Genomic DNA, 219,345 nt, shown 5'->3' on the forward strand with positions numbered 1-219,345 from the left:
TCGGCGTGTAGGCCAGCTCGGCGTCCCAGACGGTCCAGATTTCCGCCACGTAGGCGCTCCTTTCAAAAACGATCAGTGGCGGTGAGACCACCAGTAGAAGCCCTTGCCGGACCGGACTCCTCCGCCGTCCGACCAGGCCAGGCTGAAATCCGTTGGTGTCGAGGCGTCCTCGCACCAGTTGAAGTTCGGGGTGAGCGCGCCGTCTCTGACGACCGCGACCGGCCCCATGTTGGAGGCCATCGACGGCCCGTAGGTGATCGTCACGCCGTAGTAGCCGGACGGCACCGTGCCTGACCCGGCGTGGACCGCCGAGTACGACGAGTGCGTTGTGGTGTCCCAGAACCGGCCTTGGAGGTAGTACCGGCCGGTGGCGTTGTTATGGATGTAGGTCTCGGTGGAGGAGATCCCATCGCTGTAGCCGAACTGGCCGTAGCCCTCGGCCACGTCCAGGCCGCCGCCGTTGTTGCCGGATCCGGAGTTGTCGCGGATCCGCAACCGGATCAGTCCGGCCGCGACCTGCAGCTCCGCGCGGGCCGAGTTGAACTGGTTGCTGCCACTCGTGATGAACGTGGTGGTTTCGCCGGGATACATGCCGTCGACCGCGTAGAACCGCGAGTAGTTGCTGTTCCCGGCCGGATAAAACCGCAGGTCCAAGGTGGCGGAGTCGAGCACGAACCGCTGCCCGGTCGCCGCCGAACGCACCACTGAGCCCGTGATGGTCTTACCGGTGATCGCGTCAGCGGCGATCTTCGCGGCCGTAATGGCATTCGCGGAGATCTTGTCAGCTGTGATCGCGTTCGCTGCGATGCGCCCGGCCTGGATCGCCCCCACAGCGATCTTGTCGGCCTCGATGGCGTTGGCCTGAATGTGCCCGGCCTGGACCGCGAGCGCCTGAATCAGACCACCCGTGATCGTCCCAGCGACGATCTTTGCTTCACCGGGGATGGTCCCGTCGATGATGTGCTCAGCGCCATCGATGACCTGACCGATCACGTCCGTGTCGACCAGGGCCACCGTGGCGACGACTCCGTGCGCCGACTCCTCGGACTCGTTGCCAGACCGGTCCACACTGGTCAGCCAGATTTCCCGATCCGCGCCGTACGGCTGGCCAGGGATCACCACCGACCCGCGCGCGTCGAGAGAGCCGACGTCGACCGCCCCCGGCGCGAGCGGATCCTGCATCCACACCCGGACCCGCTCGAAGTCGGCGGGCATCGGCACGCCACCAGCACCCAGGCCGTCCCACTCCACGTGGATCACACCCAACCGGGTGGACAACGCCGGCGTGCTCGGCACGGGCGGCGCGTAGGGGTCGTCCGGGATCAGCACGGCGACAGCCGCCGAGAACTCGCCCTTCACGCCGTCGTTGACTCCGCGGACCTTGAAGCCGTACTCCCAGCCCACGACCAGCGGCGACACCTCCGCCGTGGTGTCGGCCTGCGCGGTCTGCGCGACCAGGAACCACAGCTGGCCCTCCTCGTTGCGGCGGGCGTAGACCTCGTAGCCGTCGACGGTGACCGCGACGCCGTTGACGTCGCCGATGACCGGCGCCCACGTCACCACGGCGAGGCCCTGGGCGTAACCCGATGAGTCGAGGTAGGCGACCGGCTCGACGATCAGCCCGACCGGCGCGGCCGGAACCCGGCCGCTGGAGTCCGGAGCCGGGGTCGCGCCCGATCCTCCGGAGGCGACGCCGCCGGTGAGGATCCCCGCCGCCTGGCGGGCGAGCCGAATGTCTCTCTCCAAGAACCGGTCGTTGAGGGTGAGGTTGCCGCTGATCAGCCCAGACGCATCACACGACAGGGTGATCTGCCGGACCCGCAGCGACTGCATCACGCTCTGGTCGCCGGGCGCGCGGATGTAGTCGCCGGGCGCGTAATGCGCAAGCGGTAGTGATAGCGCCATATACGGCTTGATGGACCGGGTGAGCTGCACCCGCTCCCCGGCCGCCCGCTCCAACGCGTTCTGGCCAAGGAGCTGCGCAGTGCCCTCGTCTGTCACGCCGCCCTGGCTCTGGTAGGTCTCCCACCTCCCCCACGGCATCACCGCGGACGGGTTGGTCACCTCCACCTGCAGGCCGGCCTCACCCACGATCAGGATGGACGAGGCGGCGTCCTCGAACGTCGCGTCGTCCGGCGCTGAGTCGATGTCACGTCCCAGCCGCAGCTCGACCGGCCCCGCCCCGGAGGCGAGGTCGCGGGCCAGCACGGTGCCCTCATTGAAGACCCTCAGCGTGCGGCCCTGCATGCACCAGTCGATGACGCCCTGGTCGGCCAGGTTGATCAACAGCGTCAGCAGGTCGGTGCCCGGGTCCAGGCCGAGCGTCAGAATCTTCGCCCACGGCCGCCCGTCCGAGTCCTCGTCCGGCGTGAAGTCGATGTCCAGGAACCGCAGAGTGCCGCGCGCCTGCCCCTCGGCAACCAGGGTTGCCAGAATCGCCCCGGCTGGGACGGAGTTGAACGGGCGCTTGCCGTCGACCATGGCCAGGTTGGGATGCAGCACGAGCTTGCGGAGCTGCCAGCCGTAGCCGGGGCAGTCATACGACCGCGTCCCGGTCTGGTCCGTGCCGTCGCCGCTCCTCTTGATCCGTAAGAACCGGGCGTTCTCCGGCTCCAGCCACGGGCCGCCATCGATGGAGAATTCCATGGCGATCTCGCACGGCTGTGCGAGCCGGGAGGCGTCGGCGGCGACCGAGCTGTAGGCCAACCGCAGCGACGACACGTCATTGAGCGGCATCCCAGCGTCCCAACCCAGATGCTCGGGCAACACGCCGAGGCGCGGCCCGTTCGGGGAGTAGACGACCAGCCGCAGCCCATACCGCTGCGGGGTGCCGGGAATGATGAGGTCAGGCACCGAACCCCCCGCTCACCGCCCCCGTGAACTGCTGCTCAAGCTGGTTCACGCGCTCTTGGAGCTGCTCCACAGCGGTCGCCAGGACCGCGTTTTCATACGTCAGCGCATCAACCTGCGCGCTGTACCTCTGGCGCAGCGCTGCCACTGTCTTCTGTAGATCCACCGACACGTCGGTCATGCTCACTCCCTGTTGCTGAGCCTGAATCGGTCGATCTCCATACGGATCGCCGCCGTCTTGATCGGGTCGATCCGCGTCTGATCCCGGATGACCTGCAGCGGATCAGCCGCCTTGGCCGCGCGGGCGGCCCCCGCCGCCGCGGCGGTGATGGTTCCGTAACGCTCCTTGCAGATGGCGAGCTGCTCAGTCACCTGCGCGCGAGCGGCCTCGACGTCGAGCAGGCCGGGCGCCGGCATGTCCAGCTCCCCGGCCGCGTGAGCGGGCGCGAGCAACGCCGCATGCAGGATCACGTCCAGGGCTTCATCGACGGTGGCCAGGCCGTACTCCGCTGCCCGAACCTCGATCGCTTCCTTCGGCACGTAGGAAGCGAACCCCGAGCTCGGGTCGCCGTCGACCGGCTCGTAGGTGATCAGCCACGCGTCCTCGCCGGGACTGCTCACCTCGCGGACCTGAGTGATACGCCACTGCTGGACCGGCATCGTCACCACTCGGCCGACGGGATCGCCACGCCGCTGAAAGTGAACGTGACCGTCTCCTCGTAGTCCCTGTAGCGCCGGACCACGACCGTGTTGCTACCGTCAGCCAACGCCTGCGCGGCGTCCTGCGCGGCAGTGGAAGGGTCGATGAAACCCTCGGGCGGATGCTCGAAGTGCTCCACCGCCCACCGGTATGTCGTCGGGGAGACCGGGACACGGAACGCGACGTACCACTGCTCACCGGGGCGGTACACGGTGGATCCGTCAGGCAGGAAGATTCCCCACATCATTCCTGGGCTCTTGAGCACCTCTACGGCCGCCTCATCGAGCGCGGCAACATCAGGGGTAACGGAATCCCCGTTGATCCAAAACATGGTCCTCCTTCATCGATCACATTCGCCAGGCCCACATGTTCAGCAAGATCGTGAAAACAGTCGGCGTGGCCAGGCCGCTCTCGCTGCTGCGCAGCGTGAAGTTCGTCGTCGTTGGGTTACGCATGCAGAAGCTCAACCGCTCCGGGGTCGGGTTGTCCGCGGTGAACACCACACGCGGCACCGTGGCCATCGTGAATGTCCAGTTCACCAAGTACGACGAAGCGCCCGTCAGCGACACCGCCCGCATGATCAGTCCGGCCTCGTTGCCCGTGAACGACCACTTCCCGGCGAACTCGGTCGACGCGGCGGAGAACTTGAAGCGGTTCAGGTTCGCGCCGATGTCGTTGTATCCGACCTCGAGTTCGTTCGGTTTGAGGAACAGGTATCCGCCGCCAGCGAGACCAGATGTCGGGTTGACGATGTGGACTCGGTAGTCGGTGGCCGCGTGGACCACCCGGCACTGCGCGGTGTTCGCGCCGTTGACGCCGGACACCGTGACGATCGTCGCCTCGCCCGCGTACAACGACCCGTCGACGTACATCCGGGCCGGGTTCGTTCCGGTGCCCGGAAGGAAACGGATCTCCGGTTGCGTCGCGCCGGTCGGGTTGATGACGATCCTGTTGCCCGTCAGCCCCGTCGCGAGCTGCCCGACGATGCTCACCGAACCGGTCGACGAGACCAGGACGGTTTGCGTGCCGCCTGCGTCGTACGCGGCCAGGCCGGTCGCGTTGAGCTCCACCCGGGCCGCGAGCGGATTCCCGGCGACGATCCGAGTCGCCAGGGCCAGGATCGCCTCCAGCTTGTCGGCGGTGACCGCGTTGGCCGCGATGTTCCCGGCCTCGACGGCACCAGCCGCGAGCCTGTCCGTCGTGACGGCGTTCGCCATCAGAGCGCCCGTGCTGATCGACTCCTCAGCGGCGTCTCCGTCGACGAGCGGCACTGTGGCGATCGTCGCTGTGCTCGACCTCGCCGACTCGTTCCCAGCGTGGTCGACGGCGGTCAGCCAGAACTCGCGGAGCTCGCCGTACGGCTGGCCGGTCACGACGATCGACCCAGTCGCCTGCAGGTACCCGACTTCGGCCGCGCCGGGGTCGAGCGGGTCTTGCATCCACACCCGGACCCGATGGAAGTCGGACGGCATCGGCGCCGAGCCGACGCCGATCCCATCCCACGCGACGTGGATCACGCCGAGCCGGGTGGACAGCACCGGCGCGGCTGGCGCGGGCGGCGGGGTGTCGTCGTCGTCGATGGCCACGGCGTACTCGTCGGAGAACTGCCCCTTGACGCCCTGGCTCGTGGCCCGGACCTTGAAGGCGTACTCCCTGCCCACGATCAGCGGGCTGTAAGTCGCCGTGGTGCTGCCCGGCTCCGTGGTCGCGACGAGGAACCAGGGCGCGCCGACGACGTTGAACCGCATGAACAGCTCGTAGCTGTCGATGTCGATCGCCTCGCCCGTCACGTCCAGGAGCACCGGACCCCACGTCGCGGTGATCTGCCCCTGCGCGAACCCGGACGCATCCACGTAGGTGATCGGGTTCACAATCAGCCCTGCGGGTTTCGCGGCCGTACGGCCGCGCGGTGACGGCGGTGCCGGTTGCGCACCGGACCCACCGGACGCCGTCGACCCGCCGACGATCCCGGCGGTGCGGCGCGCGAACCGGATCGACTGCTCCAAGAAGCGGTCGTTCAGGATGACGTTGCCGCCGACCACGCCCTTGGCGTCCTTGGTGAGGGTGATCTGCCGGACCCTCAGCGGAGCCAGCGTGCCGCGACTCGCGGGCGCGATGACCTTGTCTCCGGGCTGGTAGTCGCGCCACGGCAGCCACCGCGCCCCGTTCGGCGTGATCTCACGGGTGTGCTGCACCCGCTCCTGGGCGGCGCGCTGCAGCGACGACTCAGCGAGCAGGAACGCGGTCCCCTCGTCGGAAACACCGCCCTGGCCGATGAAGTTCTCCCACCGGCCCCACGGCAGGGTCGCGCTGGAGCCGTACGACCGGCGGAACCCGTCGTCACCCACGACGAGCACAGCGCTCGCGGCGTCTTCCAAGGTGCCCGTGTCGGGGGCGTCGAGCACGTCGCGGCCGAGCCGCAGGTCCACGCGGGGTGCTGTCGTCCGATCACGCGCGAGCTTGGTGTCCGCGTTGTAGACGTGGAGGGTCCGGCCCTCGAAACGGAAGTCGATGACGGACTGCTCAGCGAGGTTGATCAGCGTCGTGAGCGCGTCCAGGCCCGGCTGGTAGTAGATGGTCAGGATCTTGTTCCACGGCTTGTGATCGCTGTCATGCTCCGTGTTGAACGTCCAGTCGAGCACGGGCAGCGCGCCTCGCTCCTGCGCCTCGGCAAGGAACGTCTGCAGGATGCTGCCGGGCGTCGCCGAGGTGAACGCTCTCTTGCCATCGACCAGCGGCGCGGGCCCTGGGTAGAGCACGACCTTGCGGAGCTGCCAGCCGTAGCCAGGCATCTCGAACGTCTCGACACCGGTCTCGTCGGTGACGTCCATTCCTCGTTTGATCCGCAGGAACCGCGAGTCCGGGGATTCGGTCCACGTCTGTCCGTCTTCGGACCATTCGATGGCGATCTCGCACGGCTGCGCGAGCAGGCCGGCGCCGAGGGCGTGGCGGCTGTAGCGCAGGGCCAGGGCGGGCACGTCGTTCAGCGGCTGCCCGGCCTGGAACGCGAGCGGGTGCGGGAGCAGGCCGAGCTTGTCGCCGTTCGGGGCGTATGCGACGAGACGGAGGTCGAACACGCCCACCCCCTGATCATGTATACCGGTAGACAGATGGGGTGCCGCACTCTAATGTGTCTACCAGTAGACACATTGGGAGGCGTAATGGACATGGAACTCGTCACGATCCACGACGTGGACGGCCTGTTCGACAACCAGATCGATGGCGCGCTGCCCTGGAACATCGACCCGGTCTTCGCTTTCGAGACCGAGGTCGACGCCCTGCAGGTCCTCCAGCATCTCGCCGAGCAACTCGACACGACCCGCCAGCAGCTCCACCACGTGATGCGCTACATGGAAGCCGCCGTGAAGGCCGCAGGCGCAACCGTCGAGGACGGGTCACCGATCAAGCCTCAGGCGATCATCAACCACACGGGCCTCTCGCGCCGTACCGTCTACAAGTTCCTCGGCACGCGCCAGTAGTCTGCGGCCATGAACCCTCAAATCGAGGCAATGCACGCTGCCAACGTCGCCCAGGTCAACGCCCAGATGCGCGCGGAAGGCGTATGCAAGATGCACCTGAGTAAGCCGCGGCCTGCGGCGACAAGGGTGTGGCACTACACGAACGGCAACGAGGTCCCGATGTGCCAGGAGTGCGTCGACGCCTTCGCCCAGGGCGTCACAGACGGTTGGGCTCAGCCACCTGTGAAGATCGAGTCGCTTGGGTCACAGGTAGGAGCGACGGCCCCGAATCTTCAGAGCCGACGCGCCAGACGTGCTCGACGCCGTCGCGCTGACTAAGACGGCCCGCGAGTGCGGGTCGCCCAACGCCATCGCGGGGGTCAGGTGTAGCCACCGGAACGCCGACCCCGGGCCGGTGGCGTTGATGTCGCCGGTCACGTCCGTCCCTTCGTCGAGGTCCCACGTGTCGGTCGTGACGATCGCGGCCCTGAGCTGCCCGCAGTCGATCAGCAGGTGCTGCCCGGCGAGCACAGTCTCCGCGTAGGACACCGTGCCCCCGGTGGCCACGTCGACGACCGAGGGATGCACGGCCGGGCCGGTCACCCGCACCAGCGCATCCGTGACCGGCCCCGTGGACCCGGCAAGCGGGGTCACGATCTGCGCGGCCCCCGGCAGGGTGCCGGTCCACGTCGAATCGACCTCGTCCCGCCAGTACACGCCCGGGACCTTCACCACGGCGGTCAACCTGGCCAGCGCCGCCCCGACATTGACCTCCGGCTCCGACACGGCCTCGACGGTCACGCCCGCGACGCGGATGATCGACCCGGCCACCCACTTGCAGGTGATCAGCCGGTGCCGCACGCCGAGCAGCGCGCCCAGCGCTTCGAGGTTGGCCTCCATCTGCTCGACCCCGCCGTCCGCCCCGGACGGGGTCCGCGAGTAGACGGTGAGCGCGAGCCCGAACGACGTCGCCTCATGGTCGAGGCTCATGATCGGCAGTTCACCGGCCCGGCCCGCCACGGCCACGTTCGCCGCCCGCACCCCCGGCAACGGCCGGCGCTTGGTGCCCTTCTTCAACTTCCAGCACCCGCTCGGATGATCCAGCGGGACACCGTCGAGGACGTACGTCGCCACTCACACCACCCCCAGTGCACCGGCCATTTGCAGGCCACGATTGATCGTCTGCGATGACGGTTCGGCCTGCGGGTTGATCGTGGTCAAGTTGAACACCACGCCCCCGCCTCTCCCCGGCCCGGCGCCGCCGGCCACTCCCCCGCCCGGCCCGACCGGCACGGCCAGCTCCGGGGAGAACGCTGTGCTTAGCTGCCCAGCGATGTTCCGGGCCGTGCGCAGCACCTGCCCGGCCGACCCTTGCATGCCCTGCGCCATGCCGAGCATCGTGAACTGGCCGATCTGAGCGAACACCCGGCTGGGCGAGGAGATACCGAGGGCCTGGCGCACCCAGTCCGGCATGATCTGCGAGAAGAACCCGAGGATGGAGTTCCGGAACCAGTCCCACATGGACACGATGCCGTTCCACAGGCCGCTGATCACGGCCACGCCGATGTTGCCCATCACCGAGGCGATGTCACCGACTGCGGACACGATCTGTCCCGGCAGGTTCATGAAGAAGCCGACCAGCGTCCCGCCGATCCACTGGCCGATCCCTCGCACCAGGTCAGGGATGATGCTGTGACCGATCAGCACGTCATACAGCCACCCGAACGCGGCGGCGACCGTCTGCACCATCGCGTTCACGACCAAGACGATCATCTGCACTGACGGGCCCAGAACGTACGACAGGCCCTGCGCGAGCAGCGTCACCAGGGTGATGACCTGCGGCAGCACTGTGACCGCGAGCTGCACCAGCGGCGGCAGCAGCGGCATGACCGCATAGAGGATCTGCGTGAACCCTGATGCGAGCTGGACCAGCATCGGAGCGAGCGAGAGAACAAGCTGCACAGTCGGAGGCAGAAGCGACACCGCGAGCTGCAGCAGCATCGGCAGGATCGGCGTCACGGCGGGCAACAGCGACGTGAACGCCTGAGCCACCTGAACCAGCGCGGGCGTAAGCATGATCACCGCACGCATGACCTCCGTGCCGACCAGGACCGCGGCCTGCGTCAGCAACGGCAGAATCGGCGCGATGGCCTGCACGAGCACACCGAGGACCTGAACCAGCGCCCCGCCCACGACGGCCGCAAGCTGCCCGACGAGCGGCAACAGCGGCGACAGGGCAGGTAGCAGCGCCGTGGCGATCTGCGCAACCAGATTCGCCAGCGGGCCAAGCAGCGGGATCACGGCCAAGAGGAACTGCCCGAACGCGGTCGTGAGCTGCCAGACGACCGGCTGGAGCTGCACCAGCACCGGCACCAGAGCGGCGGTGATCGCTGAGACGACCTGCACCAGTACCGGCATCAACGCTGTCGCGAAAATCGCGACGAGCTGCACCAGCGGCGGCAGCAGCGGGGCCATGGCCGCGACGAGCTGGCCGAGGCTCACGACGAGCACGGCGACGTGCGGCGCGACCTGCGTAAGCGCTTGGATGAGCGCACCACCGAGGGCCTGCACGATCATCGCCAGGGCACCCATGACCGGCCCCATGAGCTGCGCGCCCACCTGGACGAGCGTGGCGATCAGCGGGGCGAGGGCCTGGAGGATCGAGCCCACGCCGACGATGAACTGAGCGACCGCACCCGAGTTCGCCGCGACCGCCTGCGCGATCACGCCGAAGAACCCGGCGAGCTGCGCACCGAAGATGCCCATCACGCCGGCGAGCTGAGACAGGACCGGCACGGCAGCGGCAACGATGTGCTGCAGCGCGGGCAGCGCCGACTGGAGGAACTGCACCAGGCCCGTCGTGAGTTGTCCCAGCAGCGGCGCGATCTGGCCGAACATCTGAGTCAGCGCGGGGGCGATCATCTGCGCGAAGATCGAATGCAGGTTCGCGGCGACCTGCACCAGCGGGGCCTCGAACACACTGGCCGCTCGCTTCAGCTCCATCGTGACGCTGTCGGCCATCGCGGAAAACGCCAGCTTGACGCCTTCCGCTTGCGCGGCCGCGGCGATACCGATCCCGCCGAGCACGCCGACGACCCCGAGGAAGCTGGCTCCGACGATGACAGCGGAACTGCTTGCGGCTACGCCGAGCGCGCCGAGCGCTGTGGCCGCCGACGCCGCGGCGATCCCGACTCCTGCGCTCATCGAGGCGGCTTGGACACCGATCGACCCGAAGATGCCGCCGAACTGGCCCGCGAACCGCTGCAGGTCGTTCAGGGCCCGGCGGAGCCCGGGGGTGAGGTAGTCCCGCAGGCTGATCGTGGCGACCAGGTCGCCGACGTTGAGCGCCACGTCTCACCTCCTGAAAGGTCCGCATGGGCTGGGATTTCAGGAGGTGAGGCGCGAGCCGGGTGTCAGGAGACGAGGCCGGCCGCCGCGGCGTACTGCAAGCCCCTATTCACGGTCTTGGAGGTGGGCTCGGCCTGCGGGTAGTTGTTCGTGACGTGCACCGTCACCTGGGATGCTCGGGCTGCGGCGTTCTGCCCGCTGAACCCTCCGCCGCCCTCGATGGCCACCACGGACCCGCCGTTGCCCGTGCTGCCCTCGATGGTGTTCTTCGGCTTCGGCAGCGGAACATCGAACTTGGTCGCGGTCCCCACGATGCGGCCCAGCCCGTCGCGGGCCACCGACTGCACCTTGTCGACCATGATCTTGGCGGCGCTCATCGCGATTTTCTCGTTGTCCTTGATGCCCTTGGCCAGGCCGAGCACGGAGAACATGCCGAACTCAGCGAAGACCGTGGACGGCGAATTGATGCCGAGCAGGCCCTTGATCCAGCCGAGGAACCCGTTGATCAGGTTGCCGACCGAGGAGGTGAATTTGTTCCAGGTGTTCTGGAATCCCTGGATGATGCCGTTGACCATGTCCGAGCCCAGGGTCTGCAGCTTCTTGAACGCCTCGGTGACGGTCTTGCCGAAGACGCCGACCGCGTTCTTGATCAAGTCGAAAGCGCCTCGGAAGTCCCCTTGGAAAAGCTTGATGACCGCCTGCACGGCGCTCAGGACCAGGGGAATCACGGCGGTCGCGAGCTGCATCAGGGGTGGCAGGAACGGCGTGACGGCAGCGACCAGCTTCACGAAGACCCCAGCGAGCAACGTCAGAACCGGGGTCAGCGCCTTGATGATCGTCACGATCGGCGGTAGAAGCCCGACCAGGAGCTGCGACAGCGGCGGCAAGATCGGCAGCAAAGCCGTGATGACCTGCCCGAACGCGGACGCGACCTGAGCCAGCACCGGCTGCAGCGCCACCAGAACGGGCTGCAGCGCCGCCGTCAAGGACTGCGCGATCTGGACCAGCACCGGCATGAGCGACGTCGCCAGGGTGGCCGCGAGCTGCAGGAACGGCGGCAGGAGCGGGATCACGGCGGTGAGGATCGCCCCGAAAGCCGTCACGATCTGAGCGATGACCGGCCCGAGCTGGATCAGAACTGGCGCAAGCGATGTTGATAGCGCGTTACCAACCCCGGCCAGCGCAGCGAAAAGCGGCCCGGCGACCTGCCCGGCCACCTGGACCAGGGCGGCGAGCACCGGACCTATCGACTGCAGAACCCCGCCGATCCCGGTTACCAGGGTCGCCAGAAGACCGCTGTTCTGGCTCAACGCCTGCGTGATCGGCTCCATGAACCCAGCGATTTGCCCACCGAAGGTACCGAGGCTCCCGGCGAGCTGGCTGAGCATCGGAGCGACCGCCGCCACGAGTCCGGAGACTGCCGGCAGCATCGGCTGCAGGAAGTCGCCCAGCCCGGAGGTGAAGTCACCGATCAGCGGAGCCAGATCGGTGAACATGCCCTGCAAGGCAGGCGCGATCTCGCTGGAGAACATCGTCTTCAGCGACCCGGCCGCCTGGATCAGCGGCGCCTGGAACACCGTCGCGGCGTCCGCCATGTCCGCCTGAACCGAGGTCTTGAGATCACCGAAAGCGGCCTTCACCGCTGGTGCGGCCATCGCCGCGTTGATGCCGAGCTTCGCGATCCCGAGCGCGGCGCCAGCAAAAGCGAAAGCGACAGCGCCGCCGACCGCGACTCCGGCCGCTCCCACCCCGGCCAGCAGCGCGCCGCTCTTGGCCCCGGCCGAGGCGATGGCCTTGCCCGTTGACGCCGCCCCCGACACGACGGCCGACGACATGCGTCCGGCCGCCATCCCGGCGGCGATCAGGGCGGCGTGGATCCCCGTCGCGTTGACCTTGATTCCAGCGGTGGCCCTGCTGAACGGCCCTGTCATCTGGTCTCGGAATGACAAGGTGGCGTACAGGTCACCAATGTTGATCGCCATGCCCGCCTCCTGGTCGTCAGTGCTGGTCAGTCGGAGGAGGGGATGCCGCGTCTGCGGCTGGTTGCCTTACTGGGAGGCGGGGCGAGCTGACGAGACAGCCGGGTGTCTTCCGCCAGCAGCCCGAGGATCCGAACCCGTAGCCACCGCCAGGACCGACCCGTCAGCACGCCGGGCGCGTCGAGGTCGATCCCGTAGTGGCTGTGCAGGTCCGCCTCGATCAGGTCCCAGTGGGTCAGGACGCCTTCCCACGTGAGGCCTTTTGGCGCGGGTTCGTACCACTCGTAGAGCCCCGTGACTTCGTCGTACTCGCCGCCGCCGATGAGGTCGCCGGGTCCGGGGCCTGTGCTTCCGGGCTGCCACCGGACTCCCAATACCGCGTCGCGGTGTCGAGGTCGGCAGCGATCCACAGAAACGCCGTCACACCGGCGAGCTTGATCACCGGCCAGGAGACCTTGTCTGCGAGCAGCTCCCCATGGACGGGGCCGAGGCACCGCTGGTAGAGGTCGAGCTCCTCGCCGTCGTCCAGGTCGGCGAGGTCAGCCTGCTTGCCGTTCGCGGCGGCGACACCGGCCTGCATGAGCCTCTGGCAGAGCAGGCCGGTCTCCGCGGACGGCGCCGGGATGGTGTACTCCTTGCCGCCGATCGGCAGGGTGAGCGTGGTGTCGAGAAACGCGTCGAGGGCCTTGAGCTTCGCCATGGGCTACGCCGCCGCCGGGTTCGTGATCTTGACGGGCTTGCCCTGGCCGAGGAGCTCACACTCGAACGGCTCCAGGTCGGTGGTCTCGCCACCCGCGCCCTTGTAGTCCACGGCGGCGCGACCCTCGTAGGCGTCCGGCGAACCGTCACGGCGGTACCAACGGCACTGGATGTCCGCGCCGGGGCCGACCTCGTGGCCGGCTTCCCGCAGGAACTCCTGACCGGTGTCCGGCACGAAGGTCACCGCGTCGGCGTCCCGCTTGCGGTTGCCGTTGAGCGTCAGCGTCCACCCGCGCTGGGTGACGACCTGGGAGGCCCAGCCGTCGCCGTCGAAATCGCTGTCGTCCTCGGTCTCGGTGTTGATCTCCTCGCTGAACTCGGTGAGACCCTTGACGGGGGTCCAGACCGGCGTGGCCGCCGTGCCGGTGTTGACCTCGACAATCCAGTCCTTGGCGAGGAGGCTGCGCAGCGTCATGTCTTCTCCTTCTGAGCGCATGCGAAAAGCCGCCAGCAGATTCGCTAGCGGCAGTGGTTCAGAAACAGTTAGGGCCGGTGCGGGGACGGCCGGACGCACCGCAGTTCGTAGCTGTCGGCCCTCTCCACCCGGCCCGACCCGTCCCGTGTGTGCGGGGTGATGATTCGCCGCTCGGCGAGCAGCACGAACACCCCTGTCGACAGCCGGTACTCGGACAGGCCGTGCACGGCGTTGAACACGGCGTCCGCGAGGTCGTCGGCCACACGAGGATCCGAGCCGCCGCCTCGCACACGGAACTGCACCAGCACTGAGCTGTCGGTTTGCTCGATGTCGTCACCGGCTTGGCCGAGGCCGTACGCCGCGATCGCGATGGCCAGGTCCGGTGCGGTCGGCAACCCGCCGAGCGTGATGGCGGTCTGCTCGGGCGTGTAGATCCCCTCGGGGTTCCAGTCGCCGGCGCCCTCGTCCTCCAGGAGCTGCCCCAGGCCCGAGAGCAGCAGCCGCGTCCATCCCTGCGGTGGTGGCGTCACCGGAACAGCTCCTTGAGTTGCTGCGCCAGGAGCGCCTGCACGGCGGAGGCTTCCTCTTCCAGGGCCGTCTCCAGGTACTTCGCCTGGCGGCCGGGCGCGTGCTTCCAGTCGAGGTTTTCGTGCTGAGCCACCGCGTATGGCTGGTCGTAGCTGATCGAGGCCCGCATCTCCGAGCGGTCCACGGACGTGGCGCCCGAGTTCTGCAGGTGACCCTCTTGGATCGGCACCCGCGTGTTCGCCACCCCCAGGACGTGCTCGGCGGCGTCCCTAAGCGCCCGCTCGGCCGCGGTCTTGGTCTTCTGGTCGAACACGGCCGGGCTGACGTGAAGGTCCAGCTTGATATCGATGTCTTTCACTTCAGCGCCACCTCCACGTGATCAGGTGTGGGCAGGCCGCCGCCGTCGCGGATCAGCGATGTGATGGCCGTGGTCGATCGGCCGTTGACCGTGACTCGGCTACCGGGCGGGCACACGACGCCGGGCTTGAAATACAGCGTCGTGTCCGAGACGATCTCCAGGCCGGTGGCGTCCCTGACAAGCTGGCGCTTGTCGTCGGCGAGGCACGGCTCCGTCACCGGGGGGCCGAAGACCGGCCCGTACGCGCCTTCGCCCATCAGCGGCTCGATCACCGCCTCGTGCCGGAACATGAAATCCGGGATGGCGGTCACCAGGTCATCACCGCGATCAGGAACCCGGCCCGTAGAAGGATCGACACCGCGTCCTGCGCGTAGCGAGGCGCGGAGCCGTCCTTGCTCTCCACCCTGGAAAGGCGAACGGACCCCATCGACACGTCCTTGAAAGCCGACGCTGTGCCGTGCTCATCTCCCACGGCGAGCGTCCACGCGGCCTGAGCGCATGTCGCGCGGGCCATCGCGTCCCGCTCCTCCGCGTCCAGGGCAAGCCCCTGCGCGTCGGTTTCGTAGATGGCGTTGGCCAGCATCTCGTCAATACGTTCCGACGCCCGCGCGAGCCGCCGCTCGATGTCGGCCGGACCGGACTTGCCGGTGTAGTCGAGATAGTCCTCTGCCGTGGCGTAGGTCGGCATGGGCTACCCCGCAGGCAATTCAAGGACCTCGACCGACAGGCCGGCCGGGTCCGAGTAGTCCAGGTAGACCTTGCCGTTGGCCTGGTTGTAGATCGCGGGCAGCGGCGGGATCAGCAGGTCCCCGGTGGTCGCCTCCACCGTGTAGGGGCGGTCCGGGATGGGCTGCCCCTCGACCTCGCCGGGGATCTGCACCGTGACCGTCCGCGCAGCGCCGTTGCTGTTCTTCACGCGAACCATGCGGCGGCCGTTGTTCACGAACATGTGGCCGTCCACGGTGGCAAGCGTGGGCAGCGCGCCCGCCAGGTCGTGGCCAGCGCGGGTCATCGGCGTGACCGGCAGATCAGCTCTAGCCATCGTTGTCCTCCTCCTGGCCGAACTCCTTCACCAGCGACGCCTTGCTGAGCGCCTTGGCGTCCTTCTCAGCCATGCCGCAGTGGACCGCGTAGGCGACCCACTCGGCTTTGGGCTCGGTGTCGAGAGGCCGCGTGGATCGCGACGGCACCATGGGGATGGTGACGGTGCTCGGCGCGGGCACCGGTTCCGGGTCGGGGTCCGGGGCTTCCTCGGGGGCGTCGATCAGCAGCCAGTTCGACAGGTGATCGAGTCGGACTGACCGCTTCGGGGTCTCCCAGCAGTCACCCGTGTTGCTGTTGCGGTAGACGTACATGCGAGCCACCTACGGATTCACTCGGAGATCGACCTGCACGATCACCTCTGCCGGGCTGCCGGCGGGGTCCGCGACGGTGACGGACAGGGTGTCGCCTGCTGCGAACGCCGCGTTCTGCAGCGCTGTCCAGCCCGTCCACCCATCGGTCGCGGTGGCGAGGTTCTCGGCGAGCAGGTCGCCCCCGTTGCGCTGGGCGTTGACGGTGCCGCCCGTCCCGCCAGCGCGGTAGGCGCGCACGGCGATGGCCGTGCAGCCGCTCGGAATCCTGGTCACCATGTAGGTGCCGGACTTGCCCTCGGGAACGCGGTATTCCTTGGTGAACGTGCGAACGGCGGACAGGTCGATCTCGCCAGCGTGTCCATCCACTGTGTAGACCTGGTAACCCATCAGTGCTCCCTCCGTGAGGCTTGGAGATGGGAGGCCCGCCCCGGGGGTGGGCGGGCCGGAGACGCTATCTGAAGCGCTAGCGTGATGGATCAGTCGACGTCGGCGCCCTTGATGAGCACGGCCCGGTCGTAGTCCAGGGTCTTGGTGCCGTACAGGCAGTCGATGCTGACGACGTCCTGCTTTTTGTCGATGTCGTAATCCATGACTACGCGCAGACCGAAACCCTTGTACGAGGCGACAGCGGCGTTGGCCGCACCCTGCGGCAGCACCAGGGGCCTCGTGACCAGGGCAAACGCGGTCCGGTGGAAGGCGACGCCGACCTCCGTGGTGGAGTTGCCGACGGTCTGAGCAGGCACCTTGATGTTTTGCGTCTGGTAAGGATCAAAACCAAAGACACGCCTGCCGAGGGACGCCTCACGCAGACCGTCCGTGTCGCCCCTCGCGTCCGCCCTGTTGAACAGGTCGTCCTGCAGCCACAGCGCCTCAAGCTCCGGACCGACGACCATGTAGCGGTCCGCGCTGGGAACGTTGCGCTGGTTGAGCACTCGCCTGGCGTCGATCGCGGTACGCGGGTCGCTGAAGGGCTTGACGTTCGCACCGGCCGGGTTCGCCGGGAACTGTCCGACGACACCGACCTCCTGCCTGACGTCGTCCCGCAGGGCCAGGATGTCCCGGTCGATCTTCTGCGCGATGGCCTCCATCGCCGGGTTGAGGAGCTGCACCCCGAAATCTTCAATCCGAAGCGTGAGCTCCTCCGTGGTGACCGCGAAGGACACGTCGGCGAAGTGGTTCAGGGTGACCGGGATGCTGGTCTCCTGCGCGTTCTGGATCTGGATACCGTTCGCGCGCACGTACTCCTGCGCCGTGAAGACCGCCGGCTTCCTGACGTTGACGGTTTCGCCGATCCGCGCGGCGAACTCCTCGTCGTAGTCCCTGTGCACGAGCTGCGCCATGACCGTGGTTTCGTACAGGGTGGCCAGCGCGGCGCGGGCGATCACAGTGGGAGTGAGAAACGTGTTAGCCATGGTGGGCTACTCCTTGGTGTTGGACTTCGAGGCGCGACGCGCCTTCCGGAAGTCGTCGACGGACTTGGTTTCGGAATCGCCGGATCGACCACCGGGCCCGCCGGTGAACTCCCCTCCGGATCGGGCAGGCGGACCCACCAGGGACGCCGCCTTGAATTTCGGGTTGTCCTCGATCGCCTGCTGAATCCGCTCCTCCAGGGAGGTGCCGAAGTCAGCAGCGTTAGGGTCGAGGTCCTTGATACTGCGAAGGAACGACCGGGAGTCGAGCAGCGCGTCGCCGTCCGCCGCGAGCTTCAACGAGGTCCGGTGGACCCCCAGCTCGACCTGCGTCCGGCGGTGCAGCTCCCGCTCGGCGTCCCTTTCCTTGGCCGTGTTGTCCCGCTCGGAGGTCAGCGTGTCGATCACGGTTTTCGGATCGACCGGCTTCTCCTCCTCCTGGACGAAGCCCAAGGCCTTACCGATCTGCTGCGCGAGCTCCGCCTTGGCCTGCTCGGCGATCTCCTCCGGGGACGGCCCGGCCGGGGCCTGCTGCTCGGTCTGCTGCTGGAGCTGCGTCCGGTACTTCACCGCGTCATTACGAGCACGACGCAGCTCGGCCTGAGCCCACGCGGGCAGGTCGTCGACCTTCCGCGCGTCCGGCTTGCCCTTCTCTCCGTCCTCGACAACCGGAACCTGCTCGGAGGTGGTCGCCTCCGGAGCGGGCTCTGTGGTCCGGTCTTCCGTGGAGTTGACCTCGATCGCCTCGTCAGCCATGGATGTCTCCTTGAATCGGTGATGTGCCGCCCGGCCTGCGGGCGCCGCACACCGCCCGGCCTGCGGGCGGCATGAAAAAAGGCGCACCTGGTGGGGTGCGCCTAGAAATGAAAAAGGCCCGCACCGGGCGGGCCTTTCACGTGGTGGTGCGGGATGAGCTAGTCGACGACCAGCTCAAACTCAGGGGCGTACAGGGCGGGGTCGAGAACATCGCGGGCGGGTCTACCCGAGGCGTAGGCGTTCCTGAGAATGCCCCACAGCCGCGATTGCGCCGTGATACCGGCCATGCCCGCGTTCTCGCTCGGGACGAACCCGGCCGCTTCCTGGCCATCCGTCCACACGTTGCCGAGGACCTGGCCAGCCCGGTCCCTCAGCGACGCTCGGCGGACGTCGTCCTTGTTGGCGGCCTTGCTGCTGTAGGTGCTCGCCGTCCTGCCGACGACGGTGATGGTCTCGGTGAACCGCGGATGTACGGGTTCCTCGTTCTCAGCCATTCCTACATCATCCCCCTACGTTTAGTAGCCGGTGTGGGCGTCACCGAATGCGTCAGGCTGCCAATCGTCAAGCGGCGCGTCATCGAACCAATCATCGGGGACGACTTCCGCTTCAATGAACCATTTCGAGCCCACTTTATACACTGAATGAACAATGTAAGTTGTGTCGCGACGCAAGAGCAATTCGCGTTCGCCTGGATTCGCCGAAAGCCCGTCCACGTTGATCGCTTCGTGGCCGCCAGGCACACGCAGCATCAGCCTGATCGGCTGGTAGGTGAACGCGGCCCGCTGGCCCACGCTCGTGGACATGTACGCCTTGTCCCGCATGACCCGGCCGATCAGCCCGTACATCTCGTCCGGAGAGTTGATGTCCACGCCGTTGGCCTGGGTGTAGCCAGAGTCAACACCTCGATGCACGATGACCGACTCGGGAACCTTCTGCCGAGTCATCGCCTTGTCGAGATCGTCGATCCGCTTCATGGTCGCGGAGCTGCCGCCTCCCCGCCGCAGAGCGTTGTTCATCGACGTGAAGGAGTTACCGGTGTAATCCCAGATCGCCCGACGTTCCTCGCGAACCCACTGGTCACTTGGGATCGCGGGCATTTTGTCCTGAAGCCACCGCATGCCCTCGGAGTTCGTCCGGTGGCGAGCAGCGTCCCGCATCGAAGACGTACGGCGGTCGGAGGCGGGGAGGCGCTGCAGGAGGTCGGCCCGGCGTGCGATCAGCTTGTCCGCGATGCTCTCCGGAAGCCCGGAGTCAGCCACGATGCTGCGGATCGCGTCTGGGGTGACCTGCTCGACCCGTTTGAGGGCGGCCAACTCTTCGGCCGGGGTCATGTCAGAGAAGAGTCGGCTGGCCTGGGGCGCCGTGCCCTTATCGCGCATGGTTGTCCACTCGGGCACCGTGTCGCCGAACGCGTCACCCTTGGGATCACCCTGCGCCCGGAACAGCATCGAGCCGCCGGTGTCGATCCGGGCGACGTCGCCGCTGTCGGTCAGCAGCATGTTGTCGAACGTCAGACCAGCGGTGTCCCAGTTCGCCAGCCACGCATCGACGGCGAACCCTTCCCGAGCTGGGCCCCGTAGCTTCTCGGGAGTCGTCTGAACGCCGTCGATGATGCGGCTCGCAGTCTGCACGCCGTCCGGAAGGCCCGGCGCTCCGCGACCACGGTGGATCTCCGGAACGCGAATGCCTGCTGCGGCGTAGAGGCGCGTGGACGCGATCTCGTTGGCGGCATGCTGTTCGGACTTCTGGGTTTTGACGTAGTAGCGGTTGCCGTTCTCGTCCTCGAACAGGCCGCCCGGGTTGCTGCCGCCCTGGCCGCCGACTTGGCGGAGTTTGCTGAAGTCGCCGGCCTCGACGCCCGTGAGCGCAGGTGTCGACGCAGGCGCAGGTGTCGGCGTCGGCGTCGGCGTCGGCGGAGCAGGCTTCGGCTTCGGCTTCGGAGGCACCAACGACGGATGAAGATCCGGCGAAGTCGTCTCATCAGGACGAACCCGCTCACGAGCCGACTGCCGCAGCAGTCCCGTCTTGTCCAGGTGCTCACGCATCTGCGCCTGATAAGCCTTGACGTGCTGGTTCGCGGCCTTCTTCTCCGAGCTGCCCTCCGGGGCCGCCGCCGCACGCCGCTTCCACCCACGGATCTGCCGCTCCAGGCGCCGCTGCTCCTGCGAGTCCTCGTACGTGCCCGTCGTCATCAGCTTCGGCGGCGGCTTCGTCAGACCAGGCAGATACACCGAGAAGGTGTGCTTGCAGTTCGGATGCTGGAGCCCAGCCTCGCGAGCATCAGCAACGGTCCCCGCGACCTTCACCGTGACCGGATTGCCCGTCAGGACATTCGTCTCCTTCCGGTCCCCCGCCGTGCCGGCCTGAGACAGGATCTTGCCCTCCCACGGCTTGCACACCGGGCACCGGTACGGAGCCCGCGAAACAATCACCAGGTCGCGGCCGTTCTCCCGAAGCGTCGACAGATGCCCCTCGTTCGCCGCCCGCGCCATCGCCGTCCGGGCCGCCATCTCCGCGTACGCCGAGATAGACCAGGTGCGGTTCTTCGAGTCAACGAACCCGCTGATGCCCTTCGCGGCGAACTTCTGCAGCGCCGCGGTCGTCGCCTGCAACCGCGTGACCGCGCCGGTCAACGCCAACGGCGTCGTCTCCGCAATCACCTGCCGGTAGATGTCGTTGACCATCCGCAAAGCGCCCGTAGTCAGAGGCGGCAGCAGGCCCAGCGACTCCTTCAGAAGCTGCACCAGGCCCTGCCCGGGGGTGAGAGCACCCTCCGAGCCCAACTGGTCCAGTTCCTCCGCCGCTCGCTGCAGGCCGTCTTCCCATGCCTGGGTGACGCCCTTCTTGAGGAGTTCAGACGCGAGCGTTTCCAGATCCTTGAGGACCTTCTCCGCTTGGGCGCTGAGCTCCTTGATCGCAGCGAGTCGGTCAGCGGCGTACTGCGGGCTGGTGCCTTTCGCTACGGCCTTACCGATGACCTCGAACAGGTGCTCCTCAGCGTCGGCGTACGTCGCGGAGATCGCCATGGCGAGCTCGATACGCTCCTCGACCGCCGCTATCGCCTCAGCCATCAGAGGTCGTCAGCCTCGTCGGGGATGATCTGGTCGGTGAACGTCGCCGGATCCGGCACGTTCAGGCCCAGCTCGTCACGCAGGCGCCGCTTCTCCGCGCCGACCTGCTCCTCGTCCCAATCCGGGTGAACCATCCGGATACGGGTGTCGATGGACGCGGACTGCGCGCGGTTCAACAGGTCCACGGTGCGGGCGACGCCCTCGGTCTCCAGGAACACGCCGTCCGGCCACTCGACCTGCGGACGTTCGCCGGACACCTTCGTCTTGTAGATGTAGTGATCCACCGACAGCAGGCACTCGCCCAGCCATGCCAGAGCGGGAGTGTTGTAGCCGATCTTCCGGCCGCGTGTGGTGAGGGACTGCCGCTCACGGGAGTGAATCTCCGTCGCGGTGGCTTCGACACCTTCGCCGGCCTCGCCGAACGACTGCACCGAGTAGCCAGCGCCACGGACGATCGCCGCGACGAGGGTCTTGGCGGTCTTCCAGTGCTCCTCGACGCGGATCTCGAACTGCGACAGAGTGATCATGTTGCCGCTGCCGTTCGCGGGCGGCAGCATGCCGATACCGGAGTAGATCTCCCGGTCCGGGTCCCAGTACGAGCCCCGGCCGCGGCCGGTGTTCTGCAGGTAGACCTCGGGCACGATGATCCGGCTTTTGCCGAGCCGCAGGTCACGCATCCAGCTCGTGTAGGTCTCGTCCAGGGCGTCCATCAGCGGCTCGACCCCGGCGTAGTCGCTGCGGCCCAGGTTGGTGCCGCGCAACGTCCGGTGCGGCCTCATGTTCGGCACGTAGTGAACAAGCAAGCCCTTTGGATAGCCGGAGTCGAACCCGCCGTCCGCGTCTACGATCGCGGCGAACCCCTCGGTTGCCGGGTGCTCCTCCAACGGCACAGGGTGGCCAAGACGGCTGTCGTCACCCTGGTAAAGGCCGTGGTAGACGCGGCCTTTCTCGTGCCTTTCCAGATGCCGCCAGACGACCTTCTGGTCCTCCCCCACGACCCGCCAGAACGTCACCGCGCGAAGCCGACCCGAGTGGAACTCAGGCACCGCGCTGTCGGCGGGCAGCGAGTCGTACACCGGGTAGTCGGCCATCTCGGTGTCCCAGCCGACCCGCCAATACGACCCGCCGTACGCGGAGCACAGCTCGCCGGCCTCCAGCAGCCCGGCGTACACCGAGCCTTCGTTCATGATCTGGTCGAGGCGCTTCTGGGTTTTCTTCCCGGCCGCGCGTAGCGTCGGCGGCTCGCTGAACAGCAGGTCCGCGGACTTGGAGGCGATATCCGCCGCCAACGGAACGTGAAGCTTCGTGCTGCGACTCTGCCCGGCCGGGATCGGACTGCCCCAGAACCAGCGGGCGACGCGACCAATAGCGCCACCCGCGAACTGCAGCGGCCTATCCCAGCCCTTGAGGTCCAGGCCCAGGCCCGGCGTCACCGCACCGTTGCCGTACACCTCAGCGAGCCGGTCAGGGTCACCGGAGTACCAGGCCCCATGCTGCCCGTACAGGCGCATCTCGGCCCGCATATGCGGCGGCGGCCACTCCTGGTCGTGTGTGGGGAGCGGCATCACACCACCTCTCGTTCGTTCAGCAGATGCGCCATTGAGAGCCAGGAACTGGCCAGGTTGTCCAGCCGCTCCATCAGCGGCAGGTTCGTCAATTCCAGTTCGGCCTGCTCCAGCAGGCGTGCGGCATGGTTCACCGCTTCGTCGACAGTCACGGGGGTCTCAATCAGGTGATGGGGACGAGGCCGGACGGGAGCACGGGCCGTTCAACGGCTCCGTTCACCCGGATCCACGCCATGTAGGTGCCGTCCGGCAGAGCGACCGCGCCGCCGGGGCCGATGAGAATGCGCGCCCGCGCACCCGTCCCGGTGCTGCTGGCCCACTCCGCGGTGAGCCAGTCGTCTTCGGCCGGCTCGCCGCCAGGGTTCGTGAAGGCGATCTCCACCTCCTCGGATCCGGATGCGCCGTCGACCTGGATGTACAAATACGGGCGGGAGAGCGAGGAGATCGGTTCCACTGCAGAGACCTCCTACGTAGTGGGAGAGCCCGCGGACCAGTCGGTGCGCGGGGAGGATGCCTGCCACGCCACCCACGGCGGGCTGGCCTTCAGCGGGGGTGTTCGGCGCAGGATCGGCCAAGCGGTGCCGGTCTCGGTGGCCTGCGCGAGCTGCCGGGCCTTGGCCCGGTGAACCGGCCTGGCCTGCCCGGTCTCAACGACCAGGCCCAGGCGGTGACTCATCGCGAAGGCGATCGGCTGGGTGTGCCCGGTCTCGACGACCAGGCCCAGGCGGCGGGCCTTCACGGGCATGATCGGCCGAACGTGCCCGGTCTCGACGACCAGGTTCACGCGGACGGTCGCGCTGATCGGCAGAGCCTGCCCGGTCTCGGCCACCAGGCCCAGAGGTGCGATCTTCGATCGGCCGAAGTCCCACACCGTCCCGGTCTCAACGACCTGCGCGACGCAGCGGGCCTTGACCGGCTGGACCGGGCGCGTCTCGCCAGCCTCGACGACCAGGCCCAGCAGGCGGGTCTTCGTCCGGCCGACCGGCTGAACGGTCCCGCTCTCGGTGACCTGACCGGCTACGCGAGCCTTACCGGGCGTTATCGCGCCCGGTGTGCCGGTTTCGGTGACCTGCCCCAACGGGAGGATGATGACGTCGCTGCGGACCCGGCCGGTGACGACCGATCTCGCCGGAAACCCGCGACCAAGACGCGGCATCCGCTACCTCCTTATCACCAGGTAGCGGCGCGCATGGCCGCGATGGAGGACGGTCTCGGGGCCCTGGGGGCGGCGCGCTGGTTGCCGTAGCAGGCGACCGCCATCGACGCGAAAAACGCGGTGGTGGAGGTGTAGCCCGAGGCGGTGAATATCCGTGATCCGGGTACCGGTATCGGACCGGAGGAGAAGGAGCAGTAGTTGTTCGTCCCGCTGGTGCTGTAGTCCAAGGCCATGGACGGTGACCAGGAGATTCCACCCACGCCGGTGCCAGACTTGGCGATGCCGAACACCCGCCCGGCCGCCGCTGGAAGCACCGTGCCGCTCACCGACAGGGAGGTCACGCTGAAGCCGCCGGTCTGGCCCACAGCCTGAGGCATCAGCTCCTGGCAGTCGTCGCGTTCATACACGGTGGCGAACAACCGTGGATCAGCTGTAGCCAGAGTGATCGTGATGGACGTATCCGCCGCTGTGGAGATCTTCGAGAAGAACGCCCGAGCGTCGTCGCCTCCGTCCTTCACCCAACCAGGCGAAACAGACGAAATGCTGACGTGGCTGTTGACCGCCACGATCAGCCGCGTCCCCGGGGTCGGGGCCGTCCACGAGATGGTGTGCGTCAACGAGGTGGCAGTGCCGGTGTAGCGGGCCGCGACCCGCTTGACCTCGGCGCTGCCGCCACTGTCGGGCACCGTAAACGTGATCTGGTCGACGAAGGCGGCGTCCAGGCCCCCGGGCTGCGAGGGGTCTTTGGTGTATTGGAAGGAGATCCCGGACGCGCCGGTCACGTCATAGGTAGCGGCCTGCGTCCACGCCACATCGCCCGAGACGGCCAGCATCTCCATTGAGCCGATGAAGAAGCGGAAGAAGTCGTATTTTTCTTCCGAGGAGACGCGGTACCGGAAGGTGACCTCCGTCGCCCCGGCGGGCAACGGGATCACCGCTTCCGAGACTCCGCTGTCTGCGATGGTCGCGCTGCGGAGCGAATAAAAGCCGGAGGACGCAAGCTGACTGGACCGTGTCCACCCGCCCGTAATCGGGAATGCGTACGTGGCGTCCTCAAAGTCCTCAATAAGCGTCGCCACGGCGACCCCCAATCAGCGAGAAGCCGTCAGATGCCCTCGCGCCAGCGCATGGTCGCGGTGGCGGCTACAGCGGCGGCGGCGGTGCAGACGATCGCGATCCGGCCTGCCGCGTTGACCACGATTTCGTCGCCGAGCGGAATCTGGTAGATCACGCCGGACTGCGGGTGAATCTCGATCGCGGCCAGGACTTCGGCCGAGGTCGGCTCTGCCGTCCACACCGCGGCGGCTGGCCCTTGCAGGAAGGTGCTGACCGAGGCCGGGGAGGCGGGGTCGATCGGGTTCGGGCCCCAGTTCGTGGCCAGGTTGGCGCCGCCGGTGCCTGCGGTGGTCTGTCGCTCGACGGTGACGAGCACCGGCTGCGCGATGCCGGAGACGCCCCGGAAGCTGATCGTTGCCTCGTACAGGCCGTTGCGCTGCGCCCCGGCGAGCATCTGCAGCAGGGTCTTCTTGGCGGTTCCAGTGGTCACACCGGCCGCGCCCGCGAAGTACTTGGCCATGTCGTCACACCGCCCGGAAGAAGCCGACGGAGTCGATCTGGGCGACCATGTTGGAGCCGTCCGGGATCATGGGGAAGTCGTGGCTGGTCAGCGGGATGATCTCGCTGTCGGCCGATTCGGTCGCTGGCCGGTAGCAGATGGCGATCTTCGCCCAGTTCGAGCCCGGCAGGACGTTGGTCCACGTCTGGTCGGGGATGTCGAGGTCGATGCGGTCGTTCGCGTCGTCAGGGCTGAGGACACCGAGGTCAGCCGCCGTCAGGACCTTACGGACGTACCCGCCGTTGGTCGCCTCGTTGGTGGCGCCCGCGAGGACGTCAGCCAGCGTGTCCTTGTCCTTGAGGACCGCATCGGACTCAACGTCCTCCTCGGCCAGGACGACCAGGAGCAGCGCGCTGTCGGCCGGGTCGCCGGTCTTGACCCGGTTGTACAGCTCGACGGCGCGGCCCTTGCTGATGTTGAACTGAAAATCAGCCATGACTCTCCTCACGGGGTGAGATGAATTAGGTGGTCTTGGCCTCCGCGCAGCCCCTCAACTGCGCGGAGGCCAAGAGCACCGAGGCTCGACGCGCTGCGGAAGGTCAGCGCGGAGCCGCCCGCACCCGGTGGAGTGCGGGGTCTGTAACGCCAGCGGTAGAGCTAGCGTCAGAAGTTCGAGACGGCCTCCATCAGCGGCATCCATGCCGCCTGCGTGGTGTGCAGGATGTACCGGCCGGCGTCGAGGCTGTGGTCATCGAGCTTGACCGGAGCGTCGTCGCCCTTCTCGGCTTTCCGGTCGTCCCAGGAGTAGGAGCCGATTTCACCGAGCCAGCCCGCGCAGGAGCGGTGCACCCGCAGTTGGTCAGCGGCGATCAAGTTGGACACGGTGCGGATGCCGTCGAGCACGGAGTTGTCGCCGAGCTGCGGCAGCATCCCGTCGTGATGCAATTGGGTCACGAAGCTCGCCGCGCTGGGGTCAACAATGATCCAGTCCGGCCGGACGCCCCGGGTGCCGGGGCCGTAGGTGTCGGGGACGTTGTCCAGCCACTCGCTGACCTTCTTGGAGTACTCGGCGTCGGTGAGCTGCCTGCGCTCCAGGCGGGAGTCCCACCGCCACTCCGACACCAGATAGACCCTGCGCTGCCCCTCCCTGTCCGGGGTGGACACTCCAGCGAGGATCGCTGAGAACGGGTTGACGGTGCCGTAGTCGATCCCGACGCCGAGCCACCGTTCCATGAGCGGAATCGAGTCCACGATGTGCCGCTCCGGGTCCCACATGTCGAAGATCGCGCCTTCGGCCATGCACCACTCGCCGAGGACGTATCGGCGGTACCACAGGCCCGTGTACTCGCTTTTCAGATTGCTGACGTACACCGGGTCGAGCGCGGGGTTGTCGTCGAGGATGAAGTGCCACCACTTCAGGTCCAGCTCATGCGACCTGAGGAGGAACCTCTTCCTCAGCCAGTGGTTCGGCGCGTCCGGGTTCGTCGTCGCGAAGATCTTGCTGCCGGTGACGGAGCAGCGGGCGAGGAGCTGGTCCCAGAACGATTCAGGGATCAGCGTCGCCTCGTCAACGTACGCGCCCGCGCAGGTCAGGCCACGCAGGCGGGACTCGGCGCGCACGTCGTTTGCGCTGATGATCTCCACCCGGCGGCCGAGGATGTTGGCCGTCGGCGCGCCGCGCGTAAAGAAGATCCTTTTAGCGATCGGTCCCGTCAGCGACGGGTCCATCAGCGGCTCGAAAACGTTTCTCGCGATGGTGTCCGCGGTCTTACCGACGATGACCAGGTGGCCGCCGCGCGGGGCCTGCGCTACGTACATCAGCCATCTGAGCAGGGACGCGATGGTCTTTCCGGATCGGACGCTGCCGGTCCAGATGTTGATGCGGGCCGTGGATTCAGCGATGCTGCGCTCCTGCGCAGGCGACAGCGTGACGAGCGCGAGTTTGCTCACTCGCCGTCCTCGCTGGCCTCGATGGCATCGACGATCTCCACCGTTGGCAACCCGGCCGGGGTGTGCCGGGCCTGCATCTGCGCGAACAGCGCCCCGAGCAGGCTGACGGCGTCGGAGCTCTCCGACCCGTTGCGGTTGATCAAGTCGAGGCCCAGCAGACTGCAACGGCGCGTGATCAGCTTCTCGGCCTGCTCGACGGCCTTGACGTCGCCCTGCAGAGCCTTGGACCAGATACCGGCCATGAGCCGGTCCAGCCGGTCGATCTCCATCTTCAGGAGTTCTTCGGATGCGATCTGTTCGGCCTTGGCCGCCTTCTGCATCGCGCGAGTGATGTCCTTGACGGCTGCGGCCGAGGAGGCATAACCGAGGGATTCCGCGATGACCGTGGGGCTGACGCCCGCGATGCGCATCTGGACGGCTTTGGCTCTACGCTCAGCGACGACGGTGGCCGAGGCCCGGCGGCGGCTGGAGACCATGAGGGGACCCCCGTTTCTAGATCGGCAGTTGGAGGGCGTATGCAGACAGAGATGACGCAAGCAGTTCCGCTTGCGGAAGTGGCCTACGAGATCGAGCACGAGCTGACCGACGTCGACGAGCTCGGCTGGATCGCCGTGGTGGCGCGCACCGGCCGATCCTGGTTCCGCTGCTCGTGCGGGTTCCGCGTCGAGGACGAGTTCGGCGGGCCGATGCCCACGAACGCCGTGATCGAGCAGGCCGACGACCACCTGATGACGGACCACCCGGAGGTGACGCGATGACCTACGACATCGAGCCGTACCTGATCGACGTCGACGGCCTGGAGAAGCACCGTCCGACCCCGTCCTGGCCCATCCGGATCGACTGGGACATCTACTACGGATGCGAGAAGCCCGACTGTGAGCGGGCCGTCCGTAAGGGCGTCCAGTACTGCTGCACCCCGTGCGCCGTGGCCGGGGAAGGCAAGTACGAGATCGAGGCCCACATGGCGAGCTGCGACGAGAAGTGGGCCTACCGGAGGCCGCATGTCGAGGCGAACACCTGGTGAGAGACCTCGCTGACTTCTACGACGTGGGCCCGAAGGTCATCCAGCTACTCGGCGGCCCGAACGACGGCGAGCGCGTCAATATCGGCTACTGCAGGTGGCCCGACACCTGGCGGATGCCGAGGAAACCCAGCCCGTCCATCAGGCTGTACTCGCCCGAAGACGAACCGAACCCTGTGGCCCCCACCGGCCACCCGGCCTACCGGCACACGGGCTCGACCAACGACCGGGGCGAGCGGATCTACCAGTACGTCGGTGACCTCTGAGCCGTACCAGAGGTGCAGGGCAAGCTGGCCGCGCTTCACGACCGGGCCGAGCCGCATGTCCGGGCCGACCAGGCGGGTGTGGTCGTCGTCGTCGAGCACGCCGGCGTCGACCAGCCCGTCCACGGCGGCCTTCGCGGATGGATACCAGTTGCCCGGGTCGCGGCGGCGCCGGTCGACGGGCCGCACCTCTCCGACGACGTACACCCGGTCGAAGTGGGGTACGCCGCGCGCCTTCGCCGCGGCGTGGCCAGCGCGGCGCAGCAGCTTCGTGAGCCGGGCCTTGACCATCGGGTGAAGCCGCTGATTGGAGTTCAGCAACTCCATCCCGATCGGCAGCTCCACTGTCCAGTCCGGGGGCGGGCGCTCGTCGAACCACACGGCTGTCTCCCCTCTGGTGCGAGACAATGGCCGCATGCGCCCGGTTACGATCATCGCCACCCGCCACGGCGGCCGGTACGAAGGCGGCCTGTGGGCCGCGTTCCCGCGAGAGCCGTGGGACATCCCGCAGGACGCCTACGGCGGCGACCGCATCGCCTACGACTGGTGGAGCTCCAACACGAGCCCGGTCGGAGTCGGGGACACACCCGACGAGGCGCTCGCCGACCTGGAACGCAAGCTCACTGAGCAGCCGCGAACGCCCCAATGACCGCCCAGGAATGCCAGCGGAACAGCACCTCCGGCGCGTGCCAGCCCGCCATGGTGATCGCCTGCATCGTCGCGGCCTGCGGGTAAGGCCGAAGCACACCACGCAGCGCGCGGGCCTTCGCGCGGATCGCCGAGTCGGTGATCCCGTGCTCGGCCTTGTAGTCGTGCGCCACGTCGGTGCCGATCTCAGCCCACCGGGAGTCAACCGGCCGGATCTTCTCCGCGACGATCAGCGCGCCCGTCTCGTTCGAGTGCGCGCAGGCCAGGCGCAGCGCGTCCAGCCGGTCCTTCCAGGAGAGGAACTGCAGCGTGAACAGGGCGAGCGTCAGGTCCGCGTTCGCGTGCGCGAGCGGCGCTTCCTGGATGCGGGCCGCGCTGAGCGTGATGTCGTGCTCGCCGAGGTTCCGCAGCTCGATCGCGGCTTTGTCGAGCATCGCGGGCTGCTCGTCGTACAGCGCGAACCGGATACCGCGGCCCGGGTGCCGCTTGATGATCCGCTGGGCCGTGATGCCGGTCGACGCCCCGAGGTCCGCGACCAGGCCGCCGGCCGGGACGAGCCAGTCAGTGGTCTCGGCGACCAGGTCCTGAATCACGTCGTAGTGCGGCACGGACGCGCGCACGTGGTCGTCGAACACCTCGACCACGTTGCTGGTGAACTCCCACCCGCCAGCGTTGAACTGATGGGCGATGTCGCTGTCTTCGGTCATGGTTCGCTCCGGACGACGCGCCGGTACTCGGCCCGGTAGAACCGGCCCGGGTCGTGCAGCACTTGGGTGATCGCGGTCTTCAAGCCGAGTCCGTCCTGGAACGCGACCTTCGGGCGGCGGACCACCGAGTCGGGCAGCAGCCCGGCGTAGGCGTGCTGCAGGACGGCTTTCGGGTGGGCCTTGCCGTCCGCGACCGCGTGTCTGGGCAGGCTCAGCGCGAGGTCGACAAGGTCGGGGTCGCAGAACGGCAGGCGCCCTTCCACGCTCGACGCCATGAAGGTCTTGTTGACGCGGGGGAAGTTCTTCCGCGCCTGCGTGGCCATCAGGTCACGCCGGTAGACGTGCCAGTCGGTCGTCTGCAGGGCGTGGTACGCGAAGCCGTAGGACGCCCACAGCTCGTCGGACCCCTCACCGGAGTAGGTGACCTTGAAGCCGTCGCCGCGCATCGCGTCGGCCAGGCGCAAGCACGCCCACCCGATCTCTACCTGCGCCTTGTACGGCATTTCGATCACGGACACCACCCGGGCCAGGTCCGATGCGGTGGGCACCGGGATGTCGACTTCCACCAGCTCGATGCCGAGCTGCTCGGCGGTCTCGCGCGCGCACCGCAGATCCCTGGATTTCGGGTCAAGGCGGGCGGTGTACGCGACCAGGCCCGGCCGGTGCTGGACCAGCTCGTAGGTGATCGCGGCCGAGTCGATCCCGCCGGACAGCAGCGAACACACGGGCACGTCCGAGATCAGGCGCCGCCGTACGGCCCGCGCCAGGGACGATTTCAGCGCGGCACTTGCCTTCGCGAGGGTCGACGCCGCCGGCGCGCACCCCTGCTTGTGGTAGCGCGTCCACGCGATGCCCTTACGGCTGATCGCCGCCCAGCACCCCGCGGGGACGTCGGCGACGCTGTTCTCCGTCACCGGCCGACCCATCGCGGTGAACGCTTTCAGCTCGGACGCCACCGCGACCGGCTGCGCCAGGTGCAGGTGAAACGGGATCTCCCCGTGCCGGTCACGCGCGACGTGAAGCACGCCCGGCCGCCGCTCGTCGGCCCACGCGACGGCGAACATGCCGTTGACCATGGGGAGCGCCGTGTCCGGGCCGAGGACGTTCAGCGCGGCCGCGAGGACCTCCGTGTCGCCGGTCGTCTTCCACTCCCGGCCCGGGTCGGCCCGCTCGACCGCCAGCCGCAGGTCAGCAGAGTTATATATCTCGCCGTTGTACGCGATCGTCACCGGGCCGTCGCGGAACGGCTGGTCGGATCGGCCGCCGGGGTCCTGAATCGCGAGCCGCGTGTGCGCGAGCGTCACGCCCGCCACGGTGACGACTGCCGCCGCGTCCGGCCCACGGTGGGAGAGCCGGGCGGCGGCCAGCGCGAGGTTCGCTTTCCCGAGGATCGCCGCTACTCCGCACATGGTGTCTCCGCGTCCCGCAGCGGAATGAGGATCTTGTCTCGGATTGTCCCGGCGATCCTGGCCATCATCGGCGGCGGCACCGCGCGCCCGATCCGCTCCCAGCGGCGCGCGTAGTTCCCGGTGAGCACGAAGTCGTCGGGGAACCCGCCGATCCTGCGCAGTTCCGGGATCGTCAGGTAACGCGGGTGGGTCGGGTGCGTGAGCGCGGCCGTGCCCTTCGTTCCGGCTCTGGCCACGATGACCGGGGACGCCTGGTCGAAGCTGAGCCGCTTCAAGTTCAGCCTCGCCGGGTGGCCTTCGCCCGGCCTGAGCTGCCGCCACAGCCGCTCGATCGAGTAGCCCCGGATGGTGATCGGGTAGCCCGTCTCCGGGTCGTTGTCCAGGTCGTTGAACGCCCCCGGCAGGTCCCCGACCGCATCCCGGACGGTGTAGTAATGCGGCTCCGGAGCAGGGTGGACAGGCTCCACGCCCAGGTCGTTACGGACCCCGACGAAGATGATCCGCTGCCGTCTCTGCGGGACGCCGAGCCACTGCGCTTCGAGCAGCCGGGCCGTCACCCGGTAACCAGCCTCGCGCAGCGTCTTCAGGATCCGCTTGAAGTAGCCCTTCGCCGTCCCCTGGACCAGGCCCGCGACGTTCTCCGCGACGAACGTGCGCGGCTGCAGGTCCCGCAGCAGGCGAGCGAACTCGAAGAACAGGTCGTCCGTGCGCTGCTGGGTGTCGGAGTACTGCTTGACCGTGCCCCACCCGGCCTCGCGCTTACCCGACGTGGAGAACGACGCGCACGGCGGCGACCCATCCACCAGGTCGATCTCGCCGACGCCCAGGCCCGTCGCGGCCAGGATCTCAGCCGCAGTCACCTTCCGGATGTCGCGGGTGTCGAGGACCGTGTACGGCGCCGCGTTCGCCTTGTACGTCTCGGCGGCCGCGGGGATGAACTCCGACGCCCACAGCACCCGGAATCCGGCCATTCGGTAGCCGAGCGATGAGCCGCCGCACCCGGAGAACGTCGAGATCGCGTTGAAGCCGTTCCATGGGGTGGCGGCGATCTCCGCCATCGACGGGATCCGGTACAGCGGCTTCACTTGGGCTTCCCGCTCCATTCGTAGCTGCACGAGGGACAGCGGAAGTCCACGTCGATCGCCTCGTCGAACTCGCGGAACCCCGAAGGTGCCTGCGCCTGCGGCATGGCCTCGTCGTCGTCATCGGCGTCGTGGGCCGGGCCCATGTCTCCGGCCAGCGCCGCTCCCAGCGCCGCGTCCAGGTCCGCCAGGTCGTCGGCCGTGTAGCCGGTGACGACGAGCAGTCCCGCGTCGGCCTCCTGGATGGTGAGCAGGGACTCAGCCAGCATGGCCTCGTCCCAGCCGCCTTTCTCGCTGGTCCGGTTGTTCGCGATGAGGTACGCCTCGGCGTCCGCGTCGGACCGCGAGGACCAGCCACGTACGATCGGCACCAGCCACGTGCCGTCCTCGGCCAGGCGCACCCCCTCGGGAGGGGTTGAGCCGCTGTCGACCATCGCCGTCAGGACCTCTTTGCGGCCATGGCCGACGACCAGCCGGCCGGTGCGTTCATCGATCTCTCCGGCGACGACGCAGCCGAACGTCTCGATCGAGGCGCGGATCGCGGCCAAGTCGTGGTCCTTGGCGTTCCGCGCCGCTGCCGGGAGGTCCAGGAGCGGCATGTACTCGATGTGGCGCTGCATCACACCTCCGCCCGGGGGCTGTCGGTCGTGGACATGGCGCGGACGATCGCATAGAACATGTGATCTTTGATCCGCTGCTCGTCGGGCAGGTCCTCGTACGGCACGAGGCAGGGGTGCGTCTTGGTGTTGGCGTTCTTGTACCGGCCGTACGTCCACCCATCGGCGCGCTTCGTGTCGCACCACGTCTCATGGAGCTCCTGCGGTGTGGCACCGGCCAGAGCGGCTTCGACGCCCTGGATGACCGGGGAGGTCTGCCAGTCGGGGGCCTGGTCCCAGTGCGGTGACGGCTTCTCACCTGCCGCGATCTGCAGGACGCGGTTCGCCTCGTGGCACACGCGGGCGATCGTCTCTGGGTATGCCTTCATGGCGCTCATCGGTCGCTGCCTTCCTCGGCCGGGCTGTAGTCGTACCGGACGCGCTGCTCGGCCACCGAGGCGCAGAGCTGGATGCAGGCGTCTGCGATCCACAGGCCGTTCGTCACGGCGCGGTCGGTTACCTTGACGGAGCCCCCGGTGATGCCGCCCTTGCCGGGCTGCACGGGGACCGGCCGGTCGGACTCCCATTCCACGGACCACGACATGACCGGGCGCCGGGACTTCGGGCGGCCGAATCGCTGCCGCTTCAGCTGTAGCCGCATCTGGTACTCGCCGCCGCCGCCGGGCATCCGCACCCGCGCGAACTCGGGGCCGGCGGCGTCCTCGTAGGAGTAGCGCTTCGGCCCGAACAGCCGCTCCACCAGGTCGAGGTTCAGGGAGCCGTCCTGCCAGCGGAGTGTGTCCCGCGACCAGGAGTTCCGTTTGGCCCAGATCTTCCAGGAGAGCCGCCAGCCGTCGAGGCTCAGGCCGATGACCCGCGACTCATACCCGGTCGGGATCAGGCGGCGCTGCAACCAGGTGCCGAACCGCTCGGTGTGCAGGTAGATGGCGCCCAGCGGCATGATCCGCAGGTGCGCGGCCAGCGTCTGCTCGCTGCCCGCGTTGCCGACCTTCACCTCGACGGAGAACACGCCGAACGTTTTGCCAACGAGCAGCTCGCCGCCAAGCGTGCCAGTCGGGCGCTTCGGCCACGCTCCCGGCAGGCTGTGGCCGGTGCGGAGGCGGTTCATGGCCTTCTGCACCAGCTCGGTGGTGAGGACGTGCCGCTCCCCCTGGTCGAACTCGCCGTCGTAACGTTGGCCGACAGCCCAGGCGTCCGGGTCAAGGTTGCCCTGCGGGTCGGGCCGGACTCCGCACCGGTCGCATGCCACCCAGCGGCGCGCGTCGAGGCCTCGCGCGTGGGGGCCGTACCCGTCGACGACCGGCCGGTGGCCACGGGGTCGGCACCACAGCATGAGCCGGGGCACGTCTTGGAGCCAGAAGCCGCGGTGGGCCAGGACGCCGGGTTTGCGGCCGTCCTGCTTGGCGTGGTCGGAGGTGTGCCAGTACATGAGGGAGCTCCGAGGGGTGGAGGGTGGTGACCCAGCCCGGCGCGTTGTCCGCGCTACCCCCATAACGCAGTGACGCGCCGGGCCGGGGGCATGAGGAAGGCCCCGGACCGTGATGGTTCCGGGGCCTTCTGAGTTTTGAGCGTCTGAGAGCGTCTCTAAGCAAGATCAACGCTGGGGGATCGGGAGAGCACGCGGAGGGTTGAGAACGTCCGTCACGCGCGGGCTCAGAGACGCATACGTGCAGTCATGCAAGCACTTTGGCATGCGTGTTCTACTCTGGCGGACAGCATATGCACTGTTGTCAAGTCACCGCAAGCAGGCGTCCATCACTGGGCGTGTTGCTTACCGTTCGGCTTGGCCGTTAAGCCACCACTTGCCGCCGGGAGTCTTCGGGGGGAAGGCGACGTTGACCACGAAATCGTCGTCCACGATGAGATAGCCAAGCGCGTGCAGCTCATGGAGAGCCATCGCCGCTCCCTCGTCCGTCATCGGCATGCTGTCCTCGGGCATCTCGTCCGGGCGGAGCCGTCGCAGTTCCTCCTGGGTGTCAGGACTGGACACGCCAGCGGCCATCTCGATCAGCGGCACATCCTGGTAGGAGCCAGGCTCGCCCGGAACAGCCATGTGGATGACACCCTCCTGAATCTGCTGGTCAAGGAACACTGCAGCCTTGGGCACCACGCCGTGATAGCGCGGGCCGAGCCGAACGAACGCATCGGCGAGGTCCTTGGCAGTGTCGTCGAGCCGGTCGTCGAAACGGGCCGAGTGCACGATCGCGTCCTTGGCGTAGTCGCCGACGTGAAACCACTCCTCGTACAGCTTGAACGGCGGCTGCAGGCGCTGGAGCGGCGACAAGCTCTGCAGCTTCCTCGCCTGGCGCTGAGCGCGCTGCCGTTCGAGCTGCTTGTCGCGAGCGGACCGGTTCTTCTTCGGCTTGCTGGCCACCTCAAGCTCCTTGCATATCGGGGAAAGTCATGGTCTCAGGTTCCGTCTGTTCGGGAGGGGACTTACATTCCGATCCCCGCCGTGGCGTTGTCCGCCCACTGGTCGACGATCCGCAGGTACTCGTGCAGCGCAGTCGAGTTCGGCGCCCATCCGCCCTGCTCGGCGATCGTCCGGTAGTCGTGCTTCGCCTCCCGCGCCGCCGTGGCGAGGCCGGCGCGCATGCTGTGCCCGGTGATGCCCACCAAGCCCACCGCCTCGGCCGCGCCTGCGATGGCGATCCCGATGCCCTGCGCGCTGATCGGACCCATCATCTTGTGCCGGTTGAAGCGCTGGAACGCGGGCCCGTCTGGGTCGAGGTCCGAGGCCGCCGCCCACGCCTGCCAGGCGCGCTGCGCGCACGTCCACTCGTTCTCGCCCTTCTTGATCGCAGGTGATCGGGCGCCGGTCTTGCCGTACCGGGCGAACACCTGCAGGCCCTTCTCCGTCACGACCACGTCGCGCGTACGGAGGTTCGCCAGCTCCGACCGGCGCGCCGCCATACCGAAGCCGACCGTGAGGATCGCCCGGTCGCGCAGGCCCTTCAGGGTGTCCGGCAGCGCCTTCGACATCATGCGGAGCTGCATCATCGTCAGCGCGGGAGCCTTACCGCGGCCGCGTTCCTCGCCCGCCTCGGCCAGCATCCGCACGAGGGCGTCGATCGCCTTCTTCGCCTTCTTCGGGCCGTTCGGGTGTACGTCAACCCCGCGCTCACGCAGGCACACCGCCGCGCCGTACATGTTCCGCTGGATGGTCGACGGAGCCGCGCCCTCCTTGCCCCTCCAGATCACGAACCCGAAGAACGCGCCCGGTGTGCCGGCCTCCAGCGGGATGCCCACGTCGGCGATGTACCGCTCCCAGACCCTCCAGTCGCTCGCGTAGCTGCGCAGCGTGTTCTCGCTGCGGGGCTCGAACTCCTCCGCCAGCTCGTCGAGCTCGACGAGCCGGGCCCAGCGGGCGGCGTCCTCGGCGGACACCAGCTCGCCACCGCCTTGGAGCTCCAGCTCCCCGGTCACTCGGCACCTTCCCGCAGCTTCCACCCCTGATCATCGCGGTCCCACACGAACAGCCCCGCCTCGATCAAGCGGTAGATCTCACTCTTGGCCAAGCCGTACCGCTCGGTCGCGATGTCGGTATCCCACCGGCCTTTCCAGATGGCAGGCCGGTCCGCCTTCCGGCCCTCCTCGCAGCCGATGCCCTCCAAGCAGTCGTAGCGCTGAGTCCCGCAGTACGGGCATCGCGCCACATCGCAGCGCAGATCATGGCCCTGGCCAGGCGCGACAGCGCAGTCACCGCACAAGGAGCTGATGTCGTCTGGCACCTTCGCCTCACCGGTCACGTCGCTGCCTCCTCGTCGATGAACATCCCCTCGGCGCGCTCGACCATCAGGGTCAGGTTCGTCGGACCTGATGGGCCCTGGCCGGATGGCCAATACATCGACCCGGGCGCCGGATAGGACCACTCCCGGTTCACGACCCGGAACAGCTCCGTACCCACCCCGACCAGGTCCCCGATCTGGGGCGGCATCGTCGTGGGCAGGCCCTCTCCGGGCGGAAACTGCTGGTTGAGATTGGTGTACTGGAAGCCGCCGCGCTGGCCGGGTTCACGCAGGTAGAAGGTGCACCGGGCGACCGTGAAGGCTTTCACTTCCCCGTCTCCTCGTCGTCGACCAGCTTGGCCAGAGCCTCCAGGAACTCCTCCGGTGTGCGCAGGTGCTCCTCCGGGGTCATGTCCACGAAGAACTCCCGGTACAGCAGTTCAGCCGCACGCCACACCACGTCGTCGTCCCGGCCCGCGTCCCACCACTGGCGCAGGATGCTCTCCGAGCCCGTATACGACACGTCGTAGAAGCACTGGCCGCCCGGGACGTACTCGCACGGGGTCTCGCGCGGCTCCTGGCCGACCTGGTAGGGGAACGGGGCGTGGTAGGCGAGACCGCCGCCGTGCCAACCGCCGGTCTCCTGCCAGAGGAGGGGAGCATTCTCCGGGGGCCGCATGAACAGCACCTCGATCGTGCCGTGCTCCCCCGTCAGCAGGTAGTGCACCAGGCTGGAGCGTTCGCCCTCGGCCTGGTCGTCGACAATCTTCCGGGTGAAGTCGCTCATCAGGCACCGGCCTCAGACTCGGCGGAGCGAGGCGTCCACTGGACCTCCCAGACGCGATACACCTCGACGCCGCGCTCCTCCAGCAGCCGCCAGATCTCCGCCTCCCGTCCCACGGGGATACGCAGAGCTGCCTTCCACATCTTCCGATCGGGGGCGCGTTCGGAACGGTCTTGCTCGACGATGCGCCGGGCCTGGTTGGCGATGGCCCGCTGGGCCGCCTCGAACTCGTCGGCGATGACCCGCATGGCCGCTTCGTAACGGAAGATAGCGGTCTCGGTCTCGGGTGCCCACCCGGTGGGCAGGGTCAGCATCGAGCACCGACCGAGCCGGCTCAGCAGAGACAGCGCGGCGTGCGCGGCGCGCACCGTCTCCGGGTTGTCGTGCTCGACCCGGACACCGGTCTCTAGGTAGGTCAGCAGGTAGCCGCTGGGGTCGAGACCTCCTTCCAGCAGCGCTCTCCGGGTCGTTTCCAGTCCTGCGCCGTCGTAGTTGAAGCCATACATCGGCTTGTCGTTCATGGGGTTCTCCATGGGGTGGTGAGGGGAAGCCCCCGGCGCGTGGCCGGGGGGTGGAACTGGTCAGGGGGTGCGGACGACGTCCATCAGCTTCGCGATGGCGGCGATGCACGGGGCGTGGTCGTCCATCCCCTCGACCCTGGCGAGCCGGTCGTTCAGGTACCACTCCACGTCGTCGGGGGTGCGCTCCACGAGTTCGTGCTGTTCGAGGCAGGACCGCGAGGGCACGCCCATCCACAGCGCGTAGTAGTCGCTGCCGGAGTAGAGCTTGCCAGTGGCGTCGTCGCGCCACACTCCGGTGAGGTCGACCTCCTCGGCGTGGCAGGCGAAGTTGACCTGACCGAGGAGGGTCAAGCCGGGGAAGCCGGGGAGCTGGAGGGTGGCGGTGTCGGGCCTGGCGCTCACCTTGCGGACGGTGTCCATCAGCGCGGAGATGGCGTCAGCGAACGTCGCGCGGTCGTCGATCCACTCGGCACTGTTGAGCCGCTTGTCCAGGTGGGCCTGGAGCTCGTCGACGGTGCACGGGATGAGGTCCTCTCGGGTGAGGTCGTCATTCGGCACCGGCATCCACTCGGCGTCGCAGTCGTCGGCGTAGTAGAGCTTGCCGGTGTTGTCGTTGCGCCACACGCCGGTCACGTCGGCCTCATCGGTGCGGCAGGAGAAGCTGGCCTGACCGAGGAGCGTCAGGCCGGGGAACGTGGGGACGTTGAAGGAGTGCGCCGTCTCGGGGGCGGCGGTGAGGACGCAGGGGTCGAGGACGGGGCGGGGAGTCGCGGTCATGTTGCAAGCCGTTCTGCTAGCGGGTTGGTCAGTGCGTGTGAGCTGGGTGACTCACTCGCGATTTGTGATCTTGCGAATTACTTGATCACTACGTTGATTCTAACTCACGATAAGAGACATTATCGTGAGTTAGAGCGCAAGATCGCAGAAATCCGTGAGGTCTTTTCGCGCACACCGACCAACTCCCAACCAGCTCCCAGAAACCCCCAACGCTGGGAGTTGAGCCCCCGAGACTCAACCCTCAGCGCTACTCAACCCACTTCGCGACCTCCACCACCGTCCGCACCTCCAACGGCCGCAACAACATCACCGGCTCAACCTCGAACACCCGCGCCAACACCACCAGATCATCCACATCCACATGACGCATCCGCAGCGCGCCCGCATCCGCGGCGGCTTCCAGCTTCGTCACCGACACATCAGACAACCGGCGCCCCGCAGCGGCCATCCGCTCGCTCAACTCCTGCTGCGACCACCCACGCCCCCGGCGCAACAAACGCACATTCGCCGCAACCACCCGACCCACCGGCCCAACACCATTCACCGCACGCTTACCAGCCACCAGAACCCTCCTCACCAGACGCAAGCCCGAACGCTAGCGGCAACCGCGCACCAGGCCGGCCACGCCGACCACGCATCACCCGCTCCAACTCCAACAACTCCCGAACATTCACCAGACCCCCCGCCTCCCCCGGCCGACGAGCACGCGGCTCCCCCGACACCCGGTCAACCACCAGACACCGAAGATGACCACCAGCCACCCACCGGCCCACCGTCGAACGATCAACACCAGCACGACACGCAGCACCATCAAAATCCACCCACACACCCCACATCATCACCCCACAACCCCCCAAACAAACACACACCGACACACCACCACGGCAAAACGACACCACCACACACCCCCCAAAAGCCAGCCAAACAGCGACACACACCGGCCCCGGCCCCCCTCCCCCCGGGGGGGGTGGGGGGGTGCGTGATCCTGGGAACGCAAAAGCACCCGCTAGCACTATGGCTAGCGGGTGCGTTTGACCAGCTCAGAGACTAGCTGAGACCGGCGAGGAACTCTTTGACGATCTCGCGTCGGATCGTCTCCTCCGTGCTCAGCAGAATCTTGTGAAGGCGCTTTATCTCAGCCCTGTTAACGATCTCGATCGGGCCGTTAGGCACGCCACCTGCGATAAGCCGGTCCTGGGTGCACTCAGAGAGTGCGTGGGCGGCCTCGAAAGCTTCGACCAGCGGCGATGCGATCCCCTCCGAGTAGTAGCGCAGGGCGTGCTCAACGCCCTCGCAACTGACGTCGTGGTTAAGGATCACGACCGGCTTGTTAGCGCGGGTGATCGCGACCGCGACGCCGACGGGGATGGACAGGACGGCGAGGGTCAACGCGTACGCCTCGGAAGCTTCGATGATGAGCTGGTTGGTGGGGGTCGTGTTGCGGAACATGGATGGATCTCCTAGCTAGGTTGGTTGGGAGGGAAGCCGGGCGGCGCGGGTACGCCGCCCGGCGCGGTGGTTACTGCTGGGCCTTCTCCTGCTCAGCCTTCGCCTTCTCGAAGGCGGCGAGCATGGCCGACTGCGCGGTGATGTCCAAGCCGAGTTTCTTCGCGACCTCGATAGCTGCGACCAGGTCCTTAATCGTGTTCTCCATCAAGTCGCCCGCCGCCTTCTTCTCGGCAGCCTTGCGGGCTTCCTCACGCTGGGCCTTGATCTGCTCCATGGCGTCAGGCATGACGGCGGTGATGGCCTTGGTCAGGTCGGAGACGGTGACGCCCGCCGGGATCGCAAGCGGGCTCTTGTCGTCCACACCCAAGATCCACATGCCGTGGAACTGGCGGGTCGTGAAGCGCTTCGCCGCCTTGCCCGTGCCCTGGGTGTAGACGTAGGTCGCGGGGAAGTCGTCCCCCTCCGGAGCCTCGATAAGAGCCTCACCGATGAACGCGTCACCGTGCAGCTTGTTCTCAGCCTGGAGGCTGACGAGGGTGGCGATGCTGGGGCGCATCCCGCCGACAAAGGACCAGAAGGACGCCGTACCGCGCGCCGATCCGCCCTTGGGGGTCTCCGCCCTGGTCAGCCAGGCGAAGGTCGGGAGGAGGGCGGTCGCGAGCTCCAGAGAGAGCGTCAGCTTGACCTCGGCGGGGGCGGCGGCGGTGGTGGTGTTCTCGGTCATGATCTCCCCTTGAGGGGTAGGGGACCGCCCGCCCTGATGCGGGCGGTCCTGATTGGTTGGGCTGGTTAGGCGACTAGGGTTTCGTCGCCTTCGACGTCCCGCCGGGTAGCGGGCTTACGCTTGCGCTTTTGCTTGCGTGATGGGGCGTGCTTCGCTCCCCGCTTCACGACCCAGATGGCGGTTCCGATCGCCCCCAGTACGGCGAGTCCAGCCGCAGTGATCGCCAGACGGATGGGGGTATCCATCGCCGCAAGCTGAGCGGCTGTGGCATCCGTCGTGTTGATCTGTGGCGCAGCTTGCGGGATGCAGGCCACGCCGACCAGCGGAGGAGTCGCACACGCGGGGGTCGCCGCTGGGGCGAACACCGGGCTAGGCACCGGAGGTGACGGCACCGGAGGAGTCTGGACCGGAACCGCTGGGAGCGGCTGAGCGGACACGAAACTCACCGAGACCGAAGGTGACGGGGTGACTGTGGCGGTCGCCGTGGCGGTCGCCGTGGCCGTCCTGGTCGCCGTCGCCGTGGCCGTCACGGTCGCCGTGGCGGTCGCGGTCGCGGTCGCCGTGGCGGTCGCCGTGGCGGTCGCCGTCGCCGTCGCCGTCACCGTGGCCTTTTCGGTCACGGTCGCGGTCGCCGTGGGGTCGGCCGTCACGCACACCGTGCCTTCCGGCAAGGGGTCCGGGCAGGGTGCGGCGAGGGCAGGCACACCGGCGGCGACCGCGTACGACGCCGGGAGAAGTACCGCGCCCGTGATCAGGATGGCGGCAATCGCCGCAGCCGCCGCCCCCCGAACTTTCATCGTTTTGTTCATAGCTAAAGCTTACGCCCCATCAGGTTTCCTGACGACCCTTATGGCCCCTTTACGGATCACGATCATGTAACACCTGTTTTCCCAGGTCAGAAGGGGTGCGTGCCGTCGCGCCCGCGACCGCGCCCGAAGGTCGTCAGCGAGCCCAAGCCGCCTCGCGAGGGCACCGCCGACCTTGTGTCTTGGCTAACCGGTCATTTGCTGTGACTGGTGTTGGTGGTGTTGCTGCGTTTTCCCTTACGGATCCGTACGTGGCTCTCTGAGCGTTTCGGAGCGTGGCCCCCGTGTCTTTGGTCGGATCGGACGCGCGAGCGCTTTAGCTTGCGTCTGAGAGCGTTCTAGACGTGTTTCTGGCCCGTTTCTCGTGTCGCGTTGTTCGTGGGGAAGTGCTCAGCGACGAGGGGAGCGTCTGGGGTCCGCCTGGCTGTGCAGGCCCGGCAGTGGTCGCGGCCGGCGGTGTAGGTCCAGCCTCTGTCGAGAGCGGCTTGCTCTCGGGCGTGTACTGGGGACCTCGCGACGTAGTAGACGTGGGAGCCGCAGCGTGGGGTGTCGCAGCGGAGGCTGATGAGGCAGCTCATGTGTCGTCTCCGGGTCGGTGGCGGTTGAGGATTCGGTCGGCGTGGTCGCGCCAGGCGGCGAGCTGTTCGGGGGGCATGCGTTGGGCTTGGGAGGGGAGTTTCACGATGGCGTCGCGGACGCGGAGGCGTGGGCCGTCTTCGTCTCGTGCGGCGAGGACGGACTCGACGACGAGTCGGTGTGACCAGGGGCAGCCGACGAGCTCGCGGAGGACTTGGTCGATGTCCCAGTCTTCGCGCATTTCGACGAGGAGGGCGGCGAGGGCGCCGTAGGCGTAGCGGATGGCGGGCTGGGTCATGTCGTGGTCCTTCGTGCTTGCGTGAGCGCTTGCGTCATCTTCCGCGTTCTCCGGGCCGTGATCTTCCCCCTTCCACCTAAGCCACGTACGGAGAGATCTATGTGTATAGGGATAGATAGGGAAGCTTTTATAGGGATGGGCCCGGATCCTCGTCCGGGCATTCCGAGCGATTGCCCGGATCCTCGTCCGTGATTGCCCGGATTCTCATCCGGGCTTTCTGGCCGGTTTGGGGGGCTCGTGGACGAGTTATCCACAGCCCCCCGACCCTTTATTGCCCGGACGGTGATCCGGTCTTTCCCGGTGGTGGCAGCTCGTACGACGCCGGGAGGAACGGCAGGATGTAGTCGCTGGAGCGCCCCCGGACGGCGAACACTGGTTGCCCCCGGCTGTTCGTCGCGATCGGCACACGCACCTCCAGGCCCCGCAACGCGAGACGCCGGAACACCTTCGTCAACGAGTCGACCTCGACGCCGACCCGGGCGGCGATGACATCCGTCAGCGTCTTGCCGTCACCCTTGTACGCCCACATCTTCCGAGTCGTCTTATTGCACCGCTCCGCGATGATGAGCAGGACCAGGCGTTCGGCCCCTGTCAACCCTTCCGCTGCGGGCGTCTCCAACCAGGCGCACACCTCCCCGACCAGGCTTTCGGCCATCACTTCCCCCGTCGTCGTGCATAGGTCCCTTGAGGGAAGGGAGATCAGACCTGGTCATGACGGACCATCTCAGCCAGGACACGGTAGATGACTCTGGCCATGCCGTGCCGCAGCCACCGCCACGGCACCACCTCACGCAGCCCTTCCACGAGCGGGTCGTCAGCGGGGCGCTGCCGTCCCTGGCCGAGGTCGACCATGCGGTGTTCACCACCCGGGCCGAGGTTGACCGAGCGACGCATCAACGCCAACGCGATCCGGTGGCGTTCCACCGCGACCGCCTGACCGGCGACGACTCCGGCGACTCTGCCGAGCGCGTACCGGCGAGCCTGCTGCAGGTCGCCAGGGCTGCGCTTCATCCCCTGCATCAGCGCCATCTGATACACGCCGGCCAGCTCCTGCGCCTCGTCGACGAGGTCTTGCCCCGCGACGAGGGTGTCGTCATCTTCCATGTGGTCTCTCCTGATATGCGTTAACGACCTGGGCGTGGCGCCCGGCCGGTCAAGTCGTACGTTGCGCGTTTAGCGGGGTCCGACAGCGTCGTGTACGCCTCGGTGACCCCCTTGAAGCGTTCGGCCGCCGCCTCGTCACCGGGGTTGGCGTCCGGGTGAAGTTGGCGAGCGAGCCGCCGGTACGCCCGTTTGATGTCGTCGGGCGTCGCGGTGGTCGGCACGTCGAGCCGCGCGTAGAACTCCCCCGCCGCCGGCCTGGGCCGTGGCGGCCGCGGCGGCCGAGGAGGAGGCGCGGTCCTTCGTGGCGGGGGCTTGCATGTCGCGACGTGCGGCATCATCTGCCGTTCATGCCGCATCAGCGGACGCTCGTCGGTGATACGACGCGACCGGAGCGTCCCGGTCGCGTCGCACCACACCGCCGTGTTCCCCTTCGGGTCCTCCTTCAGGTTGACCGCGAAGTCCGCGTTGCCGGTCTGGGTCTTCGTCCACCAGACCTTCTTGTCGCAGAAGCGCCTACCTCTGCGGCCCTTCCTCGGGTCACCGCAGGAGCTCATGTGCACCTTGGAGAACACGGCTCGTCTACTCCTGCTCGGCCAACGACGCCGCCGTGCACGAAGCGCACAGATGCAGCATCAGAACCAACGGCCCCCTCGTCACGGCGCTACTGGACACGTCGCCGCGGTTGGCGCCGCACCGGTCGCACGTCGACCACGTCTCCGCCTCGGTGTACGCGTCGAAACAGGGCTGGCACCGCAGGAAGCCCATCTCCCGCAGCGTGCCGAACACCGGCTGAGGGTTCCGCAGGTGACCGCACTCTTGAGGGAATTGGTGGTAGGCGGTCGTGAAAACGTCCGACATGTGGTCCACCCACCCGCGCGGGCCGAGCACCCTAGGGCCTCTGTAAAAACCGGTAACGATGCGGTGCGCGTGCTCTGTCGCCGCCTGTATCTGGCCATCTACCGGGTCTGCGCTCATACCGCTGACCTCCTCACTACGTCCAGGCGCCGGAACTTGGCGTACGCGGCGGTGCCGGCCGCGCCTCGTGATGACGGGTGCAGGTGGGCCAACATCGCTTTCGAGCCAGTGGCCGCGAGGACTCGTTCGACGATCGCCCCGTTGCGGTACGGCCCGGCAGACCTGGCCAGCTCGGGGATGTCCCACGGCGCGGGCAGGCACTCCACGATCACGCCCGGTGCCTCCTGGCCCCAGTCGTAGGCGTGCATGTCGCCGCCGGTCGGGGTGCGCTTCTCGGGGTCGAACCCGACGATGAGACGCATCGGGCCGACCTGATTCCGGATCTCCGTCAGGTCCTCCCGCACCCGGTCGCGGTCCGCTTCCCGCCACCCGGTGTATCCGAGGGTGAACAAGTCCGGTTCGCACCAGTCCGACAGCGCCGCGAAGAACCGGCCGAGCACCAGCCGGGCCGCTTCCGGTCTGACGTCGGTGCCGAACGCTTCGTCGAGGATGAGGCCCAGGTACTGGCGCTGGTCGACGTTGAGCCTTGGTCGCTTCATCATCAGCTTCCTCCGCTTCCGCCGCGGCCGCCGAACCCGCCGCGCTGGATGACTGTGCCCTTGCGGGTGGTGATGGTGACGTCGCCCGGGCGGAAGGTGGTTCCTCCGCTGATCCGGTTGCCACTCGACGAGCCGCCGAATACGTAGACGTAGCCGCTGTGGGAGCCGTCCGGGGTGCAGAACCGGTCGTCGACGATGACGAGGCCTTCGTCCGTCATGCTGTTGGGGTCGACGCAGACGGCGGTAACGGCGTCGTCGTCGGTGTCGTCGTCGTTGATCTCGGCGACCACTGCGGCGCCGATGACGATCGTTGCCAGTGTGCCGATCGCGCCGATCGCCACCTTGCGCGACGACATCCGGCGGCGGCCGTACCCGTAGTCGAAGTCGAAGTCGTCCCAGCTCATCGGTCGCCGTCCTTGTGGGTGATGGGGCGCGTCATGATGTCTCCCACGGCAAGCGCACGCACTCGTCGACGATGACCAGGTACGGCCGCGCGCCCAGGATCCGCTGGCGGTTCTCCTTGGCCACCGCCGCAGGGCCGAAGTGCCAGTAGTCGCCGCACCGGTACGCCCGCAGGTTCTGGCCCGGGTGGAGCTGCCTGGCCGCGAGCTTGGCCACCTTCTTCATGCCATACCGGACCTTGCCGCACTCCCGGCAGCCGCCGAAGTGCCGCGCCGCCTCGGGGGGTCTGAGGCTGGCTTTTCCTCTCACTTCGCTGCTCCTGATAGTTCCGCTAGCAGTTCTGCTTGCGTGTCGGTGTTTCGGTCCTTCTGCGGGCGCCGCTCAAGGGCCCGCTTCATCGTCAGCATGGGGACGCCGAGCCGTTCCGCGACCAGCGTCGCCTCGGTCTCCTCGCTCAGGGATAGGCCCTCGGCGCGCGAAATGAACCGGGCGTTCTCCACGAGCGCCTCCCCGTTCCTCGACGGGACGTAGCCGTCGAGCGTGCCGTGTTCCTCCAGCCACTTCCCGCACTGCCCGCAGTGGCTCCGCCCTGGTCTCACTGAGCGACCACACACGACGAACTCGCACAGCACCGCTTCCCAGTCCGGCCGGGCGGCCGGGTCGTCGATGTTCGCGCCGCCCCACGCCGGCGGCGGCGCCCACTTCCTGCGCTGCGCGCGGGCCTTGGCGCGGCGATTGCCGAATCCCATGAGCGGCTTCTGAGCACTCATCTCCGCGTAGACGGCGATGATCGAGTCCGCCAGGCCCCGGGTGACCCTGGGGTTGTTCAGGACGTCGGTGAGGTTCGTTCGTGTGCTGCCGTTCTGCTGGCCGATGCGTACGCTGATCTCGTCGCTGGTCCAGCCCATGGCGGTCAACGCCTGGACGCGGCGACGCGATCCGGTCGCGTCGATCAGCATGTTTTTCCCGTTCATCGGAGTGACCGCGAAGATCTTCTCTGCGGTGCCCCGCAGCACCCCGGCCTGCTTGCCGTACTGGATTTTCGTGATCGTCACCCTGGTGAGGCCGGACTGGTTGGCTAGGTCCTGCAGGCTCATCGTGCGTCGCAACTCGTTGATGCGCCTGCGCACCGGGGCGGCGTCGACCTTCAGCTTCAGGCCGAGGCGGTACATCTTCTGGACCTTGGTCGCGAGGGGAAGGCACTTCTCGCAGCCGCACAGGTCCTCGGTGTAGCCGGTCAGCGTCCCATGCCGGGCACCTTCCACGTAGGTCCGGGGCTTCCGCACGGTGGTGTTACCTGCCATCGACATCACCCTCCAGGGCTGGGCTGGTCATGAACCCCGCGTCCGTCATCACATGCCTCCCGTGTGGGAGAAGCCGAGAACCATCGCGCGGGCGCTGGCCAGGTCCTGCTCGGTGACGCCGTAGCCCTCGACGATGCAAACGACCTCGCCGTTCCACATGACGGAGTGCCTCGGGAACGGGTAGTCCTGCGTCTTCTTCTGCTTGACGATCTTCTTGCCGTTGATCTTCCGGGGCTTCTTCTTGCGCCGGTTGCTGAACGGGCCGGGGGCGTCGTGCTGGTCGTTGTTCATCGTGTTCCTCTCAGAATGTCGAAACCGGGAAGTGCGTCCTGCTCGCCGCCGGGGACAGCGACAGGAGGCACACGTTTGGGCAGCGGCCGGCATGTCCGGTCGGCCAGCCACACGGCGATGGGCGGGAGGAGCTGGCAGCGCTGGTCGAAGATGGTCCCGCCGTTGAGCCAGCCGTCCGGGATACCGGTGGTGCTCGGGGGCGGGCAGTCGCCGCTCTGCTCCTCGCTGACGTCTTCCTGGCATGGGCACTGCTCGTACCGGTCGCCGTACTGGCGGACCATCCGGTCAGCGAAGGTGCGCGTCCAGGCGTTTCGTCGGATCCAGCCCGCGTTGATCAGCGACAACGGCAGCGTGCCTGCGCAGTCGCACCGGCAGGCCCACCGGCAGATCCGGTCAGCCAGCCACACCTGGGCGACGACCGTACGTTGCGGCGCCCCGTCGATCGTGACGTGCTCGTACCGGTCTCGCTCGGTGAAGCACGCCGGGGCCACCCCCGACTTGTCGGCGATCATCCCCTCGCGGTTCTGGCGCGGGATGGCGTTGCACCTCTCATGCACGCCGCGGCTGCACTGGTGGCAGACGTCGCGCTGGCACTCGCACCGGGTGTAGAAGCCGGGCCTGACCTGGAACTCGACGCGGCGCATGCCGTCCGTCCAGACGTGCTGGCGGATCCAGTCCGCGGCCTCTTCCGGCATCAGCAGCTCGGTCACAGCATGCTCCCGAAGAGGTCGAGCTGGTCGCCGCCGACCGGCGCCGCTTCGGCGGCCCGCCGCTTGGCGGCCTCCGTGCCGACCGGCTGAGACATGTTCGTCTCCCGGTCGACCTCGTAATGCCACTGGCAGATGTCTGCCAGCCGCCCCTGGTAGAGGGCCTGATACCAGCCGCCGTGGAAGGCTCGCTCGTCCGCCAGCAGCTCCCGGGCGCGCTCGATCGTGGGCGCGTGCTCCTCCGAGATCATGCTCGTCCTGCCGCACGTGCCGTACTCGCACCGGGTCACCACCAGCGCGGCCAGCGGCGGCGCGTCCGGGTGCATGGCCGCCGCGAGTTCCCGCGCGTGAGCGACCGTCCGCACGTCGAACAGGAAGCGGGCCTCCGGGGCCGCGTCATACGGGGATTTCACCGCCGCGTCGTAGAGCCAGATCCGGGCGGTCATTGGGCCGCCGCCTTCCGGGCCGCGTACGCCGCTCGCGCGAGCTTGTTCGTGCAGGTCTTACACACCCGCGACCGCCCGCCGGTCATGCTGGTCTTCTTCACGAACTGCTCCAGTGGCTTCTCGTCGCCGCACTCCAGGCATTCGCGGGGCTCGTCGACCAGGCCGCCGTCGACCGGGCTGCTGCGGCGTTCTTCTCGTGTCAGTCCGGCCACGACCAGGTCCGGCAGTTGGTTTTTCCGAGTCGCCTTGGCGTGCTCGCTGCACTTGGCCAGCACGGGGCAGGCTGCGCACACCTTCTTCTGCTGGGCGATGTCCTCGGGCTCCTTGGATCCGAACAGCTTGCCGAGGTTGCCGCACGCGGCATCCCAGTGCCATGCCGGGATCGGCCCGATCACGTTGGGGAGCGTCATCGGCCCTCCCTGTGGTTGAAACGGGCCCATTCCCGCTCTATGCGCCGTTCGTTCCGGCGCTTCCGTACGGCGCGGCGCACGTCCTGGGCGATGCCCTCGCCGACGAACAGCGCGGTGAGAGCCATGCTGATCGCGCCAATGGTGATCAGCGTGTACCTCAGCGGGGACCACACGGAGCTGAGGGCTATCAGGGCGGCCGCGAGTGCCAGCCACACGACTAGGACAAGGTTCGTTTTCAACGTCTCTCCTCAGGGGGATGAGGGCCGCGCCGGGTAGCGCGGCCCTCCCCCGGCTTACTTCTGGCCAGCGTTGACGTTGACGCCGTTGCTGCCGCCAACGACGACCGTTGCCTTACCGGACTCCACAGCCTTGAGCTGCACGTACGCCTCCGGACCGAGGACGTCCACGAGCTTCCTCATGGACTCCAGCTCGGTGTCGACCTTCGTGTTGATCTGCTGCTGGGCGAGGTTTTGCGCCTTCGCGGCCTCGACCGCCGCGAGCGCCTTCACCAGCTCCTCCGGCGGCTCGGGCTTCTGGATCGTCAGGACGATGTCGCCGCAGTCACCGGAACCGGCGTAGCTGGGCTGGCAGAAGAACTGACCGCGCGCGGTCTCCTGGATGTAGCCCCGCGCCAGCTCCCCGACGCGCTTCTCCCACGCCTGCTTCGTCGCCGGGTCGTTGAACAGCTTGCGCCACTCGAACTCCTGGGAAGCGGCGTCGAGCGCCCGATCCAGCGGAACCCGCAGGTAGGTGCTGAGCATCTGGTTCCATCCGGCCTCGCTGCGGTCCAGGCCGGTGCCGTAGAAGAAGGCGCTGAACTTCCGGCCGATGCGGTCGTGGAACTGCTGCAGCGTCTTGCAGTCGGTGTTGAGCGCGAACGTCACCACGCCGGGAACGGTCATCTTGACGTTGTCCTTGGACACGACTTCCAGCGGCTTGGACTCGGCACCCTCAGAGCCGGAGAAGTCGAACGTGCGCTGCCCTGCCGGGTAGGTCCACGAGTTGTCGCTGATGCTGACGCTTTCCCTCTTGGACGGGTTGACGCACTTCTCGAACTTGGTCGCGGATCCCATCGCGCCGTAGTAGACGACCGCCGTCTCATCGGGCTCGGTGTTGACGGAGGCGCACGCCGTGGCGGCGAAGGCGAGCAGCGCGATCAGGGGGATGGTCTTGCGGGGGTTCATCGGATGACCTTCCGAGGTGAGGGGTTGGTGTGGAATGCGCGGACCTGGGCTGTGACGGTCTGCGCGAAGTAGTCGATGTCCTGGTTCTGGATCGCCAGGGCGTACAGGCTGGCGACGAACTCCTCGTAGCGGGTGAGCTCCTCCCGGGTGTGGACGAGCTCCTGCTTGGCGCGGCGGGCGTCCGGGGTGCGGGTCGTCATCCAGACGACGACGACGACCGCGACGGCGACCACAGCGACGACGATCACCGGGATGAGGAACCTCATCGGGTTCCCTCCTCGGCCGCGGCGGTGCCGTCCGCGTCGACTAGGCCGGCGGCGCTGGTTAGCTGGGTGAGCGTCCATTGCCCGGTCAGGTTCATGGTCTGCAGCTCGCCGCATCCGTCGCACCGCTTGAGCACGGCGGTCTGAGCGTGCTGGAACGGGAACGGGGGTAGAGGGGTAGCCGCCAGCGTCTCCCACTGGCACTCGTGGCGGCTGGGTCGCGTGTCGCCAGCAGCGAGCCCGAGGTAGCCGAACACGACGGCGATGCCGAGGACGACCACGACGAAAATGAAGAGGGCCGCCTCCATGGGGCCTTCGATCACTGGACAACTCCCTGTAACTTCCGGCTATCTGTAGTGCTCGCGAGGGGTGCGGCGGTGCCGCCCTCCTGGTCACCCAGGAGAGCAGCAGCCACCTCGATCGTGAGATCCATCCGGCGCGCCTGGAGTGCGCTCCGCAGGTCCCCGATCGTCGGCAGGTCGGCGAGCTGGCCGATCTGCCACATGATCGTGTCGTTGATGTCCTTGGCGTAGGCGCCGAAGGTGCGCCTCCTGGCATCCCAGGAGGCGAACACCCGCACCATTCCGACGCCTCGGAACATTCGTGCTTGCATCAGGGCTTGGCCGCCTTCTTCTGCTGCGCTTCCTTGGCCAGGCCCTCGAAGTTCGGGGAGGTCTTGAAGCGGATCTTCCACGTCTCGGCGACGTTCACCGTCTCCCCGGTGTTGGGGTTGCGGGCGGTGCGGGCGGGCTTGTGAACCAGCTCCCACGACCCGAACCCGGTGATCCGCACCTTGTTGCCCTTGGCGACCTTGTCCTGAATGGCAGCCATAAACGCGACATAGGCCTTATCCATGAGCTTCGGGTCCGCCTTGAACGCCTCCTCCTTGATGTCGGCGATCGAGACGGCGTGGGCGATGATGTCGCCCTTGCGGAGGGTGTCAGCCATGTGTCTTTCCTTTTCTGTGTTGGAGATCAGTTGGCCGGTGTCGGAAGGGACACCGGAGCGGTTGGGGCTTGCGGGAACTGGTGGATCTGGGCCGGTGCGGACTGCTGGGTGTTCAGGACGGCCAGGCCGGTGCTGGAGCAGTCCGGGCAGCCCGTCCCGTTGCACGTCGAGCAGGGCTGAACCTCAGGCGACACCGGGTGGCACGGCCCGTCGAGACGGTGCACCAGGCGCTGGTCATCGGACGCGCCACACGAGCAGGGCCGCCGGAACATGGCGCCCGCCGCGGTCGCGCCCTGCTGCGTGGCGTGGGCCAGCGCCCGGTGCTGCTCCTGCTGCTTCAGGAACGCGATCCTGGCCAGCAGATCCCGGTGGCCACGGTCAGCTTCGTCCCTGATTTTGCGGATCAGTTCGGCCACTTCGCCGAGCTGGGTCAGGTCGTTCGCCGACGAGGGGATCCGGTACGAGCCAATGGCGAGCACCACCTCGTTCTCATTGCGAACGTAAGCGATCTCCTCAGCAACGAGGGGGGTGTACTGCGCGTAGATGGGATGCACTGCCATTGCGGTTCTCCTTGAGAGGGAGGGTTGGTGCCCCGGCCCTGGGTACGGGCCGGGGGTGAAACAGGGGGTCAGTTCTCGGCGCGGGCTTCCTGGATGGCGGAGACCATCGCGTCGTAGGTGCCGTCGTCGCCGTCAGCGGACTCCAGGACGTCGATGGCCGCCTGGACCTGCTCCGGGGTCGGCGGGGCGGCCGCGGTGACGATGTCACCGGTGATGGCGCTGATGTCTCGCAGGACCTCTTCCACGGCGGTGATGCCGATCTGGGCGAACAGGCCCAGCATGTAGTTCCGGCGCGCGGCCGGGTCCTGCTGCTGCTCCTGCTGGGCGGCCTTGGTCTGCTTGGCCGGGTGAGTGATCGGCATCCCCTGCAGGATCTTCATCACCTTGTCGGCGTCCCGCTCCGTCAGGTCCCGGGTGGAGGTGATCGGGCGGCCGACCTTTTCCGTCAGCCACGCCGCCTTCGCCTCCTTGTTCGCGGCAGTGCTGCCCCTACCGGTGTGTGAGGTGATGCCGCGCTCGCCGATCGCGATGTTGAGCGGGGTCAGCCGCGCCTCCGACACCGGGACGTCTTCGGGATCGTCGACGATCTCGGCGTCCTCGATCTCGTCATCCGGAGGGATCACGACATCCTCGGCGGCGCGGCCGGCGGGGGCCTGCACGGTCGGAGCCTGCTCCGCGGGCGGCTCGGGGGCCTGGATCGTCGCGAGGAACGCCTCCAGCTCCTCAGCTGTGGCCTCCTCGATCTTCCGTCCTCGTGTGAAGTCCGTGAACGTGCGGTGCAGCGCGTCCATGTCGCCGCCCGCCCAGGCGGTGACGACGTTCTTCCACGCCTCAGCGATCCGTTCGAGTTCCTTGACCCGTGCGCCTGCCGCCGCCTCGATCTGCTTGCCGGTGGTCGTCCACACGTCACGGTCGGCCTTGGCCTTCCGCCACAGCTCGATCACCGTGTCACGGGTCTGCGCGACACCGATCATCGCGATGTAGTCGGGCTGGTCGGACTTGGCCGACTCGATCGCGAGCCGGTCCTCGCCGTCCCCGGCGCCCAGCTCCGCGAGGGTGGGCGCGGCGGCCATGATGCGCGCCGCCGCCTGCCCGGAGGTCATGCCCCGGATCGACGCCGAGACCTTGGTGTAGCGCTTGACCTTGCCCTTTTCGCGGCCCGTGCCGGGAACAAGCCAGATGGTGATCGGGACCGCCACCTTGTTGCCGAACATGCCAGCAACCATGTCGACGAAGCCCGGCAGCTCCGCCCCGGCGTTCGCCCCTTTGGTCTCCAGCAGCCACGTCCCGATGTCCTCGACCTCGCCCAGCCACAGGTTCATCCGCGTGTAGAGCTTGCACGCCTGGTCCTTCGGGAGGTCGGGGTTCTCCCAGAACCTCGGCCCCCACTGCGCCTTGCACACGCAGGGCCGGTTCAGGTTCTCCACGGTCTCGCCGTTGCAGCGGGCCTGCTTGCCGCCCCGCGACCACTTCTCGTACGCCTGGTCGAGAGGGTCACGGCCGGGCGGGAGGATCGCGTCGAGGGACGTCAGATCGGGGTTCATCAGCCGCCACTGCCTGCCGCCGTCGCCCTGCGGCTTCCACTGCTCGACGTCGCCGCCGTAGACGTCGGCCAGCCCTCGGATGGGCTGCTCGAACTCTGAGGTCGGGATGAAGAACTCCGACGCCTTCGGTCGCCCCTCGTAGGTGCCGAGGCGGATCCGGCCGATCGTGCGGAGCCTGTGCTGCATGCCTATGATGCGACCGCCCATCAGGCTGCTTCCTCTCTGGTCTCGTCGTCGAGGGTCAGGGGCTCGCCGATGACGTTCTTGGCGAGGCCGGTGTTGAACTCCGCGAGGCGGCGAACGATCTGGAACACCTCGTACATGTCGTCGCCGCACCTCGCGGGGTAGAGGTTGTAGCCCTCCGGGCGAAGGTGCAGGATCACGCCCACGTCGTGCCGGGGCGGCAGCTTGACGCGCTCGCCGTCACGGAGCCAGCCCCAGGGGGCCGCCCGGTAGGCGGCCATCTGCAGGCCGGCCGAGGCGTAGACGCCGTGCACGCTGCCGTCGTAGGTCGTGCCGTTCAGCGTGCCGCCGGTCTTGGTGTCACCGGGGAAGATGGTGTCTTCGGGCACGCCGAGCTTCTTCGCGAGCGGCCGGGAGTAGAACAGGTAGTCGAGCGTCCCGGCGAACGGGTCGTCGTAGTTCGCGACGACCATCTCCGAGGCGTAGAAGTCGATCTCCCACTCCTCCACCCACTTGTTGAAGTGGGTGATGTACGGCGCGAGGTCTGGGTTGGCCAGCAGCCGGATCGGCGCGGGCTCACCGAGGACTTTGCACTCGATCAGCTTGTGCACCGCGGACCCGACGTCGGCGCGCTCGTCCTTGCGGCGGGTGGGTTCTTGCTTGAGCCACTTGATGAACTCGGCCCGGTCATCCTCGGTGCGGGAGGCCCGCAGCATGTCGGACACGTTGTCCATCGCGGTCTCGGCGACGACCTTGGCCGCCCAGAACGTCAGCGCCTCGTTGCTGGTGCCCTGGTTGAGGATCGTCGTCACCGACCGCAGCAGCACGCCGGTGGCGGGGTCCTTATAGAACCCGGCCTTGGAGCGGCGCGGGATCCGGGCGGTGAGGATCGGCGCTCCGGAGCCGGTGCAGGGCAGCACGTCGCCCTTGTTCACCTTGTGCTTGCGGATCGTGCCGGTCTTGTTGACCTTCTGGATGGCCGAGCACTCCGGGCAGGGGTAGACCTCGGGGAACACTGCCAGGTCTTCGGCCTCGGGCCAGTCAGTGGCCTCGTCCAGGTCGCTGACAGCGGTGGCCTCGACCAGTTCCTCGATGGCGGGGGCTGCGAGTCGGCTCACAGTCCACGCTCCAGGCGGTACATGGCCTCGGCGTACTCGCCGATGTCCGGGCCTCCCCGCCAGGGGACCGTCCGGGGCTCGTCGGCCTCGATGCTGGCCATCACGCCGAGCGCGGCGTTGATGAGGTTGTCGGCGTGCTCGTCCGCGTGGACGGGCGCATGCCCGTCCTCCTGGAGGAGATCAACGAGGAGTCCCCGCAGCGGAGCGAACGCCGGGCACGTGTAGTGCCGGGCGGCGCGCATGGCGACGATGGCCAGCTTCCGGTCATACGGAAGCTTGTTGCTAGCGATGGTGCTAGCAAGAGCGGTCACGGTGTTCTTCTCCTTATCTGTGGTCGGTGGGTTGGTCACGAGACGGTTTGGGTGGACCGTCGACGCTGGGTGGGTATGTCGGCTTCGGTGAGCTCGGCCTTCGCCATGGCGATGCGTACAGCGAGGTCGGCGAGTTCGTTCCTGCTGTCCTGTATGGCCTGCTGGAGCTGGGCGAGCGTCTCTTCGGCCTCGGCGACCTGCCGGGGCACGAAGCTTTCCAGCAGGTACTCGGTCAGGAGTACCCGTGGGATGCGGTAGCTCCGCTTGCCGGTGGCGATGTAGCTGAGCCGGTTGTCCTGCAGGAGGTACAGGACGGTGCGGGCGGTCACTCCGAGCACCTTCGCGACCTGGTCGACGGTGAGCATCAGCTCGCCGGTCGGCTCGCGGGTGTCAATGAGGTCCGCGACGACCTGCTCCGGCGTTGTTGCCGTGTTTGCGCTGGTCATTGGCACCTCCCGATTGCTTCGTGATCTTCACTTGAAGATCAACGCGACTTCAAGGACGACGTTACACGGTTGTTCGCGAAACTCAAGTCGTTTCGCGAAATTTCGCGAATCTTCGGACAATTACGTTCAGTAACCATCATTTCGCGAAAAGCGTGCCGTTTCGCGCACCAACTGGTACCGTTGCGCCGTGCCGCAAAAACCGAAGATCCCGACAAGAACCGAAGGAAGTAGGTTGCCGTGCTGCCCTCGCCGCAAGACGACACCGCCCTACCGCCCGACGCCGCCCTTATCCAGCGACGACGCACCCAGCGGGGACTCGAAGGGCCTCTAACCGTCACCCGATGTGCTGAGATGCTCGCCACCTACACCACGAAGCCGTTCACCGACCGCACCTGGGCCAACTACGAGCAAGGCAAGAGACCCATCCCCGACCGAGAGTTCGTCCTCATGGGCCTCGTCGTCGGCGCGACCCCGGAAGACGCGGAAGCAGTCGGCCGGGCCGAGGCCGGCAAACTCCTGCGACAAGAGATCGAACGCCGCCGCGCGCCTATCGTGAGCGGCGTACCCAAGGAAACGATCGAGCGGCTGGAACGGGCGGTCCAAGAGATCAACGCTCTGCCCTTCAGCGAAAAGCAGCGGAACGCGATGGTCGAGGTGCTCATGCGGAAGGTGAACCTCATGCTTGACCTCGACCGTCAACAGGTGGACATCATGCGAGACGGAACGCCGTGACATTGCGGACACAGGATTCCGTGACATTACGGACACCATAAATTAGGCAAACTCCAAGGGATCGCCGGTCAACCAAACCCGTGTGTCTCGCGTCATGGCGCCGATATCAGGGCTTTTGTGTGCGCTTGCCGAAGGCGTGCGCTCACATGGCCAACATTAGCCATGACAGGTTTTAGTCATGACATTTACTGGACGAACATGATTCGGACGCTTTACAACTAGTTGTCACGCAGTCCGTGACCATGGTCATGTCACGTCGGCGCACCCACGGGAAACGATTTCCCGACCACGACGATCTCCCTGGAGTACACGCATGTCTAACCTCGGCCGCCTCCGTCTGCCCGCCGCCGCCCTGGCCCTGGCGATAATCCTGTCCGGAGCCACCGCGGCCTACGCCGACGAATCGACCGCCACCCCGATCCCCACCCCCACCATCGCCCCGACCCCCACCCCCACGCCGACCGACCCTGGCGTCACCAAGACCGTGACCACCTCCACCCAGACCGTCACCAACCCTGACGGCAGCAAGGTGATCACGAAGACCCACATCACCACCGTCGTCACCGTCACCACCATCCCGGCGACGGAACCCACGCCCACGGCCACGCCGGGCACCTTCCCGCCCGTGAGCCCGCCCGTGAATGGCACCAACACCACGGGCGGCATGTAACACCCTCTACACCAACCAACCCAGCCGAGGCGGTTCCATAGGGATCTCCTCAACCGGCACCACCCCCTCACAAGGATCTTTTCGTGCCCCTACAGGGAGACAGCCGTGAGCTGCACCTTTATGAATACCTAATCGACAACGGACCCACCTCTGCGGAAGACCTACAAGGCGTCGTGGAGGACCCAGAGCAAACTCTGGACTGGCTACGGGAGAACGGGTTCATCGTCGGTGACCCACCCCGCGCCCGGCGCCCACGTCACGCGCTGAGCGAGGCCCTGGCGGAGGCGGCCGACACCCTGGAACGCCTGACGCATCTCATGCAGAACCTGGACCAGCGCTACGAGTCCAGCGAGCACTACAGGAGCATGGGCGAAACCGTGTCCATCCTGACCAGCCGAGAGGAGGTCACGGACACTTTCGACTACCTGCAGGGCACCGTCAGGCATGAGTGGATGCAGCTCATCACTGGACCGTTCCTCCCTCTCGCTGGACCCCTCCCTCCCGAGCAGAGCACCGTCCCCATCGGCGACCTCAACTGCCGGCGGCGAGTGGTCTACGAGAAGGAGGTCATGTCGAGCCCCTCCGTCATGGAGGGCCTGCGCAACACGATGCGGTGGGGAGGGGCACAGATCCGGTTCACTCCTCACCGGCTGCCGACGAAACTGCTCGTCGCGGATGATGTCGCGCTGACGCCGCTGGAGGAGCGGGGCGGCCTGCCCATGATGATGATCAAAGCTCCTCCGCTCGTCGCAGGCCAGATCGCCCGCTTCGAGGAGGAATGGGAGCGGGCGATCCCGTACAACGCCGACATCGTCCGCGCACCTCAGGAGCTGGGCGTGCAGGACCGGCGGATCCTGCAGCAGGTCGTCGCTGGCGAAACCGACAATGCGATCGCCCGCCTGTGTGAGTGCTCCCCGCGGACCGTGGGCCGGTCCATTGCGCGGATGCGCGAGTTGGCAGGTGTCGGCACTCGGGGACAGCTCATTCATTTCGCGACGAAGAACTGGTTATAGCCGTGATTACCGTGTCCGTTACTGGGGGATTCCTATGCTTCGCGCCGACCGCGCTTTTCTGACGTCCGTGTCCATCGCTGGGTTCTGCTGGATCGCGGCGGGGGTCGCCACCGGATGGGTCACCCTCAGCCTGGAACAGACCACGTATCCCGTGATCTACCTGCTGTGGCTGCACAGCATCGCGATCGTGGCGACCATCAACGCCGTGGCGTTGGCCGCGCTGAGGGCCTTTCAGCGTCAGCTCCGTGAGCCCGATCAGGCGTACGCGCTCGGCCTGGAGCACGGCGTCGAGCTGGCCGGCTCGATAAACCGCTAGGTGCATCACCGCGCGGCACACGAAAATCGGTGAAAAGCAGGAAGCCCCGGCCGGTGGCCGGGGCTTCATTGTTGCGTCTGGGGGTGGGCCTCTACTGCGCCTGCTTCGCCAGCGTCTCGTCGATCAGCTTGCAGACGGCGTGGAGGGTGAGGCCTTCTCCTGCCGGGTCGGCTCCTTGGGTGATCTTCACCATTTGGCGGCGCGTGACCAGGGACTTCTGGTCGCTGCCGGGCACCCCTTCGGGTGGGCCGGATGCGGCGACGAGGGCTTCGTGGAAGACCCTGGTGGGTTCCGTGATGGCCTCGTAGTAGGCGCGGGCCGCCTCCTCGAAGGCCTTCTCCGCGGCGGCTCTTTGCTCGGCAGGGGGGAGCCGCCCGGGGTTCGGCTTCTTCGGTTCCGTCATGAACATCATGATGCCATACCTCGTTTTGTTTTCGCTTCGACCTTTCGCGTTTTGCGTCGTTTGTCCGCCTTCACCAGGGCGGCTACATGATCCTCATACGCCTCATACGTCCACAGGCCGCCACAGCCGCCGACCTCCTCACGGCCGTCACACTCGATGTACCGCTCTCCCGAGACCCGGATCAGGGTCCGCATGTCGCAGTACGGGCACGGCCCGACGAGCTCCTGAACATGCACCGCCCACGGAGCAAGCGAGTGCGCCCACCTCCGCAACGCGCCAATCTCACCAAGCATGTCGTCAATCCATGGCCTCGAGGTGGCCCAGTCGACATGGAGCAGCAGCCAGTGAGCGAGCTCGGCGACGTCGGATCGCTCCGGGTAGACCAATCCGCGGTGCTCGGAGATGAGCCACGCCCAGTTCTTGAGCGTCGACGGGATGGACGGCGGCCCGATCTGGTCGTCGTCGTCGCCGTGGATCGGCGCCGCCCCGTCATGCAGCATCGCCAGCACGTCCAGCCGGGTCGGCGTGCCGGCCTCCCGGGATCCGGACACCTTTTCGCCGCCACCCTGGCCCGGGGCCTTGTGCTGTTCGAGCCACCGCATGAGCAGCGGAGTGATGCTCAGGTCGCGCTGCAGTCTGGTCACGCAGCCCTTGCAGATGAGTCGGCCGTCGTCTGCTTGGCGGGGTTCACCGCCGCCGCCGCAGCGGGGGCCGATACACAGCGGGTTCGAGTTCTCGGGCAACGCCGTCCTTCCCGGTCGGAGCATGAGGGGAGACGCTAGCTGTACCGCGAGCGATACAGCTAGCGTCAACCGCCTACGGTACGTCCTCCCTGGTCGCGACCCCGTTTGCCGCAGCCATCGCCTCGTACGACGGGTACAGCTCCGGCCAGTTGCCGCCCGGCTGCAGCGCGGACGCCGGGATACGACCATCGGACAGGGCGAGCCGCACGCCCAGGTGCTCGAACCCTTCGACGGCGAGCCACCCGGCGCACGCCAGGTCCTCTCCCGTCTTCGGGTCACCGACATGGCACCCGAACATCGGGGTGCCGGGCAGCGGCGGGATACCGGCCGCGTTCGGCCGGCACGTGGCGCGCAGCTCCTCGTATCTCTCGGCGGGGAACTTCCCTGGCTCGGCCGTCACCTGCCACGGGCACGGCCCGCAGGGGAACGTCCGGTGCGGCATTTCGTCGGTGCTCACTGTCGTGCTCCTAGTAGATGGAGATGAGGTAGTTGCGGCGGATGCGTTCGATGTCGTCGGCGTGCCGCTTCCTGTAGTGCTGCTCCATGCCGTTGTGCGGCCCTTCCGGGGTGATGCCGCGTTCGACGTGGCCGCAGTGGAAGAAGCAGTGCACGGCGATCACCTGGAACAGGCCGCTCACTCTTCGTCCTCTCGCATGACCTGGATGAGACCGGCGACCTCTTCGCACTGGCGCTCCAGGGTGCGGCGCTCGCTGGGCGTCATCCCCTGCAGGAGCGCGCGGGCGTGCTCCGCGTCCTGGTTGCCGATGGCCATCAGGATCTCCGACTCGACGAACGGCGTGCCGTACCGCACCTGCTTGTCGCTCATACCGTGGCCTTCTTCCTCGTGTAGGCCAGGCACGTGCCCTTCGAGCACTTGGGCCAAGGTTCCTTCCCGACAGCCTTACGGAGAGCAGGAGCGATCGGCTTGAGGTACCAGCTCATCGCCTCCAGGAGCACCATCAGCGGCACACCGACCGGCCCGAAAGGCTCCCAGCCGTCGACCTCGACCATGACGCGCTTACGTTCGTCGCGGCACGCGTCGCATAGCTCCAGCGGGTCGCAGGTCGTTATCAGCGACCACCGCTTGAGAATGCGGGGGGCGCGGTAGGCGGTACCCGCCGCGTACACCAGGAAGATGACATCCCACTCAGTGATCATCGCGTTGCCTTTCTCGTGCCGGGCCGCTTCACCACGGCGACAGAGAGCCGCTCCACGGTGAACACCGCCCAGAAGCCCCCATCCAGGTCCGCGGTCAGGTCCACCTCGTAGACCGCACGACAGAACGGGCACACCGCCCGCGTGTTGGTGTCCGTGAACTCCCACGTCTCCGGTGCCACGTCCGGGTAAATCCAGACGTTCCGGTCGCAGCACGGTGCCTTGCTGACGAGCGCACCGCTGCCCCGAGGGGCCGGTTCGGTCCACCGCTGAACACGCAGACCCACCTGCAGCCCGCCCGGGGGAAGCGGGTGGCCCGCCAGGACCATCGGCGGCACGGCCGGCGCGGGGTCGGCGTCCTTCCTGCGGCGCCGCTCCACCACGTCGTAGCCAGCACGGTCGAGCGCGGCCACCAGTTTGTCGGCCATGGTCAGCCGGTATTCGGTGCTGGTGGCGTGAGCGACGCCGGTATGGCGCAGCTCATCGGCCAGCACGGAGACCGCCCCGGTCAGCATGGCTCGACCTCCGCCCATTCGATGTTGAAGCGGTCGACGAGCTTCTGGACGATGCCGAGAGCGACGCTCCGGTCCTCGGCCTCGTCGGCGTCCTCGATGTAGCTGTACTCCTGTCCGCCTTCGTTCTTGTCGAAGTCGTAATCGTCGGCGTATTCGACGGCGAACAGCTCCGGCCGGTAGGGCATGTGGTCCTGCCAGGTGCCTTCGTAGTGCTTGGCGTCCTTCTTGGCCTGGTCCAGGATCTCCTGGATCTTGACGCACGCCCGGTACAGGGTGAGGGGGTTCTCGTGCTCGCCATTGACGGTGGTGGCATCGACGTCTACCGTCTCGGCCAGCTCGGCGGGCTCGCCGGGCCGGACCAGCAGCAGCCCGACCACCTGGGCGATTTCGTCGCGGGTGATGTATCCGCTCGCGTCGCCGCTCATCCCTCATCACCTTCAAGGAGTCCGGCGTTCAACGCCGCCTCGGCGGCGAACTCGTTCTGCACGTTCGGGAACACGTTGGCGCAGATGTGCGCGTCGTAGCCTTCCAGGTGAGGCACGAGCGCGACCCATCCCTCATCGGTGAGCTGCACGCCGTGGAACTCGTCCAGGTAGCTGATGAACCAATCGCGGTCCAGGTAGTTGACGGCGACCTCGCCGACTTCAGCGAGGTCTAGCAAGGCCCCCGTCGCGTTCCCGTCGTAGTACTCGTCGATCAGCTTTCGCATGGCCGCATACTGTTCGGGGTTCATCGCTTGATACCTCCGGTGATGGCCTTGAAGACGTCCCGCACGAGGCGGGCGTCACCGAGCGCGGTGTGCCTGGTCGCCGGATCCTGGCTGACGCCGACGATCTCCCATGCCAGCGTCTTCGTGGCACCGGCAAGCCAGTCCTGCACGTACGGGGCGGTCTCAGGGCTGAACGCTTCGTCAACCTTGCCGTCCATCAGGGAAAGGCGGCCGTGGACGTAGCCGGTGAGCATGACCCGGATGTCCTCCATCCGGTGCGATGCGGTGAGGATCTGCCCGTTCTCCCGCAGGAACTTCTCGATGAACCTCCGGTCGAACGCCGGGTTGTTCGCGACGATGATTGCGCCGTCGAGCTGCTTGGCGAGTTCCAGGGCGATCTGCTCGGCGGAGTAGTTGCCGAGCAGATCGCCCTTCCTCCCGGTGATCGAGTCGGTGCAGGCGAGCTGGACGCCTTGACCGACCGGCTTGTCCAGGACGACGGCCCGTCCGTAGTAGCCGCCGATCCGGGTGGCGTTGGGGTCGGCGTAGCGCATGTCCGCCCGGACCTGCCACCACGACTCCTGGTCGCCATCTTCGGGCCGGGTGGTGTTGTAGACGCTTGTGGCGATCTCCCACAGGTCGCCCAGGTCGGGGTCCAGGTTGGTGGTCTCGGTGTCGAGGAAGACGTACTTGGTCATGCGGGTGTCCTTTCGGCTTGGCCGGTAAGGGTTGGGTGTGCCTGGATGTTCCAGGACGGGGTGGCGGCCCACGTGGTGGCGCCGATTTAGAAGAGAGAGGACTGGAGGGGCTTGGCCACCGGGGCGGTCTTCTCGCGGGCCATCCTCATGACGGCCATGCAGTGCCCGCCGCCGGGCGCGTAGCCAGGAACGTGACGGTTACCGCCAGGTGTCCGGTACTCCCGCACCGGACCCCCCCGGTCGAACCATCCCGGCGGGTACGCGACGCGGGCGGCTGCCTCCCACCTCGCGAGCGGCTTGCCCTCGTACGGCCGAGACTCCATCACGGGCATGTCCCGCCAACCGGGATAGGCGTGGTCGCACCCGTCCTCAGCGGAGTCGTTCTCTCGGGACCGCAGCGGCCCCACATCACCGCAGGCGCAGGAGTACCAGTACCGCAGGTGATAGTCCGGGTCCGCGACGGTCGGCTCGAACGGCTCGGGCCTGACAACCGTCCGATAGTGAACGGAGAACCGGCATTCGCCGGTCGGCGCCGTCTGCGGGTCGTCGTCCATGGTGTCCTTCCTCAGAACAGGGCGAAAGGGTGAGGGGTGGTGGCCCGGCCGGGTTGCCGGGCCACCAGGTCAGGGGTCAGTCAGGCAGTTCGATCAGCTCGCGGTACGCCTCCTGGGCCACCTCGATCTGCCGCTCGGACAGGAAGCTGAGCAGGTCACCGTGGTCGAGCTGATCGACGACTTCCGCCGCCGTCATCGCGAGGCACCGCAGCTTGTCCTCGTCGAACAGGTCGGTGATGCGGGCCATCAGTCGCCAGCCTTTCCGCTAGCGTCAGCGGCCAGCGGGCCGGGCCAGGCCGGGCGGGCGAGGTCGGGGCGCAGCCGGCCGGGCAACGTCACCGGGGCGGGCTTCTCCTCCGACTCCGGGTCGACGGTGCTCCAGATGTCGATCGCGGTGGCCAGGGATTCCGCCCGCTCGGCGTTCGTGGCGAACAGCTCGGCCATGACCCGGTAGCCCTCGTTGGTCACCAACGGTGTTTCGGCGCCTGCGGCGTGCGCGGCCTGGTGCTCCTTGGAGGCTTTCGTCATGTACTCGGCGAAGCCACGCAGCGCGGCGATGATGTCGTAGCCGCGGCTGGCGAGTATCTGGTGAGCCCGCTGCATCCGCTGCAGCTCGGCATCGTCGACGTAAGGCATTTCTTGCCTCGTCCTTTCTGGGGTGATGCGGCGGCCGTACGACACGGCCGCCGCGAGGGTGGTCAGGAAGTGGGGGCGTCGACGAGCGTGGCCTCGACGACCGGAGCGTTCTTGGTCCAGTCCTTCCAGTGCAGGTCGTAGATTCCAAGGCGGTTCGGTTCGACGACCCAGGAGCCGTCGCATGCGATTGCGACGATCTGGTTGACCTTCTGCTCGTCGCCTTCCTCGGCGGGCTCGGCAAAGGCGACCGTCCGGTGCGTGGTGTCGTCGTCGGCGGGCACGGCCTTGCATACCGGGCAGGGCACCGTCAGCCATCTCTGCAGCAGGCGGAGATGCTTCACGGAGAAGCTGGCCAGGGCTTCGAGGTAACCGGCGTCGTCGGTGTAGTACGTCCGGTCGCCGATGACTTCCCGGTCGGAGCAGCTGTAGAAGCTGTCGTCGCCCAGGTGGTCCACCCACAGGTCCGGATGATCGTCGAGGTAGGCGGCCAACGCATCCGCCGTCACTCCGACGTGGATCGGGACCTCAAGGTCGAACTGGTAGGTGACCAGTTCTTCGGCCCTCATTCGGATCTTGCGGGTCTCGTGGGGCAGCGCCTCTTTGATGTCGTCGGGCGGGGTCGGCGGGTAGCAGTGGGTGGGGTTCTCCTCGGTGTGATCCCAGTCGTCGGGGCGGCCGTTGTCGGCGTCGTTGCAGATGGGCTTTTTGCACCCGGTGCAGGCCGTTTCGATGTTCAACGTGACGGGTTCGGTGTCCACGCTTCTCCTGGTCTCTGGGTTGGTCAGGGGCGGGCGCCGGGTAGCGCCCGCCCGTCGAACGGTGGTTTAGGCGTTGAGGGCGCGCTGGCCGGTGCCGACGCGATTGCGGTTGCTGCCGCCGAGGTCGGCGCGGTCGCCTGCCTCGCGGCCCGCGAAGTAGGCGCTGGTGTCTCCGACCTTCTGCCTCTTGACCGAGCCAGCGTTGGGGGTCATGCGGTCGAAGTAGTCGGAGACCGCGGCGTCGCGGTCACGCAGGACCAGGTCAGTGGACCGGCCCGCGACGTGCGTGGTCTCGACGGTGGCGGCCTTCTCAGCGTCGCGGAGCTTCTCCCCGACGCGGCTGGCGAACCCGGCCATGAAGCTCTTGCGGGCGGTGGCGAGGCCCTTGCGCCCGGCGGGGGTGACGGTGGCGACTTCCTTGGCCATCTGCAGCGCCAGGGAGGCGTAGAGCATCTGGACGGCGTCGAGGTCGCTCTGGTAGCCGGACACCATCACGTACGTCTTGCCGTCGAGCTTCCACAGCAGGGTGCGGCAGTGCTTGGCGCTGGCGATGGCGCTGAGGAGGGCGCATCGCTCGGCCTGGTGGGTCTTGTCGATGATGAGGGGGATGCTGGCGAGCTCGTCGGTGATTTCTCCGGCGGCGGCCAGGTGGGCGCGTTCGACTCCGAACTTGGCCATGAGGGCGTAGGCGCGCTCGCGGTAGGTCTCGGCTTCGATCGCAGGGGTGCCGGGGTGTTCGGCGACGGCGAGAAGCTTGCGGATGAGTTCGAGCTTCGCGGCGGGGGCGTCGGTCACTGGGTGTCTCCGGTGGGTTGGTGTTAGCGGTTTTGCTAGCGTGAGTTGGGTTTTTCTCACGTTCGCGTGTTGTTCGATCTTGTCTCATCCTCTCATGGTCGTCAGAGTTTCGCAACAACCCTAGGACGTGCTGAAACGCTCTCTGAGCGGCCAAGACTCGCGAAACGTTCCTCCGTCAGCACTCATGATCAAAAACGCTCACGCTAGCACTCAGGCTCGCGCGTAAGCCATCAGCGGCCATGTCGGACACTCCGTCGCGCCCTGGTCAACGGCCCAACCGAAACGCAAGCGGTGTCGCTTGCAGAAAAAACCGAAACGCGGGAAGGTAGAGAGTCAGCACTCCACCCACCAGAGGAGACACGGCCGCCCATGTCCCGCACCTCAGCCACAGCCACCCGCAAGGGCAAGGCGACGAAAGCGGAACCGCAAGCGGCACCTTCTCTGCGCACCAAACGCCGCCAGGACAAACCCACCCTCGGCACCCGCATCACCTACCACACCAACGAACGCCTCACCGCGGCCAACGAACACACCGGCCTCGGCATCAGCGGCATCGTCGAAGCCGCCCTCATCGCCTACCTCGACTTCCTCGGTATCCCGCCCGACGCGAAGCCGCCCCTCAGCCCAGACGGCACCCGGCCCAAGCGGGAACGCAGCATCAAGAAGCGCACCCGCCGCAGCCCAGAGGAAATCGACGACCAGCCCATCGCGCCCCGCATCAGCCACCAGACCAACGACCGGCTCACCGTCGCCTGTATCGAGACCGCCACCGGCCCCCAGGACATCGTGGAAACCGCGCTCAAAGCATGGCTCCGCAAGCAAAACATCCCGCTGTACCCGGAAACTCCCGGCGAACGCAGAGCCCCGAAGAAGCGCACCTGACGCCCCGCCCCACCGGCCCGACAGCGAGGTATGCTGACCCCGGACCAGCGAAAAGGCCACAGAAAGGCCGCCACCGCGCGAGGGTGGCGGCCTTTCTGCGTGCTAGGCCCGATGACTCTCCATAGGCCAGCCCTTTCGCTGGCACCTTGGACGCTTCAGATGTTCTTGATGCGCTTGATCATCTGCGCCGCTTCGGTGTCGGTCAACCGACCGCCCTCGGGCATACATCCGTGCTCGCACGGCAGGCCGTCGACCGCGCCCCACAGACGGCAGATCAGCGGACGCACCTCGTACGCCTGACACCGGCCGTCGCCACCGAGAGCCGCACACGGCTCAGACGTAGCCACCACGGTTCGTCGCTTCCGGACCAGAGCAGCGACCGACGTCGGGAGCTGAAACCCCGCCTCGGCCATGCGCTGAGCCTCACGCCGGCCTCCGGCGATCGTCGTGCAGTGCTCCTGACACAGGCCCTTGCAGCCCGTGCTGGGCACCTTCGCGTACAGCTCATCGAGGAGCTGGTCTTGCCGGTCGGTCCACTCGCTCACAGCGCCGCCTTCGCGACCTGGTCCAGGGCCTCGCGCAGCCGCTCCAGAGTGACACCACGCTCGCCACCCAGACCGAGGATGCGACCGATCACGTCGAGCTCGTCGAGATGCTGCATGGGGGTCACGAGGTCGACCGGCTCGACCAGCGCGGCGCGACCGTCCCTGACCGCCCACGTGGCCGCCGCCTTGCCATCACCCTCGTTGTCGACGACCTGGGCGTGCAGCTTGAGGTACGGGAACGCCGCGGCGATGGTCTCCCAGTCGGATGTCAGCTCCTCTACGGTCGGCCACTTGCCGACGTTGTACGTGGAGCAGCCGATCTGCCCGTCCCAGTCGCACCAGCCCTTCGGGCCGCCGATCCACGACGACGCGATACGCGCGTTGTCCAGGTAGTGCAGCCGCAGGATGCCCATCCGCTTGCGCCACTCTCTCGTCGCGGCCCAGCTCGCCCGTAGCGCCTCGATGCCGCCGCCCTGGGGCTCGATCGGCAAGCCGTACTCGGCGGCCACGCCCTTCACCGCCACCTTCCACGCCTGGTCATTGACGGTCATGAACCAGTCGTCGGTGCGGATCAGAATCTCGTTGGCCTGCTCGCGCGTCACCGGGTCACCGGCGACGAGCAGCCTCGGCCACTTCGTCAGGTCGGTCATGAGGGGAACTCCATATCGAGGGTCGGTTGTGCATGATTGTCCCGGATCTTCTTGGCCCGGAAGTAGGTGGCGGCCAGGTCGTAGCCGCCGCCGGGGGCCTTGCCCGGCTCGTGCCGCGAGAAGGCTGAGTCGCGGCGGATAGTGACGATCGGCCCGCCGGCCTCCAGCCAGCCGATCGGGTAAGCGCGCTTCACCTCGGCCAGCCACCGCTCATACACCTTCTTTTCGTACAAGGCGGTGGACGACGGCGGCAGCACACCGGGCAGGTTCCGCCAGCCGGGCCAGGCGTGGTCGTGAGCGTCCTCGACCGCGTCTTTCTCCGTGCGACGGTCCTGGCCCTCCCACTCGCAGCCCAGGCATGCGCCGCGTTTGGTCGCCTTCTCCCGGCTTTTGCCCCACCAATGCAGCACGGTCGGCCGGTGCTCAGGCGCGGTCGAGGTCGGATGCTTCCCGCCGAGCTCGTTACCGGGATGGGTGATGTAGATGCACCACAGCCCGCTCTCCTCGCCATGCCGGACCGTCTGCCACAGGGTGTGCCATGCGACAGCGCCGCGCGGCTCCCCGCTCATGCGGCTTCCACCTGCGCCTGCGCGATCTGCCACCTGGTGACGAGCTGTTGCGGTGTGCTGGGGTCGCGAGGCTCGATGATGGCCTGAACCAGCCCTTCCTCGTGTAGGTGCCGGAGCGCGTTTTTGACCAAGCCAACGCCGTCCAGGCGGAGAACCTTCGTGAGGTCCCACGCGGAGAATCTGCTGTTCGGCCATGCCTGCAGGTGCGCGAGGATTTGCGGCTTGTATTCGTGGTAGCGGACAACTCTGCGGCCCCTGCTCACGCCGAGTTGTTTCTCGTACCGGAAGATGGTCCGCTCGCTCACGCCGATCCGCTGCGCCAGCGCGACAGGATTCTCGACGCCTTCCAGCAGGAGCTGCAGATACCGCTCCATCCGCTCGTCTCTCTGCTTACTCACTGTCGGCCTCCGCCTCCCCCATGAGGGCCTCGACCACGCCCTCAGCGGGCTGCAGGTGAGCCGCGGGCGGCTCCCAGTCCGGGCGGGTCGCGACCATGGCCAGGAACACCCAGTCCGGCAGGTTGGCCCACGTCTCCGGGTGGAGTCCGTGCCTGCGTTCGGTGACGATCATCAGGCCAGCCGAACCGTCCTTTTTCCGGTTAGGTCCGCTCAGCTCGTACAGGTCCAGGTCCCAGCCGTGTATGGGCCTCCAGACCCACCGGCAGTAGACACTGCGGGGGAAGAAGTCACGTTGACCTGCCCGGACGATGGGCTCGGCGGCCGCGAAATCGTCTTCGACGATGAACGTCACCTTCCGGCGGGTGACGCTCATCCAACCTTGCGCGGTCTCGGCCGGCTCGGCGGTCGGCTCGGGGTCGAACAGGGCGTAGTTCTCCATGTTTGTGTCCTTTCAGAACAGGGCTTGTTGGTCAGGAGCAGGGGTCGGTGGCTTCCGCTGCTGCGGCACCTTGAGCCACGACGCGAGGTCGTAGCCGCCGTCCCATGCGTCGAGAGGTGCGGGCGGCGCAATGGCACCCCGGATGTTCTCCGTCGACGGCGGGGTCAGGTACAGCGGCGCGTGCATCAGCTCTGAGCCAGCCCGTGCAGGAAGGACTTGAGGCGGGCGAGCTTGGCTTTGCCGAACCCCTTGATTTCGAGGAGGTCGTCGTCGCTGCGGGCGGCGAGTTCGCCGATGGTGAGGATGTCTCCATGCAGCATCAGCGGGTTTCGTACATCTCTGTGCGTGTCGGGCAGCACCTTGCGAAGACCGATGTCCATCCGCAGGTCGGCCCACTTCACCAGGTTGGCCACCGTCGAGTTCTGGGCGCCGAGCTGGGCCACGATCTGGTCGCGGTAGCCGCGGACCTCCGCGCCGTACTCGGCTTCGGCCTGGTGCTGGGGGCACTTGCCGGGTCTGGCTCTGTCGCAGTCGAAGCAGTCGCCCAGCATGGGTTGGTCTTCGGCCTGGTCGGCGTAGTCGCCGAGCCGGTCGCAGATGTGATCCCAGATTTCATGGGTCAGGGTGATGGTCATCATTCGGTCCGGGTCGATGCGCACGGGTTCTCCTTCAGAGGCAGGGGGTGGGTGTTGTCACGCCGCTTGGCAGATGCGGCACCACCGGTCGCGGGGCGCCCACCAGGAGCGGCAGCCGTACACGTGGGTGCCGTGGGTGACGAGCAGGTGGTGTTGGAAGGCGTTGAGCGCGCCGCCCTGGTGCAGGCCCGTCATATACGGCGAGTCGAGCTGGGAGGTGTGCGGCAGCAGGCAGCGGACACTGGCGTTGCCGATGCCGCCCCAGCGCTCCCCGGTCCCGACCGTGATCCCGGCGACAGCGACGTCGACGACCCCGCCGCCGGACACGTCGATGCCGTCGATGCGCTGGTGCTCGTGCACCATGTGGCCCGCGCACGGCTCGGGGCGATGTCCGGGCCAGCCCAGCCGGGCGTTGATCTCGTCGATGGCTGCGGTGACCGGCGCGTAGAAGTTGTCGCTGGCGGGTCCGCTGTTCCAGGTCATGCGATCTCCTTGTGAAGAGGCGGCGCTAGCCGTACTGATAGCAGTACGGCTAGCGCCAATGGGGTCAGCAGGGGATGACGACGATGACTGTCCGGACGGTCGTCCCGGACGTCTTGAAAGCATCTTCCGGAAGCGGGATGATCTCGCCTCCTCGGTCCTCAACGAGCTGCCGGAACTCAACGGCGACCTTCACCTTGTGGAAGGACACGCCCGCGCCCATGACGGCGACGAGCCGGCCGCCCGGCTTCACGAACTGCAGGGCGTGGGTGACGTGCGCGATGTCTCTGCCCTCGGAGAACGGCGGGTTCATCACCACCCGGTCATAGGTGCCGAGCTGCGCCGTGTCCGTCTCCAAGAAGTCATGGCGGTACAGCAGGCTCGCGCCAGGGACACGAGACGCCAGGACTTCCATAAAGCCGTTGTCGATCTCGACGCAATCCACGATCGCGCCCGCGTCGACGACGGCCGCGGCGATGTTGCCGGTGCCAGCCGAGGGTTCGAGGACGGTCATGCTGCGCTGGATGTCGGCGAGCTCCATCATCTGTTCCACCACGGCGGGCGGGGACACGAACGCCTCCCGGTCAGCGCCTACCGTCATGTTGCTGAGGGTCTGCGCAGCGGCCTTCAGCTTCTCGACGTCGATCGTTGGCACCTCGAATTTCGGCTCGGCCGGCGCCTTCTTCGCGGGCCGGTTCGTCGCGGTGACGGCCGGGCCGTCTTCGCTGTGCGGGCACTCGACAGCGAGGATGTCGGTGAACTTGACCTTGTCGGGCCAGGAGTAGCCGGACTCCACGCTCACGGTCACCGTGTTGACCTTCACGACGCGGCGGCGCCGGTCCCGCATCCAGTAGGTGACGAGGTCGCCGACGTGGACGTTGTGCTTGCTCCACTCGACGAACGTGCCTGCCTCGACTGCGGCGGCGAGCTGCGCCCGGTCGTATTCGAGCTGGTTCTCTAGCTGGGCTTTGCGGGAGAGCTGCATCTCCCGGTAGTCGCCCTTGGCGGGCTCGTGGATCTCGGTGTAGTACGGCTTGCCCTTGTGGTCGAGGTGCCTGCGCTTGTAGCCGTCCAGCGACTTCTGGATCTTGCGCAGCTCAGACTCGGCCGTCTTGATGCGGCGCGCGGTCACGGCCGGAGTCGCGGAGCGACGCATCTGGTTGCCGACCGCGTTGGCGCGCCCGGCAGCGCTCTGTGCCTCTTTGTCTTCGGCGATGCTGGTCCGCATCGCCTGGTGCATGCGCGCCTGGTCGCGCCGCGCGCCCCGCTCGGAGTGGTGGCCGACCAGGATGGGTTGACCACCAGCGAACCGCTCGCCGATCTGGTTCGCTCGCTCGTGCGCGGCCGCGGCCTTGCCGGCGTGCCGCTCGGCCCTCGATTCGAGCGCGTCGCGTCGGTCGTCGAGCCGGTCGGCCTTGTCCTCCAGGACCTGGGCGCGGTCGCGGTGCTCGTCGTCGATCTCGACCGTGACCTCGAACTCGGCCTCGCGGAGGGCCTTCGCCGCGGCGTTGATGGCCCACCGGTCAGCGATCCGGTCACGGGAGTTCCGCAGGCCGATCATCCGGAGGGACGGGAAGAACTTGAAGCCGCCGTTCTCCCACTTGCGGATGATGTCGTACACACCGTCGCCCTTGACGGTGCCGTACACGAGGGTGCCGTCCTCGTGGTTGTGCTTGATCGTGATCAACTTTCCTCTTTCTGGGTTGGTCGGGCAGGGGCGGCGGTGGGTGGCCGCCGCCCCCTCGGTGGTGCAGGTCAGATAACGGCCGGGTTGTCCGCGGTGCGGCACAGGTCCCGGTGCATGTAGCCGAGCTGGAACTGATCGGCGCGGCCCTCGATCGCAGCGGCCCGGGTCTTCACCTTGAGCAGGGAGGCCGGGTCGTCCTTGTCGATGGAGCCGATCTCCAGGTCTTCCGGCATCGGGTCACCGGGCCGGACGACCTGCAGGAACCACGCCTGCGCCTGGACGCCGTGCTCGCACACCGGGATGCGGGTGAAGGCGTCACGGCTCTTCGGGGCCGGGTGGAACGGCACGCTCAGCCATGCGTCGTCCCACGGCAGGCTCAGGCCATTGGCCCAGGTGCCGAACTGCTCGGGGAACTCCGCGATGATCGCGGCGACGTCGTAGTTCCGGCCCACGCAGTGCGTGTAGATCTTCCGCACGATGGCCTGCGGCGTGATCTCGACCAGCAGCTCGGCGTCGTCAGCGCGCCAGTGCTGGGCCAGGTCGTCGAGGTTCCCGGCCGCGTAGTGGCGGCCGTGCATCCATTCGCCGTACCAGGTGGGGTTACCGATGAGCGGCCGGGGCGCGTTGACGACGGCCAGGCCCTGCGTGCGGATCGCGTGGTCGTGCTCACCCCATCCGGGGGTTCCGGCGAGGACGTAACGCTTCCGCAGGATGTCGGTGCTCATTGCTGTGGTCCCTTCGTGCAGTCGTGAAGCAGGTGGTTGTCCATGGCGGCGTCGAGCAGCGCGATGGTGGTCTTGCCGCTCTCCCATGCGGTGCTGGCCATCTGTAGGCACAGCGGGCAGAGCACTTCCAGGCGCCGCGGCTGGCCGGGCCTGGCCGGGTGGTCGAAGTGGCCGTTCCGGCGGGCGCGGCGTGCGAGTTGCGCGCGGCCGGTCTTCGTGTTCGGGTTCACTCGCCGTCGTCCTCGTCGCTGTCCTCGGCGTCGAGGAACTCCAGGCAGAAACCGCCTGCGTCGCGGAGGATGCTGTCGAGGAGCTCCTCGACTTCTTCCCGCGTCGGGACCGGCCCGGTCACGGGCTCGTACATCGCGCACGAGTCGGGGCAGGTCTCCCCCGGCTCGGTGCCGCAGTGCTTGCAGGGCTTCTTGTTGGGCACGGTGTCGCGGACGTCGAACACCCGCTCGGCCGTCCAGCCGGACCATTTGCCTTCGACGGTCTGCTCGGTCTCGCCGGTGGTCTCGTTCGTGGACTCGACGATCTTGTTGCCCTTGCGCTTGGCCAGGACCCGGATCGACTCGGCCTCCTTCCGGACCGCCCGGCCCTCCTTGCCCCAGAAGAACGCCGAGTTGACGCGGGTGGCCTGCGGGTTCTGCGCGAGCATGCCGAGGGCGTTGCCGAGGGTGCGGTGACCCATGACGCGCGAGGCGTACACCCGGAAGCCGTCGATCAGCTCGACGCTCTGCGACAGGAGCGCGGCGCCGACCTCCCTGGCGTGGATCGCGATCTGCTTGTCAGCCTGCTTGCGCGCCTTGTACGCCTCGCGCTCCTCCGGGGTGAAGTCGGCGCGGGGACGCTTACGCGTGTAGGTGCTTCCCATGGGTTGGTTGCCTTCCTTGCTATCTGTTGTGATAGCGGTAAGGGTGCTGACCCGGTTGGGTGGCCGGGCCAGCACCAGAACATTGGTCAGGCAGCGGCGGGGCGGAGGCCGAACAGCTCGGTCCCGATCAGCTCCAAGTCCTCGTAGCTGTTGCTGCCGTGGAACAGGTCGCCTTCATCGGAGTCCGAGGTGGCGAGGCCGAGCAGCCGAAGCGCTCGCTCCGCTGCGGTGATGGCGAGGATGCTGCCGTCGCCCCAGGGCCTCACCCAGTTCTCATTGTCGTCCGGCTCGGCGAGCAGCAGGTCCTCCGAGTAGGTGTTGCCGGGCTGGTGCGGCTTGCCGTTGAGGAAGAGGTTGCCGTTGCCGTCGGTGGTGAGCAGCCACTTGCCTCGGGTGATGTAGCACACGTACCCGGCGAGGCACAGCGCGGTGCCGCACCGGTCGTCACCGACGAGGCACCGCCAGGTGCCCTGGTGCCAGCGGGTGTAGAAGGAGCCGCGCCCGGGACGTTCCGCCGTGCGAAGCGCGCCGTCCTCCTTGATGCGGTCCATTGCGTACCAGAACAGGTCAGCGCCGCGCAGCTCGACCGGGCTGGTCTTGATCGTGGTCATTTCGTGCCTTCCGTGAAAAGGAGTGGTGAGGTAGGTGGGTCAGGCAGCGGCCGGCTCGGCCGGTCGGTACCGGCGGGCCACGCCGGTCGCGCGGAGCTCGTCGATCGCCCGGCGCCCGCACACGGTCCGCGGTCGCTTCCGCGCCTCGTGTCGGGCGCGGAACTCCTCGGCGGTGATGAGGTCAGCGACCCGCTCGGCCTGGTCGAGCCACATGTCCGCGTCGAACAGCTCGGGCTCGTAGTGCGTCTCGGCCGCAGCCCGGCAGCGACGCGCCTCGGCGAGGCGGCGGTCAATGCCCATTACGTGGTCGGGGCCGAACTTCGCGAACGCCTCCAGCGCGGCGATCCGCGCCTCGAACTTCTGGTCGTCGAAGTGGATCGAGTCGATCTCGACGCCGGGGTCACCTTTCCAGGTGATAGTGACGGAGCCGAACGTCTGGGTCGTGTTCGGGGATTCCACCGGGGGCCTCTCTCTCCTCAGATTGGTAGGGGTGAGGGGGTGAACGCCTGCCGCTATCTGAATTGCTAGCGGCAGGCGAACGGGTCACACGTAGTTGTCGATCCAGGCCAGGGAACCCCGGTCGAGTCGCTTCATGGCGCGGGTGACCGTGACGTAGTCGAGCATCAGCTCGTCCTTCTCCACCGGCAGGCGGCCGGGCGTCCTGGTGTTGTCGTTGGGCTGGCGGAAGTCCCCGCCCGCGCGGACATTGGCCCACTCCAGGCCCTTGGACTTGTGGGCGGTCGAGATGATCGTGTCGCCCGGTCGGGCCTTGGAGGCGTTCTTGACCTGCTTGGCGGCGCGGTTCACCGTTTCGGCGTCGTAGTTGTCGACCAGTTCCACGAACGCCCGCAGGTCGTTGCCGCGTGAGTCGGTGTCCACGTATTCCTGCACGTCGGCCCAGTCAGCGAAGGCGCACAGGTCCGGGTGGTCGGTGAGCTGACCGGCCTGGAGCAGGACGGCGGCTTCGGCCATGCGCGCGATCTCTTCCCCGCCGCCGACCAAAGCGGGGGAGCCGCCGGCCTTGAGGATGGCGAACACCTCGGCCATGGAGGCGGCGTTGGTGCGGGTGAGGACCACGTCGGGGCGGTCGACGGGGCCGATGGTGGAGCCGACCGGGGGGTGGCCCTGCAGGCGGATCGGCGCGTCGAGGAGCTGCAGCCACTTGTTGGCTTCCTCAGCGATGGCCGGGCCGAACCTGAACGACTTGGTCAGGGTCAGGACCTTGTCGGCGGGAAACGTGTTCAGGATGTCGATGCTGCCGTTCCACCCGTTGATCGCTTGGGCGGAGTCGCCGACGATGATCCGCTGCGTTGAGGACTGGGTGCCCAGGTAGAGGCTCTCGGCGGCGCCGTTGGTGTCCTGGCACTCGTCCACCATGATCAGGCGGTACGGGAGGGTCAGGTTCGCCCTGGCGACGACGATCTGGGCGATCTTCAGGTAGTAGTCGTGCGTCCAGATCAGCTTGCCGTCCTTGGAACGGATGTCGGCGCGGGCCTTCTCGGTGATCGGGAGAATGAGCTCCTGCAGGCGGGCGATGTCCTGCGGGTCGTTAATGTTCGCCGGGGCCTTGATGTGCTCGGGGCCCAACTCCAGGTCCGCCGTCTTGCACCAGGCGTCGATGGAGGCCATGGCGAGGCTCGCCTGCTGGGCAGCCGACAGCTTGACGTCGCCGTTGATCCAGGCGGAGCCGGACAGGCCCAGGATGTTGGCCTGCTGCTTGGAGGTCTGCCGCCGGGGGATCTGGACGCCGTTGACGGTTGAGCCGCCCATCCGGTCGAGGTGGTGGCGCCAGTGGTTGGCGACGATGCGCCGCGCGTAGGAGTGGTTCGTGTGGACGTCCACGTTCGATGGCATTTTCTCCATCAGCTCGCGGCGGACGCTGGCGTTGTAGACGACGCACAGGATGCGCTCTTTCGGCATCTCCTTGGCAGTGGCCACGAGGGTGCTGGACTTTCCGCAGCCTGCCCCAGCCTGGACAGTGATGGTGTTTCCGTCGCGGGCGGCGTCGATGATCGACTGCTGCTCCAGGGTGGGGGTAGGTGCCACGGCGGTGCCTTTCTGGGGGACTGTCGCTAGCAATGTTGCTAGCGACAGGAAGGGGGGGTTGGTCGGGTGGAGCTGGGTTACCGGTCGGCAGTGGGTGCCGCGTTCCGGGCGTAGTAGTCGCGCCACATGGATGCGACCTCGTTGGCGGCGAGCTCGAACTTGGCCGGGTCGCTGCCGCGTGCGGCGTCGCAGGCGGCGTTTTCGATCCGCCAGGCGAGGTCGGCCGCCCGCTTGGCCTTGTCGTAGGAGCGTTCGCAGCGCTGGCGGTGCTCGGCGGTGCCGTTGAACCCCCGGTGCTCGCGGTCGCGTTCCTGCGCCCGGGTCAGGGAGGTTTCGGCGTCTTCCAGGTTGCGCTGCGGGACCAGCGCGGCGGAGGTAGCGGCGATGCGCAGGTAGTTGTTCACGGCCTGGTCGGGGGTGGCGACGAGCTTTGCGCGGGTCCGGTTGTGCATCGGGGTTCCTCCGGTCGGGGTTGGTCAGCCGGTCTGGTTGGCGTACATCGCCTCGCGGAGGGTGACGCCCTGGGTCATCGCGTAGTTGATCGCTTCCATGGCCATCCCCCGGGGCCAGCGCTGGGTGCCGAGGAGCTTGATCAGGGCCTCCTGTGCGTCGCCGTAGGCACCGTCCCAGCGGGCGAGCGTCTGGTCTTCGGCGCTGTCGAGGGCGCGCATCAGGGTGAGGAGCTGCTCGCCGAGGGCGCCGGTGGTGGGCCGGGCCTGGGTCGCGGTGGCGGTGGTCATTTCGCGCCTTTCTGCTAGCGGAACCGCTAGCGTTTTTGGGACGTTTCCGCAGCTCAGGAGTGCTTTGGAACGTCTCGATCCTCTCACATGTTCGTCAGATTTACAAAACGACCCTTTGGCGTGCTGAGACGCGAATCCGCGAACGTCTCAGAGCGTCTCAGAGCGCTTGAGAACGCGACGCGAACGACGACACGCGAGCTACGCCCAAGAGCGCTCACGCGCGATTCTGGCCACGCGTACGGGCTAGCAAGAGCGCAAGCCTCAGCGGAGAAAGCGAACATCGCGACGGGCCCCGGTGCTCCCTCGCGCCTGATCTGCAAAAACCGAACGGACGCGCAAATTCCGTTAACCGGCGGCATTTTCGCTCCCCCGTCCAGCTCGCTCCCACCGCGCCCGCCGCAACGCCACGGCGTACGCCGCCCGCCGTGCCACCTCCACGGGATCCTCATCCGGCTCCTCCAGCGCCCACGGTTCAGCCAGCGCCCCCGCATCCACCGCGGCCGCCGCGGCTTCATCCGCTCGGTTCCACCGCTCCGGATCTCTGCGCGTCCCCGACTTCTTCGCCCGGGTGGCCATCGCCCGCGCGGCGGCCGGCGAGGCCTCCGCGAGGAGCTGACGAGCATGCGCGACCGTGGCCGCCAGGTCGACCGGCCGGGCCTGCCCGTGCTCGGCCCGCTTCGCTCGTGCGAGCGCTTGCGCTCGTGTCTTCGCCGAGTTCGCACGGGCACGACGCTGCGACGGCGACAGGACCGGCTGCAGCGACTTGTCCATCCACAGCGACAGTCGGGCCTTGGCGACCTCCCACCGCGCCGGATCCCCCAGCACCCGGGCGACACCGTCCGGCGGGTTGTTCAGCGCCTCCACCACATCGGCGTGGCTCCACCCAGCGGCGAAGAACCGCTGAGCCAGGTTCAGCAGATGCTCCGGCACCTGCGGGTTCGTGTTCATGCGCCTTCCTTCAGTCGTGCTTCCATCGTTGCCCGCGCGGTCAGGTACTCCTCAGTCGGTGTGCGCCGCGCCTTCAAGACGACCACCTGGGCGGCTGGCTCGGGCTCGGGTTCGCCGTTCAACGCCAGGTCCAAGCGCCGTTCCTCCTCCTGCCACATCGCGGCTTCCTCGTCAGCGGCCTGCTGCGACGCCGACCGCACCAGCGGCGTGCCATCCGCAGCGATCCACAGGCCCATGCGGTGACGGATCCGTGACCGCATGCCCCGCTTCCGCTCGACCGTCCCCGCCAGCCGCCCCGGGTCGATGTCGCCCCAGTGCTGGCCGTCCGGCCGCCAGTTCAGCGCGTGCTCCACGTCGGCCACAGTCCAACCCGCAGCGAAAGCGAGACGCAGCATCGACCGCAGGTCCTTCACCGACAGAATGCCGAGCGTGATGCCGTTGTCCGTACGGAGCCGCTCACACGCCGCGAGTTGATCTTTCCTGGTTCCAGGCGATTCGAGACGTGGCCAGGACACGGCCGGTTCCGTGGTCACGGAGTTGTCGCGCGCGCCCGCGTTAGGGAGAGTTCTTGCAAGAGATAAACCACTAACTACGGGAGTGCAAAGATTCTCCACACCCTCGCTGACGTGGGAAAACGTCGGGCGCTCGGTGACGGTCTCGACGGGCCAGGGCACTTCGTCAGCGTCGTCGACCGCGTCGACCTTGAGGGGCTGGAGCTCGTCATCACCCAGCAGTTCGGCCGGGGCGGTCAGAGCGTACTCGGTGGCGAGGTTGCCCTGGCCGTCGTCGAACCGGCCCCACAGGTTGCCGCGCCTGGTGCGAGGCGTCGAGCCGGGCATGACGACGACGAGGAGCCCGTGCTCACGCAGCCACTTGACCAGGTAGGCGATGGTGCGGCGGGAAACGCCGACCTCTTCGCCGAGCACGATCCAGGTGGCGCCGCGCTTGGGCGCGGTCATCATGGTGGCGTCGGTGCGGGTGGCGAGCTGCCACGCCAGGTGCATGAGGTTGCGGTGCCGCTGGCGATTGCAGTGGGCACGCGCGAGGTAGTCCACCGCGTCGAGCCACGCGGCGCGGGTGGGTGCAAGTTTCTGCCCGTCCATGAGGACGGGTTGGACTGTGGACGTGATGGAGGTGCGCGCTGACGTGCAGCGACGCGCCTCTATTTCGGTTTTTTCGCAAACCGACGACAGGCGTGTTATCTTGTACTCCGAATGCAAGGTCCCCATGGGGGCACCGCGAAGCGTCCCGCTCGTCGCCGACCAAAGCCAGAGCAGGATGCAATCGCGTGAAGTGGTTACTTCAGGAGCGGCCCGCACTGCGGGCCGTTTCTCATTCAGCCGATAGTTCTCCCTTCGGGATTTGCCGGATTATTCCACAGTTGCGCGGTGTTTCCATTTGCTGAAACGAGCGCTCAGGTTGTGACGCCTGGACTCCCCCCACACCGAGTGAACGACGATCCACGCCGTAGTGGGATCTTCCCGGTACACGTCCACGTGGTCGATCACTTCGGCCAGGATGTTCCGCAGCCGATCAGCAGGCAGGCTGTCCCACTCCTGGATGAGTCCTTCGATCACCGGCACGCAATCCATCGGGTCGATCGGGTCTCGTAGGTCGTCGAACTCGGCGAGCGCGTCCAGGACCTCTTCGCGTTCGCGGAGCAGCTTGTCCCTCACCGGCTCGTAGGACGATTGCGGGATCACGTCGTTGATCAGCAGTTCGGTCTGCCGTTCGAGCGCCTTGTCAATGCGCTCCAGCTCACGGCGAAGCGCTTCCGGCCGGGACTCCTCAGCTTCTGTGACCACCTGCAGGCCAGCCGCTGCGAGAGCCGCCGCGGCCTCGATTTCTGGCACCCACTCGACGAGCACCTGCTGAACCGCTTCCTCGACGGCATCCATCGTCACAAACCGGGTTCCGCATCTGGGAACGTCGTAACGCTTGCGGTAGATCGACCCGCAGACCCACCCCATGCGGCCACTGTGGTTGACCTTGAGCGGGTACATGGTGTTGGTGCAGTAGCCGCACTTACACATTTTGGACATTGGATAGACGGCTCTCCTGGCGCGCGGCGGCAGTGCCGAGGTGATCTTTCGGTACCTCTTGTAGGTCTCCCACGTCTCCATGCTGATCACCTCCTTGTGCGCGCCGGGGTGGTACTCCTTGTTGCGGCAGCTCGACGGCTTGGCGCACCGGCAGTCGCGATGGTGGACGCAGATCAGGCCAGCCGCGAAACCCCGATCCATGACCCGCGCCAGCTCACTCGGCCTGAACTTCCCGCCGCTTGTCGTCCGGGCGCCGCGAGCGTTAACCCAGTCGGCCAGGACGGAGAAGCTCCGGTCGGCGATCCACCGGTCGTAGCAGTCCGCGAGAATGCCAGCGATACCGCTTGCATGGTCGGGCTCGTAGCGTTCCGGGCCGTCCTCGGGAGCGGCCAAGGTCCTGTCGTGGTAGAGCGGGTGACGGGCTCGGCCGCGCCGGATGTACCCGAACTGGGCGGCACCGAGCGGGGGAAGCCCACGGGCAAGACGGTTCTGGAACGCCTCGCCCCACTGCTCACCGGCACGGTCGGACTCGAACGCGGCCAGCTCGAACAGCACGCCGCGGGTGAGCTTGCCGACCGCTGTACGGGCGTCGATCTCTTCAGTCGCGGAGACCAGCTCACCGCCGGCCTTCTCAACGCGGGCGAGGTTGAGCTGATTGCCGGTCCGATTGCGTCCGAACCGGGAGTACTTCCAGACGAGGATCGCCTTGGCCCTGGCCGCCTCGACGTCAGCGATGACCGTCATGATCTTCCGCTGGAACGTCCTGCCGGAGACATCGAGATCTTCGACCCACTCGATGATGCGGAAGCCACGGCGGCGAGCCAGCTCCTTGATTGAAGCTCGCTGGATGTCGGGAGAGATCTTCTCTTCCAGCATCATCGAGACGCGGATGTAGCCGATGGCGGGGATCAGGGGTTGTTGACCTGGGGGGACATGCACGATCACACGTTACTCATTTGCGGACAATGCGTTCGAGGACGGCCTCCAGCACGGTACCGGGAGCGCGTTCTGCCGGAGGAGTGGTCATGGGGGGTATTGTGCCCCAGTCGACCTGCTCCCCAAAGCCGGAACCCCCGCGCGATCGCCCACCAGGGGGGTGCGGCCGGGGATCCGGGCGAGCGGCTTTCACGCACCGATGCAGATCATCGTGAGCCCCTGCGGATCCGGCCCGTGGAGAGACCCGCGGAGAAAGACGTGCCCCTCCCGCAGGCGCGGGGCGCTCGCATGCCCGCAGGAGGCAGGGGACGCCGGGCGGCGCGTCCGATTCCTGCAATACCGGCGGCACCTCATCTGGCTACGTTGACCCGCATGCACACAACCGCAACCCAGATTTTCGAACCGGACGAGCAGGGATACGACGACGAGCGGCTGGGGCTCAACCGGGCGGTCGAGTCGCGGCCCGCGTACGTCGTCGCCGCCGCCTGCGAGGAGGACGTCGCCGCCGCCGTGCGGCTGGCCGCGAAACGGAGGCTGGCCGCCGGAGTGCTCGCCAGTGGCCACGGGCCCTCGCGGGCGGCCGACGGCGCGGTACTGGTCAACACCCGGCGGATGGACGGCGTCACCGTCGATCCGGCCGGCAGGACCGCGTGGGTCGAGGCCGGGGCCAGGTGGCGGCAGGTGCTGGAGCGCACCACCCCGCACGGGCTGGCGCCGCTCAACGGATCGAGCCCGAACGTGGGCGCCGTCGGCTACACGATGGGCGGAGGCGCGGGGTTGCTCGGCCGCCGGTTCGGGTTCGCCGCCGACCACGTACGGCGGGTGCGGCTCGTCACCGCCGACGGCCGTCTGCGCGAGGTGTCGGCCGACCACGACCCCGACCTGTTCTGGGCGGTCCGCGGCGGCAAGGACAACTTCGGCATCGTCGTGGGAATGGAGATCACGCTGTTTCCGGTGCCGCGGCTGTACGGCGGAGGGCTGTACTTCCCCGGGGAGGCCACCTCCGAGGTGCTGCACGCCTACACCGAATGGACGCGCTCGGTGCCGGAGGAGATGGCCTCCTCGGTGCTCCTGAGCCGAAACCCCGATCTGCCGGCCGTACCGGAGCCGCTCCGGGGCGCGTTCGTCACCCATGTCCGGGTCGCCTTCAGCGGCGAGAACGGCGGCGAGGAACTGATCGAGCCGCTGCGCGCCCTCGGCCCGCGGCTGCTGGACACCGTGCGCGACATGCCCTACGCCGAGGTCGGCACCATCCACCACGAGCCCACCGGCGCGCCGTACGAGGCCTGCGACCGCAACGTGCTGCTTCGCGAGCTGGAGCCGGCCGCCGTCGACACGCTCGTCTCCCGCGCCGGGCCGGACGCCCGGCCCCCGTTCATCACCGAGCTGCGGCACTTCGGCGGCGCCTACGGCCGCCCGCCGAAGGCGCCCAACTGCGTCGGCGGCAGGGACGCGGCGTTCTCGCTGTACACCGGGACGGACCCGGCCCCGCGGAGCCGAGAGCAGCGCGATCGGCTGCTTGAGGAGATCGGCCCGTGGAGCACCGGCGGCAGGAACCTGAACTTCCTGGGCGTCGAGGACACCGACCCCGCCGTCGTGCGCACCGCCTACCGGCCGGACGATTTCGCCCGGCTGACCACGCTGAAGGCGATCCACGACCCGGGCAACACGTTCCGCGTCAACTTCAACATCCCGCCGCGCACCGGCTGAGCGGCCCGGCCCGTACCCGCCCGCATATCAGAGGGCTTCCCAGCGTCACACCGGGGCGATATGACAGTGATGCGCGGAATATGTCGGGGGACATCGGCCATCGGACGCTGTGACGGGGAGATCATCATGACCGCACGAGTGATCATCGAGGCAGTGGCCCGGGCGGGGCTCTCGGCGGAACGGGTACGGCAGGTGGCGGGGGCGCATCCGGCCGTGCTGGCTCATCTGCGGAGCACCGACGCCGCGACGCTGCTCCTCGGCGCCGCGACGGCACTCGGGCACGACCCGGACGAGGGGGCCCGGTTCCGGGCCAACGTGTTCGACCCGCTCTCCAACCGGGGGGTCGAGCTCCGCGGCACCCTGGACCGGCCCGAGGAGGCGCAGGTGCTGCCCAGCGCCTACCGCCCCAACCCGCGGCCGGAGGAGCTCCGGGCCGCCGCGGCGATCCTGCGGGCCGACGAGCGGTTCCCCGCCGGGGACGATGTGCTGATCTACCAGCCGATGCCGCCCCTGGCCGACCGGGAGAACCCCGACGGCACCACCACCCGCCGCCCCACTCTCGGCCTCTACTCCCCCTCGGGCGAGAGCCGGCACCGGATCGTCGCCGTGGACGTCGCCGCCGGCAGCGTCGACTGGTCCCCGGCCGGGGTCAGCGTCGTGGCGCATCCCGACGACTGCGAATCGCACCTGCCCACCCCGGTGGAGAGCCTGCGCGACCGGGGCGGCCCCGACCATGTACGGCTGCGCGTCGTCGACGGCGACACCGAGCTGTGGAACATGATCGTGGTGCGGCCCCGTGCCTCGGCGCCCCAGGACCCCGGCGACGGCTCGGGGGTGGAGCTGCGGGAGGTGCGTTACCGGGGCCGGCTCGTGCTGCGCCAGGCACACGTGCCGATCCTCAACGTCCAGTACGAGGAGGACGGCGTCACCTACCGCGACTGGCAGTACGAGGAGACCCGTTTCTCGGCGACCGGCAGCGACCCGGTGGGCTGGGGCTGGCGGATCTGCGCCCAGCCGCCCCGCACCATCCTGGAGCGCCCCGACAACGACGCGGGCAACTTCCAGGGCGTGGCCTTCCACCACGCGGATGGGGAGCTGAGGATCGTCAGCGAGGTGGCCGCCGGCTGGTACCGGTACGCCTCGGAGTGGCGTCTGACCGACGGCGGCACGATCAAGCCGCGCTTCGGCTTCGCCGGGGTGCGCAACCCGCGCACCTGCATGCGCCACCGCCACCACGTCTACTGGCGCTTCGACTTCGATGTGGAAGGCTCCGCCAACGACGTGATCGAGCAGTTCAACGACACCGGCTCGGCCGCTTCCGAAGCGGTGCCGATCGTGCAGGAGGTCGCCCGCAAACGGCGTGCGCCCGCCCGGTTCTGGCAGGTCACCGACAAGACCAGCGGGCGCGGATACCGGATCCGTCCCGGCGAGCACGACAACACCACCGACCCGTACGGCGTCGCCGACCTGTGGTTCCTGCGCCACCGTCCGTCCGAGCTCTATGACGGCAACGTCGGCGACAACAACCAGGCCATGCTGAACCGGTTCGTCAACGGCGAGAGCGTCAGCGGCACCAACGTCGTCGTCTGGTACGCCGGGCACTTCCGGCACGACCAGAACGAGCCCGACACGCACCAGGGGCACATCGTCGGCCCCGACCTGATCCCCGTCCCCTGACCTCCCCTCACCTCGCGGGACGGCTCGAGATCACCCGCGAGGTGAGGGACCGGACCTCATGGTCACCCACCGGCTCAAGCGACGAAGAGGCCCCCGCGGTCTCGAAGGCGTATTCCAGTGAGTCGGCTTCGTGCCGTGGTCGTGGCACCTACGCGCCGACGTCGTCGGCCAGACGCTGGAGATAGCTCGCGAACCGCCGGCGGTCATGCTCGGCCCAGGAGGCGGTCAGCTCCTCGAAGGATCGGCGTTGCCACTTCCTGGCCCTCACCAGCAATTCCTGCCCGCTCTCCGTGAGCCGCAGGGAGGCGCGGCGCCGGTCGCGTTCGGAGGTGGCGCGGACGAGATAGCCCGCTTCGACCGCGTCTCTCACCATGCGGCTGGCGCCCGAATGATCGAGTCCGAGCCGGTGCGCCACGGTGCCCACGGTGACCGCCTCGTGTGCCTCGGCGACGGGTGCCGCGCGGGCCGGGCACGCATTCGTGGCCACGGCCTCGACGACCAGGATGTGCTGCACGTGACGCAGCTCGCCGGTCAGCTCCTCCGATGCCCGTCCGGCCCACCTGCGTGACCAGAAGCGCACCAGGCGAAACAGCGCGGGCCCTCCGTCGTCCCCCTCTTTCATGCTCGCACCCTACGGCAATTTGCATGTGATACGCACATATGATTGTGTGCGAACCGCATACACCTTCACCGGAGAAGGGACCTCCATGGCCATCGTCATGAACCACCTGATCGTCCCCGCCGCCGACCGGAACGTGGCGGCCGCGTTCTTCGCCGACCTCCTGGGCCTGCAAGTCGGCTCGCCCTCCGGGCCGTTCGCGCCGGTCAGCGTCAACGACGACCTCACCCTCGACTTCGACGATCGCCACCGGCCCCAGCCCGGCCACTACGCGTTCCTGGTCGACGACGACACCTTCAACGCGGTCATGGAGCGGCTCAGAAGAAAACCGACGATCGACTACGGCTCCGGTCCCGTGAACGGCTGGGACCGCGACATCAACCACCTCGGCGGCGGCCGCGGCGTGTACGTGCGCGATCCCAACGGGCACAGCTACGAGCTGTTCACCGCTGTACCGCAGTGATGTGGCGTCCCATCTCACTGCCTTGGCCCCAGGCCTCGAAGTCCATCGCACCCCCTGATGCGGGGTGTTGCGACGACCACCAGAACGGAGGGAAGGACGACGAGGGCTCCTTATCCGCCGAGATCAGCGTTCGCAGACGATTCCGTCACGGTCTCGGTCCTCGTACCAGTCGTATTCGGAGTCGACTCCACGCCGGTAGGGCCCGTAGCCGGCGTCATTCGCCGCTCCACATGTGGGGAAGCGTGGATCGTTTTCGCCCGACGGCGGATCAGGACTCGGGGCCGGCGACGCGACGGGCCGCGGAGTCGAGGTGCTGGTGACGTCGCACTTGCCGGACCAGATGCGCAGCCGCTCCCGCTGGGCCTTGACCTGCTCGGCGCGCAGCACCTTGATGTACTTGTCGTTCGTCTTGTACAGCACCGCCTTGCCGTACCCGTACCGGACGAGGTTGCGATTGACGAACACGCTGCCGGCGTTCCACGCGTAGTACAGGAATCGGCCATAGCGGTCCCTCGGGTCCTTGTCCGCGAGCAGATATGTCGCCTTGCCGACAGGCAAGAGCGCCGCGGTGCGCTTTGTTGCGGTGTTGAACCAGCACTTTCCGCGCTCGGGGGTGTCCACTTCCAGGAGCTGGACGCGGATGACGGGACCGGCTCGTGTGAAGCGGACGTCGATCGTGTCACCGTCCACAATCTTGACGACAGTGGCCTTCTTCGTGCCCTTCGGCACGGCGGCGGCCTCTACCGGTGCGGCCATGATCAGGGGCGCGGCGAGAGCGAGGGCGAGCAGGGACACGTTGGCGCTTCGTTTCATGGGGACCCTTCACGGGGTTGGGGCCTCGACCGTAGCCCTGCGAATCTGATCCATTGCTTTTAGTGATCAATATGCAACTTGTGAGCATCTCTCGCTTTGATGCTCTCTGGAACGCGAAAACGCCCTCGCCCACCCTCGACGGTGAAGTCCTCGATCCCCCGCCGGCCGCCGCGGCGATCGAGCAGCAGCGCGGGACCATCGGCACCGGGCCGGTGGGGCGTTCGGCGTCGGTGATCTAGCCGAGCCGTCGGCACTGTCATCGTGATATCTGAAGTGATTTCGGGGGATGTCCGGCCGTCCCGTGGCGGTCAGCACCACGTCGAGCCGGTGCCGCCTGGCCATCTCGACCACTTCGAACCCGTCGGATGCCGTCGCCGCGGCCTCCAGACCTGGCTCGGACAACAGAAGCAGGCTCAGGCCCTCCTGGGTCGGGGCTTGGTCGTCGGCGACGATTGCGCGGATGCTCACCGGCATCCTCCCGCAGCGCGGCTGCCCGTGGTTTCGGAGGTGCGGCGGCCGGCAGCCGTACAGGGGGCGTCCACGTCACGAGGCTCTTTCGTCGCGAAGGTCTCATCCAGGGGCAGACGGGCGGTCACCCGCCAGCTGCCCAAGGTCACGCCCCTACGGCGGGTTTCCGGTGTATCCCGCTCATACCCGCACGTCGGCTTGCTCGCGGACCGTTCGCCGCACATCGCGACCAGCGGGTCCTCACCGGAGCGGCCGATATGGGTAAGCAACAGTTCTTGAGTTGAGGGCGCTGGACCCTTCTCTGCTTGCACGTTCTCTGCCTGCGAACTGCGTCTTCTTCCGTTTGCTGGATCGATCACCACACGCCGAAGTAACTTCACTCTCCGTGAAGCTTTTGTCGCAGGAGTGATGAGACGGCGGCGCGGGTGAAGTCGGGAGGTGTGGGTTGGCGCTGGGAGTCGTACGAGATCTACGCGAGCACCGAGCCCCTAACAGCAAAGAAGATCTTGCCGCCTTCGAGATCGACGTCCTGGCAGGGTTCGTGCTGGCTCGCGCGTCAGCCGGGCTGACCGACAGCACCATCCGCAACGATGCCAATCACCTGGAGCTGATCCGAGACTGGTTCGGCCGACCACTGTGGGAGATGCAGCCCGAAAACGCCGATGTCTACTTCGGCAAGGTGCTGCGGGATGCCAAGCCCTCCACCCGCACCGGGCGGGCGGCGGCTCTGACGGTGTTCTTCCGGTTTCTGGAGCTCAGGCACAAGGTTGAGCTGCATAACCTCACCGGCCGGGTCGTCGAGTGTCCGCTCGATGAGGTCAACCGTCCGCGGTTATCAGTGGATCCGCAGCTGCGCATCCCGCCGACCGCCGAGGAGATCGAGCAGCTGTTCGCGGGGTGGCGCGAAGAGCTGCTGAGCTGCCGCAAGTTCGCCCCGGCGGCCCGCAACTACGCCGTGGCCCGGTTGGTCGCCGATGTCGGGTTACGGATCAACGAGGCCCGGATGCTGGACCTGGACGACGTGCGCTGGGAGCTGGGCCGGTTCGGCAAGCTGAACGTCCGCCACGGGAAAGGATCTCGCCGCAAGGGGCCCAAGCCACGGCTGGTAGCCTCTGATCAACGGCGCCGATCGCAGCCTGCGCTGGTTCATCGAAGACGTCCTTGGGCTGTTCGAGCTCGATCTGTCCGGCCCTCGCACCCCGTTGTTCCCCTCCGAGCGCAAGAACGCCGAGGGCACCTGCACCCGCGCCACGGCGGACGTGTTTCGCCGCGCCTTGATCGACGCCGTCGACCGGCATCTGCCGACCTGGTCGGGACGGCTAACGCCGCACGTGCTGCGGCACTTTTGCGCCTCCCAGCTGTATCTGGCCGGGATGAACCTGTTCGCGGTTCAAGAACTGCTCGGCCACGCCTGGACGGGTACCACGGCCAGGTACATCCACGTCCATGCCACCCACGTCGAAGACGCCTGGGTCACCGGGCAGCGCCGCGTCGCCGACCGATGGAAAGGACTTACCCGATGAAATGGAACCTGCGTCTGGCTGCCGCGAACCGCGGGATCTGGAAGGCCAGCGAATTTCAGCGGATGCTCGCCGAACGGGGCCTGGTCATCAGCGCCGGCAAGATGTCGGGCCTGTGGTCGGGAAGCCCCAACGTGGTCAAGCTCGACGAGCTCGACGTCATCTGCACCGTGCTGAGCTGCGGTGTCGAGGAACTGCTGATCCCCGAACCCGAGAGCGTGGCCGAGCCGCGGCACCACAACGATGACGAAACTGCGGCGGTCGGCCAAACTCGGTCAGTCACCCCGCGCACCGGCGCCGGACGGTCGCTACCGCCTCGATGAACTGCCCGCACTGCACCAACCCGTTGCCGGAGAAGCGACGCCGAGATCAGGTCTACTGCAGCCACTCCTGTTCAGCGTTGGCCTTCTACTACCGGCGCAAGAACGGCCAGCCGGTCCCGCCTCGCTGGCAGCATCCGGCGTTGACCGCAACTGATCCGGTGCTGCGCGCAGCGGCACGTCACGCTCAGGAACTCGGCCAAGCCCACGACTGGAACCCCTCGACCACCAGATGCGTGCTGGATGGGCTGGTCATGGTGCTGACGGGCCTTCCCGCAGGTGAGCGCGTCCCGCTCAGCGAGGTCCGATCCCGACCGCACCGCTGGGTGTCGCGTCCTCGGCTCGTCGAAGTGCTCACCGACCTTGACCTGCTCCACGACGACTCCGTTTCGGCGATCAGATCCTGGGTCGATCACGCCACCAGCCATTTCACCCCCGGCTTCATCAATCCCGTCCGGCAGTGGCTGCTGGTTCTGCTCGATGGCGACGCCAGGTCGCGCCCTCGGTCCGCGTCCAGCATCCATGTCTACTTCAGTTGCGTTCGACCGTTCCTCGATGACTGGGCGGCGCGCTACGACCATCTGCGGGAGGTCACCCGCTTCGACATCGGCGCAGCGCTCGGACCGCTCAGCGGCTCACGACGCGCCACCACGACCAGCGCGATGCGATCGCTGTTCGGATTCGCCAAGAAGCGCGGCCTGATCTTCTCCAACCCGACGACCGGCCTGAAGGTCCGCTCCGCGGACTTCTCCCTGATCCCGATGGCCGATGAAGAAATTCAAGCCATCGAGCAGTTGGCCGACGACCTCGCCGGTCGAGTCATCATCGCCCTGGCCGCCGAGAATGCCGCCCGCACTGGAGCCATCCGGCACCTAACGCTCGATGACCTCGATTTGGCCAACCGGCGAATCACTCTCGCCGGCCGTCGCCAGCGACTCGGAGACCTCAGCCATCGAGCGCTACGCCGTTGGCTTCGCCATCGTCGCACCACCTGGCCGCACACCAACAACCCACACGTCCTCATTAGTGACAAGACCGCCCATGGCATCGGCCCGATCAGCCAACAATTCGTGAAGGCGCGGATGAACCATGTCGGGTGCAGCGTCGATCGCATACGCAAAGACCGCATCCTCCACGAAGCCCTCACCGCAGGGGCGGACCCGCTCCACCTGTCGCTGGTCTTCGGAATCTCCCACAGCACAGCCACCAGATACACCGCCGTCGCCGAGCACCTGCTCGCCGACGAACTCGATCAGGCACCCAGCCGTGATCTTAATTAGACTGTCATGCTCGGAGATCTTGACCGAACTCTCCGCGTTTTCGGACCTCATCAACCGAACCGGCGCGTGTTCTCGATGAAGGTCCTTCAGTCTGGCTGAACTCACGGCAGACGTGCTGTTAACCAACGTGCTACCAACCGCCAAACCTGCTCTGAGCTGGGATAATCAGTGGTCTGCTTCGAGCTCAGCCGCCGACTGACCGGTGGCAGGGCGGGCCGTCGTCGTGAGCTCGGGGACGTACTTGTAGATGGTCGAGCGGCTGACGCCAAGCAGGCGGGCGATGGAGGAGACGGTGTTTTCCGGCCGGGTGAGCAGGTCGCGGGCGTGCCGGATCTGCTCGGTGGTCATCGCCGGCGGGCGTCCCAGACGCTGACCGCGAGCGCGGGCGGCGGTCAGGCCCTCGTGCGTGCCCTCCACGATGAGTTCGCGGATGAACTCCGCGAGCGCGGCGAAGACATGGAAGACGAGCCGGCCGCCGGGGGTGGTGGTGTCCAGCGCCTCGTGCAGGGAGCGGAAGCCGACACCGCGCTTGCGCAGCCCCGCCACGATCGAGATGAGGTCCTGCAGGGAGCGACCCAGGCGATCCAGCGAGGGCACCACGAGGGTGTCGCCGGGGCGCAGGTAGTCCAGCGCCTTCCACAGCTCCTCGCGCTCGATGTTCTTGCCGGACTTCTTGTCGGCGAAGATGCGGATACAACCCGCCGCGGTGAGGGCGGCCATCTGGCGGTCTAGGAGCTGTCCGCGGGTAGAGACGCGGGCGTAGCCGACCAGCGCCCCTGAGGGGCCCGCGGGTTCGGCCGCAAGCGGGTCCTCGCCGAGAGATCCCTCCAGCAGCGGACCTTCGGGAAGCGCGAGGTTCCTGGCCGTGGTGTTCACCACGAGCCGCCGCCGGGGGCCAGCATGGCGACGGTCACCGCGAGCAGCTCACCAGGGGAGGTCTGGCTGCCGCGACCATAGGCGGCCTGGGTGACCATCAACGGCCGATGCAGCCCTGGCAGAACCGGCGAGGTGGTCGGCCCGACGTCCAGGACGGTGGTTCCAGCCCTCCACGATCTCGAAGTCGGCGTCCATCTCGCGGCACAAGATGCAGTCGTTACGGGCGTGGGGGTAGGGCAGCACAGGCTCGGCGAGGAGTTCCATGACCCGAAAGCGTACAGAAAAGGGTGCTGACGCACTTACTGAACACCCAGATTTCTCAACACGTTTTTCAACAGGTCGAGAAGGCGGGAAGGGGCGGCCCGGAGCCTGTCGGGCTGTGGTGTCGAGAATCGTTCGATTCTCGACAAGATCATCTGTGGGGTGCGGAAGGTTTGGTCAGCAGAGCGCGGCGGCGGAGCTGCAGACCTACATCGAGGCCAACGTCGCCTACATCGACACGCACCGCAAACAGGTGCGAGTACTGACCGCGATCGCGATGAACTTCACCGACGAGGACGGCCGCACCCAGTTGACGCACGACGCGTCGGTGTACGGCACGAGCCTGGCGCCGTTGCAGGACCTCCTCGAACGCGGGCAGCGCGCCGGCGAATTCCGCGACTTCAACACGCGCACCATGGCCATGACCGTCCGCGCGGCCATTGACGTCATCGGCCCGCAACTCAGCGTCATCCCGGACCTCGACCTCGACGCCTACGCGCGGGACCTGGTGTCGCTGTTCCGGCACGCGACCACGAAGGAGGCAAGGCCGTGACCGATCAGCGGCGCTCCGGCGCGGTGCTCGCGCTGGCGTTGGACGTCGTCATCCCGCTGGCCGTGTTCTACCTGGCGCGCGGCGCCGGGGTGAACCAGTGGCTGGCGCTGCTGCTGGCCGCCCTCGCGCCCGCGGCCGGGATCGGCTGGACGTGGGCCAGGCAGCGCCGCCTCGACGCGACCGCCGTGTTCGTCATCGTCAGCATGGCGTTGTCGTTGCTGGTGGCGTTCGTCACCGGCGATGCCCGCGTCCTGCCGGCCCGCGAAAGCTGGCTGACCGGGGCGGTCGGGCTGTGGATCCTCGCCTCGCTGGCCACCGGGCGGCCGTTCCTGCTGGACGTGGCCGGGAAGGTCAGCCCGGCCGGCGTCGCGCGGAGGGTCGATTCGCTGTGGGCCGGCAACCGGGTGTTTCGCCGCTGGATGATGCTGGCCAGCCTCGCGTGGGGGGCGGCGTTCCTGCTGGATGCGGTGATTCGGGTGGCGTTCGCCTACACCCTCGCTGTGGACAGCGTGCCCGCGGCGCTGATCGTCCTGATCGCGCTCGCCCAGGGCATCGTGATGCTGCACGGCAGGCGCAGCGGCGCCCTGGCCCTGCTGAGGAACCATGGCTGACCCGCGCGCGATCTTGGTCACCGGCGGAGCGCACGGTATCGGCGCGGCGATGGTCCGCCGCTTCACCGCCGCCGGCCACCAGGTCGCGGTGGCCGACCTCGACCGCGGTAAGGGGCTCGACCTGGCCGTGCAGACCGGCTGCCACTTCGTCCAGGCCGACGTCTCCGTCCTGCAGGACAACCAGGCCGCCGTCGCCGAGACCGTGAACCGCTTCGGCCGGCTCGACACGGTCTGTCTCAACGCCGCCACCCCCGCCGGGCAGGGCCTCGGAGACGACTTCGACGCCGAGAAGTACCACCGCGCGATGCGCGTCAACCTCGACGGCCCCGTCTACGGCGCGAACGCCGCAATATCCCACCTGCGCCATGGCGGCGGGGATAGGGGCGGCGGCGCCATCTTGATCACATCGAGCCTCGCGGGTATCACGGCGTCTCCCGACCCGTACTACGCGACGGCCAAGCACGCGCTGATCGGCCTCACCCGCTCGCTGGCGCTGCTCCTACAGCCCGATGGGATCACCGCCAACGCACTGTGCCCGGGGTTCACCGACACCCGTCTCGTCGCCACCCACCGCGACACCCTCACCGGACACGGCATCGCCATCGCCGAACCCGACCACGTCGCCGCGGCAGCGGAACACATCCTCGGCACCGGCAGGACGGGGGAAGCGTGGAACATACAGGCGGACCAACCCCCCCATGCCGGTGCAATTCCCGCGCATCACGCTGAGCATGCGAGATGTTCGATCTTCAAGCTGACCATACCGGCCAGTCCCCGCCCGCCGCCCTGAGCAGCCGGGGAAGGCAGCGCCGAGCCCGCGGCTGGATCCGGGGGGCAGACGGGCAAGCAGCTCTCGTCACCCGCGTGACACGCTCGCGCCGCTAGCCCACTCCCAGCGCGCCGAGGGTGCCGATGCTCAACCGAGCGTTCAGATCGAGGCGCACCTCACCGTACGGGCGCACGTGCAACCAGAACAGCGGGGTCAGGCCGCGCCGATCGACCGGGGTGAGCAGGGCGGGGTCCTGGGACTATTCGGCCGAGAATTAGCGCTAACAACTGAGCCGCAGGTCATCTGGGGTGTCGGGGCGATAATCGGGTAGTCGCTCTCAGTTTGGGCGCACTGCTGGGTAGTGGTGGTTTGTTCGCCTATGGTGACGGACCGTGCCGCATGAGTACTTGTCTGACGAGCAGGTGGGCCGGTACGGCCGGTTCGTGGTGGACCCGACGCCGGAGGAGCTGGAGAAGTTCTTCTTCCTGGATGGCAAGGCGCTGGAGCTGGCGAGGGAGAAGCGCCGGCTGCATAACCGGCTGGGTTGGTCGATCCAATGGGGCACGGTGCGGATGCTGGGCACGTTCCTGACCGACTCCGGCCCGGACGCCGTGCCGGAGGTGGTGGTCCGGTATGTGGCCGAGCAGCTGGGGATCGAGGACTGGTCGTCGGTGAAGCTGTACGGGGACCGGCAGCAGACCCCGTACGAGCACGCGTGGCAGATCCGGGACTCGCTCGAGTACCGGGAGTTCGCCGACATCGAGGCCGAGATAGCCGACTTCATCGCCTCCCGGGTCCGCAAGACCCGTGACTCGCGGCGGGAGCTGTTCGACCGGGCGGTGCTGTGGCTGATCGAGAACCAGGTGCTGCTGCCGGGCATCACGACGCTGTCGCGGCTGGTCACCGAGATACGGCGGATCGAGCTGTCAGCGATCAACAAGGTGTTGACCGAGGCGGCGCCGGTGCATATGCGGCGGGAGCTGGTGGGCGCGCTGGCCGTGCCGGACGGCAAGAAGGTGTCGACGCTTGAGTGGATGCGTACCGCGGTGACCAGGCTGTCGGGGACGGGCATGTCGGACGCTTTGGACCGGGCGGCCTACGTGCTGGGGCTCGGGACGGGCGCGGTGGACTGTTCGGCGGTGGCGCCGGTGAAGCTGGCCGAGTTGGCCCGGCGCGGGATGACGGCCAAGGCCCCGAAGATCAAGGCGCTGGAGGCCAACCGGCGGGTCGCCACGTTGCTGGCGACGGTGCGGGAGCTGGAGGGCACCTCGGTCGACGACGCGCTGCTGTTGTTCGACTTGCTGATGTCGACGGTGCTGCTGTCGCGGGCCAGCCGGGCCGGGGACAAGGAGAAGCTGAAGAACCTGCCCCGGCTGCGGATCGCCGCTGCCCGGCTGGCAGCCGCGTGGACGATCGTGATGGACACCCCGCAGACCCAGGCCGAGGACGACGGCGGAGAGAAGGTGACCACGGCGGCGGAGGTGCTGGACCATGTCGAGCAGGTGGTGACCCGTGAGCAGTTGGCGGCCGCCGTCGAGACGGTGCTGGAGCTGACGCCGCTGTCTTCCACCGAGGACGACGGTTATCTGGAGTGGCGGGTCGAGCTGGTGGACCGGTACGGCACGGTAAGGCCGTTCGTGGACATGCTCGCCTCGCTGATCCCGTGGGGGTGTACGGCGGCCGGCTCCCAGATCGTCGCCGCGCTGAAGGCGTTGCCGAAGCTGATGGCGGCACGCAAACCCGGCACCGAGCACATCAAGGGGTTCGAGGATTTGGTGACCGGGTCGTGGCGGCGGCTGGTGTTTGGCAATCCGAATCTGGATCCGCCGCTGATCGATCGGCCTGCCTACACCTTCTGCATCCTGGAGGCATTGCATGGGGCGTTGCGGCGGCGGGATGTGTACGCGGTCGGCGCGGACAAGTGGGGTAACCCGCGGGCCGCTCTGATTGAGGAGCGGCTGTGGGTGCGTGAGCGCGCCACGGTACTGACCGCGCTTGGCCTGGACGCCGAGCCCACCGCTCACTTGCGGGAGCTGGCCGGGGTCCTGGACGATGCCTACAAGCAGGTCGCGGCCGGGCTGGCAGCCAACCCATCGGTGAGCGTCAAGGGTGGCAAGCTGCAGATGTCGCGGCTGGAGGCCGCCCCCGAACCGGAGGGGTTCGCCGCGGTGCACGACGCCGTGGCTGGGATGCTGCCGCGTATCGACTATCCCGAGCTGCTGCTGGAGGTACACGGCCAGACCGGCATGTTCGACGGGTTCGAGCACATCTCCGGCTCGCACGTGCGCCGCGAGGACCTGGACATCACCCTGGCCGCGCTCACCGTGGCGAGATCCTGCAACGTCGGCCTGGTCCCGGTGACCAAGGCCGGGGTGGCGGCGTTGACCCAGCACCGGCTGATCGGGGTGGAGAAGGGCTACTTCCACGGCGAGGGCATTGCCGCGGCCTCGGCGCGGCTCGTCGACTCCCAGGCCCGCATCGATATCACCGCCGACTGGGGCGGCGGGCTGGTCGCCTCCGCCGACGGGATGCGCTTCGTGGTGCCGGTCCGGTCGCTCTACGCTCGGCCGTCGCCGCTCTACTTCGGCCGTGGTAAACGTTCAAGGGGCGCGACCTGGCTAAACGTCGTCTCGGACAAAGTGATGGGCCTGGGTGGGCTGGTGGTGCCCGGCACGTTGCGCGACTCGCTGTTCATCCTGGACGCCATCCACCGGCTGGACGCCACTGAACAGCCGGAGATCATCATCACCGACACCGGCTCCTACTCCGACATCGTGTACGGCATGTTCGCGGTCTGCGGGTACCAGTTCGCGCCGAGGCATGCCGACATCTCCGACACCCAGCTGTGGTGGATCGACACCGCCATGCTGGAGGGCACCCTCACCAAGGGCACCAAGCAGACCAACGGGTGGGGCGACTTCAACACCCTGGGCCTGCGGCGGGTGTCGCTACCGGCCATTCTCTCCCAGTGGGATGACATGGTGCGGGTCGCCGGGTCACTGTCCACCAACCAGGTCCGCGCCCATGACCTGATCCGCATGATGACCGCCGACGGCCGCCTCACCGGCCTGGGCAACGCCTTCGCCCACTACGGCCGCATCTTCAAGACACTTCATCTGCTGCAGGTCCTCCACGTGGAGGAGTACAGAAGGATGATCGGTGCCCAGCTCAACATCGGCGAGTCCCGCCACTTCCTGGCCCGCCGCGTGTTCTTCGGCAACCTCGGCCGCCTGATCAGAGGGTACGCGCGCGGGATGGAGGACCAGGTGGGCGCGCTGGGCCTCGGGCTCAACGCGATCACGTGGTGGAACTCGCTGTACATTGACGCGGCGGTGAAGAAGCTGGAGGCCGGTGGGCTGGGCATCAGTCCCGCGATCCGCGCCCGCTTGAGCCCTCTGTTGTTCGAGCACATCAACTTCCATGGGTTCTACCCGTTCAACCGTCCTGACCTGGGCGGAAGGCTCCGCGAGCTGCGCGACCCGAAAGCCGCCGACAAAGAGGAGTGACCCGCGATAGGAGAGGTACGCGAGGGCCGGGTGAGCTGACCTCCCCGGTTGAGCTGGTCGCGGCGATGACGGCGATCAGGCTGCTGCAACACAACTTCACCGCCGAGCTCGCCCGTCGCCACCTTCCCGGTTGCTACCTACTTCAACATCTGGACGCTTGTGATCGTACTGCGGCGGCCCATCGCTCGCCGGCTGTGCGTAGGCCGGAGGGCTCGCCGAGGGCGTGTATACGCCGTGCAGATCATGGCGCCCGATGCCCATCGGTTGGGGATGGCCCGCCAGTGTGGCAGCGTCCTGTAAACGGGCTAAGGGATAAGGACGATCTTTCCCGCCGCACGGCGGTTCTCCAGGTCGGCGTGTGCGTCGCCGGCACGGTTGAGGGGGTAGCGGGTGACCAACGGTTGGAGTGCACCATCGGCGGCTGCTCGGATCGCGCGGGCTTGCAGTTCGTGCATGGTGCCGGCACGTCGCAGCATCTGTGGGCCGATCGCCCAGGTGACGGTGCTGGCGTGCTCGATGATGTCATCAGTGGTGATGCGGGTGGCGGCCCCCGATGACCAGCCGTGCAGGAGGAATCTCCCGCCAAGGCCGAGCAGGTCGAAGGCTTGGCGGCCCGCGGACCCTCCGACGCCGTCGAACACGATGCTGAGTTCTCTGCCGCCAAGGGCGTCGCGCACCGCGTCCGGCCATTGTTGGTCACGGTAGTCGACAGCGATGTCGGCGCCCAGCAACGTGGCTTGCAGAACTTTTTCCGGCCCGCCGGCCACGCCGACGACAATGACGCCCTGGTGGTGCAGAGCCTGTATGAGCAGGGCGCCGATGCCACCGGCGGCCGAGGTGACCAGCGCGACATCCCCGGGCTTGGCATCTGCGCTGTCGAGAATCCCGAGCGCAGTCGAGCCCGTGGTGATCATCGCTACCGCAGTGTCTGCGGTCATATGGTCGGGGAGGTCGTGAAGGGCGCCGATGGCGGTCACCACCTGTTCGGCGTAGCCGCCGTAAGACTTAAGTGTGCTGACCACTCGGCGGCCCAGCCAGCTCTCGTCAACGTCCGGGCCCAGCGCACTCACGACACCAGCGACCTCACCACCCAGAACGATGGGCAATACAGGGGCGGCATGAGGTCCCACTCCGCGACCGGCCCGCAATGTCGTCTCGATGAAGTGGATGCCGCTGGCCTGCACGTCGATTCGGACCTGCCCCTCACCAGGAACCGGCGAAGCGATCTGCTCGTACCGAAGGTTCTCAGCGGGCCCGAACTCGTAAAGCCTGACTGCGTACATGGGTGGTGCGCCTTTCCGGAGGAGTGGTCGGCGAAACCGGGTTCGCCATGCGAGTGCCGGTCGCCGGTGTGCTATCTGGTTGCGGGCCCTCATCTGAGGCTGCGCTTGCTCGGAATCACCGAGTGCGGGGGCGGAGCTGTCGATGCCGAAACTGATGGGACGCCGGGGCGCCGCCGCCGCGAGGGCAGCAGCAGTGCCGGCACCACCGCGAGAGCCAGCAGTGCCACCGCCCACCAGTAGGTGTGCTGGAACGCAACAGCCTGCTTCGCGCCGCCCGCCGAACCCATCGTGTTCGACGCCAGCACCACCGACAGCAGCGCTGTGCCGATCGATATCCCGACCTGGGAGACGATGTTCGCCAGGGTGCTGCCGGACGGAACGTCGTCGGGGGCCAGCCCGCGGGTCGCCGTCGTGTTGACCGGCATCATCGTCATGCCGACGCCGACTCCCATGACCAGCATCGCCGCGCACAACCGCCAATAGGGCGCATCCGCCCCGAGTTGAGCGGCGAACAACGACAGGCCGAGCGTGGCCACCGCGATGCCGGAGACGATCACCAGCCGCGGGGACACCTTGTCGATCCGCCTGGTGGCGATCTGCATCGAAACACCGACGGCGACGGCCAGCGGGACGCCCAGCAGGCCGGATTGGGTGGCGCTCAGCCCCCGGACCGTCTGGTAGTACATCGGCGTCAGCAACATCGAGCCGAAGTAGCCGCAGGGGAACAGCACCATCGTGGCGAGACCTGCGGCAAACGTGCGGTCGCGAAACAGGCGCAGGCGCAACAGCGGATGACGGGCGGTCACGCCACGGGCGACGAACCCAGCGGTCAGCAGCAGTCCCGCGACGGCGGGCAGTATGGCCCCCGGCGCGGTGAAGTCGCCACGCTCGCCGCCGGCGGACAGGCCATAGATCAGCAGGGCCAGGCCCGGCGACAACATCAGCAGACCCGGCACGTCCAGCCGCCGCACCGGCTGCGGCTCGTCGCGCCGCAACAGGCGCACCGCCAGCACCAGGGCCACCGCGCCGACGGGCAGGTTGACCAGGAAGATCCAGTGCCAGGACGCGGCGTCGATCAGCCAGCCGCCCAGGATCGGCCCGCTCACCGGCCCGATCAGCACCGGGATGCCGAGCAGCGCCATCGCCCCGCCCATCCGCTCCCGATCCGCGGCCCGGATGACCATTGCCATGCCGACCGGCATCAGCAGGCCGCCGCCGAGCCCCTGCATCACCCGAAACAGCACCAGCGTCTCGATGTTCCACGACAGCGAGGCCAGCGCGGAGCCGACGGTGAACAGGACTATCGCGGTGAGGTAGCTGCGCTTGACACCGAAACGGCCCATCGCCCAGGCGGCCACCGGGATGACGGCGACGAGAGCGAGGGTGTAGCCGGTGGCCACCCACTGGACGGTGGCGAGCGGCGCGTCGAACGCCACTGCCAGCGGATGCACGGCGACGTTGACGATGGTGACGTCCAGTACGGACATGATCGAACCGATGATGACGACGGTGAGGATGCCGGCCAGGCCCGGAGTGGTTCCGGCGGTCCGGGGGGTTGCGGTGACGGTACTCATCGCCCGTCACTTACCGTACGGGTGCTCGGCGCGGGCGGTGCGCAACGCACGGCCCCACCACAACACCTGGTCGACCATGTTCTTAGCGGCACCCTCGCACACCGCCGCGTCGAGCGGCCTGCCGTCCGCGCCCAGCCCGGACCAGGGCCCGTGCAGGCTGACGGAGTCGCGCACGGTCATGGCGTGCAGCTCGGCGAAGACCTGCCGAAGCTGCTCGACGGCGCGAAGCCCACCGCCCAGCCCGCCGTAAGAGACAAAGCCGATCGGTTTGGCCTGCCACTGGGTGTAGTGCCAGTCGATGAGGTTCTTCAGCGAGGCCGGAAAGCTGTGGTTGTACTCGGGTGTGACGACGACGAAGGCCTCGGCGGCGGCCAGCCGCGGGGTGACTCCGGCGAGAGCGGCCTGGGTCTCTGGGGCGGGGGCGGGGAGGCCGTCCCAGCCGGGCATGGATACGGGAAGATCCAGGCTGGCGACGTCGACGACGTCCAACTCGATGTCGGTGCGGTGGCTCACATGGCGGGTGAACCACTCGGTGACCGACAGGCCGGCGCGGCCACCGCGGGCGCTTCCGACGATGACGGCGACCCGTAGCGCGGCATCGCCGGCGGCCTCATTGGTGCGGACGGTGTGAGACATGGCTATTCCCCTGATTGCCTTGTTGTATTGCCGCTGTTCGCGGCACGCTCAGGTAAGATACAACGGTGGTTGCAGAAATAACAACCACTGTTGTAGTTAGCGGCCGACGCTCAGGAGAAAAAGCGATGACCAGCATGGACTCCACGAACAAGACAACGACGGCACAGCCGCCGCGGGGCCGGGTGGACAAGGCGGCGGCGATCGTACAGGCCGCCTGCAGGGTCTTCGGACGGGACGGCTACTCCCGGGCCGGCATCGACACGATCGCCGCTGAGGCCGGCGCCTCGACTCGCACCCTCTACAACCACTTCCCGGGCGGGAAGGAGGAGTTGTTCCGCTCCGTCATGCAGTGGAGTTCGGGGCAGGTCAGGGACGAGCAGCTCGCGCAGCTGCGGAGGTACCTGGATCTGGAGCGCCCGCCGCGCCCCGATGACCTTGAGCGCGACCTGCTCGCTCTGGCCCGCGCCTGGGTCGGCCTGATGACGGACTTCCGCGACCACTTCTCGCTGGTGCGGCACATCTCCGCGGAGGCCAGGCACGTCCCGGCCGAGGTCCTGGACGCCTGGCAGGAGGCCGGGCCGCGCGCGGTGGGCCGTGAGCTGACCTCCGCCATGGCAGCGTTGGACGGCCGTGGCCTGATCGACGTCCACGGCGACCCGGCCCAGGCCTCCGTCCATTTCATGGCGTTGATCTCAACCGAGATCACGCAACGGTCCTACTGGGGTGTCAGCCCGCTTCCGCAGGAGGAGGCCGACCGGCTGACCGCCGCCGGGGTCCGGGCCTTCCTGCGGGCGTATGGCTCCGCAGGCTGAGTCGGAGCCGGGCCTCAGCCGGAACCGCGGCATCACGAATCGACGTCGCCCGAGCCTGGCGCCAGTGGGGCAAGCCGACCTGCAATCGGTCCAGGATCGGCGTCCCGGCCTGACCGGCTTCGAACTTCCGAGAATGACTGGTTCTCGGAAGTATGATCCAGGAGTGACTTCCGAGAATCCGGTCCCCGCCGGATCACAACCCCCGGAAACAACTTCCGAGAACACACAGGCACCCTCCACGACGAAGCGAAGGGGGGCACCGCCCACCGCGCTGCCGGACGACTACGCCGACTTCCTCACCGCCTACACCGCGGCGCTCACCGACGTGCCGCTCGCCGCCGACACCAAACGGACCTACATCTCGCGGGTCCGGATGTATCTCGCCTGGCTCGCCTCGCCCACCGCCGGCCGCCGGTCCAAGGGTGACCCGCTCACCAACCCCAAGGCCCGCGACTGGGCCGTCCGCGACTACCGCCTCCACCTCCTGCGCGACGCGCAGCCCAAACGGTCGGTCCGCTACAGCAACAACGCCCTCGCCGCCCTGGACGACTTCCACATCCGGCTCGGCCTCGGCAAGGGCGACATCAGCCGCGACGACCTGCCCAAGACCGCCCCCAAAGCCCTCGACGGCAACGCGCAGGTGCGGTGGCTGCGCGCCATCGAGAACTGGCCGCATACCCGCGACCGGCTCCTGGCCCTCCTGCCGTTCTACGCCGGGCTGCGCATCGGCGACGCCGTCGCCCTCGACGTCCCCGACGTCCGCATGTCGGCCCGCAAGGGCGTCCTGGTCGTTTACGGCAAGGGTGGCAAGATCCGTGAAGTCCCCATCCACCCGCAGCTCCGCGAACCACTGACCGGCTGGCTTGACGAACGGCCCACGTGGAGCAACGCCGCCACCGAGAAGGCCCTGTTCCTCAACCGGCGGGGCGGCCGCCTGACCGCCCGCGGCGCCTCCGACGTGTTCACCGCCATCGGCCAGGCCGCCGGCCTCGACGACGACATCACCGCGCACATCGGACGGCACACCTTCGTCACCCAGCTCATCCGCGGCGGCGAAGACCTCGTCACCGTCGCCGAGATAGCTGGTTACTCAAGACTTGAGACCCTGAGGATCTACAGCCAGCCCACCGACGACGACAAGCACAACGCCCTACGCCACCTCACCGTCGACCGATGAGCCTCCCCATCTGAAATGACCAACGAGCAGCGCGACCCAGACGGCGACGCTGAGAACCCGACCGCCGATTCTGCCCAGGCGACGGAAGACGCTCCAACCGAACGGATCAAACTGGCGCACACCGTACCCATCCGGCCAGACGGCTGGCCGGACTGGCTCGGACGGCGCCCGATGACCAGCACCGACCGGGCCAAGATCCGCCAAGCCCTCGACGCCGGGCTCCCCGAAGGTCCGCTGACCGACCCCGGCCCCTTCCTGTGCTACCTCACCATCGACGGCCTGGACCGCGAGACCGACCACCGGAAAGCGACCCGGCTCCGCGGCCGGATCCACGCGGCCGCCCGCAGCGCAGCCGAAGGACGCCACACCACCTACCACGCGACCGACGCCACAATCACCATCGGCATCCGCGGCCCCGACGCCCACGAACGCATCAACCAACTCCGCCACGCACTGGACAAGCTCATCACCAAGCACGGATGGACCACCCGGGACCAGCCCCGCTGACCGAAACACCCTCTGAGCTGCGACTCAGTCGTTAGCGCTAATTCTCGGCCGGATAGTCCCAGGACCCCAGGGCAGCCCACCTCTCTTCGGCCAGGACGTCTTGCAGCATCAGGACGTTCACGTAGACGAGCGCGGCCTGGAGGATGCGGAGGCACAGCGCGGTCATCTCCACCTCGTCGCGCCGGTTGGTGGAGATCTCGCCACCGCGGCCGTAGCACAGCACCGCGTTGGCGCGGTTCCACGCCTCGACCACGTTCAGCCCTTCCTCGATCTCTCGCTGCAGGTCGCGATCACGTAGGTAGCGGGCGACGAACGTGGTACGTACGGCACGGCCGATCTCCAGCATCGCCTGGTATGCCGGGTGAGAGGCAGTGCGGGTGAAGCGCGACAAGATGGCCTCGGTGGAGGCGGTGCGGGTGCGAATCGCGGTGGCGTATTTGATGACCTGGTCGTAGTTGGTGGCGATGATGTCCCAGCGGACCGGTCGGGTCATCGCCGGCGCCAGGTTCGCATACCGGGCCAGGTCTCCGTAGTCGGCCTGGTGAAGCTTGACGCGGTTGATCTGTTTGATGCGCGGCAGCAAGTCCACGTTGAGGAGCCGCGTCACCCCGAAACCAGGCTCCGACTCCCCGTGCGAGTCGACGTAGTTGCCTTCGACCTTCATGGTGGTGCCGTGCCGGATGGCACCCTCCACCATCGCGGCCACCTCGGAGGCCGACGCCTTGAGCGTCTGCGAGTGCACCACCACCGAGCCGCGCTCCACGTGCCAGTACACCAAGATTCCGCGACCTCCATACCGCGAGTGCCACTCGGTGAACAAGTTCTGATCCCACGCCCGGAAATGCGTGGAGTCGGAGGCGACCGCCGTACGCTCCCGCTCGACCAGCAGCGCCGCCAGCAGGGTGACGGTCGCGTCAGTCCGGCACTGCTTGAGCAGCTCCTCACGAACCCGGTCCGACTGCCGTTCGGCGTGCGCGACGTTGACCGCCAGCCAGTCGATCAGCTTGTCGGCGTCGGCGACCGAGCACTCCCGAAAACCGAGATGATCGCGGATCTCTCGGCGGTGTCGCTCGATCGTCCGGCCCGACCACTCATACAGGCCCACACTGCCAGGCGACGTCTTGGTCTGGCGCGCGACGTAGTCGACCACCTCGTCGGGGAAGTCGCTCCGGCCACGAGGGAAACGCCCGTGCTGGGTGTAGTACTTCAGCAGTAACGCGAACGGCAGCCGGGTGTTCTCGTGCTTGGCGTTGACCAGGTCGGCCTCGTCGCTGAGCACCGTCCAGTGGTCGACCAGTTCATCCATGCCTAACGGCGGACGCTCCATATCTTTGGATACGCCCGAAGCGGCAGGGCATTACAGCAGGTCAGTTAAGGGGCCGCCCGTATTTGGCGGTTGGCGACACGTCCGTTAACGGCACCCCGATAAGCTCGCCGCCGGGTGAGATCGTCGCCGAACCGCTGAAAGTTCGGCGACAACCTCCCCGGCCGGGACACTCCGGATGATCGACGGGGCCCAACACGCTCGACGGGGCCTCGACGGGCTCGGCACCGTCGAGGCCTGTTCGACCTCGACGGGTTCGCGGCTCCGGCCGGGACCGGTGGATGAGGACCCTCGTCGATCGTGCGTCGCGACGGCCGAGGGCGGTTCGGGGTGATCGAGGAGATCAGCGGACGTAGACGTTCGGCCTGGGCGGGGCCGCCATGCCGGAGCCGATGTGGAAGCTCGGGTGCGGCGGCTGGTTGTAGGCGGTGTTCTGCCAGGCGATCGCGGTGCGGTACTGGACGTCGTGCATGAGGGTGAAGATCCGCTGAGTGGTGACCGCGGTGGTGGTGTGAATGCGAAGGGCGGTGTTGTCGGAGGTCGCCCAGACCACCTCCTCCCGCCAGTCGCCGAGCAGGTCGCCCGACAGCGCCGGGGTGGACTTGGTGCCGTTGTTGGAGTGCACCCCGCCGGCGGTCAGCAGGCGGCTGTCGCCGCTCGTGCCGTACTTGTCGATGTGCGTGCCGTCGAGCAGCTCGCGCACGGGGTCGGCGTCCCACCAGGCCAGGAAGTTCATCGAGGAGGGTTTGCGGCCCACGTTCTGGCCCTGGGTGTTGAGGATCCCGGCCCCGCCCGCGGCCGACCACGACTCGGCTCCGGGGCTGCCGGACCAGATGTCGGCCGACACTCCCCTGCCGTTGTCGCCGCCGGCGGCGGTCTGCCACAGGATCTGCCCGGTGCGCGCGTCGGCCATCCACGAGCTGGGCTTGGAGGCGTCCTCGTCGACCTTGAACACCTCAAGGCCCGTCCTGGACGGGTCGAGGTCACCGACGTGCATCGCGTCGCCGTGACCGAGACCGGTGTTCCACAGGCCCCGGCCGTTGTCGTCCAGGGCCATGGCCCCGTAGACGATCTCGTCCCTGCCGTCGCGGTCGACGTCGGCGACCGAGAGCTGATGGTTGCCCTGTCCCGCGTACGCGGAGTTCCCCGAGGCGGCGGAGTCGAACTTCCATCGCTGGGTCAGGGCTCCGTCGCGGAAGTCCCAGGCCGCGACGACGGTCCGGGTGTAGTAGCCGCGAGCCATGATCAGGCTGGGCCGCCGGCCGTCCAGGTAGGCGGTCCCGGCCAGGAACCGGTCGACGCGGTTGCCGTAGGAGTCGCCCCAGGAGGAGACCGTGCCGCGGGGCGGGTCGTAGTTCACGGTGGACAGCGCGGCGCCGTTCTGGCCGCTGAACACGGTCAGGTACTCCGGGCCCGCCAGGACGTAGCCGCTGGAGTTGCGGTGGTCGGCCGAGGAGTTGCCGATCACCCTTCCTGCTCCGTCGACCATGCCGTCGGCGGTCTTCATCGCGATCTCGGATCTGCCGTCGCCGTCGTAGTCGTAGACCTGGAACTGCGTGTAGTGCGCACCGGCGCGGATGTTGCGCCCGAGGTCGATGCGCCACATCCGGCCGCCGCCCAGCCGGTAGGCGTCGACGTAGACGTTGCCGGTGTAGCCCGACTGGGAGTTGTCCTTGGCGTTGGAGGGGTCCCATTTGAGCACCATCTCGTAGCGGCCGTCACCGTCGAGGTCGCCCACGCTCACGTCGTTGGCGGCGTAGGTGTAGGCGACGCCGTCCGGGCTGGTCCCGCCCGCCGGGGGCTGGATCGGCACGTCGAGGTAGGCGCCGCCGGTGAAGCGCAGGGAGGACTCGGAGGCGGCCTGCTCGGCGCCGCCGATCACCGGGCGCACGGTGTACGAGGCGTCCGCCGCGGCGCCGCCGTCGAAGTGGTTGGTGGAGCCGGTGATGGGCGAGGCGTTCACCTTGGTCGCGCCGCGGTACAGGTTGAACGCCACCTCCGCGGGGTCGGTGCCCAGCAGCCGCCAGGCGACGAAGTTGCCGCTGCCGGACCGGGCGCTGATCAGCCCCCGGTCGAGGTCCTCCACCTGCCGCGAGTCACCGGCCGGGGTCGGCGGCACCGTCGGGGGCACCGTGGGGGGCGCTGTCGGCGGCACCGTGGGAGGCACGGTGGGAGGCACCGTCGGGGTCACGGTGGGGGTCGGGCCGGTCGAGCCGGTGCAGGCCACGGCGTTGAGGGTGAACGCCGCCGGGACGGGATTGGCGGTGTTGTTCCACGAGGCGTTGAAGCCGAACGAGACGGTGGCGTCGGTGGCCAGCGCGGCGTTGTACCCGGCGTCCGCGGCCGTCACCTGGGTGCCGCTCTGGGTGACCGTGGAGTTCCAGGCCTGGGTCACCTGCTGACCGGCGGTGAAGCCCCAGCCCAGCCTCCAGCCGTTGATCGGGTCGCCGAGATTGGTCACCGTCACGGTGCCGGTGAACCCTCCCGACCACTGGGTGGAGACGGAGTAGGCGACGCGGCAGCCGGCCGCGGCGGCCTGCGCGACGACGACCGAGGTCGCGGTCGCCGCGAGAGCGACCACGGCCGCCGAGCAGATCACGCGTAAGCGGCGAAGGGGCGATCGTGAGGGTCCGGACATGCTCTTCCCTACGGTGAGCGAATCGACGCGCTTCACCGGTCACGGTACGGAAAGGACCACGACATTGGGAAAGCGCTTTCACAACCCTCATCACATATCGGCAATCCGGCCCTGACGCCATCGCGAGAAGGTCGCCCCGCTCCTCCCGGGAGGGATCGGCGCCCACCGCACCCCTCGTGGGCTGCGACGACCCGGCGCGCGCTCCCTTCCACGAGCGCGGCCGCAGGTGAAACTTTCAGCTCGGCCGCCACCTCGGAAAAGGAAAGTGGGTGACACCCTTCGCGCGGCCCGCGGGAGCACCACGGCGACCGCCGCGGGAACGGTTGCGTCGCCGGCCGCGAAACCATCGGGAAACCACCGGGAAACCGGTGATCTTTATCTTTTTGCCCGAGGTCGAAGGACTGCTCGGCGCTATTCCGTTCATCTACAGGAGGTTTTCCATGTCAGGTATCCGCAACCGGGGGCTCACCGTTCTCGCCGGGGCGCTTCTGGCACTCCCGGTGCTGGCCGTGACGGCGCCGGCGGCGTCGGCCGACACCAACTGCGGCAGCTTCCCCGGCAACAGCATCGCGAATCACGACGTCATCTCGCGGACGGTCACGCACGGCGGGCGGACGGTGCGGGTCGCGCTGGTCAACCAGCGGTTGAGCGATCACTCCTTCGCCGCCGTCCGCAGCGGCTACCGCTCCGGCGACCAGACGTGGGTCGACCGGTCCTCCGACGGGGGCGCCAACTGGACGCAGTGCGGTCCTTTCAACAACATTTTCTCCAACGACCTGCTGCACAAGGGGTATCACATGCGCGCGTGCGTCCGGTTCAACGGAGCGAGCTTCTGCACGGGCTGGAAGAGCGACAGCTGAGCGGCCGGTACGACGCGGCGGTGGTGGCCCGTCGCTGACCGGGCCGACCTCGGGGCGCCTTGACCGGCTCCCCCCGAGGTTCATCGGCGGAGCCGCGCACCGGCGGCTCCGCCGATGCCGATCGAAGGTCACCTTTGGTTCGCGCCCGCTCGCCGCTCATGGCGCGAGCGTGCGAGGCGATAGGCCTCATGAAGCAGCTCACGGGTCGTCTCCTCGGTCCGCGGGCCCGGGTTCACCACCGCCAGCCAGCCGACGGCGCCGTAGACGGGGTGCGCGATCACGGTGTCGGCGGCGCCGGGGTCGACCTCGACGGTGGCCGGTTCGCGTGGCGCGTGACCGGCCCACCGGATGAACGCCTCCTTCCCGGCGGAGATGTTCACGCGGAAGGTGTCCGGCCGGTCCAGGCGCGACGCCTCGTCTCCGGGGTAGTTCTTGGTCACGATCGTCGCGAAGGGCTGGGTCGCCGCCGGGACGACGCCGTCAGGTGAGTAGTAGAAGAAGGTGTCGCCCCAGCTGACCTCCGGCGAGCCGTCGCCGGGTTCCGAGCGGAAGGTCAGGACGCCGTCGAGGCCGTCTGTGAAGCCGATGATCTCGTCTATGGTCATGTGCTCCAGCGTTGCATTAAGGTGCTTGTGGAGACTTTGAGGCTGAGACTGAGGGGTTTCGGGGTGTCAGGTCTCAAATCACGGGACATGCGTACTGTCGATGTCGCGCGGCGCGCCGGGTGCTCCGTTCAACAGGTGCGCAACCTTGAGCGTGACGGTGTGCTGCCGTCGGCGACGCGCACGGCCACGGGCTACCGGATCTACGGGGAGATACATCTGCGGTCCGCGCTGGCCTACCGTGCCCTCGCGGCGGGCGTGGGCCCGGTCGAGGCCAAGAAGATCGTCCGGGCCGTCCACCGGTTCCCCCTCGCGCGGGTGCTTGCCCTTCTCGACGCGGCGCACGCCCGGCTCGACGCGGAGCGCACGGAACTGAGGAAGGCCGAGGAGGCCGCCCGGGCCATCTCCGGGGAGCCGATCGAAGACGTGCGCGCGTCGGACGCGATGAGCGTCTCCGAACTCGCCGCCGCCCTCGGCGTGCGCCCTTCGACGTTGCGGCACTGGGACGCCGAGGGGCTCGTCGTCCCTGACCGCGACCCCGCGCGGGGAACGCGACGGTACGCACCGGCCCAGGTGCGGGACGCGCGGATCGTTCACCAGTTGCGCAGGGCCGGGTACCGCATCGCCCCCCTGCGGGCCCTCATGCCGGAGTTGCGGCGCGCCCGCCGGCTGGAGGACGTCGTCTCCGCGCTGGCCGCCAGGGACGCCGGCATCACGGCTCGCTCCCAAGCGCTCCTCGACGGTTCCGCCGCGCTCAGCGCTGTGCTCTCGCTGGCCGGCGCGGACCTCGGCCGATGAGGTGTGCGCACCGCCCGGGGCGGTGCGCGGTCGTGGACCGATCCGGGCGGGTCTCCCGGCGGACGTCGAGCCGGCGCGGGTCGTGGGCCCGCTCCGCTCGGCTCAGTCGTTCGTGCCTGACCTGAAATTCTGCCGTTGCCTGCGGACATGTAGGGACTGAAAGCCCGCAGCGTTCGGAAGGTCTGACAAGGATGACGCGTGAGTGAACACGACGACCGGTCCCGGTTCGAGACGGCGTACCGGCGAACTTATGAGCAACTCCTCGGATACGGGTACGGCCGGAATACGACGGAAACACACCGCGGCCTGACGGCTGATCGTTAGGGTGGGCGTCGTCATGTTGATGATGGTCTGGGAGGTTACTGGTGACCTCGATAGACCGAACCGCGTATCCACGCTTCGCGCGCGTGGTCTCGGCGCGAGAGCTGGTGGAGAACTTCACACCGACCGATACCGAGGTGAGCTGGGCGCGCGGCCACACCCAGGATGAGCATCATCTGTTGATGTTGGTGGTGTGGCTGAAGTCTTACCAGCGGCTGGGGTACTTCCCGAAGATCGCTGAGGTGCCGGCGGCCGTGTCCGAACATGTGCGCGGGGCGTTGGGGCTGGCCGATGAGGTGGAGCTGCGGCAGGCTGCGCCCATGACGGCCAGTCGCCATCGGGCTTTCGTTCGCAAGCGCATGGGTGTGTCATATGAGGCGGCCCGGGTCCGGCGGATCGCCGAGGAGGCCGTGCGCAAGGCCGTGCAGTCCAAGGACAACCCGGCCGACCTGATCAACGTGGCGCTGGAGGAACTGGTCCGCGCTCGATGTGAGTTACCCGGCTACACCACGTTGGACGCGATGACCGCGGCGATCCGCGCCGAGGTGAACACCGGGTTCTTCCAGGCGGTTGCGGGGCGGCTGGATGCGGCGGCGCGGGCGCGGCTGGCCCGTCTGCTGGTGGTGGATCCGGTCAGTCGGCGCAGCGAGTTCGACCGGTTGAAGGACGTGGCCCAGGCGGCGTCGCTGGGCAAGTTCAAGGAGCGGCTGGCGCTGCTGGGCGACATCGATGCGATCGGTGCGACCGGGACGTGGCTGAAGGCGGTGCCGCCGGGGAAGGTCGCGCATTTCGCTGGGGAGGCACGGGTCACCGACGCTGCGGACATGCGCAAGGTGGGCGAGGACAAGCGGTTCACGCTGCTGGTGAGCTTCGTCCACACGGTCGCTACCGGCGTCCGCGATGACGTGGTGACCATGTTCTGCAAGCGCATGGCGGCCATTCACAAGAAGGGCCGTGATCACCTGGAGGCGCTGCGCGAAGCCCATCGGGCGGAGTCCGAGCGCCTGCTGGAGGTGTTCGGCGACGTTCTGTCCGTGGTGCGCGACGCCCTGGTCCCGGCAGGCAGTGGTGACCCGGCGGCCGGTGAAGCCTCACCGGCGCCGGTGGCGGCGCATGACGTCGCGGAGCGGGCCGGGCACCTGGTGCTGAAGACGTTGGAGCGGGCCGGTGGCGTGGAGGCGCTGGCTGGCGCACATGAGGCGATCTCGGCGCACCATGGCAACAACTACCTGCCGCTGCTGGATCAGCACTATCGCTCCCACCGCGCGGCGCTGTTCACCTTGGTCGAGGCGATCGAGCTGGAGGCCACCACGGCCGAGCGCAGCGTGCTGGAGGCGGTGGAGTTCCTGCGCGCGTTGCGTGGCGCCAAGGCCGCGTTCGTGCCCGAGCAGATGACGGTGGAGCGGCCCGACCCTGCGGGTGATCCGGTCACAGCCACCTTGAAGATCAACGTCGATGCCTTCGCCTCCGGGCAGTGGCGCAAGGTCCTGCGGGACAAGAATCGGCCCGGGATGCTGGTGCGCCGCCATCTGGAGGTGTGAGTGTTCTCCTACCTGGTGGCCGAGCTGCGCTCCGGCGACATCGCCGTGGCCGGGTCGGACTCCTTCGCCAATCTGCACGATCAGCTCATGTCGTGGGAGGAGTGCCGGCCGCTGGTGCCGGCGTTCTGTGCTCAGGCGGGTATCCCGGTCGAGGCGAGCGCGTTGACCGCGCACTACCGCGACAAGCTGTCCGCCATAGCCGCAGTGGTTGACGTCGGGTACCCGGGCAACACCGATCTGGTGCTGGAGGGCGGCCGGCCGGTGCTGCGCCGCCGCAAGGGGGCCGACCGGCGGCCCCAGGCGCTGGAGCTGGAGGCCGCCATCCATGATCGGCTGCCGCAGCGTGCGCTGCTGGACATCCTCACCCGCACCGCTTACCTGCTGGGCTGGTACCGCCATTTCGGGCCCGCCTCCGGCTCCGACCCGAAGATCCGTAACGCGATGGCCCGGTACGTGCTGACCGCGTTTGCCTACGGGACGCTGCTGGGCCCGGCCCAAGTCGCCGCGCACATGCGCGGCACGGTGAGCGTGCACGAGCTGTCGCTGGCGGGCAACAAGCACACCACCGCCACCAAGATCGACCAAGCGTGTGCGGACGTCATCAACGCCTTGGGCCTTGGCCCCAAAATGTGGACACCAGCTGTCATGCGGCGAGCAGGACCCTATCGGACCGCTGCTCGTAGGTGATCGGGCTGAGGTAGTTCAGGCTGGAGTGCCTCCTTCGGGTGTTGTAGCGAGTGATCCACTTGAAGACCTCCAGGCGAGCCTGGCGGGCCGAGGACCAGCGTTTGGCGCCCTGCAGCGTCTCGCGTTTGAGAGTGGCGTTGAACGCCTCGGCGGCAGCGTTGTCCGCGCTTGTCCCGACGGCGCCCATCGACTGGCGAACACCGAACTCCTTGCACACGGCGGCGAAGTCGGCGGAGGTGTATTGCGCCCCGTGATCGGAGTGAAAGACCGCCCCGGCCAGGTCACCACCCCGCGTGGCGGCGGCTGCCCGCAGCGCGTCGGTCACCAGCTCGGTGCGCATGTGATCGGCGATCGACCAACCAGCCAGGCGACGTGAATGCAGGTCCAGCACCGTCGCGAGATACAAGAACTGTCCCTCACCGACGGGCAGATAGGTGATGTCGCCCACGTACCGCTGGTTCGGCGCGGCCGCGGTGAAGTCCCGCTTGATCAGGTCGGGCATCTTCTGATGGGAGGGCTCGGGCACCGTGGTGCGGACCCTCTTACGCAGATGCAGCCCGACGATGCCGAAGACCCGCATGATCCGCGCCACCCGCTTGTGATTGACCCGCCGGCCCGCATCGCGCAGCTCGGCAGTCACCCGCGGGCTGCCGTAGGTGCCATCGAAGTCGGCGTGGATCTGCCTGATCTCCGCCGCGAGCGCAGCGTCGGCCGCCGTCCGCACCGCCCTCGCCGGTGTGGCGGCCACCCACCGATAGAACCCCGACCGGGAGACCTCCAGCACTCGGCACAGTCGCTTCACCCCGAAGGCGTCACGGTGATCGGCAACGAACTGGAAGCGACTCACCAGTTCGTCTCCCCGGCGAAATACTTGGCCGCCCGCCGCAAAATCTCGCGCTCCAGCTCCAGTTCCCGGATCCGGGCCCGCAACTGCTTGTTCTCCTCTTCCAGCACGTTGCCGGAGGTTACCAATCCCGTCGGCGGCCTCTTCACCGAGCCCGTCTTCGGAGCAGTGCCGGCAGACCGCGCCTGGTGCACCCACAGGCGCAACGTCTCACGGTTGACGCCCAGGTCCTTGGCCACCGACGCGTACGTCCGCGACGGGTCCGACAGATACAACGCGACGGCGTCTGTCTTGAACTCAACTGAGTAGGCCTTCATGGCCACGAGGAACTCCTTGGTCTCCAGATCTCTATGATCTGGCACTCAAGATGTCCACACCTCGGGGTGAAGGCCCCTTCGCCAAGCTGGACGTGGCGAGCGTATGGGGCGACGGTAAGACGGTCGCGGCCGACGGCTCGCAGATCGACACCTGGGAGAACAACCTGCTGGCCGAAACGTCAATCCGGTACGGCGGATACGGCGGCATCGCCTACCGGCACGTCTCCAACACCTACATCGCCCTGTTCAGCCGCTTCATCCCGTGCGGGGTGTGGGAGGCGGTCTACATCATTGAGGGCCTGCTGCGAAACGAATCGGATATCCAGCCCGACACCATCCATGCCGACACCCAAGGCCAGGCGCTGCCGGTCTTCGGCCTCGGCGCGCTGCTGGGATTCGACCTGCTGCCCCGCATCCGCAACTGGCACGACCTGATCTTCTACCGGCCGGACGAGAAAACCCGTTACGCCCACATCGACTCGCTGTTCGGCGACGACGCGGTCGACTGGGACCTGATCGAGAACCACTGGAGCGACCTGCTCCGCACGGCGATCTCGATCCGGGAGAACCGGCTGTCGTCGGTGACGCTGTTGCGCCGGTTGGGCAACCACTCCCGCAAGAACCGCCTGTATCGAGCCTTCCGCGAGCTCGGCCGCGCGATCCGCACCATCACGCTGCTGCGCTACCTGTCGGAACCGCAGCTACGTGAGCAGATCACCCAGGTCACCAACCGCAACGAGGCCTTCCACGGCTTCGCCGACTGGCTGATGTTCGGCGGCAAGATGATCGGCCACAACGACCCCGACCACCAGGAGAAGGTGGTGAAGTTCAACGAGCTGATCGCCAACTGCGTCATCTACTCCACCGCCTGCGACATCACCGACGCCGCCAACGACATCGCCGCCGAAGGCCGCCCCGTCGACCTCGACGACCTGGCCACCGTCTCGCCCTACATCACCCACACCGTGCGCCGGTTCGGCAACTGGACGCTCGACCTAACCCCGCCGGAGCAGAACCCCACGACCCGGCTCGACCTCGAACCCCGCGTGCTGTTCCCGGCCTGACTGCAAGAAGACGAGCGCAAGAGGGCCCGGCACCGCACCCCCAGCCCTCAGCGACACCTGCCCAGCGATCCTGAAGAAGGCGGTGGTGGACCGCGCCGTGCGCGGGCCACCACCGCCACCACCGCGCCAGGAGCCGACCTGGCAGCACATCGTCGTGCCCGACGATGTGGCCTCGGCGCCGTCGGCTTACCAGCCCAACTACTTGCCCGCCACCAGCTCTGGCAAGCGCCTGGCGGCGGTGATCACTAAGAAGACGATGCGCCGCCGACCCCTATGCCGGCCCTCGCGCGCGGATTGGTGAGCGACTCAGTTCCGATGCGTGGGCAGTTCTGGGCGTTCGTTGGTCCAGCCGATCGCCTGGTAGGAGGTGGAGAGACGCAGCTCCGCCTGCCGTCCGTTCGCGAGCTTGGTTGTGTTCGTCCTGACCTCGGCAAGAAGCAGGCCGGTGCTGGGATCGACCACGAGCTGAACCTTGGTGAACAGGCCCGGCTCTATTTCCTCCTGATAGCTGAGTGTCTGCCCGCGTCGGCCGAGCGGGTCTGTCATCTCCCCCTCGGCCCGTATGCCGGGCAGAGACGCGAGGATCCGGTACGCGGATGCACGAACCTCGGGCGAGGCCGGCAGGCCACTGATGATGCTCACGCAGTCTCGCAGAAGGATATGCGCCGTCGCCTCCTCTACGTCTGTCCCGGGGTCAGGGTCCGCCGTCAGCTGCCGGGTGATGCGCTCTTCCAGGTAGTTCCGGAGCGTCTCGGGCTCGTTCGGGATCGCGCGCACCTCCTTCCAGGTCATCAAGTCCGAGTCCCCCGCCATGTCGCCGGCCGAGCCCTTCCACTTGCCGTGAAGCCGTTCGGCGGTTCGCTCACCTGCCGCTGCCTCCAGCGGCTTGGACGGGACGGAGAACAGCTCCTCCGTCTTCATGTTCTTGGGGTATCGCCAGCTGGTAGGCGAGCCCGCGGCCCGCCAGGCCGCCTCGTCTTGCGGGGTCGCGGGCTTGACGCCGAGATCCTGGCCGATGCGCCAGTACTGCAGATCCGGCCGCTTCGCCAGCCACGTCTCAAGGGACCGACTGCCCTCGAGCACATAGCTGCGCGTGGGGTCGGTCAACATCCACTGGTTGACGGTCGCGATGCGCCAGTAGTCGCCGCTCGCAGGGGCCTTCTCCATGGCGACGGCAGCAGCGAGCAGGATCTGCCGGGCAGTCGGTTCGGCCGTCGCGGACCCCGACGTGCTGGGCTGAGGTGCGACGGAGACCGTGCTGTCAGACAGCATCGCGGGGGCGATGACCGCTACCGCGACGGCGGCCGCGGCCAGGCCGAGCAGAGCGCGGCCAGGAGAGAGCAGGAGCCGCCGCCGGGCCGGAACGCGCTCCAACACGACGATCTCCGCCAGCAGCGCGTCCGCCCCCGCGGTGGACGCCCGGCCGGCCAGGTCCTCATCCAGCACCCTCGCCCGGTCCTTGAAGATCTGGTCGTTATTCACCGTGACTCCTTCTCGATGAGCGGCCGTGACGCGAAACGGGCGGCCGATGGGCGGGTCTTCTCCAGGGCCTTGGCGAAGCGCTTGCGGGCCCGGTGCAGGCGGATACGGGCGGCGTTGCGCGAGCAGTCCAGCACTGTGGCGATCTCGCCGGGGTCGAGCCCCTCCCAGAGGGTCAGGGCCAGCAGCTCACGATCGCTGTCGGCGAGCATGCCCATGGCTTCATCCACGCCGTCCCGCTCACTGTGGCGGGAGGGAGCGGTGTAGAGGTGTTCGACCTCGTCGGTGAGTTCGGCGTGCCGGGTGAGCCTGCGCCGCTCGCCGCGGCGGTGGTTGGCCAGGACCCGCCGGGCCACGCCGTACAGCCAGAGCTTGCCGGCCTCACCGTCAGGGAGCTCGGATATCCGCCGCCAGGCGATCACATAGGTCTCGGCCACAACATCAGCGGCGTCCTCGGGAGAGGAACACCGCCGCACGGCATATCCGAGGATCTGCTCATAGGTTCGCCGGTACACCGCCTCAAACCGGGACCGGTCGTCTTGTTCACTCACGCGTCATCCTCGTCAGACCTTCCGAACGCTGCGGGCTTTCACTTCCTACGTGTCCGCGGGCGACGGCAGAATTTCAGGCCAGGCCTGAAATTCTGAGCCGATCGGAGCGGGCCCGCGACCGGCGGCGTGCGAAAACCCCGGACCAGCAGGTCAGGCTCGCCGCCACTATCAGTCAGATGTGACAGAGAACTCGTATTACCTGTCACACTGGCCTCCGTCGCCGTGCTCCGGCCCAGCTCGCCGAGCGGCGGGCCGAGGGCGACTCGGCAATGTTATGTGTCACATCGGCGCGGGAGGTTCCTGATGATGGTCGTGCCGTTCCCCACCCCGCCCGCCGAGACCGCCGGCGGCGAGTCCGTCGCGGTCGCCGTCGACCGGTACCTCGACTCCGTCCAGACCAAGACCACCCGTGACAGCTACGCCGAGACCCTCGCCCGGCTGGCCACGCTCGCCGGGGACCGGCCCGCCGCGGTGCTCACGCCCGAGGACTACGCCGCGGTGATGAACAGGTGGGACGGCGCGGCGGCCGCTACCTGGAACCGGCACCTGTCCGCGCTCACTTCCTTCACCGCCTGGGCCGGACGACAGGAGATCCTCACCACTAACCCGGGACGCCGACTGGAACGGCGCAAGCCCGCCCGCCGCGGCGACCGGTCGATCCCGCGCACCCGGCTGGACAAGCTGTTCACCGACGACCGGCACGGCCTGCGCGAGCGGGTGCTGTGGCGGATGCTCTACGAAACGGCGGCCAGAGCCGAGGAACTCCTGTCCCTGAACATCGAGGACCTGGACCTGGAGTTCCGGCGCGGCCGCGTCACCTCCAAAGGCGGAGCGACCGAGTACGTGCACTGGGCCACCGGCAACGCCCGCCTCCTGCCCCGGCTCCTGCGCGGCCGCACCACCGGGCCGCTCTTCCTCGCCGACCGGCGCGCTCCTGCCGCCGGATCGCGCGCCCCGGCGGCCGCCGATATCTGCCCGGAGACCGGGCGCGGCCGGCTGTCCTACCCGCGCGCCGAATACCTGTTCAAGCAGGCCACCGCCGCCCTCGACCCGCACGGGACCGGGTGGACGCTCCACCAGCTGCGGCACTCCGCGCTCCAGCACCTGGCCGTCGACGGCCGCACCGCCCCCGAGCTCCAAGCCAAGTCCCGGCACCTGCACCTGGGCAGCCTCGGCCGGTACGTCCAACTCGGAGAACAGACCTCCGCACAGGTCACCGCCGACGCCGACGCCGACTCCGCCGCACGACGCCGGACCCGCTAACCGCCGCAGTGCGGCGACCTGTATCGGAACGGTGAACGGCGATAACTCCGGCCAGGCCGACCCACTAACGCCGTTTTCCGTTCGGTTGCAGCTCGACCCCCAGCACCACCCCGCCGCCCGACGACGCAAGCGCTGACGTCAGACGCGACGCCGACACCACGCGGTGTGTTTCTGGCGTACTCCGGCCGTACCCCGGGATTCCCCAGAGTTCATGCGAACTGAAGGTTCATCAGGCTGAACTTAAAGGTCTTCACACATCATGGATGGTTTCAGCCCTTGGGTTCGCCTGAATGCGCAGGGTCTTGTTCTTCTGCGGCCATGGTGAGCAGCTCGCGGGCGGAGTCGGCGTAACGGATCGCAGTCTTGGTGTCGAGGCCAAAGACCGAGGCAAGGTGGAGCGGGTCGCCACCACAGGCGAGAGCTTCTTCGAGGATCCGGTCCATGCGCAGCCGTTCCAAGGTGGCGGCCTGCCTGTGAAGGATGAGCGAGGCGCCCTGGCCGCTGGCTGGCGCCGTGGTCGTGGCTGTTATGTGATTGACGAGCAGATGCGGGTTGGCGGTGTCGGGCCAGCGGGCGGCGCGGTGGCGGAACCAGTCGAGGAGCAGCCGGTGGGTGAGGTCGTCGAGCGGGCGGGCTTGTCCGGCGATGATGATGCGGCGGTTGCCGAGGTCGACGTCGTCCAGGCGTAATGCGAGCATCTCGGCCGCGCGGGCGGCGTGGACTCCGGCGAGCGCGACCATGACTCGGGCCGCGGGAGTCATGGCGGCCTGGACGGACTGGTCGATGTCGTCTGAGAGCAGCGGCTGCAGGACTCCGTAGGGGTGCTGGCCGACTTTGAGGCCGCGGGTGGGATCGCGGAAGATCGCGCCGTTCTTCCTGGCGCGAGAGAACAAGGACCGCAGCGAGATCAGGGCGTGGCGACGTTGTTGGCCATGAAGCTGATCGAGCGCAGCATGGACGTCGTCGCGGGTGACCTCACGGAGGTGGTCGTAGCGGTCGGACCAGGTCAGCAGGATCGGCCGAATCCGGCCCATGTATCCATAGACGGTCGCCGGGGCTCGTGCCTTGTTGCGCGGGCCGCCGTCGTGCAGGATCCGCAGCCAGGCCTCGACGTCCCGGCTGATCCCAGGGGCAAGGCCGTCGAGCTTGCCGGTGGGGCCTTCACCCCGAGGTGTGGACATCTTGAGTGCCAGATCATAGAGATCTGGAGACCAAGGAGTTCCTCGTGGCCATGAAGGCCTACTCAGTTGAGTTCAAGACAGACGCCGTCGCGTTGTATCTGTCGGACCCGTCGCGGACGTACGCGTCGGTGGCCAAGGACCTGGGCGTCAACCGTGAGACGTTGCGCCTGTGGGTGCACCAGGCGCGGTCTGCCGGCACTGCTCCGAAGACGGGCTCGGTGAAGAGGCCGCCGACGGGATTGGTAACCTCCGGCAACGTGCTGGAAGAGGAGAACAAGCAGTTGCGGGCCCGGATCCGGGAACTGGAGCTGGAGCGCGAGATTTTGCGGCGGGCGGCCAAGTATTTCGCCGGGGAGACGAACTGGTGAGTCGCTTCCAGTTCGTTGCCGATCACCGTGACGCCTTCGGGGTGAAGCGACTGTGCCGAGTGCTGGAGGTCTCCCGGTCGGGGTTCTATCGGTGGGTGGCCGCCACACCGGCGAGGGCGGTGCGGACGGCGGCCGACGCTGCGCTCGCGGCGGAGATCAGGCAGATCCACGCCGACTTCGATGGCACCTACGGCAGCCCGCGGGTGACTGCCGAGCTGCGCGATGCGGGCCGGCGGGTCAATCACAAGCGGGTGGCGCGGATCATGCGGGTCTTCGGCATCGTCGGGCTGCATCTGCGTAAGAGGGTCCGCACCACGGTGCCCGAGCCCTCCCATCAGAAGATGCCCGACCTGATCAAGCGGGACTTCACCGCGGCCGCGCCGAACCAGCGGTACGTGGGCGACATCACCTATCTGCCCGTCGGTGAGGGACAGTTCTTGTATCTCGCGACGGTGCTGGACCTGCATTCACGTCGCCTGGCTGGTTGGTCGATCGCCGATCACATGCGCACCGAGCTGGTGACCGACGCGCTGCGGGCAGCCGCCGCCACGCGGGGTGGTGACCTGGCCGGGGCGGTCTTTCACTCCGATCACGGGGCGCAATACACCTCCGCCGACTTCGCCGCCGTGTGCAAGGAGTTCGGTGTTCGCCAGTCGATGGGCGCCGTCGGGACAAGCGCGGACAACGCTGCCGCCGAGGCGTTCAACGCCACTCTCAAACGCGAGACGCTGCAGGGCGCCAAACGCTGGTCCTCGGCCCGCCAGGCTCGCCTGGAGGTCTTCAAGTGGATCACTCGCTACAACACCCGAAGGAGGCACTCCAGCCTGAACTACCTCAGCCCGATCACCTACGAGCAGCGGTCCGATAGGGTCCTGCTCGCCGCATGACAGCTGGTGTCCACATTTTGGGGCCAAGGCCCGTGAGCCAGTCCTCGAATGAGGGCCGCCGGTCGTCGCGGAACATGCCCATGCGCTTGAGCACGTCGGTGGTGCGGCCGACCCCGATCACCCGCTTGCGCAGGAAGGGGGACATCTCCGAGTGCAGGACGGGCTCCCCGTCGACCCGGTCGGCCAGCAGCACGGCCAGGCCGTACTCGATGTCGTCGCGGACTCCGCGTTTCCAGCCGCGGGCCTCGCCGATGATGTGGATGGTCCAGCGGGCCCAGGCCATCAGCGGGTCGTCCAGGCCGAGGCGCTCTCGCGCGTCGAACCGCGAGTAGTCACGAGGAAGGTCAAACAGCCGCAATGGCGTTCCCGGGCTCGGGGGACGCGCTGCCGGGATGGGGACCGGCTTGGGAGGGCGACCGATCCGCCCGCTCGGGTTGCGGATCCGGGTGCTCGCCCGCCGCTTCCGGCCCCAGAGCGGAATCAGATGAGCCAAGAAGAGCTGGTGAGAGTTGCCTCGGGAAAGGAGTGATCGCACTCCGGCAGCCGGGCCGCTCGTCTCCGCGTCGAGGCGGGCCTGGCACCAGCACAACCGGCAGTAGCCCTCGCGCAGCGGCAGCTGGCGACCGCATCCCGTGCAGCGGCCGGTCGGGAGGCGGAAGGCAAACGAAGCGCAGGCCCCGCATCGCGGGGCGGACAACATGCCCCAGGCCAGGCAATCTGTGCAGCTTCTAGGCAGCATCGGCGTCGGCTCGATCTCGGTCACGTCGGCGGCAGAGACCGCCCGTCCTTGCGCTTGGGCGTCACCGACGGGCCTCCCGCTGAGACCGCCGCAGGCTGTTCGGCCTGCTCGTCGACGCGCTTGACCTTGTCGGGCTCGGCGATGAGGAGTTCCTCGACCCCGCAGCCGAGGACGGCGCAGATGACGTTGAGGTCGTCGAGCTTGATGCTGGCCGGCTCGCCCGACCAGAGCCCGGACATCTTTCCAGCACTCATTTTCAGGCCGTACTCGGCAAGCATCCGCTGGAGCTCGGACGCCTTCCAGATGCCGCGGTTGGCGGCCGCCAGGCGCAGGTTCCACCTCATCGCCGTAGTCCTTCCAATCTGGTGGCCGCACGCGCTTGACCTGCGAGCCAGGCGTCCTCGACGTGAGTCGAAGGGACGTGAACATATCTCATGGTCGTGGCGATCCAGGCGTGGCCGAGGACTTCCTGGATCGCGAGCAGATCCATCCCAGCCAGATAGAGCTGGGAGGCGCAGAAGTGCCGCAGGACATGGGGCGTAATGTCGTCCGGCCAGTCCGGCAGATGCGCCGTGGCCGCCTTGGCAAGCGCGGCGCGGATGGTCTCGTCGCCGACCCGGGAGACGGTGCCGTCGGCGTTCTTGCGCTCCGACAGCAGCAGCGGAACACCTGGTCGGGTGTGGTCGTCGCCGAACTGGCCCCACACGTCCTCGACGAACCAGCGCAGTGTCCCGCCCGCGTTGTTGATCAGCGGGACCATCCGTTCACGCGGTCCTGAGCCGCGGGTGCCCTTGCCGTGACGGACATGGAGCTTGCCGAAACGGCCGAGATGCCATTTGACGTCGGCCAGGTCGAGCTTGCAGGCCTCGTTCACGCGTAACCCGACATCGGCCATCAGCCGGCAGGCCGTGTAGTTCCGGGCGGCCGGACCGAACTTCCGGCAGGTCGACAATTCCTCCCGCCAGCCCGAGAACATTCGGGTGACTTGTTCGGCGGTCGGCGGGATACGAATCTTGGCCTGCTGATGGCCGCGGGGCCGGTTCATCTCGTCGATCGGGCACTCGACGACTCTGCCTGTCATCTGGTGGATCTCGACCTTGTGCCGCAGCTCCAGGAACAGGAAGAACGTCTTGATTGCCTGGGCCCGCGCCAGCCGGGTGCCCTTCGCCGTGACGCGTAGGACCTTGCCGAAGTACGTATCGGCGTCGGAGGGATCCATCTCCCACAGCGGCCGGCCGAACCAGGCCCGCACCTGCTCCAGGTGCATCACGTCGGAAGAGATCGTCCCGTCCGACAGTCCCGCCGCCGCTCGTGCCAGCACGAAACCCGCCAGCACGTCGGTCTCCAGGGCCTCAAGATCCTCCGCCGTCGCCGGAGCTCTTGCAACCCGCAGATCTTTCACCACTGCCAGCGCCAACTCCGGCCTCCTCGCCTTCAGCTTCACAGCAAGACGAACGACCAGAACGATAGACCTTCAGAATCCCTGAAATCTCATCAATACCTGGAGAAGCCGGAGCGCCAGCTCATAAGCCCAGGTCCTGGGGCTGGAGCGACAAAAGAAGCCCAGCTGAACTCAAGGGTTATTAGTTAATACGCCGTGCGGCGGTGTTCTTCTCCCGAGGACGCGGCCGACGTTGTGGCCGAGACCTATGTGATCGCCTGGCGGCGGATAACCGAACTCCCGACGGTGAGGGCGGCACGTTATGGCTGTACGGGGTGGCTCGGCGGGTCCTGGCCAACCACCGCCGCGGCGAGCGGCGCAGGCGCACCCGGCACACCGAACTCACCGCCGAGATCGAACACCTTTACGCCGCCCCCTCCGACCACGGTGAGCAGGACGGTGTGAGTGAGGCCATGGACCTGCTCGCCGACGGCGACCGTGAGCTGCTGGCCCTGGCTCTGTGGGAGGGGCTCGACCCCGGCGAGATCGCCACAGTGCTGGATGAGGACCTGGCCGGCCGGGCGTCCACCGCGGGGGCGGACGCGCTGCTGGCGGAGATCGTCGTACTGGAGCACGTCCCGGCCCGGCGACGGCTGATGCCCTCCGCTCGCCGATCCCTGCTCGGCCTGGCCGCGGCCGCCGTCCTGGCCGGAGGCATTGTCGTCGGGCCGTCCCTGTTCAAAGCCTCCGAGCAGGTGTACGCCAGCCAGGCCGTGACGATCGACCGCGTCGGCGACGAGTACGCCTTCTACTTCACCGACGGGAATCCCGACCCCGCCGAGCTGCGGAAGGCCTTCCACAAGGTCGGCCTGGACAACCTCACGGTGACGCTGAGCCCCGTCTCGCCGCACATGCCGCCGGGCTCCGTCTTCGGGTTCGAGAAGACCGACCCCGACGCACAGGCGGTGTTCGCCGGGGGCAACTGCCCCGAGCGGGTCGAAAACTGCCTTACGGCCTTCCGCGTCACCGCGGACATCTCCGGGCCTGCGGAGGTCAGCCTGAGCCGCCCGGCGAAGCCCGGTGAGAAGTACGCCTACCCCGCCGACGCGAGCTGGCCGGGTGAGGCGCTGGCCGGGGTGAAGCTGCAGGGACGTTCGGTGGCCGAGGCGGTGCGCGTCGTGCGCGAGCACGACCTGAAGGTGGCCTACGGCCTCGACTGGCCGCTGTCAGGTGACGAGAAGGGCGTTCGCTTCGAGGATGACGTGCCCGCCTCCCGCGTCGATCCCGGCTGGTCGGTGACGGCGGCGCAGACCTACAACGACGGGGTGATCGTCCTGCGCGTCGCGCCGGGCCCGGGCGCGACCCCGCCACCCGGATTCTGCGTTGCCCCGGTCTGCCCTTGACGTCCGTACGGGCATGACATGGCTCATGGGGCGAGGCCGGTTCGATGCAGGTGGGCAGTCGTTGCCCACCTGCCCCTCAGCCCGTGCCGGTCGGCTGAGAAGGGGATGGGGTGAGGGCCGGCCGTCGCCCGCCACGGCCTCGCCGGTCAGCGGCGGCACCACCGTGGCCATGTCCTAGCGCTGCCGTACCTCGGTGATGATGGCCCGGGTGATGTCCGGGCCATCATCATCCCTCGCAAATCCCCTTATATCGTGCTAAATCGATTTGCGATCCCTCATCCTGGCCAGCATGCTGGACCTCATGCTCATCAGGGACGCCACGTCCGACGACTGGCCGGCGATCTGGCCCTTCCTCCGGCGGATCATCGCCGCGGGTGAGACCTTCACCTGGGATCGCGACGTCAGCGAGGACCAGGCCCGGGCGATGTGGCTCCTGGAGCCTCCGGGCCGCACGGTCGTCGCCGTCGACCCCGCCGGGACCGTCCTGGGAACGGCCAAGATGAACCCCAACCACATGGGGCCCGCCTCGCACATCTCCAGCGCGAGCTTCATGGTCGACCCCGATCACGCCGGGCACGGCGTCGGACGGGCCCTGGGCGAACACGTCCTGGACCGGGCACGCGCCGAGGGCTACCGGGCGATGCAGTTCAACGCCGTCGTGGAGACCAACACCCGGGCGGTGGCACTGTGGCGCTCGCTCGGCTTCGAGGTGCTGGCGACCCTGCCGGAGGGCTTCCGTCACCCGGCCAGGGGTTATGTCGGCCTGCACATCATGTACCGGTCCCTCTGAGCGCGCGCACGTCCGGCGGCCGTCCGCCGGGCAGCAGATGAAGTCCGCAGGCCTGCCGCGACACCGATCACCCGCGCGGGCGGCCCATCGGCGGCGCGGCTGATGCCCGCCCTCGACGCCCTGCAGTGGGCGGTGGTGCTGCTCGCCCTGTTCCTCGTCGGCTTCTCCAAGACCGGCGTCTCCGGCGCGGGGACGGTGGCGGTCGCGCTGTTCGCGTTCGTCCTGCCGACCAAGCAGTCCACGGGCGTCCTGCTGCCGCTGCTGCTCGTCGGCGACCTGGTCGCCGTGACCGTCTACCGCCGTCACGCGGACTGGCCGAGGCTGATCAGGCTCTCCCCGTGGGTGGTCGCGGGGGTGGTCGCCGGTGCCTTCGTCGTCGGCTGGGCCGACGACGCGCAGATGAGACGGCTCATCGGCGGGATCCTGCTGGTGATCCTCATCGTCCACCATTGGAACCGGCGCCGCGGCTCCGACGCCTCGCTCGCCCACCATCGATCGGTGGCCGCCCTCGCGGGGGTCTTCGCCGGCTTCGCCACCATGACCGCCAACGCGGCAGGGCCGATCATGGCCCTCTACCTGCTGGCGGCGGGTCTGCCGATGCTGGGGTTCCTCGGGACCAGCGCGTGGTTCTTCCTCACGCTCAACGCGTTCAAGGTGCCCTTCAGCGTCGCGCTCGGTCTCATCACCCCGGCCACCCTGGCGTTCGGCGCGCTGACGGCTCCCGCCGTCCTCGCCGGGGCGGCGGCCGGTCGCATGATCATCAGCCGTATCGACCCGAAGGTCTTCGAGTGGGTCACGGTGGCGCTCACGCTGGTCGCGGCGGTGCGCCTGCTGGTATGACTTCCGCCCCTGCCGCTGACCTGCCGGGACCCCGGCGGTACTAATCTGAGGCGACTTTGTCATACCGAGGAGGAATCATCTGATGTCGCCGGTTCTGGAGAGTACGGCCCGCGCGCTGCTGCGCAGGGTCGCGGTGGAGCAGGCCGAGTCCCGGCTGCCGTCCCTGGCCGTGGCCGTGGTGCGAGACGGGCGGCTCGCCTGGTTCGGCTCACGCGGCCGGGTGGAGGGGAGCGCGCCCACCGAGACCACCCAGTACCGGATCGGATCGATCACCAAGAGCATGGTCGCCACCGTGGTCATGCGGCTGCGCGACGAGGGCCGCGTGGACCTGCTCGACCCGATCGCCAAGCACATCCCCGGCATCCCGATCGGCGAGGTGACCGTCGCCCAGCTGCTGTCGCACACCTCCGGACTGAGCGCCGAGTCGCCCGGATCGTGGTGGGAGCGCACCCCGGGCGTGCCGGTGGAAGAGCTCATCGCCCGGCTCGGCCCCGAGACCGCCCGGCACCGGCCGGGACGCCGCTACCACTACTCCAACCTGGGATTCGGCCTGCTGGGCGAGCTGGTCGCCCGGCACAGGGACATGAACTGGGCGCAGGCCGTACGGCAGGAGATCCTGCGGCCGCTGGGCATGAACGACACCACGCCCCGGCCGCGCGCCCCGCACGCCACCGGCTACGCCGTACACCCGTGGGCCGACGTGCTGCTGCCCGAGCCCGAGCACGACGCGGTCGCCATGGCCCCGGCGGGGCAGCTGTGGTCCACCCCCGCCGACCTCGCCCGGTGGGCGGCGTTCGTGGCCGGAGACACCGGCGGCGTGCTCGATCCGGCCACGGTGGCCGAGATGCGCGAGCCCGCGATCGTCGACGACGGCGACGCCTGGACCGGCGGGTACGGCCTGGGCCTGCAACTCACCCGCGCGGCCGGCCGCCGCCTGGCCGGGCACACCGGCTCCATGCCGGGCTTCCTGGCCACCGTGTGGGCCGACCCGGCCGACAAGGTGGGCGTGCTCTTCATGGCCAACTCCACCTCGGGGATGAGCCGCGGCCTGCTGACCGAGCTGCTGGCCATCCTCGACGAGCACGAGCCGCGTCTGCCCGCCGAATGGGAGCCCACCGGAGCCGACACCGGCCTGCTGGAGCTGACCGGCCCGTGGTACTGGGGGCCCAGCACGTACGCGCTGCGGCTGCTGCCGCAGGGAGATGTGTCCCTCGACCCGGTCAACGCCGCCGGCCGCGCCTCCCGGTTCGCCGCCCAGGGCGACGGGACCTGGCTCGGGCTGGACGGCTACTACGCCGGCGAGACGCTACGCGTGGTCCGCCGGGCCGACGGCTCGCTCAGCCACCTGGATCTCAACACCTTCGTCTTCACCCGGACCCCCTACGACCCCGCGGCCGAGGTGCCCGGTGGGGTGGACGAGGGCGGCTGGCGCGGCTGAGCGGCCGGTTCTCCGGGGAAGCGGCCGCGGCCCGGCGTATCGCGCGCCGTGGCCGCCGGACCGCCCGGCGGCAGCGGTCCGGCGTGATCCAAGCGGACGCTCCCCCGCGGAGGGGGAGCGTCAGCGACGCCCGTCCGTCACCGGCTGATCTTCTCGTCCCGATGCGGGAGCTTCCAGCCGGGCCGGACGAAGTGGCAGGTGTAGCCGTTGGGGTAGTGCTCGAGGTAGTCCTGGTGCTCAGGCTCGGCCTCCCAGAACGGCCCGGCCGGCGTGACCTCGGTGACCACCTTGCCCGGCCAGAGGCCGGAGGCGTCGACGTCGGCGATCGTGTCCTCCGCGACCCGCTTCTGCTCGTCGTTCGTGTAGAAGACGGCCGAGCGGTAGCTGGTTCCGATGTCGTTGCCCTGACGATCCTTCGTCGTCGGGTCGTGGATCTGGAAGAAGAACTCGAGCACATCCCGGTAGGAGATCTTCTCCGGGTCGAAGACGATCTCGATCGCCTCGGCGTGGGATCCGTGGTTTCGGTAGGTCGCGTTCGGCACGTCCCCGCCGCTGTAGCCGACCCGCGTGGAGACCACGCCCTCGCGTTTGCGGATGAGATCCTGCATCCCCCAGAAGCAGCCTCCGGCGAGGATCGCGACTTCAGTCGTTCCGGTCATCACTATGCTCCTTCGTCTGAGTGCTCGAACGGCTTGCGGCAGGTACCGTGGCCTTCGCCGTCCAGCCTGCCCGGCCGGACGAGGCCAAGGGCGGCCGAGTCGATGCGATCCCACTCGGGCCGGGCGAGATGCCGTTTCCTTAGAAGCCGCCAACGAACGCGATGATCGCCCACGTTGCGTCGTTCGCTCCACAACTATGAGACAAACCATGCTATTCCCCCATGCCCGGTCGTGGGATGCCGCGGCTGCGGCGCGTACCAGGATGCACCGGGATGCGCTGCCTGGGCCCGCATGATGAGCCGCAAGGTAACACTGCGTGATGTCAGTGACTCTCCGTGTTCGCCGCCCTTCGCCCGGATCCCCGGCGGTCGCCGGCGTCGTGAGTCACCGGTGTGCCTCCAGGCGGCCGAGGCAGGAGGTTCGGCCGCTCAGGCATCCGTCGTGTTCTGGGCGGCTCTGGCGGTCGCGGCGGCGTGCTCGTCGGCGGTCATGCCGAGGTTGGGATAGTGCCGGTGGAGGTCGTACTGGTCGTCGGCCCACTGCCGGTAGTCCCGCCGTACGGCGGACTCGTCGGAGTCGACGGCGAGGGCGATGTCGGCCCAGGTGGCCCCGGCCAGCAGCGCGTGATGGATGTTGGCGGGGTGACGTACGGTGCGCGCGATGCACTCCGCCAGCGCCAGCAGCTCGATGTGTTCGGCCACGGTGAGCGCGGGCCGGTCCCCGGTTCCGTGCCGGGCGGGGTCATAGGCCCCCCGGGCCACCAGCTCGACGCGGGCGCGGGCGGACGCGTTCTGGGCGGCCAGCTCGTTGTAGCGCTCCAGCTGCCGGCTGACGGGCACGTCGTAACGGGCGTCGCGCCAGGTCGTGATGTGCTCAGGCAGGGTCATGGCGGCTTCTCCAGGGTGGTCGGGACGGTGCCTCGGGCAGGCCCGGAGCACGGGCGCGGCGCCACTTTCAGCCGATCGTGGCCGTGTCGCCGACGCGCACGACTCCCGGGCCGGTCACCCGCATGATGACCCCGAACGTGTTGTCGTGCTCGACGATGAGATGTCTCTGCAGTTGCGGCCAGCGCTCGCGGCCATGGGGGTCCCAGCTGGGCACCGCGCACCGGATGCACGGGCCCGAATGATCACCCGTCACCTCCAGGACGGCCTCGCCCACCGTGATCACGGTTCCCTCGCCGAAGGACTCCTCCGCGAACACGGGCGCATCGAGATCCAGATGCACGTTCGGGCGGAATCGCAACAGGTCGACCTCCGCGCCGAGCTCGGCCTCCAGGGCGCGCCGGGACGCCTCGAAGGTCACCAGGACGGTCGGGCCGCGATCCTGCTGGCCGTCGGCCGCGCGCATCGACAACGGGATGCCGTAGGACTCGGAGAGCGCGGCGGGCAACTCGGGATCGTCCCACGCCCACGCCGCGCCGCCGGCGGAGTACAGCACCGGCGGGCCCGGAGGCTCGGGGGACCCGTCGCAGGTGGCAGGGTAGGACGCCTCCCAGGCGAGCATGCCGGGCGACTGCCGTACGGTCAGCCGGCTGCCCGCGTGGTTGGGCCGCTCGTCGATGAGCGCGTACGCCCGATCGCCGGCCAGCCCGCGATGATCGAGAAGAGCCGCGGGGACGCGTTCGCCGCGCAACGACTTCACGGGCCAGCGATAGAGACCGTCGACGGTTCCCCGATACATAGCTCGATCCTACGGTCCGGATCGGAAAGGTACCGCCCTGCCCCGCGCGAGAGCAGGGGCGACGGCCGGTGCCTTCCGCGGGTGCCGCGCGACCGGCACCGTGTTCTTCGTGCCCACCGCCGGCTTCCTCGACGACCTTCCCCAACCCCCCGCGCCACCGGCACAGCAGGCGCCCGAACCACCCGCGTGTTCCGGCGCGGCTTCCGGTACGGCGCGAGACCGCCGTCCTACAGGGATGAGCGCGTTCAGGCTCGCAGCGCCGTCCGGAAGGTGACCGGGTCTGCGGGGATCATCACGACAAGGGTCTGACCCGGAGCGCTGTGCAGTGTGATCAGTTCATTGAAGAATTCCATGTCGCCGAAACCCGGGTGTCGCAGGATCTTTCTTTCATGTAGCCAGGTGGAGACCCGGTGCTCCTGCCACACGCGATCGAACAGCGCGCTTTCGTCATTCAGCTCCGCGACGAGTTCGGCAAGGCGGGGATGATCCGGGATGCGGCCGGCGTCGATTCTCAGCATGCCGATCATTTCGGTGGCCGCGTCCTCCCAGCTTCGGCCGTAGAGTTCGCGCGCCGCCGACGAGAGGAGCATCCATCTGAGGCCGTTGCGTTCACGCGCGGGCATGGTATTGAAGTCGGCGAACAGGAATGACGCCGCCCTGTTCGCGGTGATGACGTCGATGAACGGGCCGAACAGCACGGCGGGAGTGTCGTCCAGCAGATCGAGCACACGCTGCACTTTGCGGTCGACGGTCCTTCGTGCGGGTGCGCCCGGCGAGATCCCGTCGGCGTCGGCGACCCCGGCAAGGGTGTACAGATGTGACCGTTCGTCGGCCGTCAGGCGCAACGCCCCCGCCACGCCGTCGAGCACGGCTCGCGAAGCGGTCCGCTGACGACCCTGCTCAAGCCGCGTGTAGTAGTCGGGGCTCACCCCGGCGAGCTGGGCGATTTCCTCCCTGCGCAGACCCGGCACCCGCCGCCGGTCGGCGGCCGGCAGGCCGACGTCGTGCGGTTCGACCTGAGCGCGCCGTGTGCGCAGGAACGCCCCCAGCGCGGCGTTCCTGGCCCCGGTCACCGCCGCCGCCCCGACGAAATGATCATCAATCCATGGTAGCACTCGCATTCCTAGGTATCGTGAGGCCATTTAACGCATGGCCTCACGTCCGGAAAGCTGTTTTCCTGTTTCTGCACCGAACGGACGACCGCCGATGAAACGGGTAATGACATGGAAGAGCGCAAGGTAGGAAATCTTGGTCTGACATCGTCAATTGTCGGGCTGGGATGCATGGGAATGACGGGGGCATACGGCGCCGCGGACGAAAGCGAATCGATCGCCACGATACGACGGGCTCTGGAGCTGGGCGTCGAAATGTTCGACACGGCCGATGTGTACGGTCCCTTTGCCGGTGAGAAACTACTCGGCCGGGCACTGAAGGGACGTCGCGACGAGGCCGTGATAGCGACGAAGTTCGGCGGGGCGGAAATGGACGACACCGGAAACGTCATCGGGGGCCCGAACGGTCATCCGGATTACGTGCGGTCCAGTGAAGTGATCTCAGCGACTTTCATTTCAGGTAGCCGTGTTCGAAATGAGTGAGAACGAGTGCGGCTTTGACGACGTCGCCGATTCTGCTGGGGCTGGCGGTGATGCGCTGGAGGGTGCGCCAGCGTTGGGTGAGCAGGGCGAAGCCGCGTTCGCCCAGGCAGCGTAGGGCGCGCAGGAGCGCGTTGCGGGTGCGGGTGTCGAGGTCGAGGGGCCGGCCGTCGGCGGGGTGTTTGACCGGGGTGAGAATGCCGATGCCGGCACCGTCGTAGCCGGAGTCGGCCAAGGTGGGCAGGCCGTCGGCGGCGGCTTTGTACAGCGCTCCCAGGACGTGTGTGCGGGCGGCGGTCAGGTCGTGCACCGATCCGGGCTCGACGGCCGACACCCACAGCGGCAGGCCGCAGGGCGCGGACAGCGCCTGGATGTTACCGCCATGGTGGCGGGTCTTTCCGGAGTACCACAGGTCGATGGGTTCACCTTTGACGCTGATGGTCTTCTCGGCGCAGCGGTCGGTGGCGATGACGGTGCCGTCCAAGATCAGGTGGGTGAGGCCGGCGTCGGTGGCGCGCCGCAGGGCGTGGTGCAGATCGGGCGCCTGGTCGGCCAGGACGTCGATGACCTCGTCGATGTAGCGGTAGGCGGTGGCGCGGGAGACGCCGTGGTCGCGGCCGAGGGCAGCCCGGTCGGTGCGGTCGCGAAACCAGCGCAACCCCATCACCGCCTGCTCAAAACAGGTCAGAGCCCGAGAACCCGAGCGGGTGCCCAGTCGGCGGCGCTCGGCCGACAGCAGCAGGGAGAGGTGGCAAACCAGCTCCCGAGAGACGTCAAGCGTGGCACGATAGGTGATCACGTGGGGCTTTCTGGATCGAAGAAGACTTGTGGTGAGACCTCTTCTACCGAAAGCTCCACGCCTGTTTCAGGGGCATCGCGATCCATCCCGATTCATGTCTGCCGACGTCATTTTAGAGGCATCGAATCGCAACCGCCCTTATTGATCTTGCTGAGATCACCTCAGTGTCGAGCGTTCACTGCGTAATCTGAACACCGATCGGATCGATCTTTATTACCAGCACAGGATCGATCCCCAGGTGCCCGTGGAAGAAACCTTTGGCGCCCTGGGTGAGTTGGTCACAGCCGGAAAGATCCGCCATCTCGGCATCTGCGAAGCGGCGGCGGACACCATCCGCCGCGCCCATGCGAGCGCGCCGCTGTCCGCGGTCGAGACGGAATACTCGCTGTTCAGCCGGCAGGTGGAGACGAACGGCGTGCTCGCGACGGTCCGGGAGCTGGGCATCGGCTTCGTCGCCTACGCACCGCTCGGCCGCGGGTTCCTCACCGGGACCGTCCGGTCGGCCGGCCAGATCCCGGAGACGGACCTGCGGCACGCCTTCCCGCGGTTCCAGGACGGATCGCTCGACAGCAACCTCACGCTGCTGGAGAAGGTCGAGACGATCGCCACCGCGATGGGGGCGTCGCCGGGACAGGTCGCCCTCGCATGGGTTCTGTCGCGCGGCGACGACGTCATCGCCATCCCCGGCACCCGCGTGCGGACCCACCTGGAGGAGAACGTCACCGCGGCGGCGCTGCGCCTGCGGCAGGAGACGCTCCGCGACCTGGATCGGGCGGTGCCGGCGGACGCCGTCGCGGGAGATCGTCGTTCTCCCGCCGACACCGGCATCGAGGAGTGACAGCGCGACGACCGAGTACGGTCTCGGCGCGACCTCAGCCGATCGTGGCCGTGTCGCCGACGCGCACGACTCCCGGGCCGGTCACCCGCATGATGACCCCGAACGTGTTGTCGTGCTCGACGATGAGATGTCTCTGCGGTCGCGGCCGGCGCTCGCGGCCATAGGGGTCCCCGCGGGGCACCGCGCGAGAGCAGGGGCGACGGCCGGCGCCTTTCCGCAGGTGCCGCGCGACCGGGAGGAGCGCCGCGATCCGCGAGCCGAGGACCGGGGCCGCCGCAGGCTGTGGACCAGGGCGATCGGACCACGTCATACTATGACCTCGATCAAGGGGGGTAGGAGTTGTCCGAGGTGACGGTCGTCGAGGTGCCGCAGTGGCAGGGGTCGGGCTCGGCCACCGCCGTACGGCTCGCCGAAGGAGCCGCCCTGCTGGGCGACATGATCCCCGAGGCCGAACGCGTCCGGATACAGGTCGCGGGGACGCTCAAGGAGACCGCCGAGCGGACGCGTACCGCGCTGGACCGCGTGCGGGACGGGCTCGTGGTCACCGTCGGCGGCGACTGCGGCGTGGAACTCGAACCGATCGCGGCGGCGTTGCGCCGGTACGGCGAGCGGCTGACGGTGATCTGGTTCGACGCGCACGCCGATCTCAACACGCCCGACTCGTCCCCCTCGGGCGCCTTCCACGGCATGGTGCTGCGCACGCTGCTCGGCGACGGCCCGCCGGAGCTGGTGCCCGATCAGGTGCTCCGGCCGGAACAGGTCGTCCTGGCCGGGGTCCGGGCCCTCGACGCCGCGGAGTCGGACTTCGCCCGGGCGACGGGGATCGCCGGCCGGTCCGCACCCGGCGAGAAGACGGCGGCCCTGTACATCCACATCGACCTCGACGTCCTCGACCCGGACGTCTTCGGCTCCGTCGGCGCACCGGAGCCCGGGGGCACGCTCCCCCAGGAGCTCGTCGAGCAGGTCGCGGCCCTCGCCGAGCGGTTCGAGATCGTCGGGCTGGGCGTCACCGAGTACGAACCCGCCCGCAGGCAAGACCACGACCTGCTCGCCACGCTGGTCCCCGAACTGGTGGGACTCTGCCGTGTCTCCAAGGCCCGGCAGGTCGAGCGCCGCGCCGCCCGGGTCTGGCCGGCCTCGAACCTCGAAGAACACGAGGGCTGGCTGCTCCGCCACACGCCGGGTGTGAAACGGAAGCGCTGGAACTCCGCGCTGCCCCCGCTCCACCGCGCGACCGGCGTCGATCGAGTGGAGGAGTTCTACCGGGAGCGCGAAACCCCCCTGCGTGTCCAGGTGAGCCCCGCCGAACACCACCGTGACCTGGACGCGCTCCTGGCCGCCCGTGGCTACCGGATCGAGGGCGAGACCTCGGTGCTCACCGCCTCCACTGGGGAAGTGATCGCCGCCACCGCGCCGGCCGCCACGGTCGAAACCGTGACCGACCGCGGCGAGTGGCCGCGGATCTTCGCCGACCTGGACGACCATCTCGACAGCGCGGCCGTCGGCGGGACCGTTCTCCCCCACACCGTCGAGCCCGCCGCTCTCCTGACCGTCTCCGACGGCGGACGTGTCGCGGGGATGGCCCTGTTCGTGGCCGACGAGGGCTGGGCGGGGATCTTCAGCATGGCGACCCGCCCCGAGTACCGGCGCCGGGGCGTCGCCACCGCCCTCCTGGGGGCCGGTGCCCGCTGGGCGGCCGAGCAGGGGGCCGAGCGGCTCTACCTTCAGGTGGAACAGGACAACAAAACGGCCCGTCGGCTGTATGCCCGGGTCGGTTTCGTGCGCTCGCACACCTACCACTACCGCACCCGCCCCTGAGGTCTCCGGGCGCGAACGCTCCTGCGCTCCGCGCCGCCTCGCTCGCGGGAGCGTTCAGGACGGGACCGCGAGGAGCGGCTTTGGGGCCGATGCGGTTGTTCCGGCGCTAGGGTGGGCCACAGCACGGTGACGAACACATGACAGCAGGACGACCAGAAGCCAACAAGACCGCCTCGCCTGTCCCCCGGCAGCCGGCACCGCCTCGACGCGCCGAGCGCTTCACCTCATCCGGGAGACGTGATGACCGACCCGAAGGCCACCGTTGATGTGGTGGTCCTCACCATGAACGATCGGCCCCTCGCGTTCCCGCAGGCGATGGCCTCCCTGCTCGCCCAGCAGGACGTCGAGTCGCGTGTGATCATCGTGGGTAACGGGGTCGAGCCCGACCAGGTGCCCGCCGGCGTGCGCGCCGTTGCCCTGCCCGTCAACGAGGGCATCCCCCAGGGGCGCAACGTCGGCGCCGACGCCCTGGCCGGATCGGGCTGCGGCGAGTTCGTGTTCTTCTTCGACAACGACGCCGTCCTGCCCGCCCCTGACGTTCTCGCCCGGCTCGTCGCCGAAGCTCGCCGCCACCCCGAAGCCGCCTACATCCAGCCCCGCATCGCCGATCCCGACACCGGCGTCACCCTGCGCCGCTGGGTCCCGCGCCTGCGCGCCGGCGACGTCACCCGGCCCGGCACCATCACCGTCATGGCCGAGGGCGTGGTCCTCATCCGCCGCGCCGACTACGAGCGGGCCGGCGGCTGGCCCGGCCGGTTCTTCCTCTTCCACGAGGGCATCGACCTGAGCTGGAGGCTGTGGGACCTCGGGCGCACCGGCTGGTACGCGCCCGACATCGTCATCCACCACCCCGCCACCGACCCCGCCCGGCACACCACCTTCTACCGCCTTGTCGCCCGCAATCGCGTCTGGCTCGCCTACCGCCGCCTGCCCGCCCCCCTGATCCCTGTCTATCTGGCGACCTGGACGCTGCTCAGCATCACCCGGATCCGCTCCCGCGCGAACCTCGCCGTCTGGTTCGCCGGTCTGCGGGAAGGCCTCAAAGGCGGACACGGACAGCGCCGGCCGATGTCCTGGACCACCGTGCTACGACTGACCCGAGCCGGCCGCCCCCCGATCATTTGAGCGTCGGCGGCCGGGGCGAATCCGGCGAACGGGCCGCCGCGGAGGCAACAGCGGGGCGAGAGAAGTGACACGGAGTTCGCACCGGCCCGCCGAGGGGGCGGACGCCCGGCTCGCCGCGCCCGGCCGCCGGGGCGACCACGCGGGAGGTACCGTGGATCAAGAGATCGCCGGTCCGAACAGGCGGTCTAGGTGGTAGTCGATGATTTTGGCGGCGGCTTCGTGGCTACGCTGTTGACTGAGGACGCTGGAGGTCAGGCCGTTGGCGAGAGCCAGAAGGCTGGCGACTTCGGTACGCGGGTCACGATCGGGGGCGATGTCCCCGGCCTGCTGCGCGGCGGTCAACCGTACGGTGAGGAAGTTTTCCAGTGCGTTGGGCAGGGTGAGCCCGACCGCGGCGAGCGCCGGGTCGGTGAGGGCGGCGGTGTAGTAGGCGGTCCAGGCCATGGAGTCCAGTGTGCTCTGCTCGTCGAAGGGCAGGATCGTGCCGAGGACGGCGGCGAAAACGCCTCGTGGTGTCAGCTCTCCCATGGTGGCGGCCCGCTGCTTTACCCGGCGGTCCATACGGGCACCCAGCTCGGTGAGGCCGGACTCAAGCAGGGCCTGCTTGTTCGTGAAGTAGTACTGGACGACGCGCAGTGAGACCCCGGCCTCGGCGGCGATCTCACGCATCGACACCGCCTGCAGGCCGCGGGTGCCGGCGATGCGCAGCAGCGCCTCGGTCAACTGGCGCCGCCGCTCATCATGATCCACCTGTCGGGGCATGCCCGTTTCCTACCTGTTGTTCGTGCCGTGCTTCGGAGGTGTGCTCCCGGGCCGCGCCTGGCCGGGAAAGGTGAGAATCCGTTCGGCGACCAGGTCCGGAGCCTCGACGGGCAGCGAATGTCCGGTGCCGGGCACGATCTCCACCCGCCAGGACGGCACGATGTCGGCCAGCCGCGCGGCCAGCGCCCGCGCGTCGAGCAGTGCGCTGCGGGCGCCCAGCAGCACCTGCACGGGCACGGACACCTCGCGTATCTGCTCGTCGGTATAGGCGGGCGGGATGGGCACCCGCCGGCGGAAGGACCAGCCGACCCGCATCAGCTCCACCAGCTCATCCTCGCGCAGCACCCCGTTGTCCACGACGCCGGCCATGCGGTGTCGCAACGCACGAGGAAGCATGGAGGCGATGGCACCGGCAAGGGCCCAGCGGATGAACCGCCTGGGCAACGGCGCGAAGCCGCCCGGGTCCACCAGCGTCAGCGCCGCGACCCGGCCGCCCCCGCCGAGTTGCTGTTCCACCGCGGCCCAGCCGCCGGCGGAGAAACCCGCCACGTGCGCGCGCTCGGCGCCAACCGCGGCCAGTACGTCGGTGACCCAGCCGCCGACCTCCGCACCGGTCGCGAGCGGCCGCCTCTGAACCGAGCGGCCGGGCTCGCCGAGCGGGTCGACGGCGAAGACCGGGCGCGTGCGCGCCAGCGGCTCGATGTAGCGGTACCAGGCCAGCGCGTTCCCGCCGGCACCGGCCAGAAGGAGCACCGGATCTCCCTCGGCGGGCCCGGCCCGGTGGATCCGCACACTACCGGCGCGGGTTTCCACGTCGATGGCGTCCACCGGCACCGGCCACAGCTCGCCGAGCACTCGGTCATAGACGGCGAAGTACTTGTCACGGGCGGAGTCGCTGGTGAAGGCCGACGGCCGGTCGGGTGCGCGCATGGTGACCTCATCTCCTCTGAAAGGATACAGTCGTATCCTATCAATGCGCGGGGCCGGCTGTCGCGGTGGAGTGCGGGCTGATCGCTCGGCCGGATTGACCGCGTGGGTACGGCACACGCACGCGCCCTCAGCCACGGCCCGGTTGATCCCGGCTTGCGTGTGACGCTCAACTTCCATCCCGACCGCCTGGTGAGCGAACCGGCGGTCCTCGACAGGCCGGCAAGGACGGCGTCTACCTGCCCCCGTTCGTCACCGGGATCGGCCACGGGGGGCCTGACCGCCCATCCCGGCGCCCTCCTCCCGAACGGGGCCCCAGCCCCAAGGTAAGCCGATCTGCGCAGGTCACCGGACTTCAGAGAAGATTGTTTTCTTGGCAGCGGAGACGGCCACGACTTCCGAGAACACGCACGGCTGAGAGACGAAACTTCCGAGAGTAGGACCGCGCCGCTAGTTGGCGGCTGGGGACACGTTCGGGAGGAGGGCGCCTGCAACGGAGCGAACACCTCCGCCAGTTCCCTCGCCGACACCGCCCGCGTGAACCTCGGATACGCCGTCCGGTCGATCGATGCCACCCAAACCCTCGGAAACCGCCACCAACAAGCGCGAACCTCGGGATTCCAACGACCAATGATCAACCTCGTGGCCTGTTTCTGCCGTATTCCGGGACCGCCGCGTATCGCAGTGGATGCGAATTGGCGACTGTTTGTGCCCCTTGAATCGCCTGATTGAGAGGGGGTGCCGTGAGCTGGAGCTATCACGAGAGATACGTGCGGCTGGCGAGGCTATCAGGCTCTGAGCTGCAGCAAAGGCCCGTATGCCGAAATGGTCCTCTGACCTGGAATGACGACCGGCGCTTTGCATTAGATGCGAAAATTTCGCGTCAGATGCGATTGACGGAGAGTCGTCAAAGGAGGCCTCCATGAACGTGGATGGGCTTGCGCCAGGAGCCGCAGGGCTGCATCTGGTCGGTGGAGTTGCGCTGCTTCGGCCCGAGGAGCAGGTGTTCGAGGCGATGCTGGACGGCTGGCGCAACCAGCAGCTGGCCAGGAACCTGGCGCTGTCCACGATCGAGAAGCGAGAAGGTCGCCTGCGGGCCTTCGGCGAGCACGCCGAGGCGTTCCCCTGGCAGTGGACGCCGCAGTACGCCGATGAGTGGTGATGAGTGGTTCGGGGATCTGCGGGCGGTGCGGGGCTGCGCGCACTCGACGCTGCGGTCCTACCAAGACGCGCTGCGCTCGTTCTGCCGATACGTGATCGACCCGGCCTACGACTGGTCGGCGGTATGTGAGCAGCGATTCGGCACCCATCCGATCCAGGTGGTGCACGAGTGGAACACCGCGGCGCACGTCCAGGAGAGCGAGGCCCAGCCCGAAAAGCGAGCCTTCACCATTGATGAGCTGCAGGACTTCTTCGACTACGCAGACGATCAGGTGACCAAGGCGCGAGAGCGGGGACGCAAGGGCTGGTTGCCGGTTCAAGATCGCCTACAGCTACGGCCTGCGACGCAACGAGACCCGGATGCTGGATGTTTGCGACCTTGGCCGCAATCCGCACGGACCCGAGTTCGGGGGCCTTGGCCCCAAAATGTGGACACCAGCTGTCATGCGGCGAGCAGGACCCTATCGGACCGCTGCTCGTAGGTGATCGGGCTGAGGTAGTTCAGGCTGGAGTGCCTCCTTCGGGTGTTGTAGCGAGTGATCCACTTGAAGACCTCCAGGCGAGCCTGGCGGGCCGAGGACCAGCGTTTGGCGCCCTGCAGCGTCTCGCGTTTGAGAGTGGCGTTGAACGCCTCGGCGGCAGCGTTGTCCGCGCTTGTCCCGACGGCGCCCATCGACTGGCGAACACCGAACTCCTTGCACACGGCGGCGAAGTCGGCGGAGGTGTATTGCGCCCCGTGATCGGAGTGAAAGACCGCCCCGGCCAGGTCACCACCCCGCGTGGCGGCGGCTGCCCGCAGCGCGTCGGTCACCAGCTCGGTGCGCATGTGATCGGCGATCGACCAACCAGCCAGGCGACGTGAATGCAGGTCCAGCACCGTCGCGAGATACAAGAACTGTCCCTCACCGACGGGCAGATAGGTGATGTCGCCCACGTACCGCTGGTTCGGCGCGGCCGCGGTGAAGTCCCGCTTGATCAGGTCGGGCATCTTCTGATGGGAGGGCTCGGGCACCGTGGTGCGGACCCTCTTACGCAGATGCAGCCCGACGATGCCGAAGACCCGCATGATCCGCGCCACCCGCTTGTGATTGACCCGCCGGCCCGCATCGCGCAGCTCGGCAGTCACCCGCGGGCTGCCGTAGGTGCCATCGAAGTCGGCGTGGATCTGCCTGATCTCCGCCGCGAGCGCAGCGTCGGCCGCCGTCCGCACCGCCCTCGCCGGTGTGGCGGCCACCCACCGATAGAACCCCGACCGGGAGACCTCCAGCACTCGGCACAGTCGCTTCACCCCGAAGGCGTCACGGTGATCGGCAACGAACTGGAAGCGACTCACCAGTTCGTCTCCCCGGCGAAATACTTGGCCGCCCGCCGCAAAATCTCGCGCTCCAGCTCCAGTTCCCGGATCCGGGCCCGCAACTGCTTGTTCTCCTCTTCCAGCACGTTGCCGGAGGTTACCAATCCCGTCGGCGGCCTCTTCACCGAGCCCGTCTTCGGAGCAGTGCCGGCAGACCGCGCCTGGTGCACCCACAGGCGCAACGTCTCACGGTTGACGCCCAGGTCCTTGGCCACCGACGCGTACGTCCGCGACGGGTCCGACAGATACAACGCGACGGCGTCTGTCTTGAACTCAACTGAGTAGGCCTTCATGGCCACGAGGAACTCCTTGGTCTCCAGATCTCTATGATCTGGCACTCAAGATGTCCACACCTCGGGGTGAAGGCCCCGGCGACTATGGCCTGATCCACGTCCGCTATGGCAAGGCCAAGAAGGGGTCGCCACCCAAACGGCGCAGCGTGGTGACGGTCTGGACCTGGACCGCCGAGATCATGGACGAGTGGGTCACCGAGTTTCGGCCGCTGCTGGCGGTCCCCGGCATGTCGGCGCTCTGGCCGTCCGAGCGCGGCGCCAGGATCGGGTTGCAGCGCATCAACTCCCGGTTCGCCGCCTACCGCGACGCCCTTGGCCTCGATGCGGGCCTGGACTTTCACGGGTTGAGAAGGTCCTACGTCACGCACCTCATCGAGGCGGGCCGTGACCCGATGTTCGTCCAGTTCCAATGCGGACACGAGCACGCCAGCACGACGTCCCTCTACACCTGCGTGTCTTCGGACTTCCGCACCCGCACCCTGCGCCGGGCCCTGGACGAGACCCTGGCCGCCGCCCTTGAACCACCCCGGAGGACACGATGAAACGCCAGGTCAGCTACCAGTGGCGGCTACGAGAAGTCATGGCCGCTCACGGCATGTTCACCATCAGCGACCTGGTCCCGCTCCTGGTCGAGCGCGGCATCAACCTGTCGGTCTCCCAAGTCCACCGCCTGGCCACCGGTGTTCCCGAACGCCTGTCTCTGCCGGTGCTCGCCGCGCTCTGCGACATCTTCACCTGCACCCCGGCCGAACTGATCGCCACCAAGGCCGAGAACATGGCGATTCGCAAGACCGCCGGCGACGACGGCCCCGTCAACCTCAACGCGCGGCGGCCCAAACGCGCCCGTCTTCGTCCCGAAGCATGAACAGACCGCCGCTGATCTGCGAAGACTGCGGGAGGGAAGGCCGCCGATATCGGCGCGGACTCTGCGGCCACTGCGCGCTGGCCGCCGACCTTCGAACTGCCCTCGACGACGGAACCGGCGGCATCCGGCCTGAGCTGATGCCCTTCTTCGAGGGCTTTCGCACAATGAGCAACCCACGGGCAGGCGTGAACTGGATCAGCCACCCCCACGTCCACCGGATGCTGGCCGCGCTGGCCCACCCGGACACGCCGATCACTCATGAGACGCTGAACGCGATGGCTCCGTGGCGATCGGTCGCCTACCTGCGCGACCTGCTGATGCTGCACAGCGTTCTGTCACCCTGCGACAGGCACCTGATGCTGTTCGAGCGCTGGCTCAGCGAGACACTCGCCGACGTCACCGAACCCGAGCACCGGCAGCCCGTCAGCCGGTTCGCTACTTGGCACGTGCTCCATCGGCTCCGGCGGTTCGCCGAACGCGGGCCGCTCACCGAGCAACAGACCCAGCAGGCCCGAGGCGAGGTCCGCCAAGCCATCGCATTCCTGAGCTGGCTCCATCAGCGAGAACGCGACCTCACGACCTGCCGACAGGCCGAGATCGACGCCTGGTATGCCGGCGCCTACACCGCCCGCCGCCTCACCCACGCCTTCCTGCGATGGGCGATCCGCGACAGGCTCCTGCCCAAGCTCGTGCTCCCGCACCAGAACACCACCAACCCCGCACCCATCAGCCAGCAACACCGCCTGACCACCCTGCGCAGACTTCTCACCGACGAGGAGATCCCTCTGCTCACCCGCGTCGCGGCCACGATGGTATTGCTTTATGCCCAGCCCCTGACCCGGATCCTGCGGCTGACGATCGACGACGTCCTCCACGACGATGACCAGGTCAGGCTCTGCTTCGGCGATCCTCCAACCCCCGTCCCGGAACCCTTCGCCGCGCTGCTGTTAAGGCACACCGGCCAGCGGCTCAACCTGACCACCGCCACCAACCAGAATTCCCGCTGGCTCTTCCCCGGCCGACGTGGTGGCCAGCCCATGACGACGGATGCGATCGAGAGCCGGCTACGCGATCACCAGATCGCCGCGCTCAACGGCCGGACTTCCGCACTTCGGCACCTCGTCCTCCAGGCGCCCGCCCCCGTGGTCGCACGGATGCTCGGCTACACCGACCAGCAGACCGCCCGACTCGCCGCCGACGCCGGCAGCCCCTGGAGCCGCTACGCACCAGGTGACGACCACGCCCAGTGACCTTCACGGGGTCCGCGAAAGGCGAAGATGATGTTATGACAGCATCCTCCGGGCCACGCTCCTCCACTGAGATTCGCGACTACCTCGTTGGCCAGCTCAACATGGCACTTCGCCGTCCTGGGATGTTCGGTGGGGAAATAGCTCTACAGCTGCTCCTCGATCACCTGGTCTACACGGAGCGCCAAGACGAGGCGTGGGCCAAGGAGCAGCAGGCGATGGAGTCTCGGGGGGCCTTCACCTCAATCGGTGTGACCGGAGCGTTCAGAGCTTTGTTGGTGCCCGATGCTTATGAATACGGCGTGGCCTCGGTCTATGCGGAATTCGTCCGTGCTCGCGGGTGGCTGGAAGCAGACAGAGTGCTGACGGCCGACGAGTACGAGTCCATGCGCCAGGAACTAAGCATCTGGGTTGCCCAAGACCGCGTGCTCAGCGAGGTGCTTGAGACCTTCGGTGCGCCTTCCGTGCTCTTCGGCGGCAGCAACCCCCTCTATGGGAAGACGCTCGGCTACCTGACCGAGCAGGTAGAGGAACCGATGCTCTTCTTCCATCTCTGGAACGGAACCGCCCCCGATGCCGAGTCGACCTGGCCGCCGGTCTACAGCGAGCCCGTCCTCCTCGCGGTTCGCTGCGGGACGGGACCGTTCAGGGACACTTTCACCTTCACTCCGGAAGGGAAGAAGCGCCGCCCCGACGCTAGATGACCGGCCAGCCCGCAACCGTCGTATCCTTCGTCGACGACTACGTTCGGTAACGATGGCAGGCAGCACGGCATCGAATACACGACAGCTGATTACGCGGGGTCGCCAGTGTGGCGCCCCAGGTGCATCAGCTCGAAGAGAACCGACTCTCGGCGGGTCTCAGCCCCCTTCCACGACCTCAATCGTATGATTCGAAGCATTTTGATCACAGAGAGTGATCAAAATGGACGGGTGGCTGAGCTGATTCCGGCGTGGGCCGCATTAGGGGCGCAGCACACCAACCAGCCTGCCGGGATGCCCTAGCCGTTTAGGCGATGATCTGCACAGAATTCGCACAAGGAGCGATCGATGGCTGAGATCTACGATCATCGGGGAGATCCGGTCACGCACGGCCGGGCGCACGTCAACGGCATCCGCATGCACTACGTGACCGCCGGGCAAGGCGAACCGCTGCTTCTGCTGCACGGGACGCCGAAGAACCATTTCTACTGGTACAAGCTGATCCCGCTGCTGACCGAGCATTTCACGGTCATCGCCCCCGATCTGCGCGGGTTCGGTCACAGCGACAAGCCTCCGGCCGAGGCCGGCTACGACAGCCTCACCAGCACCACCGACCTGGCCGAACTCATGGGCCAGCTCGGGCATGCGAGCTTCCACGTCCACGGCGAGGATCGGGGAGCAGAATACGGCTACGTATCTCAGCCGTGCGTGTTCTCGGAGAGCCGAGATCGGCAAGGTCGAGACGGCCGACGCCGACGTCCCGGTTGCCGGTCGACTCCGAGATCCGGGCGGCGATCTCCTTGCCCGCGTCGATGTCGCGCACGCCGAGCACGACGGCGGCTCCGGCGCCGGCCAGGACGCGAGCGGTCTTGATACCGACCCCCGAGGAGGCGCCGGTGACCAGGGCGCGGGTGCCGGACAGGTGCACGCCGACCAGGACCTCGGCCGAGGTCGAGGCGAATCCGAACGGTGTCTGCAAGATTTGAGTCATGAGGTCGATGATGCGGCGGATCGTCACCGACGGTAAGCCCCCCGCTGACACTGGTACTGGCAGGGAAGTGATGGGGGCGTAGCTCGCCGACGCCGGTCGACAGGTAGCGGCTGTTCCACAGCGCGACGGACTGGATCAGGCGAGCAACCGGTCGACCAACCCGTCGAGGTAGTCAGGGGTGAGCGGGCCCGCGCCGAACAGGACGCGCATGTAGATCGGCGCCAGGAGATGGTCCAGCACCTCCAGTACGTCAGGCGGGTCCTCCCCGCGGCCGCAGGCGCGGTCGAGCATGGCCTGCAACTGCCTGGTGCGGTCGGCCAGGAGCTCGTCGCGCGCCTGGAGGCCCTGCTGGCCCTCGCCTGACAGCGCGATGGTCAGCCGCACCAGCGCCAGGCCGTCGGGTCCGGTGACCTCACGGGCCACGTTGGCGGCGTGGGTCCGCAGGTCGCCGGCCAGGCTGCCGGTGTCAGGCATCGGCGACTGCGCGTTGAGCCGGGTCAGCAGCACGTCGCTGAGCAGGGCTTGGAGGTTGCCCCACCGGCGGTAGAGGCTGGTGTCGGCCACGCCCGCGCGGGCCGCGATGTCGCCGACTGTGAAGTTTCCGTAGCCGCGCTCCCTGACCAGCTCGGTAACGGCCTGGTGCACTGCCGCGCGGACCCGGGCGCTGCGCCCGCCGGGCCGCCTGGCCCGCCCCTGCTCATCCATACCGCCACCTTAACGCAGTCGATACTTGCGTTAGATTCTATGACGGTCTATGTTAACGCAGTCACTAACTGCTTTTAGGAGGGATGTGCGTGAAAGGGTTGCTCACTCTGACCTGTGCAGGTCAGTTCATGGTGCTGCTCGACAACACGATCGTCGGTGCGGCCCTGCCCGATATGCAGCAGCGGCTCCATATCGGGCTGACCGGCCTGCAGTGGATCGTCGACGCTTATGTGCTGCTGGTGGCCATGCTGCTGCTGTCGGGCGGCGTTTTCGCCGACCGGTTCGGCCGCAGGCGGGTGTTCCTGGCCGGGGTGGCGGTGTTCACGGCCGCGTCGGTGGTGTGTTCGCTCGCGCCCTCGATCGGTTGGCTGATCGCCGGGCGGGTGCTGCAGGGCGTTGGGGCCGCGGCGCTGAGCCCCGCCTCGCTGGCGCTGCTCGTCGCCGCGTATCCCGCCCCGGGGGAGCGCGTCAGAGCGATCGGGTTGTGGGCCGGGTTCAGCGGCATCGGCCTGGCCGCCGGACCGCTGGCGGGCGGGATCTTGGTGGAGGCTTTCGGCTGGCCCGCCATCTTCCTGGTCAACGTGCCCGTCGGGGCGGTCCTGCTACTGGCCGGGCTGCGCGTGCTGGGGGAGTCCCGCAACCCGAGCGCGCCGCCGATCGACGTCCCCGGCACGGTCCTGTCCGCCGCGGGCGTGGGCGCGGTGACCTACGGCCTGATCGAGGGCGGTTCCCGCGGCTGGACCTCGCCGGTGATCCTGGGCGGCTTCGCCGCCGGGCTGGTGCTCCTGGCCGTGTTCGTCGTGGTCGAGGGTCGTGTGTCGACGCCGATGCTGCCGCTGCGGCTGTTTCGTCAGCGGCTGTTCACGGCGTCCAACACGGCGATGGTCGTGGTCGGGTTCGCGCTGATGGGGTCGTCGTTCTTCTTCTCCCAGTTCTTCGTCTACGTCCAGGGCACTTCGATCCTGGTGGCCGGGCTGCGGACCCTGCCGGTCTCGCTGGCCATGGTGATCGTCAGCCCGTACGCGGGCCGGTTCGCGGCCAGGTACGGCTTCCGCGTCGTCGCCGGCGTCGGTCTGGCGCTGGCCGGGCTGGGGCTGCTGGCGCTGGGCTTCGTCCACGCCGATACCGGCTACGGGAACGTGTGGTGGCGGCTGGCGGTCGTCGGCATCGGGTTCGCGCTCACCATGTCGCCGCTGACCGGGGCCGCCATCCAGGCGGTCAGCCCGCGGGAGGGCGGCCTCGCCTCGGGCGTCAGCAGCACCACCCGGCAGATCGGCGCGGTGCTCGGTGTGGCGGTGCTCGGGGCGATCGTCCACACGCGGGAGTCCGGCGGCGCCTCCTTCGAGTCCGGCCTCAACAGCGCTTTCCTCGCGGCGGGTGCCGTGACGCTGGCCTGCGCCGTGTTCACCGGCCTGTGGCTGACCGCGGACCGGACACCGAGGGGCGTCCGGGCCGACCCCTCAGGAGGCCAAGCGGTCAGTGAGCCGCCGCTGACAGCTTCTCCCCGCCGGCCCACGTCTTGAGCCGCTCGGCGTAGGAGGCCTGCTGTAGGCCTGCTGGGTGATCCGCAGCCCTTCGGTGCCGACGAACACCCGCAGCGGCGACCAAGCCGCCAGTTATGGGGCGAAGAAGACTTGGGACTCGAGGTCGAGTCGGGTGGTGGGGTTGGCGGCCGGCGGGGTCAGGTTGAGGATCCGGTTGCCGAACCGGCGGATGACGTGGGTGATGTGGGGAGAGATGGTGGCCAGGTCGTCGAGGTCGACGGGGTGGCCGTCGGCGGCGATGGCGTTGGCCGCGTCCGTGATGTCCTGAGCGGTCGAGTAAATGACGCAGTTGGCCAGCAGCTCGTTGAACTTGATGATCTTCTCTTGGTAGTCGGGGTCGTTGTGGCCGATGAGCTTGCCGCGCATGTGCGCGGCAACCTGGGCCGGGCCGAGCAACGTACCGTAGGTGAACACCATCAGCACGTACCGGCCGAGCGCTTCCTTGACCTTCGGGTCGGAGCCCGAGGCCGGGCCGAGGTGCCGGGTCCAGCCTGTCTGGTAGGCGGTGCGGGTGAGAATGTCGAGCAGGTCCCGCTGTGGGAGCCGTTCGTGCACGGCCTCCTCCAGCTTGAGCGCCTCCTTGCTCCGCTCGGCGCCCTTGCGCCCCTTGAGCACAGGCGGTCCGCTCTCAAGGGTCAGATCGGTGGTGGGCCGGGTACCCGGCGTCGACCCCGGCCGCCGTGTCGGCCAGGAGCTGCCTGTAGTGGCGGGTCAACCAAGGCCGTCGCTTACCTGCGGTCGGTCATCGGCGGCGCCGTCGACGACCCCCGGCCGACCGAGCTGATCGGCGAACTCAGCCCGCACAGCGAACGGTTCCGGACCCTTTGGGCTCGCCAGGACGTGCGGAAGAAGACGAGCGGCGTCACTCGCCTGCTTCACCCGCAGATCGGCACCTCGATCTCCACTACGAGAAACCGGCACTGCCCGGCGCACCCGGGCAGATGCTCATCGCCTACCACGCCGAGCGCGGCTCCCCCTCCTACGAGAGGCTCCGGTTGCTCGCGCACCTGACCACACGACCGTCTTCCGGTCGGAGTCCCGCGACGGGCGCGCCGCGACAGCCGCCGTCGAGCACTCCCCCGGAGCACCGGCCCTCGGGCGGGCCTCGCCGTCGCCCTCGGAAGCCGGCACCTCAAGCCGTTCAGTTCTATATTTCTTGACTAGTCATGAAATTGAGTAGATAGTCTGTTTCATGGCATTGCGGCATGCGGTGCTGGCGGCGTTGCTCGACGGGGAGTACACCGGCTACCAGCTCGCCAAGATCTTCGACGTGGGCGTGTCCAACTTCTGGTACGCGTCACCACAGCAGCTCTACACCGAGCTGGCGAAGCTGGAGAAGAGCGGGATGATCTCCGGGAGGCAGGTCATCCAGCTCGACCGGCCGAACAAACGGGTCTTCACGGTCACCGAAGCGGGACTGGACGAGCTCACGGCCTTCGCCGCGGCGGCGTCCAAGCCGCTGTCCATCCGCGACGATCTGGCGGTGAAGGTCCAGGCCATCGACCACCTCGACCCCGCCCCTGTGCTGGCCCAGCTCGACGAGCGGGCCGCCGAGGCCACCGCCAAGCTGGCGCTGTTCGATCAGGGCATGCGGCGGCTTAGAGGCGACCTCGACGAGGAGGAGTTCCTCCGCTCGTCCGAACGGGTCGGCCCGTACCTGACCTACCTGGCCGGATGCCGCCTGGAGCGGGAAATGCGCGACTGGTGCCTGAGCACCGCCGCCCTGCTCCGCTCCCGCGCGGCGAGCCACCCGAAGGAGGGCCGATGACGTACGGCGCAGCGCCCCAGGGGGCGGCCAGGACGTTCACCCGGTACGTCGCGCTCGGAGACAGTCAGACGGAGGGCCTCGGCGACGGTGACGACATCCGCGGCTACCGCGGCTGGGCCGATCGTCTCGCCGAGCATCTCGCCGAGGCCGATCCGGACCTGCTCTACGCCAATCTCGCGGTACGGGGCCGCCTCGCCGCGCAGGTCCACGCCGAACAGCTCGGGCCCGCACTGCGGCTCCGTCCCGACCTGGTCACGGTCATGGCAGGGATGAACGACCTCGTCAGGCCGGGCTTCGACGCCACCGAGATCGCCGGCTGTCTGGAGGAGATGTTCGCCGCGCTCACCGCGGCCGGCGCCCACGTGGTCACCGTGACCTACCCCGACATCGCGAAGATCGCGCCCCTGGCCCGGCGGTTGCTCCCCCGCGTGCTCGCCCTGAACGAGCGGATCCGCGAGGCCGCGGCCCGCCACGGCGTCACCGTGATCGACACCTTCTCGCTCGCCTTCGCCACCGACGCCAGGATGTGGAGCGTCGACCGCCTGCACGCCAGTCCCCTGGGCCACGCCCGGATGGCCGCGGCCTTCGCACATGCCCTCGAGCTCCCGGGCAGCGACGACACCTGGTCGGTCCCGCTCGTACCGGTCGCCCCACGCGGCCGCCTGCGAACTGTGGGGACGGAGTTTCGCTGGGTCGCCGGCTTCGCCGGTCCGTGGATCTACCGCCGCATGCGGGGCAGATCCACGGGCGACGGCCGCAGCGCCAAACGCCCCGACCTCGCGCCCGTGCTCTCTCGCGAGGGGCCCGTGCTCTCTCGCGAGGAGTGAGCAGCGGCGACGCGGGGCGTTCGAGGAGAGCCGGGCGATGGCGGCCCACCGGCGATCCGGGTGCGACCGGCGACGCCCGGCCCGGCGGGCGACGAGCGGCGCCACGGCTGCAGCGCCTGCCACAACCGCCGCCTCTCGCTCTCGCCCCGCTCCCGCGCCACCAGCCTGGCCAGCCGCGAGGCCCCCGGCCTCCGGAATCCCCGATCATCGTTCCGCTGTTTTTTGACCTCCGGAACCGTCGGGCTTCGCCTTTGCCCGCAGCTCCGCGGTGATCGCGCGTTCTTGGAGCCGGGCGGCTTCGGCGCGCAGCACCTCCACCTGTTCGCGCAGGTCAGACAGCCGCATCTGTTCCATTGCCAGCTGCATCCGTGCGCTGTCACGCTCGGCATGCGCCTCGGCCACTTTTGCCGCGGCGCGATCCTGTGCCTCGGAGATCTTCTCGGTGGCCCGTTCTTCGGCTTTGGCCAGCTGGCGTGCCGTCCGCTTTTCGAGCTCTGCGGCCTGTTTGTCCACGCGCGCCGCCCGAGCTCGTGCCTCGGCTGTCTCGGCCAGGGCCTGACCCCGCGCATGTGCCTCAGCGTCGGCACGTGCCAGCGCCCGGTCCCGCTCGGCTTCGGCCGCCTGAGCTCGTGCCGCCGCCGCCGCGGCGGCACGTTCGGCCTCGGCCCTGGCGTCCCGATCGGCTTTGGCGGCGCTCCGCGCCTGGTCTCGCTCGGTCTGCGCCTGCTCGGCCTGTTGCCGATTCTGTACGGCTTGCGCTTGAGCCTGGCGCGTTTCGGTCTCGGCCGCCTCCACCTTCTCGGTCATCTCCTGGATCGCCGCGTCCCTGGCCGCCTCCGCCCGTTCGGCTCGCCGGGTGGCCTCCTGCTCGGCGTGTCTGGCGAGGCGTTCGGTGCTGGCCGCCTCGTGCAGCGCGGCCAGTGCCTGCTCTCTGGCGGTTTCGGCGTCGGCAAGCGCGACGTCCCGCTCGGCGTTGGCCTCCTCCACCTGCTGGGCCATCGCCTCACGCTCGCGGCGGGCGTGTCCGGTGGCCTCGCGGGCCAGCCGTACCTGTTCGAAGGCCTGTTCCCGTTCGGTGCGCGCTATCGCCACCCGCGTGTGGGCCTCGGCCTGCACCGCGCTTAGTTTGGCCTCCACCCCGGCCGGACTCAGCTCATCGGCCAGCACCTGCGCCAGCGGTGCTATCGCCGCGGTCATCCCCTTCTCCATGCGCTCGTAGAACTCCTCCGCCCGAGCCAGCGCCCCCTCCAGCCCTGGCGTCGCCCGCCGCATCTCCCTTTCGCGTTTCGCCACAGCCTGGCAGTCACCTTGCAGGCAGTACGCCCTAGGTCTCCCTCGCCCGGAGCGTTGCTCGATCGGCGTTCCACAGTGCTTACACGGCGTCACCGCGCCCGACTCTTCCACCGCTCCAGTCTAGCGTTTTGATTTTCTGGAAATTCAAAATTAATAAATGCTGTCTGTTGCGCTAAGGGCGGCTGAAGGTAACTACCGGGAATGTAAATTCCCACAAGTTATGGCGCGTCCCTCATGAGGAGCACGAGTTGCAAATCTGCTGTCCCGTCTCACTCAACCTGAGATATCCGGTGTTTTGTCTCACCCGTCTGAGGCATGATCGCTAACGGTCGCCGTGCCGTGTCCAACATCGACCCCAACACCGGGTCATCATGAGAGCATGAGACGGGTAGTGATCCTCGGTCGTGGCGGCGCGGGCAAATCGGCCCTCGCTCGCCGCCTGGGCGACGTGGCGAAGCTGCCCGTCATTGAACTGGACACGCTGTTCTGGGGGCCCGGTCTCACCGCGACGGCTCCCGGCCGATGGGCGGCCCGTCAACAGGAGCTGGTCCAGCAGGACGCCTGGATCCTCGATGGCGACCTCGGACCCTACGACACCGCCCTCGACGTGCGACTCCGGATGGCCGACACCATCATCGTGCTGGACTTTTCCTTCCCACGATGTGCCTGGCGGACGATCCGGCGAGGCCGCGAACGTGCCGACTTCTGGCGCTGGGTCTGGGCCTACCGGCGACGCGGTCTCCCCCGCATGACGCAGGCAATCACCGCGCATGCTCCCCACGCGGACACCCACCTGTTGCGCAACCCCCGCGCGGTCCGGCGATTCCTCGCCCAGCTTTCCAGAGACGACCAGGCCCACAACCGATAGCTGTCCCGAGATCCGGATAGCTGCTCACAACGCTCTCCGAGATGGCCCTCCACAGGACATCCACTGGCAATCCTGGTGGGCATGGGAAGGCGTCAATCTGATCACCCAGACCATGCCCGTCCGCGAGATCACCGTTAGGGCGGGCCCGTGCCTCCGATCCACCTCCCGCTCGACCTCGAACCTGGAGAACCCCGATGCCCGTTATCGCCCCGATCCGCCACTACACTTCAGGCGCCCTCGGGGTCGCCCGGCTCCGGTATGCCGACGGTCATGATGCATAGCTCTTGGACCACTGATCGGATGGAAGTCTCCTGATCGGTAGGCGAACTCCCGATCCTCTGGCACAACTCGCGTAGTAAATCCTTCGGGGGGTTGTTCAGGCCGAACTCCTCGAAGATGGGGATGACGATCGGCTGGAGGTACACCGTCCGCCGGAAGAACGCCCAGGCGTTTTGTTCGGACGCGGAGCGGACGTAGTCGTACACGGTCTCCACCGCCGGCCTTCCGTAGTGCACGAAGAAGTATTCGAGGCTTTCGACCGCGGGCTCGTTCGGGAACCTGAAGCGCTGGTTGTACCCGGCCACGCGCGCGTCGACCGCCCGCTTCAGCCGGGCCGCCTTCAGCTGTGACGACATCGCGGCGCTCACCGCCGTGTTGAAGGGAGCCACGAGCGCCTGGCGCAGCTTCTCCATGGACAGGTTCTTCACGTCGTCGTCGCGCAGCGCTCGCTCCAGCACCTCCCACACGGCTCGGTCTGCCTGCTCGCCGGGGCGGCGCTCGTTGGGTATGGCAACCCGCAGCGTGCGGGTGATGGGCGGGTCGGCGTCGAGGTCGATGTCGAGTTCGATGACCAACTTCGCGATGCCGGGCTCCGTCATCTCGGGGACGCCGGCCACGAGCTGATCAACGCGCGCCAGATCCGCCCTCGCCTCCTCGCACGCGAGAGTGAGTTGGCTGGCCCGGCGGGCGCGTACTTCGTCCAATGTCGGTGCGCGGTCGACCACCTCGGTGACGGCGGCGTCGATGTCCGCGGCCATCGCGAGCAGTTCGCGTCCGGCCGCAGTGGCCGGGGCGAGACCCGCGACCATGCTGCGAAACTCCGCAGTCGGCCTGGCAACCTCGTCCTCGGTCGGCCGGGGCTCCACCGCCTGCAGCAGCGCGAACACCTGCTCGGCAAGCTCGCGTCGGCGTGCACCTGCCGTCAGGTGGAACGCTTCGGTGCGCTCGTGCGCGTGCCTCGTCAGCTGCTGCACCCACCAGGTGCGTCGTTCTCCCGCGGGGACGCCCGTCAGCATCGCTTCCAGGTTCTTGGGATCACCCCATTTGGCCCGCAGCGCTCGATCGGTGTCGTCGGCCCACTGATCCGCGGCGGGTTTGCCCACGGCCCTCCGCAGTTGGTCGTCGGTGACCGGACGTGATTCCGACGCCATCGTGGCCCCTCCCCGGGTCGCGTGCCGGCGGTCCGGACCGTTGGCGGCCAGTCGCCGTCCGCAGTTTCTCATCGCGGCGTACCGGAGGGAAGATCCGAGACGCCTGGTCTTATGGACTCCCCGCTTACGACCCCTTCACTCACTAGTACGGGTGCCACCGGAATGCGCAAGAAAGGGGACACATCCGCCGAAAGCCGCAGGTCAGGCGATGGGGCCGTACATCGGGGGTTCGGCTGTGGGTGCCCGTACCCAACGCGGGACCGGATCGGCTCCCACGGTTGCCTCACTGCATTGGCCTGGAATACGCCGTTCTGGGAGCCGACAGAACCCCGCCCCCGCTTCTGGCCGGTCATCACTCCGGCGCGGTGTCTTGCTGCCATATTCCGGCCGCACCCACAGTTCGGCCCTCCACTCGGGTCGGTGCCACCAAGGGAAAAGTAGCTGTGAGTGATCGGATCTCATCATCTGACGGAGATCCCGGACCACATCGTGGCTGTTCATCGGCCTCGTGAGAAGACCGGCATCCCCGACGACTGCGGAGTGCTATGGCATCGCATCCTGCTCATAGATCCTGCCCGGAGGCTTTGACCTGGTCTTTCTCGCTACTTTTCCCCTAGTGGCGCCGACCCGAGTGGAGGGCCTCGCCGCCCGGCAGCAGACCAGGAAGCCGGTGGTCGAGGGTGTCGGTCAGTGACAGCCGCCCCTGATCTGCCAGTTGCAGCACCACCGTGGCAAGGTAGGGCTTGGTCACGCTCGCGATGCGGAAGCGGTCACCGACCTCGATCGGACGCGGGCGATCCAGATCGGCGGTGCCCACGCTGCCGGTGAACACCACTTCGCCGGCATCCGCCACGAGCGCGAACAGTCCCGGACCGCGTCCTGCCGCCAGCTCCTCCAGTGCAGCCTGTAAATGATCCACTTATGACTCCTGGGGGGGTCGACGTCATACGCCGGGCTCACCAGAGCCCGGCATCGGATGGAAACCTGTGCAGGAAGCGCTCGACGGCGACGACTCAGCCGCGAGGAGTACCTGATAGTTCTGACGGTCCTGCCCTTGGAACGGCGCAAAGGCTCAACAAGGTAGACAGCGCGACGTGATCTTACGTGCTTTCGGCGCCGTCTGTCGACGCATCCCGGTGTGCCACCGCTACCGTCCCTCCATCGCCGCGCGATGCGACGCCGCGACACTTGTGGGCAGGCCGGATCGGTGTAAACGACGGGGATCGTGGCGCCGTGCGGCGCCACGATCCCCGGGGTGGTGAGTCTCGGTGCTGACTCAGTACACGGTTCCGTTGGCGCGCTGGCCAGGTGACCGCGTCAGCGAGCCGATCGTGTTGTGCTTGACCCACGCGCCGGTCGCCGAGCCGTCGGGGCTGCGGTTGATCGAGACGCCGTCGGAGCTCGCCTGGCTCGAGGTGTAGGTCATCGACTGGACCGTCGCACCGGCCGCATCCCGGAGGATCACCTGGTCACCGCTGTTGGCCAGGTTGAGGTCACCGGTGCTCGCCGCCACGGCCACGATGCCACCGGGGATGCTGGAGGCTCCCCCGAACACGGTGATCGCCTTGCCGGGCTGCAGCGTCGTGCCGGCCGCGAAGGTGTGTCGCACGGCCGTGCCGTCCCGGACCGTCCAGCCCGCGATGGAGATCGCGGTGCCACCGGTGTTCACGATCTCGACGGCCTCGCCGGCGGTGCTGCTGCCCGGCTCGTTGGCGAGGACCTCGTTGATGATGACGTTGGCCGGACCGCCGCCGCCCGCGGTCACCGTGACGTTCTGGGCCGTGGTGTGCGTGGCGCCGCCGTTGTCGGTCACGGTAAGGCGCACCGGGTAGGTGCCCGCCGCGGCGTAGGTGAGCGAGGGGTTCGTAGCTGTCGAGGTCCGGCCGTCGCCGAAGATCCAGTTGCGGCCCGCGATCGTGCCGTCGGCGTCGGTGCTGCCGTCGGTGAAGGCGCAGGTGAGGTTGGTGCAGGAGTGGGTGAACGCGGCCGTGGGCGGCTGGTTGGTGCCGCCTCCGCCGCCGAGGGTGAAGTTGTACCGGGCCAGCACCGGGTAGTGATCGCTGGTCGTGGCCGCGTAGTTCGGAACGTAGGCCTGGGGCTGGAACGCGGTCGCCGAGCCCGCGATGTACTTCGCGTTGACCTCGTTGGTGTTGAGCTGGTGGTCGATGAAGTCCGGGAAGCCTGTGGTCGAGGCGACTCCGGCCAAGGACAGCGCCCGTGTCGGGAAGCCGTAACGCGCCGTGTTGTTCACGAAGTTGGCGTACGGTGATGCGTTCCCGGTCGTGATGGAGGTGTCGACGTCGTCGTTCCAGTCGCCGATCACGAAGACGTCCTGCGTCGGGTAGGTGGAGTCGAGGTAGGACTTGAGGGCCTGGGACGCGGGGTTGCGCAGGTTCAACGCGTCCTGGGTGGAGCCGGCCTTCGCGTGCACGACGATGAAGACGAGGTCACGGGTCGCGCCGTCGAAGGTGCCGCGCAGTGTGAACTCGACCGGCGGGCGACCGGCGAAGTTGCTGTTCTGGCTCGTCAGGATGACCTTCGCGCTCACCAGGCTGGCCATGCTGCTGCGCCAGACGAGCGCGACCTTCTGCTCGGCGTTGCTGAAGTCGGAGTAGTACTGCGGCCCGTTCGTCACGATCGGGTTGTTGGCCAGGACCCCGGTGAAGCCGGGCATACCAGAGACAAGGGTGGTGAACGCGGACGTGCTGACGACCTCGGACAGGCCCCAGACATCCATGTTGGCACCGGCCATGACGTCGCGAACGTTGGCCTGCTGCAGCGCCTCGTTGGTCGGGCCGGTGCCTGTGTCGCCGAACCACTCGACGTTCCAGTTGCCGACGTCGAGCTGAGTGGCCGAACCCTGCGACGGCACGGTGGCGGCGTGCGCCGCCGGGGCGAAGCTGATCGGCAACGCCACGAGGACGACGATCGCCGCCATGAACGCGCGGAGGCTGGTCTTGATCAACAGGCAACCCTTCGAGTAGGCGTGCTGGGCCGGGTCCCGCCTTCCTTCCGGAGAGCGGGCTCGGATCGAGTGTCCCGTCCCCGGCCCGTAGGCGCCTGGGAACAATTGCCGAATTCGAAGAGATACTTGGGTGAACTGCGCGAGCACCGACTCCGGAGGCCGGCGCCGGAAGTCCTGTGGCATGACGCGTCGATCTGCGTCGAGACCCGCTGCCCGGGCCTGCCGTTGACCGGGACAGGTGAGCTCCTGGACACCTGGGATTCCACCCCGCACCCGGCCATGCTGCGCGCGGCGAAGGAGGCGGGCGCCCTGCTACGCCGCGCGCACGCCATCGAGGTCCACGGCTACGGCCGACTCACTCCCACCGGGGGCGGGCCGCACCGAACCCTGCTCGCCTCGCTCCTACCACACCCGACCCGATCGGCGGGCCATCCCCCGGCCAGCGCCGCTTCGACAACCAGCCGCTGCGTCAATATCTGGGCGTGTCCGCCCTGGCCGAGCTCGTCGCCGGGCACCTCGCCCGGCTGCTCCGCTGTTCCTTCATCCTGGCCACCCTCGAAGAGGGGCGGGAACCACATAGGTTCCCGCCCCTCAATTTGTGATAGCGCTCACCCCTCGCGGAGCTCTCCTCGCATGCAGCGATGCAGGTAGGGCAAGAACATCACCGGTCATGCTGACGGAGGCCACGTGACGTGGAAACTTCACGTGGGAGTGATCACGCGGGGCTCAACGACCAGAAATGATCCCCCCAACCACCGCAGGGCCACTGGACCGCCGCAGCGCCGTCGTATACGACGCCGTCTTTGATCGCCAGACATTGCCCGCTGTTGGAGTTGCGAATCTGGTACCTGCCGTCAGACTGCCGCTGGAAAGTCCACCGGTGGTCCGCCCAGTCGCCGCAGGTCCACTGGATAACTTGGGTCCCGGCCACCGTGCTGCCACCGGGAAGGGCTAGACACTTTCCACTGTTGGCGTTTCTGATTCGGTAGGCGCCCAGGTGCGGCTCCACCTCCCATTTGTGGTCCATGTAGCCGCCACAGGTCCACTGGGTCACCCCTGCCCCATCGTTGGTCGCGCCACTGGGGAGATTCAGGCACTTGCTGCTTTGCTTGTTCACGTAGTTGCGTCGCCCACTCGGGGGTATGTCCAGGCTCGCCGTCACCGCCGTGGATGCTGCCGCAGCCTGGGCGGAGCTAACCGCCGCTTTCGTCGTCGTGGCGTTCGCCGCCGGGGCTCCGGCCCCGAGCAGGACCATCGCCGCCACGAGGGCACCGATGAGGCGACCTCTCCTGATTGATTTCACTGACTCCCCTTCTGCTGACCGTCGAGTGTTACCGGCCGAGTGGACCTGCGAGGGGATCGACGTATGGGAGGATCCCGGCCGCAGTCCGGATGCCGGTGACTTCGTTTTACGCGTAGCGGCAGGGCGCGGCCCTTCCTCGTTCTCACGAGGAATCGAGTCTTGACAATTTCCGGATACTTAGAAGTAACGACCACTGAGCCGAGATCCCTCACTCGGCATTTCGCATCGGTCGCCCGGCTCATCCACACCGCAGGAGCGCGTATGGATCTGGATCTCGGGTTGGTCGCCAGCTTCTTGGTGCTGGCGCAGGAGGAGCACTACGGGCGTGCGGCCGGGCGGCTGCACCTGACCTCATCGGCGTTGACCAAGCGCATCCAACGTCTGGAACGACAACTCGGGGTCACCCTCGTCGAGCGGGACCCTGCGAATGTGTTCGCCCTGACCTCGGCGGGCAGGCGGTTCGCGATCGCCGCCGGACCTTTGATCGCTCACGCCAACGCCGCCCGTGACAGCGCTCGGGCCACCCCCGCTCGCTACACCCTACGGATCGGTGTTCCCGCCAGCGTCGGCGGGCTTCTGAGACAGTTCGACCTGACCCGCATCGCGCGAGAGGTTCGTCTCAACTTCCCCGAGATCCGGCTGGTGAGTCGGGACGTTCCCTTTCCGGCGCTCACCCACTGCCTGCCTGAGCATCGGGTGGATATTCTGTGGACCACTGCGCCGGTGCGACATCCCGCTGTGGACTCCTTCCCCCTGGCGATGACCACCACGCGCATCGGTGTGGTCGGAGCCCGGCATCCCCTCGCCGAGGTCGAAGCGATGAACGTGGGGGACTTTAGCGAGCAACCGTTTCTGTACAACCCGGCTGGTGCCGATGAGTGGATGAGCGATTTCTGGCTGGGGGATGTTCGGCCACGTCGCGAGGCGCGCCTGGTCGAGTTCGACGCTGGGGACTTCACCCGCGTCTTGCGCAAAACCGCCGATGGCACAGCCGTGATAGCCACCTTGGCGGAGATGGCTCCGTTCCTGGGCTCTGGCTTGCGGGCGGTGACGCTGACCGGCGCTGACCCAGTGGTCTTTTACGTCGCACGCCGGCGCACCGACCGGCGCGGCGCTATTCAGGCCCTCGTGGAAGCCTTTCATGCTCTCGGCCCCCGCATGCTGTAGGGGTTCCAGACTGGGCAAGGTAGGCCGTCGGGCGAGGTTCCGGCTGTGCCGGTCCTTCTCCCGACGGCCTACCTTGCCCGGTACCGAGGCCGGAGACACAACGCGGGGTGCCTCAGATGCAATGAGACAGGACCCCTCACCCAGGAGCATCCCCGCGACCGCGCGCCCGATCACTCACCGGCCCGGCCCGCCGCGCGGCGCGCCCTCATGGTGCTGGGAAGCGCATCCAGCGTCGAGGCGTCGGACGTACCGGTGAGACAGTGCGATGAGGTCGGCCCGGCTCAGGGTTCCACACTTTTCCTGGAGACCTCGACTGGTAGTCACCCGGCAGGAGCTGCCCGGAGTAGGTGCCGTCGGCCGCGATTGAGAACGAGTTCTGAGAAAGAAATCAGCCTCTCCGGGACTCAGACTGGCGCTCCGTGGCCTGCTGGTGATCTTCTCTGGCAATCGAGCGTTTCCGAGAACCCGAGGTACACCGCTTCTGCGCTACACCAACACGCTGAAACTTCTTTAGGTTGGCGCGTAATGATGGGCTCGCTCGACACATAGGAAGCATGTCTGTATTTCGTGCTGACTAAGGAATCGCTCATGGGAACCGCTCGTGCCTGACGAACGGCTGGCCAGATTCGAGGCCGTCTACCGGGAGACATATGGCCAGATCACAGCGTATGCCGTGCGCCGCTGCGACTCGCCGCAGGATGCTGCGGACGTGGTGGCGGAGACCTTCACGATCGCCTGGCGGCGGATGGACGATCTGCCGTCAGGGGAAGAGGCCACGTTATGGCTCTACGGCGTGGCACGCAACGTGCTGGCCAACCACCACCGTAGAGAGAGTCACCGCAAGGCCCGCAGTGCCGAGCTCGATGTAAAGATGGCCGACCGTTACGCCGACTCCCCCGATAGCAGGCTCGAACGGGAAGCGATCACCCAGATCTTTCGGGCCCTGCCCGACGACGACCGGGAATTGCTGGCGCTGGTCGCCTGGGAGGGCCTCGACCACAAGGACATCGCCACGACGCTGGGCCTGTCGCGCAACGTCGTACGCGTCAGGCTCCACCGCGCTCGCCGACGCTTTTCCCGCGCGCTGACCGATGCGGGCATCCGTTCAACCCCGGAAAGCCGGCTTGCACCGGCGGAGAGGTCGCTGTGAAGAACACCGACGAGATCGACGCCATGACGAGGGCGCTGGCCCGGGTCACGCCCGGACAGCCGGGAGGCCACCCTTCCGACGCGGAGGCACAAACGCTACTCATCTTGATCACAGCTGAGGACCCCGCCACAGCCGCTCCCCAAACGCGTCCTGTCCGTCCCCAGGGTGTCCGGCGCCTGCCGTGGCGGGCAGGTGCCGTCGGGCGCCACGGTCGGCTCCTGCCGGTGCTGGGCATGGCGGTCGCCGCCGCGGTGGCCGTCGCCGTGATCGTTACCAGCCTGTTTCCGCTCGCCGCCGCGCCGGTCTCGGGCCGGGACGTCCTGCTCATGGCCGCGACCAGCGCCGAGCACATCCCCCAGGGGACGGGGACCTATTGGCACATCACGCGTACGGGGCAGGGCCCGGACGCGCCTCTGGTGGAGGAGAGCTGGACCGCCCGCGACGGCCGACACTGGTCCAGGAACGCGCCGTACGCCACTCCCGGCGTCGTCGTCGGGGACCCGGCCCCGTTCAGGCTCATGGGCGCTGAGATCGGTTTCGAGGAACTCGAAGGGCTTCCATCGGATCCGGAGGAGCTGAAGGAGCGCATCGCCGGGCTACCCCGCCATGACAGCGCCATGCTCCCCGCCGATCGGCAAGGCGAGCTCGTCTCCCCGCTGATCACCCTGATCACGGAGCTGCCGACGCCCGCGCAGGTCCGTTCGGCGGCATTCGAGGCCCTCGCTGCGACGCCGGGGGTCAAGAACGCGGGGGCGGTCGAGGGCGGGCAGGAACTGCTGATCCCGCTCTCCGAGAGCCTGGAGATCAGAATGGTCGTCGATCCCGAGGCCGCCCGGGTGACGCGCGCCAACATCTTGCTGACCGCCGAAGGAGGTGCGGCGATGAGCAACTCGTATATCTCGGTGACCACCGAGTGGACGGACGAGCTCCCACGGTGAAAACCCCGCTGGACGGGCCGGCGTACTTCTCGAGCAGGACATGGGCGCGGTCGTAGCCGAGGCGGGCGCGGGCGGTGTGCGGGCCGCAGGAAAAGGCAGCGGCCCCTGACCAAGGGGAACCCCCTTAAACGCCGGATTTCGTTCCGAATCTCTCTGATCACAATCCCCGAAATCTCATCAACACCCGAAGAAGCCGGAGTACCAGCAGATAGGCCCAAGTCCTGGGGCTGAAGAGACCGAAGAAGCCCGAAGCAACTCAAGGGCTATTAGTTACGAGACCACCGCGTAGACGACCCCCGCCCCGTCACGGCATTCGCACCCGAACGGGCCCCTGCTTCCCACCGGCTCCCCGCAGGACAGGCACGTGCAGGGCCCGGGTGGCTCTGCACGGAGCCAGAGCACAGGCGCGGGACCATTGACACGCGTGCAACCCGACCATCGTGAGCTGGACAACGGTGATCATGACTGGCGTGAGACTGGCACAATTCACCACGTAATCGGTCACGTCGATCATCTGGCCTGACCGCTGCTGATATTCGAGGGCGCCCCCACCGCGGCGTGCGAGGTGGGGGCGCCCTGGCATGCCTGGAGCCCCCTATGCCGGTCAGTTTTCTGTCCGCCGAGCAACGCAGCCAATACGGTGGAGTTGCCCCGGTTTGGTAGACACGTCAGGGCTTTCGGCTACGCGGCAGCGTAGTCGTCTTCGTGGATGGGCTTGAGGGCTTGGCGTCGCTCGTATTCGGCGGGGCTGAGTTGGCCGTTGGCAGAATGGCGGCGACGTGGGTTGTAGAACCCCTCGATGTAGGCGAAGACCGCGCGCTCGGCCTCGGACCTGGTGCGGAAGGTCCGCCGGTCGATCAGCTCGCATTCCAGCGAGGCGAAGAAGCTCTCGGTGATGGCGTTGTCGAAGCAGGTGCCGGTGCGACCGGTCGAGGGACGCACGCCGGCCTGCTCACAGCGCCGGCCGAACGCCATCGAGGTATATTGACCGCCCTTGTCGCTGTGATGGATCACCCCGGCCTCGGGGCGGCGCTGATGGATCGCCATCGCCAGGGCGTCGGTGACCAGTTCGGTGCGCATGTGTTCGGCCATCGCCCAGCCGACGATCCGCCGCGAGAACACATCGAGCACTACCGCCAGGTAGAGGAAGCCCTGCCAGGTCGGCACATACGTGATGTCGGCGGTCCAGATCCGGTTCGGCTCGTCGGCTTCGAATTTCCGCTTCACCAGGTCCGAGGCAGCGGCCGCCTTTCGATCCGTGATCGTCGTGCGACAACCCCGACGCCGGGATACCCCGGCCAGCCCGGCCGCGCGCATCAGCCGGGCCACCCGTTTGCGCCCGATGCCGATGCCGTCGATCTCGCGCAGGTCAGCGTGGATCCGCGGCGCCCCGTAGATCTCATCGGAGGCCTGATGGTGAGCGCGGATCTTCTCGGTCAGCTCCGCGTCCTGGCGGGCGCGGATCGAGGGTCCGCGCTTGGTCCAGGCGTAGTAGCCCTGGCGCGAGGGCACCGAGCACCCGGGCCAGCAGGGAGACGCCGTGGTGGTCTTTCTCCGCGTCGATCAGCCGAAATCTCATCTCGGCCGATCCGTCTCCCGTGCGAAGAAAACCGCGGCCTTACGCAAGATCTCCTTCTCCTCGCGGAGAAGCTTGTTCTCGCGGCGCAGCCGGGCCAGCTCGTCTTTCTCGGCGCTGGTCAGCCCATCTTGGCGGTGGCCGTCATCAAGGTCGGCCTGGCGCACCCAGACACGGATCGACTGCGCAGAGGGCTGGAACTCCTTGGCGAGCTCCTCCGGCGATCGTCCCGCGCGCACCAGCTCGACCATCTGCCGGCGAAACTCCGGCGGATAGTTGTTCGGCACAGTGAACTCCTTCTTCCGGGAACCAGGGTTCCCCAGAACTCAGGTGTCCACCAAACCGGGTCAACTTCAGAAGCTCCCGAGCAGGTACAGGTGGCCCCAGCCCACAGTTCACCCTACCGGTCCCCCATCAATCATCTTGTTGTACCTCGGCGGGCAGATCCACCCGCAGGGCGCGTCTGACGGCCCTGCTTTTGGTGGATGGGTCTTTAGTCCATTGTAAATGATCTTGAACTCGATCGAACGCCTTTACAATGTAGATTAATAAGCTGATTTTGTTCAGCCACGCCTACGTGGAACCCGATGGCGCTCTTCCGCTCCGCACCAAGAGCCTGCGGATCGCAGACGACGCCAACTCGCCCACGTAGAACCCTCGCCGACGACTCCCCCATCGCCGGATCACCTTCCACTCCCCTGCCCCGGCCATCAGCCGCACCTGCCACAGGACACGCACGGGGTGGCCTGGCCTGCTCCTCCAGCGCTTGCAGAAATCAGCACCGTGAAAGCCCTCCCCCAACCGGCCGGCACTCGCGGTCGGGCGGCGCAGCAGACGACGTAGGAGCGGCTGGTCATGCTGGACGCGACCGGCGGCAGGGACTCCGTCGCTTTGAGGGAGCTCGCGAAGTAACGGGTGGCGGCGGACTTCTCCAGCCGGCAGGCGATGGTCGGCTTGCTGCTCGATCAAGTGCGGGTTGCTCCTGCTCCCGGTGATGAGGTGGGCCTGGTCGACGCGGACCAGCGAAGCTCCACGTGTGATGTACCCCGAGTTCGGTGGAGTCGATGGTGTGCCCCTGGTCTTGTGGAGGCGGATTCTTGGATTCTTGTGCCACTCGTTGAAAGGAGAGTGGCATGGGACGGCGTGGCTACCCATCGGAGTTCCGGCGCAAGGTGCTGGATCTCATCGAGGCAGGCCGCACGGTCACCGACGTGGCCCGTGACCTGGAGATCAGCAGCCAGTCCATCTACAGCTGGCGACGCCAGGACCGAATCGACCGCGGCCTGGAGCCCGGCCTGACCAGCGGCGAGAAAGCCGAACTGGCTGCGGCCAAGCGGCGCATCGCCGAGCTGGAGACCGAACTGCAGGCCACTCGTCGTGCCATCGAGCTGGTGCGCCAGGTGGTGCCCCCAAAAGGCGCTTCGAGGCCGTCGCGGTGATGGCCGGCGAAGCCATCCCGGTCGAGGTCGGCTGCCGCATCCTGCAGGTCTCGGTCTCGGGTTACTACGCCTGGCGCGGCCGACCGCCCTCGCAGCGGACGATCCGGCACGCCTGGCTGACCGATCTGATCATTGAGGTCCATCAGAACTCCCGTGGCACCTACGGTGCTCGCCGCGTGCATGCTGAGCTGCGTCTGGGCCAGGATGTGTTGGTCGGGCACGGGGCAGTGGAACTGCTGATGCGCCGGGCCGGGCTGGCCGGGGTCACCGGCCGACCCAGGTGGCGTCGGTCTGCGCCCGACCAGATCGCCACCGACCTGGTCGACCGGGCCTTTTCCCGGACCGGTCCGAATCAGTTGTGGGTCACCGATACTGAGCCGATCGTAAGTTTTGGGACTATCCGTGTTATGGGCTGATGTAGGCCAGATGCGGATCGGCGAAGAAGGCCCGGACAATGTCGGGACGCTTTTGCAGCCGGCGCATGCTGCGGTGCATAGCCGCGGCCAGCTCATGCTCATCGGCGACCGCCTGGCGCGCCACCCGGGCCTTGACGTTTTGGTTGACCCACTCATCGGGGTTGACCTCCGGCGCATACGCGGGCAGGAAAAACAACCGCAGCCGCCCGCCGGTACGCGCGACGAAATCACCGACCGCTCGGGCGGTATGAATCGACGAGCCGTCGACGATCAAAACGATCGGCCCGGTAATGGTGCGCAGCAGCTGCGCGCAGAACCCGAGGAACGCCCACCGGTCCATCGCGCCGTGTCCCAGCCGATAGCGCAGTGTGCCGTCGGCCCCGACCGCCGAGAACATCTTCACCGACCGGCGACCCGCCCCGGCTGACACGACCGGCGTCTGCCCCACCAGGGCCCAGGTGGTGCCGCAGCGGTGATCGACACGCATGCTCATCTCGTCGGCGAACAACACCACTGTCCCGCGTCTGCGCGCCCGGCGGCAGATTGCCGGGAAGGCCACCGTCGTCCACCCGGTGATGGCCGCCGGATCACGCCGGAGTGCGGCGTAGGCCGGACGCTGTGGCGACAGGCCCAGCCCGCGCAGCAGCCGCCCGGTCGCCGTCACCGACAGGTCGATCCCGAACCAGGCCGCGATCACCATCGCCACCAGCGCCCTGGTCCACAGCACAACGGCCGTGCCCAGTACCTGACGGGGGGTGACGTCACGGACCACCGCCTTGATGGTCTGCTCCTGGCCGGGGGTGAGCCGCCGTGGCCGGCCCGGCGCCTTCTTGATCCGTAGCGCCTCGATACCGCCCGCCCGCGCCTGGCGTTTCCACCGAAACACCGATTCGCGGCCTACTCCCAGTGCTTCAGCCACCCGATCCGGTGACATGCTCCCTCCCAGTAACCGGAGGGCGAAGACCTTCTCCTCGAACGTCGCTCTGCGACCTTTTCTGGCCATACTCCAAGCATGTCCCCGCCGGAACGCGATCTCCCACCGCCACCCAACAAGTACCAAAACCTATGATCGGCTCAGTATCACCGAGCATCCCACCCGCGAGGGCAAGGTCTACTGCGCGGTCGTGCTGGACGCCTATTCGCGCTCAATACCAGGCCCCGAAAGACCCTCGAATGGAAAACGCCGGCAGAAGCCTTCAGTGATCATCTAAACTTGCTGCTGAACAGCAGCGTTGCGACGACCGGTTGAGTCCAGCCAGTTCGCCTCCTGGGCCTTCACCGAGCGTGCCAAGGCATCCGGTCTGGTGCCCTCGATGGGCAGTGCCGGCGACTGCTACGACAACGCCATGATTGAGGCATTCTGGTCTCGTATGCAGGTCGAGCTGCTCGACCGTCAACGCTGGAATACCCGGATCGAGCTCGCCAACGCCATCTTCGAGTACCTGGAGATCTGGCATAACCGGCAACGACGGCACAGCAGCCTTGGCATGCTGACCCCGATAGAATTCGAGAAAACGACCATTGTGGCATGACAATCCAGAAATGCGACTCAACAGGACCCGGGGCAGACCAAGGCGTCCACCAAACCGGGCCAACTCCACTGACAGCATATGCAGATCCACTGAAGTGATCTCAGCGACTTTCATTTCAGGTAGCCGTGTTCGAAATGAGTGAGAACGAGTGCGGCTTTGACGACGTCGCCGATTCTGCTGGGGCTGGCGGTGATGCGCTGGAGGGTGCGCCAGCGTTGGGTGAGCAGGGCGAAGCCGCGTTCGCCCAGGCAGCGTAGGGCGCGCAGGAGCGCGTTGCGGGTGCGGGTGTCGAGGTCGAGGGGCCGGCCGTCGGCGGGGTGTTTGACCGGGGTGAGAATGCCGATGCCGGCACCGTCGTAGCCGGAGTCGGCCAAGGTGGGCAGGCCGTCGGCGGCGGCTTTGTACAGCGCTCCCAGGACGTGTGTGCGGGCGGCGGTCAGGTCGTGCACCGATCCGGGCTCGACGGCCGACACCCACAGCGGCAGGCCGCAGGGCGCGGACAGCGCCTGGATGTTACCGCCATGGTGGCGGGTCTTTCCGGAGTACCACAGGTCGATGGGTTCACCTTTGACGCTGATGGTCTTCTCGGCGCAGCGGTCGGTGGCGATGACGGTGCCGTCCAAGATCAGGTGGGTGAGGCCGGCGTCGGTGGCGCGCCGCAGGGCGTGGTGCAGATCGGGCGCCTGGTCGGCCAGGACGTCGATGACCTCGTCGATGTAGCGGTAGGCGGTGGCGCGGGAGACGCCGTGGTCGCGGCCGAGGGCAGCCCGGTCGGTGCGGTCGCGAAACCAGCGCAACCCCATCACCGCCTGCTCAAAACAGGTCAGAGCCCGAGAACCCGAGCGGGTGCCCAGTCGGCGGCGCTCGGCCGACAGCAGCAGGGAGAGGTGGCAAACCAGCTCCCGAGAGACGTCAAGCGTGGCACGATAGGTGATCACGTGGGGCTTTCTGGATCGAAGAAGACTTGTGGTGAGACCTCTTCTACCGAAAGCTCCACGCCTGTTTCAGGGGCATCGCGATCCATCCCGATTCATGTCTGCCGACGTCATTTTAGAGGCATCGAATCGCAACCGCCCTTATTGATCTTGCTGAGATCACCTCACTGACACCTCATGCAGAATGTGCAGGTGAGTGGCACTGACATCTCGCTGCAGATTTACAATCGTTTACCCCTGACCGAGTCACCGTTCCTGAGATGGTGGAACGCGGACCCAGGCCATGCCCGCGGCCTGGGCGGACTGAACTCCTCGGCTTGGCCGCCATGCTTACCGGGAGGCCTAGCTGCAAGAGCGCGTCATAGTGGTCCAGTTACTTAGCATTTCCTAAACGGCCAGCGCATCGCCGTCGACCTGCAGGACGAGCCAGGCGTCCTACAGGTCGTACGCGACTATCTAGATAGTATCGTCTAGCCCAACGATGGCAACGATTCGTTATTTTAAACAAGGCTTCTCTGTTTATTTTTATATAACCGTAGCCATCAAATTCCGTGGAGCCCTATCTTAATGCTACCCGGTGAATCTTCCTGGCATTTTCGTGAAGACAAAATCGCTATTTAATTAGCTGCAACTAAAGGGTGACTCAATGCATCCAGAAAAGGGGGCGTGCATAACCTAATGGGCTAAGGTCGCATTTCGATAGAGACCATTTTAGCGTCTGGAAGGGTGCTTGGCGGCTCGCCTCCGTACCATGCATATTCAATTGCCGAGAGATATCCATCGGTGACCCAAAGGAGAATCTCCCCGAAAAGCGATCCTGATTCATCAACGACTGTCGCATTTACCGGAACTACACCACTGGCTTCCAGTGAACGAGGAGTACCCTCCCGTACCATCAGATCAACGCTCACTGAACCAGCTCCCCATTGTGCAACCACCCGAACGAGATCCACTTGGGCTCGCAATTCAGACGCACCGGGGAATTCGTTAGCGAGGATTAGCTCAACTATGGCTCTCTCGCTTAGGCTTATTGGGCGAGGAGTTATTGCAATAGGCATGGTAGCAACCTCCGGGTAGTCGCCCTCTCCAATGTGATCATGGCTAGCTTTCTTTGACTTTTTGAGATTTTCTCGGGCGCGTATTGCAGCCGCTGCCATCCGGGGAACTTTTCGGGAATTAATGCTGTGCCGAGTTTGGGAACTCCGTTTACTATTGCTCCTCGGATTGTTACTGTCTCGCCCCCGATTTCTCGGTTCACTTCGCACTTTCCTGCAGCTGGCAAATCTTTGGCGCCACGAAGGCTATTCATAATGGTGCGAAGGGCTTCTTCGCGGCCCCCAGTTTTGGCTACTAGGTCCTCAAATCCATGTTTAGCTGGATCAATTACATGCTCAAGATTTTCAGGCGTATTCCATTTCTGCTACGCCTGATCTAGAATCCTTGCCGTCGGACTACAGCCTGGCCCGGTATTGTGCACCAGCACCGGCGTATTTCCTGCGAGTACATAGTACGTGTGGAGGTAATCGACCGTCAGGTTGTGGACGCGTTGCGGCGTGGTCCGCTTCCTGACCGCTGTGACCTGAACGTGGGTGCCGGTGGGGGTCTGGAGCCACATACGCGGCTGTAGTTCGCCGGCGTTCAGCCACTGGTGCAGCTGGGGAATCCAGAATGGATGACCGTCTGTCGCGGTGATCGCGGCCGTCGCTGTGCCGTGCTCGCCGTCGGTGTCGACCGTGAGGTGGACGAGCTTCTTGATCCCTTGCCCGGTGATCAGCGCGGTGACTTCTTCGGGGGCGGTTTCTCCCGTTTCTGGATTCGTGGCCAGGACCTTGTCGCCGAGTTTTACTTTTTCGATGGTGCACTCAACCGATCAGCGCAACACCATTCGGGATGATGATCGCGGAGGTGTTGCGTGGCGAGGATGGGCCGCCCGGGGATGTCGGATGCGCAAAAGCGAGAGCTGTGGGACCGGTGGAAGGCCGGTGAGTCGATCAGTCAGATCGCCCGGGCACTGCACAAGCCACCGGGCTCGGTGTTCACGGTCGTCAAATCCAACGGCGGATATGTCCCGCCGCTGCGGCGAAAGCGGCCTGGGACGCTGAGTTTCGCCGAGCGTGAGGAGATCTCCCGCGGCCTGGCGCGGGGCGAGTCGATGCGGTCCATCGCCCGCGCCCTGGGCCGGCCCGCCTCGACGATCAGCCGGGAGATCGCCCGTACCAAGGGCGTCGCCCGGTATCGGGCCGTCGACGCCGAAGACCGCTCCTGGGCACGGGCCCGGCGGCCCAAGCCGTGCCTACTGGCCCAGCGGCCGGCCCTGCAGTGGCTGGTTGCCGAGAAACTGGGCCAAGACTGCTCACCCGAGCAGATCGCCGGGTACCTGGCCAAGACCTACCAGCCGGGATCGGGGATGCGGGTGAGCCACGAGACGATCTACAAGTCGCTGTTCATTCAAGCCCGCGGCGTGCTGGCCAAGGAACTGACCAAGCACCTGCGCTCGGGCCGGCCCACCCGCCGCAACATCCACAACACCGTCACCGGGCAGTGGCGCTCCCAGATCATCGACGCCGTCTCCATCAGTCAGCGCCCGGCCGAGGCCGAGGACCGCGCGATCCCCGGCCACTGGGAGGGCGATCTACTGCTGGGCCAGGGGGTGACCCAGATCGCCACGCTGGTGGAACGCACGACCCGCTTCACCGTGCTGATCCAACTCGACGGCCGCGACATGCACACTGTCACCAAAGGCCTGGTCGCGACGATGACCCGGCTGCCCGAGCAGGTCCGCAGGTCGTTGACCTGGGATCGCGGCATGGAGTTGGCCGGGCATAAAGACCTCACCGCGGCGACCGGGCTGCAGGTCTACTTCGCTGATCCGCGCAGCCCCTGGCAGCGCGGTACGAACGAGAATACGAACCGGTTGCTGCGTCAGTACTTTCCCAAGGGCACCAGCATGGCCGATCTCACCCAAGACGACCTTGACCGGATCGCCTACAAGCTGAACACGCGGCCTCGCAAGACCCTTGAGTTCGACACTCCAGCCGATAGGCTCGCCCCGCTGTTGCGCTGATCTGTTGAGTGCACCGTGGCCCGCTTGAGGATGTCGACATCCTCGCGCAGTCGGCGGTTCTCGCGTCGCAGCGCGGTCAACTCTTTGGGCCGCCCCGGTGAAGTTGGAGGCTAGATCGCTTGGTTCTCGATCGCCAGGCCGCCGTCGGCGGTTGATCGGTGGAACGTCTCCTCGTACTCGGCCGGAGGAACGTTCCCGCAGTAAGAATGTAGCCTTTCAGAATTATACCAGGCAACCCATTCCATGGTGGAAATCGTCACATCCATGACGCCTTTCCAGCCGCCATGGAACTCGATTAGCTCCTTCTTGTAGAGACTGTTGAGCGACTCCGCAGCGGCATTGTCATACGAATCGCCTTTGCTGCCCACAGAACGAGCCGCACCGACCTGGTCGAGCCGTTCGGCGTAGCGGATAGAAGTATATTGAACGCCTCTATCGGAATGGTGAACAAGGTCATCGATGACGCCTCCACGCGCCCAGATCGCCATTTCCAGGGCGTCGAGTGCCAGATCGGTGCCCAGGTGGTCGGCGACCTGCCAGCCGACGATCCGACGGGAGTACAGGTCCTGGACGAACGCGGTGTACACCCAGCCGGAGGCGGTGGCGACATAGGTGATGTCCGCGACCCATCGCAGGTCCGGCCGGCCCGCGGTGAAGTTGCGTTCCAGCAGGTCACCGGGTCGATCGGCGCCGGGGACGGTGGTCCGGGGCCGTTTGCGCGACCAGGTCGCCCCGCACAGGCCCAGCTCGCGCATCAGCCGCTCGACCGTGCACCGGGCGACCGTGACGCCCTGGCGGTTGAGCTGCCCCACACCTTCCGCGCCCCATATAGGCCACGTCCCGGGCCGTTCCACACTTTCAGGATCTCCTTTTTCACCTCTTCGTCCCGGACCGCACGAGCCGACGGATTCGACTCCCGTTTCTTCGCCGCCCAGTACGTGGACGGCGCGAACTCCAGCACGGCACAGATCGGCTCCACACCGAACCGTTCGCGATGGGTATCGATGAACTCGACTAGCGCGGCAGTCTGGGATCGAGTTCCCGGGCGAAATACGCCGAGGCGGCCTTCAGGATCTCGTTCGCCCGCCGCAACTCGCGATTCTCACGCTCGAGTTCGGTGATCCGCTGGGCGTCAGAAGTCGATGTCCCCGGGCGCTTCCCGCCATCGACCTCGGCCTGGCGCACCCAGGTCCGTAGCGCCTCGCGGTGCACCCCGAGCTGGTCTGCGACCCGGGCCAGCACGCCCGCCCCCTCACCGGCCGCACGCAGCTCGAAAACCATACGGACAGCGCGTTCCCGCAGCTCAGGGGCATACTTCCTCGGTGGTGCCATAACTCCTCACCCTTCCAGGTATCGGAGCCTCCAACTAACTCGGGGTGGCCCACTTCGCGTTCACCACTGGTCAGCCCGTCCCGATCGCCGGTATCGACCTCGGCTTGGCGGATCCAGTCGCGGACCGCGGTCTCGGTCAGATCGAAGTCCTTGGCAACCTGGCCGATCGAACGGTCGCCTCGCTGGCACAACTCGACGATCTCGGTCTTGAACTCGCGGGTGAACGAACGGCGAGGGCGCGGTTTCTTCTTCCCCATGCTCTCCATCATGGACATCCTTCCGGGGATGAACCCCTGATCTCGGATGTCCGTCAAACCAGATCAAGCCCAGTCTCGCCGTGGCCCAGCGATGCAGACACACCCGCGCTACTGCTTTCGGTCGCTGGATCACCCTCGGTCGCCTGCGGGCGCGGGGTCTGTTCCAGCCGCAGGTTTTCTGCCCTTGTCGGGGGTGGGAAGGTTGCGTTTGCTGATGAGGATCAGCACGGCCGCCATGGTGACGGCGGCCAGTCCTGCAGAGCAGTAGAGCACGGCTGATGCCCCGGAGGCGATGGCGGTCGCCAGGGCATGCCCGACGGCTGTCCTGGTCTCCAGGGGCGTGAGTTCCATGATGCGTTGGATGTCGCCGTTCGCCGCGGCGGCGAGGACGGCATCGCGTGGCCCATCCGGAAGGGCCGAGTCGGTGGCGAGGGCACCGGCTATTCGAGTCTGGTAGACGAGGCCGAGGACGGCGGTGCCGATGCCGGCGCCGATCGACGCGAGGCTGGTGATCGTTCCGGCGACCATGCCGGCCCGGTCCTTGTCCGTGACGTTCATCGCGACGGCCATGACCGGTGCACCTGCGATGCCGCCGCCGATGCCCCAGATGAGGAGGGGGAGGGTCAGTAGCCACGGCTGGATCGTGGGGGTGAAGGCCAACGCCAGCAGAGCGGCGCCCACCGCTTTGCAGGCGTATCCGGTCGCGATGACGTAGCCGGAGGGGAACCGGCTCAGCAGTTTCCCGCCCAGCATGCCCGCCGCCATCTGAGCGAGGAATACGGGCATCAGCAGCAGACCGCTCTGCGTGGGGCTCAGGTGCAACGAACCTTGGAAGTACTGGACGAAGTAGACGGTCCCGCCGATGGTGAGGACGCGGGACATGAAGACCGCGAGGGCGGCACCGGTGAAGGCGGGCTTGCGGAACAGCTTGACGTCCAGGATCGACGCGTCGGCCCGGGATTCGAGGCGGAGAAAGACGATGAACAGGATCACCGCGACGGTGAACTGGGCCAGCGTCGTCGCCGAGCCCCAGCCCTGTTGCTCGCCCCGAAGCAGTGCGAAAGTGGCCAAGGCGAGTGCGGTGATCAGCAGTACGGCGCCGGCCCAGTCGGTTCGGCCCCGCTCATGCCCGGCCGGGGCGTCGGCGGGAAGCGTCCGCAGCCCGATCAACAGGGCTGCCACACCGATCGGTACGTTGATCAGGAAGATCGCGCGCCAGCTCAGCGCGTCGACGAGCACGCCACCCAGCAGCGGGGCGGCCAGGCTCGCCGCGGTCGCTGCGGTTCCCCAGGTCGAGATCGCCATGTTGCGCCGCTCTCCCTCGAACTGATGCGACAGCAGGGGCAGCGCGTTGACCATCAGGATGGCCCCGCCGATGCCCTGCAAGGCACGGGCGAGGTCGAGCAGCACGGTGTTCGGGGCTACGCCGCAGGCGATCGATGCGATCGTGAACACGACGATGCCGAGCAGGTATATGCGGCGCCGGCCCATCCGGTCGGACAAGCTCCCGGCGACCTGGGTCACCGCTCCCATCGTGATCATGTAGCCGACGATCACCCACTGAACGCCGGCGAGGGTTCCGCCGAGTTCGGCTTGGATCTCGGGCAGGCCGATGGTCACGATCGTCATGTCGATCACGACCAGCGCTGTCCCGGCGATGACCAGGCCGAGGATCGCCCGTGCACGGCCGGCCTGCGCGGGGTTGATGGTTTCCGGGGGGTTCACGCGAGGACCTCGCGCGTTTCCGTGTTGGTAAGGGTCACCTTAGTGAGAGTGGCGTAGCACTCCACTAAAGTCAACGGTGCGTGAAGTTTAAGGTTTGGCTAAGATCGGACGGTGCCCCGCCAATCCGACGACGCCAGCATCGACGGCCCACGCCGCCGTCGGCGTTCGCCCACCCGCAAGGGCCGCCCGACGCTGACGAAGGACCTGATCAGTCAGGCGATGCTCGACCTGGCCGGTGCGCGCGGATTCCGGGAGGTGACCATGCGCCTGCTCGCCGACCACCTCGGCGTGACGGTCCGGGCGTTGTACAACTACGTCGATGACCGTCAAGAGATCGTCGACCGTGCGTCACAGCTGTTCGCGGCAGAATGGCCGGTGCCTCGCCTGGATCCGCAAGCGTGGGAACACAGCATCGCCGAGTACGGGACCGCGCTTCGTGCGGCCTACCGGCGCTACCCCCGCGCCTTGCTGGTCTCGTTGGATGAGCAGATCCGGGACCCCGCCATCCATCCAGACCGGCTCACTCACACCGACGCGCTCCTTGGAATGTTGCGGACGATCGGGCTGAGCGTCACCGAGGCCCAGATCGTGCACCGTGACCTCACCATACGAGTGTTCGGATTCGTACTCCTCGTGGACTACCGCCAGGACCTGGGCTACCCGGTCATGGACAACACTCCCGTACCGCCGCATTGGTTGGCGGCGCATCCCCACCTGACCGTCCCACACCTGCGAGAAGCGGTCGCCGCCGCTCCACTGATGAGCGTCGACGAAGCGTTCGACCACACCATGTACGGGCTGATCATCACTGTACGAGATCTCCTGGCCGCCGCACAGAACGCCCGCTAGTGGCCCGTCACGCAACCTTGGCCGGGTAACTGGTCCAGCTTCTGATGGGTGAGCTGGCGGCGAAGTTCGTCTTGGGCCGGGCTTGGGCGTTGCGCCAGCGCACATAGGCGCCGATCGCCGCGTTCTGCTCGGCATGGCTGCGGTGATCAGTGCCATTGAGGGCGTAGTAGCGCAAGGCGGCGAATTCTGACTCGATCCAGTTCAACCACGAGCCATAGGTCGGCAGGAACACCAGCTCGACATCGTTGGCAGCCGCCCAGGCGCGGACCTCGCGGTGCTTGTGCGGCGAGTAGTTATCCATGATCACATGCAGTTTTTCGCCAGGCCAGCGCGCCCGGAGCGTCTTGAGGAAGGACAAGAACGGGCCTTCACCCCGAGGTGTGGACATCTTGAGTGCCAGATCATAGAGATCTGGAGACCAAGGAGTTCCTCGTGGCCATGAAGGCCTACTCAGTTGAGTTCAAGACAGACGCCGTCGCGTTGTATCTGTCGGACCCGTCGCGGACGTACGCGTCGGTGGCCAAGGACCTGGGCGTCAACCGTGAGACGTTGCGCCTGTGGGTGCACCAGGCGCGGTCTGCCGGCACTGCTCCGAAGACGGGCTCGGTGAAGAGGCCGCCGACGGGATTGGTAACCTCCGGCAACGTGCTGGAAGAGGAGAACAAGCAGTTGCGGGCCCGGATCCGGGAACTGGAGCTGGAGCGCGAGATTTTGCGGCGGGCGGCCAAGTATTTCGCCGGGGAGACGAACTGGTGAGTCGCTTCCAGTTCGTTGCCGATCACCGTGACGCCTTCGGGGTGAAGCGACTGTGCCGAGTGCTGGAGGTCTCCCGGTCGGGGTTCTATCGGTGGGTGGCCGCCACACCGGCGAGGGCGGTGCGGACGGCGGCCGACGCTGCGCTCGCGGCGGAGATCAGGCAGATCCACGCCGACTTCGATGGCACCTACGGCAGCCCGCGGGTGACTGCCGAGCTGCGCGATGCGGGCCGGCGGGTCAATCACAAGCGGGTGGCGCGGATCATGCGGGTCTTCGGCATCGTCGGGCTGCATCTGCGTAAGAGGGTCCGCACCACGGTGCCCGAGCCCTCCCATCAGAAGATGCCCGACCTGATCAAGCGGGACTTCACCGCGGCCGCGCCGAACCAGCGGTACGTGGGCGACATCACCTATCTGCCCGTCGGTGAGGGACAGTTCTTGTATCTCGCGACGGTGCTGGACCTGCATTCACGTCGCCTGGCTGGTTGGTCGATCGCCGATCACATGCGCACCGAGCTGGTGACCGACGCGCTGCGGGCAGCCGCCGCCACGCGGGGTGGTGACCTGGCCGGGGCGGTCTTTCACTCCGATCACGGGGCGCAATACACCTCCGCCGACTTCGCCGCCGTGTGCAAGGAGTTCGGTGTTCGCCAGTCGATGGGCGCCGTCGGGACAAGCGCGGACAACGCTGCCGCCGAGGCGTTCAACGCCACTCTCAAACGCGAGACGCTGCAGGGCGCCAAACGCTGGTCCTCGGCCCGCCAGGCTCGCCTGGAGGTCTTCAAGTGGATCACTCGCTACAACACCCGAAGGAGGCACTCCAGCCTGAACTACCTCAGCCCGATCACCTACGAGCAGCGGTCCGATAGGGTCCTGCTCGCCGCATGACAGCTGGTGTCCACATTTTGGGGCCAAGGCCCAACTCCCGCCAGCGTTTGCGTTTGCGGATGCGGTAAAACAGCTTGCCGGTGGCCAGATCCAGGGCCGCGATCATCTGCATGACGCCGTCGTAGCGATGGTAGGTGGCCCGCAGCCGGGCCGGTGAACCCTGAGGTCGCCACCGTTTGCCCTTACGCGGCAGCAGATTCAGCGGCCCGAGCTCATCGACGCAGATCACCCGCCCATCAGCGGGCGGGCTGTCATACAGCTTCAGCACGCGTCGCATCTTGGCGATGAAGTGCGGGTCGGTGGATGCCTTCCACGTCGTGGTGGTCTGCCAGCTCACCCCGCCCTTGCGCAGGATCCGCCGCAGATGCTCGCGGCTGATCGCCGCCACCACCCCTCGGGCGATGAGGTGCTCGGCCAGCGTGCGCAGGCTCCAGGTCGACATGCCGGCGATGCCCCACTCAGCGGGGACCGTCTTGGCGATCAGGCAGATGCGCTCACGCACCCGCTCACTGATCGCCGGGGGACGGCCCCCGCTCCATTTTGGGTCCAGCGCGTCAAACCCCCGCTCGTTGAAGGCGTGGATGACATCACGGACGTAGTCGTCACCGACCTGCATCAACGAGGTGATGTCCGGCACCGACTGGCCCTGGCCGGACATCATCACCACGATCGCCCGCCGCAACTTGATCGGATCCTTCGCGGTCCTCGTGATCCGCTGCAGTCTGCGGCCTTCCTCCATCGACAACGGCCGGACGAACACCTCTGGTCGGCGCGCCATGACCACCTCCCTATCTTGCGGAAGCAGCCAGCCTGACGGGTTCACCCCAGGAGATCAATTACCCGTCCAAGGTTCAGTGACGGGCCACTAGTAGGGCTTGGTTAGGTGGGGACGGGCTGGGCGTGTCTGGGTAACGCTCGGCGGCAGGTGGGGCAGATTCCGGCCCAGCACGCCAGGAGTAGTTGCAACTCGGCGATGATCCGGTAGGTGCTCAAACCGCAGCCGGCACTTTTGGGTCGAGCCGCTCCAGGGTGCAGAAGGCGTGTGCGACCGAGGCCAGGGTCACGTGATGGTGCCAGCCACTCCAGGTGCGGCCCTCGAAGTGGTCCAGACCCAGGCCGGTCTTCAACTCCCGGTAGTCGTGTTCGATGCGCCAGCGGATTTTGGCCAGGCGCACCAGGCGCCGTAGCGGGATGTCTGCCGGGAGGGTGGACAGCCAGTATTTGGTCGGCTCGCTCTCACCAGGTGGCCATTCGGCCAGCAGCCAGCACACCGGCAGATCCTCGCCCATGTGCGCGCGGCGGATCCGTAGCCCCGCCGGCCGTACCCGCAGCGCGACAAACCGTGAGCGCAACGGCCCCTTGGACCCGGCCCGCCAGGTCACCGCGTGCAGCGCGCGCCGTCCGGCGGCGGTCACGATCTGCTGGGCTGAGCGCGGCTTGTCTCGATAACGCGGCACCGGCCGCCGCCCAGTCCCCGCATACGGCGCGACCGTCCGGCCGGCATCGATGCCCAGCAGCGCGGTATCGGAGCGCACCCCCACCACGTAGCCGATGCCACGCTCGGTCAAGCCCAGACGAAAGGCCCCGTCTTGGCCATAGCCCTCATCGGCGACCACCAGCGGCGCCTCCAGCCCCCAGCAACACAGCTCATCGATCATGTCCAAAGCCAGCTGCCACTTGGGCACATGAGTGATGTCCGCGGGGATCCGGGCCCGTTGCCTGCGCGCCGCCACCGCGGCCGAATCCTCCGTGCGCGGTGAGGCCGCATCCCACCCCTCGGGCACGAACAGCCGCCAGTTCACCGGACAGGACGCGACGTCGGTGACCAGGTGCACACTCGGGGCGACCTGGCAGTTAGCGGTCTTGCCCAGCGCCCCGCAGTACTGCGGGGCCACTCCCGGCGACTCCTCACCATCCTTGACAAAGGACACATCATCGACCACCCAGGCGGCCGGGTTGATCGCCGTGTCCATCCGCCAGGCCAGCTCGGCCAGCACCAGTTGATGTGACCAGGGGGCGTCGGTGAGAAACTGCTGCAGCCCCTGGCGGTCCACGCCCAGCCGGGCCGCCATCGGCTCCATCGATTTACGGGCCCCGTCGGTCAGCAGGCCGCGCACATATCGTTCGCCCCATCGCCGCTGATCAGCACGGGCGAAACAGGAGAACACCTCGGCGGCGAACGTCTCCAGTCGCGCCCGCACGGCCTCGAGTTCTTGAGGGGTCATCTTCCCTCACCCCCAACGCAGGTGACATACCGTCTCCTACCCGAGGTAACCAAGTCCTACTAGCTGGTCGAATAGCCCCGACAACGCGTAGGCAACCCCTGCCACGCCGCTGTCGCCCAGGTGAAGAAGGTGTTCACCCAGACCGCCGCCGACTGTTGCATTCACGCCATGCAGTCCTGCAACTCCACGCTGTAAATGACAAGGCACTGACAGTCACCATCGAGCGCAAGATCCTTCTCGCCGCAGCCGACACCGTCGCCCACCGGGTAGGGCCGCGAACCCCCTGACGAGCGGCAGTAAAGGGCGCCATGCCGACCCGTGAACACTTGAGGGTGGTCGTGGCAAGACATAGCCGACGACATCACAGAAAGGGCTCTCATGATCGGACAAGGTCCTCCATGGTGACTGACACGCTGGGCGCGGTGAATGACGCCGGGACCATCGCGGGCTCCCTCGACGACCCGGAGGCGTTCGCAGCCCTGTTCGACCGCTACAGCACGATGCTCTACCGGTACGTCTCCTTCCGGCTCGGCCCCGAGGTTGCCGAGGATCTCGTCGGAGAGACGTTCCTGATCGCGTTTCGGAGGCGTGGGTCCTACGACCTCTCCTACCGCGATGCCCGGCCGTGGCTGTTCGGAATCGCGACCAAGCTCATCACCCGGTATCGCAGGACCGAGGTCAGCCGTTACCGCGCCCTGGAACGGCAGGACCCCGTTCGGAGCGTCGACGGGCCAGAGGAAGCGATCACGCACGACCTCACCGCTGAGGGATCACGGCCGGCTCTGCTCCACGCGCTCTCGCTGCTTTCGCGAGGCGATCGGGACGTGCTGCTTCTCGTCGCCTGGAGCGACATGACTTACGAGGAGGCGGCCCGAGCACTCGACATCCCGGTCGGCACGGTCAAATCACGGCTCAACCGAGCCCGTCGCAAGGTGCGCGAGGCCCTGGGCGGCGTCAACCCATTGAAGGAGGACATCGATGGATGAGCTGAAGACCCTCATCAAGGAGCTGGAACACCAGCCGCCGGAGTCCCTGGCCCGCCAGCGACTCCGGCTCCTCGAAGAAGCCACCACCCGAAAGCCGCGATGGGCGCGGTTCCCTCTCACCGGTCGAGCAGCGCGGGGGCTTGCTCGAACGCCGGGACTACCAGGACTGAGCGGCCGCCGACTCGCGCTGGGCGGCGCCGTGGCGGTGACGGCCGTCGTGGCGAGCCTGGTCGCGCCGACACTGATCGGATCCGAAGCGCCCGCCTACGCGGTGATCAAGAACCCTGACGGCACGATCACCATCGAGTTCAGGGACCGGTTCTATACCAAGGACTTCGACAAGAGACTGCAGGAGGATCTGCGCGCCTCCGGCGTACCGACGGTGGTGGACCTCTTACCGGCCGGAAAGATGTGCAAAGAGCCACGCGCCCGGTACCGGCCGCAGGAGGAGACCAAGAACCTGACTAAATGGAATTCAAGATCGGACGCGCTTTCTTTCACTCTCCACGGGGACCAGATCAAGTCCGGCCAGACTTTGGTGATGACCTTCGCGGGCTCCTTCGATACGGAGGGCGGGTGGGACTTCAAGGTTGCAGACGGTCCCGTAGCCGCTTGCCTGCCGGTAGACGACCCGAGGGTCGTCCAATCCTCCATCCCTGAGTCCTCTGTCCCCGGAGAATAGGTGCCTGTCCCTTGGACGCGCCGCCCGCCGAGCCGAGTGACCGCCTTGCCCTCCGGTGACCCGTACGGCCCCCGGGTGATGAGCTTGAATATCGCCCAGGGGCCCGTGGACGCCTGCCGGCCAGTGGACGGAGCAGACGTGTTCTCCTCCGACCCCGAATAGGGGTCCGGGCCTCTGGACACGCCGCCCGCCGGTCTGTCGCGCTGGGAAACGATCACGGTGGATCTGGGAAGCGATCACCCGAACCCCTCTTCCGCCGCAGGCCACGCCTGCTCGTGAACACCCCACAAGGAGCTGTTCTTGAGTTAGCTCAGGAACAGCTGACGAGATCCCGTCCGATCGCTTGATCGGGCGGGATCTCATCGTTTCCGAGGTCCTGGGGCCGCTAAGCGGGCTGATTTCGGCTCGTGCGGTGGCCGTGACGGAGGGCGCTGGTGGTGGTGGACCGCTGTGAGCGCGTGTGGGACCGGCCGGCGGGCGTGCGAAACCCAACGGTCGTCGTGGTGTTGTGCGGTTGGTGGCGGGACGGATCACTCGCGAGGCGGCGGTCTGCTGTCGGCCTCGGGCGGGGCAGGGTCGTGCTCGTCAGGCGTTGTCGTGTCCTGAGGTGCGGGCTCCTCGGTGCGGTCGTGGGCTTGCCGCCAGCTGAGCAGGATGTGCTGGTTGGCCAGACAGACCATGAGCGCGGTCAGCAGCGTTTGGGCCACGCGGCCGTGCGCGAGCCGTTTCATGGGGTCGCCGATATCGATGTGGTGGCCCTTGATTCTGCCGTTGACGCCTTCGGTGTTGGCTCGGATGCTCTTGTAGGCGTCCTGCCAGTTGGGGGTGGGGTAGTGCCGGTCTTGATGGAGCTTGTCTTTGATGCCGAGGTCGCCGGGGCGCAGCGTGATGGTCGACTTCTGGCAGATGCGTGGCAGTTCAGCCAGGGGAAGGGGTCGTTTCCTTTCGTTGTCGGGCAGTAGGATCGTGGGTTTGGCGGCCATGTGGGCGGCGCGCCGGCGGGCGTTGGCCAGATCCACCACTGCGGGAGAAGCAGGAGGGGTGGGGCGCGGACGATCTTGTCATCTGGTCAAGGCCGTAGCAGGCCGATACCGCCAACTTCGGGGCAGGCGCTGCGCCTGCTGCCGGTCGCCGGCACACAACGCATGGACGTGGCCGGCTGAACCGCCTCAGGCCGTCCGCGCCGCGTGCGGACGAGCGGTCAGCCGAGCTTTTGGTGGACGGATGTCCGGCATGGTCATGGGATTCAGCGGGCCAGGTGGTCAGCGTGCCCAGCAGGACCAAGGCCTGGGTGGAGCGGGATGCCAGCTCGGCCGGGTGCGTGATGAGCCGCAGGCCGGGCGGAGGGTTAGGGCGTCGGATCTTGGTCGGCTACTATCTTGTCGGGAGCCCCTCTCATCCGCCACTGTGCTCCACGAACCCCGTACGACCAGGGCATCAAGATGAAAAAGCCGTCAAGGCCCGCACCTGTCCAATCCTTTTCCCAGCCACGTGATCACGACTCCAAACGGGCCTTAGACGATCTCGTCGAGATTGTCGGCGTAGTAAGAGATCGCCCGGCCGTACTCTGGCACAACCTGCCCCTCTACTACTAGCTTCAGTAGCTTGGACACAGCCTCGCGAGCGTCGCCCACGTTGTAGAGCGCCATCGACTGGAACGTCCGCAGGCCCTTGTCACCCGGATACTCTTCCAGCCCCTGCTTGAACGTTTTCAGCGCTTCCTGGTATCTGCCCAGGACGCGGTAGGTGCTGCCCAGACCGAGAAACACGCCGAGCCTGTCCTCGGCGGAGAGCCCATCAGTGGACAGCGCCCGCTCGTAAAACCGCGCCGCCTCGGCCTCCAGGCCCAGCGTGTCGTGGACCCATGCCGTCTGGTAGGCGATCTCCGCATCGTCCGGGTAGCGCTCTGCCAGGGCCAGGAGTTTTTCGCGTGCTTCATCGCGCTTGCTCTCTTCGCGCAGCCTCACTGCTTGAGCCAATGCCGTATCACGCTCGGTATCTACCATCTCGTCACTCCGTTTCCACGCAAAAGTTCTTGCCGCGAGGCCCGGGCATCTAGCCGATGCCATGTCGCAGGGCTCCAGCCTGCCAGACTCAGGTTCGGGCTGGAGCCGTCGGTCCGCGCCGCGATCTTCTGCACCAAGGTCCGCAACAAGGTGCTGTGGGAGTCGGTGTCGTGGGTAGGGCGTTCGCCTTCCACAACTCCAGCGACGTACAGCGAGGACGGCGAGGTGCCGAGGTCGAGTAGGCCGGTCACGGTGTATGTGCGTGAGCTAAGCTCCACCTCATTGCCGTCGATCTCGAACACACGGGCCGGATGGTTCATGGTGGCCTCGGTGATCCGGATCGCTCCTACGGAGCCGAATGTCCTCGCTATGGCCGGGTGCGTCCCGCAACAACACCATGGCCATGACGGCGGTCAGCCAGAGCAACGCCGCAGCGCCGCACAACGCCGTGCTCAGGCCTGAGTGGAACGCCTCCCGTGCCGCCTGGAGCAGGTTGGCCGCCCGCCCCGGAGCGAGCGTTGTTGCGATCGCGACCGCCGAGCCGAGCGAGTCACCCGCCTCGGAAGGTGGGCCGGGCAGCGCGACGCGGTAGACGACCGACACGACCGTGCCCAGCAGCGCGATGCCCAGCCCCGCCCCCAGCTCGAACGATGTCTCCTGGATGGCAGCCGCCTGTCCCGCGTGCTCCTCACTGGCCGCAGACATCACCAGATCCGCGCCGAGCGTCATCACCACCCCGGCCGCCGCCCCCGCGACGATCAGCACAATGGGGACGGCGGGCCCGCCCAGGACCAGCGGGAGAACGGCCAATGCGGCGCCGAGGGCGGCCAGCGCCGCCGCCACGATCGATCGGCGTCCCAAACGCGCAGCCGGCCATGGTGCCGCGCCCGCGCCCACCGCGTTGGCAGCGGCCAGCGGCATGAGCGCCAGCCCGGCCTGGAGTGGAGTGAGCCCGTCAACGAGTTGGAACCACTGGGTGAGGAAGAACAGCAGCGACGTGTAGCACCCGAAGCAGACGAGTACACACACCGTCGCGGCGGTGAACCGGCGGTTGGCGAAGAGGGACAGGTCCAGCAGCGGATCGGAGGCACGCCGCTGCCGCAGCACGAAGATCACCGCAAATGCTACGCCGGCCGACCCGGCGACTGCCGACACCGTCAACGGCTGTTCGGCCACGTGCTTCACTCCATAAACCATGAGACCGAGAGCGGCAATGGACAGCGCGGCGTCCGCCGGGTTCCAGCGGCGCGGCGCGGGAGCCTTGGATTCGGGGATCAGCCGAGCGCCGATGGCCAGCACGAGACCCACGACGGGCAGGTTGACCAGGAAGACCGCGCCCCACCCCCAGCGCTCCACTAGCACACCGCCGAGGACCGGGCCGAGCATGGTGCCCGCACTGTGCGCCGCCGTCCACGCCCCGAGGGCGATCGTTCGCTCGCGGGCGTCGGGGAAGACCATCCTGATGATCGCGACCGTGGCCGCCATGATCATCGCCGCCCCTACGCCGAGCAGCACCCTTGCGCCGATGAGCTGGGCGGTCGTGGCCGAGACCGCCGCGACGGCGGAGGCCATGCCGAACACGGCGAACCCGGCCAGCACCATGCGCTTGCGGCCGATCCGATCGCCCAAGGTGCCGCAGGTCACCAGCAGTGCGGCCACCGTGAGCGAGTAGATGTCGACGATCCACAACACCGCGCTCGCGCCGGGCCTCAACTCCCTGGTCAGGGTGGGCAGGGCGACGTGCAGCACGGTCAGATCGATGCCGATCAGGAACAGGCTCGCGCACATCACCGCGAGGACCGCCCACTTGCGAGGCCGCTGAGCAGTGGAAGGCCGATGAGACCTCTCGTTCTGATGCATGGGCCCCAGCTTGGAAACATTACTACGTATCATGCAAGTACTGTCTTATTTGTGACGTAGTGTCAATCTGTATACCAATAGAGGTACCGAGGTGCGCACCGATCTGTATAACAAGCCGGACAACTGCATGGTAGAGGTCGCCATGGAGATTCTCGGTGGACGCTGGAAGCTGGCGATCGTGTACAAACTGCTGCAGGGCACGCATCGGTTCGGTGAACTCAAGCGTGAAATGCACGGCATCACCCCACGTATGCTCACCCGGCAACTTCGGGAACTGGAGGAGGACGGGATCCTTTCGCGGATGGTCTATCGCGAGGTGCCACCCCGAGTCGAATACTCCCTCACGTGCACGGGCCGGAGCCTGGAGAAGATCGTCAATCTGCTCGACAGATGGGGCAGGTCCTACCTTGAAGACCATCCCGACGCGGGTCCGTCCTGATCCTGGGCTGCAAACCTCCTGGACGGCTGACCGCATCGCCCTGCGGCGCCAGTCGTGCCGCTAGAGGGTGTCTGAAAGCGTTAGGTTGGCCCCGGGTGAGGCGATGAAGCAGGGTGAATGACATGGCCAGGTAGATGCAAGTCGTGCGGCAGCAGCCGCCAGGCGCACCCGGCCCGCAACCGATACGCCAGCGCATTGACGATGGGCCCTCCCTCCGGAGTGTGGACATCTTGAATGCCAGATCATGGAGATCTGGAGACCAAGGAGTTCCTCTTGGCCATGGAGGCCTACTCAGCTGAGTTCAAGGCGGACGCCGTCGCGTTGTACCTGTCGGACCCGGCGCGGACGTATGCGTCGGTGGCCAATGACCTGGGCGTCAATCGTGAGACGCTGCGCCTGTGGGTGCGCCAGGCGCAATCTGCCGGCACGGCCGTCAAGAAGATGGGCCCGGTGAAGAAGCCGCCGGCGGATCGGTAACGTCCGATGACGTGGTGGAAGAGGAGAACAAGCAGCTGCGGGCCCGGATCCGGGAACTGGAGCGCGACTGGGGTTTTACCGGTGGCTGGGCGCCGCGGCGGCACGGGCCGCTCGGGCTGCCGCCGATGCGGCGCTCGCGGCGGAGATTGAGATGTACCCCGATCAGCCGAGGTCCGCGTCGTGCACCAGGATCGCCGCCTGCACCCTATTGGCCCGGCTTGGCGGGAAGCCGGCTGACGTGCGCCCTCACCGTTGCCTCTGTCAGCTTGAGTTTCCGCCCGATCTCCGCGTTCGGCAGGCCACGGGCCAGTGTCCTGACCACGTCTTCCTCCCTGGCGGTCGGTGACGCGAGCTGGTTGCGCGCGGGCTCCGTGCGGGAGGGAGTCTTGCCGACGAACGAGGTGATCAGCCGCTTGATGACGATGGGGACAGCATGGCCTGGCCCTCCGCGACGGTCGTACGGCGGCGGCCAGTTCCCGGGGGTGTCCTTGAGCAGGAAGCCGACGGCGTGCACACGCGCGACCTCGGGATCGACCGAAGCGGTCCGGCTCATCGCGTATCCCCAGTCGACCTTGACGCTGAGCACGTTCGCGGTCACCTGATGAAGCGTGACCAGGGCCGGAGCGCAGGGGGTTACCGTGTCTGCAGGAGGGGCCGTTGAGTATCTGCCGATGACTGTGGACAGGAATGATCAATGCCTTCCGACCGCGGATGAGGAAGCGCGCTTCTGGAGGGTGCTCGAGGCAGCGTGGACGCTACCGTGCCCGGCATGGGATTCTCCACCTCTTGCCGAACGACCGAATGATCAGAACGACGTTCTGCCGGCCCTAAGCCCGCCGTGACGGACGACAAATAACTCAAAACTTCCTATCCGCTTCCGAGTGCCTTCGGCTGGAGGCCGCCGCGTCGCGCGCCGCGCGCGGGCGAAAGCGCCTGGTCCGTGCGGACACCTCGGTCATCCGGTCGACGCGGAAGCCGCGCCAGTCGTCGCGATCGAGGTCGTAGGCGAGGAGGTCCCAGCGCCGGTCGTAGGCGACCAGGCGGTAGGGCTCGACCCACCTCGGTCGAACCTCGCTCCCGGACGGGTAGGCGAAGCCGGCCTCCACCTCGTCGCGGCAGGCTCTGGCCAGCGTCATGAGCACCTTGGGAGGTCGACCAGCCTACGGCCGCCTCCACCGAAGGACTCCACCGAGCCGGAGAGCGCGCGCACCTCGTGCCGCAGCCGGGCGGGCAGCACCCGGTCGAGCTTGGTCAGCGCCCGCAGGGCGGCGTCACCGGCGCCGGCGACCGCGCCACCCGCGCCGGCGAGCAGCGAGACCGCAGTGGCGATCGCCTCCTCGTCGTCCAGCAGCAGCGGCGGCAGATCCTGCCCCGAGCCGAGCCGGTAGCCGCCGCCGACCCCCCGGCTGGCATGCACCAGGTAGCCGAGCGTGCGCAGCCGCTCGACGTCACGCCGTACCGTGCGCGGCGTGACCCCGAGCCGGTCGGCGAGCTCGGGCCCGGTCCAGACCTGGCGCTGCTGCAGCAGCCCGAGCAGGGTGAGCACCCGCTCCGTCGTCCCCCGCTCCTCATCGTTTGCCACATCCATGTCGCCCACCCTGCCAGAGATAGCGGACCGATCTTGTCCGCCAGGGATTACAGAGTTCACCGCCGAAGCTCCCAGCAACTGGCCACCTCGCCTACTGGGAAGATCACTGCGACGCCGGCCTCACTTCCCTTGACGACGATCGCGCGCATCAGGCACGTACCTTCGGGGTCTTCGGAAGAGCGAGCACCGCCACCGCCCCGGCGGTCACGACGCCGGCGCAGACCCCGAACGCCAGGGCGTACCCGGAGGTCGGTGCGCCGGTGTGGGCCGCGGCCAGGGTGGTCAGCGCGGCCAGGCCGAGCGAGCCGCCGATCTGACGGGAGGAGTTGAGGATGCCGGAGACCAGCCCCGCCTCGCCGGGGGCGACCCCGGCCATGGCGGCCATGGCGATCGGCGCGGAGGTGAGGCCCATCCCGCCGGTGACGAGCACGCCGGGCAGCACGATGCCGGTGAGCAGGCCGCTGTCCGGTGTGATCATGGCCTGCCAGGCGAAACCCGCCGCCGAGATCAGCGCACCTGCGGCCAGCAGCGGACGCAGGCCGAGCCGGCCGATCAGCCGCGGTGTGGCCTTGGAGGCGACGATGATGGCGAGGGTGTGCGGCAGGAACGCCAGGCCCGCCTGGAGTGCGCTGTAGTGCAGTACCCGCTGCATGTAGAGGGACAGGAAATACCAGACCGCGAAGCCCGCGGCTCCCAGCAGGAACTGCACGAGGAGTGCGCCGGACACCGAACGGGCCCGGAAGACCCGCAGCGGCATCAGCGGCGCCCGCGCGAATCTGGCCTGCACCAGGACGAACGCGGCCAGTGCCAGCACGCCCACGCCCATCGGGATCAGCGTGCGCGCCGCCCCCCAGCCGTACGCGGGGGTCTGCAGCATCCCGAACTCCAGCGCCGACAACCCCAGCGTCACCGTGATCGCACCGGTCAGGTCGAGCCCGCGGGTGCCGAGGTCGCGGCTCTCGGCAAGCAGTCGCAGCGCGGCGATGATCGCGACCACCCCGATCGGGACGTTGATCAGCAGGATCCAGCGCCACGACAGGTAGTCGGTGAGCAGCCCGCCGGCGAGCGACCCCACCGCCCCACCGGCCGCCCCGACCGCGCCCCAGGTGGCGATGGCCCTGGCCCGCGCCGGCCCGGCGGGGATCGAGGCGATGAGGATCGTCAGCGTGGCCGGGGCGACCACGGCCGCGCCGAGCCCCTGGATCGCCCGCGCGGCGATCAGCAGCTCCGGCGTGGTGGCGAGCCCGCCGGCCAGGCTGGCGATCGCGAACACGGCCAGGCCCGCGACGAAGGTACGCCTGCGTCCGTAGAGGTCGGCCGCCCGGCCGCCCAGCAGCAGGAATCCGGCGAAGGTGAGGATGTAGCCGTTGACCACCCATTGCAGCCCTTCGACGCTCAGGCGGAGGTCGGATTCCATGGCGGGCAGCGCGACGTTCACGATCGACACGTCGAGGACCATCATGAACTGCGCTAGACAGACCAGGCCGACGATCGACCAGGCAGGGGTGGGCGGCTTGGTGGGACCCCGCCCCGAAGGCGGTGCATCAGCTACGTTTGTCATGATCCAATGATTTTGTTAATGGTCCAGCGGGACCATGGCTTCATGATGGTGCGGTAGTCGTTCGTCGTTGCGGACGCAGCAGCGGCATCGATCGGTATCGGGTGATTCAGGCCGCTGTGCGTTCGACGACCCAGCGCCGGAGCAGTACTGACAGCGGCGTCGGATCGCTTCGCGACCCGCACCATGAGCCGCAGCCGGGTGCGGGCCCAGCGCATGAGCCTGCCGGCGTAACCGCCGTTGGCCCGGACCAAGCGGATGAGTGCGGGGCCGGGGGCGGTTACGCCGGCGGCTCGACCGCCGGGCAGACGGCATCTACTACCGCCAGGCCCAGAACGGGTGATGACGGATGACCTTCACGTGGTGTCGCTGCCGGGTCGCACCCGGTAGCAAACTCGGGCCAACCCGGCGACCGGTTGATGGTCTCGCACCCGGAAGTAGCCCCGTCCCCGAAGTTATCTGGGGTTCTCGGCCTCTTCGTGCAGGTCAGAACGAGATAATCATTTCAGGCAGGTAAGGCACGTTGACCATCCTCGAAGGCGTGTTGCATCGGTGGCGTGCCCAGGTGCCTCGGCCACCACGCGGTGGCGGCCGAGGTCACCCGCGATGAACGGCAGCGCAAGCTGATGGGCCTGCTCGTCGCCGCTGAATATTCCTTGGCCTGTCTGCCCTGCTCGGCGTCGGCGCCGATGGCCCCGTCGAGTCCGGGCGTGTCGATCATTCCCGGGCTGATGGCGTTGACCTGGATGCCCCGACTCTTGAGCTCGAACGCGTCGTCCTTCTCGCCCGGGCGGCGTAGGTCATCACCGTCATCACCCGGTCAGCGAGCATCCCGGGCGGGAGGCGCGGTCAGCGGCACAGGTTGATCAGCCGCGTCGCAATCTTGAGGCCCGCTTGTTTGGTGGGGCCGTTCAACATGCCCCCCGTCACATTGATGATCCTATTGCGCAGGACCGACCATGAACCGGTGGTCGGCTCGTTGAGTTTCTTCAGCCAGGCCCTCGCGTCGGCGGATGCCTTGCTGCAGGAGTCGGCGACCACCTGGGCCGTCGTCGCCTGCGACGTCTCGGATGCGTGGGCGGCCATGACCGGCAGGGCGATGGCCGCTGCGACCAGCAGGGGGGCAGTCATGATGCTGATACGGCGAAAATTCAAGATCTTCCCTTTACGAATACCATGATCACCTAGCAAGATCATCTGACAGAGTAGCCGGGGGTGCCGTCGTTTACCTGGGGGCAGACCAAATGTGGGAGAAAAAGGCAGCGGTTCGCGCCCAGGACGGCGAAGCACGACTTATCTGGGGTTCCTGACTCCTCCCGGGCCAGCGAAAAATGATCTCGTCGGGCAAGTAAGGCTGTTCAGGTGTTTCGACCGAAACACCTGAACGCGGGCAGGAAACTTTTCGGTCGAAACGTTTCCTGGACACCCGCTCGGGGACGGGGTGCGGCCGTGACGATCGCTGGCCGGTACAGGCTGGGGCGATCGCCGCCGCAGGCATCCTTCGTCGGCCCCCGGCGTCGAGCCCGATGGGCGTCTGAGGCAGCGTGACCGCTGAAACGCTGAAACACGACACGTACGGCCGGGCCTGAGCGAGATCCTTGAGAAAGGATTTCGGCAGGTGGCGGACATGCCTGACGCCTTCTCGGCACCCCAGATAACCAGGGCGTCACACGACGGCGACGGCGTCGATCTCGACGAGGTACCCGGGGCCCAGGCCGGACACGACGTGGACCGTGATGGCCGGAGGCGGGTCGGCCCGGTTCCACACCTGCTGGAAGGCGGCCACCCCCTCGTCGAACGTGTGGCCGTCCGCCACGGCGATGCGCCAGTGCACGATGTTCGCCAGGCTCGCCCCTTCGCTCTCCAAGATGGTGGCGAGGTTGCGGAAGGTCTGCAGGGCCTGCTCTCCGACCGTGGGACCGACGACCTTGCCGTCGGCGTCAACGCCGTTCTGCCCGCCGATGTAGATCGTCTTCGTCGGCTGTTCGACCACGACGGCCTGGCTGAAAGCCGGGCTGCGGTGGAGCCCTTCGGGGTTGATGTGCCGTACGCCCATGCGCTGTCTCCTTCGATGATGAAACCAGTTAAAGGGGTTTCGGTGTGCGGCACCAGTTATAGTGGTTTCATGCGAACGCACGCAACCGGACGAGTGCTGCACGATCCCAAGGGCGGGTCGTTCCGGTTCGACGCCGGCGCCCTCTGCCTGGACTTCGCCCACACCGGCGGCGAGGGCCAATACGCGATATTCGAAACCCTCCACAAGCCTGCCGATCTCGGCGAATGGCTGGCCCAGCCGCCGCTGGCCGCGGTCATGACGGTCCCCGTGACAGCCCGCGAGCTGACCGCGGCCAAGGCCCTCCGACAGGCGATCTGGGACGCGGCGCACGCCCGGGCGGCGCATCGCGCCCTTCCTGCCGCGGCGGTCGCCGTCATCAACCGGATCGCGGCCGCGGCGCCGCTGGTCCCCGAGCTCGCCGCCGACGCCACGACCGCGGGGTGGGCGCCGCCGGTGCGGGCGGCGCAAGTGCTGTCGACGCTGGCGCGGGAGATGATCGACCTGCTGTCCGGGCCGCTCTCCGAGCGCATCCGCGAGTGCGCGAGCGACAACTGCCCGCTGGTGTTCGTCGACACCTCCCGCCCCGGCGCCCGGCGCTGGTGCGCGATGGAGCGGTGCGGCAACCGCCACAAGCTCCGGGCCCTCCGCGCCCGACAGGCCACGGTCCCGTGACGCGGCCTCAAGCACGGCCCATCCTGGGTTATTCCAGCCCTGACCATGCCCGCGACGGTGATCGCCGAGCGGATCGGCTGGGAGTCCCCGATCACCGTCTTCAAAGATCGGATCTGCGTTCTGCGGCCGCAGCTCAAGCCGGTCAATCCGGCGTCACGGAGCACCTATCAAGCCGATGAGCTGGCCCACACGCCGAAGTCATCAGTTTGAAGGGGGACAGCTACCGCCTCAAAAACCGTGACCTCGGCCGCATGCCGGCGGCCAATCCCAGCAACAGGAGCCCCAAGCCGACCAAACAGTCTCGATCCCCGGGAAACGATCAACCCAGATCCGGGAAGCGATCTTCAGAGCCTTGCTCGTGTACCAGGTCAGGCATACTCGTGAACACCCCGACCACGACGTCCCCGAGGCAATCTTGCGCGACGGATGGAACCGGGTCCTGGCCCCCACCGACCCCCTGGCCGAGCAGGGCGTGCACATCGCCAAGGAATGGGACGGCGGCGAGTACTTCCCGTTCTCCACCTCTACCGAGGTCACGCCTCAGGCCGGCACCGAGGCGGGGGCCTAGAGAGGGTCTGACAATTCGGCGTGGCGGAGCCAGAGCATCAGGCAACCGACGGTGGCGCCCGCGAGGTAGCGGCTGGCGAGTTTGTCGAAGCGGGTGGCGATGGCCCGTCACTGCTTGAGCTTGCCGAAGCAACGTTCCACCAGGTTGCGCTGCTTGTAGCTCTGACGGTCGAAAGCGGGTGGACGGCCTCCCTGGCCGCCTTTGCGCTTGCGGTTGGCGAGCTGGTCTTTTCGCTCGGGGATGACCGCCTTGATGCCGCGCCGGCGCAGATAGGCGCGGATCTTCTTGGAGGAGTAGCCCTTGTCACCGAGGAGACCATCGGGACGGGTACGAGGGCGCCCCGCGCCACGGCGGGGCAGCCGTAGCGCGGCCATCACCGCCTCGAACGCGGTGCAGTCGGCCACGTTCCCGCCGGTCAGGTGCAGGGTCATCGGCAGCCCTCGGCCCTCGGTGATCAGGTGGAGCTTGGTGGTGAATCCTCCCCGGGAACGGCCGAGGGCCTGCCGCCTTTGCGACTCCTTCGTATTGATCGTCCCGCCGTCATGCCCCTTTTTCGGGCGCCGGCCGCATGCTGATGAGCCCGGGAGATGGTGGAGTCGATGCTGACGGTCCACTCCACGGACGGCCCCGCCCGTCCGTAACCGGTAGCAACGGCTCGATCCTCCGCCAGGCCTTATCGGTCAGCTCACCGCGTCTCACCATGAACGATCATCTAACCGCACCAGCCATGATCATTTATCAGACAGACTCTAGGACCTACCCCCTCGAAGACCCTCCAGGAATCGCTGCACTACCTCCCGAGCGGATCCCTCCGCGGCCCCCGCGCGATGGCCAATCTCGCCGTGAGACACCAGGAACCTAGTGTGACCTTTCACGCCCTCCAGGGCAGAAGGAAGAACCCGGAACATGGCCTTGAACCTTGACACCCGCACAGCCCCTCGCAACCACGCCGAGCTCAAGAAGCTGGTGCAGGCAGTGCGTGGAGCGAGCAAAGCCGATGAGACGTTCTGGCTGGAATTGCGGGGCGCGGCCTCGGCGGCGGCCCGCTGGGTCCGCTCGTGGGCCAGCGCCTCCCGCGTGGTCTCGGCGGCAGAACGGGCGGCGGCCAGCTCGACGGCGTGGGTCTGGCGGAGCTTTGCCAGCTCGACGTGCACGGCGTTGGCCTGCTTCCGGAGGGCGGTGAGTTCGGCGCGGACCTGCTCGTGCGTTCCTGCTCTGCGGCGAGGTGGTCGGCCGCCTCCTCGCGCACCTGGGTCAGCTCGGCGCGGTGGGTCTTCTCCAACTCCTGGTTGCTCTTGGCCAGGGCCTCGGCGCGCTCGAACTCCTTAACACAGCGATTTTCCGGGGAACAACATGTTGTTCGCGGTTCATGCGCCCCCCAAGAAATGCTCGTAATAACGGATCTTGTTGTCCAGTGCGTGGCCATTGGCCTGCAAGTGTGCGATGCGTTCGTCTAGCCGGAGGCGGTGGCCGCGGAGCAGGGCGTCGCGGTTGGCCGTCCGGACCCGGTCATCCCACCAAGGGGCGCTGCATGAGCAGCGTGTCGATCCAGCGGCCGTGCTTGTAGCCGACGCCGGTCAGTCGGCCCGCCTCGGTGAAGCCGAAGCGGCGGTGTAAGGCGGCCGAGGCGTCGTTGCCCGTGTCCGCGATGACGGCGATCATGTGGCGCATGCCGGCCTGGGCGGACTCGGCCATCAGGGTTTCGAGCAAGGCTTTGCCGAGCCCGCGCCCGAGGTGGCCGGGGGCGATGTAGATCGTGTTCTCGACGGTGTGCCGGTAAGCCGGCTTGGGACGCCAGGGACCGGCATACGCGTAACCGGCCACTTCGCCGGCCAGGTCGGCGACGAGGAACGGCAGGCCGCGTTCGGCGAGCTCTTCCAGCCAGCGTCGCCAGTCGTCGAAGGCGCGCGGCGTCTCGTCGAAGGTCGCGACGCTGTTGGCGACGTAGTGGGCGTTGATCCTGGCCACGGCCTGCAAATCCTCGGCTGCCGCAGCGCGGATGGTGGGGTGGGGGCTGGTCACGACAATCCTCAGTTTTTCCTCTATAGTGAAACTAACTGCTATTATAGAGCAATGGTGGATCTGGCAGCATTGGGGCTGCGCGTACAGAAGCTCAGGCACCTGCGGGACCTGACCCTTCAGCAGCTGGCGGGCGTAGCCGACGTCAGTGTGAGCATGCTGTCCTCAGTCGAGCGCGGCCAGAAGGCGCCGACCGTGGTCATACTCGGCCGCATCGCCGACGGCCTCGGCGTGACCCTCGCCGAACTGGTCACCGAGCCGGAGGATCGCCATGTCATCGTGCGCCGCGCCGCCGATCAGGACACCGTCGACGAGCCCGGCGGATGGCGCCGTTCGATACTCACCCCTGTAGTTCCCGGCGTGAACTTCGAATGGATTCGCACCACGCTGCCCCCGGGCTGCGACGCCGGCCGGTTTCCGGCCTACGCTCAGGGCTCGCACGAGTACGTCGTGGTCGAGTCCGGTACGCTCCGCTTGACCGTCGCGGACCAGACCGTTGAACTGAGCGAAGGAGACTCGGCCTACTTCGCCGCCGACGCCGAACACGGTTACGTCAACCCCGGCCCCGTCCCCTGCACGTACTATGTCGCCGCGCTCATCATGCGCCCGCGCTCCGCCCGGCTACACCTGCGCCATTCCCAGCCTCCCCGATTCACCGCTGCTGATGAGAGTTCGGGCGGGATGATCGGTTAGACAGCAAAGAGTGCCCCTGATATCGAAACCGGCGTCATTCACTTCGAGGTCGAGCCGCAGAAGGGTCTAAAAGATCCGGGGCAGCGCGGCGCTGTGCTCTCCGCCCTGCAGTTCCAGCCTCCGGTCAACCCCCGGATGCGCATCGAGATCAAGGTCAGCGACGACCTGAACCTTCGTCCCGCCACGCCCGTTGGTCAGAAGGCCAGTGCCGCAGCCGATGACCCCTACCTCCACGGTGGCGGAATTCTCGCGAGCGGCACCACCGGAACGATCTTTAACTGCACCAGCGCCTTCAACCGGGCTTGGGACCGTCTGGAACGTATAGACATGTCCCACCTGCTGACCAGAAAGCCGCAATCTGAATGGCCCAGCTTTGCCGCTGGGCCATTCCCATATTGGTGATCTGGACTCGAATATGGTTTCCATGTCTTGGAAAAAGGGCGTGGCCCTGCTGCTCTGCTCGGCGGTCGCCGCCTGCTCGGCCACTTCCGGGGGGACCCAGGCAATCGGCAGTGATCCGGTCATCCTGGTGCACACCGGCGGAGACACTGGCGCGGTGGGGATCGAGAGTCGGCTCGCCTACCATGCGGCGAGCAAATGTGTGATTCTGCAGGCGGGCGACGGCATCAACATTCCCATCTGGCCGCCTGGCACCGAACCGATTGTCGTCGATGGTCGTCGCGGCGTGGACGTCAAGGGTGTCGGGAGATTTCTTGATGGAGACCGTGTTCAGCTTGGCGGAAACGCGGGCGATGAAGAGATGGTCTCGTCGAACGCTGATGTCCGTCGCTGCACGGGGCTTCCAAGCCGGCAGAAGCTCATCGTTGTCGGACAGGTTAGGCGCTGAGTTGGCGGCTATCTCGCCACTCCTGCCCCACATTCGCTAGTGGATAGCTAAGAAGTCTGGGCACGCTGGAGCAATCGTCAAGATCTGTGGATCGAGAGTTTCCAGTCGGCTGCGGATGGGACCTGGCCGTCGGGCCATTCGACCAGGAGTCCGTTGACGAACGTCGCTCCGGCGCGGACCAGAGCGACGAGATGGGGTGCGTTGACCGCGCGCCAGCGGGCCTGGGCTGACTCGATGAGTTTGAAGGCCATGGCCAGCCCGGCCGCGCGGGAGCCGGGTCCCTTGGTGACTTTGGTGCGGTGTCGCACCGTGGCGAACGTCGACTCGATCACTGTCGTATGACGCCGCCCACCACCGGAGCGGCCGCGTCGCCGCCAACTTTCATGCGGCGCGTTCGACCCGTTGGCCGACCAGGCTCCTCACGATGGAGTCGATGTGCCGGCGTCCGTGCTGTGGCGCTCGGGTAACCAATCGCGGGTGGGATCGTATTCCAGCCACCGATTGCGCTCGGCCTCCGTCACGAAGGCGCTTGTCAAGGTGTCCAGCAGTGGGTGGCCGCCGTTGCCGCGCCAGAGCAGTGACCAGGCGTACAGCGGTGTGGGGTCGATCAGCGGGACCGAGCGGATCGCCGGATGCGGCGGGAGGGGTATGTCTGCGGGCAGCAAGCTGAAGCGGTGCGTGTCGGCTGCCAGATCGTCCAGGAAGTGGTCCAGTCCCAGGTTCGTGCCTTCGGCGTGCTCGTGGATGCCGAAGGCCATGGCGAAGCGATGCAGGAAGTCCAGCCGGTGGAGCGCGCCAGGCGTCCACAGCACGCCGTCGCGCAACTGCGCCGGACGGATCGCGGGCGCGTTCGCCAGCGGATGATCAGTGTGGAGGATCGCGTCCACGGGTTCCAGCCGTACCAGGCGATGGGTCAGTTCGGCGGACAGCGGCGCGTGGACGCGGCCGAAGGCGGCGTCGATGTCGCCGTGCAGCAGCGCGGTGATCACCGACGGCAGGTCGCGGCCGTGCCCGAGTTCCAGCCGCGGCTCGCCGGTCGCCACCTGGGCCAGGGTGCGCATGGGCGCGTACAGGTGGCCCCACACGTCGATCCGCAGCGGGCGGTGCGTGTCCAGCACGGCCGCCACGGCCAGGTCGGCGGCAGCCAGCGCCTGCCGGGCGGGCTCCAGGAAACGCCGGCCGGCCTCGGTGAGGCGCACCCCCTGGCCGCCGCGGTCGAGCAGGCGCCTGCCGAGCGTGGACTCCAGGCGGGCGATCCGCTTCGAGAGAGCCTGCTGGGAGATCGACAGCTCCTCGGCCGCGTGGCCGAAGTGCAGCTCTCCTGCCGCCTGTACGAACGCGCGCACCTGCGCCAGGTCCAAGTCCACGGCTGTCACCATAGGCGACAACCCATGGTTGTCAGCTCCTCGCGTCCGTTGTTGGCTCAGGCGGTCCGCTCGCCGGTTTCATGGCGGCATGCGTAGATTGATCCCTACGGGAGATGCCTCGCGGCCGGTGGAGTTCGCCCAGGCCGCTCAGCCCGTGCCCACCCCGGACGAGGTACTGATCAAGGTTGAGGCGTTCTCCCCGAATCGCGGGGAGACGTTCCTGCTGGAAACGCCGGAGCCCGGTCTGCAGCCGGGCAAGGACGTCGCAGGACTGGTCGTGCAGGCCGCCGCCGACGGCTCGGGCCCACCGGCCGGCAGCCGGGTGGTGGGCCATCCACCCATGGGTGGATGGGCCGAGTACGCGGCCGTGCCCACCCACTCGATCGCCGTCCTGCCCGACGGGCTCACCACCGTGCAGGCGGCCGCCCTGCCACTGGCCGGGATCACCGCGCTGCGGCTGCTCCGCACGGCCGGCGCCGTGACGGGCAGGCGACTGCTGCTGACCGGTGCCTCCGGCGGAGTGGGGCACTACCTGACCGAGCTCGCCGCCGCAACCGGGGCGGAGGTGACCGCGGTGACCGCCACGGCAGAGCGCGGCGCGCGCCTGCGCGAGCTGGGCGCCGCCGCGATCGTGCACGACGTTTACGAGACGGACGGGCCGTTCGACGTGGTGCTGGAGTCCACCGGCGGCAACGCGCTCCCGGCCGCGCTGGCCCGGCTGGCGCCGGCTGGCCTGCTGGTGTGGTTCGGGCAGGCCAGCCGTACCCCTGCAACGGTGAACTTCTTCGACCTGCTGGCCGGGCCGCAGAACGCCGTGATCCGGCACTTCCACTACGCGGGCACGCCGTACGGTCCTGACCTGGCCACCCTGGTACGTCTGGCGGCCGGCGGGCGGCTGCACCCCGAGATCGGCCGCACCGCCGACTGGAGCCGGACCGCCGACGCCCTAGTCGACCTGCGGGAACGCCGGATCCGCGGCAAGGCCGTACTGACGATCGGAGCATCGCGATGAGCGCCACGGACTTCGCCGCCGCCAACCTGTCACGCGCCACCGGAGCCGGGCTGGACCCGCACGAGTACCTGCGCGTCACCGGCGAACTGACGGACCTGGACCAGTGGGGCGAGGCCTTCATGCGCGCCGCACGCGAGCACTTGGCGCGCGCCGGGCAGGCGGCCACGGCGATCTCAACGGGCGAGCACCTCCGGGCGGCGGCGCGCTGGTTCCACTTCGCCACCCTGGGACCGAACCGCCAGAGCGCGCTCGCGGCGGCCGAGGCCGACACCGCCATGGGACGGGCGCTGGAGTTGCTGGAGCCGCAGGCGCGCCGGATCGAAGGGCCGGGCTTCACCGGCTGGTTGCACGGCCCAGCCGATGCCGCCGCGACGGTGGTGGTGGTTCCGGGGCTGGACTCCGGCAAGGAGGAGTTCCACGACGTCGTCACCGCCCTGCTGCACCGGGGCCCGGCCGTGTTCGCCATGGACGGGCCGGGACAGGGCGCGCTCGCCGCCACCAGCACCGTCCGCGCCGACTACCACCACGTGATCGGCCAGGTCATCGACGCACTCGGCCCGCGGAACGTGGGACTCGTCGGGCTCAGCCTCGGCGGCTACTACGTCGCAGAAAGCGCCGCCCAGGAGAGCCGCGTCGCGGCCGCCGTCACCGTCAGTGGCCCCTTCCGGCTGCACTGGGACGTCCTGCCACCTCCCGTACGGGATCTCCTCATCCAGCGGGCCGGTGGCGAAGAAGCGGCCCGCCGCTTCGCCGGCCAGGTGGACCTGTCCGCCCTCGCCCCGCAGATCACCTGCCCGCTGCTGGTCATCGACGGTGGCCAGGACGTCATCCCCGGCGTGACCAACGGCGAGCCGCTGGCCCGCCTGGCACCGCACGGGCGCTACGTGTCCCTGCCACAAGGCGACCACCTGCTCGGCAACGCCCGCCCCGACTGGCTGGCCACGGCCGCTGACTGGATCTCTGGAGCACTCGCATGACACGCTTCACCGACAAGACCGCCCTGATCACCGGCGGCATGAAACGTCGTCCTCGCGGCCGCCGTCCTCCCCGCGCTAAAACTGCTTCTTGAGTGAACTACCAGGCATTGGGCTCACAGTTCGTGTCCCTCGGGAGCCGGCCGTCGACCAGCCAGGCCGTGCCGATGTTGAGAGCGCACGCGTTGCCGCCGTAGACGTAGACGCCGTGCCGGTTGTCATCGACGGTGACCAGGCGGGACCGCTTGGCGAACTCCCTGCGGTAGATCTGTCCACCTTGCAGCGGCGTGGCGGCGTCCCGCCGGTTCTGCATGATGAGGATGTTGGCCGGTCCCCTGTCGTTGATCTTCACCTGGGGCTCGGACGGCCCGAGCGACCAGAAGGCGCAGGCGTTGATGTTGCCCGACGCCGCGCCGAAGACCGGGTACCTCTCGCGGTCCTCGGCGACGCTGCGCTGGTATGCCTCGACGCTGCCGGCCCACTCGCTGTCGTTGCACGTCACGGCCAGGAACGCCGAGAAGGCGTTGGAACTGGGGATGGGCTGGGCGTCCGGTGCCGGCAGGCCGCCGCGGGTCGTCATCAGCCGCTTGACCGCCGCCACGTCAGACGCCTTCAGCGACTGCCACAACTGAGCCAGGAGAGGGTAGGTCGTGTCGTTGTACAGGCCCAGGAACGTAAAGTTGCGGAAGGCGCGCCCGTCCAGACCGGGAATCGGCTCCCGGTCCAGTTGCTTGCCGATGGCGAAGTACGTGTTGCGCACCTCCTTCGGCGTGCGCCCCAGCCCGTACGCGCTGTGTCGCTCCGCCGCCCACCTGGTGAAGTCCGGGAACGCCTGCTCCGCGCCCAGCCCGAACCGGCGCAGGGCGGCACGGGTCAGCGCGGTGTCACCGAGATTGCTGTCGATGATCACGCGGTCGGTCGTCGCGGGAAACATCGAGGCGTATGCGGCGCCCAGCGCCGACCCGTACGAGAGCCCGAAGAAGCTCGCCTTCTCCTCGCCCAGCGCCGCCCGGATCCGGTCCAGATCCCGCGCCGTGTTGGCCGTCGAGATGTGGGCCATCCGGCCGTCGGTGTCGTTGGCCGCGCACTGCTCGGCGACCGACCGGGCGACCTGAGCGTCCGCCGCGACCGTGGCGGCATCCTTGGCCCACGGCGGAACGTTGCCGGGATAGGGGCCTTGGCCCCAAAATGTGGACACCAGCTGTCATGCGGCGAGCAGGACCCTATCGGACCGCTGCTCGTAGGTGATCGGGCTGAGGTAGTTCAGGCTGGAGTGCCTCCTTCGGGTGTTGTAGCGAGTGATCCACTTGAAGACCTCCAGGCGAGCCTGGCGGGCCGAGGACCAGCGTTTGGCGCCCTGCAGCGTCTCGCGTTTGAGAGTGGCGTTGAACGCCTCGGCGGCAGCGTTGTCCGCGCTTGTCCCGACGGCGCCCATCGACTGGCGAACACCGAACTCCTTGCACACGGCGGCGAAGTCGGCGGAGGTGTATTGCGCCCCGTGATCGGAGTGAAAGACCGCCCCGGCCAGGTCACCACCCCGCGTGGCGGCGGCTGCCCGCAGCGCGTCGGTCACCAGCTCGGTGCGCATGTGATCGGCGATCGACCAACCAGCCAGGCGACGTGAATGCAGGTCCAGCACCGTCGCGAGATACAAGAACTGTCCCTCACCGACGGGCAGATAGGTGATGTCGCCCACGTACCGCTGGTTCGGCGCGGCCGCGGTGAAGTCCCGCTTGATCAGGTCGGGCATCTTCTGATGGGAGGGCTCGGGCACCGTGGTGCGGACCCTCTTACGCAGATGCAGCCCGACGATGCCGAAGACCCGCATGATCCGCGCCACCCGCTTGTGATTGACCCGCCGGCCCGCATCGCGCAGCTCGGCAGTCACCCGCGGGCTGCCGTAGGTGCCATCGAAGTCGGCGTGGATCTGCCTGATCTCCGCCGCGAGCGCAGCGTCGGCCGCCGTCCGCACCGCCCTCGCCGGTGTGGCGGCCACCCACCGATAGAACCCCGACCGGGAGACCTCCAGCACTCGGCACAGTCGCTTCACCCCGAAGGCGTCACGGTGATCGGCAACGAACTGGAAGCGACTCACCAGTTCGTCTCCCCGGCGAAATACTTGGCCGCCCGCCGCAAAATCTCGCGCTCCAGCTCCAGTTCCCGGATCCGGGCCCGCAACTGCTTGTTCTCCTCTTCCAGCACGTTGCCGGAGGTTACCAATCCCGTCGGCGGCCTCTTCACCGAGCCCGTCTTCGGAGCAGTGCCGGCAGACCGCGCCTGGTGCACCCACAGGCGCAACGTCTCACGGTTGACGCCCAGGTCCTTGGCCACCGACGCGTACGTCCGCGACGGGTCCGACAGATACAACGCGACGGCGTCTGTCTTGAACTCAACTGAGTAGGCCTTCATGGCCACGAGGAACTCCTTGGTCTCCAGATCTCTATGATCTGGCACTCAAGATGTCCACACCTCGGGGTGAAGGCCCTAGCCCTGCTCGCCGGTGAACTTGCAGTCCACCGGCGCCGAGTTGCCGACCCCGCGGGTGTCCATGCCGATCAGGTCGTAGGCGTCCAGGACGCCGGCCGGGATGCCGCGATTGACCAGCTGGGCCGGCATGTCCAGCCCGGCCAGGCCGGGGCCGCCGGGGTTGAGCAGCAGCACACCGCGCCGCTGCTGCGGGTTCACGCTGGCGATCCGGGAGATCTTCAGGTCGATCGTCACGCCGGCGGGTTTCCGGTAGTCCAGCGGCACCGGCACGGTCGTGCATTGGATAGAGGGAGATGCCGCCGCGACCTGCGCCGGGCAGGCGCCCCAGGCGGGCACACCCGCGCCGAGGCTCTGACCGGCGGTCGCGACCGGCACCGCCGCCACGGCGCCGGCGAAACCGATCGTCACCGTCAGGGCCAGTCTCAGACCCACGCCACGCCTTCGCTCCATGCCCACTCCCAGGGTTGTGGTCTTGACGCTGTTGTCCCGGCGCGGATCAGTGAAGACTGTGTTCCGGCAACACAGTCAAACCGGGGGCGAATCGTGACGTTGGCGCTCGCGTGTGGGATCTGCCCCACCGATCGTCATGATGGCGAGCGTGAGCACCGGAAGAGAGCCTGAACAACGGTGACCTCGCCACCGTCGGCGGCATGGAGGACGGCAGCTTTCCCGGATGAGATGCGTCCGGTCATGATGTCGAGGAGGTGAGCTACAGGCCGGGACCCGTCGCAGGTACACCGGTCACCGCCCACGGCGTCGGCGGCAGCCGGCGGACTTCCGCGCGGTCGGCGTCGACATGCTCCGCGCTGCCCCGAAGGCTGCGGACCTGGCGGGCTGGCAGAACATCGCTGAGCAACTCGCGCCTATCCTCGCACGGCACCTCGTCGACTATCCCTGGCTGAGCGATCCGGCCGGGCACCTGCCCAAGCGCGAGCACGTCACCCAGCAGACCTTCGTCGACGCCGTGGTCGCGCTATACAACACCGCACAGATCGACGTGCTCGGCCGGGCCGGCGTCCTCGCCCAGCAGCAACTGCGCCTCGCGCGCGGCTGAGGACGACGGCACGGGCCGGTCAGGAGACTCCTGGCCAGAAAAGCATCGCCTGGTCGACGATCTCGTCGAGCTCGGCGCGGCCGAGGCCGTTGGCGGCGTGTACGGGGATACCGAACGCCAGCGCCATGACGTAACGGGCCAGCCGCCTCGGGTCCGCGTCGCCCGGCAGGTCGCCCTCCTCGACGGCACGACCGAACCGCTGCTCGAGCCGCCCGACGGCATCGTTGCGAAACTGGACGAGCGCGTCGTGCACCGGACGGTTCTCGTCACACGCCGGCAGCGCGGCCTGGATGGTCAGGCACCCCGCGAAGCCCTCGGGAAGGGTCGACGTGCGGACCGATCCGCGCAGCAGCGCCTCGGCCGCCGCCCGCGCGGTCGGTTGCGCCAAGGCATCCTCGAAGTAACCGGCCGGGCCGTCCGTGTACCGCTGCAGAACCTTACGGAACAATTGTTCCTTGTTGCCGAAGGCCGCGTACATGCTGGTCTTGGTAATTCCCATGGCGGCGGTCAGACCGGTGAGACTGGAGCCCTCGTACCCCTGCTCCCAGAACACCCGCATGGCGCGCTCGAGCGCCTCCTCGATGTCGAAACCCCGGGGCCGGCCCATCACTGTGCTTCGGGAACCACTCATCACACGAGTTTACCAATCGGTACAGAACTATTCAGTACCGACCAGTCCTATATGTGACTCCGGTCGGCGAATGCCGTCAGCAGCCTGACGAACCAGGCGGGATCGGCCAGATGGGGGTAGTGCGTAGTCGCGGGAGCGATTTCCACGACCGCGCCGGGGATACGCTCGCTCAGCCAGGCCGGGTCCAGTTGCCCGTACATCTGGGCGAAGGCCGCCGTGAGAAGTCCTCGTAGCCTGGGCCTCGCACAGCCCTCGGAGCCGAACTCGCCGAGCGGATGGAGCGCTACTTCTCCCGGCAGCGCACCGCGCCCGCCGGCTCGCCCTTCCCGCAGCTCTCCGCGCGCGAGCACGAGGTGCTCGATCTGGTCGCCACCGGACTCACGAACGCGCAGATCGCCGCCCGTCTCGTGCTGAGCGACAAGACCGTGCGGAACAACGTCTCCGCCATCCTCGTCAAGCTCGGCGTGAACTCCCGCGCCGCGGCGATCGCCCGTGCCAGGGAACCGACGAGTCCTGAGGCGGCCGGTGCTCGAGGATGCGCCTTCCCGCCAGGGCTTTTCGTCGGGATGAGTTCCTCTGAGGGAACCACCGACAACTCCTCTGAGGACCACCGGCGTGCCCGGGCGGCCTGTGAGCACCCGGTCTGCCGGTGGGATCACAGCAGCAGTTGACTGAGCGGGTACACGAAGTACCGCAGTGAGTACGCCTCCCACACCGCGCCGACGATGAGCAGCGCGAGTGCCGGCAGCGCCAGCAGGCCGATCCGCTGCAGGCCTCGGACATAGCCCTGGCGTCGGTTCTTCGCGCCGACGGTGCGGGGGAACAGCCAGTGCCTGCCCAGGAGGTACGCACCGAGCAGAAGAAGCACGTACGCCTGGAACTCGATGACGAGGGTCAGCGAGTGAGGAATGAGCGCCACCCATCCCTGGGGGGATGCCGGAACGAGCGTGATGCCGGTCTCGACCGACCAGTAGCCGAAGAACGCGAGCCCCGCGAAGGGCACGATGAGTGACGGAAGCACGATGGTCAGCGCGCTGAGCCGGAAGAGGTTGACTCCGAGGATCGTGAGCGCGAACAGCGGCGGGGTGTTCACCAGCCAGCGCACCAGCTCGCCGGTGCCGTCCTCCTCCAGGGACGCAGACCGTGCCGCGCTGAGGTCGGGGAAGACGAGTCCGATCACGAACCCGATGATGGCGAGGCCGTAGGCGGCCGCGTTGACGACGAGATAGGCGCGCATGTTCTCGCGGATCACCCGGAAGGGTCGTCGCCAGAACGGTACGTGTGCGGGGTTCTCGATAGGGGCCGACTGGGATGTCATGCCCCCATCGCATCCCACCGTCCGCCACGCGTGCAGTGGCGGGGTGTCACCGGACGATGTGACACCACGTCACTACCCCGGGCAGGCGACGGACGCGATCGTGGAGGGACTATGAAGACCCTCGACCTGGTGCTCACCGCGGTCATCCTCCTGTCCGCGACCGTCTTCCTCGCCTACATCGGGCTGTACTACTTCGACTTCGGCCTCTTCACGACGCTTCCTGAGAGCATCACGGGGTTCTTCACCCACAATGGGGCCCTACAACATGTAGCGCTCGGCCTCCTCGTCGCGGCGCTGATCGCGAAGCCCTTCGTCGGCCGCGCGATCAAGCGACGGGAAGCCGGGAAGCGGATCTGACCATCGACGACCACGCGCAGGACGATGCCCCGACCGATACACGGATACGTCGGGTGGTGATGGTCACCGCCGTCGCCGCGATCGCGCCGCTGAGCCGGGGTTGAGGAACAGCAGTACAGCCATTGTCGGTGAGATTGATCTTGGCGGGTGCGAGTGCCACCACGAGTGACATAACCAGACCAGAGGGGCGCATGCGAGCTGGTCAGGACGTACGGGGCTGGCTCTCGATCGCTTGCTGGCGTGCAGCGCGCAGTTCTTGGAGGTCGGGGATGTGGTTGTAGAGGGTGCCGACGCCGACGCCGAGCAGTTTGGCGATCGAGGTGATGGAGTGCTCGGGGTTGGGCAGCAGATCGCGGGCCGCGCGGAGCAGCACGCCCGGCGGAACGGCGCCCGCCAGGCCGCCTTCGAAGACGTAGAGACGGATTCTCATCCGCCGCGATGAGTTTCGACCCCACCGCCGGTATGTACTCACGAGCTCGCCGGGGTACTCCGGGCGAACCGATCACAAGGGAGAATCCAATGTCGAACAGTCGTGCGGCAGACGAGGCCGCCATCCAGGCCGTACTGGTTGACTCCTACAAGGCGTGGGAGGCTGGCGACGCCGACGGCATGGTCGCCAACTACACCGCGGACGCGACCGCCATCATGACCGGCTCGTTCCGCGACAGCCGTGACGTGGTCCGTCAGAACATGGCCCTGGCCTTCGAAGGGCCGCTCAAGGGCAGCTCGACCTACAACAAGCGGCTCAGCATCCGCTTCGTCGGCAGGGACGGCGCGATCGTCATCAGCGAATCCGCCATCCTGTTCCCCGGCGAGACCGAGGTCCCAGACGACGTGCGTAAGGTGAACGCGACGTGGGTCTTCGAGAAGCGGGACGGCCAGTGGCTGATTGCCGCCTATCACAACAGCCCGGTGCTGGCGCCTGCGCAGTGAGCCCTTCCCTGTAACCAGCAGTGACATGTGCAGGGCCATGACGAATATCGGACCGAAAGCCCTGCATCGCTCTGAGCTGTAAGAACTTCACTCCCCGAGGGCCAGATGCCCTCGCATGGGCGCCTCGGACCTTGCACCACAGCAACCCGGACGACCCAGGAGACGCATCCGAACGAAAAGGCACGCCAAGGACCTTGTTCCCGCCCCCTTGGCGTGACTTTTCGTACCGACGCCCCTCCCTACGAGCGGCGTTCAGGAACCACACTGTTTATCCAACATCTGGGATGTATACCATGGCCAGGCCGTTGATGACCGCGCGGGGTGATCTATCCGCCCATAGCGGATGCTCACTGCAGTCGCCAGATATGGTGGCTGCGGCGGCAGTGGAGATGGAGCGTGGCGTGATGACGGGGAAGGAAGGCTTCGATCGTCGGATCGAGCCGTTCCGGACGGAGCTGACGGCGTACTGCTACCGGATGCTCGGCTCGGCTCACGAGGCCGAGGACTTGGTCCAGGACACGTACCTGAGGGCGTGGCGGGCGCGGGAGCAGTACGACGATACCCGCAGCTCACTGCGCACCTGGCTCTACCGGATCGCAACCAACGTCTGCCTGACCGCCCTGGAGGTCCATGGTCGCCGACCGCTGCCGTCAGGGCTGGTGGCCGCGTCGGATCCGCTTGGGCCGCTCGTCCAGGGAGAGCACGCCGCCTGGCTCCAACCCTTGCCGGACTCGCTGCTGGAGGCGGGCGATCCGGCTGGGGCCGTGATCGACCGCAGCAGCCTGCGCTTGGCGTTCGCCGCCGCCCTGCAGCACCTGTCGGCGCGTCAGCGCGGTGCGCTGATCCTGCGTGACGTGCTCAGCTTCTCCGCGTCCGAAACGGCGGAAATCCTCGGCACCACCGTCGTGTCGGTGAACAGTTCCCTGCAGCGGGCCCGTACCCGCGTCAAGGAGGTCGGGGTCCGGCAGGAACGGGTCAGCGAACCGTCCGCGGCCGAGCAGCGCGCCTGGGTCGAACGCTACATGAAGGCATTCGAACTGGCCGACGTCGAGGGCCTCAAGCGGCTGCTCACCGAGGACGTGATCATGGAGATGCCGCCGATGCTCAACTGGTTCTCCGGCCGCAGCAACTACGGCCTGTTCATGGAATGGGTCTTCGGGGCGGCTGGGAAGGACTGGCTCCTCAAGGAGGTCGCGGCCAACGGCGGCCAGCCCGGATTCGCCGCCTACCAGCACGTCGGCGACGGATACGACCTGCACACGCTCCAGATCTTCACCGTCACCGACGAGGGCATCACCCGGAACTCGGTCTTCCAGGACCTCAACATCTACGCGACTTTCGGCCTGGCGGCCAAGCTCGACGACCAGGGACGTGCCATCGCTGAGGCCTAGCGCGGCGACCGTTCGCTTTCGAGTGTCATGCCGTTGGGGCTGGTCGGCCCCAGCCGTGTCCGCGTTCGCTCCAGATGCGGGCGCGTTCGTGGCGTTGGGCGCCCATACGTCGCGTTGAGCGTCGTCGGGCCGACCTGAGCGGGAGCCGGCCCGCACCGGCCCGGGAGCGACCGGAGCACAGCCGAGCCGGATTCTCCGCCATTCGTGGTCGACGTGGTCGCGACGTGACCGATCACCCGGCGCGACCACGTCGCCAGACCTCCCGGGGAAGGAGCCGAAGCGGTTCCGGTGGCGGAGCTTTCGAACACTCACTGCGTTGGTAGGCCGTCGGTCGCGGTGGTGGCGATCCGGGTCAGGGGACGGCGGGCTAACGGAAGGACCGGGCGAAGAAGCCCGCTCGGCGGTTCAGGGTGATCGGGTGGACGAGGACCGGGAGAAGGCTCGATAACGCCACAGATAGCGGGGCACCTGCCAGAGGGCGACGGGCCGTGGCCACTCGCCGGCGCGGAGCCACGCCTCGGAGCCACCGTCGACGACGATGACGCTGCCACACAGGAACGCGGCCGCGGGCGAGAGCATCATCATCACCCAGTCGGCGAGGTGTCCGGGGTCACCCACTCCACCGACCGGGATGGGGAATGCGCGGAACGCTCTGGCCGCGGCCGGGTTCGCGAGCTCCTCGTTGAGCAAGGGGGTCCGCACCGGTCCTGGGGCGAGCACGTTGAGCCGAATCCCGGCACCGGCCCACGCTGGAGTCACGGCCGCCCGGCGTGCCCAGTCGGTCACCGCGATCTTCGACGCCGCGTAGGCGATGTTCGGGGCGACCGGCCCGAACAGTCGCAGCGTCCGCACCGCTCGATCGATCTCACCGGCGCGCAGGGCGCGGATCACCCGCCGGGGCACTCCAGGGGTGACGCTCGCCGAATTGCTGCCGAACACCACGGCCCGGGCATCGCCGCTCGCCGAAAGCGCCGGCCGCAGGGCGGTCAGCAGCTCGACCGTGCCCAGCTGGTTGATCTGCGCGATCTTCCGTGGGCGGTCGGGACCGGGTGAGGGGCCGATCCCGGCGGCGAGGACCGCGCCGTCGAGTACTCCGCCGGACCGCTCGAGCACTCCGGCGGCCGCTGCCGAGCGGCCTTCCGGTGTCCCGAGGTCGGCGAGGATGTCGGCGTCGTGCAGATCCACCTCGATCACGGAGTGTCCGGCGGCACGGAGTCGCCCGGTCACCGCGGCGCCGATCCCCGATGCCGATCCCGTCACTGCGTAACTGCTCACTCGAATCCCCGTCCCTGCTGAACTTGTCGATGCGCCGTGTCGAGGCGTTGGGTGATTCTCGGCGGCGGATCCGGAATCAGGCTGGATGTCATCCTTGGACAATCGTCGCGAGACCGACCCGATGTTGACGATGGTTGCGGTGACGGTGCGCGCGACCGCTTCGGCGGCTCCGGCTCCCCAGTTACCTTGCTCGAGCTCCTTGGCACGGGTTGTCTCCTCCGTAAGTGATCTGGTTGCGCGCCCGAGCAACCAGCTCAATCCGCCCGGTTGTCCTCCGGACACCGGCAAGCTCGCTCCATTGACAAAGCCCGCACCCTCGCCCGCGAGCCAGGCCACAGCCGAGCCGACGTCTTGAGGGTGGCCGACCCTTCCGAGTGGGGATCTCCGCGAGCATTGCAGCCAGCGCGCTCTTCGTCGCTGCCGACGCTGTGCGCCTGAGCTCTGCCTCGCCCAGGTCGGAGGAGATGTATCCGGGTGCGACGGCGTTGGTGCGGATGCCTTTCGAGCCGAACGCGTGCGCAAGCAGGCGGGGCCGGCCCGACGATGGCATGCTTGGCCAAGACGTAGCCCCGCATCCGCCGAATGCGGCAAGGCCCAGGGTCGACGCGACCTCGATCATCCCCGGCAAGACTGCACGAGCCATACGGACCTGACCGACGACGTTGACCTACCAGGAGATGGCGAGGTCCCTGTCGGAGAGTTCCAGGAACGGCCCGATGCCGGTTCCTGCTTTGTTGATCAGAACGTCCACGGTTTCGAGTTCGTCGCGAACTCGCTCGAGGACCTTCGCGGCAGCCTCGCGTCTGTGACATCGAGGCCGAGCGCAAGAGACCGCCGACCACCCTCACGGACGAGCTGGGCGGACTCTTCGAGTTCCGCAAGGCCATCACCGAGCCCCTCGACCTCGAGGTCGGTGCGCGCCACGCCAACGTCGGTGACCACGACGTCCGCGCCGGCATCGGCGAGGGCCCAGTGCGATCCGCGCCTGATCCCTCGGGGGCGTCCAGCCCGCGCCACCAAGGTGATATGTCCTTTGAGGGCGACTTCGGAGTTCAGTGACATCGTGTGCGTCCATTCTTGCTAAGGGGTGCCGAGGCCATGGCTGAGAACGCGCAAGGAAGGAGCGCAGTGCGGTGTTGACCTCGACCGGGTGCTGTTCGCAGTCCCGACGGTGATGTATCCGATCTGCGACATGGTGTTCTTGGCCTTATGTCACACTGTGTTCCCACCACGCGGTCAAGCCGAGAGTTCCAAGACCAGGCATTGATTCTGTACCGGGCGGCTGGCGACGGGAGCGCCGCATCCGGGACGTGTTCGCTCCCTCTTCCTTGGGTTCGTCGTGAGCGCTGGGCGACGCACGGTGCGGACCGCTGCAGGAGTAGCCCAAGTCAGTTGTCGTCTAGGTCGTTCACCTCGTGTGGGCGCGCAACGGCTCGTCTGCGGCAACACCGGCGCGGTGAAGCACCTCGCGTTGGGCGGGGTTGTATAGCTCGATCAGCGCTTCGGTGAGCGTTTGCCGGGTGACATGCTCGCTGTTGCACAGGTGTCTGGCCGGATCGCTGAGCCAGGGGCGGTCGGCGGAGCGCCAGTTCACCTGTTCGCTTGCGATTTGCTCCGCGATGCGCTGTCGCGTGGCGTCGTCCGCGTCGGGCGCCAGCGCGTTGAACTCCTCGCTGACGGCGCCGGGCTCCGCGGCCACCATGATCAGCAGTTCCGATATCGCATCCTGGTCGTAGAGGCGTGTGCAGATGTGAAGGAGCGAGCGGTCGGCCTCGGAGAGTCGCGACGCGATGGGCTCGAACCCCTGGGGCGTGTCGACGGGCGCGCTGTCACGCAGGATCGCCGCGATGTCGGATCGGGCTCGCCGGAGGCGTTCGATGTCCGCCCGCAACTCCGCATCGAGGCCTCGCAGCGCATCCGTTGGGTCGGCGCCGTCCCCGCAGACCGCAGCGACCTGCGAGAGCGGTACGCCCAGCTCGGCAAGCCGCCGTACTCGCAGCAGGCAGACCAGATGGCGTACCTGGTATCGCTTGTACCCGTTGTATCTGCGCTGGGGCTCATCGAGCAGTCCGAGCGCATGGTAGTGCCGCACAGTGTTCACCGTCGTGCCCGCCAGGTCCGCAAGCTCACGCGTGCTCCACGTCACGGTCTCTCCTCTCCTCCTCGGGCGCGGAAGCCGAAGGGCGTGCCGTGCCAGAGCGCTCGCTGTTCGCGATGAGGAAGCACGAGATACTCCTTCGAGGTCTCTCGATCGTGTAGGGACGGTCGGCCTCCGGACGCGCCTGCGTCCGGTCTTTGCCGTGTTGTTACGCTCGCACCTGTGGCGGCACGTTCGCGTCGGTGGAAGGCCCTTATGTCTCCGCCAGTCGTCACCATGCCGCGAGGCGAACGGTTGCTGGCCGCGCGAACCCGACCAGCGATCGGACAATTGCTCAACACGCATGCGGATCGCTGTTCTGCGCGCACCCGCTCAGTGCTCTCTGGAGCAGCGGGTCGGATCTCTCGTGATTAACCCCGGAGGCCCTGGCGCTTCCGGCACGCTGATCGCGGCCGCCCTCAGCCCCAACCTGGCCGGCTCACCCCTGCTGGAGCGATTTGATCTGGTCGGGTGCGATCCGCGCGGAGTCGGCGCTTCGATGCCGGCTGTTCGATGCTTTTCTGATGCGGAGCGTGACGCCAGCGAGGCGAAGACTACTCTGTTGGGCACGTCGGGGCATGGACGACGGAGGACACCGCGACCCTCGTCGAGAAGTGCGCGGAGGGGGCCGGCGGTGAGAAGGTCCTGGCGGCCGTGGGGATGCGGGATGTTGCCCGTGACATGGATGTGCTGCGCGCCCCTCTTGGTGACGAGAAGCTGACCTTTCTCGGCGTGAGCTACGGCACGCGGCTGGGAGGCGTTTGTGCGGAGCAGTTCCCTGAGAACGTCCGAGCGATGGTGTTCGACGGAGCACTCGACCCACGCGCGGACGCGACCGAGCAGCGCCTGGCCATCTACGTGGGATTCCAACGCTCTTTCAAGCAGATGGCTGCCTTCTGCGACCGCGGGTCTGACGGGGTGTGGTCGACGCTTCTCGACGCCAACTTCGCGATCAACTGCATGGACGAGGAGCGTCGCTCGCCAGAGGAAGAGGCCGAGCTGCGTGCGAGGATCGCGGAGCTGAGCCCGTGGCCGGTCGGAGCAGAAGCCACCAGGCCCGCGTTCTCCCTCACGAGACGCCCTCCGCGGGGTGAGCCTCACGACGAGATACCGCCCGACCCGGGTCTGCAGAAAGGGAAGACTCATGTCCGACACCCCCGGCGCCGGTTGGGACCGCCTCGGCACGCGACATCCGGCGAGCACGGAGGGCCGGGTCCGGCCGGAGCGCTTCGGGTCGGGACGACAGTGGGTCCTGTAAGGGATAATTGCGTATGACGACTATCTACTCCGGGACGGACGGGGGCGTCCGGACTGACGGGAGCGGAAACTGACGGATCTCTTGGGCCGGCGCTCTGAGCGCGAAGCGGTCGAGAAAATCCTCTCCCTGGCACGGGCCAGGCGCAGCGGGACCCTCGTGGTGCGCGGGGAAGCCGGTATCGGGAAGACTGCGCTGCTCGAGCACGCCCGTGACACTGCGGGCCTATCGGGGTTTCGAGTGGAGTCCTCGATCGGAGTGGAGTCGGAGACGGAGTTCGCGTTCGCGGGCTTGCACCAGCTGTGTGCGCCCCTGCTCGACCGCTTGGATGCGCTGCCCGACCCGCAGCAGACCGCCCTCGGCGTGGCGTTCGGGAGACAAGGCGGTGCCGCACCGGACCGGTTCCTGGTCGGGCTGGCTACCCTCAACCTCCTCGCCGAGGTCGCCGAGGAGGGCCCGTTGCTGTGCCTCGTCGACGATGCGCACTGGCTGGACCAGGCGTCCGCGCAGGTTCTGGCGTTCGTGGCACGGCGGGTGGGGGCCGAGCGGTTGGCGCTGGTATTCGCGGTGCGCGACTCCAGCGAGAGTGACGCTCACTCGTTCGTCGGGCTGCCCGAGATGCGCCTCGACGGACTCGGCGAGACCGATGCGCGGGCGCTGCTGACCACCGCAGTCCGGACACCGCTGGATGACGACGTGCGCGACCGCATCGTCGCCGAAGCGCGCGGCAATCCTCTGGCGCTGCTGGAACTGTCCCTCAGCGTGCGGCCGGCACAGCTGGCCGGCGGGTTCGAGTTACCCGACGTGCCGGACGTCCCGCGCCGAGTCGAGGACAGCTTCCAGCGCCGCTCGGGCACCCTGCCGGACGAGACGCAGCTGCTGCTCCTGGTCGCCGCGGCCGAGCCGACCGGCGACGTGGCGTTGCTGTGGCGCGCAGCCGCAGAACTGGGGATCACCCGCGAGGCAGCCGCACCCGCGGAGACCGCCGGGTTGCTGGAGATCGACACCCGGGTGCGGTTTCGCCATCCGCTGGCGCGATCGGCTGTGTACCAGGCGGCCGCACCGCCGAACCGTCGCCGCGCGCACGGCGCGCTGGCCGCCGGTACGGACCCGCAGATCGACCCCGACCGGCGGGCCTGGCACCGTGCGCGAGCGGTGCTGGGCACCGACGAGGAGGCCGCCGCGGAGCTGGAGCGTTCGGCGGCCCGCGCGCGCGCCCGCGGGGGATTCGCCGCGTCGGCCGCGTTCCTGCAGCAGGCGGCTGAGCTGACGCCCGATCCCGTCCCCCGTGCGAGGCGGGCACTCGAAGCCGCGCACGCCAAGCATGAGGCCGGTGCGTCCGAAGCCGCGCGAGAACTGCTGACGGTCGCAGAGGCCGGGCCGCTGGACGCTCTCCAGCGTGCTCGCCCCCAGTTGCTGCGCGCCCAGATCGCGTTCCACCTGACGCGCGGCAGCGAGGTGCCGGGGATGCTGCTGGATGCCGCCAAGACGCTCGCGCCGCTGGACGCCGCGCTGTCCCGGGAGACCTACCTGCACGCGCTCGACGCAGCGATCATCCTCGGCGGCCTCGGCCACGGCCGCGGCGTGCTGGAGGTAGCCGAAGCCGCCCAGGCGGCACCCGCACCGGCCGGGTGGCCAGGGCCCGCAGATCTGTTGCTCGACGGGCTGGTGACGACGTTCACGCACGGGTACGAGGCCGGCGTGCCCGGGCTGCGCCGGGCGCTGGAGGCGTTCCGCGGCCGGGGGCCACACGCCGAGGCTGTGGACAGCAGCGACAGCCGCCGCTGGCTGTGGCTCGCCAGCCGCACCGCGGTGGCACTTTTCGACGACGAGCTCGTCTACGTGCTTGCCAGCCGCAACGTCCGGCTCGCTCGAGAGGCGGGTGCGCTGGCCACGCTCCCCGCCGCACTCATCCTCCTGTCCGCCACGCTGGTGTTCACCGGCGAGCTCGCCCACGCCACCGAGCTGGCCGCCGAGGAGACCGCGATCACGCGAGCAACCGGGGCCGTGCCACTGCGCCACGCCCGGCTCATACTGGCTGCGTGGCGCGGCCGCCGAGCCGAGACCACCGAGCTCTACACCGCCAGTGTTCAGGAGGCGAGCGCGCGTGGGGCGGGCACCGAGGCCTCCCTGGCCCAGTATGCACTGGCAGTGCTCCACAACGGTCTGGGCAACTACCCAGCAGCACAAGACGCTGCGGCGCGGGCGTGCGATTCCGACGAGCTTCCGCACAGCAACCTGGCCCTCCCTGAGCTCATCGAGGCGGCCTCCCGCGCCGGTCAGCCCGACCGCGCGGCAGCCGCGCTGGAGCTGCTCAGCTCGCGAGCCCGCGCCAGCGGCACCCAGTGGGCGCTCGGGCTGGCGGCGCGCTCTCGAGCGCTGACCAGCACGGGGCCTGCCACTGAGGACCACTATCGCGAGGCGATCGAGCGGCTCCGCGAGTGCCGGATGGTCAGCCACCTCGCCCGTACCCACCTCGTCTACGGCGAGTGGTTACGCCGCGAAGGCCGCCGCCAGGCAGCCCGCGAACAACTCCGCACCGCCCACGAGCTTCTGTCGGACATGGGCGCGGAGGCGTTCGCGGCGCGCGGCGAACGCGAGCTGCGTGCCACCGGCGAGCACCCGCGCAAACGGACCGCCCAGCCGGCCGACGCGCTCACCGCCCACGAGCTGCACATCGCACGGTTGGTGGCCACCGGGGCGACCTCCCGGGAGGTCGGCGCACAGCTGTTCCTGAGCCCGCGCACGATCGAAGCCCATCTGCGCAACATCTTCCGCAAGCTGGGCATTACCTCCCGCCGTCAGCTCAAGGAATTGAACCTTCCCTGACCGGTGCGCGTGCCCGCCCCACCGCTGGTCGGGTCCGCACCGAGACTGACGTGCGCGCACCTACCTCGCGGCACGATGGTGAGAGCGACGACGACCTAAGGGGCTTCTACCGACGCGAAGGCAGCGCCACAGGTGCGAGCATGACGACACGGCAGCGACCGGACCAGACAGGTGAACGTTCGACGGAGCGTGCGCCGAGCCACTACAGGGAATGTCCATGACTACAGCTGCGCCCGGCGAACCCACCACAGGCAAGGACTCGAGCACCCGCACGAGCTCCATGGAGCCCCGCCCACAGAAGCCGAGAAAGGCCCACGACACGATCAGCATCGGTTTCGTGGCAACGATCCCGTCCGGAACAGCCGGTACACACCCGCGGCTGCTGCTGCAGAACGTCCTCCGCGGTACCTGCGCGACCCCGCAGGAAGGCTGAGACGCCCCGACCACCGCCGCGCGTCCTCATCTCAGCCGATCAGAACGGCGCCAAAGACGGGAGTACTCATGAAGGTATTCATCATCGGAGTCAGCGGTGCCGTTGGAGGGCTTCTTGCGCGGAATCTGACCGGTCGAGGCGACGATGTCTCCGGCCTGGTACGTCACGACGAGCAGAGAGCCAATCTCTCGGCGCGGGGCGTCGATGCACGCGTCGGTGAGCTCGCGGATATGACCGCCGACTCCCTGGCGTCCATGCTTAACGGAATCGACGCCGTCGTGTACACCGCCGGATCGAACGGGGGTGCCAAGGAGGTCACATCCGCCATCGACGGCGAGGGCGTGGTGAAAGCTCTTGAAGCGACGCGGCGCGCCGGCGTGAATCGCTTCGTGTTGGTGTCCGTGCTCCCCGAGGCCGGGCGTGGCCAGGACCTCGACGGCGACGCGGAGTTCTATTTCGCGGTGAAGAAGCTTATCGACGTTACCGTCAGCGAGAGTGACCTCGACTGGCTGATCCTCCGGCCATCCATGCTCGTCGATCGCACCGGAATCGGAGCGATCGCCCTCGGTCCGGCGCAGCCGCACGACGAGATCTCACGCGAAGATGTCGCCGCCACCCTGGCAGAACTGCTCCACGAACCCCGGATCCGCCGGCAGATCCTCGAACTCAATCAGGGCCCGACGCCGATCGCCAAGGCCATCCAGGCGAACGTTCACTGAAGCCCGGGAACTCCACACCGCGCCAGGCGCGTGACTGAGGTGACCTGGCCGCCGATCGAGAGCGACAGCCACCCGCTACGACTGGGAGCGGGTTCAACGTGACCGAGTTACCGGTGGCCGAGCCTTCGATGAACGGGGCGATCTGCTCGGCGAGGACCCGCCGCATGGTGTCTCGGCATCCCCGGAAGGTCACGGAGCTCCTCGTCGAGTGCGGCGTTGGGGCGTGCCTCGAGGGTCCGGCGTACGGCATCGACCGACTCGTCCGAGAACAGTTGGCGTGGCTCGCTGTGGTGCGCGGCTCCACGCTGCATCAGACGCCGGCATCGGACGCGAGCGTGGAGCGCATGTCCACTTCTAGCCGCGCGGCAGCACGGCCGCAGCGATGATGACATTGTTGACGATGGTCGCGGTGACGGTGCGCGCCACAGCCGCCGCGGCAGCGCCGGCGCCCCAGTTGCCCTTCTTGAGTTCCTCGGCGCGGGTGATCACGGGAGAGGTCCAGGGGATCTCCGGATCGAACTGCGGCAGCGTCCCGCTGCCGTAGACGAGGGCCGCGAGGGCGGCGGCACGGGGCGATGCATCCGCGCCGTCGACGAGCACCGCCCGAATGTCGGCGAGCAGGCCGTCGCGACGGCCGCTGCCGCCGTCCTCGAGCACGCTCGTATCGAAAAGGCCCAGCACTTTGCGCGTGCTGCGGCGGATGTCGCCGCGTTCGACGAGTCTGTCCAGAAGCGGTCCGCGCAAGGTCGGGCCGATGGCGGCGAGCACCGTCTGGACGCCGCGGGGCTTGTCGGCGACGTACTCCCACGCGGAGCGGAGGATGTGATCCTCTGGCGGGTTCTCCGCCACGGCCTCGACCGTGGTGGTGCCGACCTTTCCGGTTCCGGTGCGGACGTGTTCGCCGAGACCGAGGTCCGCGAGCACCGCGCCTGCGAGGACGTAGAAGAGTGTGTTCTCCCCGGCGATCGTTCCCGTGCCCTGCCGCAGACCGGAGTTCGGCTGGAACAGCAGAAGCAGGAGATCTTCCGCAAGCGTGGGGACGCCGGGCGTTGCCGCTTCACCGGGGGTTTCCGAGCCCGCACTGCTCAGGGGCTCCTCCGGTTGCTGAATCATCGTTCTTTCCTTTCTCGTTCTCGGTGGACTGCGGTGTGCGCGTTCAGGCCAGGATGACGCTGTTGACCGCGATCCACATCAGCGTCGTGGTCACGGTCGTCCACAGCACGATCGCCACCGCCTGCCACAGCAGGACCCACCCTCGCGGCGTGCCGGACGCGATGAGCATGGCGGAGGTGAATTGGGTCGGGATTGCCAGGGGCCCGAGGATGCTCGCGCCGGGCACGCCGAATCGGACCAGGTACCTCCGGAAGCGCTGACGTCCCTTCGACTCGGGCTTGGGCTCCGCGGGCGTCTCGATCTGGCGCGCGCGACGAGCCACCGCGGTGGTGCGGACCCGCGAGCTGAGCAGCACGACCGCGAGAACGCAGAGGAAGTTCCCTGAAGCCGCGGCGATGCCGGCGACGATGGGATGGATCCCACCCAGGACGCCGATCGGCGACGCTCCTTCACCCTCGATGAACGGGATCGCTCCGGCAACCATGACGATGAGGGGCTGGACGACGTCGGGAACCTGAGCCACGAGATCTTGGAAGTTACGGACAAGGGGCTCGATGGGATTCACGGGGGTGAGGGGCCACGGTGATTCCGGACAGCCGTCTTATGGGCATAGCCTATGCGGCTGGTTGGGCTGAAAGGGACTCGTTGAGTACCTCCAGGGGCGGCCGGTAGCCGAGCGCCGAGTGCAGACGCCGGCGGTTATAGAACCCTTCGATGTAGCGGATGACCTGCCGTCTTGCCTTGACCCGGGTGGTGAAGACGAAGCGGTGCAGCCATTCGTTCTTGAGCGCGCCGAAGAACGACTCGGCCATCGCGTTGTCGTAGCAGACCCCGGTGCGGCCGACCGAGCGGCGGATCTGCAGACCGGTCAGGAAGCGGCCGAACTCCTCAGAGGTGTAATTCGAGCCGCGGTCGGAGTGGAAGACCGCATCGGGTTCGATCAGGCCGGTGCCGACCGCCATCCGGACCGCGTCCTTGATCAGCTCGGTGCGGTAGTGGTCGGCCATGGCCCAGCCGAGGACCGCCTTGCTGTGGCAGTCGATCACGGTGGCCAGGTAGAGGAAGCCTTCCCAGGTGGGGATGTAGGTGATGTCGCCGACCAGCTTGGTGCCCGGCTGGGTGGCGGTGAAGTCGCGGCCGACCAGGTCGGGGATGCCGCGAAAGTCGCCTGCTGCGGTGGTGACCGGCCGGAAAGCGCGTGCTTGAGCCGGAACGAGGCCTTGCTCGCGCATCAGGGCGCGGACCAGCTCGGCCGAGCAGTGCTCGCCGCGGCGCAGCAGGGCGGCGTGGACGCGCCGGTAGCCGTAGGTCTCGTGTGAGTCGGCGAAGATCTCGGCGACCAAAGCGGCCAGCAGGGTCCGGCGTTGCGCGGTGGCCGAGGTCGGCCGCTCACGCCACTCGTAGAAGCCCGAGCGGGACACGCCCAGCCAGGTACACATCCTGGCGATCGCATGGTGAGCCTTCTCCGCGTCGATGAGCTCGTACTTGGCGAGCGTCATCGACTCTCGGCCGCGAAGAAGGCGGCCTTAGATTCAGACGATCAACGCAACGCTGCTAGTGGATGGGTGGATCGTGGCTCGGATGGGTCGGCCGGGAATGTCGGATGCGATGAAAGAAGACTTGTGGCGGCGGTGGCGCGCCGGTGACTCCATCAGCGTGATCTCCCGGGCACTGGGCAAGCCCCCGGGGTCGGTTTTCACGGTGCTGAAGCACCATGGCGGCATCGCGCCGGCCGAGCGGGTGCGCCGGGCCGACCGTTTGAGCGCCGAGGACCGGGAATCGATCTCTCGCGGCATCGAGGCTGGAGCCTCACTACGTTCGATCGCCATGTCGATCGGCCGCCCGGCATCCACGGTGAGCCGTGAGGTCGCCCGCAACGGCGGCCGAGTGAAGTACCGTGCGGTCGCCGCCGAGCAACGCGCTCAAGAGCAGGCACGTCGCCCAAAACCGTCCGCCCTGCAGGACAACCCGGTGCTGCGCCAGCTGGTGATCGAACTGCTCGACAACGAGTGGTCCCCGGAGCAGATCGTGGGACATCTGCGGCTGATGCACGCCGGCAACCCGCTCATGCGGATCAGCCACGAAAGCATCTACCGCGCGATCTACACGACTCGCTGGAAAGTGATCCCGCGTGAGCTGTGCACCAAGCTGCGCACGCGCCGTCCCATCCGCAAAAACAAGAAGAACACGGTCAAGGGCCAGTGGCGTTCCCAGATCACCGGGGCACGGCCGATCGAGGAACGGCCTGACGCAGCCAACGCCCGAACCGAGCTCGGCCACCTCGAAGGCGATCTCATCGTCGGAGCCAAGAACAGCCAGGTCGCGACGCTGGTCGACCGCAAGTCCCGCTACCTGACCATGGTCGCGCTACCCAGCCGTCACACCACGACGGTCATCCCTGCCCTGCAGCAGGCGTTCTCACTGATGGATGCTCGCCTGCTCAGCACTCTGACCTGGGACCGCGGTATGGAACTCGCCAGCCACCAGCTACTGACCGAAGCGACCGGCGTCGACGTCTTCTTCGCGGCACCGCGCAGCCCATGGCAGCGGGGCACAAACGAGAACACGAACAAACTGATCCGGCAATATCTACCAAAAGGCATCGATCTGAGCCTGTACAGCCAAGCTGACCTCGACGCCCTGGCCGCCCGACTGAACAACCGCCCCCGCAAGTGCCTCGGCTACCGAACCCCGGCCCAATGTGTTGCCTTGACTCTTTGAATCTAAGGCCGCTTTTTTCAGGAAGATCAACTTCTCACGCAGCTCGGCGTTCTCCCGCTCCAGCTCCCGGATTCGCGCCCGCTGCGGCCCGGAGATCGGCTGCTGCTCGTCCTGCGCGCTCGTGATCCGGTGCCGGTTCACCCAGCTGCCCAGGGTGCTGGCGTTGATGTCGAACTCGCGCGCTACCGCCGCGACCGTGCGATCGCCCTCCAGCACCATGCGAATGGCTTCGTCCTTGAACTCAGGTGAGAACTGCCTGCGGCGCCTTGTCACGTACCTACCTCTTCCAGACTTCTGTCAGCTTATGTAGCCGACTGTCCGGAATCCGCTGGGCACCTCAGGGGCTCCTCAGGCTGCGTGTCGCGGATATCGCGATCTGTTTCGACTCAGCCCCAGTAGAGACCGTGTTCTTGGAACGTGGTCAAACCCCGTGGGAGGCGACGGTCAGTCGTCGCCATTCGCCTCGCGCGCGATGCGCAGTTGCTCGTGCGCGAGGATGCTGGCGCGGTGAAGTACATCGAGCTGGGCGGTGTTGTACAGCTCAATCACCGCGTCGATGAACGTCTGCTGCGTGACATGCTCAGTCTTCGACAGATGCGCCACCGGATCGCTCAGCCAGGGGTAGTCGATGAGGTTCTGTGCGAGGATCGGCGCGAGCCTCTCGGCGAGGCGCTGCCGGGTCTCCTCGTCCGCGTCGGGCGGCAGGGCGTCGATGTCGTCGCCGATGGAATCGGTGTCGGCCTCCACCATGTGCCGCAGGTCCGTCATCGCATCCTCGTCGTAGAGCTGCGTGTAGATGTGGATGATCGAGCTGTCGGCCTCGGACAGGCGTGCCGCGACGGACTCGAACCCCGCCGGCACGTCGGCCGGCGCGCTGTCGCGCAGGATGGCCGCGATGTCGGACCGGGCTCTCTGCAGGCGCTCGATGCGTGCCGCGAGTTCGGTGTCGAGCTGTCGCAGTGCGTCCGGGGTGCTGTCCCCGCCCGTGCCGACTTCTCCGATCTGCGAGAGCGGCATGCCGAGCTCGACGAGCCGTCGGAGGCGCAGAAGGCGCACGAGATCCTGCACCCCGTACTCTTTGTATCCGTTGTACCTGCGCTCGGGCTCGTCGAGCAGGCCGAGCCGGTGGTAGTGCCGAATGGTGTTTACCGTGGTGCCGGCGAGTTCCGCGAGTTCGCGTGTACTCCAGGCCACGTCGTCTCCTTCCCGTGCTCACAGAGTGCATGGTCATCTCGCCCGCCCGGCATATCAGGGCCAGCAGACACGTCCGAGCATGGTGCCGTCGGGAGCCGAACTGGCGGCGGGCACGCTCGCGTCCGACGTCCCGAGCCTCATCAACGGCCCGGGACGTCGAACGCGATCAGGACCTTGGCCCGAGTCGCGGCCATGATCGCGTGCAATTGCATCTCTGGGCCGTGGCTGGCGCCACCCTTCGGGAACCCGCGGGCCCGCCCGACCATGCGTGGCGCGCGAACCGTTCCCGGAGATGCTGACGAGGGCCGACCCTGGACGTCAGGAGCCCAGCTGACGCTGCACCGCCTGGGCGTCGATCAGACAGTTCATCTCATAGAAGCGCCCATCGCGGACCTTGTGGAAGGCGTACTCGGCATACTCGATCGTGGCCCCGGTGGGGGTCACGCCGAACCATTCCTTCGCGGGCGTGCCCTTGTTGAACAGACGGGCCGCCACGCGATCACCGTCGATGGCGACGTCCTTGACCCGCCAAGTGAAGTCGGGTACCGCATTGCCGTGCCCCTCCAGCTCCGCGATCACGTCGTCCCGCGTGACCCGCCGGCCGTTCTTGATGACCTCGTCGTGAATGAACTCGGTCATGCGGTGAAACTCATGAGCATTGAGCGCATCGATGTAGCGCTGGAAAAGTTCGCGCAGTTCAGTGTCGGACATGATTGCCCTCTCTGCCGCCCCGGATCGGGGTTGTGTACTCGGATGGTGATGACGTGCGACGCCCTCCCACGATCTCGCCGTGGCGGCCGTCGCCGAAGGTAAGAATCCGACCGCAGGTACTTCTAATCCAATCGGTACACAAGTCGACGGGGTGCGCGCCTGTCAGCTCTCGTAACGCCCCCACGAGCGTGATGAGGAGCGGGACGAGCAACGCGGTTGCGGTGTTGGCACCGGAGGGACGCTTTCTACAAGCGGTAGCCGCCGGTGGCGTCGATGACCTGTCCCGTGACCCACCGGGCGTCATGGGAGGCGAGGAGGGCGACGACATCGGCGACGTCGTCGGGTTCGCCGATGCGGCCGAGGGCGTTCTGTGCGGCGATGTCGGCGATGAGGTGGGGGTTGCCGCGCAACCAGGAGGCGTTCATGTCGGTGTCGGTGGTGGCGGGGACGACGGCGTTGACAGTGATGCCGCGGGGGCCGAGGTGCTGGGCGAGGGGGAGGGTGAGGGCCTCGATGGCGCCCTTTGTCATGGTGTAGCCGATGAGGTCGGGGAAGGCGACGCGGGTGGCGCCGGAGGAGATGTTCACGATGCGCCCGCCGTCGGCCAGGCGAGGCATGGCAGCCTGGATGATCAGGAACGGCGCGGTGGTGTTGATCTGCTGCTGGCGGACGAAGTCCTCGGCATCGAACTCCTCGATGGCGCCGTGCAGGGCGACCCCGGCGTTGTTCACCAGCACCCGCACGGGAGCGTCGCGCAGCGAGCCCGCAGCCGCATCGTAGGCGGCCCAGAACGCGGTGCCGGTGTCGGGTGCGGCCAGGTCGGCGGCGAAGGAGAACGCCGCGCCGCCGGCCGCGATGATCTTTCCGACGACGCCGGCTGCGGCGGCCGAGTCCTGGCGGTAGTGAACGGCGACGGTGTATCCGTCGGCGGCGAGACGGCTGGCGATGGCCGCGCCGATGCCACGGCTGGCGCCGGTGACCACTGCGATGCGGTCGGACTCATGGGCGTTGAGCGCCTCGATGTTGCGCAGTTCGGTGTCAGACATGACGGCCTTTCTGTCGCCCCGGATCGGGGCTGTATTCGGGTGTTGATGGCTCGCGACGCCCTTCCAGCTCTCGTCGCAGCGGCCATCGTTGGACGACGCCTGCTACGGCGGCGTCTTTGACGAGCGGCAGCAGGACGGCCACAAGGAGAAAGGACGCCCCGTAAGCGGCGCCTCCCGCCAGGATCTCCGACCACCCTGGCGCCTTCAGCCGGACGCCCCTGTCGCGGTTTCGCCAGGGGTGTTGACGGTCATGTCCTCTCCTTTGTTCCCCCGTGGGTTGTCTGAAAGGAGAAACCATGTTGTCGGGACACGGTCAACACATCGCTCGTACGGCCGGTTCGGAGCGAGCACGTCACCGGTCCGCCTGGCGAGTGTCTGCGCCGGATTCGATCCGGGGCATCGTCCTCGTGCCCGAGGGCGATTCTGTTCTGTAAGCGTGGCCGACGTGGCCCTCGCTGAGGCCCTGCGCGAATGCGTGTCGGACCTCTTCGCATCCTTCATCGCAGGAGCGCCTCGGCCACCCCACTCCCAGCAAGGGAGGACCGCGCATGACCGACCATGCAGGTCGCCCAATCCCTCGACGATTCGGCGCCGCGAGCCTCGGCTTTGATGGCCACGGCTCTTCTGATCGTTACATGCACGCCCGGAATCGAATACGACCGCCCGTGACATGGATGTGCTCTGGGCTGCGCCCGGCGACGAGAAACTGACGTTCCTTGGTCAGAGCTACGGCACCCAACTGGGGGCGGTGTATGCGGAGCAGTTCCCGGAGCGGGTGAGGGCAACGATCCTCGACGGCGTGTTCGACCCTCACCTGGGAACGGCCGGCTGGCGCGGTCATACAGCCCCGCGTCGCCTGCGGCTCACCAGCGGCGGACCCACTTTGTGGGCGGTGGCGCGGGAGATGCCCATTTCGTCGGCGACATGGGCGACGGGTCTGCCGGCACGAACGCGGTCGACCAGGAGCCGTCTGCCGTGGAGGGTGAGCCGGGCATTGGGATGGGACAAAGAGACCTCTGCTGTGATGAAACTGCTTCGATGACGAAGAGTGAGGCGAGGGGGACTCACGACAGACGTTGTGCTCGCAGGACGGTGTCGTAAGTGTGGTGTGTGCCGGCGGGGGCCGGCGCGATACGGGGGCGGGTCTCGTTGATCAGGA

The 219,345-nt window shown here is 67.6% G+C and carries 249 protein-coding genes, 15 pseudogenes and 1 other annotated feature (2 of these 265 only partly in view); of the genes and pseudogenes, 81 read left to right on the forward strand and 183 right to left on the reverse strand.

Annotated features, from left to right (window positions below):
- The 6 genes in view from J2853_RS11950 to J2853_RS11975 are tightly spaced (at most 23 nt apart) and all read right to left on the reverse strand, a layout consistent with a single transcriptional unit that may run on beyond the window.
- A protein-coding gene (locus J2853_RS11950; RefSeq protein WP_307557309.1) for a hypothetical protein crosses the window boundary here: on the reverse strand, positions 1-49 show its 5' end (the start). It extends 620 nt beyond the left edge of the window; only the first 49 of its 669 coding nucleotides appear in the window; the start codon lies at positions 47-49; the stop codon falls past the left edge of the window.
- A 23-nt stretch (positions 50-72) separates the two neighbouring features.
- Entirely contained in the window at positions 73-2,853 is a 2,781-nt protein-coding gene (locus J2853_RS11955; RefSeq protein WP_307557311.1) for a fibronectin type III domain-containing protein, read from the reverse strand.
- Positions 2,846-3,031 (reverse strand): hypothetical protein, encoded by a 186-nt coding sequence (locus J2853_RS11960; RefSeq protein WP_307557312.1) that lies wholly within the window; start codon positions 3,029-3,031, stop codon positions 2,846-2,848. Before J2853_RS11960 ends, J2853_RS11955 begins: the two co-directional genes overlap by 8 nt.
- 2 nt (positions 3,032-3,033) lie before the next feature.
- Positions 3,034-3,519 carry a hypothetical protein gene (locus tag J2853_RS11965; protein ID WP_307557314.1) on the reverse strand — a complete coding sequence of 162 codons (486 nt, stop codon included), beginning with the start codon at positions 3,517-3,519 and terminating at the stop codon, positions 3,034-3,036.
- Entirely contained in the window at positions 3,513-3,881 is a 369-nt protein-coding gene (locus tag J2853_RS11970; RefSeq protein WP_307557316.1) for a hypothetical protein, read from the reverse strand. The genes J2853_RS11965 and J2853_RS11970 overlap by 7 nt, the downstream gene beginning before the upstream one ends.
- Positions 3,882-3,897: 16 nt before the next feature.
- Positions 3,898-6,633: a fibronectin type III domain-containing protein gene (locus J2853_RS11975; protein WP_307557318.1), complete on the reverse strand. Its 2,736-nt coding sequence runs from the start codon at positions 6,631-6,633 to the stop codon at positions 3,898-3,900.
- A 78-nt stretch (positions 6,634-6,711) separates the two neighbouring features.
- Here J2853_RS11975 and J2853_RS11980 point away from each other — a divergent pair, with 78 nt between their 5' ends.
- Entirely contained in the window at positions 6,712-7,029 is a 318-nt protein-coding gene (locus J2853_RS11980) for a hypothetical protein (RefSeq protein WP_307557320.1), read from the forward strand.
- Positions 7,030-7,272: 243 nt separating this feature from the next.
- Here J2853_RS11980 and J2853_RS11985 read toward each other — a convergent pair whose 3' ends face one another.
- The 25 genes from J2853_RS11985 to J2853_RS12105 all read right to left on the reverse strand — a co-directional run bounded on the left by J2853_RS11985 (position 7,273) and on the right by J2853_RS12105 (position 27,622).
- Entirely contained in the window at positions 7,273-8,142 is an 870-nt protein-coding gene (locus J2853_RS11985; RefSeq protein WP_307557321.1) for a hypothetical protein, read from the reverse strand.
- Complete coding sequence (locus tag J2853_RS11990) at positions 8,143-10,359, reverse strand: phage tail protein (protein WP_307557324.1); 2,217 nt, start codon at positions 10,357-10,359, stop codon at positions 8,143-8,145.
- Positions 10,360-10,421: 62 nt separating this feature from the next.
- A complete protein-coding gene (locus J2853_RS11995; protein ID WP_307557326.1) occupies positions 10,422-12,206 on the reverse strand; it encodes a phage tail protein in 1,785 nt (594 codons plus the stop codon).
- A 364-nt stretch (positions 12,207-12,570) separates the two neighbouring features.
- Positions 12,571-13,035: a DUF7426 family protein gene (locus J2853_RS12000; RefSeq protein WP_307557328.1), complete on the reverse strand. Its 465-nt coding sequence runs from the start codon at positions 13,033-13,035 to the stop codon at positions 12,571-12,573.
- A gap of 3 nt (positions 13,036-13,038) precedes the next feature.
- A complete protein-coding gene (locus J2853_RS12005) occupies positions 13,039-13,509 on the reverse strand; it encodes a phage tail tube protein (RefSeq protein ID WP_307557330.1) in 471 nt (156 codons plus the stop codon).
- Positions 13,510-13,577: 68 nt separating this feature from the next.
- Positions 13,578-14,039, reverse strand: coding sequence for a minor capsid protein (locus tag J2853_RS12010; protein ID WP_307557332.1), 462 nt, complete (start codon positions 14,037-14,039; stop codon positions 13,578-13,580).
- The gene (locus J2853_RS12015; RefSeq protein ID WP_307557334.1) at positions 14,036-14,395 is read right to left on the reverse strand and encodes a minor capsid protein; all 360 of its coding nucleotides are present in this window, start codon (positions 14,393-14,395) and stop codon (positions 14,036-14,038) included. The genes J2853_RS12010 and J2853_RS12015 overlap by 4 nt, the downstream gene beginning before the upstream one ends.
- The gene (locus J2853_RS12020) at positions 14,392-14,706 is read right to left on the reverse strand and encodes a hypothetical protein (RefSeq protein ID WP_307557335.1); all 315 of its coding nucleotides are present in this window, start codon (positions 14,704-14,706) and stop codon (positions 14,392-14,394) included. Before J2853_RS12020 ends, J2853_RS12015 begins: the two co-directional genes overlap by 4 nt.
- Entirely contained in the window at positions 14,703-15,083 is a 381-nt protein-coding gene (locus J2853_RS12025) for a hypothetical protein (RefSeq protein ID WP_307557337.1), read from the reverse strand. The genes J2853_RS12020 and J2853_RS12025 overlap by 4 nt, the downstream gene beginning before the upstream one ends.
- Positions 15,084-15,086: 3 nt before the next feature.
- Complete coding sequence (locus J2853_RS12030) at positions 15,087-15,437, reverse strand: hypothetical protein (protein WP_307557339.1); 351 nt, start codon at positions 15,435-15,437, stop codon at positions 15,087-15,089.
- On the reverse strand, positions 15,430-15,750 hold the full coding sequence (locus tag J2853_RS12035) for a hypothetical protein (RefSeq protein WP_307557341.1): 321 nt from the start codon (positions 15,748-15,750) through the stop codon (positions 15,430-15,432). Before J2853_RS12035 ends, J2853_RS12030 begins: the two co-directional genes overlap by 8 nt.
- A 9-nt stretch (positions 15,751-15,759) precedes the next feature.
- Complete coding sequence (locus J2853_RS12040; protein ID WP_307557343.1) at positions 15,760-16,137, reverse strand: hypothetical protein; 378 nt, start codon at positions 16,135-16,137, stop codon at positions 15,760-15,762.
- Positions 16,138-16,226: 89 nt separating this feature from the next.
- Entirely contained in the window at positions 16,227-17,162 is a 936-nt protein-coding gene (locus J2853_RS12045; RefSeq protein ID WP_307557345.1) for a major capsid protein, read from the reverse strand.
- A 6-nt stretch (positions 17,163-17,168) separates the two neighbouring features.
- Positions 17,169-17,915, reverse strand: coding sequence for a hypothetical protein (locus tag J2853_RS12050; protein WP_307557347.1), 747 nt, complete (start codon positions 17,913-17,915; stop codon positions 17,169-17,171).
- 158 nt (positions 17,916-18,073) lie between these two features.
- Entirely contained in the window at positions 18,074-18,409 is a 336-nt protein-coding gene (locus tag J2853_RS12055; protein WP_307557349.1) for a hypothetical protein, read from the reverse strand.
- Positions 18,410-18,430: 21 nt separating this feature from the next.
- Positions 18,431-20,986 (reverse strand): phage minor capsid protein, encoded by a 2,556-nt coding sequence (locus J2853_RS12060; protein WP_307557351.1) that lies wholly within the window; start codon positions 20,984-20,986, stop codon positions 18,431-18,433.
- The gene (locus J2853_RS12065; RefSeq protein ID WP_307557353.1) at positions 20,986-22,551 is read right to left on the reverse strand and encodes a phage portal protein; all 1,566 of its coding nucleotides are present in this window, start codon (positions 22,549-22,551) and stop codon (positions 20,986-20,988) included. The genes J2853_RS12060 and J2853_RS12065 overlap by 1 nt, the downstream gene beginning before the upstream one ends.
- A complete protein-coding gene (locus tag J2853_RS12070; protein WP_307557355.1) occupies positions 22,551-22,703 on the reverse strand; it encodes a hypothetical protein in 153 nt (50 codons plus the stop codon). The genes J2853_RS12065 and J2853_RS12070 overlap by 1 nt, the downstream gene beginning before the upstream one ends.
- 11 nt (positions 22,704-22,714) lie before the next feature.
- Complete coding sequence (locus tag J2853_RS12075) at positions 22,715-23,005, reverse strand: hypothetical protein (RefSeq protein WP_307557357.1); 291 nt, start codon at positions 23,003-23,005, stop codon at positions 22,715-22,717.
- 12 nt (positions 23,006-23,017) lie between these two features.
- On the reverse strand, positions 23,018-23,707 hold the full coding sequence (locus J2853_RS12080; protein ID WP_307557359.1) for a hypothetical protein: 690 nt from the start codon (positions 23,705-23,707) through the stop codon (positions 23,018-23,020).
- Positions 23,708-23,721: 14 nt separating this feature from the next.
- Positions 23,722-24,786: a hypothetical protein gene (locus J2853_RS12085; RefSeq protein WP_307557361.1), complete on the reverse strand. Its 1,065-nt coding sequence runs from the start codon at positions 24,784-24,786 to the stop codon at positions 23,722-23,724.
- A 26-nt stretch (positions 24,787-24,812) separates the two neighbouring features.
- Positions 24,813-25,283, reverse strand: a complete 471-nt coding sequence (locus J2853_RS12090; RefSeq protein ID WP_307557363.1) for a hypothetical protein — start codon at positions 25,281-25,283, stop codon at positions 24,813-24,815.
- 4 nt (positions 25,284-25,287) lie between these two features.
- Positions 25,288-25,758 carry a hypothetical protein gene (locus J2853_RS12095; protein ID WP_307557365.1) on the reverse strand — a complete coding sequence of 157 codons (471 nt, stop codon included), beginning with the start codon at positions 25,756-25,758 and terminating at the stop codon, positions 25,288-25,290.
- Between the two features lie 167 nt (positions 25,759-25,925).
- Complete coding sequence (locus J2853_RS12100) at positions 25,926-27,212, reverse strand: PBSX family phage terminase large subunit (protein WP_307557367.1); 1,287 nt, start codon at positions 27,210-27,212, stop codon at positions 25,926-25,928.
- A complete protein-coding gene (locus J2853_RS12105; RefSeq protein WP_307557369.1) occupies positions 27,209-27,622 on the reverse strand; it encodes a hypothetical protein in 414 nt (137 codons plus the stop codon). The genes J2853_RS12100 and J2853_RS12105 overlap by 4 nt, the downstream gene beginning before the upstream one ends.
- A gap of 117 nt (positions 27,623-27,739) precedes the next feature.
- Here J2853_RS12105 and J2853_RS12110 point away from each other — a divergent pair, with 117 nt between their 5' ends.
- Together J2853_RS12110 and J2853_RS12115 are read left to right on the forward strand one after the other, a co-directional pair.
- Positions 27,740-27,970 (forward strand): hypothetical protein, encoded by a 231-nt coding sequence (locus J2853_RS12110; protein WP_307557371.1) that lies wholly within the window; start codon positions 27,740-27,742, stop codon positions 27,968-27,970.
- Complete coding sequence (locus tag J2853_RS12115; RefSeq protein WP_307557373.1) at positions 27,967-28,236, forward strand: hypothetical protein; 270 nt, start codon at positions 27,967-27,969, stop codon at positions 28,234-28,236. Before J2853_RS12110 ends, J2853_RS12115 begins: the two co-directional genes overlap by 4 nt.
- Positions 28,237-28,280: 44 nt before the next feature.
- Here J2853_RS12115 and J2853_RS12120 read toward each other — a convergent pair whose 3' ends face one another.
- Positions 28,281-28,877 carry a hypothetical protein gene (locus tag J2853_RS12120; protein ID WP_307557375.1) on the reverse strand — a complete coding sequence of 199 codons (597 nt, stop codon included), beginning with the start codon at positions 28,875-28,877 and terminating at the stop codon, positions 28,281-28,283.
- A gap of 34 nt (positions 28,878-28,911) precedes the next feature.
- On the opposite strand from J2853_RS12120, the gene J2853_RS12125 reads away from it, so the two are divergent.
- Positions 28,912-29,145 carry a hypothetical protein gene (locus J2853_RS12125; protein WP_307557377.1) on the forward strand — a complete coding sequence of 78 codons (234 nt, stop codon included), beginning with the start codon at positions 28,912-28,914 and terminating at the stop codon, positions 29,143-29,145.
- Here the strand turns inward: J2853_RS12125 and J2853_RS12130 are convergent.
- The 16 genes from J2853_RS12130 to J2853_RS12205 all read right to left on the reverse strand — a co-directional run bounded on the left by J2853_RS12130 (position 29,117) and on the right by J2853_RS12205 (position 40,942).
- Positions 29,117-29,851 carry a methyltransferase domain-containing protein gene (locus J2853_RS12130; RefSeq protein WP_307557379.1) on the reverse strand — a complete coding sequence of 245 codons (735 nt, stop codon included), beginning with the start codon at positions 29,849-29,851 and terminating at the stop codon, positions 29,117-29,119. The two genes, J2853_RS12125 and J2853_RS12130, sit on opposite strands and share 29 nt — an antisense overlap.
- A complete protein-coding gene (locus J2853_RS12135; RefSeq protein WP_307557381.1) occupies positions 29,848-31,260 on the reverse strand; it encodes an asparagine synthetase B family protein in 1,413 nt (470 codons plus the stop codon). Before J2853_RS12135 ends, J2853_RS12130 begins: the two co-directional genes overlap by 4 nt.
- Positions 31,248-32,345: a DNA cytosine methyltransferase gene (locus J2853_RS12140; protein WP_307557383.1), complete on the reverse strand. Its 1,098-nt coding sequence runs from the start codon at positions 32,343-32,345 to the stop codon at positions 31,248-31,250. The genes J2853_RS12135 and J2853_RS12140 overlap by 13 nt, the downstream gene beginning before the upstream one ends.
- Entirely contained in the window at positions 32,342-32,962 is a 621-nt protein-coding gene (locus tag J2853_RS12145) for a ParB N-terminal domain-containing protein (protein ID WP_307557385.1), read from the reverse strand. The genes J2853_RS12140 and J2853_RS12145 overlap by 4 nt, the downstream gene beginning before the upstream one ends.
- Complete coding sequence (locus J2853_RS12150) at positions 32,962-33,327, reverse strand: RyR domain-containing protein (protein ID WP_307557387.1); 366 nt, start codon at positions 33,325-33,327, stop codon at positions 32,962-32,964. The genes J2853_RS12145 and J2853_RS12150 overlap by 1 nt, the downstream gene beginning before the upstream one ends.
- 5 nt (positions 33,328-33,332) lie before the next feature.
- The gene (locus tag J2853_RS12155) at positions 33,333-34,388 is read right to left on the reverse strand and encodes a hypothetical protein (protein ID WP_307557389.1); all 1,056 of its coding nucleotides are present in this window, start codon (positions 34,386-34,388) and stop codon (positions 33,333-33,335) included.
- Between the two features lie 342 nt (positions 34,389-34,730).
- On the reverse strand, positions 34,731-35,333 hold the full coding sequence (locus J2853_RS12160) for a hypothetical protein (RefSeq protein WP_307557391.1): 603 nt from the start codon (positions 35,331-35,333) through the stop codon (positions 34,731-34,733).
- A gap of 62 nt (positions 35,334-35,395) precedes the next feature.
- Positions 35,396-36,385, reverse strand: coding sequence for a tyrosine-type recombinase/integrase (locus J2853_RS12165; RefSeq protein ID WP_307557393.1), 990 nt, complete (start codon positions 36,383-36,385; stop codon positions 35,396-35,398).
- Positions 36,382-36,708 (reverse strand): hypothetical protein, encoded by a 327-nt coding sequence (locus J2853_RS12170; RefSeq protein WP_307557395.1) that lies wholly within the window; start codon positions 36,706-36,708, stop codon positions 36,382-36,384. Before J2853_RS12170 ends, J2853_RS12165 begins: the two co-directional genes overlap by 4 nt.
- Positions 36,705-37,016 (reverse strand): hypothetical protein, encoded by a 312-nt coding sequence (locus J2853_RS12175; protein ID WP_307557397.1) that lies wholly within the window; start codon positions 37,014-37,016, stop codon positions 36,705-36,707. Before J2853_RS12175 ends, J2853_RS12170 begins: the two co-directional genes overlap by 4 nt.
- Positions 37,013-37,474, reverse strand: coding sequence for a hypothetical protein (locus J2853_RS12180; protein WP_307557399.1), 462 nt, complete (start codon positions 37,472-37,474; stop codon positions 37,013-37,015). Before J2853_RS12180 ends, J2853_RS12175 begins: the two co-directional genes overlap by 4 nt.
- On the reverse strand, positions 37,474-37,992 hold the full coding sequence (locus tag J2853_RS12185; protein WP_307557401.1) for a hypothetical protein: 519 nt from the start codon (positions 37,990-37,992) through the stop codon (positions 37,474-37,476). The genes J2853_RS12180 and J2853_RS12185 overlap by 1 nt, the downstream gene beginning before the upstream one ends.
- A gap of 60 nt (positions 37,993-38,052) precedes the next feature.
- Positions 38,053-38,769 carry a hypothetical protein gene (locus J2853_RS12190; protein WP_307557402.1) on the reverse strand — a complete coding sequence of 239 codons (717 nt, stop codon included), beginning with the start codon at positions 38,767-38,769 and terminating at the stop codon, positions 38,053-38,055.
- 247 nt (positions 38,770-39,016) lie between these two features.
- Positions 39,017-39,331: a hypothetical protein gene (locus J2853_RS12195; protein ID WP_307557404.1), complete on the reverse strand. Its 315-nt coding sequence runs from the start codon at positions 39,329-39,331 to the stop codon at positions 39,017-39,019.
- A gap of 485 nt (positions 39,332-39,816) precedes the next feature.
- Positions 39,817-40,218 (reverse strand): hypothetical protein, encoded by a 402-nt coding sequence (locus J2853_RS12200; protein ID WP_307557406.1) that lies wholly within the window; start codon positions 40,216-40,218, stop codon positions 39,817-39,819.
- Between the two features lie 70 nt (positions 40,219-40,288).
- The gene (locus J2853_RS12205) at positions 40,289-40,942 is read right to left on the reverse strand and encodes a hypothetical protein (protein ID WP_307557407.1); all 654 of its coding nucleotides are present in this window, start codon (positions 40,940-40,942) and stop codon (positions 40,289-40,291) included.
- A 465-nt stretch (positions 40,943-41,407) separates the two neighbouring features.
- On the opposite strand from J2853_RS12205, the gene J2853_RS12210 reads away from it, so the two are divergent.
- Positions 41,408-41,821 carry a hypothetical protein gene (locus J2853_RS12210; protein WP_307557410.1) on the forward strand — a complete coding sequence of 138 codons (414 nt, stop codon included), beginning with the start codon at positions 41,408-41,410 and terminating at the stop codon, positions 41,819-41,821.
- Between the two features lie 501 nt (positions 41,822-42,322).
- Here the strand turns inward: J2853_RS12210 and J2853_RS12215 are convergent.
- From J2853_RS12215 to J2853_RS12330, 24 genes are all read right to left on the reverse strand, one after another.
- Complete coding sequence (locus J2853_RS12215; protein ID WP_307557411.1) at positions 42,323-42,622, reverse strand: hypothetical protein; 300 nt, start codon at positions 42,620-42,622, stop codon at positions 42,323-42,325.
- A gap of 268 nt (positions 42,623-42,890) precedes the next feature.
- The gene (locus J2853_RS12220) at positions 42,891-43,277 is read right to left on the reverse strand and encodes a helix-turn-helix domain-containing protein (protein WP_307557413.1); all 387 of its coding nucleotides are present in this window, start codon (positions 43,275-43,277) and stop codon (positions 42,891-42,893) included.
- A gap of 44 nt (positions 43,278-43,321) precedes the next feature.
- Positions 43,322-43,726 (reverse strand): hypothetical protein, encoded by a 405-nt coding sequence (locus J2853_RS12225; RefSeq protein WP_307557415.1) that lies wholly within the window; start codon positions 43,724-43,726, stop codon positions 43,322-43,324.
- A 20-nt stretch (positions 43,727-43,746) separates the two neighbouring features.
- The gene (locus tag J2853_RS12230; protein ID WP_370879235.1) at positions 43,747-44,298 is read right to left on the reverse strand and encodes a J domain-containing protein; all 552 of its coding nucleotides are present in this window, start codon (positions 44,296-44,298) and stop codon (positions 43,747-43,749) included.
- Positions 44,299-44,305: 7 nt separating this feature from the next.
- Positions 44,306-44,584, reverse strand: a complete 279-nt coding sequence (locus J2853_RS12235) for a hypothetical protein (RefSeq protein ID WP_307557417.1) — start codon at positions 44,582-44,584, stop codon at positions 44,306-44,308.
- Positions 44,585-44,697: 113 nt separating this feature from the next.
- A complete protein-coding gene (locus J2853_RS12240; protein ID WP_307557419.1) occupies positions 44,698-45,243 on the reverse strand; it encodes a hypothetical protein in 546 nt (181 codons plus the stop codon).
- Positions 45,243-45,644 carry a hypothetical protein gene (locus tag J2853_RS12245; protein WP_307557421.1) on the reverse strand — a complete coding sequence of 134 codons (402 nt, stop codon included), beginning with the start codon at positions 45,642-45,644 and terminating at the stop codon, positions 45,243-45,245. Before J2853_RS12245 ends, J2853_RS12240 begins: the two co-directional genes overlap by 1 nt.
- A 31-nt stretch (positions 45,645-45,675) precedes the next feature.
- The gene (locus J2853_RS12250; protein ID WP_307557423.1) at positions 45,676-45,951 is read right to left on the reverse strand and encodes a hypothetical protein; all 276 of its coding nucleotides are present in this window, start codon (positions 45,949-45,951) and stop codon (positions 45,676-45,678) included.
- Positions 45,948-46,946 carry a helix-turn-helix domain-containing protein gene (locus J2853_RS12255; RefSeq protein ID WP_307557425.1) on the reverse strand — a complete coding sequence of 333 codons (999 nt, stop codon included), beginning with the start codon at positions 46,944-46,946 and terminating at the stop codon, positions 45,948-45,950. Before J2853_RS12255 ends, J2853_RS12250 begins: the two co-directional genes overlap by 4 nt.
- A gap of 48 nt (positions 46,947-46,994) precedes the next feature.
- Positions 46,995-47,237 (reverse strand): hypothetical protein, encoded by a 243-nt coding sequence (locus J2853_RS12260; RefSeq protein WP_307557427.1) that lies wholly within the window; start codon positions 47,235-47,237, stop codon positions 46,995-46,997.
- Positions 47,234-47,947 carry a DUF6248 family natural product biosynthesis protein gene (locus J2853_RS12265; RefSeq protein ID WP_307557429.1) on the reverse strand — a complete coding sequence of 238 codons (714 nt, stop codon included), beginning with the start codon at positions 47,945-47,947 and terminating at the stop codon, positions 47,234-47,236. Before J2853_RS12265 ends, J2853_RS12260 begins: the two co-directional genes overlap by 4 nt.
- Positions 47,944-48,390: a hypothetical protein gene (locus tag J2853_RS12270; protein WP_307557431.1), complete on the reverse strand. Its 447-nt coding sequence runs from the start codon at positions 48,388-48,390 to the stop codon at positions 47,944-47,946. Before J2853_RS12270 ends, J2853_RS12265 begins: the two co-directional genes overlap by 4 nt.
- Positions 48,387-48,800, reverse strand: a complete 414-nt coding sequence (locus J2853_RS12275) for a WhiB family transcriptional regulator (protein WP_307557433.1) — start codon at positions 48,798-48,800, stop codon at positions 48,387-48,389. Before J2853_RS12275 ends, J2853_RS12270 begins: the two co-directional genes overlap by 4 nt.
- Positions 48,797-49,039, reverse strand: coding sequence for a hypothetical protein (locus tag J2853_RS12280; RefSeq protein ID WP_307557435.1), 243 nt, complete (start codon positions 49,037-49,039; stop codon positions 48,797-48,799). Before J2853_RS12280 ends, J2853_RS12275 begins: the two co-directional genes overlap by 4 nt.
- A 54-nt stretch (positions 49,040-49,093) precedes the next feature.
- Positions 49,094-49,984: an SPFH domain-containing protein gene (locus J2853_RS12285; RefSeq protein WP_307557437.1), complete on the reverse strand. Its 891-nt coding sequence runs from the start codon at positions 49,982-49,984 to the stop codon at positions 49,094-49,096.
- Positions 49,981-50,250: a hypothetical protein gene (locus J2853_RS12290; RefSeq protein WP_307557439.1), complete on the reverse strand. Its 270-nt coding sequence runs from the start codon at positions 50,248-50,250 to the stop codon at positions 49,981-49,983. Before J2853_RS12290 ends, J2853_RS12285 begins: the two co-directional genes overlap by 4 nt.
- Positions 50,247-50,570, reverse strand: coding sequence for a hypothetical protein (locus J2853_RS12295; protein WP_307557441.1), 324 nt, complete (start codon positions 50,568-50,570; stop codon positions 50,247-50,249). The genes J2853_RS12290 and J2853_RS12295 overlap by 4 nt, the downstream gene beginning before the upstream one ends.
- Positions 50,567-50,848 (reverse strand): hypothetical protein, encoded by a 282-nt coding sequence (locus J2853_RS12300; RefSeq protein WP_307557443.1) that lies wholly within the window; start codon positions 50,846-50,848, stop codon positions 50,567-50,569. The genes J2853_RS12295 and J2853_RS12300 overlap by 4 nt, the downstream gene beginning before the upstream one ends.
- An 11-nt stretch (positions 50,849-50,859) precedes the next feature.
- A complete protein-coding gene (locus J2853_RS12305; protein WP_307557445.1) occupies positions 50,860-51,195 on the reverse strand; it encodes an HU family DNA-binding protein in 336 nt (111 codons plus the stop codon).
- A gap of 26 nt (positions 51,196-51,221) precedes the next feature.
- Positions 51,222-51,755, reverse strand: coding sequence for a hypothetical protein (locus J2853_RS12310; protein ID WP_307557447.1), 534 nt, complete (start codon positions 51,753-51,755; stop codon positions 51,222-51,224).
- Between the two features lie 68 nt (positions 51,756-51,823).
- Positions 51,824-53,506, reverse strand: a complete 1,683-nt coding sequence (locus J2853_RS12315; protein ID WP_307557449.1) for a recombination directionality factor — start codon at positions 53,504-53,506, stop codon at positions 51,824-51,826.
- Entirely contained in the window at positions 53,506-54,600 is a 1,095-nt protein-coding gene (locus J2853_RS12320) for a hypothetical protein (RefSeq protein ID WP_307557450.1), read from the reverse strand. The genes J2853_RS12315 and J2853_RS12320 overlap by 1 nt, the downstream gene beginning before the upstream one ends.
- Complete coding sequence (locus tag J2853_RS12325) at positions 54,597-54,911, reverse strand: hypothetical protein (protein ID WP_307557452.1); 315 nt, start codon at positions 54,909-54,911, stop codon at positions 54,597-54,599. Before J2853_RS12325 ends, J2853_RS12320 begins: the two co-directional genes overlap by 4 nt.
- Positions 54,912-54,946: 35 nt before the next feature.
- Complete coding sequence (locus J2853_RS12330) at positions 54,947-55,357, reverse strand: excisionase family DNA-binding protein (RefSeq protein WP_307557454.1); 411 nt, start codon at positions 55,355-55,357, stop codon at positions 54,947-54,949.
- Positions 55,358-55,708: 351 nt separating this feature from the next.
- On the opposite strand from J2853_RS12330, the gene J2853_RS12335 reads away from it, so the two are divergent.
- The 4 genes from J2853_RS12335 (at position 55,709) to J2853_RS12350 (ending at position 58,088) form a co-directional block, all read left to right on the forward strand.
- Entirely contained in the window at positions 55,709-56,089 is a 381-nt protein-coding gene (locus J2853_RS12335) for a hypothetical protein (RefSeq protein WP_307557456.1), read from the forward strand.
- Positions 56,090-56,402: 313 nt separating this feature from the next.
- Positions 56,403-56,759 (forward strand): hypothetical protein, encoded by a 357-nt coding sequence (locus tag J2853_RS12340; RefSeq protein ID WP_307557458.1) that lies wholly within the window; start codon positions 56,403-56,405, stop codon positions 56,757-56,759.
- An 83-nt stretch (positions 56,760-56,842) separates the two neighbouring features.
- The gene (locus J2853_RS12345) at positions 56,843-57,772 is read left to right on the forward strand and encodes a LuxR C-terminal-related transcriptional regulator (protein ID WP_307557460.1); all 930 of its coding nucleotides are present in this window, start codon (positions 56,843-56,845) and stop codon (positions 57,770-57,772) included.
- 67 nt (positions 57,773-57,839) lie between these two features.
- The gene (locus tag J2853_RS12350; RefSeq protein ID WP_307557462.1) at positions 57,840-58,088 is read left to right on the forward strand and encodes a hypothetical protein; all 249 of its coding nucleotides are present in this window, start codon (positions 57,840-57,842) and stop codon (positions 58,086-58,088) included.
- A gap of 91 nt (positions 58,089-58,179) precedes the next feature.
- Here the strand turns inward: J2853_RS12350 and J2853_RS12355 are convergent, their stop codons facing one another.
- From J2853_RS12355 to J2853_RS12425, 15 genes are all read right to left on the reverse strand, one after another.
- Positions 58,180-58,491, reverse strand: a complete 312-nt coding sequence (locus J2853_RS12355) for a hypothetical protein (RefSeq protein WP_307557464.1) — start codon at positions 58,489-58,491, stop codon at positions 58,180-58,182.
- Positions 58,492-58,496: 5 nt separating this feature from the next.
- Positions 58,497-59,093 carry a hypothetical protein gene (locus tag J2853_RS12360; RefSeq protein ID WP_307557466.1) on the reverse strand — a complete coding sequence of 199 codons (597 nt, stop codon included), beginning with the start codon at positions 59,091-59,093 and terminating at the stop codon, positions 58,497-58,499.
- A gap of 214 nt (positions 59,094-59,307) precedes the next feature.
- Positions 59,308-59,691 carry a DUF6283 family protein gene (locus J2853_RS12365; protein ID WP_307557468.1) on the reverse strand — a complete coding sequence of 128 codons (384 nt, stop codon included), beginning with the start codon at positions 59,689-59,691 and terminating at the stop codon, positions 59,308-59,310.
- Positions 59,692-59,701: 10 nt separating this feature from the next.
- Positions 59,702-59,872: a hypothetical protein gene (locus J2853_RS12370; protein WP_307557469.1), complete on the reverse strand. Its 171-nt coding sequence runs from the start codon at positions 59,870-59,872 to the stop codon at positions 59,702-59,704.
- Positions 59,869-60,060 carry a hypothetical protein gene (locus J2853_RS12375; RefSeq protein WP_307557471.1) on the reverse strand — a complete coding sequence of 64 codons (192 nt, stop codon included), beginning with the start codon at positions 60,058-60,060 and terminating at the stop codon, positions 59,869-59,871. The genes J2853_RS12370 and J2853_RS12375 overlap by 4 nt, the downstream gene beginning before the upstream one ends.
- Positions 60,057-60,392 carry a hypothetical protein gene (locus tag J2853_RS12380; protein ID WP_307557473.1) on the reverse strand — a complete coding sequence of 112 codons (336 nt, stop codon included), beginning with the start codon at positions 60,390-60,392 and terminating at the stop codon, positions 60,057-60,059. Before J2853_RS12380 ends, J2853_RS12375 begins: the two co-directional genes overlap by 4 nt.
- Entirely contained in the window at positions 60,389-60,904 is a 516-nt protein-coding gene (locus tag J2853_RS12385; RefSeq protein ID WP_307557474.1) for a hypothetical protein, read from the reverse strand. Before J2853_RS12385 ends, J2853_RS12380 begins: the two co-directional genes overlap by 4 nt.
- Entirely contained in the window at positions 60,898-61,329 is a 432-nt protein-coding gene (locus tag J2853_RS12390; RefSeq protein WP_307557476.1) for a hypothetical protein, read from the reverse strand. The genes J2853_RS12385 and J2853_RS12390 overlap by 7 nt, the downstream gene beginning before the upstream one ends.
- A complete protein-coding gene (locus tag J2853_RS12395; RefSeq protein WP_307557478.1) occupies positions 61,326-61,613 on the reverse strand; it encodes a hypothetical protein in 288 nt (95 codons plus the stop codon). The genes J2853_RS12390 and J2853_RS12395 overlap by 4 nt, the downstream gene beginning before the upstream one ends.
- Positions 61,614-61,633: 20 nt before the next feature.
- Positions 61,634-62,311, reverse strand: coding sequence for a 3'-5' exonuclease (locus J2853_RS12400; protein ID WP_307557480.1), 678 nt, complete (start codon positions 62,309-62,311; stop codon positions 61,634-61,636).
- Between the two features lie 86 nt (positions 62,312-62,397).
- On the reverse strand, positions 62,398-62,865 hold the full coding sequence (locus J2853_RS12405; RefSeq protein WP_307557482.1) for a DUF6349 family protein: 468 nt from the start codon (positions 62,863-62,865) through the stop codon (positions 62,398-62,400).
- Positions 62,866-62,941: 76 nt separating this feature from the next.
- Complete coding sequence (locus J2853_RS12410) at positions 62,942-63,112, reverse strand: hypothetical protein (protein ID WP_307557484.1); 171 nt, start codon at positions 63,110-63,112, stop codon at positions 62,942-62,944.
- Complete coding sequence (locus J2853_RS12415) at positions 63,112-63,501, reverse strand: hypothetical protein (RefSeq protein ID WP_307557486.1); 390 nt, start codon at positions 63,499-63,501, stop codon at positions 63,112-63,114. The genes J2853_RS12410 and J2853_RS12415 overlap by 1 nt, the downstream gene beginning before the upstream one ends.
- 62 nt (positions 63,502-63,563) lie before the next feature.
- A complete protein-coding gene (locus tag J2853_RS12420; RefSeq protein WP_307557488.1) occupies positions 63,564-64,259 on the reverse strand; it encodes a hypothetical protein in 696 nt (231 codons plus the stop codon).
- A gap of 66 nt (positions 64,260-64,325) precedes the next feature.
- The gene (locus J2853_RS12425) at positions 64,326-65,054 is read right to left on the reverse strand and encodes a DUF2786 domain-containing protein (protein ID WP_307557490.1); all 729 of its coding nucleotides are present in this window, start codon (positions 65,052-65,054) and stop codon (positions 64,326-64,328) included.
- Positions 65,055-65,423: 369 nt separating this feature from the next.
- Between J2853_RS12425 and J2853_RS12430 the strand changes: the two genes are divergently transcribed.
- Entirely contained in the window at positions 65,424-65,936 is a 513-nt protein-coding gene (locus J2853_RS12430) for a hypothetical protein (RefSeq protein ID WP_307557492.1), read from the forward strand.
- A 155-nt stretch (positions 65,937-66,091) separates the two neighbouring features.
- On the opposite strand, the gene J2853_RS12435 is transcribed toward J2853_RS12430, so the two are convergent.
- From J2853_RS12435 to J2853_RS12525, 19 genes are all read right to left on the reverse strand, one after another.
- The gene (locus J2853_RS12435) at positions 66,092-66,481 is read right to left on the reverse strand and encodes a YkgJ family cysteine cluster protein (protein WP_307557494.1); all 390 of its coding nucleotides are present in this window, start codon (positions 66,479-66,481) and stop codon (positions 66,092-66,094) included.
- Positions 66,478-67,131: a hypothetical protein gene (locus J2853_RS12440; RefSeq protein ID WP_307557496.1), complete on the reverse strand. Its 654-nt coding sequence runs from the start codon at positions 67,129-67,131 to the stop codon at positions 66,478-66,480. The genes J2853_RS12435 and J2853_RS12440 overlap by 4 nt, the downstream gene beginning before the upstream one ends.
- Entirely contained in the window at positions 67,128-67,700 is a 573-nt protein-coding gene (locus J2853_RS12445) for a DUF6349 family protein (RefSeq protein WP_307557497.1), read from the reverse strand. The genes J2853_RS12440 and J2853_RS12445 overlap by 4 nt, the downstream gene beginning before the upstream one ends.
- On the reverse strand, positions 67,697-68,098 hold the full coding sequence (locus J2853_RS12450) for a hypothetical protein (RefSeq protein ID WP_307557499.1): 402 nt from the start codon (positions 68,096-68,098) through the stop codon (positions 67,697-67,699). The genes J2853_RS12445 and J2853_RS12450 overlap by 4 nt, the downstream gene beginning before the upstream one ends.
- On the reverse strand, positions 68,091-68,537 hold the full coding sequence (locus J2853_RS12455; RefSeq protein WP_307557501.1) for a hypothetical protein: 447 nt from the start codon (positions 68,535-68,537) through the stop codon (positions 68,091-68,093). Before J2853_RS12455 ends, J2853_RS12450 begins: the two co-directional genes overlap by 8 nt.
- Before the next feature lie 185 nt (positions 68,538-68,722).
- Entirely contained in the window at positions 68,723-69,196 is a 474-nt protein-coding gene (locus J2853_RS12460; protein ID WP_307557503.1) for a hypothetical protein, read from the reverse strand.
- A gap of 33 nt (positions 69,197-69,229) precedes the next feature.
- On the reverse strand, positions 69,230-69,655 hold the full coding sequence (locus J2853_RS12465) for a hypothetical protein (protein WP_307557505.1): 426 nt from the start codon (positions 69,653-69,655) through the stop codon (positions 69,230-69,232).
- A gap of 64 nt (positions 69,656-69,719) precedes the next feature.
- Positions 69,720-71,339: a DUF3560 domain-containing protein gene (locus J2853_RS12470; RefSeq protein ID WP_307557506.1), complete on the reverse strand. Its 1,620-nt coding sequence runs from the start codon at positions 71,337-71,339 to the stop codon at positions 69,720-69,722.
- Positions 71,340-71,407: 68 nt separating this feature from the next.
- Positions 71,408-72,064 (reverse strand): hypothetical protein, encoded by a 657-nt coding sequence (locus J2853_RS12475; RefSeq protein WP_307557508.1) that lies wholly within the window; start codon positions 72,062-72,064, stop codon positions 71,408-71,410.
- Positions 72,061-72,294, reverse strand: a complete 234-nt coding sequence (locus tag J2853_RS12480) for a hypothetical protein (protein ID WP_307557510.1) — start codon at positions 72,292-72,294, stop codon at positions 72,061-72,063. Before J2853_RS12480 ends, J2853_RS12475 begins: the two co-directional genes overlap by 4 nt.
- Entirely contained in the window at positions 72,291-72,938 is a 648-nt protein-coding gene (locus J2853_RS12485; protein WP_307557511.1) for a hypothetical protein, read from the reverse strand. Before J2853_RS12485 ends, J2853_RS12480 begins: the two co-directional genes overlap by 4 nt.
- An 86-nt stretch (positions 72,939-73,024) precedes the next feature.
- Complete coding sequence (locus tag J2853_RS12490) at positions 73,025-73,549, reverse strand: hypothetical protein (RefSeq protein WP_307557513.1); 525 nt, start codon at positions 73,547-73,549, stop codon at positions 73,025-73,027.
- Between the two features lie 39 nt (positions 73,550-73,588).
- Positions 73,589-74,008 (reverse strand): hypothetical protein, encoded by a 420-nt coding sequence (locus tag J2853_RS12495; protein ID WP_307557515.1) that lies wholly within the window; start codon positions 74,006-74,008, stop codon positions 73,589-73,591.
- Positions 74,009-74,092: 84 nt separating this feature from the next.
- Positions 74,093-75,595, reverse strand: coding sequence for a UvrD-helicase domain-containing protein (locus tag J2853_RS12500; RefSeq protein WP_307557517.1), 1,503 nt, complete (start codon positions 75,593-75,595; stop codon positions 74,093-74,095).
- 77 nt (positions 75,596-75,672) lie between these two features.
- Positions 75,673-76,047: a hypothetical protein gene (locus J2853_RS12505; protein ID WP_307557519.1), complete on the reverse strand. Its 375-nt coding sequence runs from the start codon at positions 76,045-76,047 to the stop codon at positions 75,673-75,675.
- Between the two features lie 24 nt (positions 76,048-76,071).
- Positions 76,072-76,335, reverse strand: coding sequence for a hypothetical protein (locus tag J2853_RS12510; RefSeq protein WP_307557520.1), 264 nt, complete (start codon positions 76,333-76,335; stop codon positions 76,072-76,074).
- Positions 76,336-76,680: 345 nt separating this feature from the next.
- Positions 76,681-77,283 (reverse strand): hypothetical protein, encoded by a 603-nt coding sequence (locus J2853_RS12515; RefSeq protein ID WP_307557523.1) that lies wholly within the window; start codon positions 77,281-77,283, stop codon positions 76,681-76,683.
- A complete protein-coding gene (locus tag J2853_RS12520; RefSeq protein ID WP_307557524.1) occupies positions 77,280-78,386 on the reverse strand; it encodes a hypothetical protein in 1,107 nt (368 codons plus the stop codon). The genes J2853_RS12515 and J2853_RS12520 overlap by 4 nt, the downstream gene beginning before the upstream one ends.
- A 267-nt stretch (positions 78,387-78,653) precedes the next feature.
- A complete protein-coding gene (locus tag J2853_RS12525) occupies positions 78,654-80,264 on the reverse strand; it encodes a recombinase family protein (RefSeq protein WP_307557527.1) in 1,611 nt (536 codons plus the stop codon).
- Between the two features lie 369 nt (positions 80,265-80,633).
- Here J2853_RS12525 and J2853_RS12530 point away from each other — a divergent pair, with 369 nt between their 5' ends.
- Together J2853_RS12530 and J2853_RS12535 are read left to right on the forward strand one after the other, a co-directional pair.
- Positions 80,634-81,971: an FAD-binding oxidoreductase gene (locus J2853_RS12530; RefSeq protein ID WP_307557528.1), complete on the forward strand. Its 1,338-nt coding sequence runs from the start codon at positions 80,634-80,636 to the stop codon at positions 81,969-81,971.
- A 126-nt stretch (positions 81,972-82,097) separates the two neighbouring features.
- Entirely contained in the window at positions 82,098-83,648 is a 1,551-nt protein-coding gene (locus J2853_RS12535) for a hypothetical protein (RefSeq protein ID WP_307557530.1), read from the forward strand.
- A gap of 148 nt (positions 83,649-83,796) precedes the next feature.
- Here J2853_RS12535 and J2853_RS12540 read toward each other — a convergent pair whose 3' ends face one another.
- Positions 83,797-84,270 (reverse strand): MarR family winged helix-turn-helix transcriptional regulator, encoded by a 474-nt coding sequence (locus tag J2853_RS12540; RefSeq protein ID WP_307557532.1) that lies wholly within the window; start codon positions 84,268-84,270, stop codon positions 83,797-83,799.
- A gap of 85 nt (positions 84,271-84,355) precedes the next feature.
- Here J2853_RS12540 and J2853_RS12545 point away from each other — a divergent pair, with 85 nt between their 5' ends.
- The gene (locus J2853_RS12545) at positions 84,356-84,730 is read left to right on the forward strand and encodes a VOC family protein (protein ID WP_307557533.1); all 375 of its coding nucleotides are present in this window, start codon (positions 84,356-84,358) and stop codon (positions 84,728-84,730) included.
- 123 nt (positions 84,731-84,853) lie between these two features.
- On the opposite strand, the gene J2853_RS12550 is transcribed toward J2853_RS12545, so the two are convergent.
- Positions 84,854-85,543, reverse strand: coding sequence for a thermonuclease family protein (locus J2853_RS12550; protein ID WP_307557535.1), 690 nt, complete (start codon positions 85,541-85,543; stop codon positions 84,854-84,856).
- A gap of 80 nt (positions 85,544-85,623) precedes the next feature.
- Between J2853_RS12550 and J2853_RS12555 the strand changes: the two genes are divergently transcribed.
- From J2853_RS12555 to J2853_RS12565, 3 genes are all read left to right on the forward strand, one after another.
- Positions 85,624-85,782, forward strand: coding sequence for a hypothetical protein (locus tag J2853_RS12555; RefSeq protein ID WP_307557537.1), 159 nt, complete (start codon positions 85,624-85,626; stop codon positions 85,780-85,782).
- Between the two features lie 674 nt (positions 85,783-86,456).
- Positions 86,457-87,854, forward strand: coding sequence for a helix-turn-helix domain-containing protein (locus tag J2853_RS48135; RefSeq protein WP_307557539.1), 1,398 nt, complete (start codon positions 86,457-86,459; stop codon positions 87,852-87,854).
- Positions 87,855-87,931: 77 nt separating this feature from the next.
- On the forward strand, positions 87,932-89,131 hold the full coding sequence (locus J2853_RS12565) for a tyrosine-type recombinase/integrase (protein WP_307557541.1): 1,200 nt from the start codon (positions 87,932-87,934) through the stop codon (positions 89,129-89,131).
- 165 nt (positions 89,132-89,296) lie between these two features.
- Here the strand turns inward: J2853_RS12565 and J2853_RS12570 are convergent, their stop codons facing one another.
- Positions 89,297-90,010: a recombinase family protein gene (locus J2853_RS12570; protein ID WP_442480514.1), complete on the reverse strand. Its 714-nt coding sequence runs from the start codon at positions 90,008-90,010 to the stop codon at positions 89,297-89,299.
- A 415-nt stretch (positions 90,011-90,425) separates the two neighbouring features.
- On the opposite strand from J2853_RS12570, the gene J2853_RS12575 reads away from it, so the two are divergent.
- From J2853_RS12575 to J2853_RS12590, 4 genes are all read left to right on the forward strand, one after another.
- Positions 90,426-90,821, forward strand: coding sequence for a hypothetical protein (locus J2853_RS12575; protein ID WP_307557543.1), 396 nt, complete (start codon positions 90,426-90,428; stop codon positions 90,819-90,821).
- The gene (locus J2853_RS12580; protein ID WP_307557545.1) at positions 90,818-91,432 is read left to right on the forward strand and encodes a VC0807 family protein; all 615 of its coding nucleotides are present in this window, start codon (positions 90,818-90,820) and stop codon (positions 91,430-91,432) included. The genes J2853_RS12575 and J2853_RS12580 overlap by 4 nt, the downstream gene beginning before the upstream one ends.
- A complete protein-coding gene (locus tag J2853_RS12585; RefSeq protein ID WP_307557547.1) occupies positions 91,425-92,222 on the forward strand; it encodes an SDR family NAD(P)-dependent oxidoreductase in 798 nt (265 codons plus the stop codon). Before J2853_RS12580 ends, J2853_RS12585 begins: the two co-directional genes overlap by 8 nt.
- 371 nt (positions 92,223-92,593) lie before the next feature.
- Complete coding sequence (locus J2853_RS12590; RefSeq protein WP_307557549.1) at positions 92,594-95,707, forward strand: Tn3 family transposase; 3,114 nt, start codon at positions 92,594-92,596, stop codon at positions 95,705-95,707.
- Positions 95,708-96,012: 305 nt separating this feature from the next.
- On the opposite strand, the gene J2853_RS12595 is transcribed toward J2853_RS12590, so the two are convergent.
- The 3 genes from J2853_RS12595 to J2853_RS12605 all read right to left on the reverse strand — a co-directional run bounded on the left by J2853_RS12595 (position 96,013) and on the right by J2853_RS12605 (position 99,200).
- Entirely contained in the window at positions 96,013-96,990 is a 978-nt protein-coding gene (locus tag J2853_RS12595) for a zinc-binding dehydrogenase (RefSeq protein WP_307557551.1), read from the reverse strand.
- Positions 96,991-97,079: 89 nt separating this feature from the next.
- Complete coding sequence (locus tag J2853_RS12600; RefSeq protein ID WP_307557553.1) at positions 97,080-98,564, reverse strand: DHA2 family efflux MFS transporter permease subunit; 1,485 nt, start codon at positions 98,562-98,564, stop codon at positions 97,080-97,082.
- 6 nt (positions 98,565-98,570) lie between these two features.
- Positions 98,571-99,200: an NADPH-dependent FMN reductase gene (locus tag J2853_RS12605; protein ID WP_307557554.1), complete on the reverse strand. Its 630-nt coding sequence runs from the start codon at positions 99,198-99,200 to the stop codon at positions 98,571-98,573.
- 125 nt (positions 99,201-99,325) lie between these two features.
- Here J2853_RS12605 and J2853_RS12610 point away from each other — a divergent pair, with 125 nt between their 5' ends.
- The 3 genes from J2853_RS12610 to J2853_RS12620 all read left to right on the forward strand — a co-directional run bounded on the left by J2853_RS12610 (position 99,326) and on the right by J2853_RS12620 (position 101,696).
- Entirely contained in the window at positions 99,326-100,012 is a 687-nt protein-coding gene (locus J2853_RS12610; RefSeq protein WP_307557556.1) for a TetR/AcrR family transcriptional regulator, read from the forward strand.
- Positions 100,013-100,175: 163 nt separating this feature from the next.
- Positions 100,176-101,189 (forward strand): tyrosine-type recombinase/integrase, encoded by a 1,014-nt coding sequence (locus tag J2853_RS12615; protein WP_307557559.1) that lies wholly within the window; start codon positions 100,176-100,178, stop codon positions 101,187-101,189.
- A 15-nt stretch (positions 101,190-101,204) separates the two neighbouring features.
- Entirely contained in the window at positions 101,205-101,696 is a 492-nt protein-coding gene (locus tag J2853_RS12620) for a hypothetical protein (RefSeq protein ID WP_307557561.1), read from the forward strand.
- Between the two features lie 76 nt (positions 101,697-101,772).
- Here J2853_RS12620 and J2853_RS48140 read toward each other — a convergent pair.
- The 3 genes and pseudogenes from J2853_RS48140 to J2853_RS12630 all read right to left on the reverse strand — a co-directional run.
- Positions 101,773-102,567 (reverse strand): annotated as a pseudogene (locus tag J2853_RS48140) (Tn3 family transposase); the annotation flags it as partial.
- A 60-nt stretch (positions 102,568-102,627) separates the two neighbouring features.
- Positions 102,628-103,023, reverse strand: a pseudogene (locus tag J2853_RS48145) (DUF4158 domain-containing protein); the annotation flags it as partial.
- A 340-nt stretch (positions 103,024-103,363) separates the two neighbouring features.
- Positions 103,364-105,658, reverse strand: coding sequence for a rhamnogalacturonan lyase family protein (locus tag J2853_RS12630; protein WP_307557564.1), 2,295 nt, complete (start codon positions 105,656-105,658; stop codon positions 103,364-103,366).
- A 440-nt stretch (positions 105,659-106,098) separates the two neighbouring features.
- Here J2853_RS12630 and J2853_RS12635 point away from each other — a divergent pair, with 440 nt between their 5' ends.
- Positions 106,099-106,518 carry a hypothetical protein gene (locus J2853_RS12635; RefSeq protein WP_307557566.1) on the forward strand — a complete coding sequence of 140 codons (420 nt, stop codon included), beginning with the start codon at positions 106,099-106,101 and terminating at the stop codon, positions 106,516-106,518.
- A 128-nt stretch (positions 106,519-106,646) separates the two neighbouring features.
- On the opposite strand, the gene J2853_RS12640 is transcribed toward J2853_RS12635, so the two are convergent.
- The gene (locus J2853_RS12640) at positions 106,647-107,123 is read right to left on the reverse strand and encodes a DUF6194 family protein (protein ID WP_307557568.1); all 477 of its coding nucleotides are present in this window, start codon (positions 107,121-107,123) and stop codon (positions 106,647-106,649) included.
- An 87-nt stretch (positions 107,124-107,210) separates the two neighbouring features.
- Between J2853_RS12640 and J2853_RS12645 the strand changes: the two genes are divergently transcribed.
- From J2853_RS12645 to J2853_RS12655, 3 genes are all read left to right on the forward strand, one after another.
- A complete protein-coding gene (locus J2853_RS12645; protein WP_307557570.1) occupies positions 107,211-107,918 on the forward strand; it encodes a MerR family transcriptional regulator in 708 nt (235 codons plus the stop codon).
- A gap of 365 nt (positions 107,919-108,283) precedes the next feature.
- Complete coding sequence (locus J2853_RS12650; RefSeq protein WP_307557572.1) at positions 108,284-109,780, forward strand: DUF4158 domain-containing protein; 1,497 nt, start codon at positions 108,284-108,286, stop codon at positions 109,778-109,780.
- Positions 109,781-110,467, forward strand: coding sequence for a Tn3 family transposase (locus J2853_RS12655; protein WP_307557574.1), 687 nt, complete (start codon positions 109,781-109,783; stop codon positions 110,465-110,467).
- Here J2853_RS12655 and J2853_RS12660 read toward each other — a convergent pair.
- Positions 110,424-111,634, reverse strand: a protein-coding gene (locus J2853_RS12660) for an IS3 family transposase (protein WP_307568558.1) whose coding sequence is annotated in 2 segments (ribosomal slippage) — positions 110,424-111,325 and positions 111,325-111,634 — 1,212 coding nt in all. Because the reading frame shifts where the segments join, the coding sequence is not laid out codon by codon here. The two genes, J2853_RS12655 and J2853_RS12660, sit on opposite strands and share 44 nt — an antisense overlap.
- Before the next feature lie 44 nt (positions 111,635-111,678).
- Between J2853_RS12660 and J2853_RS12665 the strand changes: the two genes are divergently transcribed.
- Complete coding sequence (locus J2853_RS12665) at positions 111,679-112,692, forward strand: Tn3 family transposase (RefSeq protein WP_307557576.1); 1,014 nt, start codon at positions 111,679-111,681, stop codon at positions 112,690-112,692.
- 306 nt (positions 112,693-112,998) lie between these two features.
- On the opposite strand, the gene J2853_RS12670 is transcribed toward J2853_RS12665, so the two are convergent.
- The gene (locus J2853_RS12670; protein ID WP_307557578.1) at positions 112,999-114,174 is read right to left on the reverse strand and encodes a CU044_5270 family protein; all 1,176 of its coding nucleotides are present in this window, start codon (positions 114,172-114,174) and stop codon (positions 112,999-113,001) included.
- The gene (locus J2853_RS12675) at positions 114,171-114,722 is read right to left on the reverse strand and encodes an RNA polymerase sigma factor (RefSeq protein WP_307557580.1); all 552 of its coding nucleotides are present in this window, start codon (positions 114,720-114,722) and stop codon (positions 114,171-114,173) included. Before J2853_RS12675 ends, J2853_RS12670 begins: the two co-directional genes overlap by 4 nt.
- A gap of 303 nt (positions 114,723-115,025) precedes the next feature.
- On the opposite strand from J2853_RS12675, the gene J2853_RS12680 reads away from it, so the two are divergent.
- Positions 115,026-115,985, forward strand: a complete 960-nt coding sequence (locus J2853_RS12680) for a site-specific integrase (protein ID WP_307557582.1) — start codon at positions 115,026-115,028, stop codon at positions 115,983-115,985.
- 269 nt (positions 115,986-116,254) lie between these two features.
- Here the strand turns inward: J2853_RS12680 and J2853_RS12685 are convergent, their stop codons facing one another.
- On the reverse strand, positions 116,255-117,166 hold the full coding sequence (locus tag J2853_RS12685) for a site-specific integrase (RefSeq protein ID WP_307557584.1): 912 nt from the start codon (positions 117,164-117,166) through the stop codon (positions 116,255-116,257).
- A 44-nt stretch (positions 117,167-117,210) separates the two neighbouring features.
- On the opposite strand from J2853_RS12685, the gene J2853_RS12690 reads away from it, so the two are divergent.
- A protein-coding gene (locus J2853_RS12690; protein WP_307568558.1) for an IS3 family transposase occupies positions 117,211-118,421 on the forward strand; the annotation gives its coding sequence in 2 pieces (ribosomal slippage) (positions 117,211-117,520 and positions 117,520-118,421; 1,212 coding nt in all).
- Here the strand turns inward: J2853_RS12690 and J2853_RS12695 are convergent.
- The 3 genes from J2853_RS12695 to J2853_RS12705 form a co-directional block, all read right to left on the reverse strand.
- A complete protein-coding gene (locus tag J2853_RS12695; RefSeq protein ID WP_307557586.1) occupies positions 118,378-118,779 on the reverse strand; it encodes a hypothetical protein in 402 nt (133 codons plus the stop codon). The genes J2853_RS12690 and J2853_RS12695 overlap by 44 nt on opposite strands.
- 401 nt (positions 118,780-119,180) lie before the next feature.
- Positions 119,181-119,504, reverse strand: a complete 324-nt coding sequence (locus J2853_RS12700) for a helix-turn-helix domain-containing protein (protein ID WP_307557588.1) — start codon at positions 119,502-119,504, stop codon at positions 119,181-119,183.
- Positions 119,501-120,577, reverse strand: coding sequence for a tyrosine-type recombinase/integrase (locus J2853_RS12705; protein ID WP_307557590.1), 1,077 nt, complete (start codon positions 120,575-120,577; stop codon positions 119,501-119,503). Before J2853_RS12705 ends, J2853_RS12700 begins: the two co-directional genes overlap by 4 nt.
- Before the next feature lie 299 nt (positions 120,578-120,876).
- On the opposite strand from J2853_RS12705, the gene J2853_RS12710 reads away from it, so the two are divergent.
- The 4 genes from J2853_RS12710 (at position 120,877) to J2853_RS12725 (ending at position 125,012) form a co-directional block, all read left to right on the forward strand.
- On the forward strand, positions 120,877-121,944 hold the full coding sequence (locus J2853_RS12710; protein WP_307557592.1) for a hypothetical protein: 1,068 nt from the start codon (positions 120,877-120,879) through the stop codon (positions 121,942-121,944).
- Positions 121,945-122,233: 289 nt separating this feature from the next.
- On the forward strand, positions 122,234-122,734 hold the full coding sequence (locus J2853_RS12715; RefSeq protein ID WP_307557594.1) for a GNAT family N-acetyltransferase: 501 nt from the start codon (positions 122,234-122,236) through the stop codon (positions 122,732-122,734).
- A gap of 102 nt (positions 122,735-122,836) precedes the next feature.
- Positions 122,837-123,574, forward strand: a complete 738-nt coding sequence (locus tag J2853_RS12720; RefSeq protein WP_307557596.1) for a sulfite exporter TauE/SafE family protein — start codon at positions 122,837-122,839, stop codon at positions 123,572-123,574.
- Between the two features lie 82 nt (positions 123,575-123,656).
- Positions 123,657-125,012, forward strand: a complete 1,356-nt coding sequence (locus J2853_RS12725) for a serine hydrolase domain-containing protein (protein WP_307557598.1) — start codon at positions 123,657-123,659, stop codon at positions 125,010-125,012.
- A 137-nt stretch (positions 125,013-125,149) separates the two neighbouring features.
- Here J2853_RS12725 and msrA read toward each other — a convergent pair whose 3' ends face one another.
- The 4 genes from msrA to J2853_RS12745 all read right to left on the reverse strand — a co-directional run bounded on the left by msrA (position 125,150) and on the right by J2853_RS12745 (position 128,496).
- Positions 125,150-125,671: a peptide-methionine (S)-S-oxide reductase MsrA gene (msrA, locus tag J2853_RS12730; RefSeq protein WP_307557601.1), complete on the reverse strand. Its 522-nt coding sequence runs from the start codon at positions 125,669-125,671 to the stop codon at positions 125,150-125,152.
- A gap of 428 nt (positions 125,672-126,099) precedes the next feature.
- Positions 126,100-126,558 (reverse strand): hypothetical protein, encoded by a 459-nt coding sequence (locus tag J2853_RS12735; RefSeq protein ID WP_307557603.1) that lies wholly within the window; start codon positions 126,556-126,558, stop codon positions 126,100-126,102.
- A 67-nt stretch (positions 126,559-126,625) separates the two neighbouring features.
- Positions 126,626-127,354 (reverse strand): MOSC domain-containing protein, encoded by a 729-nt coding sequence (locus J2853_RS12740; protein ID WP_307557605.1) that lies wholly within the window; start codon positions 127,352-127,354, stop codon positions 126,626-126,628.
- Between the two features lie 245 nt (positions 127,355-127,599).
- Complete coding sequence (locus J2853_RS12745) at positions 127,600-128,496, reverse strand: helix-turn-helix transcriptional regulator (protein WP_307557608.1); 897 nt, start codon at positions 128,494-128,496, stop codon at positions 127,600-127,602.
- An 81-nt stretch (positions 128,497-128,577) separates the two neighbouring features.
- Here J2853_RS12745 and J2853_RS12750 point away from each other — a divergent pair, with 81 nt between their 5' ends.
- Positions 128,578-128,949, forward strand: a complete 372-nt coding sequence (locus J2853_RS12750) for an aldo/keto reductase (RefSeq protein WP_307557609.1) — start codon at positions 128,578-128,580, stop codon at positions 128,947-128,949.
- On the opposite strand, the gene J2853_RS12755 is transcribed toward J2853_RS12750, so the two are convergent.
- The gene (locus J2853_RS12755; protein WP_307556486.1) at positions 128,918-129,745 is read right to left on the reverse strand and encodes a transposase family protein; all 828 of its coding nucleotides are present in this window, start codon (positions 129,743-129,745) and stop codon (positions 128,918-128,920) included. The genes J2853_RS12750 and J2853_RS12755 overlap by 32 nt on opposite strands.
- 175 nt (positions 129,746-129,920) lie before the next feature.
- On the opposite strand from J2853_RS12755, the pseudogene J2853_RS12760 reads away from it, so the two are divergent.
- Positions 129,921-130,583: pseudogene (locus tag J2853_RS12760) on the forward strand (aldo/keto reductase); the annotation flags it as partial.
- A 34-nt stretch (positions 130,584-130,617) separates the two neighbouring features.
- Here the strand turns inward: J2853_RS12760 and J2853_RS12765 are convergent.
- Positions 130,618-130,764 (reverse strand): hypothetical protein, encoded by a 147-nt coding sequence (locus J2853_RS12765; RefSeq protein ID WP_307557611.1) that lies wholly within the window; start codon positions 130,762-130,764, stop codon positions 130,618-130,620.
- A 167-nt stretch (positions 130,765-130,931) separates the two neighbouring features.
- On the opposite strand from J2853_RS12765, the gene J2853_RS12770 reads away from it, so the two are divergent.
- Together J2853_RS12770 and J2853_RS12775 are read left to right on the forward strand one after the other, a co-directional pair.
- Positions 130,932-132,401 carry a GNAT family N-acetyltransferase gene (locus tag J2853_RS12770; protein WP_307568664.1) on the forward strand — a complete coding sequence of 490 codons (1,470 nt, stop codon included), beginning with the start codon at positions 130,932-130,934 and terminating at the stop codon, positions 132,399-132,401.
- 240 nt (positions 132,402-132,641) lie between these two features.
- On the forward strand, positions 132,642-133,526 hold the full coding sequence (locus tag J2853_RS12775) for a glycosyltransferase family 2 protein (RefSeq protein ID WP_307557613.1): 885 nt from the start codon (positions 132,642-132,644) through the stop codon (positions 133,524-133,526).
- 156 nt (positions 133,527-133,682) lie between these two features.
- On the opposite strand, the gene J2853_RS12780 is transcribed toward J2853_RS12775, so the two are convergent.
- The gene (locus J2853_RS12780; RefSeq protein ID WP_307557614.1) at positions 133,683-134,288 is read right to left on the reverse strand and encodes a TetR/AcrR family transcriptional regulator; all 606 of its coding nucleotides are present in this window, start codon (positions 134,286-134,288) and stop codon (positions 133,683-133,685) included.
- A gap of 9 nt (positions 134,289-134,297) precedes the next feature.
- The gene (locus J2853_RS12785) at positions 134,298-135,218 is read right to left on the reverse strand and encodes an alpha/beta fold hydrolase (RefSeq protein ID WP_307557616.1); all 921 of its coding nucleotides are present in this window, start codon (positions 135,216-135,218) and stop codon (positions 134,298-134,300) included.
- Between the two features lie 919 nt (positions 135,219-136,137).
- Here J2853_RS12785 and J2853_RS12790 point away from each other — a divergent pair.
- Together J2853_RS12790 and J2853_RS12795 are read left to right on the forward strand one after the other, a co-directional pair.
- Complete coding sequence (locus tag J2853_RS12790) at positions 136,138-136,377, forward strand: hypothetical protein (protein WP_307557618.1); 240 nt, start codon at positions 136,138-136,140, stop codon at positions 136,375-136,377.
- The gene (locus J2853_RS12795) at positions 136,367-136,858 is read left to right on the forward strand and encodes a site-specific integrase (protein ID WP_307557620.1); all 492 of its coding nucleotides are present in this window, start codon (positions 136,367-136,369) and stop codon (positions 136,856-136,858) included. The genes J2853_RS12790 and J2853_RS12795 overlap by 11 nt, the downstream gene beginning before the upstream one ends.
- Here J2853_RS12795 and J2853_RS12800 read toward each other — a convergent pair.
- Positions 136,819-138,029, reverse strand: a protein-coding gene (locus J2853_RS12800) for an IS3 family transposase (protein WP_307568558.1) whose coding sequence is annotated in 2 segments (ribosomal slippage) — positions 136,819-137,720 and positions 137,720-138,029 — 1,212 coding nt in all. Because the reading frame shifts where the segments join, the coding sequence is not laid out codon by codon here. The genes J2853_RS12795 and J2853_RS12800 overlap by 40 nt on opposite strands.
- Positions 138,030-138,073: 44 nt before the next feature.
- Here J2853_RS12800 and J2853_RS12805 point away from each other — a divergent pair.
- The 5 genes and pseudogenes from J2853_RS12805 to J2853_RS47825 all read left to right on the forward strand — a co-directional run.
- Positions 138,074-138,565, forward strand: coding sequence for a tyrosine-type recombinase/integrase (locus J2853_RS12805; protein WP_307557622.1), 492 nt, complete (start codon positions 138,074-138,076; stop codon positions 138,563-138,565).
- The gene (locus tag J2853_RS12810; RefSeq protein WP_307557623.1) at positions 138,562-138,888 is read left to right on the forward strand and encodes a helix-turn-helix domain-containing protein; all 327 of its coding nucleotides are present in this window, start codon (positions 138,562-138,564) and stop codon (positions 138,886-138,888) included. The genes J2853_RS12805 and J2853_RS12810 overlap by 4 nt, the downstream gene beginning before the upstream one ends.
- A complete protein-coding gene (locus J2853_RS12815) occupies positions 138,885-140,138 on the forward strand; it encodes a site-specific integrase (RefSeq protein ID WP_307557625.1) in 1,254 nt (417 codons plus the stop codon). Before J2853_RS12810 ends, J2853_RS12815 begins: the two co-directional genes overlap by 4 nt.
- A gap of 35 nt (positions 140,139-140,173) precedes the next feature.
- A complete protein-coding gene (locus J2853_RS12820; RefSeq protein ID WP_307557627.1) occupies positions 140,174-140,839 on the forward strand; it encodes a hypothetical protein in 666 nt (221 codons plus the stop codon).
- Positions 140,840-141,253: 414 nt separating this feature from the next.
- A pseudogene (locus tag J2853_RS47825) lies at positions 141,254-141,463 on the forward strand (alpha/beta fold hydrolase); the annotation flags it as partial.
- Here the strand turns inward: J2853_RS47825 and J2853_RS12830 are convergent.
- Complete coding sequence (locus tag J2853_RS12830; protein ID WP_307557631.1) at positions 141,462-141,827, reverse strand: SDR family NAD(P)-dependent oxidoreductase; 366 nt, start codon at positions 141,825-141,827, stop codon at positions 141,462-141,464. The pseudogene J2853_RS47825 and the gene J2853_RS12830 sit on opposite strands and share 2 nt — an antisense overlap.
- Positions 141,828-141,962: 135 nt before the next feature.
- A complete protein-coding gene (locus tag J2853_RS12835) occupies positions 141,963-142,532 on the reverse strand; it encodes a TetR/AcrR family transcriptional regulator (protein ID WP_307557633.1) in 570 nt (189 codons plus the stop codon).
- 89 nt (positions 142,533-142,621) lie between these two features.
- Between J2853_RS12835 and J2853_RS12840 the strand changes: the two genes are divergently transcribed.
- Positions 142,622-144,055, forward strand: coding sequence for an MFS transporter (locus J2853_RS12840; protein WP_307557635.1), 1,434 nt, complete (start codon positions 142,622-142,624; stop codon positions 144,053-144,055).
- Between the two features lie 93 nt (positions 144,056-144,148).
- On the opposite strand, the gene J2853_RS12845 is transcribed toward J2853_RS12840, so the two are convergent.
- Positions 144,149-144,691 carry a Tn3 family transposase gene (locus tag J2853_RS12845; protein WP_307557637.1) on the reverse strand — a complete coding sequence of 181 codons (543 nt, stop codon included), beginning with the start codon at positions 144,689-144,691 and terminating at the stop codon, positions 144,149-144,151.
- On the opposite strand from J2853_RS12845, the gene J2853_RS47830 reads away from it, so the two are divergent.
- The 3 genes from J2853_RS47830 (at position 144,626) to J2853_RS12855 (ending at position 146,671) form a co-directional block, all read left to right on the forward strand.
- On the forward strand, positions 144,626-145,087 hold the full coding sequence (locus tag J2853_RS47830; protein WP_370879242.1) for an MmyB family transcriptional regulator: 462 nt from the start codon (positions 144,626-144,628) through the stop codon (positions 145,085-145,087). The genes J2853_RS12845 and J2853_RS47830 overlap by 66 nt on opposite strands.
- A gap of 181 nt (positions 145,088-145,268) precedes the next feature.
- Positions 145,269-145,844: a PadR family transcriptional regulator gene (locus J2853_RS12850; protein WP_307557639.1), complete on the forward strand. Its 576-nt coding sequence runs from the start codon at positions 145,269-145,271 to the stop codon at positions 145,842-145,844.
- Positions 145,841-146,671 carry an SGNH/GDSL hydrolase family protein gene (locus J2853_RS12855; protein WP_307557641.1) on the forward strand — a complete coding sequence of 277 codons (831 nt, stop codon included), beginning with the start codon at positions 145,841-145,843 and terminating at the stop codon, positions 146,669-146,671. Before J2853_RS12850 ends, J2853_RS12855 begins: the two co-directional genes overlap by 4 nt.
- Before the next feature lie 204 nt (positions 146,672-146,875).
- Here the strand turns inward: J2853_RS12855 and J2853_RS12860 are convergent, their stop codons facing one another.
- Positions 146,876-147,964, reverse strand: a complete 1,089-nt coding sequence (locus J2853_RS12860; RefSeq protein ID WP_307557643.1) for a coiled-coil domain-containing protein — start codon at positions 147,962-147,964, stop codon at positions 146,876-146,878.
- Between the two features lie 379 nt (positions 147,965-148,343).
- Between J2853_RS12860 and J2853_RS12865 the strand changes: the two genes are divergently transcribed.
- Positions 148,344-148,832 carry a P-loop NTPase family protein gene (locus tag J2853_RS12865; RefSeq protein ID WP_307557645.1) on the forward strand — a complete coding sequence of 163 codons (489 nt, stop codon included), beginning with the start codon at positions 148,344-148,346 and terminating at the stop codon, positions 148,830-148,832.
- Between the two features lie 227 nt (positions 148,833-149,059).
- On the opposite strand, the gene J2853_RS12870 is transcribed toward J2853_RS12865, so the two are convergent.
- The 4 genes from J2853_RS12870 to J2853_RS47835 form a co-directional block, all read right to left on the reverse strand.
- Entirely contained in the window at positions 149,060-150,262 is a 1,203-nt protein-coding gene (locus J2853_RS12870; protein ID WP_307557647.1) for a hypothetical protein, read from the reverse strand.
- 613 nt (positions 150,263-150,875) lie between these two features.
- Positions 150,876-151,181, reverse strand: coding sequence for a serine hydrolase domain-containing protein (locus J2853_RS12875; RefSeq protein WP_307557649.1), 306 nt, complete (start codon positions 151,179-151,181; stop codon positions 150,876-150,878).
- Positions 151,182-151,538: 357 nt separating this feature from the next.
- A complete protein-coding gene (locus J2853_RS12880) occupies positions 151,539-153,227 on the reverse strand; it encodes a lamin tail domain-containing protein (RefSeq protein WP_307557651.1) in 1,689 nt (562 codons plus the stop codon).
- 715 nt (positions 153,228-153,942) lie between these two features.
- Positions 153,943-154,482 carry an RICIN domain-containing protein gene (locus J2853_RS47835; protein ID WP_370879524.1) on the reverse strand — a complete coding sequence of 180 codons (540 nt, stop codon included), beginning with the start codon at positions 154,480-154,482 and terminating at the stop codon, positions 153,943-153,945.
- A gap of 309 nt (positions 154,483-154,791) precedes the next feature.
- On the opposite strand from J2853_RS47835, the gene J2853_RS12885 reads away from it, so the two are divergent.
- From J2853_RS12885 to J2853_RS12895, 3 genes are all read left to right on the forward strand, one after another.
- Positions 154,792-155,697 carry a LysR family transcriptional regulator gene (locus J2853_RS12885; RefSeq protein ID WP_307557653.1) on the forward strand — a complete coding sequence of 302 codons (906 nt, stop codon included), beginning with the start codon at positions 154,792-154,794 and terminating at the stop codon, positions 155,695-155,697.
- 601 nt (positions 155,698-156,298) lie between these two features.
- The gene (locus J2853_RS12890; RefSeq protein WP_307557655.1) at positions 156,299-156,847 is read left to right on the forward strand and encodes an RNA polymerase sigma factor; all 549 of its coding nucleotides are present in this window, start codon (positions 156,299-156,301) and stop codon (positions 156,845-156,847) included.
- A complete protein-coding gene (locus J2853_RS12895) occupies positions 156,844-157,785 on the forward strand; it encodes a hypothetical protein (RefSeq protein ID WP_307557657.1) in 942 nt (313 codons plus the stop codon). Before J2853_RS12890 ends, J2853_RS12895 begins: the two co-directional genes overlap by 4 nt.
- Before the next feature lie 681 nt (positions 157,786-158,466).
- Here J2853_RS12895 and J2853_RS12900 read toward each other — a convergent pair.
- Positions 158,467-159,648, reverse strand: a pseudogene (locus J2853_RS12900) (IS3 family transposase).
- A gap of 846 nt (positions 159,649-160,494) precedes the next feature.
- On the opposite strand from J2853_RS12900, the gene J2853_RS12905 reads away from it, so the two are divergent.
- Positions 160,495-160,800: a transposase gene (locus tag J2853_RS12905; protein WP_307557658.1), complete on the forward strand. Its 306-nt coding sequence runs from the start codon at positions 160,495-160,497 to the stop codon at positions 160,798-160,800.
- Positions 160,800-161,216 carry an IS3 family transposase gene (locus tag J2853_RS12910; RefSeq protein WP_307557660.1) on the forward strand — a complete coding sequence of 139 codons (417 nt, stop codon included), beginning with the start codon at positions 160,800-160,802 and terminating at the stop codon, positions 161,214-161,216. Before J2853_RS12905 ends, J2853_RS12910 begins: the two co-directional genes overlap by 1 nt.
- On the opposite strand, the gene J2853_RS12915 is transcribed toward J2853_RS12910, so the two are convergent.
- The gene (locus J2853_RS12915) at positions 161,206-162,219 is read right to left on the reverse strand and encodes an IS630 family transposase (RefSeq protein WP_307556037.1); all 1,014 of its coding nucleotides are present in this window, start codon (positions 162,217-162,219) and stop codon (positions 161,206-161,208) included. The genes J2853_RS12910 and J2853_RS12915 overlap by 11 nt on opposite strands.
- Positions 162,220-162,448: 229 nt before the next feature.
- Here J2853_RS12915 and J2853_RS12920 point away from each other — a divergent pair, with 229 nt between their 5' ends.
- Positions 162,449-162,748, forward strand: coding sequence for an integrase core domain-containing protein (locus J2853_RS12920; RefSeq protein ID WP_307557662.1), 300 nt, complete (start codon positions 162,449-162,451; stop codon positions 162,746-162,748).
- 110 nt (positions 162,749-162,858) lie between these two features.
- On the opposite strand, the gene J2853_RS12925 is transcribed toward J2853_RS12920, so the two are convergent.
- From J2853_RS12925 to J2853_RS47840, 3 genes are all read right to left on the reverse strand, one after another.
- Positions 162,859-163,686, reverse strand: coding sequence for a transposase family protein (locus J2853_RS12925; RefSeq protein WP_307556486.1), 828 nt, complete (start codon positions 163,684-163,686; stop codon positions 162,859-162,861).
- A gap of 680 nt (positions 163,687-164,366) precedes the next feature.
- Positions 164,367-164,840 (reverse strand): hypothetical protein, encoded by a 474-nt coding sequence (locus J2853_RS12930; RefSeq protein WP_307557664.1) that lies wholly within the window; start codon positions 164,838-164,840, stop codon positions 164,367-164,369.
- Positions 164,841-165,103: 263 nt separating this feature from the next.
- Positions 165,104-165,538: a polymorphic toxin-type HINT domain-containing protein gene (locus tag J2853_RS47840; protein ID WP_370879525.1), complete on the reverse strand. Its 435-nt coding sequence runs from the start codon at positions 165,536-165,538 to the stop codon at positions 165,104-165,106.
- Positions 165,539-165,595: 57 nt separating this feature from the next.
- On the opposite strand from J2853_RS47840, the gene J2853_RS12935 reads away from it, so the two are divergent.
- A complete protein-coding gene (locus J2853_RS12935) occupies positions 165,596-166,747 on the forward strand; it encodes an IS30 family transposase (RefSeq protein WP_370879243.1) in 1,152 nt (383 codons plus the stop codon).
- A gap of 110 nt (positions 166,748-166,857) precedes the next feature.
- Here J2853_RS12935 and J2853_RS12940 read toward each other — a convergent pair.
- The 3 genes and pseudogenes from J2853_RS12940 to J2853_RS12945 form a co-directional block, all read right to left on the reverse strand.
- Positions 166,858-168,079, reverse strand: a pseudogene (locus J2853_RS12940) (IS3 family transposase).
- Positions 167,691-167,804: a sequence feature (AL1L pseudoknot), on the reverse strand. (Overlaps the previous pseudogene by 114 nt.)
- A gap of 104 nt (positions 168,080-168,183) precedes the next feature.
- Positions 168,184-168,354: pseudogene (locus tag J2853_RS47845) on the reverse strand (transposase); the annotation flags it as partial.
- 111 nt (positions 168,355-168,465) lie between these two features.
- A complete protein-coding gene (locus J2853_RS12945; protein ID WP_307557668.1) occupies positions 168,466-170,061 on the reverse strand; it encodes an MFS transporter in 1,596 nt (531 codons plus the stop codon).
- Positions 170,062-170,172: 111 nt separating this feature from the next.
- Here J2853_RS12945 and J2853_RS12950 point away from each other — a divergent pair, with 111 nt between their 5' ends.
- Positions 170,173-170,910, forward strand: coding sequence for a TetR/AcrR family transcriptional regulator (locus J2853_RS12950; RefSeq protein WP_307557670.1), 738 nt, complete (start codon positions 170,173-170,175; stop codon positions 170,908-170,910).
- A 7-nt stretch (positions 170,911-170,917) separates the two neighbouring features.
- Here the strand turns inward: J2853_RS12950 and J2853_RS12955 are convergent, their stop codons facing one another.
- Entirely contained in the window at positions 170,918-171,268 is a 351-nt protein-coding gene (locus J2853_RS12955; protein WP_307557672.1) for a transposase, read from the reverse strand.
- A gap of 74 nt (positions 171,269-171,342) precedes the next feature.
- Between J2853_RS12955 and J2853_RS12960 the strand changes: the two genes are divergently transcribed.
- Positions 171,343-172,553, forward strand: a protein-coding gene (locus J2853_RS12960) for an IS3 family transposase (RefSeq protein ID WP_307568558.1) whose coding sequence is annotated in 2 segments (ribosomal slippage) — positions 171,343-171,652 and positions 171,652-172,553 — 1,212 coding nt in all. Because the reading frame shifts where the segments join, the coding sequence is not laid out codon by codon here.
- Here J2853_RS12960 and J2853_RS12965 read toward each other — a convergent pair.
- Both J2853_RS12965 and J2853_RS12970 read right to left on the reverse strand, forming a co-directional pair.
- Positions 172,510-173,331, reverse strand: a complete 822-nt coding sequence (locus tag J2853_RS12965; protein WP_307557673.1) for an IS630 family transposase — start codon at positions 173,329-173,331, stop codon at positions 172,510-172,512. The genes J2853_RS12960 and J2853_RS12965 overlap by 44 nt on opposite strands.
- Before the next feature lie 211 nt (positions 173,332-173,542).
- Positions 173,543-174,778: an IS701 family transposase gene (locus J2853_RS12970; RefSeq protein ID WP_307554052.1), complete on the reverse strand. Its 1,236-nt coding sequence runs from the start codon at positions 174,776-174,778 to the stop codon at positions 173,543-173,545.
- A 398-nt stretch (positions 174,779-175,176) separates the two neighbouring features.
- Between J2853_RS12970 and J2853_RS12975 the strand changes: the two genes are divergently transcribed.
- Together J2853_RS12975 and J2853_RS12980 are read left to right on the forward strand one after the other, a co-directional pair.
- Positions 175,177-175,764, forward strand: coding sequence for an RNA polymerase sigma factor (locus tag J2853_RS12975; RefSeq protein ID WP_307557676.1), 588 nt, complete (start codon positions 175,177-175,179; stop codon positions 175,762-175,764).
- A complete protein-coding gene (locus tag J2853_RS12980) occupies positions 175,757-176,446 on the forward strand; it encodes a hypothetical protein (RefSeq protein ID WP_307557677.1) in 690 nt (229 codons plus the stop codon). Before J2853_RS12975 ends, J2853_RS12980 begins: the two co-directional genes overlap by 8 nt.
- A gap of 530 nt (positions 176,447-176,976) precedes the next feature.
- Here J2853_RS12980 and J2853_RS12985 read toward each other — a convergent pair.
- The 3 genes from J2853_RS12985 to J2853_RS12995 form a co-directional block, all read right to left on the reverse strand.
- Complete coding sequence (locus tag J2853_RS12985) at positions 176,977-177,465, reverse strand: hypothetical protein (RefSeq protein ID WP_307557679.1); 489 nt, start codon at positions 177,463-177,465, stop codon at positions 176,977-176,979.
- 495 nt (positions 177,466-177,960) lie between these two features.
- On the reverse strand, positions 177,961-178,452 hold the full coding sequence (locus tag J2853_RS12990) for a tetratricopeptide repeat protein (protein WP_307557681.1): 492 nt from the start codon (positions 178,450-178,452) through the stop codon (positions 177,961-177,963).
- A gap of 279 nt (positions 178,453-178,731) precedes the next feature.
- Positions 178,732-180,312 carry an MFS transporter gene (locus J2853_RS12995; protein ID WP_307557682.1) on the reverse strand — a complete coding sequence of 527 codons (1,581 nt, stop codon included), beginning with the start codon at positions 180,310-180,312 and terminating at the stop codon, positions 178,732-178,734.
- A gap of 91 nt (positions 180,313-180,403) precedes the next feature.
- On the opposite strand from J2853_RS12995, the gene J2853_RS13000 reads away from it, so the two are divergent.
- Positions 180,404-180,751: a winged helix-turn-helix transcriptional regulator gene (locus J2853_RS13000; protein WP_307557684.1), complete on the forward strand. Its 348-nt coding sequence runs from the start codon at positions 180,404-180,406 to the stop codon at positions 180,749-180,751.
- Positions 180,752-180,985: 234 nt separating this feature from the next.
- The gene (locus J2853_RS47850) at positions 180,986-181,228 is read left to right on the forward strand and encodes a transposase (RefSeq protein ID WP_370879244.1); all 243 of its coding nucleotides are present in this window, start codon (positions 180,986-180,988) and stop codon (positions 181,226-181,228) included.
- 205 nt (positions 181,229-181,433) lie between these two features.
- Here the strand turns inward: J2853_RS47850 and J2853_RS13010 are convergent, their stop codons facing one another.
- The 5 genes and pseudogenes from J2853_RS13010 to J2853_RS13030 form a co-directional block, all read right to left on the reverse strand.
- Entirely contained in the window at positions 181,434-181,826 is a 393-nt protein-coding gene (locus J2853_RS13010; RefSeq protein WP_307569048.1) for a response regulator transcription factor, read from the reverse strand.
- 301 nt (positions 181,827-182,127) lie between these two features.
- Positions 182,128-182,816: pseudogene (locus J2853_RS13015) on the reverse strand (helix-turn-helix transcriptional regulator); the annotation flags it as partial.
- A 148-nt stretch (positions 182,817-182,964) separates the two neighbouring features.
- Positions 182,965-184,377, reverse strand: coding sequence for an MFS transporter (locus J2853_RS13020; RefSeq protein WP_307557685.1), 1,413 nt, complete (start codon positions 184,375-184,377; stop codon positions 182,965-182,967).
- Positions 184,378-185,223: 846 nt separating this feature from the next.
- Positions 185,224-185,571: a DUF4485 domain-containing protein gene (locus J2853_RS13025; RefSeq protein ID WP_307557687.1), complete on the reverse strand. Its 348-nt coding sequence runs from the start codon at positions 185,569-185,571 to the stop codon at positions 185,224-185,226.
- A 469-nt stretch (positions 185,572-186,040) separates the two neighbouring features.
- Positions 186,041-186,430: a RidA family protein gene (locus J2853_RS13030; RefSeq protein WP_307557689.1), complete on the reverse strand. Its 390-nt coding sequence runs from the start codon at positions 186,428-186,430 to the stop codon at positions 186,041-186,043.
- Between the two features lie 69 nt (positions 186,431-186,499).
- Between J2853_RS13030 and J2853_RS13035 the strand changes: the two genes are divergently transcribed.
- The 3 genes and pseudogenes from J2853_RS13035 to J2853_RS13045 all read left to right on the forward strand — a co-directional run bounded on the left by J2853_RS13035 (position 186,500) and on the right by J2853_RS13045 (position 187,670).
- Positions 186,500-187,102 carry a CGNR zinc finger domain-containing protein gene (locus J2853_RS13035; protein WP_307557690.1) on the forward strand — a complete coding sequence of 201 codons (603 nt, stop codon included), beginning with the start codon at positions 186,500-186,502 and terminating at the stop codon, positions 187,100-187,102.
- A gap of 42 nt (positions 187,103-187,144) precedes the next feature.
- Positions 187,145-187,288, forward strand: a pseudogene (locus tag J2853_RS13040) (IS21 family transposase); the annotation flags it as partial.
- A 166-nt stretch (positions 187,289-187,454) separates the two neighbouring features.
- Entirely contained in the window at positions 187,455-187,670 is a 216-nt protein-coding gene (locus tag J2853_RS13045; protein ID WP_307557692.1) for a hypothetical protein, read from the forward strand.
- On the opposite strand, the pseudogene J2853_RS13050 reads toward J2853_RS13045, so the two are convergent.
- Both J2853_RS13050 and J2853_RS13055 read right to left on the reverse strand, forming a co-directional pair.
- Positions 187,667-188,301, reverse strand: a pseudogene (locus J2853_RS13050) (IS5 family transposase); the annotation flags it as partial. The gene J2853_RS13045 and the pseudogene J2853_RS13050 sit on opposite strands and share 4 nt — an antisense overlap.
- A gap of 878 nt (positions 188,302-189,179) precedes the next feature.
- Positions 189,180-189,692: a GNAT family N-acetyltransferase gene (locus J2853_RS13055; RefSeq protein WP_307557694.1), complete on the reverse strand. Its 513-nt coding sequence runs from the start codon at positions 189,690-189,692 to the stop codon at positions 189,180-189,182.
- Positions 189,693-189,743: 51 nt separating this feature from the next.
- Between J2853_RS13055 and J2853_RS13060 the strand changes: the two genes are divergently transcribed.
- The 3 genes from J2853_RS13060 (at position 189,744) to J2853_RS13070 (ending at position 191,229) form a co-directional block, all read left to right on the forward strand.
- Positions 189,744-190,382, forward strand: a complete 639-nt coding sequence (locus tag J2853_RS13060; protein WP_307557695.1) for a helix-turn-helix domain-containing protein — start codon at positions 189,744-189,746, stop codon at positions 190,380-190,382.
- 93 nt (positions 190,383-190,475) lie between these two features.
- On the forward strand, positions 190,476-190,784 hold the full coding sequence (locus J2853_RS13065; RefSeq protein ID WP_307557698.1) for a hypothetical protein: 309 nt from the start codon (positions 190,476-190,478) through the stop codon (positions 190,782-190,784).
- Positions 190,785-190,824: 40 nt separating this feature from the next.
- Positions 190,825-191,229 carry a hypothetical protein gene (locus tag J2853_RS13070; RefSeq protein WP_307557700.1) on the forward strand — a complete coding sequence of 135 codons (405 nt, stop codon included), beginning with the start codon at positions 190,825-190,827 and terminating at the stop codon, positions 191,227-191,229.
- 77 nt (positions 191,230-191,306) lie between these two features.
- Here the strand turns inward: J2853_RS13070 and J2853_RS13075 are convergent.
- Both J2853_RS13075 and J2853_RS13080 read right to left on the reverse strand, forming a co-directional pair.
- Positions 191,307-191,573: pseudogene (locus J2853_RS13075) on the reverse strand (IS256 family transposase); the annotation flags it as partial.
- A 75-nt stretch (positions 191,574-191,648) separates the two neighbouring features.
- Positions 191,649-192,596 (reverse strand): LysR family transcriptional regulator, encoded by a 948-nt coding sequence (locus J2853_RS13080; protein WP_307557702.1) that lies wholly within the window; start codon positions 192,594-192,596, stop codon positions 191,649-191,651.
- Between the two features lie 88 nt (positions 192,597-192,684).
- Here J2853_RS13080 and J2853_RS13085 point away from each other — a divergent pair, with 88 nt between their 5' ends.
- Together J2853_RS13085 and J2853_RS13090 are read left to right on the forward strand one after the other, a co-directional pair.
- Complete coding sequence (locus J2853_RS13085; RefSeq protein ID WP_307557704.1) at positions 192,685-193,608, forward strand: zinc-binding dehydrogenase; 924 nt, start codon at positions 192,685-192,687, stop codon at positions 193,606-193,608.
- Positions 193,605-194,585, forward strand: a complete 981-nt coding sequence (locus tag J2853_RS13090) for an alpha/beta fold hydrolase (RefSeq protein WP_307557707.1) — start codon at positions 193,605-193,607, stop codon at positions 194,583-194,585. The genes J2853_RS13085 and J2853_RS13090 overlap by 4 nt, the downstream gene beginning before the upstream one ends.
- Before the next feature lie 97 nt (positions 194,586-194,682).
- Here the strand turns inward: J2853_RS13090 and J2853_RS13095 are convergent, their stop codons facing one another.
- From J2853_RS13095 to J2853_RS13105, 3 genes are all read right to left on the reverse strand, one after another.
- The gene (locus J2853_RS13095; protein WP_307557709.1) at positions 194,683-195,780 is read right to left on the reverse strand and encodes an alpha/beta hydrolase; all 1,098 of its coding nucleotides are present in this window, start codon (positions 195,778-195,780) and stop codon (positions 194,683-194,685) included.
- 6 nt (positions 195,781-195,786) lie between these two features.
- Positions 195,787-196,997, reverse strand: a protein-coding gene (locus J2853_RS13100; protein WP_307568558.1) for an IS3 family transposase whose coding sequence is annotated in 2 segments (ribosomal slippage) — positions 195,787-196,688 and positions 196,688-196,997 — 1,212 coding nt in all. Because the reading frame shifts where the segments join, the coding sequence is not laid out codon by codon here.
- 69 nt (positions 196,998-197,066) lie between these two features.
- A complete protein-coding gene (locus J2853_RS13105; protein ID WP_307557710.1) occupies positions 197,067-197,519 on the reverse strand; it encodes a hypothetical protein in 453 nt (150 codons plus the stop codon).
- Between the two features lie 346 nt (positions 197,520-197,865).
- On the opposite strand from J2853_RS13105, the gene J2853_RS13110 reads away from it, so the two are divergent.
- A complete protein-coding gene (locus J2853_RS13110; protein ID WP_307557711.1) occupies positions 197,866-198,123 on the forward strand; it encodes a hypothetical protein in 258 nt (85 codons plus the stop codon).
- A gap of 19 nt (positions 198,124-198,142) precedes the next feature.
- On the opposite strand, the gene J2853_RS13115 is transcribed toward J2853_RS13110, so the two are convergent.
- Positions 198,143-198,754, reverse strand: a complete 612-nt coding sequence (locus tag J2853_RS13115) for a TetR/AcrR family transcriptional regulator (RefSeq protein WP_307557713.1) — start codon at positions 198,752-198,754, stop codon at positions 198,143-198,145.
- Between the two features lie 47 nt (positions 198,755-198,801).
- Positions 198,802-198,954 carry a hypothetical protein gene (locus J2853_RS13120; RefSeq protein WP_307557714.1) on the reverse strand — a complete coding sequence of 51 codons (153 nt, stop codon included), beginning with the start codon at positions 198,952-198,954 and terminating at the stop codon, positions 198,802-198,804.
- Between the two features lie 75 nt (positions 198,955-199,029).
- Here J2853_RS13120 and J2853_RS13125 point away from each other — a divergent pair, with 75 nt between their 5' ends.
- Positions 199,030-199,425 (forward strand): response regulator transcription factor, encoded by a 396-nt coding sequence (locus J2853_RS13125; protein WP_307557715.1) that lies wholly within the window; start codon positions 199,030-199,032, stop codon positions 199,423-199,425.
- On the opposite strand, the gene J2853_RS13130 is transcribed toward J2853_RS13125, so the two are convergent.
- On the reverse strand, positions 199,410-200,072 hold the full coding sequence (locus J2853_RS13130) for a stage II sporulation protein M (protein WP_307557717.1): 663 nt from the start codon (positions 200,070-200,072) through the stop codon (positions 199,410-199,412). The genes J2853_RS13125 and J2853_RS13130 overlap by 16 nt on opposite strands.
- Before the next feature lie 111 nt (positions 200,073-200,183).
- Between J2853_RS13130 and J2853_RS13135 the strand changes: the two genes are divergently transcribed.
- On the forward strand, positions 200,184-200,429 hold the full coding sequence (locus J2853_RS13135) for a hypothetical protein (RefSeq protein WP_307557718.1): 246 nt from the start codon (positions 200,184-200,186) through the stop codon (positions 200,427-200,429).
- A 202-nt stretch (positions 200,430-200,631) separates the two neighbouring features.
- Here the strand turns inward: J2853_RS13135 and J2853_RS13140 are convergent, their stop codons facing one another.
- Positions 200,632-200,859 carry a helix-turn-helix domain-containing protein gene (locus J2853_RS13140; RefSeq protein WP_307557720.1) on the reverse strand — a complete coding sequence of 76 codons (228 nt, stop codon included), beginning with the start codon at positions 200,857-200,859 and terminating at the stop codon, positions 200,632-200,634.
- Positions 200,860-200,948: 89 nt separating this feature from the next.
- Between J2853_RS13140 and J2853_RS13145 the strand changes: the two genes are divergently transcribed.
- Both J2853_RS13145 and J2853_RS13150 read left to right on the forward strand, forming a co-directional pair.
- Positions 200,949-201,362, forward strand: a complete 414-nt coding sequence (locus tag J2853_RS13145; protein WP_307557722.1) for an SgcJ/EcaC family oxidoreductase — start codon at positions 200,949-200,951, stop codon at positions 201,360-201,362.
- Between the two features lie 365 nt (positions 201,363-201,727).
- On the forward strand, positions 201,728-202,753 hold the full coding sequence (locus J2853_RS13150; protein WP_307557724.1) for a sigma-70 family RNA polymerase sigma factor: 1,026 nt from the start codon (positions 201,728-201,730) through the stop codon (positions 202,751-202,753).
- 405 nt (positions 202,754-203,158) lie between these two features.
- Here the strand turns inward: J2853_RS13150 and J2853_RS13155 are convergent, their stop codons facing one another.
- The 4 genes and pseudogenes from J2853_RS13155 to J2853_RS13165 form a co-directional block, all read right to left on the reverse strand.
- Entirely contained in the window at positions 203,159-204,028 is an 870-nt protein-coding gene (locus J2853_RS13155; protein WP_307557726.1) for an SDR family oxidoreductase, read from the reverse strand.
- Positions 204,029-204,310: 282 nt separating this feature from the next.
- Positions 204,311-204,619, reverse strand: a pseudogene (locus J2853_RS47855) (hypothetical protein); the annotation flags it as partial.
- 147 nt (positions 204,620-204,766) lie between these two features.
- Positions 204,767-205,090 (reverse strand): SDR family oxidoreductase, encoded by a 324-nt coding sequence (locus J2853_RS13160; RefSeq protein WP_307557727.1) that lies wholly within the window; start codon positions 205,088-205,090, stop codon positions 204,767-204,769.
- Positions 205,091-205,436: 346 nt separating this feature from the next.
- Positions 205,437-206,174, reverse strand: a complete 738-nt coding sequence (locus tag J2853_RS13165; protein ID WP_307557729.1) for a MerR family transcriptional regulator — start codon at positions 206,172-206,174, stop codon at positions 205,437-205,439.
- A 651-nt stretch (positions 206,175-206,825) separates the two neighbouring features.
- Here J2853_RS13165 and J2853_RS13170 point away from each other — a divergent pair.
- The 3 genes from J2853_RS13170 (at position 206,826) to J2853_RS13180 (ending at position 211,401) form a co-directional block, all read left to right on the forward strand.
- A complete protein-coding gene (locus J2853_RS13170) occupies positions 206,826-207,440 on the forward strand; it encodes an alpha/beta fold hydrolase (RefSeq protein ID WP_307568666.1) in 615 nt (204 codons plus the stop codon).
- Positions 207,441-207,504: 64 nt separating this feature from the next.
- Entirely contained in the window at positions 207,505-210,249 is a 2,745-nt protein-coding gene (locus tag J2853_RS13175; protein WP_307557731.1) for an ATP-binding protein, read from the forward strand.
- A gap of 501 nt (positions 210,250-210,750) precedes the next feature.
- Positions 210,751-211,401 (forward strand): NAD(P)H-binding protein, encoded by a 651-nt coding sequence (locus J2853_RS13180; protein ID WP_307557734.1) that lies wholly within the window; start codon positions 210,751-210,753, stop codon positions 211,399-211,401.
- A 354-nt stretch (positions 211,402-211,755) separates the two neighbouring features.
- On the opposite strand, the gene J2853_RS13185 is transcribed toward J2853_RS13180, so the two are convergent.
- From J2853_RS13185 to J2853_RS13195, 3 genes are read right to left on the reverse strand one after another with little or no spacing between them, the layout of a single operon-like run.
- On the reverse strand, positions 211,756-212,514 hold the full coding sequence (locus J2853_RS13185; RefSeq protein WP_307557736.1) for a GOLPH3/VPS74 family protein: 759 nt from the start codon (positions 212,512-212,514) through the stop codon (positions 211,756-211,758).
- Positions 212,515-212,557: 43 nt separating this feature from the next.
- Positions 212,558-213,079: a hypothetical protein gene (locus tag J2853_RS13190; protein ID WP_307557738.1), complete on the reverse strand. Its 522-nt coding sequence runs from the start codon at positions 213,077-213,079 to the stop codon at positions 212,558-212,560.
- Between the two features lie 49 nt (positions 213,080-213,128).
- Positions 213,129-214,013 carry an IS3 family transposase gene (locus J2853_RS13195; protein WP_307557739.1) on the reverse strand — a complete coding sequence of 295 codons (885 nt, stop codon included), beginning with the start codon at positions 214,011-214,013 and terminating at the stop codon, positions 213,129-213,131.
- A gap of 97 nt (positions 214,014-214,110) precedes the next feature.
- Between J2853_RS13195 and J2853_RS13200 the strand changes: the two genes are divergently transcribed.
- The gene (locus tag J2853_RS13200) at positions 214,111-215,235 is read left to right on the forward strand and encodes an IS30 family transposase (RefSeq protein ID WP_307557742.1); all 1,125 of its coding nucleotides are present in this window, start codon (positions 214,111-214,113) and stop codon (positions 215,233-215,235) included.
- A 42-nt stretch (positions 215,236-215,277) separates the two neighbouring features.
- On the opposite strand, the pseudogene J2853_RS47860 reads toward J2853_RS13200, so the two are convergent.
- The 4 genes and pseudogenes from J2853_RS47860 to J2853_RS13215 form a co-directional block, all read right to left on the reverse strand.
- Positions 215,278-215,508, reverse strand: a pseudogene (locus J2853_RS47860) (transposase); the annotation flags it as partial.
- Between the two features lie 171 nt (positions 215,509-215,679).
- On the reverse strand, positions 215,680-216,429 hold the full coding sequence (locus J2853_RS13205; protein ID WP_307557744.1) for a helix-turn-helix domain-containing protein: 750 nt from the start codon (positions 216,427-216,429) through the stop codon (positions 215,680-215,682).
- A gap of 318 nt (positions 216,430-216,747) precedes the next feature.
- Positions 216,748-217,140: an ester cyclase gene (locus J2853_RS13210; protein ID WP_307557746.1), complete on the reverse strand. Its 393-nt coding sequence runs from the start codon at positions 217,138-217,140 to the stop codon at positions 216,748-216,750.
- Between the two features lie 245 nt (positions 217,141-217,385).
- Positions 217,386-218,186, reverse strand: a complete 801-nt coding sequence (locus J2853_RS13215) for an SDR family oxidoreductase (RefSeq protein ID WP_307557748.1) — start codon at positions 218,184-218,186, stop codon at positions 217,386-217,388.
- Between the two features lie 661 nt (positions 218,187-218,847).
- Between J2853_RS13215 and J2853_RS13220 the strand changes: the two are divergent.
- Positions 218,848-219,006, forward strand: a pseudogene (locus J2853_RS13220) (alpha/beta fold hydrolase); the annotation flags it as partial.
- Here the strand turns inward: J2853_RS13220 and J2853_RS13225 are convergent.
- Positions 218,987-219,194, reverse strand: a pseudogene (locus tag J2853_RS13225) (helix-turn-helix domain-containing protein); the annotation flags it as partial. The pseudogenes J2853_RS13220 and J2853_RS13225 sit on opposite strands and share 20 nt — an antisense overlap.
- 56 nt (positions 219,195-219,250) lie before the next feature.
- Positions 219,251-219,345, reverse strand: the 3' portion of a protein-coding gene (locus J2853_RS13230) for a class I SAM-dependent methyltransferase (protein WP_307557750.1). Its footprint extends 508 nt past the window's final position; the window shows 95 of its 603 coding nt (coding positions 509-603); the start codon falls outside the window, past its right edge; its stop codon occupies positions 219,251-219,253.

Source organism: Streptosporangium lutulentum, from assembly GCF_030811455.1.
Lineage (GTDB): Bacteria > Actinomycetota > Actinomycetes > Streptosporangiales > Streptosporangiaceae > Streptosporangium > Streptosporangium lutulentum.

Excerpts from the sequence above, each read along its gene's own strand:
- J2853_RS12315 (WP_307557449.1), bottom strand. The coding sequence starts at position 53,506 with ATGGGCGGTCGCATCATAGGCATGCAGCACAGGCTCCGCACGATCGGC.
- J2853_RS12550 (WP_307557535.1), bottom strand. The coding sequence starts at position 85,543 with ATGAAACGAAGCGCCAACGTGTCCCTGCTCGCCCTCGCTCTCGCCGCG.
- J2853_RS12240 (WP_307557419.1), bottom strand. The coding sequence starts at position 45,243 with ATGATGAAGCGACCAAGGCTCAACGTCGACCAGCGCCAGTACCTGGGC.
- J2853_RS12340 (WP_307557458.1), top strand. The coding sequence starts at position 56,403 with ATGTCTAACCTCGGCCGCCTCCGTCTGCCCGCCGCCGCCCTGGCCCTG.
- J2853_RS13215 (WP_307557748.1), bottom strand. The coding sequence starts at position 218,186 with ATGTCTGACACCGAACTGCGCAACATCGAGGCGCTCAACGCCCATGAG.
- J2853_RS12400 (WP_307557480.1), bottom strand. The coding sequence starts at position 62,311 with ATGACCAAGTACGTCTTCCTCGACACCGAGACCACCAACCTGGACCCC.
- J2853_RS13135 (WP_307557718.1), top strand. The coding sequence starts at position 200,184 with ATGAAGACCCTCGACCTGGTGCTCACCGCGGTCATCCTCCTGTCCGCG.
- J2853_RS12035 (WP_307557341.1), bottom strand. The coding sequence starts at position 15,750 with ATGTACGTCTACCGCAACAGCAACACGGGTGACTGCTGGGAGACCCCG.
- J2853_RS12080 (WP_307557359.1), bottom strand. The coding sequence starts at position 23,707 with ATGCCGCGTCTTGGTCGCGGGTTTCCGGCGAGATCGGTCGTCACCGGC.
- J2853_RS12685 (WP_307557584.1), bottom strand. The coding sequence starts at position 117,166 with ATGTCCACACCTCGGGGTGAAGGCCCCACCGGCAAGCTCGACGGCCTT.
- J2853_RS12665 (WP_307557576.1), top strand. The coding sequence starts at position 111,679 with ATGTCCACACCTCGGGGTGAAGGCCCCTTCGCCAAGCTGGACGTGGCG.
- J2853_RS12200 (WP_307557406.1), bottom strand. The coding sequence starts at position 40,218 with ATGTTCCGCAACACGACCCCCACCAACCAGCTCATCATCGAAGCTTCC.
- J2853_RS12255 (WP_307557425.1), bottom strand. The coding sequence starts at position 46,946 with ATGGCAGGTAACACCACCGTGCGGAAGCCCCGGACCTACGTGGAAGGT.
- J2853_RS12040 (WP_307557343.1), bottom strand. The coding sequence starts at position 16,137 with ATGGGTTACCAGGTCTACACAGTGGATGGACACGCTGGCGAGATCGAC.
- J2853_RS13160 (WP_307557727.1), bottom strand. The coding sequence starts at position 205,090 with ATGTCACTGAACTCCGAAGTCGCCCTCAAAGGACATATCACCTTGGTG.
- J2853_RS13090 (WP_307557707.1), top strand. The coding sequence starts at position 193,605 with ATGAGCGCCACGGACTTCGCCGCCGCCAACCTGTCACGCGCCACCGGA.
- J2853_RS13085 (WP_307557704.1), top strand. The coding sequence starts at position 192,685 with ATGCGTAGATTGATCCCTACGGGAGATGCCTCGCGGCCGGTGGAGTTC.
- J2853_RS12645 (WP_307557570.1), top strand. The coding sequence starts at position 107,211 with ATGCGTACTGTCGATGTCGCGCGGCGCGCCGGGTGCTCCGTTCAACAG.
- J2853_RS12785 (WP_307557616.1), bottom strand. The coding sequence starts at position 135,218 with ATGCGCGCACCCGACCGGCCGTCGGCCTTCACCAGCGACTCCGCCCGT.
- J2853_RS12605 (WP_307557554.1), bottom strand. The coding sequence starts at position 99,200 with ATGTCTCACACCGTCCGCACCAATGAGGCCGCCGGCGATGCCGCGCTA.
- J2853_RS12355 (WP_307557464.1), bottom strand. The coding sequence starts at position 58,491 with ATGACGGAACCGAAGAAGCCGAACCCCGGGCGGCTCCCCCCTGCCGAG.
- J2853_RS12535 (WP_307557530.1), top strand. The coding sequence starts at position 82,098 with ATGACCGCACGAGTGATCATCGAGGCAGTGGCCCGGGCGGGGCTCTCG.
- J2853_RS12620 (WP_307557561.1), top strand. The coding sequence starts at position 101,205 with ATGACCAACGAGCAGCGCGACCCAGACGGCGACGCTGAGAACCCGACC.
- J2853_RS12595 (WP_307557551.1), bottom strand. The coding sequence starts at position 96,990 with ATGTACGCAGTCAGGCTTTACGAGTTCGGGCCCGCTGAGAACCTTCGG.
- J2853_RS12735 (WP_307557603.1), bottom strand. The coding sequence starts at position 126,558 with ATGACCCTGCCTGAGCACATCACGACCTGGCGCGACGCCCGTTACGAC.
- J2853_RS12330 (WP_307557454.1), bottom strand. The coding sequence starts at position 55,357 with ATGACCAGCGCAAACACGGCAACAACGCCGGAGCAGGTCGTCGCGGAC.
- J2853_RS12505 (WP_307557519.1), bottom strand. The coding sequence starts at position 76,047 with ATGCACAACCGGACCCGCGCAAAGCTCGTCGCCACCCCCGACCAGGCC.
- J2853_RS13140 (WP_307557720.1), bottom strand. The coding sequence starts at position 200,859 with ATGAGAATCCGTCTCTACGTCTTCGAAGGCGGCCTGGCGGGCGCCGTT.
- J2853_RS12930 (WP_307557664.1), bottom strand. The coding sequence starts at position 164,840 with ATGGCAGCGGCTGCAATACGCGCCCGAGAAAATCTCAAAAAGTCAAAG.
- J2853_RS12380 (WP_307557473.1), bottom strand. The coding sequence starts at position 60,392 with ATGATCACTGAGTGGGATGTCATCTTCCTGGTGTACGCGGCGGGTACC.
- J2853_RS12095 (WP_307557365.1), bottom strand. The coding sequence starts at position 25,758 with ATGGCTGATTTTCAGTTCAACATCAGCAAGGGCCGCGCCGTCGAGCTG.
- J2853_RS12260 (WP_307557427.1), bottom strand. The coding sequence starts at position 47,237 with ATGAACAACGACCAGCACGACGCCCCCGGCCCGTTCAGCAACCGGCGC.
- J2853_RS12410 (WP_307557484.1), bottom strand. The coding sequence starts at position 63,112 with ATGGCCCGCATCACCGACCTGTTCGACGAGGACAAGCTGCGGTGCCTC.
- J2853_RS12980 (WP_307557677.1), top strand. The coding sequence starts at position 175,757 with ATGGATGAGCTGAAGACCCTCATCAAGGAGCTGGAACACCAGCCGCCG.
- J2853_RS12815 (WP_307557625.1), top strand. The coding sequence starts at position 138,885 with ATGAACAGACCGCCGCTGATCTGCGAAGACTGCGGGAGGGAAGGCCGC.
- J2853_RS13210 (WP_307557746.1), bottom strand. The coding sequence starts at position 217,140 with ATGTCCGACACTGAACTGCGCGAACTTTTCCAGCGCTACATCGATGCG.
- J2853_RS12835 (WP_307557633.1), bottom strand. The coding sequence starts at position 142,532 with ATGGATGAGCAGGGGCGGGCCAGGCGGCCCGGCGGGCGCAGCGCCCGG.
- J2853_RS12995 (WP_307557682.1), bottom strand. The coding sequence starts at position 180,312 with ATGCATCAGAACGAGAGGTCTCATCGGCCTTCCACTGCTCAGCGGCCT.
- J2853_RS13105 (WP_307557710.1), bottom strand. The coding sequence starts at position 197,519 with ATGGAGCGAAGGCGTGGCGTGGGTCTGAGACTGGCCCTGACGGTGACG.
- J2853_RS12720 (WP_307557596.1), top strand. The coding sequence starts at position 122,837 with ATGCCCGCCCTCGACGCCCTGCAGTGGGCGGTGGTGCTGCTCGCCCTG.
- J2853_RS12455 (WP_307557501.1), bottom strand. The coding sequence starts at position 68,537 with ATGGAGAACTACGCCCTGTTCGACCCCGAGCCGACCGCCGAGCCGGCC.
- J2853_RS12630 (WP_307557564.1), bottom strand. The coding sequence starts at position 105,658 with ATGTCCGGACCCTCACGATCGCCCCTTCGCCGCTTACGCGTGATCTGC.
- J2853_RS12125 (WP_307557377.1), top strand. The coding sequence starts at position 28,912 with ATGCGCCCGGTTACGATCATCGCCACCCGCCACGGCGGCCGGTACGAA.
- J2853_RS12830 (WP_307557631.1), bottom strand. The coding sequence starts at position 141,827 with ATGACTCAAATCTTGCAGACACCGTTCGGATTCGCCTCGACCTCGGCC.
- J2853_RS12150 (WP_307557387.1), bottom strand. The coding sequence starts at position 33,327 with ATGAAGGCATACCCAGAGACGATCGCCCGCGTGTGCCACGAGGCGAAC.
- J2853_RS12405 (WP_307557482.1), bottom strand. The coding sequence starts at position 62,865 with ATGGACGACGACCCGCAGACGGCGCCGACCGGCGAATGCCGGTTCTCC.
- J2853_RS12090 (WP_307557363.1), bottom strand. The coding sequence starts at position 25,283 with ATGGCCAAGTACTTCGCGGGCGCGGCCGGTGTGACCACTGGAACCGCC.
- J2853_RS12180 (WP_307557399.1), bottom strand. The coding sequence starts at position 37,474 with ATGAGCGACTTCACCCGGAAGATTGTCGACGACCAGGCCGAGGGCGAA.
- J2853_RS13200 (WP_307557742.1), top strand. The coding sequence starts at position 214,111 with ATGTCGGATGCGATGAAAGAAGACTTGTGGCGGCGGTGGCGCGCCGGT.
- J2853_RS12640 (WP_307557568.1), bottom strand. The coding sequence starts at position 107,123 with ATGACCATAGACGAGATCATCGGCTTCACAGACGGCCTCGACGGCGTC.
- J2853_RS12205 (WP_307557407.1), bottom strand. The coding sequence starts at position 40,942 with ATGACCGAGAACACCACCACCGCCGCCGCCCCCGCCGAGGTCAAGCTG.
- J2853_RS12310 (WP_307557447.1), bottom strand. The coding sequence starts at position 51,755 with ATGGCAGTGCATCCCATCTACGCGCAGTACACCCCCCTCGTTGCTGAG.
- J2853_RS12795 (WP_307557620.1), top strand. The coding sequence starts at position 136,367 with ATGAGTGGTGATGAGTGGTTCGGGGATCTGCGGGCGGTGCGGGGCTGC.
- J2853_RS12235 (WP_307557417.1), bottom strand. The coding sequence starts at position 44,584 with ATGTCGGACGTTTTCACGACCGCCTACCACCAATTCCCTCAAGAGTGC.
- J2853_RS12045 (WP_307557345.1), bottom strand. The coding sequence starts at position 17,162 with ATGGCTAACACGTTTCTCACTCCCACTGTGATCGCCCGCGCCGCGCTG.
- J2853_RS12050 (WP_307557347.1), bottom strand. The coding sequence starts at position 17,915 with ATGGCTGACGAGGCGATCGAGGTCAACTCCACGGAAGACCGGACCACA.
- J2853_RS13120 (WP_307557714.1), bottom strand. The coding sequence starts at position 198,954 with ATGTACGGGCAACTGGACCCGGCCTGGCTGAGCGAGCGTATCCCCGGC.
- J2853_RS12005 (WP_307557330.1), bottom strand. The coding sequence starts at position 13,509 with ATGACGCTGCGCAGCCTCCTCGCCAAGGACTGGATTGTCGAGGTCAAC.
- J2853_RS12220 (WP_307557413.1), bottom strand. The coding sequence starts at position 43,277 with ATGGCCGAAAGCCTGGTCGGGGAGGTGTGCGCCTGGTTGGAGACGCCC.
- J2853_RS12545 (WP_307557533.1), top strand. The coding sequence starts at position 84,356 with ATGGCCATCGTCATGAACCACCTGATCGTCCCCGCCGCCGACCGGAAC.
- J2853_RS12440 (WP_307557496.1), bottom strand. The coding sequence starts at position 67,131 with ATGACCGACCTGACGAAGTGGCCGAGGCTGCTCGTCGCCGGTGACCCG.
- J2853_RS13195 (WP_307557739.1), bottom strand. The coding sequence starts at position 214,013 with ATGACGCTCGCCAAGTACGAGCTCATCGACGCGGAGAAGGCTCACCAT.
- J2853_RS12490 (WP_307557513.1), bottom strand. The coding sequence starts at position 73,549 with ATGACCACGATCAAGACCAGCCCGGTCGAGCTGCGCGGCGCTGACCTG.
- J2853_RS12790 (WP_307557618.1), top strand. The coding sequence starts at position 136,138 with ATGAACGTGGATGGGCTTGCGCCAGGAGCCGCAGGGCTGCATCTGGTC.
- J2853_RS13150 (WP_307557724.1), top strand. The coding sequence starts at position 201,728 with ATGGTGGCTGCGGCGGCAGTGGAGATGGAGCGTGGCGTGATGACGGGG.
- J2853_RS12745 (WP_307557608.1), bottom strand. The coding sequence starts at position 128,496 with ATGGCCTCACGATACCTAGGAATGCGAGTGCTACCATGGATTGATGAT.
- J2853_RS12215 (WP_307557411.1), bottom strand. The coding sequence starts at position 42,622 with ATGACCCAGCCCGCCATCCGCTACGCCTACGGCGCCCTCGCCGCCCTC.
- J2853_RS12115 (WP_307557373.1), top strand. The coding sequence starts at position 27,967 with ATGACCTACGACATCGAGCCGTACCTGATCGACGTCGACGGCCTGGAG.
- J2853_RS12680 (WP_307557582.1), top strand. The coding sequence starts at position 115,026 with ATGATGGTCGTGCCGTTCCCCACCCCGCCCGCCGAGACCGCCGGCGGC.
- J2853_RS12515 (WP_307557523.1), bottom strand. The coding sequence starts at position 77,283 with ATGAACACGAACCCGCAGGTGCCGGAGCATCTGCTGAACCTGGCTCAG.
- J2853_RS12635 (WP_307557566.1), top strand. The coding sequence starts at position 106,099 with ATGTCAGGTATCCGCAACCGGGGGCTCACCGTTCTCGCCGGGGCGCTT.
- J2853_RS13130 (WP_307557717.1), bottom strand. The coding sequence starts at position 200,072 with ATGACATCCCAGTCGGCCCCTATCGAGAACCCCGCACACGTACCGTTC.
- J2853_RS13145 (WP_307557722.1), top strand. The coding sequence starts at position 200,949 with ATGTCGAACAGTCGTGCGGCAGACGAGGCCGCCATCCAGGCCGTACTG.
- J2853_RS12725 (WP_307557598.1), top strand. The coding sequence starts at position 123,657 with ATGTCGCCGGTTCTGGAGAGTACGGCCCGCGCGCTGCTGCGCAGGGTC.
- J2853_RS13020 (WP_307557685.1), bottom strand. The coding sequence starts at position 184,377 with ATGACAAACGTAGCTGATGCACCGCCTTCGGGGCGGGGTCCCACCAAG.
- J2853_RS12510 (WP_307557520.1), bottom strand. The coding sequence starts at position 76,335 with ATGACCACCGCCACCGCGACCCAGGCCCGGCCCACCACCGGCGCCCTC.
- J2853_RS13180 (WP_307557734.1), top strand. The coding sequence starts at position 210,751 with ATGAAGGTATTCATCATCGGAGTCAGCGGTGCCGTTGGAGGGCTTCTT.
- J2853_RS12000 (WP_307557328.1), bottom strand. The coding sequence starts at position 13,035 with ATGGCGAAGCTCAAGGCCCTCGACGCGTTTCTCGACACCACGCTCACC.
- J2853_RS13125 (WP_307557715.1), top strand. The coding sequence starts at position 199,030 with ATGGAGCGCTACTTCTCCCGGCAGCGCACCGCGCCCGCCGGCTCGCCC.
- J2853_RS12910 (WP_307557660.1), top strand. The coding sequence starts at position 160,800 with ATGGCCGGCGAAGCCATCCCGGTCGAGGTCGGCTGCCGCATCCTGCAG.
- J2853_RS12465 (WP_307557505.1), bottom strand. The coding sequence starts at position 69,655 with ATGACCTGGAACAGCGGACCCGCCAGCGACAACTTCTACGCGCCGGTC.
- J2853_RS12285 (WP_307557437.1), bottom strand. The coding sequence starts at position 49,984 with ATGAACCCCCGCAAGACCATCCCCCTGATCGCGCTGCTCGCCTTCGCC.
- J2853_RS12185 (WP_307557401.1), bottom strand. The coding sequence starts at position 37,992 with ATGAACGACAAGCCGATGTATGGCTTCAACTACGACGGCGCAGGACTG.
- J2853_RS12055 (WP_307557349.1), bottom strand. The coding sequence starts at position 18,409 with ATGGCTGAGAACGAGGAACCCGTACATCCGCGGTTCACCGAGACCATC.
- J2853_RS12145 (WP_307557385.1), bottom strand. The coding sequence starts at position 32,962 with ATGCAGCGCCACATCGAGTACATGCCGCTCCTGGACCTCCCGGCAGCG.
- J2853_RS13185 (WP_307557736.1), bottom strand. The coding sequence starts at position 212,514 with ATGATTCAGCAACCGGAGGAGCCCCTGAGCAGTGCGGGCTCGGAAACC.
- J2853_RS12700 (WP_307557588.1), bottom strand. The coding sequence starts at position 119,504 with ATGAGGTGGAACCTGCGCCTGGCGGCCGCCAACCGCGGCATCTGGAAG.
- J2853_RS11960 (WP_307557312.1), bottom strand. The coding sequence starts at position 3,031 with ATGACCGACGTGTCGGTGGATCTACAGAAGACAGTGGCAGCGCTGCGC.
- J2853_RS12520 (WP_307557524.1), bottom strand. The coding sequence starts at position 78,386 with ATGGACGGGCAGAAACTTGCACCCACCCGCGCCGCGTGGCTCGACGCG.
- J2853_RS13170 (WP_307568666.1), top strand. The coding sequence starts at position 206,826 with ATGCGGGATGTTGCCCGTGACATGGATGTGCTGCGCGCCCCTCTTGGT.
- J2853_RS12025 (WP_307557337.1), bottom strand. The coding sequence starts at position 15,083 with ATGCCGACCTACGCCACGGCAGAGGACTATCTCGACTACACCGGCAAG.
- J2853_RS12030 (WP_307557339.1), bottom strand. The coding sequence starts at position 15,437 with ATGGCTAGAGCTGATCTGCCGGTCACGCCGATGACCCGCGCTGGCCAC.
- J2853_RS12130 (WP_307557379.1), bottom strand. The coding sequence starts at position 29,851 with ATGACCGAAGACAGCGACATCGCCCATCAGTTCAACGCTGGCGGGTGG.
- J2853_RS12065 (WP_307557353.1), bottom strand. The coding sequence starts at position 22,551 with ATGCCGCTCCCCACACACGACCAGGAGTGGCCGCCGCCGCATATGCGG.
- J2853_RS12865 (WP_307557645.1), top strand. The coding sequence starts at position 148,344 with ATGAGACGGGTAGTGATCCTCGGTCGTGGCGGCGCGGGCAAATCGGCC.
- J2853_RS12965 (WP_307557673.1), bottom strand. The coding sequence starts at position 173,331 with ATGGCGCGCCGACCAGAGGTGTTCGTCCGGCCGTTGTCGATGGAGGAA.
- J2853_RS12155 (WP_307557389.1), bottom strand. The coding sequence starts at position 34,388 with ATGTACTGGCACACCTCCGACCACGCCAAGCAGGACGGCCGCAAACCC.
- J2853_RS12715 (WP_307557594.1), top strand. The coding sequence starts at position 122,234 with ATGCTGGACCTCATGCTCATCAGGGACGCCACGTCCGACGACTGGCCG.
- J2853_RS12430 (WP_307557492.1), top strand. The coding sequence starts at position 65,424 with ATGTCCCGCACCTCAGCCACAGCCACCCGCAAGGGCAAGGCGACGAAA.
- J2853_RS12975 (WP_307557676.1), top strand. The coding sequence starts at position 175,177 with ATGGTGACTGACACGCTGGGCGCGGTGAATGACGCCGGGACCATCGCG.
- J2853_RS13030 (WP_307557689.1), bottom strand. The coding sequence starts at position 186,430 with ATGGGCGTACGGCACATCAACCCCGAAGGGCTCCACCGCAGCCCGGCT.
- J2853_RS12105 (WP_307557369.1), bottom strand. The coding sequence starts at position 27,622 with ATGCGCATCGCGGGCGTCAGCCCCACGGTCATCGCGGAATCCCTCGGT.
- J2853_RS12305 (WP_307557445.1), bottom strand. The coding sequence starts at position 51,195 with ATGGCTGACACCCTCCGCAAGGGCGACATCATCGCCCACGCCGTCTCG.
- J2853_RS12375 (WP_307557471.1), bottom strand. The coding sequence starts at position 60,060 with ATGAGCGACAAGCAGGTGCGGTACGGCACGCCGTTCGTCGAGTCGGAG.
- J2853_RS12270 (WP_307557431.1), bottom strand. The coding sequence starts at position 48,390 with ATGACCGCCCGGATCTGGCTCTACGACGCGGCGGTGAAATCCCCGTAT.
- J2853_RS12360 (WP_307557466.1), bottom strand. The coding sequence starts at position 59,093 with ATGCGGTGGCTCGAACAGCACAAGGCCCCGGGCCAGGGTGGCGGCGAA.
- J2853_RS12780 (WP_307557614.1), bottom strand. The coding sequence starts at position 134,288 with ATGCCCCGACAGGTGGATCATGATGAGCGGCGGCGCCAGTTGACCGAG.
- J2853_RS12475 (WP_307557508.1), bottom strand. The coding sequence starts at position 72,064 with ATGAGCACCGACATCCTGCGGAAGCGTTACGTCCTCGCCGGAACCCCC.
- J2853_RS12820 (WP_307557627.1), top strand. The coding sequence starts at position 140,174 with ATGACAGCATCCTCCGGGCCACGCTCCTCCACTGAGATTCGCGACTAC.
- J2853_RS13025 (WP_307557687.1), bottom strand. The coding sequence starts at position 185,571 with ATGATCTTGCTAGGTGATCATGGTATTCGTAAAGGGAAGATCTTGAAT.
- J2853_RS12915 (WP_307556037.1), bottom strand. The coding sequence starts at position 162,219 with ATGGCCAGAAAAGGTCGCAGAGCGACGTTCGAGGAGAAGGTCTTCGCC.
- J2853_RS12395 (WP_307557478.1), bottom strand. The coding sequence starts at position 61,613 with ATGCGAAAGCTGATCGACGAGTACTACGACGGGAACGCGACGGGGGCC.
- J2853_RS12805 (WP_307557622.1), top strand. The coding sequence starts at position 138,074 with ATGTCCACACCTCGGGGTGAAGGCCCCGGCGACTATGGCCTGATCCAC.
- msrA (WP_307557601.1), bottom strand. The coding sequence starts at position 125,671 with ATGACCGGAACGACTGAAGTCGCGATCCTCGCCGGAGGCTGCTTCTGG.
- J2853_RS12885 (WP_307557653.1), top strand. The coding sequence starts at position 154,792 with ATGGATCTGGATCTCGGGTTGGTCGCCAGCTTCTTGGTGCTGGCGCAG.
- J2853_RS12190 (WP_307557402.1), bottom strand. The coding sequence starts at position 38,769 with ATGACCGCGACTCCCCGCCCCGTCCTCGACCCCTGCGTCCTCACCGCC.
- J2853_RS12390 (WP_307557476.1), bottom strand. The coding sequence starts at position 61,329 with ATGAGCGGCGACGCGAGCGGATACATCACCCGCGACGAAATCGCCCAG.
- J2853_RS12610 (WP_307557556.1), top strand. The coding sequence starts at position 99,326 with ATGACCAGCATGGACTCCACGAACAAGACAACGACGGCACAGCCGCCG.
- J2853_RS13110 (WP_307557711.1), top strand. The coding sequence starts at position 197,866 with ATGCTCCGCGCTGCCCCGAAGGCTGCGGACCTGGCGGGCTGGCAGAAC.
- J2853_RS13060 (WP_307557695.1), top strand. The coding sequence starts at position 189,744 with ATGGTGGATCTGGCAGCATTGGGGCTGCGCGTACAGAAGCTCAGGCAC.
- J2853_RS12385 (WP_307557474.1), bottom strand. The coding sequence starts at position 60,904 with ATGCTGACCGGGGCGGTCTCCGTGCTGGCCGATGAGCTGCGCCATACC.
- J2853_RS12850 (WP_307557639.1), top strand. The coding sequence starts at position 145,269 with ATGGCATTGCGGCATGCGGTGCTGGCGGCGTTGCTCGACGGGGAGTAC.
- J2853_RS12990 (WP_307557681.1), bottom strand. The coding sequence starts at position 178,452 with ATGGTAGATACCGAGCGTGATACGGCATTGGCTCAAGCAGTGAGGCTG.
- J2853_RS12585 (WP_307557547.1), top strand. The coding sequence starts at position 91,425 with ATGGCTGACCCGCGCGCGATCTTGGTCACCGGCGGAGCGCACGGTATC.
- J2853_RS12135 (WP_307557381.1), bottom strand. The coding sequence starts at position 31,260 with ATGTGCGGAGTAGCGGCGATCCTCGGGAAAGCGAACCTCGCGCTGGCC.
- J2853_RS12530 (WP_307557528.1), top strand. The coding sequence starts at position 80,634 with ATGCACACAACCGCAACCCAGATTTTCGAACCGGACGAGCAGGGATAC.
- J2853_RS12335 (WP_307557456.1), top strand. The coding sequence starts at position 55,709 with ATGCTCGCCACCTACACCACGAAGCCGTTCACCGACCGCACCTGGGCC.
- J2853_RS12600 (WP_307557553.1), bottom strand. The coding sequence starts at position 98,564 with ATGAGTACCGTCACCGCAACCCCCCGGACCGCCGGAACCACTCCGGGC.
- J2853_RS12060 (WP_307557351.1), bottom strand. The coding sequence starts at position 20,986 with ATGGCTGAGGCGATAGCGGCGGTCGAGGAGCGTATCGAGCTCGCCATG.
- J2853_RS12290 (WP_307557439.1), bottom strand. The coding sequence starts at position 50,250 with ATGAGGTTCCTCATCCCGGTGATCGTCGTCGCTGTGGTCGCCGTCGCG.
- J2853_RS12905 (WP_307557658.1), top strand. The coding sequence starts at position 160,495 with ATGGGACGGCGTGGCTACCCATCGGAGTTCCGGCGCAAGGTGCTGGAT.
- J2853_RS12855 (WP_307557641.1), top strand. The coding sequence starts at position 145,841 with ATGACGTACGGCGCAGCGCCCCAGGGGGCGGCCAGGACGTTCACCCGG.
- J2853_RS12540 (WP_307557532.1), bottom strand. The coding sequence starts at position 84,270 with ATGAAAGAGGGGGACGACGGAGGGCCCGCGCTGTTTCGCCTGGTGCGC.
- J2853_RS12225 (WP_307557415.1), bottom strand. The coding sequence starts at position 43,726 with ATGGAAGATGACGACACCCTCGTCGCGGGGCAAGACCTCGTCGACGAG.
- J2853_RS11995 (WP_307557326.1), bottom strand. The coding sequence starts at position 12,206 with ATGGCGGCCGGACGCATGTCGTCGGCCGTCGTGTCGGGGGCGGCGTCA.
- J2853_RS13115 (WP_307557713.1), bottom strand. The coding sequence starts at position 198,754 with ATGAGTGGTTCCCGAAGCACAGTGATGGGCCGGCCCCGGGGTTTCGAC.
- J2853_RS12740 (WP_307557605.1), bottom strand. The coding sequence starts at position 127,354 with ATGTATCGGGGAACCGTCGACGGTCTCTATCGCTGGCCCGTGAAGTCG.
- J2853_RS12485 (WP_307557511.1), bottom strand. The coding sequence starts at position 72,938 with ATGGGAAGCACCTACACGCGTAAGCGTCCCCGCGCCGACTTCACCCCG.
- J2853_RS47850 (WP_370879244.1), top strand. The coding sequence starts at position 180,986 with ATGCCAGATCATGGAGATCTGGAGACCAAGGAGTTCCTCTTGGCCATG.
- J2853_RS12415 (WP_307557486.1), bottom strand. The coding sequence starts at position 63,501 with ATGCCTTACGTCGACGATGCCGAGCTGCAGCGGATGCAGCGGGCTCAC.
- J2853_RS11980 (WP_307557320.1), top strand. The coding sequence starts at position 6,712 with ATGGACATGGAACTCGTCACGATCCACGACGTGGACGGCCTGTTCGAC.
- J2853_RS12810 (WP_307557623.1), top strand. The coding sequence starts at position 138,562 with ATGAAACGCCAGGTCAGCTACCAGTGGCGGCTACGAGAAGTCATGGCC.
- J2853_RS12245 (WP_307557421.1), bottom strand. The coding sequence starts at position 45,644 with ATGAGCTGGGACGACTTCGACTTCGACTACGGGTACGGCCGCCGCCGG.
- J2853_RS12275 (WP_307557433.1), bottom strand. The coding sequence starts at position 48,800 with ATGACGCTCCCCAACGTGATCGGGCCGATCCCGGCATGGCACTGGGAT.
- J2853_RS12970 (WP_307554052.1), bottom strand. The coding sequence starts at position 174,778 with ATGACCCCTCAAGAACTCGAGGCCGTGCGGGCGCGACTGGAGACGTTC.
- J2853_RS12775 (WP_307557613.1), top strand. The coding sequence starts at position 132,642 with ATGACCGACCCGAAGGCCACCGTTGATGTGGTGGTCCTCACCATGAAC.
- J2853_RS12870 (WP_307557647.1), bottom strand. The coding sequence starts at position 150,262 with ATGGCGTCGGAATCACGTCCGGTCACCGACGACCAACTGCGGAGGGCC.
- J2853_RS11970 (WP_307557316.1), bottom strand. The coding sequence starts at position 3,881 with ATGTTTTGGATCAACGGGGATTCCGTTACCCCTGATGTTGCCGCGCTC.
- J2853_RS12110 (WP_307557371.1), top strand. The coding sequence starts at position 27,740 with ATGACGCAAGCAGTTCCGCTTGCGGAAGTGGCCTACGAGATCGAGCAC.
- J2853_RS12300 (WP_307557443.1), bottom strand. The coding sequence starts at position 50,848 with ATGTTCCGAGGCGTCGGAATGGTGCGGGTGTTCGCCTCCTGGGATGCC.
- J2853_RS12750 (WP_307557609.1), top strand. The coding sequence starts at position 128,578 with ATGGAAGAGCGCAAGGTAGGAAATCTTGGTCTGACATCGTCAATTGTC.
- J2853_RS13035 (WP_307557690.1), top strand. The coding sequence starts at position 186,500 with ATGCGAACGCACGCAACCGGACGAGTGCTGCACGATCCCAAGGGCGGG.
- J2853_RS47835 (WP_370879524.1), bottom strand. The coding sequence starts at position 154,482 with ATGGTCCTGCTCGGGGCCGGAGCCCCGGCGGCGAACGCCACGACGACG.
- J2853_RS12445 (WP_307557497.1), bottom strand. The coding sequence starts at position 67,700 with ATGAGCGGGGAGCCGCGCGGCGCTGTCGCATGGCACACCCTGTGGCAG.